Genomic DNA, 230,686 nt, shown 5'->3' on the forward strand with positions numbered 1-230,686 from the left:
CCTGATCGATGTAGACGATCATATTCCCCGACCGCGTGGCGATGACTTTGATGTCGTTATGATCGGAGGTGTAACTGATGTCTTCTTCCGGTTTGGGGTATAAACTGTTCATAACGAAAGGGTTTTCAGCCAGGTTGCCTTCATATCCCACCATCACCACCGCCCCGACTTCCGGCACGAAGTTGATGCCCCGGCCGGCGGAGCTATGTAGGGTCCCGACCCGCATCCAGATCGATTCCTGGTCCTGCTGGCGGCTTTGGCCCCAGAAGAATTTCACTCTTACCCGGCCCAGCTCCTCCTCGTCGTCGTTGGCGATCACCTCGGCCTGCTCGGTTTCGCCCAGCGGGTTGCGCACGTAAGGGTTATTCGGCGGGTGCTGTGCCGATTCGGGCACCGCATTAAAGGTATTCTGGTAGCTGCCGGCTGTATTCACCTCGTGGCGGATGTGTACGACGCGGTATTTGCCGAAATTCTCTTCATAAGCCTCGCCGCGCTCGTTCAGCCGCTGGCCTTTTACAGCGAGTACCGTCCCTACGCTCATTGTAGGCGTTTCGCCGGCGCCTTTAAAATCCACCATTGAGGTTACCCGGGCCGAGCGTTCCATTTTGGTGAGCTCGTCGAGCTCCCGCTGCGTTCCGATGATTTCCGGCGCGGGCAGCAGGGACGTTTGTGCAAACAGGGCATCCGACTGATCCAGCGCAAATTCGCTCAGCGTCGTGAGCCCGTCGACATGCTGGGAGGACGATTGGCCCGTAAATGCCTCGGGAATGGTGTAGTTATATCCTTCAAAACTAAATGCGGCCGGTTGAAGTCTGAGCGCCACGTCGAAATTCTGTAAGCCATCTACGAGAAAATCAACTTCCTGCGAGCCGTTGTTGCCCAGCACCAGCTCACGGCCATTATAATAAAACCATTCACAGCAGCGGTCGGCTACGCGGCAGAGGAATTTGTAATTACTTTCATTGTACTGGGTAAACGGAACCTGTCTACCGCCATTTTCGGGGCTTAGCTGCTTCCTCAACAGATTTTGCGGGTACGGCTGCAACACCGTATTGAACAGATCCTGCACCGAGCTGCGGAGGAACGACCGCCGCTGCACCGAATCTTCGAGCACAATGGTGGGGCTGTATCCTTTCAATACGAATGCGCTGCTCATGTCGCTCAGGCTGCGCAGCCGGATTTCGGTTACAATGCCTTGAAACACAAAGTCGAAAGAGTCGGAGCCGAGGCGGGGGCTGAACGAGAAGGTGATTTTCTTGCCCATCACCGCCCGGTGCGAGCGGTTGAAGAAATGCTCGCCCTCGTCTTCCAGCTGGTCGAAAGGTACCAGCAGCTCGAACCAGTGGTGGGCGAACAAATCCTGCTCGATCACCAGCCCGAGGTGCCGGGTGATTTGCGTACCGCCTTCGATTTCAATGCTCGTATTAACCTGTCGTGCCATTTAGCTGCTTATTTCAACCTGACCGATTTTGACTTTCTGGGGTAAAATCACCAGTTCATACACCAATGCGAGACTGCTGTCTCGCAGGAAATAATCCTTGCCGCGATGCTGGGGCAAATAGTTCTTCGTGTCCGGCACGTGCGCCTGCTTATGACCGCGGATGGTCGACTGCCTGGCGCGGAACGATTCGCGGAAACCCACGCAATAGGCATCTTCAAACTCCATTTTGCGGAGGAGCTGCGAGTCGTTGTCGTATTTGAATTCGACTTGCCCGCCGAGCTGCCGGTCGTTTTTGAATGCCCAATCGTAGAGTAATGCGAAATCGTCGTTCTGCGCCGGCGCGATCGTCATGCGGATAAGCCGCGCTTTGGGCGAATCCGTCGGGCTGCCGCGCTCGTCGGCATTGCGGTTGCAGCCGTACGACAGTTTTTTGACCTTAAACTCTTTTCCGTCCAGCGTAAGGTGTGCCTCCACGCCGATACTCGCATCCTGATCCGCCATCGATTAGAAGTTTTCCAGTTTCGCTTCGTTGATCTCCACATTCCCCGCCGTGACCGTAATGCAGGTGATAAAATTCTGTAAACGGCTCGTGAGCGCCTTGTCGAGGTCGTCGGTGCCGTCGTCGAACATCTCTACGAATTCAATGCAGACGGCATCTTTAAATGCCAGCGTTTTGAAAGAGCCGTTTTCGCCGAATTGCTCCACCGCGAGGTCGTATTTCTGCGAAGGCTTGTTGGCCCATTCAATCATAAAATCGTCGAGGACCATTTCGAGCTCCATGTACAAATGCGCCCATTGGATGGGCGAGGTGATCGACATGGCATCGTCCACCGTTTGGTGCAGCTCGAATTCCATGAACATCACGCTGTATTCGTGATCGCCGTCGATTTTTAGCGTGCTGCTGTAGGGCATCGTTCGGTGTTGAGTTTATGAGTTTATAAGCTTAGGGTCTGTGAGTAACAAGAGTATGAATGCTTGACTCATGGACTCACAATCACTGTTGCGCATATTCCGCCGCCCAGGCCGCCGCGTCCAGATCGTCGCCTTTCTGGCCGGTGAGGGCGATCATGAAGTTTTTGGCCGGGAAATAGGGTACCATATGGATGTCGAGGTAGACTTTGTCCTTCTGGTTTTTGTCCTGCTCGAATCGCATGACGCTGAACTTCTCGATGAGCTTGCCGGGGCCGGTGACGCTGTCGAGGAACTTGATGATCTGCTTTTTCAGGTCGTTTTTTGTGTTATAATCGAAGTTTTCGAATGCGCGGCGGTTCAGGAAGTCGATCAGCACTTTGGTGATGTAGTCGAATACCCGCACGACGGAGTAGGTTTGCAAACCCACATTATCGCCATTGAAAAGCGTTTTTGCGGAGAATGCCATTACCTTGCTGTACTCGTTCACCATCGGGATGAGCCCCATTTTTTCCAGGTCGGCGATCTCCGATTTTTTGAGCGGAAACCGTACGCCGTCCACTTCGCTGAGCGTTCCGTGCTTTTTACCGGCTGCTACCTGCGACATGAGCGTTTTGTACACATTACCGGCCAATGCGGTGGATGGCGGGATGAAAAGGTCGTCTTCCTCGCCCAGGTCGTCGTGTTTCGCGCGGCCTACCAGCCAGTTGCAGGTCATCATCACATTCGACAAATGCGCTGCGCCGCCCGTCAGGTTTGCAGATTCGAAAAGCTCCATTACGTCCTCGGGCGCGTCCAGGTGCATGAAGTCCGTGACGAGCATAACCTTGTTTTTATGCGCCATTTTCGCCCATTTATCCACTACTTTCCCCGAACCCAGGTAGCCCGGTACATTCAGGATCGAATAGTTTTCGCGCAGATCGAGGCGGTCGTATTTGGAGGCGAGCTCCTCGCCGACGGAATCGATGAATGTCGTCACGTCGAGGTCTTGCAGCTGGTCGGGAGCCGCATTCAGGAATGTGATGTTCTTGACCTTATCCTGTTCCGTGTTTTTGAAAAACATCGCTACCGAGCGGTAGGATTGTTCGAGCGGCCGGATTTGCTCCACCGCTTTTCCGAGGTTTTCTTTCAGTAATTCAAATGCCGAGTCGGCCTGCTTCTGACCTGCCTCGATCATTTCTGGTACCGATTCCGCGCTACTCAGCAGCTCCGACCACAGTTCAAGCCGTTTTTTGAGCTGCTGGCGTTCCTTCTTCTTGTCGGCTTCGGTGAGGAAGATTTTTTTCCGGGCCTTCTTTTCCGGGTTGATGTTTGCCGCGCCTTCGATGATCGTCTCAACAAGGTCGTAGCTGCCATATTTGGCCAGCTGCGGCAGGCCGGTTTCCAGCGGAACGGCAACGCGTTCGCGGAGGGGTGCGGCGGAATCTGGGGATGTTTTTGTATCGTTTGCCATGCTCATGACTGAATGATTGAATGAGTGAATGATTGAATATGCTAGCCGGCTTCTTCCAGCTCGTTGATCAGCGTCTGGAACACGCCCAGTAACGCGGCTTTGGCTTCGGGTTTTTCGAGGGCGGCTTTCAGGATTTTGTTCACTTTGAGATGCCTTACTACCTGCTGGTAGGCTTCGTTGCGTGCGTCGAGGTCTTGAAGGAATGCGCTTTGTGCGATGATCCCTTTTTTACCAAAATCGCCCAGGTTTTTGAACCGCAGGTTTTCATTGATAAAACTGCCGTCGGAAGTGATGAACTCCACCTCGGCCTCGGGCTGGTAATGCGCGAATACTTCCTCGGTCGTTTTCAGGTCGTACACCATCTCCGGGCGCGGGGCCGGGTCTCCGGTGAGCTGCGTGGCGAAAAGGGTCCGGTTTTGGGGAATATCCGCAATCCCTTCACTGGATTGGTCAATCTTGCGTTCGTTACCGCCTATTCCGTAGTTGAACATAGTTGTATGGGATTAGAGTAAATACTGTTGTTACTAGCCGATCAGTACCGTGGGGCAGCCGGCTACAATGCTGCCGCCATGCGCCGTGGTGTCGCCCATGCGTGCCGCCGGTTTTCCGCCGATGAGCACGGTGGCGGAGCCCATGACAATGCTGTCGGGAGGGCCCGTACACACGCACATATCACCGGTACAGGCGGCCGGCTGCCCGCCTATGAGCACAGTGGGGGTGCCTGGGGGCAGCACGGGCCCGCCCACATGAGGTACGGGAGGCGTGCCCGGGGTTACCATCGGGCAAACATGCATATCGCCTATTCTAGCAGCTGGTTGTGGCATAAGTTCAAGATTTATAGGTTTCGGCGGTCAGCAGTCAGCGCTCAGCGGTCGGCTGTCGGCTGTCAGCGGTCAACGGTCAATCTGCCGGATGTTGCCAATCTGTTGGACGCCCCTGCATTACTGCGACAGCTGCCTGGCCCGCTTGAAATCGAACAGCGATGTGAGCGAAACGCCCAGCCCTACCGCCGCTGCGCCTACCGAGACGTAGATGCCCGGTTTGGCGTAGCTCGTCAGTCCTTCGGGATTGTCGATCCGGTTTTTGTAATCCTTGTAATCCTTGTTGAGCATGCTGTACGTCACCGCGCCGAATGCGAGAGCGGCCACGCCTGCACCGAGCTTGATCGCGCCCCATTTGCGGGCATTGGCCGCCGCGGCGGCATTGGGTTTGTTGAGTTCCTTGAAAACCCTTTCGCCTTCTTTCGCATCGGCCGGTGTGGCAACCGGCTTGCGGTCGGAGGCCTGGCTTACGACGGGCTCTTTCTTGCGTTGCAGGGAGTCGTAGGTAGCCGATGGCCTGGGCGTAACCGGTACCGATTTGGCATTTTCTGTCGAATTGAATGCGACGCGGGTCAGGAATACGATCCAGTCGTTCCCGGATTTGTCGGCGCGGAGCTCAGCCACGCGGGCAATGGGCTGGTAGGGCGTGTTGTCCTTATTGCTTTTCCCTTTGAAATGCTGGGTATAGAAAACCTTTACAAAAGGATATTTATCCACTTTCACGTCCGACACCACGAGGCTGGTAAATTCGATGGTATTGGTTTCGGATTTGACGTAAAACAGGTCAAAGTTGCTCAGGTACTTTTCAATGGGCGTGTCGAGGCCTGGCGCGCTTGCCTTGTGTTTTGGGTCGATGTCGTCTTCTACGATCACACCGTCGTTGATAAAAATCTGGTCGTTACTGGGCATATAGCTGTTCATCATCAGGTATCGACGCTCGTAGTTGCTTAGGTCCTCATTGGTGATCGCATTGAGCAGATCGTTCAGGCCTTTCACTTTTTCCCGCGCCAGCACGCGTATCTCGTCGGCGTCCTTGCGCGAGAGCGCTTGTGCATTGGCCTGGAAAGTGGCACCCAGCATGCCCGCGAGCAGCAGGGCCGCACGCCATTTGAAACCGGTAAAATTTTTCATCCGCGTATTCATTTTTCAATTGCTTTTTGAGTCTAAATCAATGATCTGCACCTCCACGCGCCGGTTCAGGCGACGGTTTTCCTCGCTGTCGTTCGGGCGCACAGGGTACTTGCTCCCTACGCCCGCCGCCGCGATCACGCCCTCGGGCACGCCTCTGCCGATGAGGTACCGCGATATCACCCGCACCCGGTATTCCGACAGCGTCACATTGAGGCTCGGGTTGCCTACATTATCGGTATGGCCCGTGATGCGGAGGCCCTTGTCTTTGTTTTCGAGAATGTACGCGGCCACTGAGTCGAGGTAAGTCCTCGACTGCACAGGCAGCTTGTAATCGCTTCTCGGGAAATAGAGGGTTTTGCCGGAGGCCACGGCGCCTTTGAGCGCGTCCGCATTCCTGACGATCGCAACAGGCTGCGGGGCAATGGGTTGTCCTTTGATATTGATCGTTTGTTGCCGGCTAAGTTTGATGATGTAAGTCCGCGGCTCTTCGTCCGTCTTGTCCAGGATAAGATTGCCGTTGTAGGCCTGGTAACCGACGGACTTGACTTCAACTGCTACAATGTCTTTCTCCGTGAAAACGATTTCGGCACGGGGCCGGTCGGTCGTCAATGCAAAGCAGTCCTTTTTTTGTTTTTGGGTATAATAAAGGCAGATATCCGCTCCTAAACGCTGGTCGGACAATGCGTCGCGTACCTCGATGCGACGGACAATGGAGACTGCTTTCAGCGAATCTTTCAATTCAAAATGCTTTTGTTCCGACTGTGCATACGGTTCGTCGCTGGTTTGTTTGCCGAGGGGCATCATGGCTAATGAGATGGAAAACGTGCCTTCGGGCCTGCCGTTGATATTCACCGGGATATGCTGGGTCTGAAACTGCGGGCATTCGATGATGAGCTCGGTCAGCTGGCAGGGCATTTCCACTTTAAATACCCCGAGGCTGTCGGACTTGCCCAGGCGGAGCTTTCCCTGGTCGGTTTTGGCCGACAGGCTGGCCACCAGCGGATTGGCGCCCGAAAGATCGGTGACTTTGCCCGCCAGGTAGCCGCATTGTGCACATAGCCGCGGCGCGGCAGCCAGCAACAGAAACAGGAGAATGTATACCCTGGTTTTCATTGTCCCTCATTGGTTTCGACCCCTATATTTCCCAATAAAACCTCCCAGTTAACCGTATCCTTGCCTTCGATGGTTTTCTGATACGATTCCAGTTTCACGCGGATATTCTTGCGGGTAATATCCCCGTAGGCAACCTTTCCATTGGCCGAATAGCCTTCAAAAACCTGCTGACCGGCGATAATGCCATAATAGTTGCCGTCGGCCTCCTGTTTCAGTTCACTCACGTATTTCACCTCGTTCCAGGTGATGTTGATCTTCGCGTATGGCAGCAATTTGAGGCGGTTCAGGTATTCTTTTACCGGGTATTTCTTCACGCCTTTTCCCGAACTGACTGCCACCGTGGCCTGCGGCTCGAACAGGCTCAGCGCCTGCTGTACCGCCTTGTTTTTTTCTTCCGATTTCTGCGTTTTATCGCCGATAATGCGGAGGTAGGAGGTAAATTCATCCACGCGGCGAATGCCTTTCGCACTGTATTCCTTGTATTCGGCGTCGGTCAGCACGGGTTTGACGGGTTCTTTCGGCGGCGGCGGAACGTCCTTTTTCGCAACAGGCTGACTTTGCGGTTTTTCCTGTTCCTTCCGCACGATTTCCCGCTCTTTTTTTTCTATTTCCTTATGTGCCAGTGCCAGGAGCGGGGCCACATCCACTACGTCGCGGAGGATCTCGTGGCGGCCGTCGCGGTAAATGACCGTCGCTACTTCTTCTTTGTTGATCGACGCCGCGTTGCCTTCGCTGGTGAGGTAGTTGATCACGTCGTCGCTTTCGTAGGAAATGTTGCCGGCAATCACCGTCAGCGGGACGCTTTTGACGATAATGTCCTGGGTCACGTTCCGTGGCGGCGCTTTATAAAATGCCTCGATCTGCGATTGGGCCTTGTTCGGGCTTTCGTTCAGCTCGGAAATAACCATGAACTGTCCCGCCGACCCGAATACCACGAGGAAGCGTTTCCGGTGATAAACCCGCGCAATACCGTCGGACGCGATCCATTCGAGCTTGCTGTCCATGGCGCGGCTGAGTTTGGCCTGCACGGGATTGCCGTTATCGAGCCAGATCCGGTCCTGGGCGAGCGCCTGCACGGCGAGTAGCGTCATCCAAAATGTAAAGAGTCTTTTCATCACACATTAATTATCGTACGTGACCAGGCTGATCGTCAGCTCGTTTGCGGCGGCGGCTTCGATCCGCCATTTTCCAATTCGTCCTTCGCCCGTTTTAAATGCGATCACCGTATTCGCCGTCTGCGCATTGACGAGGTAGCCGATATTCGCCGTGCTCAGGTCGGTCATGAGCGCCAAATCGAGGTAGGCAAGTTTACCGTAGTCGATCACGCCGAGGTTTTTCATCTGCAGCTTACCCGTCGGCGCGATGCTGAGCGTGGTTCCCCGGCCGGTGATCGTAAACAAGTCCATCGTCACATCGGCCTTCGGGTCGCTGGCGGCTACCACATTACCGGCGTCCAGGTCGTAGCCCGAGCCGCCGCTACCCGTGATTTTCACGGAGGTACGCGTAACGGAAATGGCGGGCGAAACGGTCGTTTTTACTTCCACGGTTTCGCTGTAAGCCATTCCGCCGCCCTCGTTCCGGGCGTACAGGGCCACGAAATAGCGGGTATCGGCGGCCAGGCTGCCGATCTTTTGATTTTGAATGGAAATGGGCGTTTGCGCGGGAGTCTCGCCGAGCTTGATCACCTTGTCCTTCTGGACATCCAGCGCGGGCGCGGTGCCATATACCAGTCCGTACTCGCGGATGTTCCCGCTCTTCTTTTCCTGCCGGTCGTTTTTACTATCGGGGTTGCTGATCGTCCCGCTCACGGTGATCTCGTTTCGCTTGATATCGATCACTTCCAGCTTCGAAAATGCCGGGGGAAGCGGGTCCACGGCCGTGAACATTCCGCAACCCTGCACCAGCATTGCCGGAAGGATCAGTCCATATATGAACAACCGCTTTTTCATGTTTTCGATCAATTAAATAACTTACGGGTATCTATATACGATTACTGCTTGTCGTAGGTCAGAATGGTCACCTGCATATCGCCTCCATTGGCCGCCCCGGGCTTCCTGTCCTCGCCGTGCGCGTCGACAATCATCTTGCCATACCGGCCCTGGTTGGTAATGAATGCGACCACGGTGCCGTTTTCGAGCTGGTTGGCTTTGGTATCGGTGTAGCTGCCGTTGATGAAATTGGTGCTGAGGTTAGCACTCGTGAGATCGGCATATTTGACCTGATCGAAATTCACTTTGCCCAAAACCGCGAACCGGGCGCCGTTTTTGGGGTAAATGCCGGGCTTATCATTGTAAGGATACCACCACATATCGTCGGCGCCGTTTTGCGAAACCAGCTCGCCCGCATCGAGGTCGTAAGGATTGGAGTACGACATGGTAAATGATTTTTTCGGGGTAAACACGGCAGGCTCGCCGAGGGTGAATGCCGTGGTAGCGTCACTGTAAATGATCCCGCCCAAGGTGGTCGCGAATGCGCGTGCGAAATAGGTGATACCGGGCGCTAGTCCGCTTACATTCACTGTAAAGCTACCTTTTGCCGCTTTGCCGGTGGCCGTCGCCTTGCTGTCTTTGGTCGTCGGCTCCTTGTTGGTAGAAGAGTAGCAGACGCCGAATGACGAGATTTCCGCATTACCCAGCGAGAGAATATTCACCACCACATCCGCTGACGCCTTGGAAGTAGTCGTAACCTTGCCGACGGAGAGTTCCGCGAAAACGTAATCATCGGTTTTGAACGTCGCCACGGGCCCGTAACCTACGCCGCCGCCTTCGTTGCGGGCATATGTGCGGATGTAGTAAGTGGTAAGCACAGTCAGCGGGCTGATTTCCCTTTCAAATTCAAATGGGGTCGGCGGGTTGTCTTCACCCACTTTCAGCACTGTTCCGGCTTCCAGCGTCGGCTGGTTTTGGGTGGCCCAAACGAATCCATATTCGAGGATTTTACCGCTTTTTTTCTCCTGACGGTCGTTTTTGGGATCGAGGTTGTCGATTTTCCCCCGCACGACCGCACCGGACGTCCATACCTGCACGACACTCACTTCCGACACGGCGGGCGTCAGCGGATCCACCGCCGTGAACATGCCGCAGGAGGTCAGTAGCAAGCTTGTTGCTGCGATGAGCAGGAAAGTGATTGACTTTTGCATAGCTGTGGCGCATGGAAGCGCATTAGGTCTTTTCAAAATGTTCAGGAAGCCGGTGTCGTAGCCGGGCGCCAGTCGTTATCCCAATATTCGATCAACTGAGGGCTCGCCACCCTTGCGCGGAACGAGACGGTGGTGTCGTAATGCGTTTGCGGTACCAGGTGGTTACGCAGGCGCGTGATCCAGGGGCGTGCGTGACGCGGCGTCAGCAACCCGCCCATGCCCATCTGGTTTTCGCGTTCGGATAATGTCACACCGTAATGACTGTCGGAGTTTCCGGTACCGTTGACGTGTTCGAGCCCGAGCGTATGGCCGAATTCATGATTGACGGTCGTTTGCAGGAAGGAAACGCTGTGCGTTTCCGAGCCGATGCGGGTCTGCCGGTCGTTCCAATGCGATTCCAGGTCGAGGTGGGTGAATAAGCCGGTACGGCCCGGCTCATCTACGTAAGACCGGAAATTGGTTTCCTGCGGGTGAATAATCCGGAACGTCTGGTGGGCCTGCGCCGCACTATCGACGAGCTGGATCGATAATCCGCATTGAATGGTGGCGGCATTGCGCGCTTCATCACGGCGCGGCGGGTACCAGGGTTTGTTGGGATCGAGGATAAATTTGTCGCTCCAATGCCTTTGTACCACCGACACGAAATCGCGCTTGTAATCCTCCCATTCGGTGTTCGCCCAGCGATCGAGGTTGAACCGGCCGTAGGTATCGTGCAGAATGCCATTGCCTGTCGCATAGGTTTCCCCCATGAAGAACCTCGTATTCGGTTCCACACGCACGAGATGTACTTTGAATTGCAGGATCATGCCGAACGTCGTGTCGTCGATTGGAATCAGGCACGAATCCCAGCGCCGTGCATTACGGAATAGATGAATGTGCATCATGTTTCAAATTGTAGGCAATGGCCGGGACCGGTGCCTGGATGGATAACTGGGTTGCGGATATAGGTAAAATAGGTGCTATTCGAGTATTCCTTCCGCCTGGTGGACATGCCAGGCGATGTTGCCGTCGCCGTCTGTGCTGATGTCTATTACCGAGCCTTTCCCCGCTTCGCCCGAGATGATCATCCGGCTTACGGGCCGCCGCAGCAGATTGCGGATCACGCCTTTCAATGGCCGCACGCCGTATCTGGGCGTAAATCCCTGCATGGCAATGCTTTTGCGTGCTTCGGACGAGAGGTTTAAGGTAATGCCTTGTTTTTCAAGCAAATCGGTCAGGCTGCGCAAATGGATATTGAATATTTTGACGACATTTTCCTCGGAGATCGGCGCAAACGGGACGATTTCCGTCAGGCGCGCCAGAAACTCGGGCCGGAAATATTTGGCCATGATTTCCATCAGGTCCGCCGATTGCGGTATACCGCCTTTGTTAAATTCCTGTATAATGTGCTCCTGGCCAATGTTGGAGGTAAAAAGGATGACCGCGTTGGAGAAATCACCCTCCTTGCCGAGCCGGTCGTGGAGCTTGCCTTCGTCGAGGATTTGCAGGAAAAGGTCGAAAACCGAGGGATGCGCTTTTTCTATTTCATCAAAAAGAACGACGGAATACGGCTTCTGGCGGATTTTATTCACGAGCAACCCGCCTTCCTCATAGCCTACATATCCCGGAGGGGCGCCGTATAGCAATGCCGCCGAATGCTCTTCCTTGAACTCTGACATGTCGAAGCGGATCAGGAACGATTCGTCATTGAACAGAAAATCGGCCAATGCTTTCGCGATTTCGGTTTTACCCGTACCCGTCGGCCCGAGCAAAAAGAACGATCCGATGGGCTGCCCGGCTTTGATCAGCCCCGAGCGGGATTCGAGGATAGCTTCGCTCAATGCTTTCACCGCCTGGTCCTGGCCTACCACCCGTTTTTTCAATACCTCGTCGATGCCCAGCAGTTTGTCGCGCTCCGAACTTTGCAGCTTACCCAGCGGGATGCCGGTTTTATGGGAGATAATGGCGGCTATATCGTTTTTGCCGATACTATCCGAGCGGTGCGCGGCGAGTTCACGCAGCGAGGTTAGTTTGGTATTCAATTGATTGTGAATGCCTTCTGGTGTTTCAAAATCAACTTCCTCGCCTGCATCCAGCTGGCCGGTCAGCAATGGGCTGAGGCGGTTGGAGAGTTGGCGGGCAAACCATTTGAGTTCATGAAGCCGCTCGCCCTCGTCGATGGCCATTAATGCGTCCAGATCGTTTTGTAATGCAGCCAGCTCATTTTCGGAAACTTCGTCCATGAGTTTCATGGCGGCCATCGTTCTATCCAGTAAATCGAGCGCGACGTCGGGCAGGCGGCGGTCTTTGATGTACCGCTTGGCGAGCTTTACGGCTTCGCCGGTGGTTCCTTCGGATACCTTCATGCCGTGGTGCGCTTCGTAGACAGGCAGCATATGCTCGATCATGCGCGTGGCCGTGGCTTCGTCGGGCTCTTCCACGCGCAGCACTTCGAACCTGCGCGAAAATGCTTCGTCTTTTTCAATGTATTTGCGGTATTCTTCCGGCGTCGTCGCGCCGATCAATGTTAGTTCACCGCGCGCGAGTTCGGGTTTCAGCAATTGCGCCACGCCTGCGCCCACAGAACCTTTCGGGTCTAGCAGTACGTGGATCTCGTCGATGAACAGGATGGCCTTATCAAATGCTTTCAGCTCATTCAAAATCCCTTTGAGCCGTTCCTCGATCTCGCCTTTGTAGGAAGCCCCCGCTACCAATGCGCCGGTGTCGAGTTCCAATAAACGGGCATTTTGAAGGATTTGGGGCACTTTCTTCTCTGCAATCAGTTTGGAAAAACCTTCTACCAGTGCGGATTTTCCTACGCCTGGCTCGCCGGTCAGAATCACATTGGGTTTGCTTCTCCGGCCGAGTATTTCCGCCATTTGTCTCACCTCCCGGTCACGACCGATGATCGTGTCGGTTTTGCCTTCTTCGGCGCGACGGGTTTTGTCGGTCGTATATTTTTCTAAAAAGCCAGCGCCCTGGGCGGCCGGTTTCGCGGTTTTGGGCTGGGTATTCGTGGTTTCGGTGTCGTTGGGAGCAGGCTGCCCATGCATTGCAAGTACTTCTTTCTGATTAATGGGAAGGGATTTCAGCTGGTCGGCCGAAAATCCCACCCCCGGTTTGAGTAAAGCGGCTAATGCGCAAAGCGGGTCGGTGTCCGTATTAAGTTGTAATGCAATAAGGTCCGCGAGTTCCAGTACCGCCGAGGCTTCCCTATCGGCCTGGGGTGCTTCCGGTACCCGGACCGCCTTAGGGCATTCTTCGAGACGAACCTCGGACCAGTCGCGCAGGTAAGGCAGGTCTTTGCCGGCCATAACGAGCTCGGAGGCGAGTCCCACGTCGTTATGCAGCAAGCCCGTGAGCAGGTGGGCCGGGCCAAACCGCTCCTGCCGGTATTCGCGCGCAAGCGACTGTGCGACCGTGATCGCGTATCTGAGTGCTTCGGTTTGCATAGGAACAGGTTATTTGGGTTTTGGGAACGCTTCTCAGGGTTGATTTTTCTGCAATGCCAGCAATCGCTCGGTCGCTTTGGCCTTCATTTCCTTGCTGGCGGTCGACACTTGCAGGCCGTCGAAAATCTGCTTGGCCTGGTCGTAATATATCTTCCGATCATTTTTCCGAAGGTTGCCCTGGGTTAGCAGCTGGTAATAGCCTTCGGCTTCGGAGTAGCGCAGCCATTCACGGTAGGTAACAGCCGTCCCGTTTTTGGCGGAGAGGCATTCGTCGAGCTGCTTTTGAATGGCCGCAATGTCGCTACCACCCGATTTTGAGCTCCGGCAATTGTCAAGGTCGCGCTGCAAAGATGCCAGTTTGGCTTGCAACTCCTTGTCTGGCCCGCCGCCCGCGCCCCCGCCGCCGCCACCCCCGCCACCGGCGGCAGCGGTTAGTAACTGGCGTTCCATACCTTTGATTTCCAGGTCTTTCATATTGATCTGGTTCCGCAGGTCATTCACCATTTGCATATCAATGCCCTTGCTATCGAGCGTCCGGCGCAGCTCGCCGATCGTCTGGCGGTAGGTTACCAATGCCTCTGTCAGTTTGGCGATGCCGGTCGAGAGCCGTTTGTTCTGCTCGTGGGCCGCGGAGACTGCCAGGTTGTTGAAATGGCTCATAATACCGTTCACGCGGCTTTCGATATCGACCAGTTGCGTGCGTGCCGTGGCTTTGGCCATTTCGTCGGTGGCGCTGCTATACAGGCCGTCGAGCTGGATGAGGCGCCGGGAAATCTGGCTCAGCGTATCGGTATCGACCAGCATCGGGTCCTGTTCCTCCACAATCTGGCGGTAGCGTTTCGTTTCGGACGCTTCCACGGAACCGGGTACGCGCATGAGCAGGTACACGGCCGCTACCGGGAATGTAAGGGAGAGCATATACATACCCACAAACTTCCCGATCGCTGTCTTTCGCTGATTTTTGTTCTGTGGCTCCATAGGATATTAAAGAGGACTCCACCTCGATTTCGTTTTTTCAGGCTGCACGGGCGGCTCGTGGACGGGGCTTTCGATGATGAAAACCTGCTGGCCTTTTCGTTTGCCGATAAATTCAAGCTGGCTCAGTTTCAGGAACAGGGCCGTCCACATGCTGTAAAATCCGTCGATAATGCGCAGGCAGGGTAGTAGGTCGTTGTGGTTGTAAGGTGCCTGTATTACCGCAATAAGTTGTTTTTCAATGCTCCCGGGAGAGTCGTCGGCCCATTCGCCGAGGTATCCCAGCAATTCCTCCTTTTCCCGGTCGGTGAGGCATTCAAGCGATGTCCGGATCGCCTGGGCCGTCTGGATCATGGCGGTTACCATTTGAACGGGTGGTTCGAAAGGTATAATGCGCTGAAAGCTGATGCCGACCATCGTCATTGTGCCGACGAGCCGCTCCACCATGAGCTGAACGCTGTCCGAAAGCGTGCTTTTCTGGCTTTTTGTTTTGATTTTTTGCAAAATCCTGAACGAATACATTTCGATATCATTCAAATAGCCCATCCACCGGCTGTGCCATTCTCGCAGGTTTTTGTGGCTGCGCACCGCCCGGCTTGCGGGTATGAAATCGTGTATGACGCGTAATTCCGAATTATTGTAGGTTAATTTTCCAATGATCACGGCCGGTCCACCCCATTGCTCTACATTAATAATCTCCGCAGGCACCAGGCTCACGCGGTAAAGCGGTGCCGTGTAGGGATGCCTAAGCGGTATTTCCGACTCCGACGGTGTGCCGGCGGGCTGCCGTTCGAATAACCCGACGCTGACAACCATATAAATATCGATGCTTTGCGTCATTGGGAGTCGGTATTGTTCGAGAATGCCGGCGAGCGAAGTATCTAGTTTCAGGCCATCGGTTTCTTGCACATCCAGCAGGCTGCCGTCCGGGGCGATGGCCTGGCAACGGGCCACATTCACGCGGATCTGATGGCCGGCATCTCCCAAAACCTGCACATCCAATGCGTCTGCCCCGTCCTGGGGAAGCAGCAGGCCGTAGTTCAGCGAGGTAAGCGCGGCGGCCCCGGCTCGTCGGACCTGATCGGTGTGGTAATGATCGGTTTCGATGAAATGTTGCCGCGAGATTTTCATCCCGTCCACCCAGTTGACGGCCATGCGACGGATATCTGCCATACCAATTTGCAATTACAAGTGCTACATTTTCATGGCTGCCTTTACCAGCCCTATCACCGAGCGAACACCGAATTTTCGGAACAGACTTCTCCGGTAGCCTTCCACTGTGGAAATGCTGACTTCCAGCCTTTCGGCGATCTCCTTGGAGCTCATTTCGTCCATGATCAGGTCCAGGATTTCCTTTTCGCGCTTTGTCAGTTCCATAATTAAAATACTTAGACAAAGTTGTCGCGGCGCGGGCGCTATTTCAATCGGCGGATACCCTGAATTTTCCGGATTTTTACCCTGATTTTTCTAATGGTTTTGGAAGGTTTTCCTAAGGGTTTTCCACGACGAAAACCGGCAAAAAACTACACTACGCCCATACGGACGGCTATTTTGGTAAGACCCACCGAGTTTCGGACACCCAGTTTCTGAAAGAGGTTACGGCGATGTGTTTCGACCGTCTTATCACTAATGCAAAGCTCGCTGGCGATCTTGTTGGTAGAGTATTCGCTCGCCACGAGCCGGAGAACTTCCACTTCTCTTTTGCTCAGGAAATCGCGGGTCGAGGGAATGGGTTCCTGGATAAATTTATCCATGGACGACTCGGCGAGTTTGAGCATCACTTCCTGGCCGTAATAGACTTTTCCCTCCGAAACTGCCCGAATAGCACGTTCCCACTCGTCGAGTTCGGCTTCGAATACAATGTAGCCGCTCACGCCGGAGCGAACCACCTCACGGACCGAATCGGCCGAGGGGCTGGGGGCTAGCAGGAGAAATTTTAGTTTGGGGTAGAGTTTTCTGATCTTTAAAATCTGGTCCGCCGTCTTCTCGGCATGATGCGCGAATACTACTACAATATCGATGTCTTTCAGGTACGGTAACTGTGTAATCTGATCCAAATTGCTGCACTTACCGACCAGCTCAATGTAAGACCTCCTCCTCAGCCATTCCGCAACTGCTTCGCATTCCAGGGGGTGGGGATGGACGAGGCACGCGTGTGTAATAGAATGTTCCATACTTTTCGGGGTTGAGTACTAGAATTTACACGTCAAAATTAATCCTAACCGGCAGGTCCGGCAATACGGGAAAGTACAGGAAAAACCGGGTAAGATTACCCGGTTTCGTAAAGGGTTGAAAATTAGGCTTTTTTGACTAAATACCTAACTAATTGTTTGCATTAGCGTCATTATAAGGGATTCCCCTACGGGTATTCACTGACTGTTTGGTATATACGTTGAAGCATTTCTCAGGTTACTCCTTGATACGCCCGTACTTACGCATGATTTCAAGCACTTTGTCTTTGGGCAGCTCTTCTACGCGATGCCCCTGGGTGCCTTCCGATGTTTTGGCCATAAAAAGCGAGTTGATAATGGCCTCTTCCGTGGCTTCGATGGCGGCCATGAAGAGCGGAGAAACATAGTCATTGTGGAGAAATGCCGAGCTGAAAACGGCCTCCGATGTTTCGTGCAGTACCTTGTTGGCAGTAGAGAATGCGATTACGAAATCGCCGCTGCCATTGGAAGCGATACCGCCCGTTTGCGCCATGCCGAGCATGACACGTTTGGCCAACCGTTCCAGGTTGCGGGCGTCGAGCGGCGCGTCCGTGGCGATCACCATCATGCAGGAGCCGTCCGACGATTTGTCGAGCGCTTCCTTGAAGGCATATTTGCCCAGCTCCTGGCCCACAGGCACACCATTGACCTTTAATATGCCGCCGAAATTCGTTTGCACCAGCACACCCACCGTGAAGTTGCCGAGCTTTTCGGGCAGCTTCCGTGATGCCGTACCGATACCGCCTTTCCATCCGAAACAAACGGTGCCGGTTCCCGCACCCACGTTACCTTCGGCCACCGGCCCGTTTTCTGCCTGTGCCAATGCATTCAGTACGTGGTCTTTACGGACGTGGCGTCCGCGTATGTCGTTCAGCAAGCCGTCGTTAGTTTCGCCGATGACCGGGTTCACAGACCTTATATTCTCATTGCCTTTCATACTCAGCGTCCAGTCGATGACCGCTTCGGCTGCGGTGGGTACGCTCAATGTGTTGGTCAAAACAATGGGCGATTCGATAGTACCGAGCTCCTCTACTTGTGCATAGCCCGTCATTTTACCAAAACCATTACCGATGTACATCGCCGCCTGGACTTTCTGCTGGAAGATGTTGCCATCGTGCGGGAGAATGGCCGTCACGCCCGTGCGCACGTCGGCGCCTTCGCTGATCGTCACCTGGCCTACCTTGACGCCCGCCACATCGGTGATGGCATTCAATGCACCGGCAGGCATTACGCCGATTTTAATGCCGAGGTCTCGGGGACGTTTCTGGGCGGTGAGGGTGAGCGGCAACAGGAGCAGGAGTGTCAGGAGGTTCTTCATAGGTCGAGTGATTCAGGTTGAAATATAACAAAAAATCCACTGGGAACCGGGGTCCGCCAGTGGATACATTCGCTGTTGAAGTGTAATCTTAATCGTTGTCGGGACGGGCCTTTTCGGGGTCGATCACCGTTTCTTTGCGGCTTACGGCCGAGGTACTGAAAAATCCGAGGGCCTTCGGGCCGCCTGGATTACTGTTGACGACATTCGACCGCACATTGGCGATCGGCGTGGCAAATAAGCCGCCGTTGGCCGCCTGCTCGCTTACCTGTTTCAGGAATTCGAATGCTTCATAGGTAATGCTGTGCAATTCCACGCCTACTTCCGCCCCGGCCGAGTACAATGAATCGGTGGTGATGGATTCGCGCAATGGAAGGATGAATATCAGTCCGTCGGAAGGAGCTCCGGCACCGAATGCGGCGTCATAAGCAATGGAAATGTTTACGGCCTTGTCCACCACAGCCTTGCCGCGGATCACGGGTTTGATCCAGTACGTATCGCCGACGCCTTCGGGGTCGCGGGCGTAGAATGAGGCTACGAATCCTTCGCGAGGGCCCTTATCCGGCTCGAAAGGCCATTTTTCATGCCGGTATACCACCGAATCAACGGTCGGAACGCGTTTCAGTTCGGATTGGGCCGTGAATGTATCGGCACCGTTCACGACTTTGAGCGAATACGTGCGCCCTACATGCCCGAGCGTGTCGGCATTGGTTTTGCCCCAGGTGTATCTGCCGTCGCCATCGGCGTCCTCGAATTTGTACACTTTGCCCTTGTCGTCGGTCACGGTTACCGTCGCACCGGTTACCGGTTTGGGGGCGCTGTTATCGAAGTACGCTGCCGACCAGGTGAGTGTAATGGCCTGCTCGCCGGGTTGGTTGGTCAGCCAGCCGTCTACCACGAGTTGGGAAGGTGCATTGGCCGTATCGAGGTCGATCACATCCTCGCAGCTTGTAAGCGTAGCGAGCGCAAGGGCGAACAATGCGGGGTATTTGATATATTTTAATGTTTTCATCATTGCTGTTTTCAGGCGTGATTTCCGTTGGTTGACGTCAGAATTTGAAATTGTAGGTAATGGAAGGAATGAAATTCCCGATCACCGAATAGCGCACCGCTTCTGTTTTGAGCGGATTATCCTCATTCACCCGCGTGTACACCGAGAACGGGTTGCGGCGGTTATACACATTATATACCGAGAACACCCATTCGCCTTCGCCCACTTTGAACAGCTTCCGCTTCGATTTCAAAGTCGCGGCCAAATCCAGGCGGTGGTAAGCCGGAATGCGGCTGTTGTTGCGCAGGCCATTGTAATTATTGCCGATCACAAAGCCGCCGGAAGTGTAGCGGTTGGTCGGGAAAGTGGCCGGGGTGCCGCTCTGGATCGTGAAGTTCGACGACAGCGACAGGCGCTTTGTCAGCTCGTAAATCGCGACGGCCGTAATGTTATGCGGCTTGTCGAAGCGCGCCGGGAACCAGTCGTCATTGTTGATCGATTCTACCAGACGCTCCGTTCTGGACAATGTGTAGCTCAGCCAGCCGGTAAGCCTTCCTTTGTTTTTCTTCAGATAAAACTCCGCTCCATAAGCGCGGCCTTTGCCGAATAGCAGGTCGCCGACAAAGTACTCGTTCAGCAGCAGGTCGGAGGCCGGCACGTAGTCGATCTGGTTGTACATTTTTTTGTAATACAATTCCACCGAAGCCTCATAGGTATTGTCCTGGAAGTTCTGGAACCAGCCTAATGCCACCTGATCGGCTTTTTCGGGCTTGATATGGATGCCGCTCAATGTCCACACGTCGAGCGGGGAGCTGGCTGCCGTGTTGGAAAGCAAATGCAGGTATTGCGAGGTGCGGTTATAGCTGGCCTTGATGGACGCATTGCTCGTGATGCCGATATTCAATGCGGCGCGCGGTTCCAGGTTCCCGTAGCTCTTGATCACATCGCCGCGTTTGTACTCGGTCCCCGGAAAAACGGGGTCCTTACGCTTGCCCTTCTCGGTACCTGCGTATTCGTATTCGGTGGCCGGGCCGAGGCTGCGGAAATAAGAGTAACGTACGCCGTATTGCAGTGAAATGCGGTCGCCGAATTTCAGTTCGTTGCCTACATATAATGCGGATTCATCGGCATAACGCGGTTCGAGGCTGATATCCTGCATGTCGCCTTCCGAAACGAAGGTCGCTTTGCCGGGGCGTGTATCATAGTAAATGTACTGGCCGCCGAACGTCAGCTGGTTGTTAGGGGTGATGTAATAGGTAAAATCAGGTTTGATGCTCGTGCTGATGATCTTCGATTTCCAGTCGAACTTATCCTTGGCATCGGGCTTGTTCTGGTTCTGGCCGAGGTTATAGTCGTAATTGCTGTAATAGCCGGTCAGGTTCATGAACAGCTTGTTGGAAAAAATGTGGTTCCAGCGCGCTGTGGCCGTAGCATTACCCCAGCCGAAGCCGAAATCGCCGCCGCCGAACACATCTTTTCCGAAATAACCCGATGCGTAGAAGGTATCCTTGTTACCCAATTGATAATTCACCTTCGCCGTCAGATCATAGAAATAGAATTTCGAATCCTTCAAATCCGAGTTCAGGAAAGGTTTGGCCAGAATATCAATGTACGAACGACGTCCTGCCACGATGAACGACCCTTTTCCCTTAGCAAACGGCTGCTCATAGGTCAAACGGGAGAATATCGAACCGATACCGCCGTTGATCTCCCGTTTTTTGGCATTACCTTCTTTCATACGTACGTCGAGAATAGAAGAAATCCGACCGCCGTATTGTGAAGGAATACCGCCTTTGATCAGCTTCACATCTTTCACGGCATCCGGATTGAAGACCGAGAAGAAGCCGAACAGGTGGGACGAGTTGTAAACCGGCGCTTCATCGAGGAGTACCAGGTTTTGCGAAACATCGCCCCCGCGCACGTTGAAGCCCGACGCGCCCTCACCGACGGTCGTTACGCCGGGAAGCAGCTGAATGCTGCGGATCAGGTCCACCTCGCCGAGCAATGCGGGCATTTTGCGGATGGTTTTCATTTCCACCTTGTTCACCGACATTTCGATGCTGCGCACATTCTCGTCCTCTTTCTGCGTCGAAATCGTTACCTCGGAAAGTTGGTTGCTTTCGTCGGACATTTCAATGCTGACGGTCTTGTCGCCGTCGAGCACCACTTCGCGGGTCACTTTCTGGTAACCGATGTAGGTAAACACGAGCGTGTACTTGCCATCGGGAAGGGTGAGCGAGTAGAAACCGTAGGGGTTGGTCACGACGCCGGTTTCGGCTTCACGCACGTAGACCGACACGCCGATGAGGCCTTCCCCATTCGAGTTGTCTTTCACGTACCCGCTCACCGAATGCCGGTTTTGTGCAAGGGCCGGCAGGCTGATCAAGGCTAATAGAAGGCATTTGAGTATGCTGTTTTTCATGGACTGGATTGGTTACTTCAAATTGGTTTATGTTGGTGTGGACGAAAAGCCATGCAATGTATCAGACGTACAAATTGAATTTTTCCTTTTCTCCGAGACAACTTAGTGTGGATATACCCCCTGCACATTTGAAAAAAATATTTCAGCAATGGTTACAAAGGCGGACAAAGCACGTGTTAATCAGCCTAAAATGACAGCAAAAAATGATGAACTGGTAAAAAACCTGAATAAATGGCGGGAAGGGTCAAGTGAAACCGCAAATGGGGCAATAGTACTATTTTAGGATATTTTTGATACTTCGGAGGTGTCGGGGCATTGCTCCAGCAATTGGGCGGAGGTTTTCTGTAAAAGCGGGTGAATAAAATCCGGCGCGATTTCGGCGAGCGGCGCCAGTACGAAACGGCGGTCCTGGATGCGAGGGTGCGGTAATGTCAGTCGAGCGCTGTCCATGACGGTAGCACTGAAATAAAGGATGTCGATGTCGATCACCCGTGCGCCCCAGCGCTCGTAACGTACGCGCCCGAGGTCGTGCTCGATGTTGAGGATAATCCTGAGCAAATCCTCAGGCAGGAGGGAGGTAGCGATTTCGAGTACCTGGTTGAGGAATGCGGGCTGGTCGGTGATGCCCCACGGCTCGGTTTCGTAAATGGCCGATTGCGCGGTAATGCTGCCAGCCTGCTGTGCAATGGCCTCCCGCGCGGCCGCGAGTACCTGCGGGCGATCTCCGAGATTAGAGCCTAACAACAGAAAGACCTGGCCGGTTGCTGCCATCACGAAATAGGTTTGGAATACAATTCACGAAAAAAAGGACTTCCCGATGGAGGAAAGTCCTTTTCCAATAAATTCGTAAAATTCCTTTTAGAACGTAAGCGTTCCTTTGTCGTATGCTTTTTGTATAGTTGCTTCGATACCGTTCTTGTTGATGGTACGAAGAGCAGAAGCTGCTACTTTCAACGTAACCCACTCTCCTGATGAAGGAAGGAAGAAACGTTTCTTTTGCAAATTCGGATAGAATTTACGTTTTGTTTTATTGTTAGCGTGAGAAACGTTATTTCCGACGCGAGTTCTTTTACCTGTTATTTGACAAACCTTAGCCATGACTTACAATTTTTCCAAATGAGGGTGCAAAGATGCGTAATTAATTTTTTTTGAGCAAGTAACGACAAAATAAATTTTCAGAAAACTGCATTTTACCACCTCATTCTGAACCCGACACCGTGCACATTGTCGATGCGGATGTCGGGGTCGCCGGAGAGATATTTGCGTAGCCGCGAAATGAAAACATCGAGGCTTCGGCCCATAAAATAGTCGTCGTCGCCCCATATGGCCTTCAAAAGTTCGTCGCGGCGGATCACCTGTTCGGTGCGCTCGGCCATGAATTTGAGCACCTCGGCTTCGCGGAAAGTGAGGCTCTGCGATTTGCCGTCGAGGGTTAATGTCAGTTTTTGAAAATCGAATACATATTTTCCTATCTGCTTGCTGCCCGGTTTGACCACCAATATCGAATCAGCTTTGCTGCGGCGCAGAAACACGTCGATGCGCAGTTTGAGCTCTTCGATGCTGAATGGCTTGGTAATATAGTCGTCCGCGCCCAGTTTGAGGCCTTTGATCTTGTCTTCCTGCATCGAGCGCGCGGAAAGGAAGAGAATGGGCACCTGGCTGTCGGAAGCGCGGATTTTTTCGGCTAACGTGAAACCGTCCATTTTCGGCAGCATAATGTCGAGCACGCAGATGTCGAAGTGTTCCTTACCAAAGAAATCGAGCGCTTCGGCGCCGTCTGTGGCGTGCACTACTTCATAATCGTATTCTTCGAGATTGTCTTTGGTGGCAAATGCAAGATTGGGGTCGTCTTCGACGTACAGGATTCTCTTTTTCATCAAGCGTGTTTCTGCGGAATAGTGATTTTGAACGTACTGCCTTTGCCCAGGGCGCTTTCCAGGCCGAGGTGCCAGTGATGGGCACGCACGATCTGTTTGACATAACTCAGCCCGATCCCGAAGCCTTTCACATTGTGCACATCACCGTACGGAATGCGGAAAAACTGGTTGAAAACCTTCTTCTGGTACTCGGGCGCGATGCCGATGCCCTGGTCTCTGACTGCAATAACGAGGTTTTTGCCCTTATTGTATGTCTCCACGACCACATCCGGCACGTCGTCGGAGTATTTCAATGCATTATCGACGAGGTTGCTGATCAGGCAGCGCAAATGGAACGGGTCGGCGTCGATGAGGTGATCCGCCGCGTTGGCCTGAAACCTTACTTTACTTTCATAAGGTAATAGGATGCTTTCGATCATTTGCCGGGCGTCGAGCCTTTCTTTTTGCAGGGTCAATGCATTCCGTTCAGCCTTGGCCATCGAGAGCACCATTTCCACCTGGCCCTGCAAGCGAAGGATTTCGTCCTGTACAATCTGTACGTAGCGTTTATGGCGCGTGGGCTGCGTCACGATATTGTCGGAATTGAGCACATCGGCCGCAATGCGGATGGTAGAAATAGGCGTTTGCAGCTCGTGGGTCATGTTATTAACAAAATCGCGCTGCACCTCCGAAAGCTGTTTCTGCCTTAAAATCACAAACAATGCATAAGCGAAGAACGATACCGCCACGAGCACCAGCCCCGAAGACCAGATGGCCCCGCTGATGCTTCCGGCGAAATAGGTTTCCTGCTGTGGAAAGCGCACGCCGAAGTAGTAGGGGTATTTTTCGGTTTTAATCCAATTGGTGGTCTTGGTGGGCGCTTTGTCGTTGTTCTTCGTGCTCAGCGACATGCCGTACCGGATGCGGTTGGTGGTACAATCGTAAATACCTATCTCGAAATCCGCGATCAGGTTATGTTTCTGGAAACTGTCCTTGATGAAATGTTCCAGCACTTCGGGCTGGGTGGTGGCATTGGTGTTAACGAGGAAATACTCGGGCGAAAGCTGCTCCACGGGGTTCGTCGTCTGCATGACGCCGCAAACATGCGCCAGCTTTCCGGCTACGTCCTGCAAGGCCACATGTGCATTCTGATTAAACTGCCGGTGCCGAAGGTCCAGGGCCTGTTTTACCCAGTAAATCTGCGTGATAACGACGCCGATAATGAGCAGGGCCGAAAAAACCGTGAGGGATTGAATGGTACGTCTTGACATAACTTACTCGAAATGACCATTAAATATAAGGTCATTCATCCAATTAAACAGCCGTGCCAGCCGTAACATGACCGGCGGGGCGGTGTTTAACATTTCATTAACTTTTTATATCTCAATATCCGCCAGGTGGTAGCCGATCAGTCCTTCCAAGGGCGATTTTAAAATGCGGCCCGTGCGCAGGCCGTTGCTTTCTACCACTTCGCGGAGAATGTCCTGGTAATAATAGGCAATGGAGCCGGTGAAATGCACGGGATAGTCGGCCGCGTTCGCATGTTTCAGCACATATTTATTTACAAATGCCCCGAACGCATTTTTCAAAAGTACCTGCATGAATTCGTGCGCCCGGTGCGCTGCGATAAATTTGGAAAACGACGCGAAATACCGGTTAGGATAAGGCTTTTTATAGGCATGATCGAGCACCGTGAGGCGGTCCAGGCCGGGATAATCCTGGATAAAAAGCGCGTGCAGTTCCTGCGGCAGCTCGTTTTGCAGGTAATGTACGACCAATGTTTTGCCCAAATAAGACCCGCTCCCTTCGTCACCCAGCCAGAAACCCAGCGAACCGATGGAATGCGTCACGCGGCGACCGTCGAAGAACGCATTGTTCGCGCCCGTGCCTAATATGCACGCAAGCCCGGCCTCGTGCCCGCACAGCCCGCGCGCGGCCCCGAGCATGTCCGAAGCCACCTCCACGACCGACGCGGAAGGGAAGCAATGCTTCAATGCATTGGTAACCGGCATGCTGGATTTCTCGTCGGCACAGCCTGCGCCGTAGAAATGTATTTCCCGGATATCGGCTCCGATGTGGGGCAATACCTGGCTTTGCAGCACGGGGATGATCTCTTCGGTGGTCTGGTAGAATGGGTTAATGCCCGCCGACTGGACCGTTAAATAATTGCCGCTTTGCTGCGTGTCGATGCAGGCCCAGTCTGTTTTGGTGGAACCGCTGTCGGCGATGAGGATGTATCGGGAAGCCATGAAGGATGTTTCGGCGTAATGTGAAAGGGTTATTCGGGCAGTTGCAGCTTGCCGATGATATTGAAACGCTCGAAAACGCGTTCGGTATGGGGGGCGTCGCCGAGCTCTTTGGTGAGGTCCTGGCCCGCCCAGTGCTCATAATGATGGCCATTGCGCCAGAGCCGAGAAGCGCTCACGTCGTAAATCATTCCTTTATAGGCACACCAGATTTCCTCCCTGTCCTGTCCGTTCCGAAGCGCCAGTTGTGCCCTGGTATATACTTTCATTCGTTTGGTTTTAGCGCGCAATTTAGCGATAAGGGTATTCCGTTGGAAAATTAAGAAGCGATCTGCAATGATTATTTTGATTATAAGACTAAAAAGTAAGAACTTGGCGTTCTGAAAAGAGATTCACGAAAAATAAAATATGAGAAAAAGTTACGCTCTTCTTTGGTGCTCAATGATGATGCTGGGGCTGCTAGCCGCGGGCTGCAAAAAGAAAGTTGCACCGGTCTCCGAGAGAATCGCAAAGGCCTGGACGGCTGAATCTGTGAAGCATGGCGCTACGGTAGTTTATACCCGCGGAGGCTCCGGCAATATCGAAGCCGCCTATTCGGGTTTCCGTTTGACACTGACCAACAGCGGCGGTACCAAAACCGTGAGCCTGACCGATGTGGACGGTAAAACGTTTACCGGAAACTGGGACCTGGAAGGCGATACCAAGCTGGTATTGACCAACCTCACCCCGCCGCCGACCGGCACGGGAGGTAAAATCGAGTTCACGATCAGCGGTCTCGACGATGCCAAAGTGGTGCTCACCCGCCTCACGGCCAGCCCTAAAACTGGCGGCACGATTAATGAATACACATTGACCAACCCATAAGCGGAAGTCGATCATCAATATCAAAAGCGAAGCCATTTCCAATGCGGGAATGGCTTCGCTTTTTTTAGCTAATTTTGCAGCATGGAAACAAGAACTGAAATCAGCAGCCTGGGTGAATTCGGGCTGATTCAAAGAATAAATAAAAGCATTAAAACGACACTTCCCGATACCGTAAGAGGCATCGGCGACGACGCGGCGGTGATCGATATGGGCGAGGAGTTCGGGTTGCTGACCACCGACATGTTCCTCGAGGGCATCCATTTCGATTTGACTTTTTTCCCGCTCAAGCATTTGGGCTACAAGGTCATTTCCGCCGGTGTTTCCGACATCGCGGCGATGAACGGCATTCCCCGGCAGGTGACGGTGAGCATTGCATTGAGCAACCGGTTTTCCGTGGAAGCGGTGGAAGAACTTTACACCGGTATGCAACTGGCGTGCAAGGATTTCAATGTAGATCTCGTAGGCGGTGATACCACGTCTTCCCGTTCGGGCCTTATCATTTCGATCAGCGTTTTTGGAAAGGTAAAGAAGGACAAAATCGCCTATCGTAACACTGCGAAGCCCAACGACCTGCTGTGTATTACAGGCGATATCGGCGGCGCTTACCTGGGGTTGCAATTGCTCGAAAGGGAGAAACAGGTATTCCTGGCAAATCCGAATATGCAGCCAGAACTGGATGGCAAGGATTACGTGATCCAGCGCCAGCTGCGCCCGGAAGCGCGGATGGACGTCGTGTACGAACTCGATGAAGCCGGCGTGACCCCCACGGCGATGATCGACGTATCGGACGGCCTGGCTTCCGACCTCCTGCATATATGCGCGCAATCGGGTGTGGGTGCCGTGATTTTCGAAGAACGCCTGCCGATAGATGGGCAGACCATGCTGGCGGCATCGGAGCTTAATATCGGCCCGGCAACGGCGGCGTTGAACGGGGGTGAAGACTATGAACTGCTGTTTACCGTTTCACAGTCGGCCTACGAGCAGATCAAAGACAATCCCAAGATCACATTCATCGGCTACATCACCGACCAGCGCGGCGCGGTGGAGCTGCAAACCACAGGCGACAGCCGGGTGCCGCTCACGGCGCAGGGCTGGAATGCGTAGGTATTTTTAAGAATGCAATATCCGAAGCATAACCATCGCGGTTATGCTTTTTTTGTTTTGATCCATACACGCAACCATCGGAAAGATTTGGTCGTAATCGAGACGAATCCAATTCATCTCTAACAAATCATAATTAAATCCGATGAAAATCTTTTCAACTTCCAAAATGCTGGTTGCATTGGGATTGTTAATGGCCGTCAGCCTGTCCTGCTCGGACGATGACGACAGCGATCCTACGCCTACACCCGCCAACGATGTTCAATTGAAAGACAATGCGACACTGGGCAAGATCCTGACCGACAAAGACGGCAAAACGCTTTATTATTTTTCAAGAGATGCATCCGGCGCTTCCGCTTGCTCAGGAGGTTGCTTAACCACCTGGCCAATCTACTCGGCAGGTGATTTGTCGGCCATCAAGCTGGATGCCGGTCTTGACAAAGCCGATTTCGGTACGATTACCACAGACGGAAAGCCGCAAACCACCTACAAAGGCTGGCCTCTTTACTATTACAAAGACGATGCCGCTGCGGGAGATGTGAAAGGAGAGAATGTAGGTACCGTATGGTTTGTAGCGAAAACGGATTACACGATCATGATTGCCAGCGGGCAGCTGGTGGGTAACGACGGAAAATCCTACAAATCGGATTACACCGAGGGTACCGGCGCCACGCAGTTCTTCACGGATGGCAAAGGCCGCACTTTGTACGCATTCGCCAACGACAAAAACAACAAGAACAATTACACCAAGTCGGATTTCTCGAACGATGCTACCTGGCCCATTTACACCGCCGACCTGAAATCGTTGCCGTCGACGGTCGATAAGACGTTGTTCAGTACAATCGATGTTTTTGGTAAAAAACAGCTGACCTACAAAGGCTGGCCGCTCTACTACTTCGGCCCCGACGGCGCTGGGAGAGGTGCTACGAAAGGCGTGAGCGTGCCTAAACCGGGTGTCTGGCCGATCGTCAATATTCAATCACCGAATGCGCCTAACTAAATAAGTGCTTATTACCATAGTGTAGTTGAAAAGTGGCTTTCTTTAAAAGATCGCCACTTTTTTGTTTTATTTCCCCCAGCGCGCGACGAGCTCTTCGAACTGGTGTTGCAGCTGTAAAGTGCGCTTGCCGGCGGCACCATTACCCACAGGCTGCTCGCCGATCTGCACGACGGGCATTACCCATTTGGTAGTGCTGGTGGTGAACACCTCGTCGGCAGTGATGACTTCCTTATAAGTAATGGGCCTGATCTCCACGTCGAAATCCGCCTTCGCCAGCCCGATCACGACGCGGCGGGTAATGCCGTTGAGGATATTGCGGTCGGACGTGATGAGTTTATCACCATGAAATGCAAACAGGTTGCTGCGCGTAAGCTCGCTTACCTCGCCGTCTTTGTGAAAAAGCAGGTCGGCGGCATTCTGGCGTTTCAGTTCGTCGGCCATGAGTACCATATGTACATAATTGGTGGTCTTGATTTCAGGTAAATCACGGACATATTCGTACGGCAGCACTTTAATACCTTTTAATCGACCGGCCGGATTATCCTGCGGCAATGCTTCCGTGCGGATGAGCAGGTTGGGCTGCACCACATGCACGCTGTCGGGCGCATAACCGCCTGTGAGCACAAACCGGAATGCTACATCCGCCTCGCCGGACATAGCATGCAAATCGGCCAGGATTTTCTCCGCTTCCGCCTGATTCACCGGCAACGGCAGCTTCAATAGCCTGGCAGAATTCTCGAAACGCTGCCAGTAATCGTTCCAGCGAAAAGGAACGCCATTATAAGTCCTGAAATAATCGAACAGACCGTAGCCGCGCAGGATACCGAGGTCGTTGGTCTGGAAAACCGGCTGGTCGAGCGGGACGATTTCGCCGTTAAAAAACTGGTAAAAGGGCATGGAAAGCTGGATTTGTTGATTGGGGTAAAGTTATTGATAAAGGCGGGGCAAATACTCCTTTTGTAGATGTAAATGCCGATTTTTAGGTTTTATCTTTGCACCTCACATAACCCGTCAGGCCAGCCATGGGCCTGCAACATCCTGCTTCGCATGATTAACCCCACAACATTACTTGAAAAAATCCAGGCGGAATTTGACCGGCACTCTTACGGAGAAGCTCCTGCGGAGCTTTACGAACCGATTACCTACATTATGTCGCTGGGCGGGAAGCGCTTCCGGCCGCTGCTGACTTTGCTTGCCGCCTCTATTTTTGATACAGACCTCGAAAAAGCGATCAAACCGGCCATGGCGGTAGAGGTTTTCCACAATTTCACCCTCATGCACGACGACATCATGGACCGCGCACCCCTGCGCAGGGGCATGCCTACCGTGCACGAGAAATGGAATGCGAATACGGCTATCCTTTCCGGCGACGTGATGCTGATCCGTGCCTACGACCTGCTGCTGGATATTCAGAGAGAACAATTGCGTGCCGTTTTGAACCGTTTCAACCAGACAGCCGCGGAAGTGTGCGAAGGTCAGCAGCTGGATATGAACTTCGAAACGCGCTGGGACGTGACGGAGGAAGAATACATTGGTATGATCCGCCTGAAAACATCGGTACTGCTCGGTTTTGCATTGGAACTAGGCGGGATGATCGCCGGGGCGGACGATGAAACGGTGAAGCTGCTGTACGCCGCAGGTGAAAATATGGGCATCGGCTTCCAGCTCAAAGACGACCTGCTCGATGTGTTCGGAGATCCCGAGAAATTCGGCAAGCAGGTAGGAGGCGATATCATCGCTAATAAAAAGACATTCCTGCTCATCGAAGCATTATCGAAAGCAGAAGGCCAGTTAAAGACGGAGCTCGACCAATGGCTAAGTCTCGATACATTCGACAGCGCCGAAAAAGTGCGTGCAGTGACTGAAATCTACGATAAGCTGGAAATACGGGCATTTACCGAACATAAAATAAATGAATATTTCTCGCGCGGAATAGCTAGTTTACAGCAACTACGCACGGACAGTGTTCAGAAAGAAGTGCTTTTGCAGTTTGTAGAGCAGCTCGTAGCGCGGGAGAAGTAATTTTATCAACAAATAACCCATTATATGTCGATTACCCTCATTTTAGTGATCATCACCTCGGGGATCAGCTACTATGCCTTCAATAATTACAGTTTGATGGACAAGCTGATCCTGAACCCTTACCGGGTTACCAAGCGTAACGAATACTACCGGTTTATCACCTCGGGCTTTATTCACGCGGATTTCGGCCACCTTATCTTCAATATGCTGAGCTTATGGTTTGTGGGCGAGAGTATCGAGCGGCTATTTGCGATGCTGTTCGGGCCGAGCGGCACATTCTATTATTTGTTTTTGTACCTCGTGGGCATTATCGTTTCTGATATTCCCACTTTTTTGAAGCACCGCAACAACTCGAACTATAACTCGCTGGGCGCTTCGGGCGGGGTATCGGCCATTCTTTTTGCGGCGATATTGTACGCACCGCTGATGGAAGTCGCGCTATACTTCTTCATCCGGATGCCGGGTTTCATATTCGGTATCCTGTTTCTGGGCTACTCGTTCTATGAGGCACGCCGTGGGACCAGCTATGTGAACCACAGCGCGCATATGTACGGCGCCATTTTCGGAATGGTGTTTATGGCTGTCGTGTACCCGAGTTCGGTACCGGCGTTTTTCCAGCAGATAATGGGATGGTTATTTTAATTTAGCCAGAACAGTCACGCTGCCGACCGTCTTATCTTGCAGATTGACATTGACTTCGGCGTCCAGGGGAATGAAGATATCGACTCTGGACCCGAATTTGATAAAGCCCATTTCGGTGCTTTGCTCCACTTTATCGCCCTCCTTCACATACCAGCGTATACGACGCGCAGCTGCGCCCGCGATTTGGCGGAATAGCACATCCACACCCTGCGTATTACGGATAACCACCGTCGTACGCTCGTTTTCAGTACTCGATTTCGGGTGCCATGCCACGAGGTACAAGCCCGGATGATATTTGAAATACTGGATCACGCCGCTGATCGGGTTCCAGTTGACATGCACGTTCAATGGCGACATGAAAATGCTGATCTGACGGCGGGGTCCTTTGAAGTACTCCGTTTCCACCACTTCCTCGATCACGACTACCTTGCCATCGCAGGGCGCCACGATTTCGGTATCGCTTTTGCGGACAACGCGGCTGGGGACACGGAAAAACTGCACGACAAGGAAGAAAACGACAATGCTCGCGATCAGCGTCAGGCGCGGAATCCAGTAGCCGTCGGGAAGGAGATAGTTGATCCCTAAGTTGATAATGATCAGTATAATGGCCGTTATAGCCATGATAGTATATCCTTCTTTATGCAGTTTCATGCAGGTTTATTTTTGTTAATGATCGTCTCCGACTGCAAATATCGTATAAATCCTGATTTTTCCGGCAACGAAAAAGCCCCGGCGGCAGCGCTGGGGCTTTTCAGTGACGTTTCTAGGCAAGTATGGCCAGGTATTGTCAAGCGTGGTCGGGTATTGTCAGGAGTGGTCAGGTGTTGTTAGTGATGGTCATTACAGTTTGGAGAAAGATTCACTCTTTTCCTATCTTCTATAAATGACTGCTAATGACAATACCTGACTAAAAATGGCCGCACCTGACAGCCTTGCGGCTATTCTTCATGCACGTCAACCACGACGCAGTCGCCGTTCTTGACCTCGTGTTCCACTTTCTTGAATTTCACATCACGGACAATGCGGCCGTCGCGGTACTGAACCGAAACTTTCTGGTTACGGTCTGCGATCTTGATCGTCCGCACCGGCTGCGCTTTGGTAGCCGGCTCCTGTGAATGGAACGTGTCGGTATCGACGTCGTAATCTTCCTCGCGGTTGGTATGCAGCTCGGGCGCAGGCTCCGGGCGTCGCACCTGCTGTGGCACGGCGGTCGGCGGCGCAGCTTCTTCCTGCGGAATGTCGGCCTTCATGAGGAAGGAGATCATATCAAAATTCACTTTGCTCAGGAAGCGTTTGAACAGCTCCACCGATTCGAATTTGTAGATCAGCAACGGATCTTTCTGCTCGAATACCGCATTCTGAACGGATTGTTTCAGATCGTCCATTTCACGCAAATGCTCTTTCCATTCCTGGTCGATGAGCGAAAGTACGATCGCCTTCTCCATTTCGCGGGTAATGTCCTTGCCTTCGCTTTGAATGGCTTTTTCGAGGCCTACCACCACGCCAGCCTGACGGATACCGTCGGTGAACGGGATCATGATCTCGGAAATCATCGGGCCGCGGTCTGCGTGGATCGAGCGGAGTACCGGCAATGCTTTGCCGGAGATCGCGTCGTTTTTGTCCTGGTATTGTTTTTCGGCCGCGTCATACAGCTTCTGCGAGCGGTCGGATGGTTTCAATGCAATGTATTCGTTCTCGGTGAAAGGCACTTCCATTCCCAATGTGGTAATGGCTGCCAGTTCGAGCTCGGCGTAGCTTCCCGCGGTCGTCGCGATTTCGTCGCACACATCGAACAACGTGTTGGCAATATCCACCGCCAGACGATCCCCGAACAATGCATTGCGGCGGCGTGTGTAGATCGCGTCGCGCTGATAGTTCATTACGTCGTCGTATTCGAGCAGGCGTTTCCGCATACCGAAGTTGTTCTCTTCCACTTTCTTCTGCGCACGCTCGATCGATTTCGTAATCATGCTGCTCTGGATCACTTCGCCTTCTTCGAGGCCCATACGGTCCATTACCTTCGCCATCCGGTCGGAACCGAAGAGGCGCATAAGGTTATCTTCGAGGGAAACGAAGAATTGGGACGAACCCGGGTCACCCTGGCGTCCCGAACGACCACGCAGCTGGCGGTCGACGCGACGGCTTTCGTGGCGTTCCGTACCAATGATGGCCAGACCGCCCGACGCTTTCGCCTCAGGGGTTAGCTTAATGTCGGTACCACGACCGGCCATGTTGGTCGCGATCGTTACAGTGCCTGGTTTACCTGCTTCCGCAACCACTTCCGCTTCACGCTGGTGTTGCTTCGCGTTCAATACCTGGTGGGGGATCTTGCGGAGCGTGAGCATCCGGCTGATGATCTCGGAGTTTTCAACCGAAGTCGTACCCACGAGCACCGGGCGGCCTGCTTCCACGAGTTCCACGATTTCATCGGTTACCGCATTGTATTTCTCGCGAACCGAGCGGTATACTTTATCTTCCTGGTCTTTACGGACAATTCCGCGGTTGGTAGGGATCGTAACGACGTCGAGTTTGTAGATTTCCCAGAACTCGCCCGCTTCCGTTTCCGCGGTACCGGTCATACCGGCCAGCTTGTGGTACATACGGAAGTAGTTTTGCAGGGTAACGGTGGCGTAGGTCTGCGTTGCGTCTTCCACGCGCACGCTTTCTTTCGCTTCAATCGCCTGGTGCAAGCCGTCGGAATAACGGCGGCCTTCCATGATACGGCCGGTCTGCTCGTCGACAATCTTCACCTTTCCGTCCATGATCACGTATTCCACGTCTTTTTCAAACAATGTAAATGCTTTCAAAAGCTGGTTAACCGTGTGGATACGGGCTGTTTTCACGGAGTAATCGCGGATCAGTGCTTCTTTCGCGATCACGCGGTCGTGCTCGTTGAGCGACGGGTCTTTTTCGATCGCATCGAGGTCAACGGCAATATCCGGAAGGATGAAGAAGTTGGTTTCTTCCGATTCGCCGGTGAGGAAGTCGATCCCCTTTTCGGTGAGTTCGATGCTGTTATGGCGCTCGTCGATCGTGAAGTAAAGCGGAGCGTCGGCTTGCGGCATCAGTTTCTGGTTTTCAGCCAGGTAAATAGACTCCGATTCCTGCATAATGGCTTTCACGCCGCCCTCGCTGAGGTATTTGATCAATGGCTTGTATTTCGGCATACCGCGGTGAGCGCGGAACAATGCCAAACCGCCTTCTTTTTTGTCGCCGGCCTGGATTTTCTTTTTCGCGTCGTTCAGGAATTCCATGGCGAGGCGTTTTTGAGCTTCAACGATCCTCGAAACGCGCGGTTTCAGTTCCAAAAACTCCTGCTCGTCGCCGCGTGGTACCGGACCGCTGATGATCAATGGCGTACGCGCGTCGTCGATCAACACGGAGTCAACCTCATCGACCATCGCGAAATGGTGCTTGCGCTGCACAAGCTCTTCCGGCGTCCGTGACATATTGTCACGCAGGTAATCGAAACCGAATTCGTTGTTGGTACCGTAAGTAAGGTCTGCTTTGTAGGCATTGCGTCGTGCAATGGTATTCGGCTGGTGGCGGTCGATACAGTCGACGCTCAGTCCGTGGAATTCGAAAAGCGGTGCATTCCACTCGGCGTCACGTTTTGCGAGATAGTCGTTCACGGTCACGATGTGGACGCCTTGTCCGGCCAATGCATTCAGGAAGGAAGGCAGGGTAGCCACGAGGGTTTTACCTTCACCCGTTGCCATTTCGGAGATTTTACCCTGGTGCAACACCACACCACCGATCAGCTGCACGTCGTAATGGACCATGTTCCACTTGATAGGCTGGCCGATCACGTCCCAGGTCGTATTCCAAAACGCCTTATCTCCGCTAATGGTCACATTCGACTTTTTCGTAGAGATTTCACGGTCGAACGGATTTGCGGTTACTTCCAGTTTATCGTTTTCTGTAAAACGGCGCGCCGTATCCTTCACGATCGCGAATGCTTTCGGAAGAATGTCGAGCAACACCTTTTCCAGTTCTTTATTTCTTTCCAGTTCGAGCGCGTCGATTTTCTTGAAGATCGCTTCCTTGCTGTCCACATTCGGTTCATCGGCCGCCTGCTGCTTTAATGCACCGATCTGCTCGTCGACAGATTTGAGAGAATCGGCAATATGTTCTTTCAGGTTCGCGGATTGTGCGCGCAGCTCGTCATTCGAAAGGGAGGCCAGGAGTGCATATTCGGCATTGACTTTATCAACGTACGGGGTCAATTCTTTAAGGTCCCGCTCTGATTTCGTGCCAAACAGCTTGGAAAATATTTTAAACATGATGTGTTGTATGTTTTTTAACCGGTTTTATCCTTGAAAAATATTGAGCCTGCACAAAAACGCGTGTCACATTGTCAGCAAAACTCCTATTTCGCAGCCCAAAGGTAATTCATTGCCAATACTATTACGCAACAACTGGCATAATCCTAATGCATATCTAATGTTTTATTATCATTAAAAATCACCCGTGCTACCGGCTGGGCACCGTCCGTACAGAAATACAACCACTACTGGGTAATGCATAGTACCTTTGAATCATCCAAACGACATAAACAGATTTAGCCATGAACCACAATAGATTGTTCCGTAACACCAGCAACAAAATGATCGGCGGCGTTGCCTCAGGATTGGCCGACTATTTCGAAATCGACGTGACGATCGTCCGCGTATTGTTCGTACTCGCCGTATTCATCCCGGTTACTTTCCCGGTCATTTTGTTTTACATCATCCTCTGGATCGTCATGCCCGATAGCGCAAAACGACCCAAAGAGCTGGAACCTGGGCACATCCCTTCCTAGATTTTAAAAACTCCATCAGCAAAGACTTCGTAGTTGCAAACCGCCGGAAAACAAACTCCGGCGGTTTGTTGTTTTAGGATTAATACCTATTTTTACCAATGGTATGCAGGCATACTAAATGTGAAATGCCTGCTTAAATCGATCAAAACCACATTCAATATGAACGCATACATTGTTGCGGGTTATCGCACCGCGGTGGGTAAGGCGCCGAGAGGCGGGTTCCGGTTTACACGTCCCGACGATCTGGGCGCGACGGTGATCAAACATCTGCTGGAACAAACCCCGCAGCTCGACCCAACCCGTGTGGACGATGTGATCGTGGGCAATGCCGTGCCGGAAGCCGAGCAGGGAATGCAGATGGGCCGTTATGTGGCATTGCTTTCGTTGCCGAAAAACGTTTCTGGGATCACCATCAACCGCTATTGCGGATCCGGTGTGGAGGCGATCGCGATGGCTTCGGCTAAAATCCATGCCGGAATGGCCGAATGCATTATCGCCGGCGGCACCGAATCGATGTCGCTCGTGCCGACGATGGGCTGGAAAACCGCATTGAACTACGAAATAGCACATACCAATCCCGACTATTACCTGAGCATGGGCCTCACCGCGGAGCAGGTAGCGAAAGATTTTAGTATCAGTCGCGAGGCGCAGGATGAATTTTCATTCCAATCACATCAGAAAGCGTTGCGTGCGCAGAAAGAAGGCTGGTTCGCCGACGGCATTGTGCCGGTAACGGTGAAGGAAACCTATTTCGACCAGGTTTCGGGCAAGAAAAAAACGAAGGAAACGGTCATCAGCCAGGATGAAGGCCCCCGCGCCGACACGACGCTCGAAGCATTGAACAAACTGAAACCCGTTTTCGCGGCAGGCGGGTCGGTAACGGCCGGGAACTCTTCCCAAACTTCGGACGGTGCCGCTTTTGTGCTGGTGATGTCGGAAAAATTGGTGAACGAGCTGGGCCTGAAACCCATCGCGCGCATGCTCTCGTACGCGACGGCGGGTGTGGATCCGCGCATTATGGGCATCGGCCCGGTAGCCGCGGTGCCGCTCGCATTGAAGCAGGCCGGTTTGAAACTGAATGATATCCAGCAGGTGGAGCTCAATGAGGCATTTGCCGCACAGTCGCTGGCGGTGATCCAGGAGCTCGGTATCGATCCCGCCATCGTGAACCCGAACGGCGGCGCGATCGCTTTGGGACATGCATTAGGCTCCACGGGCGCGAGGCTTTCGGTGCAGCTTTTCAACGAAATGAAGCGCCGTGACCAGAAATACGGCATGGTAACTGCCTGTGTGGGCGGCGGCCAGGGCGTGGCGGGCATCTACGAGCGCCTCAATTAGGCCGCAGGCTAACATTCGAAGTGATTTTCAAGGTCTCCCCGGAAGTGTTACTCATCTTCCGGGGAGATTTTCTATTTTTGCCCTTTCAACATGCACGCCTTTTTTTCATGGATGTATCCATTGTTATCATCAATTACAGGACGCCTCAGCTCATTATCAATTGTTTAGATTCTATCAATCGGTTTACGTCCGGGGTAAGTTACGAGGTGATTGTTGTCGACAACGACCCTGAAAATGGCGGCGGCGCTTTGGTGAGGGCGGCCCATCCCGACGTGCGGTGGATCGATATGGAATACAATGCGGGTTTCGGCATTGCCAACAACCGTGGCATGGAAATCGCGACGGGCAAATATCTCCTGCTGCTCAATGCGGATACCCTGCTGACCGACAATGTGATCGGCCGCTGCTTCGGGCGGATGAACCAACGGACCGATGTGATAGCTTGCGGTGCATTACAATATTATCCGGACGGTTCGCCGATGCCGTTTTACCGCAGCTTCAACGAATTCCGCCGGACCTTCTTCATCCTCCCGCCGAGCGGCCTGGTAGATAAGATCGTCCACAAACTTTATCCCGAACCGGCCTACACCGATCCCGACCAGCACGACTGGCTCGTGGGCGCATTTATGTTTATCCGCAGGGAGGGTTTTGAAAAAACAGGCGGTTTCAGCAAGGACTTTTTCATGTACGGCGAAGACGTGGAATGGTCGGGCCGGTTGGGAAAGCTCGGCAAGCTGTGCTATTTTCAGGATTGCACTTTTATCCATTTGGAAAACAACAACCCGTTCCGACGGACGCATATTTCGTGGATCAACCGGTTCAGCACCCAGATGCAGGTTTCGAATTTTCTGTGGGTACGGAAGCAGTACGGCATTTTTCAATACATTTTGCTGATCCTGCATTACATTTTCATGGTACCGGTGGTGTATGGCTGGAAAATGCTTTTTAACCTGAGAAAAAACGGTAATCCGTTCTCGGAACTTCGCACACAACATATATATGTAAGGAAGACGCGCGTTCTGTTAAAATATTTCTGGAAAACGCTGTTCCTCCGCCAGGGGCTTTACAAAATCAAGCCTCAGGAGAACATCGACCTTTTAACTGCCTCTGCATGAATCAATCCAAAAAAAGAATCCTCTTTTTTACGCCCTATGCCACACGGACAGGATCTGAAATGATGCTGTTGTACATTTTGAAAAAAATAGACCGCTCCCGTTTTGACGTCGGTATCGTCAGTTTTGCGAACGGGGAGCTGCTGGCCGAGTTTCCCGCCGATATTCCCGTCCACATTGCCCCGCGTAAGTTCAATATCCTCGAAAAAGTTTCATTCCACCTGGGCATTAACCCCACGCTCCGCGCATTGCGCAAGCTCGCGAAAAGTTTCAATGCGGATTTCTGGTATGTGAATACGACGATGATCCCCGAGACGATCGTCGTGGCGAAGGAATTCGGTATTAAGGTCATCACCCATTTTCACGAGATGCCGCTCACGTACGCATACCTGAGCGCCCCGGATTTTCAAAGTATTGTGGATTATTCCGAGCTGCTGATCGGCTGCTCGCAAACTACCTGTGATGCGATCAAAGACGCCGGTGGAAAAAATGTGGGGCTGCTTTATTCATTTATAGACCCCTCATTGGTCAAAAAAGATGACGCACGGTCTGCCGAACTCCGGCAGAAACTAGGCATTCCGGCCGATGCATTCGTATGGATATTGTCGGGAATGACCTCCGAGCGCAAGGGGTTCGACATGCTGCCCGACATTGCCGACGAGCTCAATGACCCGCGGGCACATTTGGTGTGGGTCGGTGCAACGATCGACGATGGATTGGTGTATTATACCGAGCAACGATGCGCCAAAAACAGGTCGGCGACCAAAATTCACCTCGCAGGCAAGCAAAAAGAAGATTATTATAGTTACCTTAATATGGGAAACGGTTTTCTGCTCACATCCCGGCAGGACCCTTTTCCGCTGGTGATGATAGAAGCTGCGCTGCTGGGTAAACCCATCGTCGCTTTCCCCTCGGGAGGCGTTTCAGAATTTGTCAAAGATGGAATGGGCGTTGTTACCGACGATCTGAGCGTCAGGCAGCTGGTTTCTGCCATGCGGTCGGTGATGAGCGGCGAAACCAGCACGGACAGTGCCGTTAGTGTGCAGGTTGCCAGCCGGTTCAATGTCGAGAACGGATATAATGAATGGATTGAATTAATTGACAAAACACGCTAGTATGCTCAATTCTACGTACGTATTCAAGTTTTTGACCCGCATTGCGCTTGTATCCGCCGTTTTCTTCACGGCGGGGCGGGCAGTAGGGCAAAGCCCGCAAAGAACGACGGAAATTGATACGCAGCGCTACATGGCGCTGATGCTCTTGAACCTCACCGATCCCGACGATATCGGCCCGGAGCCGGACCTGATCCGCTCGGCCAGCCAGTTCGGGCTCAATGCAGTTTACATCACCATCCCCTGGGACAAGGTTTATTTCAGTTCGCCCACCGAAACCCCGCAGTGGGCCAAGTACGATCAGCAGATCAAGATCGCGACGGACCTGGGCATGAAAGTGGCGCTCCGCATTCACCTGGGCCGGCACAGCACGCGCATCAAGGGCTTCTGGGAGCCGTCCGACAGCCAGTTCAGCCATTCCAACAAACCCTTGCTGAGCGGTTACCAGGATACATTTTTCGGGTTTGATAATCAGCCTATTCTCGACAAAGGCGTTGCTTTTGTGAAGGAAGTAATGAACCGCTACAAATCTCTGCAAACGCAGAAAAAGCTCCTGTATGTGTCCGTTACCTGCACGGGGACGCAGGAAGGCGAGTACGCGGGAGGCCTGATTGAAAATGGCCGGGAAAATGCGGCGGTTTACGACTACTCGCCGTCGATGGTGAAGGGTTTTAAGGATTTTGTAAAAGAGAAATATAAAAAAATCGAGCGGATCAATTTCCTGTGGGGGATGACTTTCAAGTCGTTCGACGAGGCTAATCCGCCCGCTACCGCCTGGGAGCCCAATCTTTCCTTCCGCCAGCGTTATGGCAAGGACTGGTACATTTACCGGCATATGATGCTTAAAAGGTTTACCGAGCAAATGGTAACCGCCATCAAAGGCATCGATCCTACCATTAAATACGTATCCGACTACGGCTCGGTGTTCGACGGCCAGTCTGCCACACGGGGAACGCTGGGTTTTGTGAATCTGAATGAAAAAACCGACGGTATCAAGATCAACGACAATCCCGCCGTGCATGATCACCGGTGGTCGGTGGATATCCTGAAAAGTAACGCGCCTCCGGGTTTTATCACGGCTAATGAGCTGTTTGTGAGCTCATACCTGGACAATAATGCCCACATGAAGCAGATCAACGAAAACTTCGAACACGGCGCGAATGTGGTGGCCGTGGTGATCTCTCAAAAAGAACAGATGGCACGGGCGGAAGGATTTTTGCGGCAGGGTGTGGTGACGTGGCTGAACAGCCCGATGAAGCCGATCGTGTATGCCGATTCAGTTTCCTTCCGGCTGTCGGCGGCTACGGAAAAAGGTGGTGCACAAGGGGTTATCTACGACGAATGGGCTCGCCGCGCTTATGCCGATCCGGCCCACCCCAAACCGGTGCGCGTTCGCCTGATCGAAGATATTTTGTACCCGAGTTACTGGGAGGATGCTTCCAATTATCCGCCGTACGTGTTCCGGCCGGTGCCGATGCAGATTATTCCTGTGAACAAGGATTTCGAATACCGGCTGCCGATAGACACATTTTCGGATGTTGATGGCAGGATCGTGCGCGTGGAAGTGGGCGCATTACCCGCCTGGCTGCGTTATGAAAACGGCGTTTTGCGCGGCCGGCCTACCGCCCTGGGCGATTCCCGCATTTCGGTGAAGGGTATCGATGATGAAGGCGGCGTTGCGGAAGCGTTTTTCACGATCCGTGTCGATACGCGCGAAAATGCGAATAAGCCACCGACCGTGGACGCGAACTTCTCTAACCAGATGGTGGCCGTGGACAAGCCATTTACCATTACCATCCCGAAAACGGCATTTACCGACCCCGACGGGCAGATTACCAGGGTAGAGGCGTCCGAACTGCCCTCGTGGCTTACATTTTCAAACGGAGTGCTGAGCGGAACGCCTGCGAAACTCGGCGATTACCGCATTATCCTCAAAGCCTACGACGATCTGAATGCATTTGTGGAAACCTACTTCACGGTGAAAGTGGTAGAACCGCAGTTCCTCAATGCGCCGCCATTCGCGACGACGACGCTGCCGGTTAAATATGCGCAGATCAATATGCCGTTCAATTACATTCTGCCGGCAAACATTTTCGGCGATCCGGACGGCTACATTTCTTCGATTACCGTGCAAAACCGGCCTTCCTGGCTCAATTTTGCCTTGAATGTGTTTTCAGGAACACCTACCGAAGAAGGCGAATACCGACTGATCATCCGCGCGTACGACAACGCGGGAGCCTATGTGGAAATTCCGCTGGTATTGCTCGTGCAAATACCGGAAATCCGCTTCGAGCTCGTGCAGGCGGGCAGCAAGGTAGACCAGCGTGTGATCCGCAAGCTGTCGGGCGACGATGTGATCCCGTACGATTCACTGCCGCCATTGCTGAACATGTACGCCTACGGAAACTTCGAATACGACAAGGTGTCGTTCGATCTCAATGGCCCTTACCGCCGCAAAGCGACGACGGCCATTTTCCCATACGCGTTATATGAAAACGCCTCCGGTTTCGCGCCGTATGTGGGCCGGTACACGCTAACGGTGACGGCATTCAAGGAAGATTCGGCCGTTGTGACGAACTCGATTGAATTTGGTATTTCGGCGGGTGAAAATAAGGTGAATATCACGGAGGACATGGCCGAATGGGCGTTCTATCCGAATCCCGTGGAGAGCATTATCAATATCAAACTGCCAGAATACCAGCCCGGCGACAATTTGTCTTGGGAAATCATCAATGTGGCCGGCAAGCGCTACCCGATTCCGGGCGGCATGGTGAGCGTTTCCGACGAGCTCGCTAATCTGGACCTCGACGCGCTCGGGTTATCATCCGGTATTTACTTCATACGGGTCGAGAACAATGGTGAGCTTTTAAAGCAATTCAAAATTTTCAAGAAATAGTCCCGATTATAGCAATGCACCTCCTGAATCAGTAGCCGGTAAGCGCGACTTTTCAGGAGGTGCGTTTTATTTATTTTGACAATAGTATGCTTGCATAATAATCTTTATGATTTATATTTGCAATCACCAGAAATGGTATGCAAGCATACTCCACGTTCCTGACAAAACCCGCATTCAGCTATGTCCGTTGCCGCAGAAAACCAGACATCCATCAAAGGAGGTGAGTTCCTGATCAAGGAAACCTCTGCCAGCCAGATTTTTATTCCGGAAGAATTCAATGAAGAGCAGCGGATGATCGCCGACACCTGTCGCGATTTCCTGGCGAAGGAAGTATGGCCTCGGCTCGATGAGATCGACCAGGCGAAAAGTCCTGCACTGATTTCGGGGTTAATGGACAAAGCAGGTGAGCTCGGGCTGCTAGGCACGGCGGTACCGGAGGAATTCGGCGGTTTCGGCATGAATTTCAACACCTCCATGCTGGTAGCGGAGGCAACGGGTGCAGGCAACTCGTTCTCGGTGGCACTTTCCGCGCATACCGGCATTGGCACGTTACCCATTTTGTATTATGGGAATGAGGCGCAAAAAACTCAGTACCTGCCTAAACTGGCCTCTGGCGAGTGGAAAGCGGCGTACTGTCTGACGGAACCGGATTCCGGTTCGGACGCCAATTCCGGCAAAACGAAAGCGGTATTGAGTGCCGACGGAAAGCATTATGTGATCAACGGCCAGAAAATGTGGATCACAAACGGCGGTTTTGCCGATGTGTTCATTGTTTTTGCCAAAATCGAGGAGAATGGTCAGGTTGACAAGAACCTGACGGCATTTATCATCGAAAAGTCGTTTGGAGGCATTACCATGAACGAGCCCGAGCACAAAATGGGTATCAAAGGATCGGATACGCGGCAGCTGTTTTTCAACGATTGCCAGGTACCGGTCGAAAATATGCTTTCGGAGCGAGGCAACGGATTTAAAATCGCCGTGAATATCCTCAATATCGGTCGCATTAAGCTCGCTGCGGCTGCATTGGGCGGCGCGAAGCGGGTGGCTTCCCAGGCGATCCAATATGCGAACGAACGCAGGCAGTTCGGTACGGCGATCGCGAATTTCGGCGCTATCAAGCACAAACTGGCCGAAATGGCGGTGCAGATGTTTGCGACGGAATCGGCGGCGTACCGCGTGGGACAAAATATAGATGATTTAATCCAGGCCTTCAAGGAGAAGGGTATGAGCGACGCGGAAGCGAAATTGAAGGCGCTGGAGGAATTTGCGATTGAGTGCGCGATCATGAAAGTGCACGGCTCGGAAGTGCTGGATTTTGTGGTGGACGAAGGTGTGCAGGTGTATGGAGGGATGGGTTTCTCGGCCGATGCACCCATGGATCGCGCCTATCGCGATAGCCGGATTAACCGGATTTTTGAAGGGACCAATGAAATAAACCGCCTGCTGGTGGTGGATATGATCCTCAAACGCGCGCTGAAAGGCCAGCTGGATCTCATGGGCCCGGCAACGGCGGTAGGCAAGGAAATTCTGTCGATTCCCGATTTCAGTATGGAGGAGGACGAAATCCTTTTCGCCGCCGAGAAAAAGGTGATCAAAAACCTGAAAAAGGCTGCATTGATGATCGCCGGCGCAGCAGTGCAGAAGTTTATGATGAAATTGTCTGACGAACAGGAGATTATCATGAACCTGGCCGATATGGTGATTGAAATTTATGTGGCCGAATCGGTGTTATTGCGTGTAGAGAAGCGGATCGGGATACAGGGCGAAGGGGCCAATGCATGGCAGAAGGACATGGCGCTCATTTACCTGCACCGCGCCGTTGAAAAAGTGAACAATGCCGGAAGATCAGCCATAACCAGTTTTGCCGAGAGCGACGAGCTGCGTGTGATGCTGATGGGCCTGAAACGGTTTACCAAAATAGAGCCTGCGAACCTGAAAGACGCCCGCCGCCGCATCGCCGACGAGCTGATCGCGAAAAGCGACTACGTCTTTTAAGAAATTATAAATATCTCAGGTGAATAACCTGCTACAACTGAAAACCAAAATGTACGTTGAAAGCCGTATCCTGCCTCAGGTGCGGCTTTTTTGTTTCCTGGTAAAAGGTTTTCGATTATCGGCCAAATTGCGCAAATTTGGGAAACCAAAATCGGCGCCTTTCTCGTTAGGTAGTAGGTTTCTTTTTGATTCAAATAGCAAAAATAATACGTTGGATTCTCTACTAGTTACTGAAAAACCACCTTTCATGACCTTGCATTCCGTGGATCTGCGTACCACAGGCCAGTTTCCCGCATTACTGCTCGATTACCTGGATCAGAAACCGACGCTGGAAGACTTTTACAGCATCTTCCCCACGTTGGAGAATGCGGAGAAGGCTATTTTGAACAAAAAAGGATTCGACCCGGAAAAACGGAAAACGCTGGTAGATGTGCTCACAAAGCAATACCGCGGCCTTCCTTACCTCCCCGATTTTTCGGTTTTATTGCAGGAAAATACATTCACCGTCACAACGGGCCACCAGCTGAACATTTTCACAGGGCCGCTGTATATTATCTATAAGATCGTCACGATCATCAAGCTGTCCGAAGCATTGAAAGCGAAGTACCCCGAGTACGATTTCGTACCTGTGTACTGGATGGCGACCGAAGATCATGATTTTGAAGAAATCGCTACTTTTCACCTGTTCGGGCAGACGCACAAATGGACGGGCGAGCACAAAGGGGCCGTAGGAAAGCTGAACCCCAAGGAATTGGCGGGTATTTTGAAACAACTGCCCGATAAGCCGCTGCTTTTTGCCAAGGCTTACCTCGAAAACAACACGCTGGCCGACGCCGTGCGATGTTATATGCACGAACTTTTCGGGAAGTACGGGCTGGTTAGCCTCGACGCCGACAATGCCGACCTGAAACGTCATTTCCTACCCGTCATCCGGGAGGAACTCACCGACTCCATTTCGGAGAAAATCGTAACCGAAACCACCTCGCGTCTGAACGCGCTCGGTTACCATACCCCGCTCCATGCGCGGGAAATCAACTTCTTCTATCTCGACGACAACCTGCGCGAACGTATCGTGCGCGAGGGCGAGGTGTTCAAAGTGCTGAATACCGAACTGGAATTTACGACGGCAGAGCTGCTTGCATTGGCGGAAACCAATCCCGAACGGTTCAGTCCCAACGTGATCCTGCGGCCATTGTATGAAGAAGTGATTTTGCCAAACCTTGCGTATATTGGAGGACCGTCAGAGGTGCCTTACTGGATGCAGTTGAAAGGTGTTTTCGACCATTTCGGCGTGCCTTATCCAATGCTGATGCCGCGAAACTTCGCATTATATATGAATGCGCACCAGGGCAAAAAGGCGCAAAAGCTGAAAATCGATTACAAAGACCTGTTCCTGGACGAGGTTGCATTGCGCAAGACATTCATCGAGCGGAATACCGAGCACGAGCTCAACCTCAACGAGCAGAAAGAGGCATTCAATGCCATTTTTGACCAGATCCTCGCCAAAGCGACCGAAGTGGACCAAACGATGCACGGAGCCGTGAAAGCGGAGCAGACGCGCCTGCTGAATTCGTTAAAACACCTCGAAAAGCGCATTATCCGGGCCGAAGAGCGGAATCACGAATCGGAGATAGAGCAATTGCTCACCCTTAAAAACAAACTGTTCCCGAACGGAATCGCCCAGGAACGGTATGATAACTTGCTGAATTTCTACATCAACGATCCACAATTCATCCAGAAGCTTTACAATGCCTTTGATCCGCTGGATTTCAGGTATAATGTGCTGCTGGAAGAGTAGGGGAGGGATTATTCCTTCAATCGTACATCGCCAAATACCGACGTCACCGTGATCTTCGTGCCGCCGCCGGAGCCGATCTTGCCTTGATAATGCTTCATTTTGTCGGGCCGACCGTCCTTATCGGGCTGCATGGAGAAATTGACATTTTCTGTCGGGTAACTGAACTTGCCATACGTCACGCTGACATTGAACTGGTTGGCCTCGGCCGGCAGTACTACGGACGAATAGGAAGCCTGAATATCCACATTCTGCGCCGAATGCGTCAGTTCTTCGATTTTGAAATTACCTGAATAATTGAGCTTGATCTTACCCGTGCCGCTGATCTTCCCGATTTTCGCGCCTGAGTAGTCGATTGCGGCATCCAGGTTCACGACATCACCGATCATTAGTTCGCCGAATTTGTTGCTCAGCCACACTTTTTTAGCCTGGTCGAGTTTCACATTGGCATACTGGCAATCGAGCTTTCCGCCGTCCATTTTACCGATTCGGGCACTACCGAACTGCACGTCGATCACATTATCGGGGTTTTCTAGCAGGGTAGCCACGAAATTGCCGTGTTTGGAGTCGACGGTGAGCGGCGCATAGAAAGAAGGAATGTCGGTATTGCCGAATTTGTTGCGCACGGTCAGCGAGTTTTCTTTGGGCATATAGACCGTGTAATCGATCTGGATGAAGTTCTTGTCGCCCTTGCTTTTGTTCCAGCCATTGTTGCCAAACTGGTTGCGATCGATGCGTGTAGTAAGGCTGATGACGTTTTTAACGCGTTTTTCGTCGATATTCACCGAACTGAGGTATTCCGCGGCGCGGCTGTCGGACGGTGCATTGGCCGTCACCACGATTTCGATCTTGATCTCTTCCTTAGCCCAGAGATTCACTTTTACCAGGCCAAACTGGTTGTCTACTTCAAGCGCGTCGCTCTTTTTGACGTCAAATATCTTCACAATGTTCCTTCGCTTCTCTACCAGTCCGTTTTGTTCGGATTCGTCGGGATTGAGGGCTGCGCTGGCTACCTGGGGCAGTGCGATCACACTAAATAACAGGAGCGTCGCTATTTTCTTTATCGTTGTCATTTTTCACTTTGTTGATACGTTGCAAAATTTCCAGTTGTTGGTTCAGCAAATCCACCTGTAATTGCAGATTCTGAACCATTGCTTCAAGCAGTGCTTCCTGGTTAGGGGCGTTCGACAAGTTGGAGCGCAGGTTTTTATAGCTGCCTTCCAGACTTTCCAAATCAGCGGAGAAATCTTTGTAAAGCTCCGGGTTGTTCCGGGCCAGTTTGATGATCTCCTCCCTTTTTTGGTCTATTGCAACATTGTATTGATTGAATTCGCGGGCATATGCGGGTACCTTCAGGGCTACGCGCGGATCACGGGTGATGCCATATTCGTTATTGAGGTAAGCCAGAAACCCGATCCCGAGCGCCAGGAACACCCCCGCGGCGATACGCCAGTCGAAATAGGGGTTACTCAGACGCCTGATTTTTTTTTTCGAGCTCTCGGGTACTAACGGAATCTCGTTATGTAGTTGGCTCTCAATCTGGCTCCATAAAGAATCCTGCGGTAAGAAAGTATCAAATCCATCCCTGTTATCTCGCACAAACCGCTCCAATCGATCCTTTTTATCAGAAGAATTTTTCATAGATTAATTAACTTGTCAAGTGTAAATAATAGTCTCAAATCCGTAATAGTTTAAGGTCAATATCTTTTTACTCCTGGTGCTTACTTGTTGTTTTTTGTCATTTTTGTCAAGTATTGTCACTTGTAGTCATGTTTTGTTTTTTGTCAAGTATTGTCATTCGTTATCAGGAGTTGTCATTGTTGTTTTCTCCCATTTAACTACTTCCTGACCACACTTGACCATTTCTGACTACTCCTGACTACACATGACCATTTCCTGACTACACCTGACCATTTCCGACTGTTCCGCTACCGTACCAGCATTTCGGTCAATTTACGCTTCGCCCTCATATATTGCGTCCGGGAGGTCGTTTCGCTGATCCCCAGCACTTCGCCGATTTCCTCATGGTCGTAGCCTTCGAACAAATACAGGCTCAACACCACCCGGTAACCATCCGGCAATTTCTGTACCGCGTTGCGGACCCTTTCTATTTCGAGCGTCGTGTCGCTCTCATCCAGTCCGAAAGAATCGTCATTCCGGTCGCTCTGCTCTAATGTTTCGTGGAATTCTTCGATTTCCACCCATTTTACCTTCCTGCCCCGCATGTGGTTGATCGCCTTGTTGACCACGATTTGTTTCAACCACGCCCCGAACGTCGATTGCTGGCGGAACTGGTGCAGGTTCGTGAATGCATCCACGAAAGCCTCCTGCAAAGCATCCTCTGCCTCTCCCAAATGGTTCAGTATCCGCATGCAGATGTTGAACATGGCTTTTGAGTAATGCTTGTAAAGTTCGTACTGCGCTTTACGCTCTCCGAGTTTACAACGCTCTACCAGTTCGACGTGCGGGTCGGGGTAAATTTGTGTTTTCAAGCAGAAGGTTTATATTTTGAACGTTCTGGATCAAAGACAAGCGATTCTTCGGCATGTTGCATTCATTTTAAAAATTTTTTCAAAATGGCACATACCGAACAAAGGGGCATACCGTGTTGTTGTTAGGGAAGGCGGGGTTATCTTTGTACCGCCTGATGCAATCTACCGATTTTAGTAGTACATGAAAACTTTCAATATCCCTGATTTTTACCGGAGCCGCATTATCACGCCTATCAAGGAATTCCGCCGTAAAAACGACAAGCTGAAAAGGGATTATTCGCCCACTTTGCTCGATTTCGGGCCGGTGCAATTCCTCATTGCGCGGCATTTCGGATTCTGTTACGGGGTGGAGAATGCGATCGACATTGCCTACAAGGCCATTGCCGAAAATCCGGGTAAAAGGATCTTTTTACTCAGCGAAATGATCCATAATCCCGATGTGAACCGCGACCTCATGGAGCGGGGCGTTCAGTTTATCATGGATACCAAAGGCAGGCAGCTGATCGCCTGGGAGCAGATTTCGGCCCAGGATATCGTGATCGTCCCGGCATTCGGTACCACGGTGGAAAACCAGCAGCGAATCTCCGAACTCGGCGCGGGCGAATATATTTACGACACCACCTGCCCGTTCGTGGAAAAGGTATGGAACCGTGCGGCGCAGATCGGCGAGAAGGATTATACGATTGTCGTGCACGGCAAGCCCAATCATGAGGAAACGCGTGCTACCTTCTCGCACAGCAAGGAAAATGCACCGACCGTCGTGGTCGAAAATATGAAACAGGCGCAGGTCCTGGCCGAATATGTGACGGGTAGCCGGCCGGCAGCACAGTTTTTTGAGGATTTTAAAAATCAGTATTCCGAAGGCTTCGATCCTGAAAAGGACTTGCAGCGGATCGGTGTTGTGAACCAGACCACCATGCTGGCTTCCGACACGCAAGGCATTGCCGATTATCTCAAAAACGTGATGATACGCCATTACAGCCTTCGTCCGGAGCAGGTCGAGGACCGTTTTGCGAACACGCGCGACACGTTATGCTACGCCACGAACGACAACCAGGATGCCACCTACGCATTGCTCACGCACGACGCCGACCTGGTCGTGGTGGCGGGTGGTTATAACAGTTCCAATACTTCGCATTTGGTCGAATTATGCGAGCAGAAATTCCCGACTTTTTTCATCGAGTCGGTCAACAAGATCCTCGACAGGCAGCTGATCCGCCATTTTGATTTGCATAAAAAAGAAGAAATGGTGACGGAAAATTACCTGCCGGAGAAATCTCCCGTGCGCATTATGCTCACCTGCGGCGCGTCCTGCCCGGACGCGGTCGTGGAAGGGATTCTCGTGCGGTTGCTCTCGTTTTTTGAAGGCGCCAGGCCGATCGAGGAAGTGATGAAGGCATTCTGACCCGGCATCTACCGTTAAATCTCGCGGAAGTGCCGTTGAATCATTTGAAAGGGGTTATTTAAAGCGAATTAACTTTATATAGGCTAATTTAGGCGGATGGTTTTGTGCATAAAAATCATCCGTTTTTTATATCTTCTTTCCCATGAAAAAGACCGCCATCCTGAGTTCTTTTTACTTCCTTTTTTTTGTCTGGTTTTTTAGCAATTGTTCTTCCTTCAACGAAATCCGCATCGCCGGGACCAACTTCACGGAAGAAGTAGGGCAATCGCAAAACCTGGTATTCACCTTCAATAAAGACCTCGTTTCGAAGGCCGAGCTGAACAATTGGGACTCGACGCAGTATGTCACATTCGAACCGGCCGTGCGCGGCAAATTCAAATGGACCGCGCCGAACGAACTCGTTTTTTCGCCCGTCGCCGGGTTCGGAGCCGCTACGTCCTACAAGGCGCAGCTAACCGATTTGCTGACGGAGAAAACAGAAAAAGACGACAAATGCAAGGTATCGAAAGACCCGATCACCTTCCACACGCCATACCTGCAACTGATTGAGACGGAAAGCTGGTGGACATTATCGCCGGAATCGGGGCGCCAGGAAGCGCGGCTGCGGCTGAATTTCAACTACCCGGTGAATGGCCAGAACGTGGCTGAAAAATTGAAGCTAAAGTCCGGAAATCAGGCGTTGGAATACCGCATTTTGCCTTCGCAGAATGAATCGTCGGTGACGCTCGCACTGAGCAATACCGGGAAGGTGGATAACAATGAAATCCCCGTCAGCATCGCGATTGAAAAAGGCGTAAAAGTACAGAATACGACTTACAGCAGCCAGGAGGCGTTGGCGCGGACGGTGAGCATTCCATCGCCGTTGCATTTGGAAGTCGTGGATATCAAAACGGGTTTTGAAAATAATGAAGGCTACGCGCGGATCTTTACCACGCAGGAGCTGGACAAAGAAAGCATTGCAAAGAGTTTTACGGTCAACCCCGAAGCGGCGGTGCAGACCGAACCGACGGAAAACGGCTTCATCGTACGCGGTGCATTCAACGAAACGGATACCTACGTTTTACAGCTGAACCAGACCCTGAAAGGCATTCTTGGCCAGACGCTCGAAGAAGAAACCTCGCGTGACCTGTTTTTCGGCAAGATGCCTGCGGCGATCTCATTTGCAAATAAAAAGGGGCTTTACTTATCTACTAAAAGCTCCCGGAACATTGGCGTGAATATCGTGAATGTCCCGAAGGTACAGGTGCGTATCTCGAAATTGTATGCCAATAATATCCTGCATTATATTCATAACAACCGCTGGAACGACTACGCTTACGTAGGCGACGACTGGCAGCCGACCGGCAATTTCAATTACAGCGACGACCGCGAAAGCCAGTTGAGCGATGTGATTGTGGATAAGATTGTGGAAACACAAAACCTGTCAAAAAGCAAGGGCATTTCAGCATTGAATGTGGCGCTTCCGGATGATAACAAGCGGCAAGGCGTGTATTTGGTAGCGGTCAATTCAGAAGAGGAAGCCTACCTGGGTGCTACCAAGCTGGTTTCCATTTCCGATATCGGGCTGATTGCCAAGCAAGGCAAGGACGAGATCTGGATTTTTGCCAATTCCATTAAAACCAACGAGCCTGTCAAGGACCTCGAATTGACGCTGGTCAGCTCCAACAACCAGGCCGTCCATACATTCAAAACGGACGGCGACGGCATTGCGCATGTGGACCAGCTGGGCGAAAAAGCACCGGGTTTCAAAATCGCGATGGTGACGGCGGCTACCGATGACGATTTCAACTTTTTGCTGCTGGAAGATTCGCAGGTGCTGACATCCCGTTTCGATGTAGAAGGTGCCCGCGATAATGCGTCGGGTTACCAGGTATTTATTTACGGGCAACGCGACATTTATCGTCCGGGCGAAACAATGCATTTCAATACCGTACTCAGGACGCAAGACTGGAAAACAGCGGACAAAGTACCATTGAAACTGCGCCTGCTGACGCCCAATGGCCGGGAATTCAGGACCTGGCGGAAAACGACGAACGACCAGGGAGCTGTGGAATCTGAAATCCCCCTCGACGCCGGCGTGCTTACCGGTACCTATGTGCTCGAGGTGTATAATGCCAACGAGGTGCTGCTCGGTTCGCAAGCCGTGAGTGTGGAGGAGTTCATGCCCGACCGCATCAGGGTGGATTTGAGCGGCGCCGCGAAGGATTATGTTTCAGGACAAAAAGTTGCGCTTACCGCCACGGCCACAAACCTGTTCGGCCCGCCCGCCGGCAACCGCACCTACCAGATGGATTTCCAGTTGCAGCGAAAAGGCTTTTCGGCAAAGGCATTTCCTGAATATACCTTTGATATACCGGCCGAAACTACATTTGAACGCGACAGCCGCCAGGGCACGACCAATGAGCAGGGACAGGCTAACGAGCAATTTACGCTCGCTGCGGGCTTGCAGGATATCGGCGCGTTGGAAGGAAAGATCTACGTGACCGTATTTGATGAAAACGGTCGGCCGGTCAACAGGCTGCAACGCTTCGACGTGTATACCCAGCCGGTATTTTACGGCATCCGCCTGCCCGACTCCTACGTGGGCACCAATGCGCCTGTTCCGGTTGATATTGTGGGTGTTACAAAGGAAGGTGCATTGAAATCCGGGGCATTGGCCGGTATCGAAGTGGTACGCCTGGAATATCAGACGGTAGTTGAGAAAAAATATGACCGTTTGCAATACACGTCACGGAAAAGCGAGAAGCTGGTGTATTCCAATAAGCTGACGCTCGCCGGCGGGAAAGGCACATTCCGATACGTGCCGACGGTTTCGGGTGAGTATGAGGTACGCGTGCGGCGTCCGGGTGCGGCACATTATACGCTCGCACATTTCTACGCATATGGCTATGGTTATACCCAATACTCGTCCTTCGAGGTAAGTAACGAAGGCCGGGTGCTCATGGAAACCGATAAGGATAAATACCGGACCGGCGAATCGGCGAAGGTTTTGTTTAAAACACCTTTTGACGGAAGGTTATTGGTGACCGTCGAACGCAACCAGGTCGTAGAGCAGCACATTCTGACCACCGAGAAGAAGGCGGCCGAGCTGACGTTCAAAATCAAGGAGGAGCATTTGCCCAATGTATTCGTGACGGCGACGCTCATCCGTCCGCTCGACGCGTCGGATATGCCGCTCACGGTGGCACATGGTTTCCAGCCGATCGTCGTGGAAGATCCCGGCCGGCAATTGCCAGTCAGCATTGTGGCTGTGGAAAAGTCGCGGTCGAAGATGAAGCAGCGGATTAAAATCAAAACGGAGCCTAATGCGGAGGTAACCCTTGCGGTGGTCGACGAGGGGATTTTGCAGATCAAAAATTCCAAAACGCCCGACATTCATGGCCATTTTTACCAGAAAAGGGCATTGGAAGTAACCAGCTTCGATCTCTACTCGCAGCTTTTTCCCGAACTGACGATTTCGGGTACATCCAGCTCGGGTGGTGACGGTTATGACCTGGAAAGAAGGATTAACCCGCTCAGCAATGGCCGTACCGAGCTTGTGTCGTTTTGGAGCGGACAGCTCAAAGCGAATGGCAGCGGCGATGTGGCATTCGAGGTGAATATCCCGCAATTTAGCGGCGACTTGCGCATTATGGCTGTGGCCTATAAGGATAATGCATTCGGCTCGGCGACCAAAAATATGAAAGTGGCCGACCCGATCGTGATCAGCGCCGGTCTGCCGCGCTTCCTGAGCCCCGGCGACGAGCTGGTACTGCCCGTCAATATCAGTAACACCGAAGCCAAAGCGACTACCGCAACGGTTTCCGTGCAGCTGACCGGGCCCTTAGTGGCAGGCACGACGCCGCTTACCCAAAATGTGACGGTACCGGCCGGGAAAGAGAGCCGGGCGGTGTTTGCCCTGAAAGCGCAGACGGCGATCGGCGTCGGTAAGGTAGTCGTGAAAGTCAATGCATTTAAGGAGACATTCGTCAACCAGACGGAAATTTCAGTCCGGCCGGCGTCCCCGCTGTTGAAAACCAGCGCGTCAGGGCTGATAGCAAGCGATAAGCAGGGCGCGATCGACTTGAAATCATCATTTATCCCTGCTACGAGCAGTGCGCAGGTGGTATTCAGCCGTTCGCCGCTGGTGCAGGGCGGAGGCAAAGCGTTGAATGCATTGCTGGGCTATCCCTACGGTTGCCTGGAACAAACGGTTTCGAAGGCATTCCCGCAGATTTATTTCGCGGACCTTACCAAAGCGATGGCGGCGCCGGTATACACGGTACGCAGTGGAGAAAGCGATTTCAATCCGATGACTAATGTGCAGCAGGCGATCCGCAAAGTGGAATCGCAGCAGCTGTTCAACGGCGGAATGGGCATGTGGCCAGGCGCGCAGTTGGAAGACTGGTGGGCTACCGCCTACGCCGTCCATTTCCTGGAAGAAGCCCGTCGGGCAGGTTTTGAGGTTAATGCCAAAACGCTCAGCCGTGCCGTGGAATTTCTTACTGCGCAGAGCGGTACGACCGCGAACCGGGAGGTGATGATCGCAAGTACGAACAATGGCCTCGCATATGAAGGACAGCCTACCGGAAAGCAAACGAAAAAAACCGTTGCGCGCCGTGAAGCCATCTATTCATTGTATGTACTGGCATTGAACGGCCATCCCAACCGCGCTTCGATGAATTATTACAAACAAAACCCGCATTTGCTCACGCAGGACGCGCAATACCTGCTCGCAGGCGCATTCCAGCTCGCGGGCGACGCGCGAAGCTTCAATGCTTTGCTGCCGAAAAAATATGTGGCGGAGAATGCAGGGCATTATTATGATAACAGCTACGCCTCGCCGTTGCGGAACATGTCGCTGGTTTTGAATACATTGATTGAATCAGATCCTTCCAATGTGCAGATCCCAGTGCTCGGCCGCCAGCTGTCGCAGGCAATCCAATCGGCTTCGTACCTGAATACGCAGGAGGCTGCCTTTGCCGTGCTGGCATTGGGCAAACTGGCTAAAAAGACCGCCAATTCAACCGTAACAGCTTCGGTAACCGCCAACGGCAAGGCGCTGGGGCAGTTTACAGGGAAGGAATTGAAGATTTCAAAAGGCATTGTCAACCAGAAACTGCTCGTCAAAACACAAGGTAAGGGCGATTTGTACTGGTTTGCCCAAACAGACGGTATGTCGGCTACGGGCAATTACGTGGAGGAAGACCAGGGGATCAGTATCCGCCGCCAGTTCCTGACGCGGGATGGTGCGCCTGTGCAGACATTTCACCAAAACGACCTGATCGTCGTGAAACTGACCCTCGACAGTCAAAATGGCTTGCCGGTGGAAGATGTCGTGGTGACAGATCTGTTACCGGCGGGCTTCGAGATCGAAAACCCGCGCATTACCGAACCGCGCGATATGCCTTGGATTAAAAATGCCGCCATTCCTGAGTATTACGACATGCGCGACGACCGCATTCACTTTTTCACCAATGCCGACGGCCAGCCGAGGACATTCTACTACCAGGTGCGGATCGTTTCCAAAGGTACATTTACGGTAGGCCCGGCGGCGGCAGACGCCATGTACCGGGGTGAATACCGAAGCTATTCGGGCGGCGGCAAAATTACCGTCGAGTAAAAGACCGATTACATAGAGAAACCACGCAGAATCAACGCACCGATGATGGCTCCCGCAATGGGGGCCGCCACGGGTATCCAGCCATAGCCCCAGTCGGAGCTGCCTTTGTTGGGAATGGGCAGAATGGCGTGAGCAATGCGCGGCCCGAGGTCACGGACGGGGTTAATGGCGTAGCCGGTCGTGCCGCCAAGCGACAAGCCGATACTCCAAACCAACATGCCGACCAGGTAAGGCGTCACGCCGGACGGTATCCCGCCTTTTTCAGGGTCGGAAGTACCTGCGTAGCCAATGGCCACAATGCCGACGATCAGGATGATCGTCGAGATAAATTCACTTAAAAAATTAGCTCCTGTGCTTCGGATGGCAGGGTCCGTCGAAAAGCAGGCCAGTTTGGCGCCGCCGTCTTCGGTGGCTTTCCAGTGCGGAAGGTATTGCAGCCATACGAGCACCGCGCCGAGAAATGCGCCGATCAGCTGCGCCGGAAGGAACGTCGCCACGAGGCTGTAATCGTTTTGGAGCACCGCGAAACCGACCGTTACGGCCGGATTAAGGTGTGCCGCCGCGCTACCGAATGCGTTGGCCGTAAAAACCCCGAACATGACCGCAAATGCCCATCCCGCCGTGATCACGATCCAGCCGGCACTTTCGCCCTTCGTTTTTTTCAGTACGACATTGGCGACGACGCCATTGCCCAGTAATATCAGGACCATTGTTCCGACTAATTCTCCGATGAAAGGCGAAGGCTGCATGTGTTTGTTATAATCAAGGTTAGTGGGCGAATATGCGAATAGTTTTATAAAATCTATTTCCAATCCCAAAAAGAATTTTTCGTTCCTGTTTTACCATTTTAGGACGCTGAATTCTGCTAACTTTGCCTGATAATCAATTTTTGTATTGAAAATCATGTCATTAAATCAGCTTACGGCGATCTCTCCCGTGGATGGCCGTTATTACAAACAAGTATCTGAACTTTCGGCCTATTTTTCGGAGTATGCCCTGATTTACTACCGGGTGTATGTGGAAGTCGAATACTTCATTGCACTTTGCGAAATTCCCCTTCCACAGCTGTCAGAATTTGATAAGAAGAAATACGCGTCGCTGCGAAAGATCTATGAAGATTTCAGCGAAGCCGACGCGCTGCACATAAAGGACATCGAAAAGGTGACCAATCACGATGTAAAAGCGGTAGAATACTTCATTAAGGAGCAGTTCGAAAAGCTGGGCATCGAATCTTTCCAGGAATTTATCCATTTCGGCCTTACTTCGCAAGATATTAACAATACAGCCATTCCGCTTTCCCTGAAAGACGCGCTGGAACGTAATATCAAGCCATTGTTCCGCCAGGTGCTTTTTGTGCTGAAAAGAATGTCGATCGAATGGAAAAACGTGCCGATGCTCGCGCATACGCACGGGCAGCCCGCTTCACCTACGCGCGTGGGCAAAGAGTTCCTGGTGTTCGTAGAACGTCTGGAACGCCAGCTGGAAATGCTCGACAAGATCCCGCATTCCGCCAAGTTCGGCGGCGCGACCGGTAACTTCAATGCACACCACGTAGCCTATCCGAAACAGGACTGGATGGCTTTCGGTAACCATTTCGTAGAGGGGCTGGGGCTGAAAAGAAGCCGCCATACGACCCAGATCGAGCATTACGATAACCTTGCCGCCACTTTCGACTGCCTGAAACGCCTGAATACGATCCTTACCGATCTCAACCGCGATATGTGGACGTACATTTCAATGGGTTATTTCAAACAGAAGATCAAGGCAGGTGAAGTAGGCTCATCGGCGATGCCGCACAAGGTGAACCCGATCGATTTCGAAAACTCGGAAGGTAACCTTGGCCTGGCTTCGGCATTGTTTGAGCATTTCGCTGCGAAACTGCCTGTTTCGCGCCTGCAACGCGACCTTACCGACTCGACGGTGCTGCGTAACATCGGTGTGCCGATCGCACATTTGGCCATTGCGCTGAACTCGTTGCTCAAAGGACTTGGCAAAGTGGAACTGAACGGCGAAAGGCTGAAATCCGATCTGGAAGAGAACTGGGCTGTGGTTTCTGAGGCAATTCAGACGATCCTGCGCCGCGAGAGCTATCCGAAGCCTTACGAGGCGCTGAAAGAGCTCACGCGTACCAACGAAAAAATCACGCACGATTCGATCTCGCGATTCATCGAGACATTGGACGTGTCGGAAAAAATACGCGAAGAACTCCGCGCATTGACGCCCTACAACTACCTTGGCGTTGTAGAAGACACCTTCTAAAAAAGACGAAACGTTCCGGGTCGGAAGGCCCGGAACATTTTACACGCCCAGATCTTCCCTGATCTTCTCCTGCCACTCGCGGGGGAGCATATCCATCAAACTTACATCGCAGAGCGTCGCAATGCGGCAGTAATGTTCCATTTCGATGCCCATGGAGCCGGTTTCCCATTTGTGGTAGCCCGCCTGAGAAATGCCGAGCAATGCGGCCATTTGTTTCTGTGAAAGTGCATTTTGCATCCGGTACCGGAGCAAGATTTGTGAAATAAGCATAACGTCGGTCCAAAACAGGTTAGTTTTGATCCGAGGCCGGGAGGTAAGGGGAGAGTATGTCGAGTAGTATTAATTTTGAATGAATGACTGAATGAATAGTTTTTATTCGCTCAGTCATTCATTCACTCATTCAATCATTGCATCATCCGCATTTCGACGAGCCGCAATCCTTGCACGTCAGGCATCCTTCCTGGTATAGCAGATTCGTTGATCCGCAGTTCTGGCATTTTTGCTTCGCCGCTTCGGTGCCGTCGGGAATGTAGCGCTTTAATGCACGGGCCACACCGGCTTTCCAGGTGTTGATCGCCTCGTCGAGTTGCAGGCTGCTGATCAGGTCCACTACTTTTTCAATCGGCATTCCGTGGCGTAATGTGCTGGAAATCAGCTTGGCGTAATTCCAGTATTCAGGATTGAATTTGTGCGACAATCCTTCGATGGTCGTTTTATAGCCGCGCGTGTTTTTGTACTGAAAATCATAGCGCGAACTGCCGTCAGCTTCCCGGTTCTTGATAATAAACCCTTCATTGACCCATCTTGGCAGCAGAATACCGTCGTCGTCGTCCGCGAATCCCGTAAATATCTCGTAAGGACGGCCATCGATAAGCCCGATAAATGCGATCCATTTATCTTTTTTATTCTGAAAACGAACCACATCCGCTTCGAGCGTTTGCGGGCGCTCGGTCGGAAACGGGGTCGGGGCGCCTTCGACGGCCTCTTCTTTTTTCTCGGTATTGGCAATCAATACGCCCGAACGCGAGCCGTCGCGATACACGGTCACACCCTTACAACCCGCTTTCCAGGCCTCCATGTAGCATTCGCCCACGAGTTCTTCCGTCACGTCATTTGGCATGTTGATCGTCACGCTGATCGAATGGTCGACCCACTGCTGGATCGCGCCCTGCATTTTCACCTTTTTGAGATAATCCACATCGTTGGAAGTCGCTTTATAATAAGGCGATTTCTTCACGAGCTCGTCGAGGTCCTTTTGGGCGTAATTTTTATTTGTGTCAAATCCGTTGACCTCCATCCATTGTTTAAAGCGGTGGTGGAAAACGACATATTCTTCCCACGAATCGCCTACTTCGTCCACAAAATCTACGCGGACGTCCTTGTCGTTCGGGTTTACTTTCCGGCGTCTTTTATAAACGGGCAGGAACACCGGCTCGATGCCGGACGTCGTTTGCGACATCAGGCTGGTGGTACCAGTCGGCGCGATGGTCAGCAACGCAATATTACGGCGGCCGTATTCCAGCATTTCATAGTAAAGTTGGGCATCGGCCTCTTTCAGGCGCAGAATGAACGGGTTGTTAGCCTCTCTCTCAGAACTGAAAATCGCGAACGGGCCGCGTTCCTTCGCCGTGTGAACGGATGCCCGGTAAGCTTCCAGCGCCACCGTTTTGTGGATTTCGACGGCGAATGCATTGCCCTCGTCGCTTCCGTAGCGCAGGCCCAATGCAGCGAGCATGTCGCCTTCGGCGGTAATACCGATGCCCGTCCGGCGGCCTTCCTGGGCTTTGGTCTGGATATTGAGCCAGAGGTTGCGCTCCACGCGCTTCACTTCGGCATCTTCCGGGTCTTCATCGATTTTTTGCAGGATCGCATCGATCTTTTCCAGTTCCAGGTCGATAATGTCGTCCATCATACGCTGTGCCGCGGCAATATGCTTTTTGAACAGCTCCCAGTTGAACTTCGCTTTGCCGGTGAAGGCGTCTTCCACATAGGAAAACAGGTTAATGGCCAGCAAACGGCACGAGTCGTACGCGCAGAGCGGGATTTCGCCGCATGGATTGGTCGAGATAGTCTGATACCCGAGGTCGGCGTAGCAATCAGGCACCGACTCGCGGGTGATCGTATCCCAGAAGAGGATGCCCGGCTCCGCGGATTGCCATGCATTATGCACGATTTTTTTCCAAAGTGCCGTCGCGTCAATGTCCTTGATATGCGTCGGGGCGTCGCTTTTGATCGGGTACTGCTGGCGGTAACTCGTACCGGCACCCACCGCTTGCATAAACTCATCGTCGATCCGCACCGACACATTGGCGCCGGTCACCTTGCCCTGCTCCATTTTAGCGTCGATAAAGCTCTCTGAATCAGGGTGTTTGATAGACACAGAAAGCATTAATGCACCTCTGCGGCCATCCTGCGCCACTTCGCGGGTGGAGTTGGAGAAGCGCTCCATGAACGGCACAATGCCGGTCGACGTCAACGCCGAATTCTTCACCGGTGAGCCTTTCGGCCGGATGTGCGAGAGGTCGTGGCCCACGCCTCCGCGTCGTTTCATGAGCTGTACCTGCTCCTGGTCGATTTTCATAATGCCGCCATACGAGTCGGAAGCGCCATTGTTGCCGATCACGAAACAGTTCGAAAGCGAAGCGATCTGGTAAGGATTGCCAATGCCGGTCATCGGGCTTCCCTGAGGGATAATGTATTTAAAATCCCGGATCAGGTCGAAAATCTCCGTTTCGCTCAACGGGTTCGGATAACGTTGTTCGATGCGCGCGATCTCGGAAGCGATGCGGCGGTGCATGTCGTTCGGCGTCGCTTCGTAGATCGCCCCGAAAGAATCTTTCAGTGCATATTTATTCACCCACACGCGTGCCGCGAGGTCGTCGCCTTTAAAATATTCCAATGATGCCTGGTAGGCTTCGTCACTGGTATAGGTTCGTTCTGATTGTGAAGATTTTATGGTTTCCATTAGCTGGTATCAGAGTATTTTCGAAGAAATTGAGAATATCAAATATACAATTTAAAGAAGTTATATAAAAATGATTTTTATAAAAAGTTTACAAATTGATTTTTATAAAATGTTGTATTTCAATATGTTAAAATTTTAAACTGCTAAAAAAGTTTACAATTTTTGTTTGTTTGGGAAAACTATTTTTAGAATTGATTACAAAAAAAAACCGGCTCATGACGAGGCCGGCAATTTTTAATTACTATGGCGAAATTTAATTTTTATTGTGGCGCATTTGAAGCTGCGGAATCGCGCTCAGGGCCTTCACTTCTGAATACGAGACCTCCGAACAAAATACATCCTACAATTTGACCGAATGCTGCTCGATCAGCGCCGGCCATTCGGCCAATTCGGGAATGCCGGGTTTGCGTTTGCCGAAGAACTGGTTGAACATCACGCCGTCCTTATCAATGAGCTCGATGCCGGTCACAATGCCGTCTTCGGTAGGCTTCCGCACCACCCATGCCTCGTCGATGGCATCTTCCCGCAAATGCAGGTTGAATTCCGGGTCCATTACATTCAGCCATGGACCCATGACGAAGATCTTTTTGATCGGTCCGGTGTGGATTTGAATGCAGTTGGGATTGGATACAAAAACCATGACCGGCAATCCGGCGTCCGAAATCGCGTCGAAGAGTAGTTTCATACTTTCCGGTTTAATGCGGTGTGCATAGCCTTCGGGCGCATTGCGCAATGCCTGTTTGCGCGTGAGGTTATGCTTGCGGAGCAGGGTGAAAAAGTCGTGGGTATCTTTCAATGCGAGCCATTCCTGCTGGAATGCGGCCTTATCGAGGTCGGCAGCCTCTTCCGCTTCCGGTGCTTTCTCCTTTTTCTCACTCACAAACAAGTTCACCTCCTGATCGGCCGCCAGGTATTTGGCTACCAATGCGTCATAAGCTTCCTTATTGCTCTTTTCGGTCAGGTAAATCTTATGCGCGGCCTCGCCGAAGCTATTGAAAAATTGCAGACTGAAACGGTCGTTTTCCGATACGGCAAAGCCGAATTTCCAGTCGCCCAGAAACAGGCGGAGGTCAATATCCTCGCCGAGCACCAGACCGACGTGGTTGTTGAACGAAATTCGCTCATATATCCCCTTGCGCTCGTGCACGACGTGGTCGTTGCGCGTGAGGGCCATCACGTGCCCCAGCGCACCCATTTCCTTGATCAGCTCCCTGAAATCGCCGTCGAGCAGCTGCACGTTTTCTCCAATGCCGGTGGCCAGCAGTTCGGCCTCCGAGGTGCCGAGCGCCTTGGCGGCGTCGCGGATGCGGGTTTTCGGGTTGGCGAGCTTGTACTCCGCCCAGCGGTCTTTCAATTCAGTTCTGTCTGGTGATAGGGTCGATTTCATTTCTTCTATTTTTTGATATTGGTAAATTCAGGGTATGTTAAAAGAGGGGGCCACGTGGGGTACGATCACCGGGTAGGGCGTCAGGTCGTGCTGGATAATCTGTACCGGCAGCCCGAATGCTTCGTGAATGGATTGCTCCGTGAGGACATTTTCCGGTGTCCCGATGGCATGCGTGCGGCCGCTTTTCAGCATAAGCACATGGTCGGCGTACTGCAGCGCCTGGTTCAGGTCGTGGATGACGGCTATTACGGCGAAATTCTTGCGGGAAAGCTCTTTGGCCAGCCGGAAGGTCTCGTATTGGTGCAGAAGGTCCATTCCGGTAGTCGGCTCGTCAAGCAGCAGCAGGCCGTTTTCGATCTCCCACGCCTGCGCGAGCGCCCGTGCGAGCTGTACGCGCTGTTGCTCGCCGCCGGACAGGGTCGGGTACAAACGACTTTTTAAATGGCCGATACCGACTTTTTTAAGGCACAGATCAACAATCGCCAGGTCCCGTTGCGTAGGATCGGACTCGTAGAACGGGTAGCGGCCCATCAGCACGATTTCCTGCGAGGTAAATGATAGCGTGATATTGTTCTGCTGCGAGAGCACGGCCCGTTTTTTTGCCAGCTCCTTCAATTTATATTTCCGCAAATCGCGGCCGTGGAAATGCACCGAGCCGGAAGTAAGGGCCTGTTCGGCCGAAAGCAGCTTGATGAGTGTCGATTTGCCGGCCCCGTTCGCGCCTATGATCGCCCAGAACTCGCCCGGATGGACGGAAAAGCTGACATTATCGACCAGTTTCCGGCCACGTATCTCAAAACCTGCGTTCCTTACCTCGATCATAGCCGTTTCCTTTTTTGTTCCCACAAAATATAAATGAAGAACGGCGTGCCGAGCATGGCCGTGAGAATGCCGATCGGCAGTTCCGACGGCGCTACGATGGTGCGCGAAAGGGTATCGGCCAATGTGAGGACGATGGCACCTGAAAGTGCCGAGCCGATGATCAGCGTCCGGTGGTTGGGACCGAACAACGTGCGTACCATGTGCGGGACGACCAGCCCTACAAATCCGATGGTGCCCGCTACGGCCACGGAAGCGCCTACGCCCATGGTCGCGAGGATAATCACTTTTCGTTTCAGCGATTTCATATTCACACCCAAGCTGGCCGCCTGGCTTTCGCCGAGCACGAGCAGGTTCAATGCTTTGGAAAGATAGGGCATGAAGAGAATGGAAATCGCTACGAATGGCCCTACGGCCATGACGGACGTCCAGTTGGCACCGCCGAGGCTGCCGAGGTTCCAGAAGGTAATGTTGCGGAGCTGCGCATCGTCGGCCAGGTAAGTCATGAGCCCGGTCATCGCGCCTACGAATGCGTTGATCGCGATGCCGCAGAGTAGCAGCGTGGCAATGCCGCCTTCACCGGTAACCTTGGAAAGCTGGTACACGAGGAATGTCGTGCACGCAGCACCGAGGAAAGCGACAAACGAAATGCCGTAAGTGCCCGCGAGCTCGCTGAGCATTCCGAAATATTTAACGTTGAGCATAATGACGAATACGGCAAATAGCGACGCGCCGGAAGTGACGCCGATCAGCGTCGCGTCGGCGATCGGGTTGCGGAAAAGCCCTTGGAGCGATGCGCCGGCAATGCCCAGCGCAGCGCCGATCAGTACGGCCAGGCACACGCGCGGCAGCCGGATGATCCAGAACACGATGGATTTTTGCTCTTCGACGTGCGTTTCCGGGATCCAGCCCAGCTTGAACGCGATGATCTCCCAGAGCTCGCGCACGGAAATCGATAATGCGCCGGTACAGGCCGAGAAAACGATGCAAGCGAAGAGGACAGAGCCCAGTATCCAGGCCATTTTGCCCGTAGTGGAAGGCAAAAAGTGCCTCTGGAAGGTTTCCTTCGCCGTTGTTTCCCGCTCGTTTACCGTTTCTGTCAGCATCGCCTCTTATTTTACTTTTTGGGAAAGTTCAGTAGCCGCCTTGCCGAGCCGCGGTCCGAAGCCGGTCAGGAACTGGCCGTCCATCGTGATGACCTTCCGGTTTTTGCCCGCATTGGTATTGGCAATGCCGGGTATTTTGAGCAGTCCGTCGATGCCTTCGAGGCTTTCGAGCCCGCTGGAAAACAGTACGAGCACATCCGGGTTGGCCGTGATCAGCGACTCGGCCGTAAGCGGCTTGAAATCCGCGAAACCGGTGACCGCATTCCTGTGTCCGGCCAATGTAAACATCTTATCCAGTGAAGTGCCTGTACCGGAGACCATTAACGTGCCGGTGCCTCTCGCGTAGATGAACAGCAGCTTTTTGGGGTTAGCGGGTGCGGGGATTTTGGTAAGGTCGGCTTGCAGTACCCTGACCATCTTTTCCGCCTGTCCCTGGGCATTAAAGTAGGCGCCTACCTCGCGGATGAGCCTGATCGCCCCGTCTTTGGAATACTCATGCCTGAACAGGACGAGCTTTTTCCCGCTGCTGTTGAGCTGCTTCACGACGGCCGGCGGGATCATGCTCTGGTCGGTGTAAAGGATCACGTCCGGATTCAATGTGAGTATGCCCTCGGCCGCAATGGTGCGGTTATGGCCGATTTTCGTGATTTTTTCGAGGGAAGCAGGGTAGGTACTGGTGATGTCCACGCCCACAATCTGCTTTTCCAGCCCCAGTCCTACGAGTATTTCGCTCAATGTGCCATTGGTCGAAACGATCCGTTGCGCCGGCGCGCCATACGTGCCGATGGCCGTAAGGAGGGTTAGGAATAGCCAATAGATGGTTCTAGAAACTAGCTGCATTTCAGGGTTTTACTTTTTATAGGAAAATATTTTATCCACTTCCAAAACCAGCAGCGCTTCCTGGAACATCGTACGGATTTCCTCCAACTCGACGTCGTCGAAGGAGAGCATGAAGTTCGGGATGGGCGATGGCAGCAAATGCGTCTTGCCGTGCGGAAGCGGCTCGCCGATGCTCTGCAGGTGGCATTCATCGTACAATATCGACTGGAAACCCCTCAGGCCGTCCTCCGTGAAGACAAAGAGCACATTACCGTATGCAAAATTGAAATGCGTGCAGCAATGGCATTGCCCGATGTAGCCTTGGGCCGTTTGGCTCAAAATCCGTAATGAATTGTATGAATGCGAATCGTCTTGCATAGCCTGCTTATGATCATCGATTTGAATGCTTTCCTGAATTTCGCCATTTGTCTGGTGGCAAATATATGTTATTAATTTAGACCAAGTATAAATAGATGATAAAAATTTCGCCCGGCGTTCCCGGAATCGTCTGGCAGACTTCTTATTATTGTAAATTGATCAGTTGCCCGACTTTTTTCATTCCTATACCTTATCGCTGTTGAAAAAGCTAGTTACCAACCTGACCTTCTGGGTCCTGACCGCCATTACCTCCGGGGCATTGCTCGGCCATTACCTGCCCGACAAGGCGGTGGAAATGAAATTTCTCGGCGAAGGGTTCATTTCGGTGGTGAAGCTGTTCATCAACCCCATCATTTTCCTCACGATCACGCTGGGGATCGTCGGGATGGGCGATTTGAAAAAGGTGGGAAAGGTAGGCGCGAAGGCATTGCTCTATTTCGAAGTGGTGACGACGCTCGCGCTCGTGGTGGGCATTATCGTGGCCAACATCATCCGTCCCGGCGACGGCGTCGTGACTTCATCGCTGGAAAAGGGGGATATCTCCAAATATGCCGGCAAAGCGCACGATTTCAGCTGGCTGCAATTTTTTCTCGACAATGTGACCTTGCAGGTGCTGTTGTTCGCGCTCGTGTTCGGCTCGGTACTGAGCAGGATCGAGGCCAAGCAGCGCGTGATCGACGGGCTGAATTTTATCTCCAAATACGTTTTCAAGGCATTGCACCTCGTGATGATTTTCGCGCCGATCGGGGCATTCGGCGGGATGGCATTCACGATCGGTAAATATGGTATCGATACGCTGCTGCCGCTCGCGAAGCTCATGGGTACCGTGTATGCGACGATGGCGGTGTTCATTTTCGGGGTGCTGGGATTGATTTTAAGGACTTACAAAATAAGCCTCTGGCGTTTCCTGAAATACATTCGGGAAGAGCTGCTGATCGTGCTCGGTACGTCGTCGTCCGAAGCCGGTCTGCCATCCCTCATGGCTAAACTGGAACGGATGGGCTGTTCGAAACCGGTGGTCGGGCTGGTGGTGCCGGCGGGCTATTCGTTCAACCTCGATGGTACGACCATTTACCTTTCCATGGCGACGATCTTCCTGGCGCAGGTTTTCAATGTGCATTTGAATATCGGGCAGATACTCTCGCTGATCGGCATCCTGATGGTTACGTCCAAGGGCGCGGCGGGCGTTACCGGAAGCGGGTTCGTCGTATTAGCGTCTACATTGACGGCCATCAAAGTGATTCCCGTCGAAGGTCTGGCACTTCTCCTCGGCGTTGACCGTTTCATGTCAGAGGCCCGTGCGATCACGAACTTCATCGGCAACGGCGTGGCTACGATCTGGCTTGCCAACAACGAAAAGGAATTCGACCGCACCAAAATGGAATACGCGTTCAATAATATCCAGGAAACGGAAAATGTGGTTACGGATAATCTGAGCGACATGACCCAGCCGGAGGGGACGAAGTTGTAATAAAATTTGAATTTTTAAACAAAGTACCTTTTATATGTCCAATCAGGAAACACTTCATATACCAACCCGCGCGAAGCGGCCTTTTATTGGGGAAGAATTTGATTTGAAGAAATGGGACGACGTGCAGCCGTTCTTCGAAAATCTGAAAAACAGGGAGATTAATTCGCTGGAAGAATTGAAACAATGGTTCTCCGACCGCAGCGAAATCGAATCTTACCTTTCCGAGAACTTTGCATGGCGTTACATCCGTCAGACCTGCGATACGGCCAATACCGGCCTCATCAATGCATTGCAGTTTTTTATCACCGAAATCCAGCCGAAACTGGCCGAATACGGTAACGCGCTCGATAAGAAAGTGGTGGATAACCCATTCCTCGGCGAGCTCACGGAGCCCGGCTTCGCGATCACCTTGCGGGGCATGAAGAAGGCGATCGAGATTTTCCGCGACGAAAATATCCCGCTCATCACTGAAATGCAGACCGAAGAGCGGAAATACGGCGCCATCGCCGGTGCGATGACCGTGACGCTGGACGGCGAAGAAATGACGCTGCAACGCGCCGCCGACCGCCTGCAATCGACCGACCGGAATGTGCGGGAAGAGGCGTGGCGCGCCATCAGCGGACGCCGTTACGACGACCACGCGAAGCTGGACGAGCTGCTGAACAAACTGGTAAGCCTGCGCAACCAGGTGGGCGTGAATGCGGGTTTCAGCAATTACAGGGATTATATGTTCGCGGCAATGGGCCGTTTCGACTATACGCCGCAGGACTGTTTCAATTTCCATGCTTCCGTGAAAAAGGCGGTGGTGCCGATTTTGAACGAGATGGCCGCCGAGCGCAAGGCTGCATTGCAGGTAGAAGCGCTTCGCCCATGGGATACGAAAGTCGATCCGAAAGGTTTGCCGCCATTGAAGCCGTTTGAAACAGGCGAAGAGCTTTTGGACAAAACGATCCGGGCGTTCTCGCGCCTCGACCCGTTTCTCGGCGATTGCCTGCGCATCATGAAAACCATGAAGCACCTCGACCTCGAATCGCGGAAGGGCAAGGCGCCGGGCGGCTATAACTATCCGCTCGACGAGATCGGGGTGCCTTTCATTTTCATGAATGCGACCTCGAACCTGCGCGACATGGTCACGCTCCTGCACGAGGGCGGGCACGCGGTGCATTCGCTCGTGACGCGCGACCTGGCGCTGAATTCGTTCAAACACACGCCGTCGGAAGTGGCCGAGCTGGCATCGATGTCGATGGAGCTGATCACGATGGATTTCTGGGACGAGTTCTTTGAAAACGAGGAAGACCTCAAACGCGCGAAAATCACGCATCTCGAATCGATTATCGAGACATTGCCGTGGGTGGCGACGGTGGACAAGTTCCAGCACTGGATGTACGAGCACCCGCAGCACACGCCGGAGCAGCGTACCGACGCGTGGAAGGGCATTTACGAAGAGTTTACCGATTCGGTGATGGACTGGTCGGGATTGGAAAACTTCAAAAAGTATTTGTGGCAGCGCCAGCTGCACATTTACGAAGTGCCGTTCTATTACATCGAATACGGAATTGCGCAGCTGGGCGCGATCGGCGTTTGGAAAAACTACCGGGAGAACCGCGAGAAGGGCCTGAAAGGTTACCTGGACGCGTTGAAGCTCGGCTACACGGCCACGATCGGGGAAATTTACCAGGCAGCCAACATTCCGTTCGATTTCTCGGAGCGGCATATTGCCGAACTGATGCAGTTTGTACGCGACGAACTGGCCGTGTTAAAAAAATAATATTTCAGTAACCCGTAATTTGGTGGTTATGAAATTGGCGGTTATTTTTGCGCACAATACTATGAACGATCAAAGAAATGAAATTCAATAAAATAGTTGCTTTTGTTGCGTGTGTGGTGCTTCTCTCTTCCTGCGATTACCAAAAATATAACCGCAAGGAGCAGAAGGATGTAAATGCCGGTAATGAGTGGGTATACGGTGTAAGCCCCGATTCACTGCCACGTCAGATGTCATTCAAGTATGATGCGAAGCCTGAACTGGATGCACGCGTGAACGACATTCGTGCGAAGCTCTACGGTGGTAAAATTCCTAGCTCGCTGGTGAAAGAATAGCAGCCATTCATTGAGAAAATATAGGAGATATCCCCACCAAATGGGGATATCTTTTTTTTGGACCGATTTTCCGGGTATTGAACAATTTTAATATTGCATCCCGCGTATTATCCTTCTGGCATACGCCCATTGACTAAGTGAAGTTGTGACAATTGAACATTTTTAATTTACTTTACGTACTCGAGGCAGGGCGAAGCCGAAATTTTAGAAAGAAATAAGCGATTAAAAAGTATTCAAAACATGAACATAGCTTTGGTCACCGGCTCCGCCGGACTAATTGGAAGTGAATCGGTTGCTTTTTTGGCTGACAAGTTTGATCTGGTCATCGGAATCGATAATAACCTGCGTCAATACTTCTTCGGGGCGGATGGTAACACCGAGTGGAACCGGAACAGGATCGAGGAGGCATTCGGCAACTACAAGCATTATGCGGCCGATATCCGCGAGGTAAGCCAGCTCGAACCGATCTTCAAAGAGTACGGAACGGATATTAAAATGATCATCCACGCCGCAGCGCAGCCAAGCCACGACTGGGCAGCACGCGAGCCTTTCACCGATTTCGGTGTGAATGCCGTGGGTACGTTGAATATGCTGGAAATGACGCGTCTGCACGCGCCAGAGGCGGTATTTATCTTCACTTCTACCAACAAGGTGTACGGCGACAACCCGAACTACCTGCCATTGGTAGAGCTGGAAACCCGCTGGGAGATCGACGAAAACCACCCGTATTTCACGAACGGCATCGACGAAAACCATAGCATCGACCATACGAAACACTCGATCTTCGGCGCTTCCAAAGTGGCTGCGGACATTATGGTACAGGAATACGGCCGCTATTTCGGCATGAAAACCGGCGTTTTCCGCGGCGGATGCCTTACCGGCCCCAACCACTCCGGCGCGCAGCTGCACGGCTTCCTGGCTTACCTCATGAAATGTGCCATTACCGGAACGCATTACACGATTTTTGGTTACAAAGGCAAGCAGGTACGCGACAATATCCACAGCCACGACCTGGTGAATATGTTCTGGCATTTCTATCAGAACCCGCGTCCCGGCGAAGTGTATAACGCCGGCGGCGGCCGTTTTGCCAACTGCTCCATGCTCGAAGCGATCGCTTTGTGCGAGCAGATTACCGGAAACAAACTTTCCTATTCATACTCGGAAACGAACCGTATCGGCGACCATATCTGGTACGTGAGCGACCTTTCGAAGTTCAAATCGCATTACCCGGATTGGAACTGGGAGTACGGTCTGACGGAAACACTTACGCAGATCCATGACGGAATCGCTTCCCGACTGGGCGTAAAAACGGTTTAAATCACACTCAGAGCCTCCGGAATCCCTTTCCGGAGGCTTTCGTAACTCTCTCCCATGCCAGAAAATTACGTCATTATTATTCCCCAATTCAATGACTGGGAGGCGCTGAATCTGCTGATTCAAAAGATTAATGCGGATTTAAATACTCCAATCCTTCAAAATACGACGCTGCTTGTTGTCGACGATTGCTCTTCGCGCGGACGCACAGAGCCTTTTGCCGCATTCGGGGGAAAGGAAATAAAACTACTCCGCCTCTACCGTAACCTGGGCCATCAGAAGGCTATCGCCATCGGGCTTTCATGGGTAGCCGAGCATTTACCGGCCGATAAGGTGATCGTCATGGACGCCGATGGTGAAGACGCGCCCGGCGATATCAACAAGCTGGTAGCGAGATCGGTAGAAGTGCCCGAAAAAATCATTTTCGCCGAGCGCAACAAGCGCACGGAAGGGTTTCTTTTCCGGTTCTTTTATGTGATTTACAAATATGTGTTCAAACTGCTCACAGGCAAGGTGATCACCTTCGGAAATTTCAGTCTGGTACCGCAGGGGCGTTTGCAAAACCTCGTACGCGTTTCGGAAATCTGGAACAACTACCCCGGCGGCATCATCAAATCCCGCATTCCCTACGATTCGGTGCTCACCAACCGCGCCACACGGCTGGCAGGCGAAAGTAAAATGAACTTCGTATCCCTGGTACTGCACGGGTTGAGCGCCATTTCAGTGATGGTAGACACCACGGCGGTCCGCATACTGATCTTCTCGATCTTCATGTCGGGCATTGCCATTGCCTTTATTTTCTTTATTCTTTTCCTGAAACTGATCGGAAATGCCACGCCGGGATGGGCTTCCACACTGGGCAGCACGCTCATGATCCTCATGCTGCAATCATTCCTGATTTCTCTTTTCCTCGTGTTTATGGTGCTGCAATACCGTTCGCAGCAGCATTTCATTCCCGCTGTACACTACCGCGATTTCGTCGAAAAAGTAGAGTCATTCAGCTAGTCGTATGTTTAGTTTCGACAATTCCCCAACGGTTTACTGGTTCATCGGCTACCTGCTGGCGGGATTTGTCATTTTCGCTTCCCAATACGAGTCGGTTCCGAAGCGGGCATATCTGGCGGCAGGTATTATCCTGCTGATTTTCATGCGCATTCCGGTAGTTGTTTTCAACCGGGAGCTCAATGTTGACGAGAGCCAGATGCTCAGCCATGCGATTACGCTCTTTCAGGACCCGGTGTACTGGCGCTCGGTGGATGGCACGACAATCGGTCCGCTGGATAACTACCTGCTCGTCGTTCCAAAATTGCTGGGCTTCCGGATCGACTACACGTCCGGCCGTTTCATGGGCCTGCTGTGTGTCGCGGGCGCGTGGCTTTTGTTATGTGCTGCCCTAAAAAACTGGTTCGGAACCACCGCCGCGCGACGCATTTCCATCGTCCCGCTGCTTTTCCTCGCATTCACGCAGGAAGTCGATTTCATCCATTATTCGAGCGAGCAGCTGCCGGTTTTCCTGCTGGCATTTTGCGTTTTCCAGCTTTCACGCCTCGACCCTAAAACGGCTCCCACGGCATCCGGCCTGTACTGGCTCGGATTGGCGGCCGGTGCAGTACCGTTCGGCAAGTTGCAGGCGGCGCCATTGGCCATTGTGCTGGTGCTGGGCGCGTTTGCCGGGTTATTCCAGAGATTTAAAAGGTATGGTGAATTAAAATCGGTACTCGCGCTGGTTTTGGGCGGGTTGACCGTGCCGCTATTTTTTCTCGCATTCACCCTGTCTTTTGGTGTGTTCGACGACCTGATCGATTTCTACATCCTCGGCAACGCGATTTACGCCGGTGGGGCGACGTTCGCCGATATACCCGCGCAGTTTTACAAGATCGTAGCGCTTTCTACCGACTTCCAGCTATTTACACTCGCATTGATCATCCCGATGCTGATCGGACTCGTGCGCATTGTGCGCCTCAATCTGCCGGGGAAGATGAATTTCCACGTGCCGTTTACGATCCTTTTTCTGCTCCTGGCGAGCATTTACGCGGTAACCAAGTCGGGTAATGCATTTATCCATTATCTCAATTTCTGCATTATCCCGTGGACATTGCTGGCCGCTTACGGCCTTTCGGCAGTTGGGGGCTGGTCGCTGGTGTTCCCGGCGGTGATGGTGCTGTGGTTTGGCGGGAATGATGCACTGCATTTCATGAAGGAGCGCCGCCTGAATGCATTCGATTCGGTGGAGAAAACGGCATTGCGTGAAAGCCCCGTCGTGACCGAGATTTTGAAGCGGCGCGAAGAGGGCGATTATATGATCGTCTGGGGCTGGAACTGTTCCTATTATGTGGAAGCGCAACTGGCGGAAGGAACTGCGGAAAACCATTCGGAACGCTCGATTTTCGCACATCCAATGCGCGAAGTTTACCGGAAACGCTACATGTCGGACCTTGAACGGACAAAGCCGGCATTCGTCGCCGACGCGGTGGGCAGGAACAGCCTCTGGGTGCAGGACAAAAAAACTCAGGGCATCGAAAGCTACCCTGAGTTAAATCAATATATCCGTAATCACTACACTTTACTCGGCGAATATGACGATGTGCGGCTGTATGTCCGCAACGACCGCGTCGCCCGGCATTAGGACAGAATATCGGTCGCAGCCGTATTTTCCGCCTGCAACAGGTCGCTTAGCGTCGTCTTGTCCAATACCGCGAGGTTGGCGTCACGCCATCTTTCCAGTACCGTCCGCAGGCTGCATGTTTCCTCGTCTTTGCAGTCATCGCATTTCCCGTAAAAGAACATGGAAACGCACAATGCCGGCGCAATGGGGCCGTCGATGATCCGCAGTACCTTCGAGAAATTCACTTCGCCGGGCGGCACACGGAGCAGGTAGCCGCCGCCTTTGCCTTTCTGGCTTTGCAGCACGCCGTTGTTCCGAAGATCGAGCAGGATCGCTTCCAGGAATTTTTTCGGAATCTTCTCTTTTTCAGCAATATAAGAGATCAATACCGGTCCCTTTCCATATTGTTCTGCCAGAACTTTGAGGGCTTTCAGCGCGTATTTAGCTTTTTTCGAAATCATTGTTGATCAAATGTACTTTTGGGGTCAGCAAGCGTAAAGATGAAACATAAATTGGTTAAACAATAATTCCATTGTCAGTTTCTCGGTGGTTTTCCGCCATTCAGCAGCCCCTGCATGCGTTCCAGCGTTTTCTTCTCGCCGCAAAGCGACAGGAATGCCTCCCTTTCCAGGTCGATCAGGTATTGTTCCGAAACCAGCTGCGGGTAACTCAGGTCGCCGCCGTTGATCACGTAGGCCAGCTTACCGGCGATCTTGGCGTCGTGGTCGGAAATGTAGTTTGCGAGGCGCATTTGGCTGATACCCGCGAGGAACAATGCGATGCCGGTCTTGCCCTGCACTTTAATGTCGTTACGCGGCTTCGGCTGGGTGTAACCATTGTCGGCCAGGTCTATCGCCGCCTGTTTCGCTTCGGCGATCAGCCGCGAGCGGTTGAGCACGATCTGGTCTTTGTCCTGCAGGTAATTCATCGCCTTCGCCTCGTGTGCGGAGGTGGATACTTTCGCCTGGGCGATGTTCATGAATGCATTCTGAAGAATATTCAGCTCCGGGTCGCCGGCCTGGTACAGGTCCGAGCAGCGTAATGCCATTTCCTTGGTACCGCCGCCTGCCGGGATCAGCCCCACGCCGAATTCCACGAGTCCGATGTATGTTTCCGCATGTGCTACCACCTTGTCCGCGTGCAGCGTGAGCTCGCAGCCGCCGCCGAGCGCCAGCGTATGAGGCGCCACTACGACTGGGATCGAGGAATAGCGCGCCCGCATCATTGTTTGCTGGAACTGCGAGATCACCATATTGATCTCATCGAACTCCTGCTCGATCGCGAACATGAACAGCATGGCCAGGTTAGCCCCGGCCGAAAATGCCTCCACGGCCTCATTACCCACTACCAGCCCGCGGAAATCCTTTTCCGCAATGCTGATCCCTTTTTGAATGCCCTCGATCACCTCCGAACCCATTGTATTCATTTTGGATTTGAATTCGAGGTTCAGGATGCCGTCGCCGATATCGTACAGGTTCGCGCCCGCATTTTTCCACACGATATTGTCTGAAAGATTGCTGAGGTAAATGAAGCTTTCCTGGCCTGGGATCTTTTTGTAGGATTTGGAAGGAATATCGTAGTACAGCTTTTTGCCGTTTTCGACCTTGTAAAACGACTCGTTGCCGCCCGCCAGCATGTCGTACACCCATTCGGCCGGTTTCATGCCGAGCGATTCCATGATGCCGAGCATGTTTTTCACCCCGATGGCGTCCCAAGTCTCAAAAAGACCATATTGCCAGCCGAAACCGGTGGTAATGGCCTGGTCGATGCGGAATATTTCTTCCGAGATTTCAGGAATGCGGAATGTGGCGTATTTGAAAATGTCTGCGAAGGTCTTGCGGTAAAAGTCGCCTGCATTGTCTTTACCCGCTACCAATGCCGGAAACCGCTTGTACACATCGGTAATGGCCTTGGTGCCTTCCAGTGTATCGAATTTCACTTTGCCCGAAGGCACGTATTCCAAAGTCTTGAAATCGAGCGCGAGGATCACCGACTTGCCTTTGTCGTCTTTGATTTTCTTGTAAAAACCCTGGCCCGTCTTATCGCCCAGCCATTTGTTATCCGAAAGCTTCTGCATGATTTCGGGCAGGATAAATGCATCCCGCGACTCGTCCGTGCCTTCCCCGGAAGCATAAAGGTTGTTTGCGACATGTACCGTCGTGTCAAGGCCTACCACGTCCGAAAGACGATAAGTGCCGGACTTAGGCCGTCCGGCAACCGGGCCGGTGAGTTTGTCCACTTCATCCACGGTCAGGCCCATTTCTTCGGCCACTCGGATGGTTTGTATCAATGCATAAATACCCAGGCGGTTGGCGATGAAGCCGGGCGTGTCTTTACATAGCACCGTCGTTTTACCCAGGAAAAGATCGCCGTAATGCATCAGGAAGTCTATCACGGCCGGATCGGTGTCGGCGGTCGGGATGATTTCGAGCAGGCGGAGGTAGCGCGGCGGGTTAAAAAAGTGCGTCCCTGCGAAGTGCCTGCGGAAATCCTCGCTCCGGCCCTCGGCCATTAAATGGATCGGGATGCCCGAGGTATTTGAGGTCACGAGCGTGCCTGGCTTGCGGAGCGCGTCCACTTTTTCGTAAAGGCTTTTCTTGATATCCAGCCGCTCTACCACCACTTCAATCACCCAGTCGTAGTTTTTGATATCGCCCAGGTTGTCGTCGAAGTTACCGAGCTTGATCCGCGACGCGAATGCCGGGCTGTACAGCGAGGCCGGCGTGGCTTTCAATGTCGCCTGGAAAGAATCATTCACGATCCTGTTGCGGAATGCGGGGTGATCGGTGGTAATGCCTTTTGCCTTTTCGGCGTCGGTGAGGTCTTTCGGCACAATGTCGAGCAGGAGTACTTCCACACCTATATTGGCAAAATGGCACGCAATGCGCGAGCCCATAATGCCCGAACCAAGAACAGCTACTTTACGAATGGAACGATTCATTTTTACTAAGGTTGGTTTTCAGGATTGGATTGATGGCGGTCAGAAATCTTCCGTGATCTCGCCGGCTTTCAGTTTCTGGTTCTCTTCTTCCACCAATCGGTTAATATCTTTGATCACATCAAAAAAAACGACCAGCTTGTCGAGAGGAATCTTGTCGCGGATCATCGTATTGAACGAAATCACGCCCTCGCGCGCCAGTTCGCGCTTTTCCTTGCCGAGCTCGGTGAGTACGATGCGCACGAAGCGTTTGTCGTTTTTACTCACTTCGCGGCGGATAAGCCCCTTTTCTTCGAGGTTTTTGAGCATCCGAACGAGGCTCCGCGGCTCCATACCAAGCAATGGCGCGATCTTCGTGGCGGGCGTGCCGTGCTCGATGTCGATGTTCAGCAGGACATACCCGACAGCCATGGTGGTGTCAAAACGGGCGGCATAGGCATTGTACATCCGCGATATGGAATGCCAGGCCCATTTGATCTGGAAATCGATTGTTTTTTCCTTGCGCATCGTTTCAAAAAGCTATTGGTATCAGGTAATGCCCTTATCACAAATGTAAGCAATGTGCTTACTATTATGCAAGCATACTAATTTGTGCCCAATAAAAAACACACCGCCCCGAAAATAGGACGGTGTGCCGTTATTGCTCTCTCCCGACTACTTCTCGCTGATCAGCTTGTCCATCAGGGTATTGAAATCGGCCACGAACTCGTCGTAATACTGGCCGGTGCCCGGACCGTTAAATCCGGTGTGGATCTCGCGTACCTTGCCTTTTTTGTCGATAAAAATGGTGGTCGGGTACGACATCACCTTGTTCAGCATGGGCAATGCTTTCGCCGTCGAAGCGTCGGAGCTCGTTCCGGCGAGTACCACCGGGTAATCGATGCCGAAGCGGGTTACCATGCGGTCGATCTTCGGGTTGGCTACTTCCGGCTTGTCGGAGCGCTCGAACGAGAGGCCGATGATCTCCACGCCGCGCTTTTTGTTCTTTTTGTACCAGGGTGCGAGGTAATTGGTTTCATCCATACAGTTGGGGCACCACGAGCCCATGATCTGGATAATGACCGGTTTCCCTGCGAATCGCGGGTCTTTCAAGGTCCAGGTTTTGCCTTTGGTGTCGGCCAAAGAGAAGTCCACGCCTTCGAAACCCGGTTTCAGGAATGTCATTTTCGTCGCATCGGGCAGCTTGGCCTGCGGATCGGGCTTGGCGGTCCAGGTCTTGAATGCCTTCACGCCCGACCATTGGCTGCCTTTCAGCGAGCCGTCGGGCTGGAAGCCGGCTTTGAAAAGCATCGCAAACGAGCCGTCGAATGTGGATAGGTAAAGGCTGTCGCCGTTCACGCTGCCGGTCAGGTAGCGGTAGTCGCCCGTGGGCGTCAGGAAAGATCCCGCCACGTCGGTGCCTTGCTGCGTGAAGTTTCCTACGGCTACGGTTTCGTCGCCGGTAGTCGGGTTTTTCAGGATAGTAGCCCATTTGCCGCTCACATTTCGGGTGCTTTTGGCTTCGCCTTTCCTGAAAAACTTATAATTTTCGCCCTGCTCGGCATGGAATGGCAATGAACCGGCGATGGCGCCGTTGGCATAGCGGTAATAGGTGCCTTTGAGCTCGTCGCCCGTCGATTTGGCGATGATTTTCGCATCGAACATCATCATCGGGATCACAAGCGAATCGTTCTGGAAGTAGGCGCTATCCATTTTCAGCTTTTCGGTGCCGTTGAGGACGCTTACGGTGTAGGTTTTACCGTCGTTGTTTTTGGAAATATCGAGGATAACCGGCAGTTTCTGATCGTCGCGGCTCAATGTGGCGCGCCAGATGCCGGTTTGCGGCGGGATTACCGGCGAGGGCCGGAAAGCTGCGATTGCCGCGAAAAATGAAAGAATTCCAAACGATAACAGGAGTCTCATATTCAATTTACTGGTGTTGAAAGACATTAGTGGTGTCAAAATTAATTCCCAGGACCGGCGTGATTCCTACGCCTGAAAATTGCTAAGTTTGTAACTGCCGCTTTGCCGGAAATAGTTCCTTAGTACATTGCTTTTAACAAATGGATTCACCTAGTACCTACCACGTTCCCGTCATGTTGTCCGAGTGTCTGGAAGGCCTTCAAATACAGCCCGATGGCATTTATGTCGATGTTACTTTCGGCGGTGGCGGGCATTCCCGGGCCATTCTGGAAAAGCTCACGACGGGCCGGCTGCTGGTGTTCGATCAGGACCCCGACGCGGTTGCCAATGCATTGGAATTTAAAGACGATCCGCGGTTTACATTTATCCCGGCCAATTTCAGGCATCTCAAGCGCTATCTGAAACTGAACAAGGCGCCGCAGGTGAATGGTATCCTGGCCGATCTAGGCGTTTCGAGCCACCAGATCAATACGCCCGAACGGGGGTTTTCTACCCGTTTTGACGCCGACCTGGACATGCGGATGAACCCGAATGTCGAAAAAACAGCCCGCGAAGTGCTCAAAACACGCTCGGCAGGGGAATTGCAACGTATTCTGGGCATGTACGGAGAGGTTACCAATGCCCGCACGGCGGCGGAGGCCATTCTCGCCGCCCGTTACAATTCGCCGATCGAAACGGTGAACGACCTGAAAAGCATTCTCATGCGCTATGCGCCCAAGCACCGCGAAAACAAGTATTTCGCCCAGGTGTTCCAGGCGCTGCGGATCGAGGTGAACGACGAGCTGGCCGTGCTGGAAGAGTTCCTCACGCAGGTACCCGAAGCGCTGGCGCCCGACGGCGGCAGGCTGGTGGTGATGTCGTACCATTCGCTGGAAGACAGGCTGGTTAAAAATTACATTCAGAAAGGGAAGTTTTACGGAGAAGTCGAAAAGGACTTTTATGGGAACGAGATCAAGCCGCTCAAAGGCGTGACGCGCAAGCCCATCGAAGCGACTGCGGAAGAAGTAGCCGTGAACCCGCGCGCCCGGAGCGCCAAGTTGCGGATCGCGGAAAAGGCGTAATTTGAAACACCCCTAAAAATGGCTGAGAACAGAAAACGACCCAAAGTTACGCCACCAAAGCCGCCCAAGCGGAAGCGGGAATACTCCCTGTTCAACTGGCTGAACAAGTTTTTGCCGCTGGATAAGGTATTTGGCGAAAAGCTGCCGGGACAGGAAGAGCGTTTGCCGGTGAAGTACTTCTATTATTTCGGCTGGGTGATCGTGCTGCTCGTCGCTTACGAGCGCATCGGGTTTCAGTCAGAGGAATATGTGCGGAAGACCATCAAGCTCAAAAAGGAGGTCGACGACCTGAAAGCGGAGTATACCTCCATTCATGCGGAATACGAGCGCGCCGGCAAGCAGTCGGTGGTGGTGGAAAAAGTGCAGGCCGAAGGGTTAGTGGAAAATCTGACCCCGCCGAAAAAGATCATTTTGAAAGAAGAAGACCAAGAATAGCCGCGCCCTTATGAAAAACGAAGTCGAAAGCGGTCAGAACAATAAAAAAGCGCTGATCAACCGGGCCCGGCTGGTGGGCTGGATGCTGTTCGTGCTGGCGATCCTCGTGTTCGCCAAGCTCATCCGCGTGCAATATTACGATACCTTTAAAGGGAAAACCTGGGCCGAATATTCAGAAAAGAACGACCTGAAACTGGACACGATCCCGGCCATGCGCGGTAACATTTACGCGAGCGACAACAGCCTGCTCGCGACTTCGCTGCCGTATTATTATGTAGGTTTTGATACAAAAGTCGCCGACTCGGCCTATTTCTATAACCATATCGACGAACTGGCTTCGCTTTTGGCCAAAAACTTTAAAGAGAATACGGCGGAAGGCTACAAAAGCAAGATCATGCGCTACCGTGTGAGCAAAAGCAAACGGTACCTGCGCCTGAAAAGCAAGGAAATCACCCATTTGGAGCGCGAGCGGCTTAAAAAATGGCCGTTTTTTGCCAAAGACCGCAAAGGCGGCGGCGGGAAGTTCGAAACGATTTACAAGCGTTACAAACCATTCAGCCCGATGGCCGACCGCACCATCGGCGGCATCGATCCCAAGAGCGGGCGCGGCTACATTGGCCTGGAAGCGAGTTTTGACAAACAGCTGGAAGGCCGGCCGGGCATCGGCTGGGTAGAGAAGGTGGAAGGCGGGCTCAAAATACCGGTAGGCGACGCATTCAACGTACAGCCGGAGGCCGGCCGCGACATTTATACGACGCTCGACATGAATTACCAGGAGCGTACCGAGATCGCCTTGCGCCGGAAACTGCTCGAAATGGATGCCGATTTCGGTTCGGTGATCATTATGGAAGTGGCCACGGGGGAAATCAAAGCGATGGCGAACCTGACCAAGCGCGGGCCGGGTAAATATGAAGAGGTATTCAACTACGCATTGGCGGGCAGCAACGACCCGGGCTCGACGTTCAAGCTCGCGACGATGATGGCGCTTTTGGAAGAAACGCATATGGACCCCGACCAGGTGACCGTCAACACGGGCGACGGGGCCATGAGATTCCGTAACCACATTATCCGCGATGCGCACCGCGGCGGATTCGGTACCATTACCGCTTCGCAGGTTTTGGAAAAATCGTCGAACATCGGCATTGTGCAGCTGATGCAGCGCTATTTTGCCAACAAGCCGGATAAATATTTGGGTTACCTTAAACAATTCCACCTGAATCAGCCGACCGGTATTCATATGAAGGGTGAAAAGCCGCCATTGGTACGCGACCGCAAGTCGAAGCAGTGGAGCAGCTATTCGATGTACTTCATGGCGCATGGCTATGAAATGCAGATGACACCTTTGCAGACGCTGGCATTCTATAATGCGGTGGCGAATAATGGTTACTGGGTGCGTCCGATGATCGTCCGGGAGATCCGCAATGCGGAAGAAATCGAGGACAAAATTCCGCCGTACGTCGAAGAAAAGCCGATAGCCTCGCCGGAAACCATCCGGAAAGTGAAGAAAATGCTCGAAGGCGTCGTGAATGCCGGCTTGGCCAAACACATTAAAAGCGATTTGTACCAGATCGCCGGGAAAACCGGGACCGCCCGCAAGCTCATCAACGGCGTGTATACCGAAGGCAAGAACTACACGTCTTTCGCGGGTTACTTCCCGGCCGATAAACCGAAATACAGCTGCATTGTCATCATCGATAACCCGAAAAGTACCGGCGCCGACTACACCCGGTATGCGGGCAGCGTGGCCGCGCCGGTGTTCAAGGAAGTGGCCGACCGCATTTACGCCTACGACGTCGCCATTCAGAAGCCGGTGAAGGATTCGATCCCCGAAACATCGCAGGATGTGAAATGGACGGGCATTACCAACGACCTGAATGTGATCAGCAAGTCGCTGAACATGACGCCGGTGGCCGAGGAGAGCGAATATGCAGCGGCGTCTCTTTTCAAGAAAGGCAAAACCAAATGGAGCCCGCGCGATGTGGAATCGCGCGATGTGCCCAACCTGCAAGGGATGTCGATGCGCGACGCGCTGTACGTGATGGAGAACAAGGGTTTCAGGGTAACATTCAAGGGTTCCGGGAAGGTAATCGAACAATCACTGCCTCCGGGCACCAATAAAACAGGCAGCAAGACCATCCTGCTTACATTACAATAATCCTTCATGGAAAACGATCCGATTTTGAGCAGCCTGCTCGGCGAAGTAAAAGGGGCCATTATTCATGGCTACGCCGATGTCAAGGTCAAGAATATTATCCTGGATTCCAGAAAAGTGCTGCCGGGAAGCCTGTTCGTCGCATTGCGCGGCACGCAGGTAGACGGCCATCAGTTTATCAACACCGCCACCGAGCTCGGCGCGACCGCCATTTTGTGCGAAGAACTGCCCGAAAGCGTGCGGGAAGACATTACTTACATTCAGGTGGACGGCTCCGCGGCGGCAATGGGCCTTGTTGCGGCCGCATTTTACGGGCATCCTTCCAAAAAAGTGAAACTGGTGGGTGTAACAGGCACCAATGGTAAAACGTCTGTGGCGACGTTCCTTTTCCAGCTTTTCCGGGCATTGGGCTACCGCTCGGGCCTGCTATCGACGGTGCAAAACCAGATCGAAGACGAGGTAATCCCGTCGACGCACACCACGCCCGACGCCGTGGCCCTGAATGCATTGCTCGCCCAAATGGCGGCCAGCAATTGCAGTCACGTGTTTATGGAGGTAAGCTCGCATTCCGTGACCCAGCACCGCATTACCGGCCTGCATTTCGCAGGAGGCATTTTTACCAATATCACCCACGACCACCTCGATTTCCACAAGACATTCGATAACTATATCAAGGCCAAAAAAGGGTTTTTCGATGCATTACCGAAGAGCGCATTCGCCTTGGTGAATATCGACGACCGCCGCGGTACCGTGATGGTGCAGAACACGAAGGCGCGCATCGAAACCTATTCATTGCAAACGCTGGCGAGTTTCAAGGGGAAGATCATTTCGGACACGCTCGCGGGGATGCATATGGACATAAACAACCAGGAAGTGTGGTTCCGTGTGATCGGCCGGTTCAATGCCTATAACCTGCTTGCGGTATATGGTGCAGCGGTGCTTCTGGGTGAAAAGGAAGAGGCTGTTTTGACTGAACTTTCCAATCTGAAAAGCCCTCCGGGACGCTTCGAACAATTCCATTCCGCGGACCATATCGTGGGCATTGTGGACTACGCGCACACGCCCGATGCGCTCGAAAACGTGCTCGAAACGATCACGCATTTGCGGCAGGGCAATGAGCAGGTAGTCACGGTAGTAGGCTGCGGAGGCAACCGCGATGCCGAAAAACGGCCGAAAATGGCAGAAATAGCCTGCCGGTACAGCAACCGCGTGATCCTGACATCGGATAACCCGCGTTTTGAGGACCCGATGGACATTCTCGATCAGATGCGGAAGGGCGTGCCGCCATTGGATTACAAAAAAACAACGGTGATCGAAGACCGCCACGAGGCGATTCTCAAAGCGGGCATCGAAGCGGAACCGGGCGATATTATCCTGATCGCCGGCAAAGGACACGAGAACTACCAGGATGTGAAAGGCGTCAAACACCATTTTGACGACAAGGAAGTGCTGATGGAAGTATTCGCAAAGCGGGCAGGGAATTAAAATCCAGCATGCTTTTGGCGTAGTCTATTAAAAAAACCAATTTTGCAGCCGTCATCCCAATAAGCTTCTTCATGCTCTATTATCTCTTCGATTATTTAGACAAACATTTCAACATTCCCGGGGCCGGGGTATTCCAATATATCTCGTTCAGGGCGCTCGGCGCGACGGTATTGTCGCTTTTCATCGCCGCCACCTGGGGAAAGTCTATCATTAATCTGCTGCGGAGAAAGCAAATGGGCGAGTCGATCCGCGACCTTGGGTTGGCGGGGCAGCTGGAAAAAGCCGGGACGCCTACGATGGGCGGTTTCATCATCCTGGCGTCGCTGCTGATCCCGGTGCTGCTGTTTGCGAAACTGAGCAATGTCTACATCGTTTTGCTGATCATCACGGCCATCTGGACGGGCGGGATCGGCTTTCTCGATGACTATCTCAAGAAATTCAAGAACAACAAGGACGGGTTGGCCGGACGCTTCAAGATCGTAGGCCAGGTGGGTTTGGGCCTCATTGTGGGGATTACGCTTTCCTTTAATGATAATGTCAAAATCCGCGTGTACGACCAGCCGCTCCTGAGCTCGAACCTGGGCGAAGTGCAGCGTTACCACGATATTATCCACCCGACGATCACGACCATTCCCTTCATCAAAAACAATGAATTCGACTACAAAACATTGCTTTTCGGATGGCTGCCCGAGGAATATACCTGGGTGATCTACACCATTATCGCGATTTTTATCATCACCGCCATTTCCAACGGCGCTAATATTACCGACGGGATCGACGGCCTTGCGGCGGGTGTATCGGGCATTATCGCGCTCACGCTCGGCGTGCTGGCGTATCTGTCGGGTAACACCAAATTTTCGCAATACCTGAACATCATGTATATCCCCAACTCAGGCGAGCTCGTGATATTCTGTGCGGCGTTCATAGGGGCCTGTGTCGGGTTTTTATGGTATAATGCATATCCTGCCCAGGTTTTCATGGGCGATACGGGCAGCCTGATGCTCGGTGGGGTGATTGCCGTGGTAGCACTGGCGATCCGGAAAGAATGGCTTATCCCCGTGATGTGCGGGATATTCATTGTCGAGAATGCGTCGGTGATATTACAAGTCAGCTATTTTAAATACACCAAAAGGAAATACGGCGAAGGGCGAAGGATATTCCTGATGTCGCCGCTGCACCACCATTACCAGAAAAAAGGCATTCACGAAGCCAAAATCGTAACGCGCTTCTGGATCGTCGGAATTATCCTCGCGATTTTGACGCTGGCGACATTGAAACTACGGTAGAGATATCCAAATGTCAGTCTCACATTCTTCAAGCCAAAAAGCCCCGGTTCATAATGAATCGGGGCTTTTTGGTGGTTTTTAGTCTGATGATATCGGGGTAATTTATTCTCTTAGTTCCATGAGCATTTCATCGGTGATTTTGTTTTTGTCTTTGAAATCGGCGACGGTTTCCGTGAACGTATTTTGCAGATTCTCCACATTCTGAAGGTTCTTATAAACACCGTCGTAGATCTCGTTCAATGACTTGTCGAGGTTCTGGACGTTGACATTCATGTTCTCAGTTTCAATCTGACCAATCTTCTTGATCACGGCAGTTTCACTGTTTTTCAAATCCTCGATTTCGCGCAGGATCTTCTCCATGGTCTTAAACTTTTCGATCTTATCCATAAGTCTTTTTCAAGATTGTTTTCGAGGGTGATGTTTAAAATATCATACCAAAGCGGATGTGCCTGCCGGTAAAACCACTGTGAAAGCTGCTTTTACATGCTATGAAAACGACAAGATTCGCATTGCTCCTGCTGGCGGTATTTGCATGGCCGGCGACCCATATTTCAGCCCAGATCACCGAAAAAACGACTTCCTGGAAAGGTTTTGAAAAAGTAGAATTTACGTTTCAGGACCGCAATGCGTGGTTTGTAAAACCGCCAAAAGCGATACCAGGAAACCCCTGGGTGTGGCGGGCACATTTCCCCACCTGGCATACCGATATGGACAGCATTTTGCTCACACGGGGTTTCCACGTGGCGTATGTGAACACCAACGACATGTTTGCGCACCCGAAAGCCATGCAGGTTTGGGATGATTTTTACGATTACCTCGTGAAGGAAAGGCATTTTGCCCCGAAAGTAGCGCTCGAAGGCGTGAGTCGCGGCGGCCTGTACGTGTACGGCTGGGCGAAGCGCAACCCCGACAAGGTAAGCTGCATTTACGCCGAAGCACCCGTGGCCGACCCGAAAAGCTGGCCCGGCGGCAAGGGCAAGGGCAAAGGCTCGCCCAAGGACTGGGAAGCGTGGAAGAAGCTATTTAACCTGACGGAAGAGCAGGCGGTGAATTTTACGGATATTCCATTAAACGACCTGGCCGGGCTGGCGGCATTTAAAGTACCCATTGTCCACATTGTAGGTTTGAAGGACGAGCACGCGCCCGTCGCGGAAAACACCGATCTGCTGGTGAAAAACTACCTCGCATTGGGCGGGCCCGTGAGTGTATACCCGATGACGCGGGGTGAGCAGACGCTCGAAGGGCACCATTTCCCGATCGAGCACCCCGAATTTTTTGCCAATTTTATCGAACAGAACAGCGTACCGGTGCAGAAGCCGCTGCCGCATACGCCCTACATTACATGGAACAAGGGCCTCGGCAATGCGTTCGATCAATTCCGCACGGCCAAGAAGGGTACCGTCGCATTTCTGGGCGGCTCCATTACCCACAATCCCGGCTGGCGTGACAAAACCGCGCGGTACTTGCAGGAGCATTTCCCCGACACCGAATTTACCTTTATCGCTGCCGGCATCCCGTCCCTAGGCAGCACGCCGCATTCGATGCGTTTCGGGCGCGACGTACTCGCGAAAGGCATGCCAGACCTGCTTTTTGTGGAAGCGGCTGTGAATGATAGGGGTAACGGATTTAGTGAAAAGGCGCAAATCAGGGCGTTGGATGGTATTTTAAGACAAATGTATACGGCTAATCCCAAAGCGGGCGTGGTCATGATGGCGTTCGCGGAGCCTAAGAAGAACGATGATTACGAAGCCGGCAAGGAGCCTGTCGAAGTGGGTGTGCACGAGCGTGTGGCGAAGCATTACGGCGCAGTTTACATCAACCTCGCCAAAGAAGTGTACGACCGCATCAAAGCCGGGGAATTCTCCTGGAAATACGATTTTAAAGACCTGCACCCGTCGCCATATGGCCAGGAGGTGTACGCGCAAACGATCAAGGAAATGCTGAAAACGGAATCCGCGGCCACGGGAGCAATCAAACTTCCGGCCCCGATGGACCGTTTTACCTACGACAAAGGCAGCTATCACCAACTGGAAGAAGCCAAAAACCTGAAAGGCTTCACGCTCGACCCCGACTGGAAGCCGAAAGTGAAATTTTCCACCCGCGAAGGCTTCGTAAATGTGCCCATGCTCGTGAGTGAAGCAGCAGGCTCGTCACTGGATTTCGAATTCAAAGGCCGTGGCGTCGGTATCGCGATCATTTCAGGCCCCGACGCCGGAAAAATCACCTACACGATCGATGGCAAGAATCCCAAAACACTCGACACTTACACGCCGTGGAGTAATCAGCTGCATTTGCCCTGGTACCTGATGCTGGCCGATGAGCTGCCGGCCGGGAAGCACAAGCTGCATTTGACCGTTTCAGTCGAAAAGAATGAAAAGAGTGAAGGGAATGCGCTGCGGGTTGTGCATTTGCTTGTGAATGAGTAGCACGCCTAGCGCCCCGTCTGCGTCGTATAGGTACTCTCAAAAATCTTATCCGCATTACCTGCTTCGAAACCGTCCCGGCGGTGCCTCCGTTTGACTTCGGCTGCCGGTACATTCGTAAACCATGGCAAGACCTTCCGCTCGGCAAATTCCACATATGAACCGGAAATACGCAGCTTTTCGCCGTTGGCAAATTCTGCATCCAGCATTTCGGCCACGGTAGCGCTTTGTAACAAGCCGCCGTCGGGGCTGATTTTGATTTTTCCGCCGGAGGTGTTCAGCTTAATGCCGTGTTTTTCGAGGAATTCGTTGAATGTGGCGACGGTATTGTAGCCGTCGGGCAGGTTGTGGACGCTGATCGTGAAATGGTTGAGGTAATAGCGGTTGTAGATCACCCAGGCTGCATATTCGCTTTCTTTAAGCAGCGACTGGTAGTCGGCCACGGTGGGCGTGCGCCATAATGGCTGGTGCAGGAATGCATCCACGGCTTCGCCATTGTCCAGGTCGAGGGAATCAGCGGGGTCGGTAAGGACTTCGTCGGTGTAACTGCGGATGATACGCTGGCTTTCTTCCGAAAGGTCGCCTACGCGGAGCTCGCTTACGAATATGCGGGGGTCGGTTTCGCGGGGAGGGGCGTACCACCACGCGTCGAGCTTTTTGCTTTCGAAAAAGTAATGGTCACGCTTTTCGTAGCCGTAATGCAGGAATATCTTCTCAAACGACTGCACGCCGAGCTGCGGCACGCCCATCGTACGGAATGCGATGTGGTCGTTTTCGATGTGGTCGGCGCTGGGCACAATGCCGTCGCTTACCATCGCACCGAGGATAATGCCCACGTCGGGCACGCGCTCCTTGTAGCGGCGCATTAGTCCGTTCAATACAATATCCAGGGTGGCGAGTTTGCCGGCTGACGTTCCCATACTTTTTCGAAGTTTGATGATTATCCTTTCGACAATTCCGCCGACCGCACTTGCGCGGCGAAAATGCCCTTTTCAAGCGTCTTGTCCAGTTCTCCGGCTTCAAACTGCCGCAATGCCGCCTCGGTAGTGCCGCCTTTGGACGCTACGGCTTTGATGAGGTCGTCGAGCGACTTATCGGCTGTATTAATGAGGTGATAGGAGCCCAGCATCGTTTGCTTTACGAGCAATGCGGCCACATTTTCTTCGAAACCCATTTGCTTGCCCGCCTCGATCATCGCCTTCACCACGTAAAAGAAATAAGCCGGTCCGCTGCCGCTCAGCGCAGTTACCGCATTCAGCTGCGCCTCGTCTTCGAGGAACACCGAGCGGCCGGTAGCATTAATCAGGTTCTCTATTTTCCGTAATTGATTGATATCCACCTCGGGAGACGCCGAATAAGCCGTAATGCCCATGCCGAGCATCGCCGGCGTGTTAGGCATCGCGCGGATCACCGGTTTATGCGCCAATGCATGCTGAATGCCTTCGATCGTCACGCCGGCCATGATCGACAGTACCACCTGGCTGGGCTTGATAACTTCTTTAAGCGCACCGGCTACCGAAAGAAAGTCCTGCGGCTTCACCGAAAGGATGATCAGGTCGTACTCGCCGATTTGCGGGCCGATCACACCCGTGATCACACCCGGCTGGAAACTGGTGAGGCTTTCCAGGCGGTCGGTACTTTTTTCAACCAGTAAAAAGTCCTGGTTTTTGACGAGGTCAAATTTCAGGAAGGCGCGGGCGAAGGCCATACCCATGTTGCCGCAGCCGATAATAGCGATTTTCATTTTAAACTAAACTAATGGTCAGGATTTTGGCGAATTACGTAACTTTTAAGGAATAATCAGTCCTGGCGCACGGGCAGAATAATTCCCGGCAATTGAATCGGCGGGCTGGCATGTTCTTTCAATAGGTTGGTTAGCTTCGTGGCGGATTAGTACCGCAGGATAACCGCTGCCGGAAATGTGTTAGAATAAAATTTTGCTTTCCTGTTTTGAAATGATTATATATTTTGAAAAACAACCATAAAGCGTTTGTTTAGATTCTGATATTCTCCTGTTTGCCAAATTATTGAATTTTATTGTAATACTCCTATTATGGCTATAAAAGTTGCTATTTCGCACAAGACAAGATATAAGTTCGATCGGAGTGTTTCACTTTCTCCGCATATTTTCAGGTTACGCCCCGCCCCGCATTCGCGTACGCCCATTGAAGGCTATTCCCTGAAAATTACCCCGGAGAACCATTTTATCAACTGGCAACAGGACCCGTTCGGCAACTATCAGGCCAGGGTCGTTTTTCCGGAAAAAACCACGGAGCTGAGCATCGACGTGGAAGTAATCGCCAAAATGCAGGTGATCAACCCTTTCGATTTTTTTGTGGAGGATTATGCGGATAAATATCCTTTCAAATATGAACCGACACTTGAAAAGGAGCTGGGACCTTACCTCGAACCGCGCGAGGCCGGCCCGCTGCTGACGGATTTTATTCAAAACCTGCAAATCCAGCCGGGTATCAAGATTGTCGATTTCCTCGTATACCTCAATCAGGAGCTTTACAAGGCTATTCATTACAACATCCGCATGGAAGCGGGCGTGCAGACCTGCGAGCAGACGCTGACGATACGCAGCGGCTCATGCCGTGATTCGGCCTGGCTGCTCGTACAGATTTTGCGGCATCTGGGCATTGCGGCACGGTTCGTGTCGGGCTACCTGGTGCAGCTTACTTCCGATATCAAGTCGCTCGACGGGCCTTCCGGGCCGGAAGAGGATTTCACGGACCTGCACGCATGGACGGAGGCATACGTGCCCGGCGCGGGCTGGATCGGCCTGGACCCGACCTCGGGGCTTTTTGCGAGCGAGGGGCATATTCCGCTCTGCTGCACACCCGATTATGCCAGCGCGGCACCGGTGACGGGCGCTACCGACATTGCAGAAGTGACTTTTGAGTTCGATAACAAGGTTTTCCGCATTCACGAGGACCCGCGCGTGACCAAGCCTTACTCCGAAGAGCAATGGGCGCAGGTAATGCAGGTGGGTTATGATGTGGAAAGGGATTTGCAGGAAAACGACGTCCGCCTCACGATGGGCGGCGAGCCTACATTCATCTCCATCGACGATTACGAATCGCCCGAATGGAACACGGCGGCTGACGGGCCGTTGAAGCGGCAGCTGGCTTATGACCTTTCGTTGCGGCTTAAAAACCGCTTTGCATACGGCGGGCTGCTGCATTTCGGCCAGGGTAAATGGTATCCCGGCGAATTGTTTCCGCGCTGGCAATATGCATTGTACTGGCGCACCGACGGTGTTCCGATGTGGAAAAACGACGAGTTGATCACGAAGGAAGGCCAGACGAAATACACGTTCCGCGACGCGGAGCTTTTTACCGGTGAACTGACCAAATACCTCGGGATCGATACCAATAACATCACTCCCGCTTACGAGGACCCGATTTACTGGGCGATGGAAGAGGGTAAGCTGCCGGTGAATGTCGATCCGCTGAAAGTGAACCTCAAAGATTCGGTAGAACGGCGGACGCTTGCGAAGTTGTTGGAAAAAGGCCTGAACAACCCCGCCGGTTTTGTGTTGCCGGTGAAATGGGAGGAAGGAAAAAAGCATTGGACGAGCAGCGCCTGGCAGTTCCGCAGGGGCAATTGCTTCCTCATTCCGGGAAACTCGGCGATGGGTTACCGGTTACCATTGACCTCGCTGCCTGAAATCGCGAAAGAACACCGCGAGCAGCCCGTCGAGCGCAGCCCGTTCGAGGATTTACCCGCATTGGCTGACTATCAGCCCATTGTGCAGGCGCGTTACGGCTCCGTGGCGCCCCCGTACGAGCTGCCGCTGAATGTGGAGCCGGTGGATGACGAAGAGGATTTAAAGAAAAAGAAGGAAGAAGCGCCCCAGAATAACCTGCTGTTTGATATACCTGTTATAAAAACGGCCATTTGCGTGGAGGAGCGCGACGGCATTATTTACATTTTCCTGCCGCCGACCGATTACCTCGAACATTACCTCGACCTGATGGCGTCCATCGAAGCCACAGCCGAAAAGCTGCAAATGCCGGTACGCATCGAAGGATATCCGGCGCCTTCGGATTATCGGGTGCAAAAACTGATCGTGACGCCCGATCCGGGGGTGATCGAGGTGAATATCCATCCGGCCAAAAACTGGACGGAGCTGGTGGACAACATCAGCGCATTGTACGAGGAAGCATTCTTCTCACGGCTCGGGACGGACAAATTTATGGTCGATGGCCGCCATACCGGCACCGGCGGCGGCAACCACGTCACCATCGGCGGCGCCAAACCGGCCGATAGCCCGATACTGCGCCGCCCCGACCTGCTGCGAAGCCTTTTGACCTACTGGCAGCACCACCCGGCATTGAGTTACCTCTTTGCCGGGCCGTTTATCGGCCCTACGAGCCAGGCACCGCGCATCGACGAGGGCCGCGACGAGCGATTGTACGAAGTAGAAATTGCATTTGAACAAATTCCGGAAGACGGCGAAGTGCCGTTCTGGATGGTGGACCGCATTTTCAGGAACCTGCTTGTGGACATTACCGGGAATACGCACCGTTCGGAATTTTGTATGGATAAGCTGTATTCGCCCGATTCGTCGAGCGGACGGCTCGGTATCCTCGAATTCCGCGCGTTCGATATGCCGCCGCACAAGCATATGAACCTCGTGCAGACGCTGCTCATCCGCGCGCTCATCGCGAAGTTCTGGAAAGAACCTTACAAGCATAAACTGATCCGCTGGGGTACCGAACTGCACGATCGCTTCCTGCTGCCGCATTTCGCTTACCTGGATATGGTGGACGTCGTGAACGACCTGAAAGCGGCGGGCTACCACTTCGATATTTCGTGGTTTGACCCATTCTTTGAATTCCGCTTCCCGCATTATGGCGGTATTACGGTGGATAATATTCAGTTGGAACTTCGCCTGGGTATCGAGCCGTGGCATGTTTTGGGGGAAGAATTGTCGAATGCGGGCACGGCCCGGTTTGTGGATTCTTCACTGGAAAGGTTGCAGGTAAAAGTGAGCGGATTCGTGGAAGGCAGGCATATTCTTGTCTGCAATGGCTGCCGCGTGCCGCTTCGGAGCGCTGGTATCAAAGGGGATTACGTGGCAGGTATCCGGTACAAAGCCTGGAACCCGCCGTCGGCATTACACCCGACCATCGGGGCCGACGCGCCGCTGACGTTCGATATTGTCGATACCTGGAATAACCGTATATTGGGCGGTTGTACCTATTTCGTTTCGCATCCCGGCGGGCGTAGTTTCGATACTTATCCCGTGAATGCATTCGAGGCCGAATCGCGCAAGATCAGCCTTTTCCAGGGCTTCGGGCATACGCCATCGGCCACGCGCGAGGTGCCGGTGATCGAGAAAACCGAATCTGGCGTGTCGCGGTTTGTGGCGGAAACAAAGAAGGAAATGAAGGGCGACACACCCATTGAACTGATTAATCCCGAGTATCCCAATACTTTGGATTTACGCAAATTCTGGAAATCGCGGTAGATTTACAGGAATAACCCTACTTGTTGAATATGCTTACCGAGGCTTCCGTGAACCTGCTACAATCTTACCAAAGCGGCCTGACGTCCTACGACGAGGTACTGGATACAAACGGAAAATTGAAGCCGCACTGGCAGGCGCTTTTCGGTACCCTGGAAAAACTGGGTATTGGAGAACTGAAAGCACGTAACCAGGAAATTATCAGTAAGTTGCGTGAAAATGGGGTGACTTACAACGTCTACGGCAGCCCCGACGGCATGAACCGTCCCTGGCAGCTCGACCCTATTCCCTTTCTGATCGAACAAAAGGAGTGGAACGGGATTTCGAAGGGTTTGCAGCAGCGCGCAATGCTGCTGGACCTCATCCTGAAAGATTTGTACGGTCCGCGCCACCTCGTGAGGGACGCCATAATCCCCGCCGAGCTGGTTTTTGAAAATTCCGGGTTCTTTCGCCCGTGTATCGATATCAAAGTCCCGGGACCGAGGCAGCTTACTCTGCTTGCCGCCGACATGGCCCGCGGGCCCGACGGGCAAATGTGGATCGTCGACCACCGCACCCAGGCGCCGTCCGGCTCCGGATATACGCTCGAAAACCGCATTGTCATGAGCAAGCTCCTGCCCGAGCTGGCCGACGGCATGTATGTGAGCAAGCTCTCGCCGTTTTTCAATAGTATTCAAAATACCGTTCTGCGGCTGTCCGACAAGCGCCGCGATGCCCCGAACATCGTATATCTCACACCCGGACCGGGCAACGAGGCCTATTTCGAGCACGCTTACCTCGCTTCGTACCTGGGCTACACGCTTGCGCAGGGCGATGACCTGCTCGTGCGCAACGGCAGCGTCTGGCTGAAATCCATCGACGGCTTGCAAAAAGTGGACGTGATCGTCCGCCGTGTGGACGACGAATGGTGCGATCCCCTCGAAATGCGGGAGGACTCGCGCCTGGGCGTGCCGGGATTATTGCAGGCGATCCGGCTCGGTCATGTGCAGGTCATGAACCCGCCGGGATCAAGTGTGCTGGAAAATCACGCATTCCTGGCGTTTATGGAGAATATCTGCCAGTATTTTTTAGGAGAAAAGCTCGTTATGCCCAACGTCGCTACCTGGTGGTGCGGGCATCAGAAAGAACTCAATTACGTGCTCGACAATATCGATGAGCTCATTATCAAGAAAGCCAACCGGAAGTCGAAATTCAGCTCTATTTACGGGCGGACATTGAGTGCGGCGGAAAAGGTTAACCTGAAAGCGATGATCGCCCAGCGGCCGCACGATTTCATCGCGCAGCAGGAAGTGAGCCTTTCCACGACGCCTTCCCTGATCGACGGGGTGATCGAGCCGCGGTATGCGGCGTTGCGGGCATTCATGGTGGCCGACGAACACGGTTACCACGTAATGCAGGGCGGCCTTACCCGCAGCTCTGCGGTGAAAGACCGCTTTGTGATCTCCAACCAGCAGGGCGGGTTTTCGAAAGACACCTGGATCGTTTCGGACAAATCCGACGAGCCGCAGGAACGCATTGTGCTGAACACGCCGGTAGCGGTGAACAAGCACATTTCGCTGCCGAGCCGGAGTGCCGAGAACCTGTTTTGGGTGGGGCGCTACTGCGAGCGGACGATGGCCGTCATCAAGTTCATGAATATCACGATCAACGTGCTTAACCTCGACCGCAATTTCGGCGGATCGGCCAAGCAGGAGCATATAAAAGTACTTTTACAGTCGCTGACGCACGTTTCTTCAACCTATCCCGGCTTTTTGGAAGGGGATGAAAAGCTGAATGATCCTTATAAAGAGATCATTGCATTGATTTCCGATCACTACCGCGCAGGTAGCGTCGCGTCCAATATCGGGGCATTTCTGAATGCCGTGGGTGCGGTGCGTAACCAATGGGAGCTGGAAATCTGGCGGATCGTGGATCTGATCGACAATGGCTACCACGAGATCAGGAATGCATCGCATATGAACAGCACGAATATTCAGCGGACGCTGGATGGGTTGTTCAACAATATGTTCACATTCCTGGGCGTGATCGCCGAAAGTATGCCGCGGGACAACAGCTATCTGCTCCTGGAAACGGGCAAGCTGATCGAACGGATATTGTCACGGATCAGCGTGATCCAATCGAATTTCGGGGTAGGCAGGCCGGGAACGGTGGAAAACGAGCTGATCGAAGCGACGCTGATCAACCACCATATGCTGGTGAACTACCGGCAGATCTACAAGTCGCACCTGAGTGTGGAGGCGATGCTGGATATGATTTTGCTGGAAACACGCCTGCCGTATTCGCTGGCTTACATGCTCGATGAATTGGGTAAAAACCTGGCGGAACTGCCTGCTACAACCCGGGGCGAGCGATTGAACGAGGCCGAAAAGCTCGCATTACGCGCTTCGACGCTCATTAAGCTTTCGAATATTCCGGACCTGGCCAAATGCAATGCGCACGATGAGCGGGAGGAGCTTTTCAATTTGCTTGCGGAAGTGGCGCGGCTGGCAAGTTCGGTATCGACGTACCTGACCAACCAATATTTCAGTCACACATTGATACACCACTCTTTCGAACCGATGGACTACGATACGGATGAAGTATAAGCTGATCCATAAAACGGAATACAAATACGCCGAGGCCGTGAACAATTATCACAGCCTGCTGTGCCTCACGCCGCGTACATTACCCGACCAGCTTTGCCAGGATTTTAGTATTAAAATTACCCCGGAACCCGCACAGGTGAGCGAACGGGTTGATTTTTACGGCAACACAACGCACTATTTTTCCCTGCACTCCCCTCATAAAACGCTGACGGTGCTGACGACCGCCATTGTGGAAAGGTTGATGGAGCGTACGGGCTCGCTGTTCATTCCGTCGTCGGTAACGAGCGGGGAGGCGCGTGAGCGGCTTACGAACGACCGTGCGACGAAGATTTCCGTTTTGGAATACACATTACCGAGCCCGCTCGTGAAGTGGGATGCCGAGGTAAGGGCATTTGCAAGCGACTGTTTCGACGACAACGCGCCTTTATATGAATGCGTTGCGAAGCTTTGCCGGAAGATCTTTACCGAATTTCAGTTTGTACCTGACTTCACAACGGTGAACACACCCATTAAAGAGGTATTGGCTGCTAAAAAGGGCGTTTGTCAGGATTTTTCGCACCTGGCCATTGCCTGTATCCGCAGTTTCGGGTTTGCGGCACGCTACGTAAGCGGGTATCTGGAAACATTGCCGCCGCCGGGAAAACCGAAGTTGCAGGGTTCCGACGCATCGCATGCCTGGATCTCGGTTTTTATTCCAGACTACGGCTGGTGCGATTTCGACCCGACGAACAATATTGTGCCCGGAGAGCGGCACATCGTGACGGCCTGGGGCCGTGATTACAGCGATGTACCGCCACTGAAAGGCATTATTTTCAGTTACGGAAAACACACGCTTTCAGTAGAAGTAGATGTGATCCCGGTGTAATAGCAGATTGAAGCGCATTTAAGGTGCTTTTTAACAGAATGGTTCCGGGAAAGAATTTGAGAATTGGCCGGTGTTGCCTAATTTTACCAGACCATTTTGAAATAAGTATACAGAACCTCTTTTAATGTAACCGCGCGAGTCGGTCTGTTTAAGATGAAATGATTATGCGGTGGTTTCTTCTAAGAATTAATAATTATCAGAATTACGAATGAAAGAAATAGCATTTAGAGATGCCATTCGCGACGCTATGTCGGAAGAGATGCGCCTTGACAAGAGTATTTTTTTGATGGGTGAGGAGGTTGCGGAATACAACGGTGCTTATAAGGCGAGTCAGGGAATGCTCGATGAGTTCGGTCCCGACCGCGTGATCGATACGCCTATCGCGGAGCTCGGCTTTGCGGGGATCGCGGTGGGTGCTGCCGGAAACGGCCTGCGTCCGATCGTCGAGTTCATGACATTCAACTTCTCGCTCGTGGCGATCGACCAGATCATCAACAGTGCGGCGAAAATTCTTTCGATGTCAGGCGGCCAGTACGGCTGTCCGATCGTGTTCCGCGGACCGACCGGTAATGCAGGTCAGCTGGGGGCGCAGCACTCGCAGAACTTCGAAAACTGGTTTGCGAATACGCCGGGCCTCAAAGTGGTCGTTCCTTCGAACCCTTACGACGCGAAAGGCTTGCTGAAATCGTCTATCCGTGACAACAACCCCGTGATCTTCATGGAATCGGAGCTGATGTACGGGGATAAAATGGCTGTTCCCGAGGAAGAATACCTCATCCCGCTGGGCAAAGCCGATATCAAACGCCAGGGCAAAGACGTAACGATCGTTTCTTTCGGTAAAATGATCCCCCGCGTGGTGATGCCGGCGGTGCTTCAACTGGAAAAAGAGGGCATCGACGTAGAAGTAATCGATTTGCGCACCGTTCGCCCGATCGACTATCCTGCTGTGATTGAATCAGTTAAGAAAACCAACCGCTGTGTGGTGGTAGAAGAAGCCTGGCCTCTGGCTTCTATTTCTTCGGAAATCGCTTACCACATTCAGCGCCACGCATTTGATTATATGGACGCACCGGTGATCCGCGTGACGAGCCGCGATGTACCTCTTCCATACGCGCCGACGCTGATCGAGGAGATCCTGCCGAACGTGAAGCGGACGGTGGACGCCGTGAAATCGGTCCTTTACAAGTAATCCTCAGAGATTCATAGCAAAGCCATTACCGAACCAGGTTTTGGCTTTGTTGGTTATATTCCCTGATGTCAGTGTTAGTAAGTTTCTCATTTGAAAGTGGTTATTAATTAAATACTATTCCGAAATAGGCAGAATACTAGTACTTTTGTGCTTTGAACGCTCCTTGATGTAGACTAACAAATCAATTCAGATTATGCAAGAAGAACGAACAAGATACTCAGAGGAAGAATTAAAGGAGTTTGAAGAGCTGATCCGTGGGAAGCTGGAAGCGACAAGAAGTGAGCTCGAATACATTAAAACAGGACTTAGCAAGAAAAACGATAGCGGCACGGACGTAACTGCGGGCGCTGCCAAATTAGTGGAAGACGGTGCTGACGCCAGTGAGCGCGAAAATTTGAGCCAGTTGGCCGCACGCCTTCAGAAATATTCGGTACAGCTCGAAAACGCGCTGATCCGCATTAAAAACGGTACCTATGGCGTCTGCATCGATACGGGGAAACTGATCCCGAAAGAGCGTCTGCGCATCGTACCGCATACACAGCAAACCATTGAGGCAAAGCTTAGAAGAGCTAGCTGATTTCATCAAAACCAAATAGGACGGAGAGCGGGTTATTCCAAAAGGGGTAGCCCGCTTTTTTATGTTTTGAGAGTTGATACAAAATGAGCGAGTGCGAGGCCACGGAGTGGCCTACTGGTTATAGCGAAAGGCAGAACGTCACGCGATGTGCGGCCACAGAGTGGCCCCTGTTTGTAGCAAAGGTGCGTTACGGGATAATGTGGTCTCCGCTAGGAGACTCCTAACGTCTATAAACAGGTTGCTCCTCCGGAGCTTTTATTCCGCTTCGCTGCCGAGCACTTCCCGAAAGACCTCCATTAAGCCTTCTGACGGCTCCTGGCCTTTGTTTTTAGATTTGAAATACTCCTGAAACAGCTTCTCCATACTCAGCGACAAATCCACTTCCGACGAAGTATCCGCCACTTCGCTTCGCTTGATCTGCGGAATAATCTGCACAATGCCCGAATGCGCTTCCATGACCCGCTTTTTGTCTGAGGCTTCAAGATAATTGTCCGAAATGATAGTAAGCTCGATCAGATCCTCCGGGTGCTCGCCGAGCCATTCAATGGCCTCGTCGATGCTGTGAAAACTCTTGCGGCGGAGCTTCTTGCCTTTTAACAATTCAATGGGCGTATAACCGACGAGCTTGCCGGCTTCCGCTTCGATCAGGATCACGTATTTCGTTTGATTGGACTCCGAAAAGCTGTACGCCAGCGGGCTGCTGGAATATACGGCGGGTGCGGGTACCTTATCTACCTGGTGAAAGCGGTGCAAATGGCCCAATGCGATATAATGGACCTGCTTGGGGAAGTTTTCCGTGTAAATGGCCTGCGCGCCGCCGATATGCAGGATCGGGCGCTCGTCGTCGGGTTCCTCGGGCATCGGGCCGCCTTTCTGCATGACGAACAAATGCGTTGCTAAAAGGTTGAAGCCGTTGTTGTCCAGGTATTCGTCGGCAAGTTGCTGCCAATGCTCCTGCAAGTGCACGCGTAATGCTTCTTCCGATTCCTCGACCCCGAGGAATGTCTTCAAACGTTGCTCGTTCGCGTAGGGCGTGTGCAGTATGCGCAAGGGGAACGGAGCATTGGGCAACTTGATTTCTATAAACCCGGGTGCGGTTTTGATAATTTCCACTTTTCCCTGCGTACAAAATGGCTTGATTTCCGTGTTGGGGAAGCCCACAAACAGAATGCCGCAAACCTTGGCGAGGGCGTCGGGTACCTGTATGCGCTCGGGGGAATCGTGGTTGCCCGCAATGGCGATGACTGCGCGGGTGCCGTTGGCGGACAGGCGGTATAATGTGCTGTACAAAAGCTCGGTTGCTTCCGACGATGGGTTGAAGTTATCGAACAAATCGCCGGCGATGACGACCGCGTCTACGGCTTCGCGCTCGGCGATCTCGCAGATTTCTTCCAGTACGAGGCGTTGCTCTTCGAGGCGGGAAAAGTTATCGAGCTTTTTGCCGATATGCCAGTCGGCGGTGTGCAGTATTTTCATCCGTGTCATTAATTTAGCGAAAATAACAGATCATTTCCGAAGTTTTGAAATACATTAAAATCGCTTCCAATGCATTGAACGGATTGCGCGGGCTGCTGCTAGTAGCAATAACCGGGGCGTTCTTTGGCTGTGGAAGCCCATCCGGACAGTCCGGCGCGGGCGGCATCGCCATTTCATTTGACGATCATTTTATCAAGGAGTGGTACGAGCTCAGGCCGTTATTCCAGAAATATAATGCCAAAGCGACATTCTTCATCACCTGTCCCGACAGCCTGAATGCCGAAGAGGTGGCCATGCTGAAACAGCTTGAAAAAGAAGGCCACGAAATCGGGTTCCACGGCACCGTCCACGCGAAATCCACGGAGCTCATGGATGCAGGCGGTCCGAAGGGGTACATTGAGACAGAAATAGAACCCGGTTTGCGGCATATGCACGCGGCCGGTTTCAAACCGACTTCCTACGCGCATCCGGGTGGGAACCACAACGATCGCGTCGATTCGGTACTTTTGGCCCAAGGCTTTACGACGTTGCGGGATGTGGCCATTTCAAGAAGGAAATTCAAAGGATTCCAGCTCTACGCATGGCCGCCCCGCTGGATGAGTGCGGTTTATTACACATTCAATGGAGAGCAAAAAGTGGATGCCTTGATGATCGATTACGACGAGGTTACCGAAGAGGAAATCGCCGAGGCTATCCTGGAAGCGAAAGAAAATGGCACTGCGTTGATGGTTTTCGGGCATGAACCGTTGTACAGCGCTCCTCAGAATGGCAGATATGGTTTTAATGTAAGCTTTCTGGCTGCGGTTTTACGTGAAGCCGATAAGCAGCGATTGAAATTCTACACGATGTCGGAGCTCCCGGAAGTGAAATAACTAGCGACCGAACTTGCGGTCCTTGTATGCGAGGAGCGGTTTTTCAATATAATTAAAAGAAAAAGTAGCCACCGCGACCGAACCGACGAAGCTTAACACGTATAGAATAGCCTGATAGCTCATATCACGCCAGCCCGGCGCGTATGTTTCGAAGAGATTGATAATTACCACAATCACAGCTACGTGGTAAATGTACAAGCCATATGAAATCTTCCCTAAATGATCCATCACCGGGTGTCCTAAATGCACGATTGTGTTCGGATTGCAGGACACATTGAGCACGAAAAATGCGAAGAAGAGCGCGTACACTTCCAGGAACCCAAAGAAATGCACGCCGGAGAAGAACAATGCGAGCAGCATCACGTAGGCGACAATCTGCACGTCCTTTCTAAATATAAAGTTCAGAAACTTCGCTTTGCCATGGTAAACCAGCCACGCGCACAAGCCGCCCAGCGCCATCGTCTGGATACGGAACTGGCCAAGGAACGTCGTGATCATCGACTTGCGGGTTTCTTCCGAAGGATCAACCATTTCAAGCCCCAGGTAGAGCAGGCCTGCTGTTAGCAAAAGGAAGAAGAGGAAAATCGGCACCCGTTTTTTGGGATATTTGATCAGCCACGGCCACAGGTAATAAAATTGCTCCTCCACGCCGATAGACCACGTCTGCGCGCACCAGTAGGGCAGATCGTAGAGGACAAATGCGAAGTTTGGCAGAACCAGTAACAACAATGTCAGCCGCTCGGGCAGGTTTACCGTTAGTTTTTCTTCCACGCCGGGGTAGTCGAAAATAGGGATATGCGGAAAAACGAAGAAGGATAACCCGATGATGATGAAGTAAACCGGCCAGATCCTGAATACGCGGCGCAGGTAGAATTTTTTTGTGTCGACATCGCCAAAGCGACCCCGTTCTTCCAGGAGCAAATAGGTGATCAGAAAACCGCTCAATACAAAGAATAGTCCCACGCCAAGCCTTCCGGCGTGCTGGATAATGGGCACATCATATATATTGGCGATACCCAGCGCATGCTTGGCTTGTTCGAGGTGGTGAAATACCACCAGTGTCGCCGCAATGGCACGGATACCGTTCAGGTTCGGGAAATAGCGCTTTTTGTTGTCCACCACCAAGCTTTTTATTCAAACCAGGCCATCCATTTCCCTTGCACTTTCAAGACCTGCTCGATCAGGTCGCGGACGGCGCCGCGGCCGCCGTTCTTTGGGGAAATATAATCGGCAATGGCGAGGATCTCGTCGGCGGAGTCGGCCGGGCAGGCGCCCATGACGCTCGTGCGCATGACCTCGTAATCGGGCAGGTCATCGCCCATGAACACGATCTCGTCTTCGGTAAGGCCGGTTTCCGCGAGGTATTTTTTGAAAACGGGGAGCTTCCCGTCGGGCGAGGTACCGATGAAAATGTCCGTTACGCCCAGGTATTCGAGCCGTTTGCGGACGCCTACCTGGCTTTGCGCAGAGATGATCGCCACGCGGTAGCCCATTTTGATCGCCCGGTTTATACCATAGCCGTCGCGAACATTGAAAATGCGGGGCTGCTCGCCGGTTTCGAGGGCGATGACACTGCCGTCGGTCATGACGCCGTCGATATCAAAAATAAAGGTGGTAATGCGCTTGAAACGTTCCGTTAGAGTCGAATTCATGAATAGCCGAATTGTGAATCCCGCAAATATAGCCGAACTTTTTTCGTGACGGTGCGGCTACTTATTATTTTGAAATGTAGAGGTTGCGGATTTTGTCGGTCAGCAGGCGATAGATTTCTGTGTAGTCCTCATTCGTTTCCTGTAAATATTCGAGATGGCGGGCGGTCGTTTTCCAGTCGCCGCGCCGTGCGGGCCCGGTTTGGCCGATAGCGGGGTCGTCGGATAACATGGCTTTGTAAATCGTCGTCTGAATGAGCGGTTTCAAGAGATCGAAGCTAAGCTGCTCGCGTTCGAGGAGGTCATGCGAGATCGTGAGCATGTAATTGGTGAAATTGCTCGCGAAAACAGCGGCCACATGCAAAATAAAGCGCTCGTCGGAATCCATACGCGTCACATTGTCGCTCACGCTCGAAGCGAGCTGCATGAGCTTACCTTCGATCAGCTCGTTCCGTGACTCGATGCAGAACGGGAGTTCGCTGTAATCCATCTCGATGCCTTTTGTAAACGTCTGCAAAGGATAGAACACGCCCGTGTGGACATATACGTCGCTATAAATTTCCACAAGTTTCTGAAATTCAGCCAGCGAGCGCGTGCCCGATGTATGGACGAGGATCACGCCTTCGGGCAGGACAATGCGCTGGATAACGCTCTCGATGGCATCGTCCGTCACGGCGATCACGATTATTTCGGCTTCGCTTTCCGAGAAATTGAGGTCGGGCTGGATGTTGGTATCATACAAGGAAGAGGCCAGCTGACGCGCTTTTTGCGTGTCGCGGCTATACACCTCGCAAATCCAGTGCCCGGCGTCCTCGAACGCCTGCGCCAGATGCCAGGCCACATTCCCGGCACCGATGAAGGAGATTTTCAATTATCTATCCAGTTTTCCAGCCGAATACCAGCCAGGTGTATAAAATCTTTTGTGTTTCGGGTTACGAGAGTAAGGTTGTAGCGTAGTGAGGTAGCGCCAATTAATAAGTCAAAGTCACCGACATTCCGACCGCTTTTTCTCAATCTCGCTTTTTCTCTGGCATAAAGTGAAAAGCCTGTAATAGTGGGCAAGGTTTGGGAGGAAAAGGCCAATTCAAACCCGCGTACTCTTTTTAGGTTCTCCTCATACCTGGCGGGTGAGCTATTTTCAACACCATATAATAGTTCTGCAATGGTGATCTCGGAGATGTAGCAATTAATGCGACCAATTTGATGGACTTTCTTTTTCAAGTCAAAGTGTCCTTTCAGATAGTGTATGCAAATATTGGTGTCTAGTAGATATTGATTCATAGTTCAACGTCCCGTGGTGAATCATTACGACTTGAATAAATCATCTTTACAAGTTCTTCCGCACTTTCCTCACCTTCCCAACTGCCAAATAAGCTGTCTAGAAGAGCATCTTTATACTCATTGCTCTCCGCAATATCTTCCACCACGATCTTCAATTTTCTGTTGCCAAAAATATCCTGAACCGACTTTATAAAACGGTTATCAAGGTCGGATGCGTTTACCTGAAATGTTTGCTGCATGACGTTTTCAGTTGGTAATTCATGCTAATATAATATTTTTCCTCAATCCACCACCGGCGCCACCTGCTCCGGCGTGGTAATGCCGCCCGGCAGCTCCATGATCCGCATATTCCGGAAATGGATCTCGGCGCCTTCGGCTTCGAGGCAGATGTAGCCTTTCTTGCGTTCGGAGGCGCGGAGGCCGTTCACGAATTTGCCGTTGACGGATAGCTTCACCGTACCGTCCACGGCCACGACCACATATTTGTTCCATTCGCCTTTGCCTTTGCAGCGCTTTTCGAGGGATTTGCTGCGGATGCCGCGCGGGTTGTCGGGAATGGCCGTCATGCCCATGGTCGGGAAGAGCTCGCCGTGGACGTAATCTTCCGTCGCGTTGTGCTGGGGAGCATATTCGAGTTCCAACATTTGTACTTCGATCGCCTTCGTGAGCGGATCGTGTTCCTGGGGAGTGCCTTCGCTCCATATGAATACCCCCGAATTGCCGCCGGCTTCCATATGCTTCCATTCCACTTCGAGGATGAAGTTTTCGTATTGCTTATCGGAACGCATCACGCCGATCGGCTTGCCGGAGCAGATGAGGGTGCCGTCTTTGACTTTCCAGGTTTCCTTGGAGGTATTCACATCCACCCAGCCTTTCAGGTCCTTACCGTTAAAGAGCGGGACAAATTTCAGGTGATCGCTGAGCTGGGCATACAAATGGGTGTTCGGCAGCGCCAAAAACAGCAATATGACCGCTTGCGAACGGTTATCGCGCAATTTCTTGGCGGCAACAGCTATTATTGTAAAAAAGATGGCATTCATTCTTTGATCGATTAACATACATTTTTTCAAACCACGGGTTCGCACTATGAAAATTTTAAAAGTACTGGTCGTCATTTTAATACTGAAATCTACCGTCACACACGCACAGTACGCTTCCGCGATTTCGGGCGGGGTCGATGTAGGCGCGGCATTCGGGAGCAACACGCTGGCGCCTTCGATCATGTACCACGAGGAAATCGGCCCGAACAGGCTGCCATGGCTGCGGCTGGGGCTGGGCTTCCGGACATGGGGATATTATGGCGGCAGGGCGAACCTTTACACCAAAAGCGTCGCCGGTACGCAGGATTTCCTGGAATACCGCAACACGTCCTTGAACGGCCTGAGCGTTCTGGCCGGCATTACCCTCGTATTCGGCAAGTTCGATATCGGTGTGGATACCGACCTGGCGGCCATTACCTACGGCGGCAAACGACGCGGCTTCTACGAAAAGACTTCTGCAAACCCCGGTACCGGCGGGGCACATTACGAAACCTGGCTGGCTACACGGCCCACGATTGCCAATGCATTGCCGCTGCTGCTGCGCCGTAACAGCGGACAGTCGGAAGCATTCGTGCGGTTCCGTGCCTGGCGGACGGTCGGGGTGAAGGTCGGGTACACCTATGGAAGGGTTGCTTACCGGACCACCCGGGCGGACGGTTTCCATGTTTACCTCGATAACAACCAGCGACATGTGTCCGACGTTTACGGTCTTCCCTACGTGGCATTGGCCTTTGCAATAGGGAATTGACAAATGAATTTCTCAAACATACTTGTAATTCAATTTGTTAAACTCTATATTTGCACTCCCATTTTGCGATGGACTGTCTTGTTACAGTGTAAATAATTGAAAATCAATTTAATTTTTTTGTTAATCGTGGATACGTTAAGCTACAAAACCATCTCGGCGAACAAAAACACAGTAAACAAGGAGTGGATTGTTGTGGATGCTGAGAATGCAGTTCTAGGTCGTTTGGCCAGTGAAGTTGCGAAAATTATCAGAGGCAAACACAAAGCAAGCTACACTCCTCATGTGGATTGTGGAGATAACGTAATTGTTATCAACGCCGACAAAATCAAGTTGACAGGTAAGAAAATGACGGACAAAGTTTATGTTCGCCACACAGGTTACCCAGGAGGTCAACGCTTCCAGACTCCCCGTGAGTTGCTCGAAAAACACCCTGAGCGTGTGATCGAGAAAGCCGTAAAAGGTATGCTTCCAAAGAACCGTTTGGGACGTCGTTTATTTACAAACCTGTTTGTTTACGCTGCCGCAGAACACCCGCACAGCGCACAGCAACCAAAGCAAATCCAATTGTAATTCATGGAAGTGATCAACACAATAGGTAGAAGAAAAACAGCTGTGGCACGTATTTACATGGTGCCAGGCAAAGGAGATATCAAAGTAAACGGCCGCGATTACAAAGAATATTTTCCATTTGAAGTACACCAGATCGTTCTGCAACAGCCTTTCGCTACGATCTCAGGTGGAAATGGTTATGACATCAAAGTAAACGTAAGAGGCGGTGGAATTTCAGGCCAGGCGGAAGCAATCCGTATGGCGGTTTCACGCGCACTGGTTGAATACAATGCTGAGAACCGCGGACCATTGAAGAAAGAAGGATTCCTTACCCGCGACCCACGTATGGTTGAGCGTAAGAAATACGGACGCCGGAAAGCTCGCAGAAGATTCCAGTTCTCGAAACGTTAATAAATGGTCATGTGTGGTCAGAAATGGTCACGCAGTGGTCAGAAGAGTCAAGTGTAGTCAGGAGTGGTCATGAAGAGTCATTTATGTTTTTCTCAATTAAAACAACACATGACTATCAATGACAATACCTGACAACAAATGACAAAAAATTGTCCAGACGTCGCTTATCGTGCCCGATGCTTCGTGCTGCGTAACAAGTCTAAAAATATTTTTAATCAAATTTGGCAATGGCACAAATAGAATATAAAGAACTATTGGATGCAGGTGTCCACTTTGGTCACCTTACCCGCAAGTGGGATCCCCGGATGGCTCCATATATCTTCATGGAGAAGAACGGTATCCACATCATTGACCTGAACAAAACTTTGAGCTGCATCAATGAGGCTGAGGCTGCATTGAAACAGATCGTTCGTTCAGGACGTAAGATCATGTTTGTTGCTACTAAAAAACAAGCGCAGGAAATCGTAACGGAAGAGGCAAAACGCCTTAAAATGCCTTACGTGACCGATCGCTGGTTGGGTGGTATGCTTACAAACTTCGGCACGATTCGCAAGTCTTTGAAAAAAATGCAGACTCTTGAGAAGATGCTCAAAGACGAATCCACGGTTAGCAATATTGCGAAAAGAGAACGCCTGATGCTTACACGTGAAAAGGAGAAACTGGAAAGAGTATTGGGTGGTGTAGCAGACCTTACTCGCCTTCCGGCAGCACTTTTCATCGTTGATGTAAAACGCGAGCACATTGCGGTAGCAGAAGCGAAAAGATTGAACATCCCTATTTTTGCGATCTGCGATACCAACTCAAACCCTGAATTGGTTGACTTCCCGATCCCTTCAAACGATGACGCTTACAAAGCGATCTCTTTGATTACCCTCGCGATCGGTAAGGCTATCGAAGAAGGTTTGATGGAACGCAAACAAGATAAGGACGATCAGCGCCTGGTAGAGGAAGAAGAAGCAAAACGCGCAGCTGACAAAGGCGAAGAGGCAGCCCCTCGCGCCGAAGTAGCCGCAGAAGCTGAGGTTGCTGAATCCGACGAAGAGTAAAAAGGGCAATATGGTGTAGTTTTCAAATGCCGCACCATACTTGACATATACCGTAGCCCATGGCCTCTTGCTATGGGCTACATTTTTTTAAAGTTCACGAGTCGGGATTCCTTAACCATTTCATAATCGGCGGTTAACGGGTCCCGCGCCACAAAACATTAATACATAATATTTATCACGATCATGGCAATTACCGCACAAGATGTAAACAAACTCCGCCAGATGACCGGCGCAGGCATGATGGATTGTAAAAAAGCCCTGCAGGAAGCAGATGGCGATTTCGACAAAGCCGTTGATATTCTCCGTAAACAAGGACAAAAAGTAGCCGCAAAACGTGCCGACAACGCTGTATCGGAAGGAACTGTACTGATCAACATCAGCGCTGACGGTTCTAACGGTAAACTCGTTGCCCTCGCTTGCGAAACTGAGCCCGTATCGAACGTAGAAGATTTCAAAAACCTTGCGCAGTCTATCCTTGACAAAGCAGTAGCGGATAACATCGCCGACAAAGATGCCCTTTTGGCAGCAACTTTGGCTGATGGCCGTCCGGTAAGCGAGCATATGGTGGAGCTGACAGGTAAACTGGGCGAGAAACTGGAAATCAGCGCTTACGAAAACGTATCGGCTGAGCAGGTTGTCCCTTACATCCACTCAAACGGTAAGTTGGGCGTGTTGGTAGCATTCACCGGTGTGAACGGTGCGGACGTGGCTGATCTGGGCAAAGATGTGGCGATGCAGATCGCTGCAATGAAGCCGGTTGCCCTCGACAAAGACGGCATCGACGCTGCTACCATCGAGCGCGAAATCGAAGTAGGTAAAGAGCAGGCTCGCGCGGAAGGCAAGCCTGAGGCAATGCTTGAGAAAATCGCTCAGGGTAAATTGCAGAAGTTCTACAAAGACAGCACCCTGCTGAACCAGGAGTTCGTAAAAGATTCGTCATTGACGATCCGTCAGCTGCTGGAAAAAACTGCCAAAGGTTTGACAGTTTCTACATTCAAACGTGTATCGATCGGCGGCTAAGCCAGTTTCATACATAAAATATATTGACAACGCCTGGTATCTAATTTGTATACCAGGCGTTTTTTTTCATATTTACAAAAAGATAAATGCAATTTAGTTTACAGCACACGCTATCCGCGGCTTTTCATCAGTCAAAATGGTTGAAATTTGGAAGAATTTCTGTCCGGAGTATCGGTCTACGGACGAAGAACTAGTTAGACTTTTCCTCGAATCAAGGGATAACCGTTATTTCAGAGAGCTATACGAACGGTATGCCCTCAAAGTTTACCAGAAATGTTTCTCGCTCACCCGCAACGAAGAACGCGCCGAAGACATTATGCAGGACGTGTTTGTCAAGCTCGTCAACAAAATGGGCACCTTCAAAACCGGTGCCAAATTCTCCACCTGGCTTTTTACTATTACCCATAACCATTGCCTCGACGTCGCTCGCATAAGCGGGCGCAAGGGAATCATCGTCACCGGCGAAGTGCCCGCCATTGAGCAGGGCGAAAGTCCGGTGCTGTCCGCACTGGGCGACGACGAGTTCGACCTGCCGGCACTAAAGGCAGCCCTGAACCGGCTCCGCGTCGAAGACAAGGCTGTGATCTACCTCCGGTACCTCGACGACCGGAGTATCCGCGACATCGCACGGTTTTGCGAAGCGACAGAAAGTGCGACCAAAATGCGGCTTTTACGGTCGCGCAGGAAGCTCCGTAAGTGGTATCAGAAACTTTCAGGAGGCATGGATTTCTTTTGAATGCTTCGAAAATTACTTTACTTTGAGCGCTGCCTCCTCATTTACTAGTCTGAAAAACGATGAAAAATCAATGAGTATGGTCCACTAAACACATTAACAATGAACGAAAAACATCAACGCACATCCTTTATTGCTCTAACTTTACTCGCATTCCTCAGCATTCCGGCTTTCGCTCAAAATAAAGTCGATCTCAGTAATTCCATCAACTCGGGCAAGCTGAAAACCGCCAACGACACGGCCTGGCATAAAATCGAATTCGGTGCCAATCTCAACCAGGGATCATTCAGCTCCAACTGGACGGGCGGGGGCGTGAACTCGATCGCATTAGGCCTTTTCCTGAATGCATTGAACGAGCAAAAAAAAGGTAAAAACTCGTGGCGGAACGACTTCCAGGGCCAGTATGGTATCGTCCGCAACAAAGGCCAGCAAAGCCGCAAGAATGTCGACAGGCTGTTTTTTGACACGAAATATAACCGCGAGCTGACCGCCAAATGGAGCCTTTTCGCGAATGTCAACTTCCTCTCGCAGTTCGGCAACGGTTATGAATATTCCTCCAATCCCGATTCGATCAATGTCAAGAAAAAGGTGTCCGGCATTCTGGCGCCTGCTTACCTCACCGAGGCGATCGGTATCGAATACCGGCCGGTTCCCTACTTCTTCATCGATCTCGCGCCGGGTGCATTGCGCCAGACGATCGTGATCGACGAGGATTTGTATGTGAACACGCCCGATCAGAAGAACTATGGCGTACCTATCGGGAAAAGGGTCCGTAACGAAGCGGCATTGATCCAGCTGGTAGCCAACTTCGACAAAGACATCGCCAAAGATGTGAACCTGAAATTCCGTTATCTGCTGTTTTCCAGCTTCAAGCATCCATTGAATATCGATAACCGCCTCGACGCTCAGCTGACGGCCAAAATCAATAAATATGTCAATGTGAACCTGGGTGCCATTATGGTGTACGACGAAGATCAGAGCAATAAGATCCAATTTGCTCAGGCCCTCAGCATAGGCTTTTTGTTTGCCTTTTAATTCAATCAACTAACCTCAACTTGTTATGCTTCAGGAATTCAAAACGTTTATCGCAAAGGGCAATGTGCTCGACCTCGCTGTCGGTGTGGTAATTGGTGCCGCATTCGGAAAAATCACTACCTCATTGGTGGAAGACATTATCAACCCGATCCTTGGCCTGGTCATCGGCGGCGTTGACTTTACGCAGCTCAAAATCGTATTGAAGGAAGCTGTGGGCGAAACGCCTGAGGTGGCGATCAAGTACGGTAACTTCATCCAGACATTGATCCAGTTCCTGATCATCGCGTGGGTGATATTCCTGATCGTGAAACTGGCCAACCGCCTGCGTTTGTCGGAATCATTGAAAAAGGAAGAGTAGAACTAGTTAAATGTTCATAATTGACGAAAAAGAGGCATATTTCCTGTGCCTCTTTTTTTATCCGAGTTATTGGTAAGGCATTAAAAGAAGTTTTCGCCAAAAGATTTACCTTCGTGGTTAAGGCAGTTTGTTCAACGTTCTTAAATCAATTCTTGTGCAAAAAAAGGTGACTATTCTGGGTGGCGGAGAAAGCGGCGCAGGTGCCGCGATTCTTGCGAAATCCAAAGGGTTTGAAGTTTTTTTATCGGATAAGGGCCAGTTGCATCAGAAGTACGCGGACATTCTGAACAGTGAAAATATTCCATTCGAACAAGGGCAGCATTCGGAAGAACGCATTCTCGGAAGCGACCTCGTGATCAAAAGTCCGGGTATCCCCGACAAGGTGCCGCTGATTGTCGCATTGAAGGAAAAAGGTATTCCGGTGATTTCGGAAATCGAATTCGCCTCGCGCTATACCGATGCCAAACTGATCGCCATTACGGGCAGTAACGGCAAGACAACCACCACATTACTGACTTATCATTTACTCAAAACCGCCGGCCTGAACGTGGGCCTGGCCGGTAATATCGGCGACAGCTTCGCATGGGCGGTCGCGGAAAAGCAGTTTGATTATTATGTATTGGAAATCAGCAGTTTTCAGCTGGATAACATTGTGGATTTCCACCCCTATATTTCCGTTCTGCTGAATATCACTCCCGATCACCTCGATCGTTATGGGTATGATTTCCAGAATTATGTCGATTCCAAATTCAACATTATCCGTAACCAGACCGCCGCGGATTATTTCATTTATTACAAAGAAAGCGAGGTAATCCAAAATGAGCTTGGAAAACGGAAACCTGCCGTCGGAAAAGTAGAGGTTTCACTGGATAATGCATTGGCATCGGGCTCGTACCTCGAAAACGGGGAATTGATTTCGAATATCAACGGCCATGCGTTCGCACAGGCATTGGGTGAACTGCCGATCAAAGGGCCGCATAATGCGATCAATGCATTGTCGGCGATCTCGGTGGCGCAACTGCTGGGGATCGATGCGGGCAAAATCAGCGATGGGTTGAAATCATTTACCAACGCGCCGCACCGGTTGGAGCAGGTAGAAGTGATCGGCGGTGTGACTTACATTAATGATTCGAAAGCGACCAATGTGGATTCCGTTTTCTACGCGTTGGGCAGTTTCGAGCAGCCGGTTATCCTCATTGCCGGTGGCGTGGATAAAGGAAACGACTATTCGCAGATTGAGGAACTGGTTAGGAATAAAGTGAAAGGACTTATCGTGCTGGGCAAAGACCCGGCCAAGCTGGAAAATTACTTTTCAGGCAAAGTCCCGCAAATATATGCCACCGAGGATGTCCAGGACGCCGTTAACAAAGGACGGGAATGGGGCGTGCCGGGGGATATCGTTCTGCTTTCACCCGCCTGCGCGAGTTTTGATTTGTTCAAAAACTACGAGGACCGGGGGGATCAATTCAAAGCGGCTGTCAGAACTCTCATCCAGTAAGCATCCCTGACAACACCTGACTATACCCGACAATACCTGACAACAAATTCTTAGCCGCCAGACAATATGGATTTCCTGAACAAAACAAGGGAGGATACCCAGGCATGGTTTAGCAAAAACCTCAAAGGCGACCCCTGGATTTGGGGAATATGCATTATCATGCTCATGTGGAGCATCGTGGTCGTGTACAGCGCGTCCGTCAAGGATGCATACAGCCAGATGGACGGTAATACCGAATATTACCTTTACAAGCATGCATTACTGTGCGTGCTTTCGCTGGGCGTGATGTATTTCGTACACCGGGTGCCATACATCAAGTTCGTGTACGTCACGCGGCTCGCGGTGTGGAGTTCCATTCTCCTGCTGATCTTCACGATGTTCTTCGGCCGGTCGGTGAACGACGCGGCGCGGTGGATCGAAATTCCCGTGATCGGGCAGCGCTTTCAACCGTCCGAATGGGCCAAGGTGGCATTGGTGGCACATTTGTCGCTGATCCTGGCGAGGCATATCAAAGGGGGCTGGAATACCCGGGAACTGTTTATGGAGCCGCTCGCGCTCGTGGGCGTCGTGTGCGGGCTGATTTTCGTGAGTAATGTGTCCACGGCGGTAATGCTGGCGGGCATTTGCTTTTTGCTGATGTTCGTAGGAAAGGTGCCACTGCATTACCTGGCTTTCACGGCGCTGGGACTGGTATTCTTCGCGACAATCGCCATTTTGCTCAATTCCACCCAGCGATCCGGGACGGCGCAGAGCCGGATTTCCACTTTCTTCGATAAAGACGTGGTCGTGTACCAATCTCAGCAATCCTATATGGCCATGGCCCGCGGTGGGCTGTATGGCGAGGGTGTTGCCAAAAGCCGGCAGCGCCGCTTTTTGCCCGAGCCGCAGAAGGACTTCATTTTCGCCGTAGCCGTGGAGGAATACGGCACATTGGGCGGTACCGCATTGATTATCCTGTATTTGATTTTACTATACCGCGGCCTCAAAGCGATCGAAGCCACGAAGCGGCCGTTCGGCGGGCTGCTGTCGGCCGGGCTTACATTCATTGTCGTGAGCCAGGCGTTCTCGGCGATGGCCGTGACGGTCGGGCTGGTGCCGGTGACGGGGCAGACGCTGCCTTTTTTCAGTCAGGGCGGAACGTCGCTGCTGTTTACGGGCATCGCCATGGGCATGATCCTGAGCGTAAGCCGGGGCGAGATCGTCGAGGAAAAGCGTATTTGATATGGCTAGAAGAATTATCATCAGCGGAGGAGGGACCGGCGGGCATATTTACCCGGCGATTGCCATTGCCAATGCATTGCAGCACCGTGAGCCGGATACCGAAATCCTGTTCGTAGGAGCTTTGGGCAAAATGGAAATGGAGAAGGTACCCCGCGCAGGTTACCAGATCGTAGGGCTGCCAATTGCGGGCATCAAGAGAAGCCTGTCGATCGAAAACCTTACGCTGCCTTTTAAAATGCTCCGAAGCCTGCGGAAAGCCAGGGAGGTGATCAGGGATTTCAGGCCCGACGTGGCCGTGGGCGTAGGCGGTTTCGCCAGCGGGCCATTGCTGATGATGGCCTCCATGGCAGGTATCCCGACATTGATCCAGGAACAAAACTCTTACGCGGGCATTACCAATAAACTGCTCGCCAAAAGGGCTCAGAAGATATGCGTGGCCTACCCCGGTATGGAGGCATTTTTCCCGAAAGAGAAAATTACGATGCTCGGCAACCCGGTGCGAAGCGATATTACTTACGTGCATTTGAAAAGGGCGGCAGCTTTGGAGCATTTCGGGCTGGACGAGCGCCTGAAAACATTGTTCGTAATGGGCGGCAGCCTGGGTGCGCGCTCGATCAACGAAAGTATTACCGCCGGTCTCGACCAGCTCGTGGAGGGAGGTTACCAGGTATTGTGGCAGACGGGCAAAAACGATATCGATAAAGCCAAAGCGGCCATTGACAAGCTGGGAACAGACCGGGTGAAGGCATTTGACTTCATCTACACGATGGACCTGGCCTATGCCGTGGCCGATGTGGTGGTTTCGCGCGCGGGGGCATTGTCGGTGTCGGAGCTGTGCCTTGCAGCGAAACCGTCCATTCTTGTGCCATTTCCGTATGCGTCGGAAGATCACCAGACGAAGAATGCGATGAACCTCGTGGATAGCAATGCGGCTATTCTCGTGAAGGACTCGGATGCGCGTGAAAAGCTGGTGGACCAGGCCCTGGCGTTGCTCGACGACGTGACCCGCCAGCGCGAGTTACAGACGAATATCAACAAGCTGGCCCGCCCGAGCGCGGCCGACGATATTGCCGCGGAAGTATTAAAATTGATTCAGTAACCCAAGATTTGAATATGATGTCATCCTCTGTGACAAACTGGAAATACATCTTTTTTGTAGGAATAGGCGGGATCGGAATGAGCGCGCTCGCCCGGTGGTTCAAGGCCAATGGTTTTGAAGTGGCGGGCTATGATAAGACCATGACGCCGCTGGTGGCTAAGCTCATAGAGGAAGGCATTCCGGTGACCCTGGAAGATGAAATATCCACGATCCCGGTGGAATTTAAAGCGGATTCACAGCAGACGCTCGTCGTTTACACCCCCGCCGTGCCCGTGCAGCACAAGCAAATGCATTATTTCCGGGATGAAAATTTCATGATCCTGAAACGCTCCCAGGTACTGGGGATACTGACCCAAAACCTGCGGACGATCGGCGTTGCGGGTACACACGGGAAAACCACCACGTCGTCGCTCGTCGCGCACATCCTGCGGCACGCGCATGTGAACAGCACGGCGTTTCTGGGCGGTATTACGCAGAACTACGGCACCAACCTGCTCCTGAACGAACCTACCGACAAGCTGGAAGAGGTATTCTGCGTGGTGGAAGCCGACGAGTTCGACCGCTCGTTCCTGACATTATTCCCTGAGATTGCTATTGTAACATCTACGGACGCCGATCACCTCGACATTTACGGCAAACACGAGGCCGTGCTCGAATCTTTCCGCGATTACGTGAGTCAGATCGATGAAAATGGCGCATTGTTTATGCGCGAGGGGCTGGAAATAGCGGATAGCAGCAAAGCGAAGGTATTTACCTACTCGCTGAACAGTGGGCCTTACCATTCGGAAAACATACATATTGAAAATGCCCGCTTCGTTTTCGACCTGGTATATCCCGGTGGCGTAATCGAGCGGATTGCAATGAAAATTCCGGGCTACCACAATATCGAAAATTCCGTTGCGGCGAGCGCGGTGGCACTGTATATCGGCGTGGAGCCGGCGAAGATCAAGGACGCGCTGGAAAGCTACGGAGGCGTAAAACGCCGCTTCGAATACCAGGTGGAAGAGGAAGGAAATGTGTACATAGACGATTATGCGCACCATCCTACGGAAATCGAGGCGTTCCTGACGTCGGTGAAGGGTTTGTACCCCGGCCGCCATGTGACGGCGATCTTTCAGCCGCACCTCTTTACGCGTACCCGCGATTTTGCGGATGGTTTTGCAGAAAGTTTGTCATTGGCCGACCGCCTGTTGCTGCTCGACATTTACCCTGCACGCGAGCTGCCGATCGAGGGTGTGGATTCGAAAATGATCCTGGACAAAGTGACCACCGCCGACAAACAACTGGTTGCAAAAGAAGAAGTTTTACAACTTTTAAAAGAATTAAATACGGATATTGTGGTTACAATCGGCGCCGGCGACATCGATACTTTGGTAGGCCCGATCCGCGAAATGCTGCAAAATCCAGTTGCGAATAATTAGTCAAAGCATTTTTAATATTACTAAGATGTTACGTAAATTTGACTATTCATGGCTTTTGTTGAAACGTAGTTTGTGGCTTATTTTGCCAATCGCCGGCATCGGTATGGCAGAAAGCAAGCTTGGTCAGCAGCGTTGTACAAATCTCGTAATATCAATCCAGGGCGATTCGGGTACACGATTCCTGAACCAAATGGATGTACGAATGCTGCTGACGGAGAACGGCGGCGATCCGTTGATCGGGGCCAGGCTCAGCGATGTAGCCCTGCACGATCTCGAAAACCGTGTCAGACGTAACAAACTGATCAAGAAATGTCAGGTTTTTCGTGACCTCAAGGGCAACATAGTAGTCGAAGTAGAGCAGGAGAAACCGCTCGCGCGCTGGATCAACACGTCGGAAAATGGGGAAATGCGGAACACATCGGGATACTATATCAACCACGAGGGCGTTTTTTTTCCTCTATCAGAAAGTTATTCAGCAAGAACGTTACTGGTTTCAGGGGCGTATTTCTACAACCCTCAAAAGCTGAGGTCCGAAAAGGGCGCTCAGGTTTTGGAGTTATTGCGTTTTCTGAACACCGACCCGTTCTGGAAAGCGCAGGTGACGCAGCTGAATGTAGATAAGGACGGTGAGATTGACCTGACGACATTGCTCGGCGATCAGCGGATCGAGCTGGGTATGGCGGAAGGTTTCGAATCCAAGTTCAAAAAGCTCCGCATCTTTTATGATAAGGTGCTCAGCAAGGATTGGAGCCGGTATAAAAGGGTAAGTGTAAAGTTTCAAGATCAAATAGTTTGTGAATAATAATTCACCATCAGCATGGCACACGATAAGATTGTAGTTGGGGTAGATATTGGAAGTACTAAAATAACGGTGGTCGCTGCACAGGGATCGGCGAACCGTCGGAACAATATCGAAATTCTGGGCTTCAGCGAAGTCCCGGTGCCGGCGGGAGCGGTAGTGAATGGCTCTGTTGAGAACATCAAGCAGGTCGGCAGCGCCATTAAGGAAGCATTGGCAGAAGCCGGTTCAAGGTCCGATCTCGATATCGGGATCGTGAACGTGAGTTTCAGCGGCACGCATGTAAAGGTAAGCTCGCAAAGCGACGGTGTGATCCGTCCTTCCGCATCGTCGGGTGAGGAGGTAACGCAGCGCGACGTGGATCAGCTGGTCGACGACATGTACCGCGCGAAAATCGAGCCGAATTTCGACGTGCTGCATGTGTTGCCGATGGATTTCATCGTCGACAATTCCATAGGCGTACGAGAGCCGGTAGGCCGGACGGGTATCAAGCTCGGGGGGAATTTCCTCGTGGTTTCCGCGAACAGCCAGTCCATTTTGCGTACTAAAAAGAGCCTTGCAGACGCTGACCAGGCATTGAGATGCGATAAACTCGTACTGGCGCCCCTGGCGACGAGCCTTGCGGTATTGACGGACAATGAAATAAAGGCGGGCATTGCGATGGTCGATATCGGCGATCACACTACCGATGTGATCATTTATCACGACCGCATTGTGCGCCATATTGCTTCGTTCCCGATCGGTGGCCGCCACATTACCGCCGACCTGGAAGTAGGCTGCGGTATCCAGTTCGAGAATGCGGAACAATTGAAGAAAGAATACGGCGTGGCGGTTTCGGCCGACGTGCCTTTGAATATCGAAATCCTGATCAATTACCTCGCAGGCCGCCAGCCGAAGCAGGTGTTGAAAAAGAATGTAGCGCTGATCATCGAAGAGCGTTTGAAGGAAATCGCGGCGATGGTATATGCGGAGATCATCAAGTCGGGCTTTGCCGACCGGCTGATCGGCGGGCTGGTGCTGACAGGCGGCTCGGCCAACATTCCGGAAATCGAAGTTTTGTTCGAAAAAATCACCGATATGTCGGTGCGGGTAGGCTATCCCGAAAATCTGGAACGCACGGCCAAGGCCGACGCGGTGAGTAACTCGTCGTTCAGCACGGCCATCGGTCTTGCATGGGCGGGACTGAAATCGGTTGACCCGCGCGTGAAATCGGTATGCAAGCCGGCGAGTGCATTCAATACGGGTAATGTGGTGCAGAAGGAGCCTGTGAAGGAAGTAAAAGAGCAGCCGAAACGGAACGGTACGTTTTGGGACAATATTACAGGCATTATCGGAAAGAAAGACGATAGTCTGGGAGACTATTAAGCAATATCACGCATACTCAACCCCGGAAAGAATATGAACAAAAGCTTATTGCACGCATTAGATCAGGACTATATCGTGAACGAAATCATCAAAGACCAGCCAAACGGAGAGGGCAGCGGCGACCCGGCTATCATCAAGGTGATTGGTGTCGGCGGGGGCGGTAGCAATGCGGTAAACTACATGTTTAAGAAAAAAATTAAAGATGTAGAATTCGCGGTTTGTAATACGGACAGGCAGGCTTTGGCCAACAGCCCGGTTCCGGCGAAAATCCAGCTGGGTGCAACGCTTACGCAGGGGCTGGGGGCCGGTACCGATGCGACGAAAGGAAAGGAAGCGGCGCTGGAAACCATTGAAGAGATCAAGGGCCTGCTCGGCGGATCTACGCAGATGGTGTTCATTACCGCCGGTATGGGTGGCGGGACCGGTACGGGCGCTGCACCGGTGATCGCACAGCTGGCCAAGGAAATGGGCAAGCTGACCGTCGCAGTCGTAACTGCACCTTACACCTGGGAAGGACTTGACAAGAAAGAACAGGCGCTCGAAGGGATCGAGCAGCTGAAAGAATACAGCGACACCGTACTGGTGGTGTTGAACGACAAGCTGGAAGAGCTTTACGAGGATATGACATTGACCCAGGCATTTGCCGAGGCCGACGATATCCTTTTGAATGCAGTAAAGAGTATTTCCGAAATCATTACCACAAACGGAAATATCAACACCGACTTCAAGGATGTGGAGAAAGTGTTGAAAAGTGCCGGCCAGTCGGTAATGGGAACTTCCGAGTCGACCGGGCCGGAACGTGCCCAGCGGGCTATCAAGGAAGCGCTGGATTCACCATTGCTCAACGACCGCGATATCCGTGGTGCAAAACGCATTCTCGTAACCCTGGCGACCAGCAAGAAGAAGGAAGCTACCATGAAGGAGCAGCGGGAGATCTGGCAATATGTGCTCTCGCAGGTGGGCGGCGAAGCCCGGATGTTCAAGCTGGGTACGATCACCGACGATTCGCTGGACGACAAGCTCCGCGTAACGATCGTAGCGGCAGGTTTCGACAGTATCGAATCGCCGATTCCCGGCATTCAGCTCAAAGGAATTAAAAACAAGCCGGACGAGAAGCCGGTAGTAGTGGAAGAGCCGAAGGAGGAACTTCCCGAGCCGGAACCCGTATTGGTCGAGGAAGGATTAATATTGACAGGTGAGGTGGCAGAAAACACGCCGACAGGGTCTATCGACCTCGTATTGGAAGATGAAACCGTCACGCATGGTTTCGAGCCGATCAATATTTCACTCACCGAAATCGAGCCGCAGGACGATTGGACCGATGAGGATGCATTGAAAATGGAAATGATGGTGAAATCTTTCAAAGACGGGCTCGTGAAATATTCCGATCTCGAAGGGCCTGCATTCAGAAGAAGCAGGGTGGAGCTTTGGAAACGGCCTGCCATTCCCGCACACGAAATGGAGCAGCATTGGCTGAAATAGGATTGAAAAGGGAGCTTCGGGCTCCCTTTTTCATGTTTCAGAAATGGATGATCTGCCCTGCCTGTATTTCCAGCAGTTCCTTATACAATGCGTTGGAAATCACATTGTCGGCATAATGCGAGCGTATCTGCGCCAGCTTCACGCGTAATGCGAGGGTGTTCATGCCCAGGTAGCTGAATACGTCGTTCAGATGGCTCAATGCAATGGCGGCGCCCTGCATATTGGACGACAGCCCTACCAATGCGGCCTTTTTATTGGAAAAACTGTTCGGGTAAGGCAGGCCGTCGATGAATGCCTTCAATACGCCGGGATAGGAGCCATTGTACTCGGGCACGATGAACACGAATTTGTCGGTCTGTTCGAGCAGCGATTTGAGGTTGTTGAATGCTTCATTCTTGCCGGTATTCGCATATAATGCCGATACGGTGAAATCGTCCGGCAGGTTTACGAGGTCGAGGATAATGCTTGTAGCGCCGAGCTGTTGAAGAATGCCCTGATAGTAATCTGCAATTTTCCGGGACATCGAGTTAGGCCGGTTGGTGCCGACTATTATGACGATGGGCGATGTGGATGAACTCATTGGAAAACCCTGAATGAATGGCTCATTGCGCTGGGCCGGTTAATGTTAGTTGTCCTAAGTAACAAATTATGGTCAAAATTGTTCGGAACGGACCGTTATCGCCGGCAAAACTAACCGCCAAACCGACACGTTACCAGGGCAGTTTTCACGATGCATGACATTTATTGTTATATTTGAGCCCATTATTCAGTATGAAACTTCAATAATTGTCTGATTTTCAGATTATTATATATAAATCAACCCACATAAAAATATGTCCTGGTTTATTCGGAAAGAAAAAGGTATCAATACACCGACGGAAATGAAGCGCGAAGCGCCGGACGGTTTGTGGTATCAATGTCCTAATTGCAAAAAAATTACACCTACCAGGGAACATAAGCAGAACGCTTTCACCTGCCCGCATTGCAACTACCACGAGAAAGTCGGGTCGGATGTTTATTTCAACCTGCTTTTCGACGACAATGAATTCATCGAGCTCGACGCCAACCTCATTTCCGGCGATCCGCTGGGATTCGTGGATACAAAGGCTTATCCCGATCGCATTAAGTCGACGATGAAGAAAACCGGGCTGAAAGATGCCGTCCGCACCGGCCACGGTAAAATGAACGGACTGGACCTCGTGATCGCCTGTATGGATTTCAGCTTCATCGGCGGATCGATGGGCTCGGTGGTAGGAGAGAAAATCGCCCGCGCGATTTCTTACTCGCTCGAAAAGAAGATCCCGTTCCTGATGATTTCAAAATCGGGAGGTGCACGGATGATGGAGGCAGGATTTTCGCTGATGCAGATGGCTAAGACCTCGGCGCGCCTCGCGCAATTGTCAGAGGCCAAAGTGCCTTATATTTCGCTATTAACCGACCCTACGACGGGCGGTGTAACAGCATCTTATGCCATGCTTGGCGACTTTAATATTTCAGAGCCCGAAGCTTTGATCGGGTTTGCCGGTCCGCGGGTAATTCGTGAGACGATCGGGAAAGATCTGCCGAAGGGATTCCAGAGCGCGGAATTCGTGTTGGAACACGGCTTCCTCGACTTCATCGTCGACCGCAAGGATTTGAAAGATAAATTGACAAGCTTGCTGAGTATGCTCAAATAGGCGATACTATTTAGGAAAGCGGCCCGTCAGGTTATCTGGCGGGCCGCTTTGCATTTATAATATCAAATGCATTCGGGATGCTGAGCGATTGGTCAAGGGCAGGCATCTTTGCGACGGGTATCGGTAATATCGTTGATCTTCCAGCCGGTGCTTGTTTTGATCAGGTTAAATACATTCACGCCGCAGTGCGAGAAGGTGTCGCCGAGGTGGAACTTGTAAGGAGCCCATACGACGGCCACCGGCCCGTCGATCCAGACTTTGACGTCGTAAATGCGTTCGTCCCATTTGTCCTTATGCGGCGTACCTACCGCTTTAACGAAGCCATCTACGCTGCCTTTATGCGTAACCGTGGAATCGGATGCGTTTTTGGAGATGGAGGTTAATGCGGCGGTTTTGGTAAATACGCTTCTCACTGCGGTGGAATCGCCGTTACGCATGCCGTCGAAGAGCTTATCTACCGTCGCGCGGGCGGCCGCGGCGTCGGCCTGTGCGAGCGCGCGATTGGCGGCTGATGTGGTAATCGTAGCGAGCAATGCAAGTGTCAGGAAATGGCTAATACGTTTCATTGGTATAGTTTTAACAAAAACTTAATTTTGAGCCCCTTTGTAAAATTTTGGGAATCGATATGTCGGAAAAAATAGTTAAAAAAGTAGATATAAAGAATAAGCGGGCTTCATTCGAATACTTCTTCCTCGAAGAGTTCACAACCGGTATGGTGCTCACAGGCACCGAGATCAAGTCGATCAGACAGGGAAAGGTCAATTTTCAGGACGCTTACTGCCTGTTTATGGATGGAGAGCTGTTTATACGCAGCCTGCACATTTCGCCTTATACCGAAGGCACGCATTATAACCACGAGCCGATGCGCGACCGCAAGTTGCTCATTACCAAACGCGAGCGGAGGAAGTTGATCGAAGGATTGAAGGATGTCGGCCTGACCATTATACCTGTCCGGTTGTTTACCAGCGACCGTGGGTTAGCCAAGCTGCACATTGCGTTGGCAAAGGGGAAGAAGCTATACGACAAACGGGAGACGATTAAGGAGCGCGACGTGAAGCGCGAGAACGACCGGGCGGGTTACTGAGCCATCGGCGGGTTTGGCATTCAAAATGTGCTAATCCGGTGATCCTCGGGACTTTCTGTGAGATTCTTTCAACAATATTTGAAAAAGCCGGAGCGTTTTTTCTGGTGAAATATTCTTATATTGTGGGAATTAACTACCACAGGGCTCATGGGTAAAGTACTGGTTCTGAATCAAGATTATAGCGCACTAAGTGTTTGCACAGTTCCGAAAGCGTTTCTGCTGGTTTACATGAAAAAAGCGGAGATGCTGGCGGAGTCTCAGCTGGAACATCTGCGGACCGTGAACGACAGGTACCCCATGCCGGTCGTGATACGTCTCCATCGCTACATACACATACCATACAGAGGCGTAGTCATGACCAGGCAAAACCTCTTCAAGCGGGACGGCAACAGGTGCCAGTATTGCGGAACCCACGATAATCTGACCCTGGACCATGTAATGCCGAAAAGCAGGGGAGGGAAAACCACCTGGGACAATTTGGCCACCGCATGTAAAAGATGCAACTCCCGCAAAGGAGACCATACGCCGGAAGAGGTTGACATGCCGTTGAAGCAGCGACCGTTCCGGCCTTCTTTTTTAATGTTCATCCGGGATTTTTCCGGTATGGCCGATGATGAGTGGCTGCCTTACCTCGGATCAAAGGAACGATCGTGCTGATCGCATCTTCTTCGCATATTGTCATGCATTGTCAGGAGAGGTCATTTGTTGTTTTAGTCAATTATACCTACTGAAAACCTGACCATTTCCTGACCACTTCCTGACTATTTCCTGACTTTTTCGCCCCCCAACGGCGCCTATCTCCCTCATTGCCAAATTAAATTCGCCAACCCTTCGGATTTTCGCAGGGATTGCGTAATTTTGCGTCCTAATTTTCCAAAAATACTTGTTGAACTAATTTTCAGCCGTTTAGCCCGGCGGCTGATGTATCGAAGGGCCATAATTCCTATTTATGTCTAAGGAAAAACAAAATCAACCGCTTCCCGAATTCGATTGGGATAAAGCATCAGACAAAGGTTTCGGAACTGCTTATTCATCTGCCGACCGTGCCCGTCTGGAAGAAATGTATGAAACTACCCTTTCTCCTGTATCGGAAAAAGAAGTAGTTAAAGGTATTGTAGTAGGTATTACAGACCGCGAGGTGATCCTGAACATCGGTTTCAAATCTGATGGTATCGTTTCATCCAATGAATTCCGCGACCTGCCAGGTTTGAAAATCGGCGACGAAGTGGAAGTTTACGTAGAGAACCAGGAAGACGCACAAGGTCAGCTGGTGCTTTCACGCAAAAAAGCGAAAGTTATCACTGCATGGGATAACATCCAGAAATCATTCGACGAGGATGTGGTGATCGATGCAAATGTGAAGAGAAGAACCAAAGGTGGTTTGATCGTTGATATTTTCGGTATTGAGGCATTCTTGCCAGGTTCACAAATCGATGTGAAGCCAATCCGCGACTTCGACGTTTTCGTTGGAAAGCGTATGGAAGTAAAAGTTGTGAAAATCAACTACGCGAACGACAACGTAGTAGTATCTCACAAAATCCTGATTGAAAAAGATCTCGAAGCACAACGTCAGCAAATCCTGAACAACCTTGAAAAAGGTCAGGTACTGGAAGGCGTGATCAAAAACATGACCAACTTCGGTGTGTTCATCGATTTGGGTGGTGTGGACGGCCTGTTGCACATTACTGATATCTCATGGGGCCGTATCAACCACCCGTCTGACCTCCTTTCACTGGATCAGAAACTGAACGTGGTTGTTCTCGACTTCGACGAAGAGAAAAAGCGTATTTCTCTGGGTCTGAAACAACTTCAGTCACACCCTTGGGATTCGCTGGACGAGTCAATCCAGGTTGGATCGAAAGTTACCGGCCGCATTGTTAATGTTGCTGATTACGGTGCTTTCCTTGAAATCAAACCAGGCGTTGAAGGTTTGATCCACGTTTCTGAAATGTCATGGTCTCAGCACCTGCGCAATCCACAGGAGTTCATGAACGTGAACGACGAGATCAGCGCGGTTGTATTGACCCTCGACCGTCAGGAGCGCAAAATGTCTCTCGGTATCAAACAATTGACCGAAGATCCTTGGACTCAAGGCTCATTGAAAGAGAAATATGCGATCGGTACCCGTCATAAAGGTGTTGTTCGTAACCTGACCAACTTCGGTCTCTTCATCGAACTCGAAGAAGGTATCGACGGTCTGGTACACGTTTCTGACCTTTCATGGACTAAGAAAATCAAGCATCCTTCCGACTTCGTAAAAGTAAACGACGAGCTGGAAGTAGTTGTGTTGGAACTCGACGCAGACAACCGTCGTCTTGCTCTGGGCCACAAGCAGCTTGAAGAGAACCCATGGGATACTTTCGAGAGCATTTTCGAAGTAGGTTCAGTACACAAATCTACGATCGTTGCGAAAGGTGATAAATTCGCTACACTCGAACTTCCTTACGGAATCGAAGGTGTTGCTTCTATCAAAAACCTGGCGAAAGAAGACGGAACATTTGCAGAAGTAGGTGAGAGCCTCGACTTCACTGTTCTTGAATTCCTGAAAGACGATAAGAAAATCGTTCTGACCCACTCTAAAGTGAAAGGCGTTCCTGCCGAAGAGAAGAAAGAAGCTAAGGCAGCGAAAGCTCCTGCGGCTGAATCAGTGAACAAAGAGGTTGAGAAATCAACTTTCGGCGACCTGAGCGTTCTGTCGGCATTGAAAGAGCAGCTTGAAGAGAGCGAGAAGAAAGGAAAAAAGTAAAATAAAATGTGGTGCGGAAGAATTTTTTAATACTTTTGCACCCGGATTAGCTGCCAGCCCTGTGCGGGCAGCTAATCTTTTCAAAACGGTTCCGTGGCCGAGTGGCTAGGCAGAGGTCTGCAAAACCTCGTACAGCGGTTCGAATCCGCTCGGAACCTCCCCTTAAATTGTGGCCTTTTTCCCCGGATTTGGGGCACAATAAAATGCCTGAAAAATACCATTTGGACACCGCTTTTTTCACGAGCTCCAAATGGTATTTTTTTTGGTATTTTGCTGAAAATCAGCTCCTAAAAATTTTGTAACCTTCGTTAAATTAACTCGATAAATTAGACAAATTATAAATAAGATGGTGGGGTAAAATATCCCTTAAATACTTTTGTGGATAAAAAATCGTGAGCTAGTTTTGTCTGTTGAAGAATAATGAATAGTTGATTATGAATATACCATTCCGAATGGACGCTAAGTTTTGTTCCTTCTTTAATTACTCAAAAACCTTTGTAGCTATCCTCTTAGCTATCTTATTAAGCGTACCTGCATTAGTATCTGCGCAGGATAGCACTGCTGCAGCCGGAGCTGCTGCTGCACCTGCCGGCGGAGGCGACGCTGCCAAAGGTGAGTCGATCTTCAAAAACAATTGCGCCCAGTGTCACGCACCCACCGAGGAGCGAGTAGTTGGCCCTGGTTTGAAAGGTGCAAGCTCCCGTCACGATTTTGCCTGGCTTACCAAATGGGTACGTAACTCTTCGGCAATGATTGCTTCCGGAGATCCTTACGCGGTAAAAATTTACAACGAATATTCGAAAGCTCAGATGACGAGCTTCCCGAACCTTTCGGACGACGATATCAAAGCGATTTTCGCTTATGTGGACCAGGCTTCTGCTGCTCCTGCCGCTGCTGCGGGTGGTGCCGCTCCTGCCGGAGGTGCTGCTGCGGGTGACGCGAAAGGCGGTGCTCCTTCCGACCTGTTCGTGATCGTTCTCGTTGCGCTGGTGGTTGTAATGGTGCTGGTACTTGGCGTTCTGCTCGTAATCGTATCGCTGCTTTCGAAAGCGGTGAAAGGCGGAGGCGCTGAAACTGAGGCTCCTGGGGGGGAAGGTTTCGGTGGGCTTCTGAAAAGAATCGCAGTAGACCCGGCTATCCGTTCCGCAACGCTCTGGATCTTCGTATTGCTCGTTTTGAAATCTACTTTGGACGGAGCGTTTAGTGTAGGCGTTCAGCAGGGATATGCTCCCAAGCAGCCTATTTCATTCTCTCACAAACTGCACGCAGGCGAATATAAAATCGACTGTAACTACTGCCACACCGGCGTTAACCGCGGTAAGTCGGCGCACATCCCTTCTGCGAACATCTGTATGAACTGCCACGGTGTGATCAAGAAGGAATCTCCTGAAATTCAAAAGATTTATACTTCCATCGAGAACAACCAGCCTATCGAATGGGTGCGCGTTCACAACCTGCCTGACCTGGCCTACTTCAACCACGCACAGCACGTAAACGTGGGTGGTCTGGAATGCCAGAACTGCCACGGCGAGGTGGAAAAAATGGAAGTAATACAGCAACGTTCGTCACTGACGATGGGATGGTGTATTGATTGTCACCGTAAAACGGAGGTAAATACCAAAGACAATCAGTACTACGACAAGCTGGTACAGTTGCACGCTTCCGAAAGCAAAGAGGCTTTGAAAGTAGCGGATATTGGTGGTCTGGAATGTTCTAAGTGCCACTACTAATCAAGAAAATAATACCGGATACAACTCATTGTATTGAATAGTTTTATGGAAAATTCTAATAAAAGATACTGGCGGGGACTTGAAGAGCTGAGGAATGACGAGAAGTTTGTTAAAGATGCGAGTTCAGAGTTCCCAAGTGCACCGACCGAAAGTCAGTATGAAAGTCTGGTAGATGGCGTAGGAACCCATCGTCGCGATTTCCTTAAAGTATTAGGCTTTGGAATGGCGGCGGTATCATTGGCTGCCTGCGAAACACCGGTCAAAAAGGCCATCCCGTACGTTAACAAGCCGGAAGGCGAATTCCCGACTATATCTAACTGGTATGCATCCACTTACGCAGAAGGTGGTGACTACGCAAGTATCCTGGTCAAAACCCGCGAGGGCCGGCCAATCAAAATAGAAAGCAACTCCCTTTCAAAAGTTTCTTACGGCGTAAGCTCACGGGCACACGCTTCGCTGCTCGGCCTGTACGACAACGAGAAATTGAAAGGTCCTAAAAAAGGAGAAGATACCAAAGTAAGCTGGGAAGCGGTTGATAAGGAAATCGCGGACCAACTCGGACAAATCGCTGCGAAAGGCGGCGCGATCCGGATCCTTACTTCCACTGTAATGAGCCCGTCCACCAAGGCGGTAATCGCAGACTTCACTGCAAAGTATCCAACCACTACCCACGTGGTTTACGATGCCAACTCTTCTTACGCAATTGTGAAAGGTAATGAGTTGTCATTCGGCAAGGCCGTTATCCCTTCTTACGATTTCAGCAAAGCGAAAGTAATCGTAGGCATTGACGGCGACTTCCTCGGAACATGGCTTGCACCTGACACATTCTCGAAGCAATTCGCCGACACACGTCGCGTAAGCAGCGGGCATGATGGCAACAAGCAAATGTCCCGTTTATACCAATTCGAATCGACGCTATCACTGACCGGCGCCAATGCGGATTACCGCACGGCTGTAAAACCTTCACAGGTTGGTCTTGTGGCAGCTGCCCTATATAATAAGGTAGCTGCGAAACTGGGCGGTGCTCCCGCTGCAACAGCTGCATTGAATGTAGATCACCTGGACAAAGCGGCGGCGGATCTCGTTGCGGCCAAAGGACAGGCATTGGTTGTTTCAGGCGTCAACGATCCTTCGGTACAAGTAGTAGTAAATGCGCTGAACAGCCTGCTGGGCAGCTACGGTTCTACTATCAATTTGGACAAACCTGCAAACTACCGCCAGGGTAACGACATCGCTACCAACCAATTGATCGACGAGATCAAAGGAGGCAAAGTTTCTGCGTTGATTTTGTGGGGGGCTAACCCGGTTTATGATCACCCACGTGGTGCTGAACTGGCATCTGCATTGCCACAGGTTTCATTGAGCGTGTCCTTCAACGACCGCGCTGATGAAACGTCTTCACTTTTGAAATACATCCTTCCTGCACCGCACTACCTCGAATCATGGGGTGATGCAGAGCCTATTGCAGGATCATACAGCCTTGTTCAGCCGGCGATCAGCTTGATTTTCAGTACGCGCCAGGCACAATCTACGCTTTTGAAATGGGCAGGAGCTTCGGCTGACTACCATGAATATGTAAAAGCATACTGGAGAAAGAACATTTATCCGCAAGCGGGTGGTGGCGACTTCGAGAAATTCTGGATTAAGTCCCTGCACGACGGTGTGTTCGACGTAGCGTCAGCTGCGACGGGTGCCGGTGCAACATTCTCCGGAAACCTCGCTGCGGCGGCTGCCGGTATTGCAAAAAGATACAAAGCGTCGTCATCAGGCCTGGAACTGGCGATTTTCGAAAACGTAGGTATGGGCACCGGTTTCGCTGCAAACAACCCATGGTTGCAGGAAAATCCAGATCCTATTACCAAAGCTACCTGGGATAACCACGCAAATCTTTCACAAAAGACAGCCACCGAGCTTGGCGTAGCGCAAGGTGACGTGGTAAAACTGGATATCAAAGGCAAATCGGTAGAATTGCCGGTGATCATTCAGCCAGGTCTGGCGCAAGGCACTGTTGCGGTGGCGGTAGGTTACGGCCGTGAGAAGGCTGGTAAATCGGCCAATGGCGTAGGTAAAAACGTATTCCCGTTTGCTACTTTCACCGAAGGCTTCCTGAACTTCACACCAGGAGAAGTAACCCTGTCGAAAACAGGTGATACCCGTGAAATCGCTCAGACCCAGACGCACAATACAGTAATGAACCGTAAGTCGGTTCTTCAGGAAACTGTACTTTCTCACTTCCAGAAGGATCCGATGGCCGGACGTTTCGTTCCGAAAATCCAGACTTCCGAAGGCGAGGTGGATGCAACAGACCTGTCGCTCTGGAACGGCCATAAATATAAGAACCACTCATGGGGTATGGTGATCGACCTGAACACCTGCTTCGGTTGCGGATCTTGCGTGATCAGCTGCCAGAACGAGAACAACATCCCGGTGGTAGGTCGTCAGGAAATCATCAATGCACGTGAAATGCACTGGCTGCGTATCGACCGCTATTACAGCAGCGACGCGGAGGTAGAAGATCTTCGCGGATTGGAAATCGCTTCCGAAAATCCGGAAGTTACCTTCCAGCCAATGCTTTGCCAGCATTGTAACAATGCTCCTTGCGAAACGGTATGTCCGGTATTGGCGACTACCCACAGCTCCGAGGGCTTGAACCAAATGGCATATAACCGTTGCGTGGGTACGAGATATTGTGCAAACAACTGCCCTTATAAAGTACGTCGCTTCAACTGGTTCAAATATTTTGATAACGACAACTTCGATTATAACTTCAATAATGACCTCGGTAAAATGGTCATTAACCCTGACGTAACCGTACGTTCAAGAGGGGTAATCGAGAAGTGCTCGATGTGTGTTCACAGAATCCAGGAAGCGAAGCTGACTGCGAAGAAAGAAAGAAGACGCATTGTTGACGGTGAAGTAAATGTGGCCTGTGCCTCTTCATGCCCAACCGACGCGATTACTTTCGGTGACATGAACGATCCGGAAAGTCGCATTTCGAAATTGCTTGAAGTGGAAAGAGAAGGACGCGCATTCCATATGCTGGAAGAAATCAACGTTCGTCCGCAAATTTCTTACCTCACAAAGGTCCGTAACAAGGATGCTGCTGCAAAAGCGGAAAAAGCTGAGAAAGAGCACGCTTAATTTTTGAAAGTTTAGAATAACAGACGATCCAATCATTATAAATAAATAGTAGTATGCATGTTACTTCACCTGTAAGAGAACCGCTGATTCAAGGTGGGAAAACGTACGCGGACGTAACGGAAGACATATGCCGCCACGTGGAGGCGACTCCAACGAAAGAATGGAAGATTGCTTTCGGACTTTCGCTGATCGTTCTGGCATATGGATCTGTGTGTCTCGCATGGACCTGGTGGGAAGGCCTCGGAGTTTGGGGTTTGAATAAAACAGTAGGTTGGGCCTGGGACATCACCAACTTCGTATGGTGGGTGGGTATCGGTCACGCGGGAACGCTGATCTCCGCGATCCTCTTGCTCTTCCGCCAGAAATGGAGAACTTCCATCAACCGCGCAGCGGAAGCGATGACGATCTTCGCCGTTATTTGTGCTGCTTCGTTTATTTTGATGCACATGGGTCGTCCGTGGATGGCTTACTGGGCGCTTCCATTACCCAATGCATTCGGTTCATTGTGGGTTAACTTTAACTCGCCACTCGTTTGGGACGTATTCGCGATCAGTACTTACTTCTCCGTATCATTGGTTTTCTGGTACATCGGTCTGATCCCTGACCTTGCTACCATCCGCGACCGCGCTACAAGCAAAGTTTCGAAATTCATGTACGGAACATTTGCAATGGGCTGGGACGGTTCGGCTAAAACCTGGGCACGTTACGAATACATTTCATTGATCCTCGCAGGTCTGTCTACGCCACTTGTACTTTCGGTACACACCATTGTAAGTATGGACTTTGCTACCTCGGTAATCCCGGGATGGCACACGACGATCTTCCCTCCGTACTTCGTTGCGGGTGCGATCTTCTCGGGCTTCGCGATGGTGCAAAACCTGATGCTGATCACACGTGTAGTTTACAAACTGGAAGACTACATTACATTGGAACACATCGAGACGATGAACAAGGTAATCACACTGACCGGTTCGGTTGTAGGTGTGGCTTACATTACCGAGTTCTTTATCGCATGGTACGGTGGTGTCGAATATGAATACTACGCATTCTTCAACCGTATGACCGGTCCTTACTGGTGGGCATACTGGGCGATGATGACCTGTAACGTAATCTCTCCACAGCTTTTCTGGTCAAGAAAACTGCGTCGTAGCATCTCGTTTACATTCTTCATCTCAGTGATTGTAAACATCGGTATGTGGTTCGAGCGTTTCGTAATTATCGTGACCTCCCTGCACCGTGACTACGTACCTTCAAGCTGGACGATGTTCTCGCCAACACGGTACGATATCGGGGATTACATTTTCTCCTTCGGTTTGTTCTTCACATTGTTCCTCCTGTTCTCGAAATACCTGCCGGTAGTAAACATGGCGGAAGTAAAAGCGGTACTGCGTTCAACTTCTGCGCAGCTGCCTGCCAAGATCGCCGGCGTGGCGAAAGTAAGACAGCGCGGGGCTGCTGAACCCGCTTACAATAAGGATCAGGAATAAAAGCATTGCGTAAAAGCGAATTGTAGAGATTATAATTAAGTAATAGTATGGCAGAATTATCTGGTAAATATTTGGTCGGAGTTTACGACGATGACGATACTGTTCTTCACGCGGTTCCCAAGCTGAGAAAAGCCGGTGTGAAAATTAAAGAAGTATATTCTCCTTTCCCTATCCACGGGCTGGACGAAGCATTGGGACACCCAAGAACCCGCATCGGTATCGCTGCCTTTATGTTTGGTGTGACAGGGTGCTGCTGCGTGCTGACGCTCATGATCTGGACAATGGGCTATGACTGGCCGATGATCATTGGTGGTAAGGACCCGCTCTCGATTCCTAACTATATCCCCATTACATTCGAAGGAACAGTACTTTTTACTGCGTTCGGTATGGTGATCACCTTTTTGATTTCAAATGGACTCGGACCCGGTACCCATTTCCACCCACGGTTTGATGTTCGTGCGACAGACAACAAGTTTATAATGGCTATCGAGATGAGCAGAAATTCAATGACCGAAGAAGAAATATCGAGAGCATTGAAAGACAGCGGCGCGGAAGAAGTCAACATTAAGCAATTCTAATGGAGTTTAAAGCAATGAAATTGAAAAGTTTATATAGAAACCTATTGGTTGTTGCCGTATTGCTTACTGCTGCTGCTGGTTGTAAGAAGGACCCTAACAACCCCGGAAAGGAATATGCTCCAAACATGTACCTGCCAGTAGGTTACGAGCCATACAAACAGGAGAAAGCGAACCCTATCAACCCGCAAGGCCTTACCATGCGCCTGCCGGTAGCCGGTACGGTGGCACGTCGTAACTACCATACCAGCTTCGGATCTTCGGATTCAGCGGTAGTGGACCTGATGGTGTACAACATTCCTGCCGACAGCATCGAGATCGCTGAGAAAGTATTGAAGAACCCGGTTCCTTTGAACGAGAAGACACTTGCGGAAGGAAAGGTATTGTACGACAGATATTGCCAGCACTGCCACGGCGCAACCGGAGCAGGAGACGGAAAAGTGGGAGCGATGTACAAAGGTGTTCCCAACTATGCGAGCGACGCTTACAAAAACCTGAACGAAGGACATATTTTCCACGTGATCACGCACGGTAAGGCGCGCATGTGGCCTCACGGCTCCCAGATCAACCCGGAGGAACGCTGGAAGATCGTACACTACGTACAGAAATTGCAGAAAGGGGCCTAAGTACAATTTTGAAAACAGAGAAATAATTTAAATAATGGCATCAGCACATTCGATTCCTTCTATTGAAGAACGGTTTGAATTTACATCAGGAGCTAAGAAAAGTTTGCTCATTGGTGGCGGTGTAGGACTGGCTCTTGTACTATTAGGAGCATACCTCGCAGCCAATGGCGGTGGTGGTCACGAAGTGGCTGCGCATGGGGCAGAGCACGCTGCGGCGGCTGGCCACGCGGCTGCTGAGCACGGAGCGGCTGCGGCTGCCGGACATGGTGCAGACGCACACGGCGCTGCTGCCGAGGGTCACCATGCAAAAAGCTGGGTTGCGCGCATTTGGGCGAACCTCTGGGTAAACGGTGTATATTTTACCGGAATGTCCGTTGTGGGGATGTTCTTCCTTTCTTATAACTACCTGGCACAGGCTGGCTGGTCGGCGGTATTCAAAAGAGTTCCTGAGGCACTGCCTGCATTCCTGCCTGTAACAGGTGCAGTATTGATCATTACCTTCCTTCTGGGCGGTCACGATCTTTTCCACTGGACGCATGAAGGTTTGTACGAAGTAGGCGGTCCTGAATATGACAAGATCATCGCTGGCAAGCACGGATATCTGAATACGCCTTTCTTCCTGGGACGCCTCGTTATTTACTTCGTGGTTTGGTACCTGATGTGGAAAAAGCTGCGCAGCCTTTCATTGCAGGAAGATGAAATCGGCGGAACTGAATTTTACGAGAAGTCGATCCGTCTGGGAACTGCATTCCTCGTGGTGTTCGGTGTAACATCATCTACTTCCGCATGGGATTTCGTAATGTCGATCGATACTCACTGGTTCAGCACCATGTTCGGCTGGTATACATTGGCTAGCTGGCACGTGGCCGGTCTGGCTGTTATTACCCTCACGATCGTGACATTGCGTGAAAAGGGTTACCTGAGAGCGGTAAATTCAAGCCACCTGCGCGACCTTGGTAAGTTTGTATTCGCATTCAGCATTTTCTGGACTTACGTGTGGTTCGCGCAATTCCTTTTGATCTACTATGCTAACCTTCCGGAAGAAACGATCTATTTCATCGAGCGTTTCCGCGGACACGGTGGATTTTTCAAGGCGCCATTCTTTATTACTTTGTTCTTGAACTTCTTCTTCCCATTCCTGGTATTGATGACCCGCGATGCGAAGTTTACACATTCGATCCTGAAAGTGGCGTGCTGGAGTGTGATCGTCGGACACTGGTTCGATTTCTACACGAACATTATGCCGGGAACGGTTGGTGCAAGTGCTGAACTTGGTCCGTTGGAGTGGGGCTTTTTCCTGATCTTCCTTAGCGCATTTGCATATTCGATCGCAAATCAATTGACGAAGGCAAATCTGATCCCGAGAAATCACCCGATGTTGGAGGAATCACTGCATCACGATATCGCCTAATTGCAAAACCAGTAAATCATCATGTATATTATTATCGCATTAGTTGCTCTTGTATTCATTGTCCTCACCGGGGTGGTTATATCCAGGCTGCAGGGTGTTTTGAAGAGTATCAACAAGACTGATTCAGACGAGATTGAAACATCTGGTAATAAATTCAACGGTGCCATGTTTATCGTGACATTGTTGCTGGGTGCCGTGACAATTACCTGGTCATATCTGCATGCACGCGAATTCTTCCTTCCCGAGGCATCGTCTGTTCACGGTAGAAGAACCGACGACCTGTTCTGGTTCTCGATGGGGATTCTGACCATTCCGTTCATTCTCGTTAACTTCCTCGTGTTCTTCTTTGCCTGGAAATACCAGCACAAGAAAAACCACCGCGCGACATTCTATCCTGAAAACCATAAGCTCGAATTGATCTGGACGATCATCCCGGCTATCGTAATGGCATTGCTCGTATTCACCGGCTGGAAAGCATGGTCGGATATCACGGCAGAAGCACCACGCGATGCGGAGGTAATCGAGATCACCGGTAAGCAGTTCAACTGGATCGCCCGTTACGGCGGTGTCGATAACAACAAGCTGGGTGATTACAACTATAAATTGATTGATGCGCAAAACGAAGTGGGTATCGACTTGTCCGACGAAAATTCATTCGACGACTTTACCAACCCTTCTGAAATGCACATTCCGGTGGGCCGTCCGGTATTGCTGAAAATCCGCGCCCGCGACGTATTGCACAGCGTATTCATTCCGCACATGCGGGTGAAAATGGATGCGGTGCCAGGTATGCCGACCAAATTCTGGTTCGTACCGGACAAGACAACTGCGGATATGCGCGCCGAAACCGGTAACCCGAAATTTGACTACGAGATTGCTTGTACGGAGGTATGTGGACAAGGTCACTTTTCAATGAAAATGAGATTGATCGTAGACGACGAGGCTACATACAAGAAATGGGTTTCAGAACAGGCAACATTCCTGTCGACTTACCCAGAGTATCTTGCGAAAGTTCCTGAGAACCTGAAAGCGAAGGCCATGAAATATGTGCCAGCCGAAGCAGCAGCACCTAAGGCCGACAGCTCAGCAACAGCTGCTGGCGGTGCCGGAGCAAGTTCTAGTCTACGATAATTCTATTAATTAAAATACAATAAAAGTATATGTCAGCTATTGAAGGATTGGAAACAGCTCACCACCACGCAGACGAGCATGACCACCACCATGAAGCACAAAGCTTTTGGCAGAAATATGTATTTTGTGAAGACCACAAAGTAATTGCCAAGCAGTATCTGATCACAGGTATTTTGTGGGCTGTTATCGGTATTACCATGTCGGTGATCTTCCGTATCCAGCTCGGTTTGCCCGATTCTAACCTTTCCTGGTTGAAGCCTGTGCTGGGTGGATGGATCAGCGACGCGGGTAAGCTCGACCCTAACTTTTACCTCGCTTTGGTTACAATGCACGGTACCATCATGGTATTCTTTGTATTGACAGCAGGTTTGAGCGGCACTTTCAGTAACTTCCTGATCCCGCTTCAAGTGGGAGCGCGCGATATGGCGTCGGGTTTCATGAACATGCTTTCTTACTGGTTCTTCTTCCTGGCCAGCGTGATCATGTTCGCTTCTTTGTTCCTGCAACAAGGACCTGCTGCCGGTGGCTGGGTAATTTACCCTCCATTGAGCGCATTGCCGCAGGCACACCCCGGCTCAGGCATGGGTATGACTTTGTGGTTGGCTAGTATGGCATTCTTCATCGTTTCGCAGCTGTTGGGTGGTATCAACTACATTACTACCGTTATCAACCTGCGTACAAGAGGTATGTCTTTCGACCGTCTGCCTCTGACGATCTGGTCATTCCTGATCACGGCGGTACTGGGTCTGATCTCTTTCCCTGTATTGCTTTCGTCTGTATTGCTGCTGATCTTCGACCGTCACTTCGGTACCAGCTTCTATCTTTCCGACATTTACATCAATGGTGAAGCGCTGCCAAACGTGGGTGGTAGCCCGATCCTGTTCCAGCACTTGTTCTGGTTCCTCGGCCACCCTGAGGTATACATCGTACTCCTGCCGGCTTTGGGTATTACATCCGAAGTAATCGCGACGAACTCACGCAAACCGATCTTCGGTTACCGCGCGATGATCGCATCCATGCTCGGTATCGCATTCCTTGCATTTATCGTATGGGCGCACCACATGTTTGTAACAGGTATGAACCCATTCCTCGGATCGGTCTTCATGTTCCTGACGCTGATTATCGCGGTACCTTCTGCGGTGAAAGGTTTTAACTACATTACAACACTCTGGAAAGGTAACATCGTGTTCACCCCAGGTATGTTGTTCTCGATCGGTCTGGTATCCCTGTTCGTATCGGGTGGTTTGACCGGTATCATCCTTGGTAACAGTGCATTGGATATTCAATTGCACGATACTTACTTCGTAGTAGCCCACTTCCACCTGGTAATGGGTGCTGCATCGGCCTTCGGTCTGTTTGCAGGGGTATACCACTGGTTCCCTAAGATGTTCGGCCGCATGATGAACACGTCACTGGGCCAGGCGCACTTCTGGATGACGTTCCTTGGAATTTACATGGTATTCATCCCAATGCACTATGTAGGTATCGCGGGCTTCCCTCGCCGTTACTACCAGTTCACCAGCTACGACTTTACGCATAAGTTTATGGACATGAACATGTTTATCTCTATTGCAGCGATATTCACGTTCCTGGCACAGTTCATCTTCCTCTGGAACTTCTTTTACAGCATTTTCAAAGGTAGAAAGGCACCACAAAATCCATGGCGTTCCAACACGCTCGAATGGACAGCCCCTATTGTTCCGGGTCACGGAAACTGGGAAGGCGAGATTCCTGCGGTGTATCGTTGGTCATATGATTACAGCAAACCGGGTGCCAAAGAGGATTTCATCCCTCAGAACATCCCGTATTCTCAAACACCGGAATCCAACTTCCCTCATGAAAATGAGCTGATCGCGACGGAGAAGGTGATTGAGTCCCAAAACTTTAATGACCAGTTCAAAACACATCATTGATCTTAAAGCGAATCGCCGGTTCCGGCGATTCGCTTTAAATACGCTCATTTCGCTCTACCTGGTAGTGATAGCAGGGGGCATCGTGAGAAGCACAGGCTCAGGAATGGGCTGTCCCGACTGGCCTAAATGCTTCGGCAGATGGGTCCCTCCTACCGAAGCATCACAACTTCCTGCCAATTACAAGGAGATTTACGGTGCGAAGCTGAAAGGAGAAGTCGAGTTTAATGCGACGAAAACCTGGACTGAGTACGTAAACAGGCTTGTAGGAGCGCTTACAGGCATCATCATTTTTCTGATGCTGCTCGCCTCCATTCCTTTTCTTAAATCCGGAAACAAGCAAGTATTCTTTTGGAGCCTCGGGGCATTTCTGCTGACGGGTTTCCAGGGTTGGCTCGGTGCGAAAGTGGTTTCTTTCGAATTGCACCCGCTGATTGTCACAGTGCACATGCTGCTCGCCATAGTGATTATTTTCATCGTGCTTTACGTGTTTACGTGGGCCGGCTATGTCGAAAAGGTGCTCACATTACGAGAAGGCAGTGAGAAGCTGCTGAGCGGAATAGGGATCGCGGTAATGGCGTTGTCGCTATTCCAGATCCTGCTCGGAACGCAGGTGCGCGAGGCGATGGACGTGGTGATAGCAAGGCTCGGTTACGGGGCGCGGTCGGAATGGATCGATGAGCTCGGGGCCAACTTTTACATACACCGCTCGTTTTCGATACTGGTCTTTGTTGTGAATGCAATCTGGATCAATAAGGTATTGAAATCGGGAAACCGGGGAACGGTAGCAGGCAAAATTGCCATCGCCTGCCTCTTGATCCTCATCGCGGAGATCGCAACGGGTGTGATTATGGCGTATCTGGGGGTTCCCGCATTTGCGCAGCCGATACACCTCACATTCGCGGTACTGCTGATCGGTCTGCAATTCATTGTCTGGCTGGTCGTCAACGGCAAGAAATATTTGAAGTATCAAGGCGTGGCCGCGACGGCTGGTAGCCAGTCATAATTTTCAATTTCTGTAAAAATGATTTCAGTAGAGGAAAGCGTAAGTGGGGTTGGGAAGATCAGAGAGAGATTAGGAGTTCTGTTTGAATTATTGAAGTTCCGGTTGGCGTCGTTGATTGCCTTCTCCGGTGCGATGGGGTATTGCCTCGGTGCGAAAGAAGTGAAAACGTCCGATATGGTACTTTTCATCCTCGCATCGATCGGTATCACCGGCGCAGCGAACATTATCAACCAGATCCTCGAAAAGGACCTGGATAAAATGATGAAAAGAACGGCTTCACGGCCGTTACCAAGCGGAAGAATTACCGTAGAACAAGCGGCTGTCTGGGCAGTGATCCTAGGGGTAGCATCGCTGGCAATATTTGTAACGGTTTTCAACCTGACGACAGGCCTCATTTCATTGCTGTCGCTGGTATTGTACGGGTTCGTTTACACGCCATTGAAGCGCGTCGGCCCGATTGCCGTGTTCGTAGGCGCATTCCCCGGCGCATTTCCTCCGATGATCGGATGGGTGGCCGCGACGAACCATTTCGGTCTGGAACCCGGCATTCTGTTTGCGATCCAGTTCTTCTGGCAATTCCCGCATTTCTGGGCCATTGCTTGGGTACTGGATGAAGATTACAAAAGAGCAGGTTTCAAATTGCTTCCCGCCAACGGTTTGAAAGACGCTGATACGACTTTGCAGATCATGATCTATACGTTGTTCCTGCTTCCGATCGGCTGGCTGCCGTACGAACTGGGAATGACAGGCATCAACTCCGCGTTCATCGCGACGATTTTCGGGGTGTTGTTCCTCGCGCAGACGTTCCATCTCATGCGCACCTGCACGGACAAGACCGCGAAGCAGCTGATGTTCGGATCGTTCATTTACCTGCCTATCGTTCAGATTGCTTTTTTGTTGGATAAATTGTGATATAGCATCGAGAGAAAATGGAAAACGTTCAGCAAATTAAATTGGAAAGAGAGCCGCAGGAGACGCTCTCGATGGACCCGAAGAAGTTCATTCTTTGGTTGTTCCTCGTGACGATCATCATGCTTTTTGCCTCGCAAAGCAGCGCTTACCTCGTGCGCCGTGCAGAAGGCAACTGGCTGGAATTTGAAATGCCGCAGATATTCTGGTACAGCACGGTGGTGCTGATAATGAGCAGTGTGGCGATGCAATGGGCCTATTTTTCGGCAAAAAAAGATCAGTTCCAACAATTGAAAATAGCAATTTCTATTACTTTTGTACTCGGCCTGATCTTCCTTTATATGCAGTTTCAAGGCTGGAAAGAGCTGGTGGCGATGAATGTCTATTTTGTTGGAAACCCGTCCGGTTCGTTCTTTTACGTGTTCACAGGGCTTCATGGTTTCCACATCATTACCGGCCTGATTGTTTTGGTATTCGCATTGACTTCGGCATTTAAGCTGAACGTGCATTCCAAAAATCTGAGAAGAATTCAGATCAGCGCCACTTACTGGCACTTTTTGGATATACTCTGGTTATACCTTTTTGTTTTTTTATTGACCTTTAATTAATAATTTCTTTTATCAATGGCGGCACATGTAACAACACCCGGCGCGGTAGAACCCAAAATGTGGTTGGGGGGTATTGAGCCTATGAAAGCAAGTTACGGTAAACTGATGATGTGGTTCTTCCTCATCTCGGATACCTTTACTTTCTCTGCCTTGCTGGTGGCATATGGTACAGCCCGGTTTAGTTTCCCCGCTTTCTCCGGAAAACACGAAGATTTTACATTCTCCAACATGTACTGGCCCGTACCTGAGAGGGTATACGAAGCCGTACCGTTCCTGCACGGCGTATCATTGCCGCTGGTATTTGTTGGTATCATGACATTCATCCTTATCGCTAGCTCCGTTACAATGGTACTTGCAGTGGAGGCCGGTCACCGCATGGACCGCGCGAATGTGGAAAAATATATGCTTTGGACTATCCTGGGTGGTTTTACCTTCCTTGGTTGCCAGGCTTGGGAATGGACCCACTTTATCCACGGAACCGACGCTGGTACCGTGATGAAAGTGATCGAAAACGGAACCTGGATTGAGAAGACCATCCACGGCGCTAACCTGACCGAAAACCAATACGGTCCTCCTGCGTTTGCGGATTTCTTCTTCTTCATCACCGGTTTCCATGGAACACACGTATTCTCGGGTGTGATCCTGAACATCCTCATCTTCTTCCGCGCGGCCACCGGCTTGTACGACAGGAGAGGCAGCTACGAAATGGTGGAGAAAGTAGGTCTCTACTGGCACTTTGTGGATCTGGTTTGGGTGTTTGTATTTACATTCTTCTACCTGGTTTAAATTATAGGACAATATTAAAATTGAAGTAAAATGGCGGAAGTACATCATCACCACGTACACAACCAGGATCCCGAAGCGGGAGCCGAGCAGCGTAAAGCGATCTGGAAGACCTTTTGGATTCTTCTGTTCATTACCGCCGGCGAATTTGCGATCGCATTTACAATTCCTCACGGAGTTTTTAAAATATCGATCTTCATCGTTCTCACCATCGTGAAGGCATTCTATATCGTGGGGGAATTCATGCACTTGAAACATGAAACAAAGACGCTGATCTGGTCGATACTCGTTCCGGTGATATTCGTAGCCTGGTTGATCCTGGCGCTCCTGCTGGAAGGCGATGCAATTTTCCAGGCGATCTTTAAGTAATATATAAATGAAGAAATTTCCCAAAGCCGGGTTACTGATTATCACATTAGTAATTCCGGCTTTGATTTTTGCATTACTGAAACTGTTCGGAACGAACCATTACGACCTGCCTTATTTCGTGGCGGAGAAGGACGGCAGCGGATCGGCGGTGGTTCAAAACGGTGATACGCTGTTTCACCAGGTTTCAAATGATTGTGGCTTGTTTGCAGCTGTAAAACTGGACGGGCATTTGACAGTGGTAAGCCGGATACCGGCAAACTGCGGCGAACCCTGCGAACGGGGGGCGGACGAACTGGAAAGGCTGGCTGCCTTGAAAGCCTCGATACCCGAATTGCAAATAGTCGCTGTATCGACAGGTTCCGTCAGAAACGGCAGTTGGCAATCGGTGAAGGCCGATAGCATAGCGATAGCAAGCTGTTTTGAAAAGGAATTGACGGACAATGAGAAAGGCAGTGAAGCATTGAATGGACCGGCCGGACAAATCGTGCTGATCGACCGGGAAAGACATGTGAGGGGCTTTTACAAGGCCGGAGACGCGGAGGAAACCGACCGGCTGATGGCCGAGATCAAGATCCTCGATTATGAAAAGAAGAATGAGCAATAAGTGAGTATGGCAACATTAGTAATTGAAAAAAAACCAAAATACGAACGTATTATCAATGTTTTGGCCATTGCCATTCCGGTAGTGGTGGCATTGCTGCTGGGAATCCGGCAGAAAATCGATCTGGGCGAGTGGACGAAAGTATTGCCGCATGTGATCGGGGTGATCAATACCCTCACATCCATGCTACTGATCATGGGTTTCTATTTTATCAAGCAGAAGAACATTGCGGCTCACCGCCAGATTATGACCGGGGCATTCTTGCTCGGCGCGGTGTTTCTCGTTTGTTATGTGCTTTACCACATTTCCAACGAAGCCACACCATTCGGCGGAACGGGTTTCATCCGGCCGGTTTACTACTTTTTGCTCATCTCGCATATCGTGTTATCGATCGGGGTCGTTTGGTTTGTATTGCGTGCGGTGTATTTCGGTTATACCAACCAGATTGCGCAGCATCGGAAGGCAGTTAAATGGGCTATGCCGATCTGGCTGTATGTAAGTGTTACCGGTGTAATCGTATATTTGATGATTAGTCCTTATTACGTATGAAAAAATTCTTAGTGATATCCGGCCTGGTGATCCTGTTCCTGATGAACAGCGCGGGGGCATTTGCGCAATGCGCGATGTGCCGCGGATCGGTAGAAAGTTCAATGGGCAATGGCCGTAACAATGTAGGTGTAGGTTTAAACACCGGCATTATGTTCCTGTTTGTAATGCCCTATCTGCTCGTGGCGGCGATCGGGTACTTCTGGTACCGCAATTCCAAGAGAGCACAGGCGGAGCGGCAATTCGTGGCAGCGCGGGTGCGGTCGGCCTACGAGAATTGATCCGAAATACAAGATATTAGAGGGCGGAGCCAATGCGGTTCCGCCTTTTTGTTTTAATAAAATAGTCCTCCGTAATGGCGTAGATAATGCGTTGCGCGTCTTTAAAACAAAAACACATTCCCCGCCATGCGTCGTCTTAATCTCTGCTTTGCATTCCTGTTATTCCAATTTGTCAGTGCCCATGCGCAAAGCATTTCCACGGCCAAACCCTGGACTTACTGGTGGTGGATGGGCAGCGCCGTGAACAAGGCCGACATCACGGCCCAGCTGGAATATTTCAGCAAATCGGGCGTCGGCGGCGTGCATATCATTCCGATTTACGGCGTAAAGGGTTACGAGAAGCAAAACATTTCGTTTCTGAGCCCGCAATGGCTGGAAGTAATGCAGCATACCATTCGCGAGGGTAAGCGGCTGGGATTGGGCGTGGATATGACGACAGGTACCGGCTGGCCTTTCGGCGGCCCGAATGTAAGCCCCGCGATGGCGGCGCAAAGCATGACGGTTACGGACGGGAAGCCGGTTGTGAAGCCGACCGGACAGAAAGTGAAGCGCCCGGCACCCGGCGGGGACGGGTTTGTCCTCGACCCGTTCAATGCGACGGGGATGCAGCAATACCTCGTACGCTTCGATTCCGCATTTGCCCGATCCCCGGAAAAGCCGCGATCGATGTACAACGACTCCTATGAAGCATATGGCGCTAACTGGACGGCGGATTTCGCAGAGCAATTCCAGTCGAGGCGAAAATATGATCTGTTGGAAAAGTTGCATTTGCTGAACGACTCGACGGGCAACCCGGAGGCGACATTGGTCAAAATCGATTATCACCAGACGCTCGCGGAGCTGCTTTTGGAAAGGTATGCGAAACCCTGGACCGATTGGAGCCGTCAGCACGGCTTTCTGACGCGCTACCAGGCGCACGGCTCGCCCGGTAACCTGCTCGATTTGTACGAGGCGGCGGACATTCCGGAGACGGAGTCATTCGGCACGAGCCGTTTCAGCATGCCCGGTCTGCGCATCGACCCCGATTATTCGATCGATCAGTTCGGAACTCCGAACCCGCTGGCGATGAAATTCGCGTCGTCGGCAGCAAATTTGTCCGGCAAAAAACTGGTCAGTTCTGAAACCGGTACCTGGCTCGCGAACCACTTCAAGGTGTCGCTTTCGCAGGTAAAACCGCAGATCGACGAGCTCTTCACGGCCGGTATCAACCATATTTTCTACCACGGCTCTACCTATTCTCCCGAAAAGGAAGGCTTCCCCGGCTGGCTCTTTTATGCATCGACGAATTTTGGCAAAACAGCCCATTTCTCGGAGCATTTTCCGTTGCTGAACCAATATGTGGAGTGGTGCCAGAAATTGTTGCAGGATAGTAAGCCTGACAACGACGTGCTTGTCTATTTCCCGATCCACGATCTGTGGGCCACCAGGGCGAAGTCGGGCGGTGGCGTACATTTGCTGGAAGTACATCATGTAGACCGCTGGTTGTTGGATTTGCCTTTTGGAAAGTTGTCGGAAAGGCTGTGGCGGGAAGGTTATGCATTCGATTTTGTGTCGGATTTGCAGTTGAAAAAGTTTACCGTCGGTTCTAATGGCGTTTTGAATTCGGGTAATGCAACTTACAAGACTTTGGTAATCCCGTCGGCGACTTATCTACCGGAGGAAACATTGAAGGAGCTGCAACGGCTGGCTAATGCGGGCGCGAAAATTGTTTTTGATCAAAAATTGCCTTCCAAGGTTACCGGAAATGCCGGGCATGAAGAGCGGCAACAAGCATTTGATGAAGCAGTCAAAAAGGTATCAAGTCTCCAAAATGTGAAGGTTTCGATGAACCTGAATGCAGACCTGGCAGGTAATGGGGTGGTTAGGGAACAATTGGCGGAAAAGGGGCTGACATTTATCCGTAAGAAATCATCGGGCGGGATGTCCTTGTATTTTGTGGCTAACCTTGGTAACACATTTCAAGGCGGATGGGTACGCATCGGAAATGGGAAGACAATGTCGCGAAATACGCCGATGCGCGGAGAATCGCTTTTGCATACTCGGACGGTTGCCGGGCATGAAGAAATATTCCTGGATCTGTCGCCCGGGGAATCGTGTTTTCTGGAAAGCGCCGCAGATGGTTCCGATATCCCGTTTGTAAGCGGTGTATCAAAAGAATGGGAGATAAAAGGTGAATGGGAAGTGTCATTTCTCAATGGGAAGCCTTCACTGCCAGCTCCCGCGAAACTTACCACATTGAAATCCTGGACAACGCTGCCGGATTCTGTTGAATATTTTTCAGGAAAGGCACGCTACCGAATTACTTTCGATCTGAAAGGGCCACTGAAGCAATATGAGGACGCAGGTATTAGCCTGGGCGATGTACGCGAAGTGGCCAGCGTTAAATTGAATGGCAAAGACCTGGGTACCGCCTGGCATATTCCGTTTCAGGTTTATGCCGGTCATGCCTTGAAACAAAAAGGCAATGTCCTCGAAATAGAGGTAACAAACCTTTCGGCCAACTACATGCGCCTGCGCGACCAGCAGCAGCCCGACTGGAAGAAATTTTACGACATCAATATCGTGGATATCACTTATAAAAAGTTCGATGCGACGCGCTGGCAGCCAATGCCGTCGGGATTACTCGGTCCCGTGAAACTGATTTACTAATGCGGGTTGCGGCCATGCATTATTCCCAAAGTGGGTAATGTTCCAGCTGAATTTGCCGGCCGAAGAATATATTCGTCGACTGTTCGAATGATAACGTGTAATCTGAAACATAGAACTGCCGCCTGCCTTCGCCTTTTTCGTTGATCAGGTAATGCTGTTCGAGCCAGGCCTTCAACGAGCGCGCCACGATTTCGGACGTATCGAGCGTCTCGATCGCTTCGCCGTAGAATTTGCGGATCTGCGTTTTGATCAGCGGGTAATGCGTGCAGCCCAATATCAATGCTTCGATGCCATTTAGTGACGAGTCCGACAGGTAATTGGCGATTACGCTCTCGCTGATATTGTTGTCGAAAAAGCCTTCTTCGATCATTGGCGCCAGCAACGGCGTGGCCAGTGATTTCAAATGGATGTTACGGTCCAGCGCATCGACTTTCTTTTTATACACATTCGAAAGGACCGTCTGCTTGGTACCAATGAGGCCGATCGTTTTGCCCTCATAATGCTCCTTCACATAGTCCACGACCGGATCGATCACATTCAACACCTTCGCCTTGCTTCCCACGTACTCGCGCACGAGCTCGTATGCGGCCGCGGATGCGGAGTTGCAGGCGATGAGGATCAGCTTGCAGTTTTGCTGCAACAGCATATTGCAAATCTTGATCGAATAGGCCTGAATGGCTGCTGTGGATTTGTCGCCATAAGGTAAATGCGCCGTGTCGCCGAAATAAATGGTGTTTTCCTGGGGAAGCAATTTGGTAACGGCGCTGGCGACGGTCATACCGCCGATTCCGCTGTCGAAAATACCGATGGGCGCAGAGGAGTCGAGCATTAGGGAAGTCCTTTTGATGGTCAATGAATGATATTCGCATCAAAGCTAAAAAAATATCAAAAAACTTTTCCGGCACATGCAACCTGACGCAGCGGAATGCGCATCTTGCTGTCGAAACCACCAATTAGAATGGGTCGAATTTTAGCATTATTTAGCCAGGAAGCACAGCTCGTCAAAGCCCTCAGGAAGGAAGATCCGAAAGCGCAGCGGCAGCTCTACGACAAATACAGCCATCGAATGCTGGCTTTGTGCTTTCGCTATGTATGCGACGAAATGGCGGCCGAGGATGTGATGGTGGAAGGGTTTCTAAGGGTTTTTGAAAAAATAAGCCAGTTCAACAGCGAAGGGAGCTTCGAAGGGTGGATCAGGAGGATTATGGTGAACGAGTCGCTGGGCTATTTGCGGAAGAAAAAGCGGATTTTGGAAGACAACATTTCGGACGAAGCCAACAATATTCCAGACTATACCCACGCCGACCAGAACCTGGAAACGGAGGAGTTAATGGCGCTGATCGAATCTTTGCCGGTCGGTTACCGGACAGTTTTTAACCTGTACGCTATCGAAGGCTACGCACATATTGAAATTGCCCAAATGCTGGGCATTACTGAAAGTACATCGAAATCACAATTGCATCGCGCCCGGGCATTGTTGCAGAAAATGGTCGTGGAATGGCAGCATGATTATAAAAAAAAAGTAGACTATGAAAAAGCATCCTGTTGATGATCTTTTCAAACGCAGGCTCGAAGGATTGGAAAGAACGCCTTCGGAAAATGCGTGGCTGAAAATTCAGGAAAAGCAACCTGTACGGCATCGTAAGGTTGTGTGGGGTTGGTATGCGGCGGCCGGAGTGGCTGCGGCGGTGATGGGCGGATACCTGGTTTGGCAAAATCAGCAGGGCGTTTCGCCGCATAGCATTCAATCGGAGCGGACCATCGCGGCAGCCAGGCCGATGCGGAATGACTCGGCGGTTTCTCCGGTAAACAATGCAAAGCAGCCGGTTGAGCAAATAGTTTCTGTTGAGAAAACAGGTAACGGGCCGTCGGACAATGCATTGGCAGGTTCGGGCAAAAATGACAACCGAGAGAAATTGCCTGCGGCACAAATAGCGAAAGCGCCGGTTAAAACACAGGATATGAAAACTCCGGCCACAGCGCCTGCACCTGTTCAAGGAGTTCAGGAATTTGCGATCAATGAAAAACCATCGGTTTCGGTGAATGCAATTCAGCCGGAGCCTTTAAATATGCCTGTTGCGCAGGATATCAAGACTTTACCCGATGAGCCAGCTGTTAGTCGGGTGAACAAGCCGGAGGCGGAACCGACAAGAACAATTGTCGTGGCCGTGGAGACCGGTACGAATGAAGTGGAAGAAAAACCACGTAACACCCGGTTTGCAAGGGTTTTCCGTCAGCTCAAAAATGCAAGGGCGGGCGAGAAGGTCGACTGGGACGAAGTGGGTTTTAATCCGAAAAACCTTGTGGCACGTGTGGACGATCGCCTGCGTAGCAAGGATGACAAAAAAGATCACCCTAAAGAGAAGACAAAACTGTAATCTATTGTGCCATGAAAAGTAAAATATATGCAATGGTAGTGCTGTTCGTATTGGCAGCCATTGGCACGCGTGCCGGTTCATTGAGATTAGCCGATGAGAAACGCTGGCGCCCCTCAGCGCAGGATAAGGACTCGATCATCGTAACATTCGGGGATAAAACGAGGCTGATCATTTACGGCGAAAACCGGCAGGAGCTCGAAAAGATCATGAGGTATGACTTGAACGCGCTTTTGAAAGATCTGAAAATACGCCTGGACAGTACCGCTGGGGACACGACATTGTTGCGGGAGGAATTCAACGGGAACAAATACCTGAAAAACCCCGGTGACCAGGAGGAAAAGGATTACGTCAGGATCGGTCTGCGGGGTATTCACATCAAGGACGGCGATACGCGGGTGTCGATCGACAACAGCGGGGTGAAAGTGAAGGACGGTGACGAGGTAGTGGCTTCGGATTCCACGTACCGGCGGGTAGGCAAGCATTTCCGCAGGACTTCGTGGGGCGGATCGAGCCCGCGGAAGGGATTCAATATCGCATTGGGCCTCAATACCTACGGTACCAACGAGGCGACGGCCGGTTTCAATAAAGACGACTACGATTTAAAACCATTCGGGTCGCGGTATGTGAGCCTGGGGTACGTGGCAAGCGCGAATGTCGTTCGCGGCAAAAACGCCCGCCTGCACCTGGACTTCGGGGTCGATTTCTCCTGGTACAATATGATGTATGATGGAAACAATACTATTGCCAAAACGGATGACGGTGTGGAGTTCAGGGAAGTGGTCAATGATCAGGGGCAACCCGTAGAGGTGCGGAAGTCGAAGCTCGTGGTACCGTATGTAAATTTGGCGATCATGCCTACGCTCAGTTTCTCGCGGTCGTTCATATCGTACATCAGCGCCGGAGTTTATGGCGGTTACCGTATCGGCAGCTACACGAAGGTGCGGAAGGTAGGGACGAAGGACGTAGACCACGACAGACGTAATTTTTATATCGAAGATTTGCGCTACGGCCTGGCGGCCGAGATAGGTATCCGTAACTTTCCTGACTTCTTTGTGAACTATGATTTGAACAATCTTTACGAAGCCAACCGCGGTCCGTCGGTACGGATGCTCAGTTTCGGGGTTCGGTTGTTCTAAGTCAAAAAGTGCCCATATGGCCTGGAATCGGCGTTTTCGCTTCCGGGCCATATTTTTTTTGAAAAATTTTTCAAAAGAATTTGAGAATCTAAAAAATGGATATAATTTTGCGACTCCAAAATGTGAAACAAACGGTTTTCACGCTTGTGTTGAAATGTTGTTCGGGGGTGTACCAGAGTGGCCAAATGGGGCAGACTGTAAATCTGCTGACTTATGTCTTCGGTGGTTCGAATCCATCCGCCCCCACAGTTTGAGTCTGAAAAAGTGCTTCAAATAATACCAGTTTTTGAAGCGGAGACGATGACAAATGCGGAAGTAGCTCAGCTGGTAGAGCGATAGCCTTCCAAGCTATAGGTCGCGAGTTCGAACCTCGTCTTCCGCTCCAAGAAGCACCATCGAAGCGATTAGCGAAAACTTTCAATAGATACTTTTTCGCTAATCGCTTTTTGGGTTCTAAACAACGATTAGTAAGTACAATTGCTTTTGTAGCTCAGGGCGGTCCGCCGATGCGGTAGAGCACTTCCTTGGGAAGAAAAGAAAAGAAGTAACAACGCTTTTGTAGCTCAGGGGTAGAGCACTTCCTTGGTAAGGAAGAGGTCAGGGGTTCAAATCCCCTCAAAAGCTCGGAAAGTTCTGAATACGTATGATTCAGAAAAGGCAGGTTCGCCTGCGATGGCTTGATCCTGGTTTGGTTAACGATTGCGGTGTTTGATTGCAGTAAAGCCAGCAGGATCAATTAGTAGTGTATAATAAATTCGTAATAACTTTTAATTTTAAGCGTACTTAAGTCATGGCAAAAGAGACGTTTGACCGCTCGAAACCCCACGTAAATATTGGTACTATCGGGCACGTTGACCACGGTAAAACTACCCTTACAGCGGCGATTACAACTGTGTTGGCTGATAAAGGTTTTGCACAGAAACGCGACTTCTCATCAATCGACAATGCTCCTGAAGAGAAAGAGCGCGGTATCACAATCAACACTTCTCACGTAGAATACCAGACAGCCAACCGTCACTATGCGCACGTTGACTGCCCAGGTCACGCTGACTACGTGAAGAACATGGTAACTGGTGCTGCTCAGATGGACGGCGCAATCATCGTGGTTGCTGCTACTGACGGTCCAATGCCACAAACTCGTGAGCACATCCTTCTCGCTCGTCAGGTAGGTGTTCCTCAGCTTGTTGTGTTCATGAACAAAGTGGACATGGTTGATGATCCGGAACTTCTTGAACTCGTTGAGATGGAAATCCGTGAGCTTCTTAGCTTCTACGAATTCGATGGTGACAACATTCCAGTTGTACAAGGCTCTGCTTTGGGTGGTCTTAACGGCGATCCGAAATGGGTTAAAACTATCGAAGATCTGATGGAGGCTGTTGATACCTGGATTCCAATTCCTCCACGTATGACAGATCTTCCATTCTTGATGCCTGTTGAAGACGTATTCTCGATCACTGGTCGTGGTACTGTTGCAACTGGTCGTATCGAGCGTGGTGTGATCAACTCTGGTGATCCTGTTGATATCCTCGGTATGGGTGCAGAAGGTCTTAAATCTACCGTAACTGGTGTTGAGATGTTCCGTAAGATCCTTGACCGCGGTGAAGCTGGTGACAACGTAGGTTTGTTGCTTCGCGGTATCGACAAAGAAGATATCCGTCGTGGTATGGTAATCTGTAAGCCAGGTTCAGTTAAACCTCACCTGCACTTCAAAGGTGAAGTTTACGTACTGTCGAAAGAAGAAGGTGGACGTCACACTCCATTCTTCAACAAATACCGTCCTCAGTTCTACTTCCGTACCACTGACGTGACAGGTGAAATCTCACTTCCAGCAGGTGTTGAAATGGTTATGCCAGGTGACAACATCACGATCGAAGTGAAACTGATCAACAAAATCGCTATGGAAAAAGGTCTTCGTTTCGCGATCCGTGAAGGTGGACGTACCGTAGGTGCTGGTCAGGTAACTGAAATTCTTGACTAATCAAGATAGCAATATTAAAACAAGTGCATTTCTTTTGGAATGCACTTGTTTTTTGTAAAGAATATCGTATCTTTGCAGCCCCAATGAGTGAGTTGCGCGATAAACGGGTGTAGTTCAAGGGTAGAATAGCGGTCTCCAAAACCGTTGATGGGAGTTCGAATCTCTCCACCCGTGCATAAATCGAAAAGGTGAAATGGAAAAATTTACTTCTTTTTTGAAAGCGTCCTGGGAAGAAATGACCCAGCATGTAACATGGCCGCCTTTCAACGAGCTGCAAGCCAATACCACTCTGGTGCTTGTAGGTTCCCTCATTTTTGCCTTTGTGGTCGGTGTGATGGATTTAGTTTTTGAAAACGCACTGAGATTATTTTATCAGTCTTTCTAAGGCTATTTTTTTGAAGAGATAACCCCTGAAAGGTATGAGTAGTCTAAATTGGTTTGTATTACGGGCAGTGTCGGGACAAGAGAAAAAAATCAAGTCTTACATTGAAAATGAAATCACACGCCAGAAACTGAATGAATTCGTTCCGCAAATCCTGATCCCTTCCGAGAAGATCTATGAAATGCGTAACGGTAAAAAGCGTGTTCGGGAAAAGAACTTCTTCCCGGGTTACATTATCATTTCAGCCGATCTGTCCAAAGGGGAGGTACTCCACATCATTACAAGCATTCCCGGCGTAATCGGTTTCCTCGGCAATGCCGAAGGAAATTCCAAAGTGCCCATTCCGCTCCGCCAGTCGGAGATCAACCGTATCCTCGGTAAGGTCGACGAAGCAGAGCAGCACGAAGAAGCGCCAAGCATGTCTTTCATCAAAGGCGAGACTGTGAAAGTCGTAGATGGTCCGTTCAGCGGATTTATCGGTTTGGTGGAAGAAGTATTCGACGAGAAGAAAAAACTCAATGTAGTTGTAAAAATATTCGGGCGTAATACACCCGTGGAACTCAGTTACGCACAAGTAGAAAAGGATAGTTGAGCGAATAGCGGGCAGGTAGGCTTCCAACTGCATGTGAGCCGCTAGTCAATCGATGAACCGACAAATTCCAAAACAATGGCAAAAGAAATAGGTGGATACGTCAAACTGCAGGTGAAAGGTGGCCAAGCCAACCCATCACCTCCGATTGGTCCTGCATTAGGATCGAAGGGTTTGAATATCATGGAGTTTTGCAAGCAATTCAATGGCCGTACCCAGGATAAAATGGGTGTGGTATTGCCGGTAGTTATTACATACTACAAAGACAAGTCTTTCGACTTCGTCATCAAAACCCCCCCGGCCGCTATTCTTCTTCTGGAAGCCTCAAAAGTGAAAACAGGTTCGGCACAACCGAACCGTATTAAGGTAGGATCAGTTTCATGGGATCAGGTTAAAACGATCGCTGAAACTAAAATGCCCGACCTGAACTGCTTCACCGTAGAGTCTGCTATGAAAATGATCGCGGGAACGGCTCGTAGTATGGGTATCACCGTGGCTGGCAAGGCCCCATGGGAAGAAAACAACTGAGCGTAGATTTATAGATACGCCAAAGAAACAAAGAACATGGGAAAATTGACCAAAAAGCAAAAAGAAGCTCTTTCAAAATACGACGCAACCCAGGCTTATACCCTGGAAGCAGCTGCGGATGTTCTGAAAACGATTTCCTATACCAAATTTGATGCTTCCGTAGATATCGACGTTCGTTTGGGCGTAGATCCTCGTAAAGCTGACCAGATGGTACGTGGCGTGGTAACATTGCCACACGGAACCGGAAAAGAAGTTCGTGTATTGGTGCTGTGTACTCCCGACAAGGAGGCAGAAGCGAAAGAGGCAGGAGCGGATTATGTTGGTCTTGACGAATACATTACGAAAATCGAGCAAGGCTGGACAGACATCGACGTGATTATTACAATGCCGAGTGTAATGGCAAAAGTAGGTAGACTTGGTAAAGTGTTGGGTCCTCGCGGTCTGATGCCAAACCCTAAGTCGGGAACTGTAACTCCGGACGTAGCAAAAGCTGTTAAGGAAGTGAAGGCTGGTAAAATCGACTTCAAAGTTGACAAAACCGGTATCATCCACACCAGCATCGGAAAGGTATCTTTCGGAACTGACCAGCTTGCACAAAACGCAACTGAAGTTATCAATACCTTGGTTCGCCTTAAGCCTTCATCGGCAAAAGGTACTTACGTAAAGAGCATTCACTTGTCTAGTACGATGAGCCCGGGTGTTATTATTGACAAAAACACGATTCCAGGATTGTAATATGACACGGGAAGAAAAAGCAGTAATTATTGACGAGTTAAGTCAGAAATTCGCTAGCACGCCATATTTCTACATCACCAACGCAACCGGCATGACCGTGAGCGAGGTGAACCAACTGAGAAGCCTTTGCTTCGAACGCGGTGTGGAATATCGTGTTGTGAAGAATACATTGATTAAAAAAGCGCTCGAAACATTAGATACGGACTATACTTCTTTCGACGAAGTGTTGAAAGGATTTTCCGGAGTAATGTTTCACCCGGAGTCAGGTAAAGTTCCTGCACAACTGATCAAGGATTTCAAAAAGAAATCAGGCAGCGACAAATTGAAGTTCAAAGGAGCTTCTGTTGATACTGCCCTTTTCGTTGGAGAAAGCCAGCTGGACGTTCTGATTTCACTGAAATCGAAACAAGAACTGATCGGCGAAGTGATCGGATTGTTGCAATCGCCTGCCAAAAATGTTATCGGCGCTCTTACAAGCGGCGGACAGAACCTGGCTGGTATCTTGAAAACTTTGTCTGAAAAAGAGGACTAATTTGAATAACCAGGTTTAGCTCTCCGGGTTAAAATAAAATAGAGCTTTTTTAAATCATCTTATTGTATAATCAAAAAAATCAAAATAGAAATGGCAGATTTGAAAGCATTCGCAGAACAGCTTGTTAACCTTACGGTTAAAGAAGTGAACGAATTGGCTACAATTCTTAAAGACGAGTACGGCATTGAGCCAGCAGCTGCTGGTGCAGTAGTGGTAGCAGGTCCTGCTGGTGGTGGCAGCGATGCTCCCGCAGTTGAAGAGAAAACATCTTTCGATGTGATCTTGAAATCAGCTGGTGCTGGTAAATTGGCTGTTGTGAAATTGGTTAAAGACCTGACTGGTCTTGGCCTGAAAGAAGCGAAAGAACTCGTTGACGGCGCTCCAAAACCTGTAAAAGAAGGTGTTGCTAAAGACGAAGCTGACGCGCTGAAAAAGCAACTTGAAGAAGCTGGTGCAGAAGTTGAAGTGAAGTAATTTGCTCCACAGCATTAGAAAATAAATTCTTAGGAATAGGCCTGACAGTCGTCAGGTCTTTTCCTGTTTTTTATAAAGACCAAACGAAAATTACTTTTTTATCGTTCTGGTTAGAGGCGGTGACGAGATCGCTGCCCAAAATCTCCTTCCGGCTAACTTTGTCCGAAACACTTCCCTACTCGTAGAAGGGAAGAACAGGGACGGTTAACCTTTCTCTACGAGGCAATAGATTAGGTTAAAACTAATTAGTTTTTCTGCTAACCCAAATCACACATAGCCTTGGCTACTATTAATCCAAAAACACCAAGAAAGAACTTCTCAAGGATCAATCAGATTATCGATTATCCGGATCTTCTGGGAATCCAGGTACAATCGTTCCGAGATTTCTTTAGTCTGGATACATCGGTTGAAGACCGTTCCGGAGAAGGATTGTACAAAGTTTTCGCTGAGAACTTCCCCATCGCCGACTCTCGTGAGAATTTCGTTCTCGAGTTCATCGATTACCTCCTTGAACCACCGAAATATTCTGTCGACGAATCCATCGATCGCGGTCTGACTTACGCAGTACCTTTGAAGGCGAAACTGCGGCTGATCTGTAACGACGCCGATCATGAAGAATTTGAAACCATTGAGCAGGAAGTGTTCCTCGGAAACATTCCTTACATGACCGAGCGCGGTTCGTTCGTGATCAATGGTGCTGAGCGCGTAATCGTGTCTCAGCTTCACCGTTCACCGGGCGTGTTCTTCTCGATGAGCAAGCACACCAACGGTTCCAAACTATATTCTGCGCGGATTATTCCATTCAAAGGTTCCTGGATCGAATTCTCTACGGACGTGAACAATGTGATGTACGCGTACATCGACCGTAAGAAGAAGTTCCCTGTAACTACCCTTTTGAGAGCGATCGGTTTCGGATCTGATAAAGATATCCTCGACCTGTTCGGCCTTTCGGAGGAAATCAGCGCAACACCTGCTAACCTGAAAAAGGCGGTAGGTCGCCGGTTGGCGGCAAGGGTTCTCCGTACATGGACTGAGGACTTTGTGGATGAGGATACCGGCGAGGTAGTTTCAATCCAGCGTAACGAAGTGTTGCTGGAACGTGACTCTACTATTTCAGCAGATGATATCGATGTAATCCTGGAATCAGGTCAGAAATCGATCATCATGCATAAAGAGGATATGAACGTAGCGGATTATAACATCATTTATAACACGCTTCAAAAAGATAGCTCAAACTCCGATAAGGAGGCTGTTGAGCAGATTTACCGCCAGTTGCGTAATGCAGAAGCTCCTGATGAGCAAACTGCGCGTGACGTGATCCAGAGCTTGTTCTTCTCGGACAAGCGTTACGACCTGGGTGATGTAGGCCGTTACCGTATCAACAAAAAATTGGGATCGGATACCAGCCTCGACGTTCGCGTGTTGACTACCGGCGATATCGTTTCCATCGTGAAATACCTGATCGGTCTGATCAATGCGAAAGCGGTAGTCGATGATATCGACCACTTGTCGAACCGTCGTGTACGTACCGTGGGCGAGCAGCTTTACGCGCAGTTCGGCGTAGGTTTGGCACGTATGGCTCGTACCATCAAGGAGCGTATGAATGTACGTGATAACGAAGATTTCAAACCGGTTGACCTGATCAATGCGAGAACATTGTCATCGGTAATCAACTCGTTCTTCGGTACCAACCAGCTTTCTCAGTTCATGGACCAAACAAACCCACTGGCTGAGATTACGCACAAGCGTCGTATGTCGGCACTGGGACCTGGCGGTCTTTCCCGTGAAAGAGCAGGTTTCGAGGTTCGTGACGTTCACTACACCCACTACGGGCGTCTGTGTACGATCGAAACGCCGGAAGGCCCGAACATCGGTCTGATCTCGTCACTTTGCGTATTCGCGAAAGTGAACGGCATGGGCTTTATCGAAACGCCTTACCGCGTGATCGATAGCGCCGGTAAGCTGACCGACGAGCTGATCTACATGACAGCGGAAGAAGAAGATTCCAAATATATCGCACAGGCTAATGCCTCTGTGGACAAAGAAGGAAACTTCACCGTTGAGAAAATCAAAACACGTTTCGAAGGTGACTTCCCGATGGTAGATCCTTCGCAGGCATCCTATATGGACGTTGCTGCCAACCAGATCGTATCTGTTGCGGCTTCGCTGATTCCGTTCCTTGAGCACGATGATGCGAACCGTGCTTTGATGGGATCGAACATGCAGCGCCAGGGTGTGCCTTTGTTGCGCCCTCAGGCTCCGATCGTAGGAACTGGTCTGGAACGCCGCGTGGCAATGGACTCACGTGCATTGGTAGTAGCGGAAGGCGACGGTGAAATCGAATTCGTTGATTCGAAGAAAATCGTTGTGAAATACGACCGTACCGACGAAGATCGCCTCGTGAGCTTCATCGACGATAGCGTATCTTACGACCTCGTGAAATTCCGTCGTACCAACCAGGACACTTGCTTGAACCTGCAACCAATGGTGTTGAAAGGTCAGAAAGTGAAAAAAGGCGAACCGCTTTGCCAGGGTTATGGTACCGAAGGTGGTGAACTCGCATTGGGCCGTAACCTTTTGGTTGCATTCATGCCTTGGCAGGGATACAACTTCGAGGATGCGATCGTAATCTCCGAAAAAGTAGTACGCGACGATATCTTTACTTCGATCCACATCGAAGAATTCGAACTCGAAGTGCGTGATACGAAACGCGGAGAAGAAGAATTGACCGCTGAGATCCCGAACGTAAGCGAGGAAACAGTTAAAAACCTCGACGAAAATGGTATCGTACAAGTAGGTACAGAAGTAAAAGAAGGCGATATTCTGATCGGTAAGATCACTCCAAAAGGAGAATCTGATCCTACTCCGGAAGAAAAACTTCTTCGTGCGATCTTCGGCGATAAGGCTGGTGATGTGAAGGATGCTTCGAAAAAAGCGCCACCATCGATGAAAGGTGTGGTAATCGATACCAAGCTGTTCTCCCGCCCAACCAAAGAAGAGCGTGCAAAACATAAAGACGAGCTTCGTCTGTTAATGAAAAAATACAGCCGTGACCTGACTGCATTGCGTGGTCGCGTGATCGACAAGCTGGTAACATTGACAGATGGAAAAACCAGCTCAGGTGTGAAGCACAAATTCGGTGACGAGCTGATCAGCAAAGGAATGAAGTTCAACGTGAGAAATATCTCCGAGAACCTGTTCCCTGCCAACAACCCGTATCGCGACGAAAGCCAATACGCAGTTCCGGAAGAGGTTAACCTCATCGGAGACGTATTGACCGATTCATGGACAGAAGATGCTGACACCAACCGTCAGATCTCACTGGTTTTGAAAAACTACCTCAATGCCCGCAGCGAAGTAATGGGCCGCTTCAAACGTGATCGTTTCGCATTGGAAGTAGGTGATGAATTGCCTGCTGGTATCGTGAAACTGGCGAAAGTATATATCGCCAAGAAACGTAAACTGAAAGTAGGGGATAAAATGGCGGGTCGCCACGGTAACAAAGGGGTTGTTGCCCGTATCGTTCGTGACGAAGATATGCCATTCCTCGAAGACGGAACGCCGGTTAACATCGTGTTGAACCCACTCGGGGTACCTTCACGTATGAACATCGGTCAGATTTACGAAACCATCCTCGCATGGGCTGGTCTGAAACTCGGCCGCCGCTACGCCACACCGATCTTTGACGGTGCTACCGAAGCGGAAGTTGCTGCCGAGCTGAAAGAAGCAGGTTTGCCGGATTGGGGACGTACCTATCTGTACAATGGTTTGACTGGCGAGCAGTTCGACCAGCCGGTAACTGTCGGTTTGATGTACATGATGAAACTGGGCCACTTGGTTGACGATAAAATGCACGCGCGTTCTATCGGACCCTACTCGCTCATTACCCAGCAACCATTGGGTGGTAAAGCGCAGTTCGGTGGACAGCGTTTCGGTGAAATGGAAGTGTGGGCGCTTGAAGCGTTCGGTGCATCGCACATTCTTCAGGAGATCCTTACGGTGAAATCTGATGATGTGGTAGGCCGTGCCAAAGCGTACGAAGCGATCGTGAAAGGTGAAAACCTTCCGAAACCAAATATCCCAGAGTCATTCAACGTACTTGTTCACGAGCTTCGCGGACTAGCATTGGAGATTACACTGGACTAATTTTTAGTCGTAAGCGGCGCATTGCAAAATGCGCTGCTTAACAAAGCAATCATTTAGTTTCGACTAACAGACAAACGACTCTTTATTATGTCTTTCAAAAAGAATAAAAAATTAAACAGCGACTTTTCCAGAATGACGATCAGTCTGGCGTCACCGGAGTCTATCCTAGAAAGCTCCTTCGGTGAAGTAACCCAGCCTGAAACCATCAACTACCGGACCTACAAGCCGGAGATGGGCGGTTTGTTCTGCGAGCGCATTTTCGGTCCTGTAAAAGACTGGGAATGTCACTGCGGTAAATACAAGCGCATTCGCTATAAAGGAATCATCTGCGACCGTTGTGGTGTAGAGGTAACCGAGAAAAAGGTTCGCCGCGAGCGCATGGGTCACATTGAACTCGTGGTTCCTGTTGCACATATCTGGTACTTCCGCAGCTTGCCGAACAAAATCGGTTACCTGTTGGGTCTTTCTACCAAGAAACTCGACCAGATCATTTATTACGAACGGTACGCGGTTGTTCAGCCAGGTATCAAAGAAGAGGACGGCGTTGGCTACCTCGACTTCCTGACTGAAGACGAATACCTCGATATCATCGACAAGCTGCCACGCGAGAACCAGTTGCTTCCTGACACGGATCCCAACAAATTCATCGCGAAAATGGGTGCCGATGCATTGGAAATGCTGTTGAGCCGCATTAAGCTCGACGAACTTTCTTACGAGCTCCGTCACCAGGCTGCTACCGACACTTCTCAGCAACGTAAAGCGGAAGCTTTGAAACGTCTGAAAGTGGTTGAAGCATTCCGTGATGCGAATACCCGTATCGAAAACCGCCCTGAATGGATGGTGATCAAAATGGTACCGGTTATTCCACCAGAATTGCGTCCGCTTGTACCTCTGGATGGTGGTCGCTTCGCGACTTCGGATTTGAACGACCTTTACCGTCGTGTGATCATCCGTAACAACCGTCTGAAACGCCTCATCGAAATCAAGGCGCCTGAGGTGATCTTGCGTAACGAAAAACGGATGTTGCAGGAAGCGGTTGACTCCCTTTTCGATAACAGCCGTAAAGTGAATGCGGTACGTTCGGAAGGTAACCGTGCCTTGAAATCACTTTCAGATATGCTGAAAGGAAAGCAAGGCCGTTTCCGTCAAAACTTGCTCGGTAAGCGTGTCGACTATTCTGGTCGTTCGGTTATCGTGGTAGGTCCTGAGCTGAAACTGCACGAGTGCGGTTTGCCGAAAGATATGGCGGCTGAGCTTTTCAAGCCGTTCATTATCCGTAAGCTCATCGAGCGTGGTATTGTTAAAACTGTAAAATCAGCTAAGAAGATCGTAGACCGCAAGGATCCTGTGATCTGGGATATTCTTGAAAACGTACTGAAAGGTCACCCGGTATTGCTTAACCGTGCTCCGACACTTCACCGTTTGGGTATCCAGGCATTCCAGCCTAAACTGATCGAAGGTAAGGCGATCCAGCTTCACCCATTGGTTTGTACGGCATTCAACGCCGACTTTGATGGTGACCAGATGGCGGTACACGTACCACTGGGTCAGGAAGCCGTTTTGGAAGCTTCCATGCTGATGCTTTCTTCGCATAACATCCTGAACCCTGCCAACGGTGCGCCGATCACGGTACCATCTCAGGACATGGTTTTGGGTCTGTATTATGTGACCAAAGGTCGCGTGAGCACCGAACAATATCCGATCATCGGTGAAGGCAAAATCTTCTACGGTCCTGATGAAGTTATCATCGCGATCAACGAAGGCAAGCTTTCAAAACATGCAAATATCAAATGCCGCGTCCGCGTACGTAACGAGGACGGAACATTCGAGATCAAACTGATCGACACCGTTGCAGGTCGTCTCCTGTTCAACCAGGCTGTTCCTGAGGAAGTGGGTTATATCAACGAATTGTTGACTAAAAAGAAACTTCAGCAGATCATCGGTTTGGTATTCAAACAGGCTGGTGTGGCCCGTACGGCACAATTCCTTGACGAAATCAAAGAATTGGGTTTCCAGATGGCCTTCAAAGGCGGTTTGTCGATGGGATTGGACGATGTAATGGTTCCAAGTGAAAAAGAAAAACTCATTGAGCAGGCGAAGGGCGATGTAGAAAACGTCTGGAACAACTACCTGATGGGTCTGATCACGGAGAACGAACGTTACAACCAGGTAATCGATATCTGGACGCGCGTTAACTCACGCATTACAGAAACGTTGATGAAGCAGCTGGAAACAGACAAAGGCGGATTCAACTCCATCTATATGATGATGCACTCCGGAGCCCGCGGTTCACGCGAGCAGATCCGTCAGCTGGGTGGTATGAGGGGTTTGATGGCCAAACCTCAGAAAAACATCGCTGGTGGTGCGGGTGAAATTATCGAAAACCCGATTCTTTCTAACTTTAAGGAAGGTCTCGACGTTTTGGAATACTTTATTTCTACCCACGGTGCGCGTAAAGGTTTGGCCGATACGGCATTGAAAACTGCGGATGCGGGTTACCTGACCCGTCGTTTGCACGACGTTGCACAAGACGTGGTAGTAGTGGAAGAAGACTGCGGTTCACTCCGTGGTATCGCGATCTCGGCGTTGAAAGACAACGAGGATATCGTAGAGCCATTGTCAGAGCGTATCCTCGGTCGTGTAAGCGTACATGATGTATTCGATCCGTTGACCAACGAATTGATCCTTACATCAGGCCAGGAAATCACAGAGGAAATTGCGTCTTACATTGATGAGACAGCGATCGAAACTGTTGAAATCCGTTCGGTACTGACTTGCGAAACCCGTGACGGTGTTTGTGCGAAGTGCTACGGACGCAGCCTGGCATCTGCTCAGATGGTGAACATCGGTGAGGCGGTTGGTGTAATCGCTTCCCAGTCAATCGGTGAGCCGGGTACACAGCTGACACTCCGTACATTCCACGTGGGTGGTACGGCTTCCAACATCTCTGTTGAAGCCAATATCAAAGCGAAATTCGACGGTTTGATCCAATTCGAAGATCTTCGTCTGGTACAATCTGTTAACTCAGAGGGCGACGAAGTAACAGTAGTAATGGGCCGTTCAGGTGAGGTGAAAATCGTTCACCCTGAAACGAAACAATTGCTGATCTCGAACAACGTGCCTTACGGTGCGCATTTGCAGGTGAAAGAAGGCGACAGCGTATTCAAAGGACAGGAACTTTGTACCTGGGACCCTTACCACGCAGTAATCCTTTCGGAATTCACAGGAACGGTATCTTTCGACGCGATCGAAGAAGGTATTACATTCCGTGAAGAGTTTGACGAACAAACAGGCTTCCAGGAGTCGGTAATCATTGAGACACGTGATAAAACCAAAAACCCGGCAATCGTGGTGAAAGGTAAGTCTACGTTGTTGAAAGAGCAGACTGAAAAAGGCTATAACCTTCCTGTTGGGGCACGTCTGGTTGTGAAGGCAGGTGCAGCGATCAAAGCTGGTCAGCCGCTGGCGAAAATCCCACGTGTCGTTGGTAAAACACGCGATATCACGGGAGGTCTGCCACGTGTGACCGAATTGTTCGAAGCGCGTAACCCGTCTAACCCGGCAACGGTTTCAGAAATCGACGGTGTGGTATCTTACGGCGGCGTGAAACGCGGTAACCGTGAAATCCATATCGAATCGAAAGACGGAACACAGCGTCGTTACATGGTGCCATTGTCGAAACACATCCTCGTTCAGGACGGTGACTTCGTACGTGCCGGCGACCCGCTTTCCGATGGTGCCATTACTCCTGCGGACATCCTTTCTATCAAAGGACCAACCGCGGTTCAGGAGTACCTAGTGAACGAGATTCAGGAAGTATACCGTCTGCAGGGTGTTAAGATCAACGATAAGCATATCGAATGTATCGTACGCCAGATGATGCAGAAAGTAGAGATCCTGGATGCCGGTGATACCAACTTCCTTGAAATGCAGGCTGTCGACCGCGTGGTATTCCGCGAGGAGAATGACAAGATCCTGGATATGAAAGTGGTGGAAGATGCAGGCAGCTCCGAAACATTGAAGCCGGGTATGATCGTATCGGTACGTCGTTTGCGCGATGAAAATTCGAGCCTGAAACGCCGTGACCTGAAACTGGTTACTGCCCGTGATGCACAGCCGGCGGTTGCGAAACCGACCCTGATGGGTATCACACAAGCTTCTTTGGGTACTGAAAGCTTCGTTTCCGCGGCGTCGTTCCAGGAAACAACCAAAGTACTGAGCGAAGCGGCGGTTCGTGGTAAACGCGACGAGCTGAAAGGCTTGAAGGAGAACGTGATCGTTGGTCACCTGATCCCTGCCGGAACAGGTATGCGTACTTACGAAAACCTGATCGTTGGATCGAAAGAAGAATTCGATGCGCTGACAGATTCTCGCGAGAGACAATCCCGCAAGAAAAAAGAGTTGGCGTAATCCAGCTGAATATGAGTAAACAAAGGGCCGGCCTGCATTAGCGGGACCGGCCCTTTGCTTTTTCCAACCCGGTATTTTTAGTAATTTCCCCAATAGAAATTAATTTCCGATCCAATAGCGTAGCTATTTAAGAACCAGCAATGAAAGAAGACAAGGAAAACGAACAACAGATCAATGTAGAACTGTCGGAGGAAATGGCAGAGGGTGTTTATTCCAACCTGGCCATGATCGCCCATTCCAACAGCGAATTTATTCTTGACTTTATCCGCCTCATGCCCGGTGTCCCGCGCGCAAAGGTGAAAGCACGCATTATCGTTACGCCCGAGCACGCCAAGCGCCTCGTGGCTGCATTGCGCGACAATATCCAGAAGTACGAAGACCAGTACGGGCCTATTCAAAGCTCGCAGGATAGCGAGCCTACATTCAACTTCCCGATCAGCTTCGGAGGGCCGGGGGGCGAAGCGTAAGAGCGGCTATATCGCTCTCAATCAGGTACTTCGAGAATAAGTAGTTTTGCCCGTTGGATGATTTTTTAGTAACTTGGTTTACTAGACTCTTATTCACCATGGCATTATTCAAACTCACCATCAATAACCGCGCGTACAGCGCTGACGTAGAGGGGGATACTCCCCTCCTCTGGGTTCTTCGGGATAACCTGGGCCTGGTAGGCACCAAATATGGCTGCGGGATCGCGCAATGCGGCGCCTGCACGGTCCACCTCGACGGTAAGGCCACGCGCTCCTGCGTACTTCCCGTATCGGCGGTTGGCAAAGCGAAAGTGACCACCATCGAAGGATTGTCCGAAAAGGGCGATCACCCCGTGCAGAAAGCATGGGACGAGGTGGATGTAGCACAATGCGGCTATTGCCAGGCGGGCCAGATCATGACGGCCGCTGCATTCCTCAAAGAAAAACCCAAGCCTACCGACGAAGAAATCGTAGGTGCTATGAGCGGCAACCTCTGCCGTTGCGGAACCTACCACCGCATTCGCGAAGCAGTGAAAGTTGCAGCCTCTAAAACCAACTGACCATGAACACAATCAATCAGACATCGCGTCGCGACTTCATGAAGATCGCGGCTGCGGCCGGAGGCGGTTTGTTCCTGGGGTTCAACTGGTCGGACTCGACGGCGGCACCGGTGGTCGTGGACGCAAAGCATATTGCGGCCGGATCGGTCAAATTTAATAGCTACCTGTCGATCGGCGCCGATAACAGCATTACCATTGTTTCGCCCAACCCGGAAATCGGGCAAGGTATTAAAACGGCATTCCCGATGGTTGTGGCCGAAGAGCTCGACGCGGACTGGAAAGCGGTCAAGACGGTGCAAGGCAACCTGGATAATACGCAATTCGAGCGCCAGGTAACGGGCGGCAGTGGCGCCGTTCCGCATTCGTGGGAACGCCTGCGCAAGGCCGGCGCCACGGCCAGGCATTTGCTCATCCAGGCTGCCGCATCGAAATGGGGTGTCCCTGCTTCCGAAATCACGACCGCGGACAGCAAATTGTTTCATAAAGCGTCGGGTAAATCGGCGAGTTACGGCGAATTTGCAGAGGCCGCCGGTAAACTGACCGCCCCGGCGGATATTAAGCTGAAAGATGAGAAAGCATTCAAACTGATCGGACAGTCGGTCAGGAATGTGGATAACAAAAATATTGCTACCGGAAAGCCGCTTTTCGGCCTGGACTTTTACCGGGAAGGAATGCTTTTCGCGATCATCCAGCGGCCCAAGGCATTTGGTTTTAAACTCAAATCCATAGACGCCGCAGCCGCCAAAGCGATGCCCGGCATTGTGGACGTAGTCACATTTGAAAACAGCGTGGCCGTGGTCGGTAAATCTACCTGGCAATGCAAAAAGGCACGCGAAGTACTCAAAATAGAATACGAGAAAGCGGCCGATCTCGAAAGTTCCGAAGACCACAACCGCATTTTCTCCAACCTCATGGACAATGGAGAAGCCACCGTGCGCCGGAAAAACGGCGATGTGGAAGCCGCATTCAAAAGTGCCGCGAAGGTTATCAAAGCAGAATACCAATGCCCGTTCCTGCCGCACAGCCCATTGGAACCGATGAACTTCTTCGCGCACGTACGCGAGGACGGCGTAGAACTGGTAGGCCCGACGCAGACACCGGACCGTGCGCGCGGCGAAGCAGCGAAAATCACCGGCTTGCCGCCAGAGAAAATTACGGTCGAGATCACCCGCCAGGGCGGTGGCTTCGGGCGCCGGCTTTCGGCAGATTTTGCCATCGAGGCGGTGCATGTTTCCAAACTGGTGAAAGCGCCCGTGAAAGTGATCTGGACACGCGAAGATGATATGACCGGCGGTACTTACCGCCCGGCCGTACGCTACCGTTTCGAGGCTGCATTGGATAAAAACGGGGAAATGATCGGCTATAAGCTGCGCGGCGTGGGTATCAACTCCGGTAATCCGACCCGCGAAGACAACTTCCCATCCGGATCGGTGGCTAATCTGCTGATCGACTCCGTGGAACACAAATCGGCCATTACGACCGGTCCGTGGCGTGCACCGATTACCAACTTCCTGGCCTATGCCGAGCAATCGTTTATCGACGAGGTAGCTGAGGCGGCGGGCAAAGATCCGGTAGAATTCCGGCTTGCATTATTGGAAAAAGCCAAAAAATCACCGGCCGGTGAAGTGAAATATGACGTCGACCGGATGATCGCCGTGATCAAGCTGGCGGCGGAGAAGAGCAACTGGGGCAAGAAAAAGGGTGTTTACCAGGGCTTTTCGGTTTATTTCTCGCACCGCTCGTACGTAGCGCAGGTAGGAGAAGTAGTAGTGGAAAAAGGCAAGCCTGCATTGAAAAACATCATCGCGGCAGTGGATTGCGGCATTGTGATCAATAAAAGCGGCTCGTTGCAGCAAGTTCGCGGCGGTGTTGTGGACGGTATCGGTCATGCCATGTTCGGTAATATGACTTTCAAAGCGGGCGCGCCCGATCAGAGCAACTTCAACGGCTTCCGGCTGATACGGATGAACGAAATTCCGGAAGTGGATGTGCATTTCGTGGACAACGGCATTTCGCCGACCGGGTTGGGAGAACCCGCGTTGCCCCCTGCCGGCGGTGCCGTGGCGAATGCATTCTATAAGGCGACGAAGCAACGTCTTAGAAATCAGCCATTTATTAATGAAGATGCATTCAAAGGCATTTCGTAAGTATTAAATCGATACAAATAGTAGAACAGTAAGGTGAAAATGTGATACCGCATTTTTATCTTACTGTTTTTATTTTCTATTCTTCCTAAACCATTGAAAAACATCATGAAAAAGGTCGTCACACTCTTTGCCGCATTGCTATGCCTGGCTATCGCCGCATTTACGCTGGCCGAATTCCCAGGCACCGAGATTTCCAATGGCATGATCAAAGCCAAATTGTACCTGCCCGATGCCAATGAGGGCTATTACCGCGGCGTGCGGTTCGACTGGGCCGGGGTGATTCCCAGCCTGGAATACAAGGGCCACACCTATTTCGGCGCGTGGAACCAGGCACCGTACGATCCCAAACTGCACGACGCCATCATGGGCCCCGTTGAGGAATTTACGCCATTGAATTTCGATGAAGCCAAGCCCGGCGAACAGTTTGTGAAGATCGGCGTGGGCGTGCTCACGAAGCCGGACGACAAAAAGTATTCGTTCGCGACGAATTATGCGGTGAAAAATCCCGGAAAATGGTCGGTAACGAAAGGGAAGGACCAGGTAGCATTCGCGCATGAGCTGAAAGACGAAACGGGGTATGGCTACGATTACCACAAGACATTGAAACTCGTAAAAGGCAAGCCGCAGCTCGTTTTGGAACACACATTGAAAAACACAGGCTCCAAACCGATCATGGCAAGCACTTATAATCATAATTTTTTCATGATCGACAATGAGCCGTCGAATGAAAATATCCGCATTGTCTTTCCTTTCGAAGTGAAAGGAGAGGGCAGGGGCTTCGGGTCGATTATCAATGCGAACGGCAAAATGTTGAATTATTCCCGCGAGGTGGTGAAGGGCGACCAGGTTTTCAGCGCTGGTTTGCAGGGCTTCGGACCCACCGCGAAAGATTATGATATTCGCATTGAAAACACCAAAACCAAGGCCGGCGTAAGGATTACCTGTGATCAGCCGCTGGAAAAGCTGGTATACTGGGCTTGCCCGACCACGTCTTGCCCGGAGCCTTACATTAAAATAGCTGCTCAGCCGGGACAGGAAATCAAATGGAAGGTCACGTACGAGTTTTACACCTTTTAGCATTCTGACGGCGGATTTTGATAAATTCGCACCGCATTTTCAACAAACTAGTCAATGGGTTCGCACAAACACCTGGACAAAGCTTCGGCTGCCGGACTTTTGGTCGCATTAGGTATCATTTACGGGGATATCGGGACATCGCCCCTGTACGTAATGCAGGCCATTATAGGAACAAATAAAATTACAGACGATGTCGTCTACGGCGCGGTTTCCTGCATTTTCTGGACACTTACCCTGCAAACGACGATCAAATACGTGATCCTGATCCTCCGGGCGGATAACAAGGGTGAAGGCGGTATTCTCGCGCTGTTCGCATTGGTACGCAGGCGTGCGGCGTGGCTCACGGTACCGGCGATCATCGGGGCGAGTACGCTGCTGGCAGATGGCATTATCACACCGCCGATCTCCGTTTCGTCGGCCGTGGAAGGCTTGCGTATTCTCTACCCCGACATCCAGACGATCCCGATCGTGATCGGCATCCTGACGCTCCTGTTCATCATCCAGGTTTTCGGTACCACCATCGTTGGCCGGGCATTCGGGCCGGTGATGATGATCTGGTTCCTCATGCTGGCCGTACTCGGCGTTGCGCAGGTGGTGGATCATCCCGAAATCATGAAATCGCTTAGCCCGTATTATGCTTATCAGCTGCTGACCAACCATCCCGGCGGCTTCTGGCTGCTGGGCGCGGTGTTCCTTTGTACGACGGGCGCCGAGGCATTATACAGCGATCTCGGGCATTGCGGGCGGGGCAACATCCGCATTAGCTGGGTTTTTGTCAAAACTTGCCTGATCCTCAATTATTTCGGGCAGGGTGCCTGGCTGATCGTGCATTCGGGCGATCTGCTCAATGGCAGAAAGCCGTTCTACGAAATCATGCCCGACTGGTGGCTGCTGCCGGGGATCGGGATTGCCACCATGGCCGCGATCATTGCCAGCCAGGCATTGATAACGGGTTCATTTACATTGATTTCCGAAGCGATCCGCCTCAATTTCTGGCCCAAAGTACGCCTTGTATACCCCAGCGACCAGAAAGGTCAGCTTTATGTACCGAGCGTGAACTGGCTGCTATGGGCGGGATGTATCGGCATTGTGCTGTATTTCAAGGAGTCGTCGCATATGGAAGCCGCGTACGGGCTCGCGATCACGCTCACGATGATCATGACGACGATCCTGATGTCGGTTTACTTATATGTAAAAAGGGTCAGCAAATCGATTATCGCCGTATTTCTCATCGTTTACCTGGCTATCGAAGGCTCGTTCCTGGCTGCTAACCTGCTGAAATTTACCCACGGCGGCTGGGTTTCGCTCGTGCTGGCGACTGTAATCGGGCTGGTGATCACGGTTTGGCTGAAAGCTTACTATATCAAGCTCCGTCTGACGGAATTCGAAAGTCTCGAAAAGTACATCGGCCCGCTTAAAGAGCTCAGTAACGACATTAGTATTCCCAAATATTCCACGCATTTGATCTTCATGTCCAATGCGTCGCGGGAGAGCGAGATCGAGAACAAAATTATCTACTCGATCTTCTACAAACGCCCGAAACGTGCCGATATCTACTGGTTTGTGCACGTGGAAACGACCGACGAGCCGTATACCATGGATTACCACGTGAATATCCTGGCCGAGGATGATGTGATCAAGGTAACGTTCCGCCTGGGTTTCCGGATCGAGCAACGCATTAACCTCTTCTTCCGGAAGGTGGTGGAAGATATGGTACTCAACAAGGAAGTGGATATTACAAGCCGTTACGAATCGCTGAACCGCCAGAACATCACGGGCGACTTCCGTTTCATCGTGCTTGAACGCTATTTGTCCATCGAAAACAACCTGCCTTTTATGGAAGAAATGATCATGAAGATCTACTTCGCAATTAAAAGCATTACTACATCGGAAGACAAGTGGTTTGGCTTGGACAGCAGTTCGGTGAAGGTGGAGAAAGTACCTTTGGTGCTGACACCGAGCGAGAAAATCCGCATGAAAAGGGTTTATAGCTGACCAAAATGGCTGCGAATTATTTCGTAATATTATGTAAGGATAATTAAAGTTACATAGCGTTCGGCTTATCGGCATTTTGGGTATATCGCTACGCATTTTGTGGATAGTTGGTTTGGCAAATCAAGGCACCGGCCTGGCTGCCTCTGGAACGGTTTTAGTGCGAAGGGCGCCATAGTACGGTCACTTTTTTTCACATAATCAGCATGGACCATGAAATACGTTGCATGCATATTCACAATGCTCCTTGGAATAGCGGGAGCATTCGCACAGAACCCGGTAACGCCGGAACAGTCTGTGCCACAGCCAGTACCGCAAACCAGTCCCGTGCCTGCCACGGGACCTGAAACGAAGCCCGAATTCAACGCGCCCCAGTCGCCCGCGCGACCAGCCCAGATACCTTCGGAAGATACGCTTATCAAAGGACAGAAGAGCTCGGGTGCCGTGATCCACGATACCCTTATGCCGACCGACGATAAACGGAAAGAGCGTGCAGAACGCCGTAAAAGTCGTAAAGGAACAGCGGAAATGGATGATACCACCTCGGTGAAGCCGCAATCGGACCCTGCAAGAAAGCCTTGACGGCACGGAAAACCTGATAAAACGAAAAGCCCGGAATTAACTCCGGGCTTTTCGTTTTTAGTGCGGTGAAAGAAAACAGGCGCTAATGAATTTGCTGGATTAAAGGCTAATGTGTGTGATTGACAGATGCGTAAGTAGCGTAGTTGTTCTGCTGATAGGTGGCGGGTTCCAGGTCTTCTTCCCAAAACGGCTGTGTGATAACCGCCTTGTTTCCGTTGACCCAGGTACACCAAACCTTCCCGCTGAACGCGCGCCTCGTAATGGGTCCCGACGTGGTACCGTTTCGGTGAACCACGACGTCGACGATCTGGTATTCGTCGACCTGCATAAGCTGATCGCCGCCTTTCTCCTTCACCCAATCGTCCTTCATAAACTTAAAAGTATCCATTGGTCTTGTGTTGTTTTTGATGCCGACAGGTGGAACTCAAATCCTATGCCACTAATTATACATTTTCAAGAATGCAACCAGTTGAACGCCGACTAACAAAATAAATAGTAGAAATATTTCAACAAAACTGTTACAACATAGAAACGCCGTTTTCTACCGGTAAGTAATGCATACTGTTCGCCTGGTAGAAGGAAAGCGTCCGAACCGTCCCGGGATGCTTTATTGAGATTTAAAAACATCATCGGATTTATGAAGCACTTCCTGACGGCAGCGGCATTTGTGATTTTTTTGTTGACCGGTATCACCTCGCAGGCACAATGGGGCGCGCCATATGCGAACAGCTGGATCGACTACGGGAAACCTTATGTGAAAATCGGCATCACAAAAAAGGGTTTGCACAAAATCGCATTTTCGTCATTACCTGAAAATTTCCCTACCGGCGATCCGGCCCGGTTCCAGCTATGGCGGCGCGGCAAAAAGGTGTCGATCATCAGTACCGCCAACGAAGAAATCCTGTTTTACGCATTACCGAACGACGGCGCGAGTGATTCGCTGCTGTACCGCCCGATGAGCGCCCGCATGAACCCCTATTTCAGCATGTATTCCGACGAAGGCGCTTACTTCCTGACAATCGCCGATGGCCAGGGAACCAGGGCAAAGGTTCTCGAACAGCCCGCCGATGCAAATGTGCCTCTGTTGGCACACCACCGCGAGCTCGCCACGACGGTTTTCAGGAAGGACTATTCACTGGGTACCAAATACTCCGTGAAGCCGGAGCTGCTGAACAGTTACTTTGAAATAGGCGCCAGCTGGACGGGCGATACCTGCAAGGAAGGGAGCCAGCTGTTGTTCAATTTGAAGCTGGATAACTTTATCAACACCCCTGAAAAGCCGACGATAAAGCTGATGGTGCACGGCCGAAGCAATAATGCACGGAAAATCGAGATTTATATTGGTAAAAATAAGAATACAATGCGGCTTGTGAAGTCGCTCGATAACGCAGGTTTCGCGGGTACCGAATATAGTTTTCCAATCGGTGCCGATGACCTGGACGCGACGCAAAATGGCTTTTTGAAGCTCCGGTCCGTCAGCGGAGAGCGATTAGAGCGGTTTTCCATTGCCTATTATTGCATCGATTACCCGCAGTCCATTCAAATAGATGCCCAGGCATCGAAAGAACTTCGCCTTGTGTCGACGAACGACAAATGGAGCAGGATTTCCTTAAAAGGCGTATCGTCCCAACTCAATTTCGTGGACATTTCGGACGCGCATAACCCGGTGGTGTTAAAACCTGCCGGGGAGAACCTGATGGTGCCGCGGCAGTCGGGTATAAGGCAAGTGCTGCTGGCAACGAGCGAAATTACCGCCGTCGCGCCGGCGAAAGTGAAGGAAGCGCCCTTCACGGCATTTGACCCGAAAGCGGCGAACTACATCATTATTACCACCGAAGAGCTCCGGCCGGGTGCGGCCTTGTACGCCGGATACCGCTCATCGGCGGCCGGCGGCGGCTACAAACCGGTGATAGCGGGCATTCAGGACATTTATAACCAGTTCAATTACGGCGAGCCGAGCCCGGTGGCGATCCGGAAATTCATGTGCTACATGCTGTCAGACGGCAATCGGGAGAAATACCTTTTGCTCATTGGAAAGTCTATCACGCAAAACGAGAAAATGGTGCGGGAGCTGCCGGGTGAGGTGCCCACGGTCGGTTTCCCCGGCTCGGACCTAATGCTCGTCGAAGGCATAGCAGGTGCCGCAGTGAACCATCCGGCCATTCCCGTCGGCCGCATTTCCGCGGTGACCAACCAGAACATGACCGATTACCTGCAAAAGGTGAAAGCATACGAAGCGAATCGATCGGGCGACTATGGCTGGCGCAAGCGGGTGCTGCATCTGAGCGGTGGTAAAACGACCAGTGAAATTGTACAGCTGCGCGATTACCTGCGCGGTGTGGAAAACAAGGTGCTGAAAACCAGTTTCGGCGGCACGTTGAAGCATTATGTCAAGCGGCAGGCAATGCAGGAGGTAGAGCCGGTGAACATTACCGAAGAAGTGAATGAGGGGTTGGGCATGATCACCTTTCTGGGCCACGGGAATACGATCCATTCCGACCCGGACATCGGTCACGCACGCGACGCCTCGCGCGGCTATGCGAACCTGAACAAGTATCCGGTCATGTATTTTACCGGCTGCGGCGTGGGCAACGTGTTCAGTAACCGCTTCAACCCCAATCCTAAAAACCCGGACGCCAACGACCGCATTACTCTTTCCCTGGATTGGCTCGTTGCGCCCGACCGCGGCGCGATCGCCGTCATTGCGAGTACGTACGAGAGCTACGTGAGCCCAGGCGTGACGTACCTGGAATCGCTCTACCACCATATGTTCGAAAACGAGGCTACCGGCCGCCTGCCGATCGGGAAGATCCAGCTCGCCGTGGCCGCTGATATTCTTGCAAAGTACAGCGACAGGTTCAACGTTGCCTACGTGCACCAGTCGCTGTTGCAGGGAGACCCCGCGCTGAGGCTGGTGACCGTCGATAAGCCCGATTACGCGATCGCGCAGGAGGAAGGCATCAAGCTGCTGGCCGAGGCGGGAAAGAGCACCATCGGGGCGTCGGATTCGGTGCGCGTGCGCCTGAATGTGGCTAACTTCGGTAAGTTTGTGAGCGACCAAACGGTTCCGGTGAAAGTGAGTCTGGTCGGAAAGAATGGGGAAGTGAACAGGGTGACCCATTTGAAAGCGTTCCCTTCCTTGCAGGAAACGGACATGAAGTTCAGGAATGAAACAGGTTTGAAATCCATCCGCGTGGAAATCGATCCGGACCGCACATTGTCTGAACTTGACCGGAAGAACAATGTTTCAGAATTGTATATCGATTGGGACATTGTAAAAGACGAGCCCGTGTTCACGGACAAAAGCTTGAAAGACATCGTCCCGCCGGTCCTAACCCTGAAAATCGACGACCGTCTGCCCAGACAGGGCGAGCTCTTGCGTCCCGAGCCGCGCATGCAAATCACGTTGACCGACGACCGCCCACTTGCGGCCGACACTTCGCTCATCGATCTTTTCATCAAACCCTGCGTGAATGACGATTGCGATTTTAAAAAGATCAGCTACGCAAAAAGTAGAATCCACGTAAATGCCTCAGCCCGCGAGCTCCTGCTCGACTACCCGACCAGCCTCCCGCCGGGCCAGTATGAATTACTGATCAATGCCAAAGACCAGGCCGGCAATGCACTTTCCCAATCCTACCGCATGATTTTTGAAATAGCCAAACCGGAGGAAATGCGGCACGAACTCATCGTGAGCCCCAACCCTGCCACGTCCTATCTGCGTTTCGAACTGAAAGCCGCCAGCTCACTCCCGCTGAAATCGATCCGTTACCTGATCCACGACCAGCGCGGCATTTTGATGGAAGACAAGACGATCGCGGTTATAGGCCTGTCGTCTGTGCTTGAATGGTATTGGTTACGGCCGGATATAGGTGCCGGGGTGTACAATTACAAGGTGATCATGTCCGGCGAAAACGACGACGTATTGGACACACGTTCTGGCAAAGTGGTGCTTGTGAGATAAATGTTCATTCAAATATTCTGAAAAAGATATATTTGCGAATATTTGATTGCGAAACAGACAATCCTCTATGTTTTTGAAATGGGTAAAAATAGCGCTTGTCATTTTGATGGCGGCGGGAACGACGGGACTTATGATCCGCTATCTGGACATGACTTCGGGCGTATTCAGTTTTGGGATCAACTTTTTGCTCATGTTCTGGTTTACCGTATTTGAATCCCAGCTCAAACCGCCCCTCGATTCGGAGTATTTCAATGCGCAGCCTTTTGAAAGAAATGGGAAGCTGTACCAGCTGTTCGGCGTAGAATGGTACAGGGCCATTCTGGTTAAAAGCGGCTGGGAGAAAATGCGGCAGCAACAAACGCCTATTCGGAAAAGCCTGGCCGATTTTCGTGCGTACGAGCGCGCATCCCGCGTTGCCGAAGCGGGCCATATCGTGATCGGACTCGTCGTTTTGCTTATTACCGGTTACGTTATATTCGCTTACTCTTTCTTCGCCGCCCGGTGGCTGATTATTACGAACATTTTCCTGAATGTTTATCCGGTTCTGTTACAGCGCTACACACGCCCAAGGCTGCAAAGGGTGATTGACAAAATGGGGTAGTACGTTTTTGTTTTAAAAATTAAACCCAAAATGCAACCCCGGCTGCCCGTAGAAAAATCTTGACCATCTATCATCGACCTGTTTAAACGAATCGGGCATTTCTGATTGGTAGGGACGATGGGTTATTGCGATGGAAGGTTGTATAAAAAACCTGTCTTTGAAAAGCTTGATGTGATAACCAATGGAATAAGTGTTAAAGATTTGAAAGCCTTTGTCATTCCTGTTGCCTTCATCATTTACAAAAGTTTGCCAGGCAGGCATTACGTCAATCTGCGTAAAAAGACCTTTCCATAAATACCTGTAATAAGAAACTGAAAACCCATATTCACGAATATATCCCGGAAAACCTTCTCCTTCTGCTTCAAATGATTTTCCATAGGGAATGCCAATTGGCCAGCCGTATTTCCAGGTTTTTAATTCAAGTGAAATTGCATCCTTTCCCGTAATGCGGTAACCTAAGTTCACATAAACCATCTTAGGCGGATTATTATCAGGAATAAGATTAGCCAGCATAAACAAGGTGCTGCCTACAAAAAACTTTTTATAAGTAGTGTCTTGTTTGGCATATTGCGCTTCCACTTGCAGCGTTCCAGCCGCCATTAAAATAAAGCTAAACCATAGAATTTTCTTTTGCATATCTTTTCTTATTAAATGATACTGCAAAAGTAGGCTGGCAGGTAGCCTGAATACGTTCACTTAAGTTAAGAAATGCTCCTTAACCTTTGTCTTTTTCCAAAATCCGTCCTCTTAATCTGCTTAGCGATTGCGGCTTGATACCCAGGTAGCTAGCCAGCTGGTGCTGCGGGACACGTTGTACCAGGTCAGGTCTCTTTTGCAGCAGGTTCAGATACCGTTGCTCGGGGGAAGAAGTCTTGAACTCATCGAAATTAATTTGTTGTTTAGCCAGAATTTCTTCTGCCAATATTCTGCAAAGGGTTTCAAACTTTGGAAACTTGTTAAACATTTCAGCTTCCATATCGGGGTTTGAGAGAATGAGAATGGTATCCTCAACGCAAGATATATAGTAGTCGGAAGGTGCTTTATTGATGACGCAATGCGGTGTCACGGCTTCCATTTCGGTGTAGAAGGCGGTTGTTTTTTCATCTCCGCCTATCACGTAATATACCCGGATGCAACCCTTGAGAACAAAATAGCCGTCATTGGATTTTTGCCCTTCTTTAAGTAAAGTGGTTCCTTTCTTGAAAGAACGAAACACATCGAAGGAGACGATGGCATTCTTTTCATCATCTGTAAGGGAAACGTATTTCGATATAAAATCGAATAGTAAGTCTTGCATTGTTTCGTGTTAGTTGCCGTCGTTTGTTGGACTCGTCTGCAGCGTTTTCTGGTCACCAGAACTTGAATTTCAGGTGCCTGCGAAATTGTTGGCTATTTGACAATCAGTAAGTTACAATATTTTCTGATGAAAATGTACTGAAATGAAAAGCCGCTCACGACACGATGTTGTAAGTGGCTGATTGTCAATGTCGGGATGATAAGATTCGAACGGCGCGGCCGCCGCTTGCGAGCTGAAACTGACACCATTATAAACGCTGCAAGGGGTATGAAAAGGAGACAATTTATTGGGTCGGCGGAAATACGTACATCAGGAATGGACAGCAATTTACAGGGTAGAAAGGCGATTGATGCTCAACGATAAGACCCAAAGTTTTGCCTATTCAACCGCAGAGGATAAAAGAAAAACCAGAAAACGCCCGTTCCGTTCGGATAAGAGTGGATTTATGTTAAATGAAGACACATAGTACAAGGGGAATATATAAATTGCGGTGGATTCTTTGAGAAATACAAGACTGAACCTATATGATCCGTTCGGGAGGTGCCCAGGCCGGCGACGAATCAGCTGCTAGCCGGCGCGTTGGCTCTTGTGGGCGCATTACTTTGGAGTTGGCAGTATTTTAGACATTAAGTAGGCTATGGAGCAAGCTAAGAAAGAAGAGCTGCAACAGGACTTGTGGCGTTTTATCATTATCGGAAGTTTCTTGTATTCGATGTTTTATACTACGTTGGAAAACATTGTTGCATCTGACAGGCTACCATTCCGATATTTCGTTATAGCGGGCGTAGCAGCTTTCGTGGTCGAAGCCGTGCTTTATTTTTGGATCCGGAGCTGGCCAGGACGCTGGAAGACTGCGATGGTCTGGCTGACCGGAGTTCTATGGGTAGGGGTTTGTTTATTTGTTGGCCGATAAATTACATATGAACTGGATATTAGCATCGGTAGGCATTTTATTGGTTCTGCTGGGTATGGCTATCTGGCATTTCAAACTGGTTGGTTGGCTGAGCAATGTTCCTGAAAGAGGTGAAATAAAAGCGGCCGAAAGCATTAACATCCGGAGATGAGATTTCATTTTTGGAATATCGTTTACAGTAATCGTTATGATCGGGACCGTGGTAACGCTTTCCGGAATGTCCAGATATTATAGATTTTAGAGTGCTGCAAAAAAGCCCGGTTAATGCGACTTAAGACCAATAAACTATAATGCACTTATTCATTTTCGGATTTAAACACAATATTTCCACCCTTCAACACGAGCCGAACTTGAAATAGGGATTTTGCGAAACCTTGCTCCAAATTTCCGTCAAATACACAGATATCCGCTTGTGCCCCCTTTTTTAGAGTGCCTATCACACCTTGCCTATTCAGAATTTGAGAGGAATTGTAAGTTGCAAACCGAAGGACATCTGCCACACTTGCCCCTGCTTCTCTAAGAGCGACCAAAACATCTTTTGCCTGATCTCCGATAGGTTGACCAGTATCATTATAACTATCAGAACCGACTACAATTTTGACACCCTTTTTCATGGCTGACTGAATTGCAGCCTTGTTCGGTTGTACAAATTCGTTAACGATCGCTTCTGCATCCTTGCCGGTTAATCCACTTTGCCGCTTTACGCGCATCATTCCCTCCTGAAATGAAACGGGTGTCGGCACCCAGTAAACGTTTCTTTGCGCCATTAGGGTTAGTGAAGAATCTGAAATTCCATAACCATGCTCGATCCCATCAACGCCAGCCAAAATCGCGTTTTGAATAGATTTATCAAATGTGGCATGTGCCGTTACCTTTTTACCATATTGGTGCGCAGTTTCAGTAATTGCCTTTATTTCTTCAATGGTCAATAAAAAAATATTAGGAGAATTGTCTGAACAGATTTTGATGACATCTGCACCCGAATTAAGATGTTCCATCACCGCCTGCCTGGCATCATCTACCCCTTTGATGATCCTGTACTCCTTGCCTGGCAGGTGGCTTAAATGATGCGACAGTTTTTCAAATTGCCCACCCACGGCACTCAGTATTGGCCCGGATACAAACATCCTTGGTCCTTCAATATAACCTTTTTCAATGGCGTTCTTCAAAGTTACATCCAGGAACATTCCTGAGTTGCCTAAATCGCGCACGGTTGTAAAACCAGCATTCAGGTAAGTTTTTGCAATAGCTGCTCCTCGAAGGACGCGCTCAGTTCCGGAGTGAACCAGCGGATCCACCACCATCGGATCTGGGCCTGCGTTGTAAGGTAATGATAGCAACAAATGCGTATGGGCATCTACCAGTCCGGGAGTGACTGTATTCTTGCTCATGTCGATGATCTTCGTACCAGCGGTGGTAGAAACTTTCGATCCAATGTCCGCAATTTTTCCATCGACTATTAATATTTCCTGGTTTTTTTCAAAGGAGTTCTTTTCACTGTTGTAAACGAATCCCGCTCGAATCAACACTGCTTTTTTCGGCGGATCTTGCGCATTTACGTAACCTAAAATCAAAAAAACAAGGAAAATGGAAGACCACTTAGTCATTATACAAGGATGGAATGAATGAATAGACTACCCGTAAAGCGTACATGGGTTACATATCTACTAAATATCTGCGATAGCAAATAACGTCGGTTTTACGACACAGTGATTTCCAGTTACGCTGGATTAAATTTGATACGTCTCCTACTAAGAGAATAGCTCAACTGATTTCCCATATCTAAAAAATATTAAGATCGTATAAAAACGCTACTAAGTTGTCGTTTTTTGAAAAGGTAAATTTGAAGTATTTATTGAGGAGCGTTTCCTAAAAATTGCAAGACCATTCACGAAGTACTAAGAAAAAGTCAATGAATGTATTGAAAATGTTCGACCTAACAAAAAAGCCACTCACAACATGAAGCTGTAAGTGGCTGGTAATCAATGTCGGGATGACAAGATTCGAACTTGCGACCCCTAGCACCCCATGCTAGTGCGCTACCGGGCTGCGCTACATCCCGAACTTTTGCAGGTGGTTAGTCTGCCATATTTGAACGAAACAGATTGCTCTCGCTCCGTTCTTTGGGGTTGCAAATCTAAGAATGTTTTGGATTATTGTCCATTTCGGGCCGAAAAAAAATGTTTTTACCCGAAATGGACAATGAATGTGCTGTTTATCAGATCGTTTCGTTCTGCCAGTTGGGGTTCACTACCTCAGGCTGGCCCTTGCGGAACCATTTGTCGCGTACGCGCTCGTTCACGTAATACATACACGGCACCATCACGAGCGTGAGTATCGTCGAGAACGTCAAACCGAAAATGATCGTCCAGGCGAGGATGTTCCAGAACACCGAGCTTGGACCACCCACGATCAGGTGCGGTTGCAAGTCGCGGAAAAGTCCCACGAAGTCGACCGTGATACCTAATGCGAGGGGTACCAGACCGAGTACGGCCGCGGAGGCAGTGAGCAATACGGGTGTCAGACGAATCGCGCCGCCTTCGATAATGGCTTCGCGCATGGGGTACCCGCGCCCGCGGAGCTCTTCGATAAACTCGATGAGCAGGATGCCGTTTTTCACCACAATACCGGCCAATGCAATGATACCTACGCCGGACATGATGATCGAGAAGTCCTTGTTGAAGATCACGAAACCGAGCAATACGCCGATCAGCGAGAGTACGATGGTGAAGAAGATAATGAATGGCTTGATCACCGAGTTGAACTGCGTCGCGAGGATCAGGTAAATGAGCATGATCGCCGCTCCGAATGCGGTCCCGAGGAACGACATCGATTCGGCCTGCTCTTCCTGCTCACCGCCCATTTTAATGATATAGCCGTTCGGTACTTCCATTTCCTGGATCACATTCTGGATCTGCGCCACGATTTCGTTCGCGTTGTAGCCCGGCAATACATCGGAGCCCAGCGTAACGATCCGGCGCTGGTCCTGGCGGTTGATCTGGCTGAATGTGGTTGAATAATGGATATTCGCTACCGAGGTGATCGGCACCTGGCGCAATGCACCGCCCATATTCATGTCGCGGTACACGACATTGAGGCTCAATAGCTTCTCGATCTGCTCGCGGTCGTCTTTTTCGAGGCGTACCATAATCGGGTATTCGTCCTTGTCGTCGCGGAATTTGGACACTTCCAAACCGAACAATGCGGTACGAACGGCCAATGCGATCTGCTGGGAACTGATACCTTCGCGTTGTGCCTTCTCGCGGTCGATGTCGATCACGATTTCGGGCTTGTTCGTCACGAGGTCGGAACGGAGCTGGTCGATGCCTTCGATACCCGAATCCTGTACTTTTTTGAGCACATCTTTTTCCAGTTTTTGCAGTACTTCAAACTCGTCACCGGAAATTTCGATCGAAATAGGCTTACCGGTAGGAGGCCCTACGGCTTCGCGTTCTACGGAAATTTCAGCACCCGGAATACCTGCAACCGCCTCGCGGATCTTGCGCAGAATAGCCTCCGACGACCTTCCGCCACGCTCCGTACCATACACGAATGCCACCGTTACTTTCGACTTGTGCGGCGTGGCCGAGCGGTCGGGGTTGTACGGGTCGCCGGCGTTTTTACCTACGTTGGCGATCACGGAGTTGACCATATCCATCGCTTTTTCCTTTTCCAGCACATCAAAAACACGTTTTTCGATGATCTTGGTCACGGAGTCGGTCACTCGGGCATCGGTACCGATCGGGAGTTTGTTATACACATACACATAATCCGGGTCACCGCTTGGGAAGAACAGTACTTTGGGCTGTGCAATGCCGGTGATGACGAATGTCGCGATCAAAAGCAGGAACACGGCGACGATTGCAAATACCGGTCTCCAACCTCTCAGTAGCCAGTCGATCAGCTTGCGATAGCCATTTTTCAATGCGGGAAGCAGGTTGTCCTGGAAAGGGACAAGGATTCTCGGTGTAAGGATATAGTGGTTGAAAATCCAGAGTATCAATATGAATACAAAGAAATTACCCACACCGCGGTCGATCAGGTAGCCTATTGCCGCTGCCACCACGAGGATGATCACCGGTCGGCGGATCGCCTTAAAGCTCGTGTCGTGCGCTTCTTTCTCGTCGTCATGACGGCCCATGAACGACACCGCGAACACGGGGTTCATTACATAAGCCACAAACAATGACGCGCCCAGCGTGATAATGAGCGTCAGCGGCATGAACTTCATGAATTCCCCGACTATACCCGACCAGAACAACAGCGGGAAGAACGGCGCGATGGTCGTTAATGTACCGGAAAGTACCGGAATGAATACCTCGCCTGCCGCCGCTTTTACCGCCTGCTGGATCGTCCAGTCCTTATGCTGGTTGAAAAGCCGGTGCGTGTTCTCAATTACCACAATGGCATCATCCACCACGAGACCGATCCCGAGCAGGAATGCGAAGAGTACGATGGTGTTCAGGGTAAATTCCGTCCCGACCATCGGACCGATGATCGGCATCATCACAAATGCTACCAAGGCGGACAATGGCACCGAGAGCCCTACGAAAATCGCGTCGCGCACGCCCATGAAGAACATCAGTACCATTACCACGAAAATAAAGCCGAGTACAACGGTGTTGATCAGATCGTGCAGGTCGGCGCGGGTCTGGATGGACGAGTCGGCCGTGATATTGATGTCCAGTCCGGATGGAAAACGGTTTTCGCGGTAATCGGCGATCACGTCCTCGATCTTGTCGGCGGCATCCACGAGGTTTTCGCCGGAACGTTTGATGACGTTCAACGTAATGACCGTTTTACCGGCCAAACGTGCGAAATCCTGCTGTTCTTCGAAGCTGTCGGCTACTTCGGCAATGTCGCCAAGGCGGATGGTAGCGCCCGTGGCCGTGCGGATGCGGATATTCGCCATGTCGCGCACATCGGTATACTCGCCTTTCACGCGCAATGTCCGGCGCACGCCTTCGACATTCAGCTCGCCGCCTGAGACGTTGATGTTTTCGCTCTGGATCGCCGTTTGTACATCATAGAATGTCAAACCGGTCGACTTCATGCGGTCGAGGTTTACGTTAATCTGGATCTCGCGGTTCAATGCGCCGAGAATATCCACGCGGGTGATTTCCGGCAATGCTTCGATCCCGTCCTGCAAATCTTCCGCATATTGTTTCAGTTGTTTCAAAGAATAGTTACCGGCGATGTTAACGTTCATGATCGGGAACTCCGAGAAGTTCACGTCCTGCGCCGTCGGACCCGAATCGAGGTTTTGGGGTAAATCGGTTTTGGCCTTATCCACCGCATCCCTGACTCTTTGCAGTGCAACTTCCACGGCCACGTCGGGCGTAAACTCGACCAGGATTACCGAAACGTCCTGCAATGCATTGGATTTGATCTTTTTAACACCGTTGAGCGATTTCAGCTGCTTTTCGATCGGTTTGTTGATCGTGTTCTCGATATCGGCCGGCGCCGTTCCGAAATACACCGTGTTGATGTAAATCTGCGGGATCTTGATGTCGGGAAACTGCTCTTTCGGCAGGTTATTGTACACCATGAACCCCGCCAGCGTAATGATGAACGTAAAGATGTAGATCGTCGTCCTGTTCTCTACGCACCAGTTGGTGAAGCTTAGGGTTTTGTATTCGCTAAATTTCATAATGTTGAATGAATGAATGACTGAATAGGGGATTGTGCATTCTTGACAATCCCTGACAACTCCTGACTACAACTGACCTATGACGGTCGTCATTCTTCTCGTTAGTAGCTGATCGGCTGACCGTCGGACACTTCCTGGTAGCCCAGTGTGATCAGCTGGTCGCCGGCCGTCAGGCCCGACAGGATTTCCACCTTGCCATTGTAGCTCAGCCCCGTCTTCACTTCTTTCGCCTTGGCTACTTTCTTATTGCCCTCGGTGACGGCTACGTAAACCACATTGCCTTTTTCGGTACTCTGCACGTAGTTCTGGTCGATCGCCAGTGCATTTTTGCTGGTAGCGTCGTTGATCTGCACCTGCGCCATCATATTAGGTTTAATATCGCGGTCGGAAGGGAGGTTAGCCTCGATCGTGAATGTTCTTGACAAAGGATCTACCGCCGTGCTCACAAATGTTACGCGGGCTTTGTATTCCTTTTTCAGGTCAGGGAATTTGACAATCACCTCGTCGCCCTTTTTCACGCTGGCCGCATACACGTCCGATACTTTCGCCGAAACTTTCAGGTTGCTCAAATTCACTACCCGCACGACGCCTACGCCCGGGGAAGCGGTTTCGCCTACTTTAATGTTTACCTGGTCGACAACACCGGACATGGGCGACACGATATTCGTCTGCGCGATCTGCGTATTCAAAGTAGCCAGCTTTCTTTCCAGTGACTCTTTGTTGTTTTTCGCTTGCAGGTATTGCAGCTCAGTGCCGATTTTCTGGTCCCAAAGGTTTTTCTGCTTTTCGTAAAGGGTATTAGCCAGGCTCAGTGAAGTTTTCAGCTCTTCAATGGATTCGGTGAGGATGCTGTTGTCGATCTTGCCGATCACGCTGCCCGCTTTCACCGCGTCGCCTTCCTTCACGTACATGGCCACAATGGCACCGCCGGTTTTAGGGGTCACGAGGACATTGTTTTTTGCGTCAACCGTGCCTTGGAGTTCCACATAATGCTTGAAAGTCTCCGAATTCAAGGTAGCGATCGATACCGGTTTCACTTTGGCTTCCGTCGTTTTCTTCGGGTCCAGTTTACCGATCTCGATTTCCAATGCCTTTATTTTCTTATCATTTTCAGCCTGCTGGGCTTTCAGCTGAGCAAGCTCTTCTTTTTTGCCTTCGAGCCCTTCTTTTTTGGCAGAGCAGGCAGCCAGCAACGTGGCAAAGGCGGTTATGATGAGAATATTCCTTTTCATGATATAAGTAAGTAGCTGTTTCAAATTTTGTTAAGTGTTAATGCGTCATTCGGAATAAAGCTCGCCCTTGGCCTTGCTCAGATCCACTTTGGCGATCATCAGGTCGTACAATGCGGTGAAGTAGTTGGTCTGCGCCTCTTTCAAGGACGATTCGGCATTGATTACTTCGATATTCGAGCCTACCCCTTCCTTGTATTTGATTTTTGAAACGCGCACGATCTCTTCGGCGAGTGTGAGGTTGCGTTTCTGGGTTTCCAGCGTGGCGAATGCATTTTTGATATTAATGGCGGCCTGGTTGTTTTCCAGATCGATCGATTGTTTGAGCAGGTTCTGGTTGTTCTTCACCTTGTCGATCGCGATCTTTTTCTGATTGATCTGGTATTTTTTCTGGAATCCGTCGAAAATCGGGATGTTCAGGTTTACGGACAATACCATGTTGTTGAACCATTGCTGGGTAAAAAGCTGTGAGAACTTGTCCATACCCGCATTATACCCGTATCCCAGCGATGCCGAAACACTCGGCAGGTAGCCCGCCCGCACATTGCGCAGGTCGAGGAAGGCGAGTTTTTCCTGCGTGTTGAGCAACGAATACTCGATCCGTTTTTCATAGCTCACATCCAGGTTCCCCGATTCCGACCGCAGCTCTTCCACATTCACTGCATTGATATCGTCCGTCAGTTTAACGGGCTCATTGGCCGGCATACCCATCTGGAACCGCAGCAATGCATAGCTCAGCTCGATCAGGTTTTGCACTTTCTGGCGCTCGGTTTGCAGGTTGTTGATCTGCACTTCCAGCCGGTTTACATCCAGCAGCTCCACGAAACCGCTTGCGTTCATCGCTTTCGTCTCGCGCATGGACGAGTCTACGCGGGCGATGTTCAGGTCGAGCAGCTTGGCGCGCTCTTCCGCGACCTGCGCCGAGTAGTAAGCTTTCGTCACCGCTTCCGCTACCGACACTTTGGATGAAGTGGTGGTTTTCTGCGCCAGCTCCCGGTAAGTCGCCGCAGCTTTCAGGCCAATGAAATACGATCCATTGAAAATCAGCTGGTTCAAGGTCGCCGAAGCGGAGCCCTGCCACGGGATACCGAATTCCACGGCGGTGGGCGGCGCATCCGCGGGTGCCGTAGGATCGAAGGTACTGGCCGGCAGGAAGAACCTGGGTATAATAATGTTGTTGGTCAGCGACACGGCGCCCGTCACCTGGGGCAAGCCTGTGGCGCGGATTTCACCAATGCGGGCCTCCGCGGAAACGGCATCGAGCTGTGCATTTTTGACGTTGAGATTGTGCTTGATCGCGTAATCGACGGCCTCTTTGAGTGAATAACCGGTTTGTGCATGTAATGGTACAAAAGTGATCAGTGCCGCGAGCAGCATCAAAGTGCTACGTATTGTTTTGGCATTTTTCATGGATATTGAGTTCAGTTGCTGGTTTATCTTTTATGGTGTTGTAGTATTCAAATCCTTTTTCCGAAAGTATCCCCCTCAAAAAATGTCCGAGAAACTGGGTTTGGACATGCATCATGCTGAACTTCTTGGCAGGATATACCGTCGGGTCGAAAGCGAGCACGATCTGTTCCACGCGCAGGAGGGAGAGCACATCCACGTCGATATCCGGGCGGTAGACGCCTGCTTGAATGCCTTTCAGCAGGTTGTCGCGGATGTTTCGGATAATGTACTCGTGCTTGTAGTTCTGGAAAAGCTCCCAGGCGTTGGGATAGTATTTTTTCAGATCGTACAAAAGCGTCGGGTTCATGGTGGCGAGCGTCTCCTGCATTTGCACCGTGGCGTACATCACTTCCTCGATCGGGTTTTCGGCGAGTTCTTCCAGCTTCTTCATTTCACATTTCTGCGTCCGGATCTCCTCCTGGATCACGAGGGCGAGAATGGCCTCCTTATCGGAGTAATGCTGGTAAATGGTACGCTTCGAAATTCCCAGGTCGCGGGCAATGTCGTCCATCGTGACGCTGCGGATGCCGTAGCGCCAAAACAGGTTCAATGCCGATTTGATAATTCGCTCTTTCACAGCGACAAATTTGAAATTTTCGAATGACAAAAACCAAGAAAACTTTGAGAATGTTTAAAGTTTTCTGTGCTTTAGTAATCGGTTATCGGCAAAGAAGGCACATAGCCAGCGTACAAATGCGGTTAAATGCTGTGGATTAGTGGGATTGGCGACTTTTTGGCCTCTTTTCGGGCGTCGCCGTTTTGAGCAGGATCATAGGGAAATGGTTTTTAGTTGTTGAGAAATGTATAAATCTTGAATAGGACTATATTTAGAATAAATAGGCTGCAAAAAGAGTGGTCGTGCTGACGTTTGGATGCTTTCGTGTGAGGCCGCATTCAAATTTCCGGCCTGAAAATAGGCAGCGGTGAACCGGTTGGTCAATTAAAAAATTATTAAGCGGGTATTTTCGGGTATGAACTTGGCAAATAGCGAGATAAATTGCTTTCGAATGGGAATGATTTGACAACGATCCGTGTTTGGAAATGACACATATTCTGACCAATTTTCGGGTCATTTTCGTTCCTATTTTTTAACACCCAATTCACTAATTGCCATCGCGACAAACAAATCAATGAAAAGCTACATTGACCTGATTCAGCAAACGTTCGAGTTTCCGACCATGGAGTTCAACGTTGATAATAATGAGTTGCTGTTCAACAATGTACCTCTGATGGATATCATCAAGGAACATGGTACGCCGTTAAAAATCAATTATCTGCCCAAGATCGGAGAGCATATCGAGAATGCGAATATGTTTTTCCGCAATGCCTTCAAAAGACATAATTACAAAGGCACCTATACCTATTGCTATTGCACGAAATCGTCGCATTTCAGCTTTGTGCTCGAAGAGGCGTTGAAGCATAATATCCATATCGAAACGTCTTCGGCCTTCGATATTCCCATTATCCGGGAGCTTTACCGCCGCGGAAAGGTCAACAAAAGCACTTACATTCTCGCGAACGGCTACAAGCTGCCGCGCTATACGCAATACCTGAGCGAGCTGATCAACGAGGGTTTCAACGTGGTGCCCATTCTCGATAATCTCAAAGAAATTGAGTCGTACGAGCAGCAGGTAACGGCGGATTCCGTGCATTTCGGAATGCGCATCGCGACGGACGAGGAGCCGAATTTTGCATTCTATACCTCGCGTTTGGGTATCCGTTATAATGATGTTCAGCAGTTATACAAAGAGAAGATCGAGCCGAATCCTCGTTTCAAGCTCAAAATGCTGCACTTTTTCATCAATACCGGTATCAAGGACAGCGCCTATTATTGGAGTGAACTGACCCGCTTTATGTTCAAGTATTGCGAGATGAAGAAACTTTGCCCGGATCTCGATTCGATCGATATCGGCGGCGGGCTTCCGATCCAGACTTCGCTGCAATCGGGCTACGACTACCAGCAGATGATCGACGAGATCATTGAAAATATCCAGTGGATCTGCAATAAGAACAACGTGCCCGTTCCGCATATCTTCACGGAATTCGGAAGCTATACCGTTGGCGAAAGCGGCGCGGTGATCTATGAAATTATCGACAAGAAGCTGCAAAATGACAAGGAGCTTTGGTACATGATCAACGGCTCGTTCATTACCCAGCTGCCCGATTCGTGGGGGATGAACCAGAAGTACATCATGCTGCCGATCAATAACTGGGATAATCCTTATCAGAAGGTGAACCTTGGCGGACTGACTTGCGATTCGCAGGATTTCTATAACAGCGAAATGCACAGCGCCGACCTGTACATGCCGATTTTCGAAGATAACGAGCCGCAATACATCGGTTTCTTCCACACCGGCGCCTACCAGGAGTCGCTCGGAGGTTACGGCGGCATTCAGCATTGCCTAATCCCGGCACCGAAGCACGTGCTCGTTGACCGCGACGAAGAAGGCCGCATTACCACACGCGTATTCGCCGACGAGCAAAACAGCGACTCGATGCTGCGCATTCTGGGTTTCAAGGAAGAGCCTTATGGTGCTCAGGATGGAAAACCGGCCGTTGAAAAGAAGCGTGAGAAGCCGGTACAGGAATTGGAAGAAACAAAAATCTGATCGCCGTATATAAAGTTCTTTGAATGAGTTCGTTATTAGTCAGGCTAAAACGCTCGTTCAAAGAACTTAATTTTATATTTTTGTAGTGACAAAATCTTATACGAACTGGAAAATGAAAAAGATCTTACTTCTCGTAGCTGTTTGCGGAACATTGGCGGTGGCATCATCCTGCACCAAACACGCCTGCCCTGCTTACGGTTCTGTGCAGAAAACACAGCCTGCACCAGCGGTAAAAGCTTAATATTTACCGCTCCAAAATAATTTTAGCGGCTTCCAGCAAATTTACAGCGGTATAATCTCCCGTCGATTCTTCTGCATTCGGGATAATATGCACCGTTTTTAATCCTACATTTTTACCCGCATCCATATCCCGGTCACGATCACCGACCATCCATGACTGGTCAGGATCGATATCGTATTTGGCCATTGCCTTTTCAATCAGCAACGAGCCCGGTTTCCGCGACAACGAGTTGCCCGAATAAGCCGGGTGATAAGGCGAGAAATACAGATCGTCCAACGCATTGTCCGAGACCTTTTGCATGGCCTCATGGATCGCGTACACATGATCAGCCGTGTAAAGTCCTTTCGCGATACCCGCCTGGTTGGTAATGACAATCAGCAGATAACCAGCCTGTTTTAGCATTTGCAATGCCTCGGTAACTCCTTCGGGAATCTCCAGTTCTTCCAGCTTGTATAAATAATCCGGGCAATCCTCGTTCAGTACTCCGTCGCGGTCGAGGAATACGCATTTGTTCTGACCAGCCATATTTACAGGGAAGAATATTCTTTAACGGCCTCGATGAAGCACCGCACCTTGTCGGGATCGGTGTCGGGATAGACGCCGTGGCCGAGGTTGGCAATGTACCGCTGCGTGCCGAACTGGCCGACCATTTTCTTCACTTCCGCGCGGATCTGGTCGTATGACGAATAGAGCACGCAAGGGTCGAGGTTGCCCTGCAAGGTCTTATCCGGGATCAGTGCGCGCGATTCGGCGATGTCCATATTCCAGTCGAGTCCCACTACCGAGCAGCTCAGCTCACCAATTTCCTTCCGCGCGAAGAATGCGCCTTTGGCAAAGACAGTGACCGGTACTTCGGTAATGGCATCGCAAATCTGTTTGATATAAGGCAAAGAGAAAATGCGGTACTGTTCCGGCGAGAGAATGCCCGCCCAGGAGTCGAAAAGTTGTACTATGTCGGCACCTGCGGCGATCTGCGCTTTGAGGTAGGCGATCGTGCTGTCGGTGATTTGCTGTAATAATGTATGCGAAAACCCGGGATCGGCGTACAGGTGTTTTTTGGCGACCGAGAACGTTTTGGAGCCTTTGCCTTCCGTCATGTAACAAAAGATGGTGAACGGTGCGCCCGCGAAACCGATCAGCGGCACGCGGCCAGCGAGGCCTTCTTTCGTGATTTTAATGGCGTCCAATACATATTTCAGGTCTGTTTCCGGCTCCGCGATATGCAGTTTTTGAAGATCTTCCAACGTGTGCACCGTGCTTGGGAAAACGGGTCCGCGCTGCTCGACCATCTCGTAAGGCAGCCCCATTGCTTCGGGGATCACCAGGATGTCGGAAAATATAATGGCAGCATCCACGCCCAGCAAGTCAACGGGTTGCAGGGTCACTTCTGCTGCCATTTCAGGTGTAGTAGCAAGTTTGATAAAGCTTCCGGCTTTCTCGCGAACGGCGCGGTATTCTGCAAGTATGCGCCCTGCCTGGCGCATCATCCAAACAGGCGTGCGTTCGGTTTTCTCCCCCCGCGCCGCCCGAAGCAAAAGGTCATTTTTCAGATTCATGCGGCAAAGGTAGGGAGAAAGTGGTTATCAAAACCTGAAATTAACCCCGATCAAAAAATTCCTTCCTGCTTGTGGAAAGTAGAAATTCTCCTGCGTGAGCGCGCCGCCGGCGATGTATCCGTACGTGTAGCCGTTCGATTCGTACTTTTCGTCGAGGACGTTGTTCACGAGCAGGTTGAATGCAATTTCTTTCGTCCAGGACGGTTTGATGGTCCATGACAAGCGGATATCGTTCGTCAGATAGGCGTCGAGCTTGCGGGCTTCGGTCGAGGTGTTGTCCAGGTATTGTTTGCCCACATATTTGGTCAGCAAGGCCAGTTCGAGGTTTTTGCGCAATGAATACGTGAACTGGCTCCCGGCGATGACGTTTGGCGAAAAGGAAATGTCCGATTTGCCGTGATCAACCGTTTGATAACCGCCGTTATCATAGTCGACGATGTATTCGGTAAAGTTTTTGATTTTGTTCTGGCTGAAAGTAGCATTTGCATTCCATTTGAGGTGGCTGTTGAACACCACGGCGCCTTCCAGTTCGATACCCGTGCGGTAACTCTCAGGCACATTCACGCGCACCGAGCCGCCTACGTCGTTGATCTGGCCGGTGAGGACCAGCTGGTTTTTATAGCTCATCAGGTAATAATTCGCAGCGAACGCCCATTTGCCTTGCTGCGTGCGGAAGCCTGCTTCCACATTTTGCAGACGTTCGCTTTTTGGGAAAAGATTGGCGGTAGAGGACGTGAAATCATCCCGGTTTGGCTCACGGTTGCCAATGCTGTAAGAGGCGTAAACGGAACTTTGTTCGGCCAATTGATAAGTCAAGCCAGCCTTTGGATTAAAAAATGAATACGACTGATCGAATGCCAGGTTCACGAGGTCATTGTCCGTCCCGTGGATAGCGTGGCTCACACGACGGTATTGCAGGTCGGCAAATGCGGTAAGCTGATCCGTGAATGCATAATACAGTTTTCCATACAGGTTGAAATCCTTCTTTTTACCCGTACTGAAATAGTATTGGTGCTCATTCTCGATGTTTCCTGCATTACGTGCCCAGATAATCTGCCCGTAATGGTCGCCGTCGTACTGGTTCCAGCCGCCGCCGAAGCTGGCGGTCAGCTTTTTGAAATTGTTGTAATCGAATGAGAATGTGGTTCCGTAAAAATAATTGTCGAGCCAGCGGCGGCGGATCAGGTCTGTGCCCGTGAGCGTGTCGGTGCCCGCAACGACGTTGGGCAAATTGTAGTTGCTATAACTGTCATCCGCCCGGTATTGCTCGTAATAACCCAGTCCGCGTACAAGAAATGCATTTAAATTGAACGTCAGTTTATTACTCAGGTTATGAGAAGAAACAATCTGGTAATGGTCCTGACGGTAGTTATCAACTTCGTTTTTGTAGGTATAGGAATTATAAGTACGGTTATCGGAATTGAGCAGGTTTTGCGCGTCTTGTTCTCCTAAGTAATTTCTATCGATGTAAGCCAGAATGCCCTCGCGATCACCGCGGAGCTTAGCCTCCGGCACACCGTTCCACGACTGGTAGGTGCGCTCTTTTCCCGAAAATACATTTACCCGTACGAAACTCTTCTTGCCAAAATACCCTCCCGACAAATAATAGGAATGCAGTTCCGAAGAAGCGCGGTCCACAAAGCCATCCGAAGACACCCGCGACAGCCGCGCATCGAAAGTGAACTTATCCTTGATGAGCCCCGAACCTACTTTGAGCGTGTTTTTGAAGGTATTGAAAGAGCCGTAAGAATTGTTCAGTTCTGCGTATGCCTCTTCTCGGAATGCATTGGTATTGATATTCACCGACGCGCCGAACGCCCCCGCACCGTTGGTGGAAGTTCCCACCCCGCGCTGGATCTGGATGCTGCTCACAGAAGATGCAAAATCAGGCATATTGACCCAGAAAACGCCCTGGCTTTCCGCGTCGTTGTAAGGAATGCCGTTCACAGTGACGTTAATGCGCGTGGCGTCGGAGCCCCGGATGCGGATGCCCGTGTAGCCCACGCCTCCGCCCGCGTCGCTCGTGCTCACGAGGGAGGGCGAGAAATTGAGGAGCACAGGCAGGTCCTGGCCGAGATTCTGCTTCTCGATCTGCGCGGCTGTGACATTGGTGTAGGCCATACCCGTTTTGTCGTTCACGCGGGTGGCGTTGATAATGACCTCATCGGCCTGGTAAGTGCTTTTATTGAGCTTAATTTCGACATTTTCCGTACTGCCGAGCGCTATTTTCGCCGTTTGGTAGCCGATATAGGACACGTCCAGTGCTTCGATGTTCCCGGAGATATTTTTCAATACAAAATGGCCGTCCTTATCGGTGCTGGCACCGCGGATTTCGCCCGCTTTGACGGTTGCGCCGGGAAGCGGTTTGCCGTCTTCGGCGTCGGTCACACGGCCTGAAATGGTCAGTTGCGCTTTTTGGGCGTGAGAGAGGAGTGAGGCAGCGCTGAGCGCCAGCACGAGCAGATAGGTAGTAATTTTTCGCATTGCGATATATCATTACAACAGGCAGGGGCCACCTATCAGAAAGTTCGATAAAATGTAAATCAGAAAACAGCCGGTTCCGGCTTTCTCTCCCTACGCCGGCATTACCCGGATCAGGTTAAATGGGTATGATCTCAGCCCGTTCGGTAGGGCACCCCTTGAGATTATGGTGCAAAATTAATACGCTTTTCCGTACTTTTACATATTTCAATGCGAACTTATTAACTGCCTGACTAACAATGCCAAACTATACAGACACGACCGATATAAGCGCTTCCCGGCATGCGATGGAGCTGGAATACCGGTATGGAGCGCATAACTATAAACCGATGCCGGTAGTGATCGAGCGGGGCGAGGGAATTTTTTTGTGGGATGTGGAAGGGAAGCGGTATTTTGATTTCCTTTCGGCGTATAGTGCCGTGAGCCAGGGACATTGCCATCCGAAAATCGTGCAGGCGATGGTAGACCAGGCGCAGAAGCTCACGCTTACGTCCCGGGCATTTTACAATAACCGCCTCGGTGAATGCGAACGTTTCCTCTGTAATTATTTCGGTTACGACAAGGTACTCATGATGAATTCCGGTGTCGAAGGCGGCGAAACGGCTTTGAAACTCACCCGTAAATGGGCCTATAAGGTGAAAGGTATCGAGCCCGGAAAGGCCAAGACGGTTTACGCAGACGGCAACTTCTGGGGACGCACGCTGGCTGCCATTTCGTCTTCCACCGATCCGTCTTCGACCAATGACTACGGCCCGTTCCTGCCTGGCTACGAGATCATTCCTTATAATGACCTCGCCGCACTTGAAAATCTCCTGAAAAATGACCCCCATATCGCAGGTTTCATGGTAGAACCCATCCAGGGCGAGGCGGGGGTAGTGGTGCCGCACGAAGGTTATCTGAAAGGCGTGCGTGATTTGTGTACGCATTACAATGTCCTGTTTATCGCCGACGAGGTGCAAACCGGCATCGGTCGCACGGGCAAGCGGCTGGCGTGTGACTGGGAAGGTGTAAAACCAGACATTCTCGTGCTTGGAAAAGCATTATCGGGCGGTACCATGCCCGTTTCGGCCGCTTTTGCCGACGACGAGGTCATGCTCACGATCGCACCCGGCGAGCACGGCTCTACGTATGGCGGTAACCCGCTGGCCTGTGCGGTGACGATTGCCGCATTACAGGTGGTGGAGGAAGAAAACCTCGCAGGAAATGCCCGGGAAATGGGTGAAATGTTCCGCAGTAGAATGCAGGAACTGCAACAACAATGTTCTCTGATCGAAAGCGTTAGAGGGAAGGGGCTGCTCAATGCGATCGTGATCAACGACTCCGAGGACAGCAGCACGGCAATGGACCTTTGCTACAAAATGATGGAAAAAGGGCTTCTGTGCAAACCTACCCACGGCAACAAAATCCGTTTCGCGCCGCCGCTCGTCATCAGCGGGGAACAAATGGACGAAGCCTGCCGCATAATCGAAGAGGTATTTTTAGAAATGAACGGAAATCTATGAAACTGAGACTTTTCCTGCCTATCGCATTCCTGGCCGCATTCGTTTTTTCGTGTAAGGAAAAAAACGCCGACCCGAAAAATGACACCGAAACCAACCAGTGGATCTATTCCAATATGAAATACTGGTATTACTGGACAGATCACATCACAGCCTCGCCCGATTACAACAAAACACCCAGTGACTTCTTCAATTCCCTGTTATACAAGTACGACGCGACCGCACGGCCCGACGGCGACCGGTTTTCATGGATGCAGGAAAGCGCCAAAGAACTCGAAGCGTCATTGGGCGGCGAATCCAAGACGACGGGAATGGAGTACAAGCTCGTGTATTTCCCGGCCAACACCAGCAACGTCGTGGGCATTGTGCTGTACGTGATCCCCGGCTCGCCGGCTGCCCAGGCGGGTTTCATGCGCGGCGATATGTTCAGCAGCGTGAATGGCCAGAAAATGACGGATTCCAATTACGCCAAACTGCTCAATACACAGGAAAAGGCAACCTACACATTGGCGGACATTAAGGATGGCACCCTGAAAGAGACCACCACGACGCGCGACGTGACGCCCATCGTTTTGCAGGAAGACCCCGTCTTTTTCGATACGACTTACACGATCGGCGCGAGCAAAATCGGTTATGTCGTTTATCACCAGTTCATTCCCGAGCCCTTTCAGGGAAATAACGGTGCGTACGACAAAAAGCTGGATGCAATTTTTGCCAGGTTCAAAAGCAGCAATGTGAATGCATTGGTACTTGACTTACGGTATAATCCGGGCGGGTATGTAAGCTCGGCGACTAACCTGTCAAGCCTCATCGGCAAGGTTACGGCCAATGATATTTTTTATTACAAAGAATACAACAAGCAGGTGACGGAAACGAGCCTGAAAAAATACGGAGAATCCTATTTCTACGACAAGTTCAAGGCCAAGAGCGAGAATATCGGGGCCAACCTGAAAAACCTCGTGGTACTGGTGTCGTCGCGCACGGCGTCGGCGAGCGAGTTGCTCATTAATGGTTTGAAGCCTTTCATGACTGTGACGCTGGTCGGCGGTAAGACGGTGGGCAAGAATGTAGGCTCGGTGACGTTGAGCGACGAGAAGAACGGTATCGAAGTGGGATTGCAGCCCATTGTTTCCAAATCTTTGAATAAGGATAAAAAATCAGACTACCATGTTGGTTTCGAGCCGGATGTGAAAGTGAGCGAGGGAAATATCCTGTACCCGTACGGCGATCCGCGCGATCCGTTGCTGGGCGAGGCGCTGTTTCAGATCACGGGCACGCACGTGACACGCCAGGGCCGCAGTGCGCGTGTGTTGCAGGAAGAAGAGCGCGCGGAACTGTCGTCGACGGTGAGCCACAAGGCCGGGGGCAGCAATATGTTTTTCGACAGATAGCGACCGGATAATAAGTTTCGGGGAATGGTGAGAGAACGGTGTTGAACTGTTCTCTCACCATTTTTTATTGCTATTTTTACAAACTTGCATTTGCGTATTTCTAACTAATTGACCTTCTATGAAGCTGGTAAATGATATGACTGTCTGGTTTTTGAAGCGGCGCTTCGAACGGATCGAACAGTTTATGAAGTACCCCATCGAGACCCAGCAGCGCATATTTTCGGAACTGATCGAAACCGCCCGTTACACCGAGTGGGGCAGCCGCTATAATTACGGGCAGATCAGGACTGTGAAGGATTTTCAGGAACAGGTGCCCATTTCGGCGTACGAGCAGCTTTATCCCTACATCGAGCGGGTCTTGAAAGGCGAGCCGAATGTGCTCTGGCCTTCGCCGATCGAATGGTTTTCCAAATCGTCGGGTACCACCAATGCAAGGAGCAAGTACCTGCCCGTATCGCCCGAAGCGCTCGAAGAATGCCATTATGAAGGCGGTAAGGACATGATGACCCTGCTGATCAATAACCGGCCCGACACGCGGGTTTTTGACGGAAAAGGACTGTCGATCGGCGGGACATTACACGCCAATCCATTTGACGACTACACGCAAATCGGCGACGTGTCGGCGGTGATTATGCAGAATTTGCCCTCCTGGGCCGAATTTATGCGCACGCCGCCGCTGGATGTAGCCCTGATGGACCATTGGGAAAGCAAGCTGGACAAAATGGCGTCCATATGCTCGCAGGAGAACGTCACGAGCATTCTCGGCGTACCTACCTGGACGATCGTGCTGCTCGACCAGATCCTCGAACGCACGGGCAAAAAAAATATGCTCGAAGTGTGGCCTGACTTTGAGGTGTTTGTGCACGGCGCGGTTTCTTTTGAGCCGTACCGCGATTTGTTCATGAACAAATATTTCCCGTCGGACCAGGTGCTGTACCTCGAAACGTACAGTGCTTCCGAAGGTTTTTTCGCGATTCAGGACGACATCAGCCGGGTGGGCGAAATGCTGCTCATGCTCGATTACGGGATATTTTATGAATTTATACCCATCGAAGAGCTCGGTAACGACCATCCCAGGGCATTACTGCTGAACGAAGTGGAGGTAGGGAGAAACTACGCAATGGTGATTTCAACCAACGCAGGCCTGTGGCGTTATCTCATCGGCGATACCGTGAAATTTACTTCCACGTACCCGTTCCGCATGAAAGTGAGCGGACGCACGAAGCATTTCATCAATGCTTTCGGCGAGGAAGTGATTGTCGAGAATGCGGACCATGCCGTTAAAGTGGCCTCGCACCAGACGGGTGCATCGGTAGCGAACTATACGGCCGGTCCCGTGTACATGGGCGACGGCTCGCGTGGCTGCCACGAGTGGGTGATCGAATTCACGACGGAGCCGGACGACCGCGAGGCGTTCATTCTGGCGTTGGATAATGCGTTACGCGAAGTGAATTCCGACTATGACGCCAAACGTTACAAGGACATGGCGCTTACCCGCCCGATCGTCCATTTCGCCCCGGCGGGCACATTCTACGCCTGGCTCGGCAAGCAGCACAAGCTCGGCGGCCAGAACAAGGTGCCGCGGCTCAGCAATTCACGGGAATACCTGGATGATTTGCTGGCTGCGTTATAGGTTTCGTTTGGATGTTTGACGGCCGATGTTGACCGCTGACCGCCGACCGCCGATTCTTAATTGCGACAGCGCTTCTATTAAATGAATTAAAATTAAGTAAACATAAAAATAATCAGCGGTCGGTGGTCGAACATCGGTGGTCGGTGGTCGGCCGTCGGTGGTCATGATTCCCCGCCATCATATACCGCAAGCCGTACCAATGATCCCCAAGCGATTAAAAATCAAAGGATTATATTCTTACCAGACTGAACAGGAAATCGACTTCGACCCGTTGACGGACGCTTCGCTGTTCGGGATTTTCGGAGCGGTGGGCAGCGGGAAATCGTCCATTCTCGAAGCGATCACATTTGCATTGTACGGCGATACCGAACGGCTGAACAAGTCGGGCGACGACCGTACCTACAATATGATGAACCTGCGGTCGGATGACCTGCTCATTGATTTTGAATGCATTGCAGGCAGAAACGGCGATCGCTACCGGTTTACGGTACGCGGGCGGCGGAACAGCAAGAATTTTAAGGACGTCAAAACATTCGACCGGAAAGGTTACGTCTGGCAGAACAACGACTGGGTTCCTCTCGCCGAAAATGAATCGACTGAAAGCATTATCGGGCTTAGTTATGATAATTTTCGCCGGACGATCATCATTCCGCAAGGCCGTTTTCAGGAGTTTATCGAACTGAAAGATGCCGAGCGCACGCGGATGATGAAAGAGCTTTTTCAGCTCGAAAAATACGATTTAAGCCGCAATGTAGGCGCACTCAGCAACCGCAATAACCTCACATTGTCCAATCTGGAAGGTCAGTTGCTGGGATTGGGCGAAGTAACGCAGGAAATGCTGACGGAAGGTGAGCAACTGCTGGAAGCGTTGCGGCAGCAGATTGTGCAGACTACCACCGAGCTGGCCGTTCAAACGGAAGCGGACAATGCATTTCAGAAACTCAAACTGGCGGCCGAAAAGCTACAAGCCCTGCAGGCGAAGCTCCAAAGCCTGGAAGCGCAGCGTGGGGCCATGCAGGAACGCGAAAATGCATTAAAGACATTTGAAACCTGCTCCCTGCATTTCAAATCCATTTTTGACCAAAAAAACAACTTGCTGACGGCCATCAACCGCGATCAGCGCATTGCAGCGGGCAATCAGGAAAGGCTTACAACGCTGGCAGGTTTACTCGAAAAACAGCAGGAAACTTTACTGTTATTAAAGCCGCGCTACGACCAGCGCGAGGAGCTGCTCGCCACCGCCGAGGAACTGGAAAAGGTAATGACGATTATCGAGCATTCACAGTCGGTTATCAAACGGAAGGAAGCGTTGGTAAGGGGCGAGGAGCAGTTAGTGGCGAAGGAAAAAGCCATTGAAGTTTTAAAACAACAAAAACAGGAGCTGGAAACGGAGAACGAGCAGCGTAAGGCCAACCTCGGAGATGTGTTGGAAATGGGTTTGGTAAAATCCTGGTTCACCACCGCTGATGCATTGACCGAGAACCGTCAGGCCGTGAAAGCGGAGGCGGAAGCGCTCGCGTTGGAAATCAAGACATTAACCGACGGTCTGGAACTGCGTTTGCAGGAAATTACGGCCGATTTTACCATCGCATTTGGTGAAGAAAAGTCAGTAGAGGCGTTTCAAAGAGGCATTGCTGCTTACCTGGAAGCGGGCGAAGCCGGGCGGAAGGAACTGAACAGGCAGTTGCTGCACAGTAACACGCGGGTAGCGCTGCACCAGTTTGCAGGCAACCTTGAAGACGGCGCGCCCTGCCCGTTATGCGGCTCGGTACACCACCCGGAAGTACTCACGGCCGACAGTGCGCTTTCCGGCGAAATAACTGCCATCGAAAAGCAGCTGGCGGCGTTGGAGGAAAAGGAAAGGGTGCTAAGAAAACTGCAATCGCCCGTTGAGCGCATTTTTAACCAGATCGAAAACCTGGAAAAGCAGAAAACTTCGATCAAGCAGCGTTTCGCGGAGGCTAAATCGAAGCTGGAATCGCATGACGAAGCATTTAAATGGACGACATTCAGTAAGGCGGATCGGGAAGGTTTTGAAATACGGTTTGTCGAAAGCAGTCGCGTGCAGGCGGAAATCAGGGCCGCGGAGGTTTCGCTGAAAGCTTTGACGGAACAGATCGATTTAGCAGGAAAGGAAAAGACCGAAAAGATCGAAAAGCCGCTGCAAGCATTGCGGGACGAGATTTTGCGGCTGGATAATACGGCCCAGACATTGGCCGGCCAGCTGTCGAGGGTGACGCTGGCGGATTTTGAAACAGCAGAAAAAAGCACTGTTCTGGAAAAAATAAAGGCGCTGAAAACCGATTATCAGCAACTGACGGCGGCATTTACGGAAGCGGAAAAGCAAATCGATATGCTTGAAAAAGAGCGGAATACATTGCTGGGCAGCCAGGCCGCATTGCACGCTTCGCTGGAAAGCAACCAGCGCGACCTGGCAGGCGTGCAGGAGCAAATCGCGGGGCAGCTGGCGGCATATGCATTCGAATCAGAAGCGCAGGTGGCTGAAATTTTGGAAAAGCCCATTCATATTGAAAACGAACGTCAGGCGATCGGTGCGTATAAAATGGCGCTCGAAACGACGGGAGTAGAGCTGAAAAACGTCCTCGAAGACCATGCCGGGGAGCAATACGACGCAGCGAAGCATGAGGTGGTTACCTCATTGAAAAACACATTGACCGAAACGCTGAATGCGCAGCGCAAAGAGGAAGGGAACATTGGCGGCCGTCTCAAACAAATGGCCGACGACCTCGCGAGAAAAGCGTCACTACTGAAAGAGAAGAGCCGGCTTGTGCTTCGGAAAGAGCATCTGGACGATCTGGCGAAGCTCTTCCGGTCGAGCGGTTTTGTGGATTATGCGTCGAGTATCTATCTCCAGAACCTCATTCACGCAGCCAATCATCGTTTTCACCAGATGACCCACCAGCAGCTGCACCTCGAACTGGGCGAAGGCAACAGTTTCTGGGTGCGCGATTTGCTCAACGGCGGGCATATGCGGCTGTTGAAAACCCTTTCGGGCGGGCAGAAATTTCAGGCGGCATTGTCGCTGGCACTAGCCCTTGCAGACCATATTCACGTAAGAAATGAGTCAAAACACAACTTTTTCTTCCTCGACGAAGGCTTCGGCTCGCTGGATAAAAATGCCTTGCAAACCGTTTTTGAAACGCTGAAATCGCTGCGGAAAGAGAACCGGATCGTGGGCATTATCAGTCACGTCGAGGAATTGCAGCAGGAGATCCAAACCTATCTGCGCATTACCGAAAGTGAAGAAGGCAGCCGGATCGTACCGAGCTGGAAATGAGTATCACACATTAAAATGTATATTTGGGCCTATTTGCCCATGCCACCCTATGCTTTTGGAAAACTTTTACGGGTCGTCGATACTTTGGATTGAAACACACTTGTCGGGAAAAAACTGGATGTGGAAGCTCACCCTGTTTGCCGTTGCGCTCTCGCTTTTTCTCGCATTTCCTCCCTATGCGCTGCTTTTTAACCACCTGACAGGCAATGGGGTAAGTCTCGACGCATGGGTTTTTATCCAGAACCAGGCCCAGGACATTCTCCACCCGCAAGACATGGATTACGACATCCGTCGCGAGAACATGATTTTCCGCTGGACATTGCCGTTGCTATCTTTCCTGACGGGCCATAATGTGCTGCTGATCCTCATTATCCAGGCGGTTTTGGGCGTGCTTTTTCTGTACAAAGTAGCGGGCTATATCTATTCTATTTCGGGCGACAAGGTCATTACGGCCCTTTTCGTGACGGCGCTGGCCAACATTTTCGTAAGCGTGTGGGCATTCGCGGACGTGCACGGGTATGGAGATGAATATGCGTTTTTTTTCATGCTGCTCGCATTGCTAAGCAGAAATCCGCTGGTGATATTCCTCTCGCTGCAAGTGGCATTTTTCACCGACGAGCGGGCGGTCATCGCGGGAGGTTATCTGCTGTTGTGGTGGATGGGGACCAAAGCTTACAAAAACAACGATTTCAGCTTGCTGTCGTTGCTGCGCTGGGCATTTACAGGCGAAAGTCTGGTGGTATGGGTGGCATGGGCCATTTACTTTACGATCCGGGAATATGTGCAAATGACGTATTTCCCGCATCACAGCTATTCCACTATCGGCACGCCGGTGTTGCTGGCCAATGCGCATCGCAATGGCCTCGGAAGCAGCATTTGGGGCGCATTTGAAGGGACGTGGCTGATTTTGGCCGCCGCGTTTGTCGTGCTGTGCCTTACCAAACGTTACTGGCTGCTGCTGGCGTTGCTGGCGGGTTTCGCGGTGCTGCTGGCGACGGGCATTTATGTGCACGATATCGACAGGGCGCTGTCATACGGCTTCCCGTTCATCCTGCTGGCCATTTTTATTCTCATTAACACGGCCTCTACGACTTCCGTACGGCTGATCCTCTTCTTCACGGCGATCATCTGCGTCACCCATCCGCAAGTCTTCTACATGGGTTACAACAAAATCCTCTGGCTGGAACCGCTCCCGATCAAACTATTCATGCTGATAGATCACCGGCTGCACTGGGGACTATTTAGCTAGGCCCGCCCGGTAGGGGTGTTGTCGAATATTTTCGTCATTTCCCAACCAAAGCCGGAATAGAAGGGTCAATGTCTCGCAGGTAATGTGCGTTAAAAGATTATTAAGCTCTGCCTCTGAGTAATCGATTTTTTTATCTGGGCGGTATTTTTGTATTTTGAACAAAAAATGTCTGACATTTACTATACGGTTACTTTCGAAGAGATAGCCGCATAGCTGAAAGCGATCGGGCACACCCTAACAACTAAGATTTCCTTATGCCGCTATTAGTAGAGCTGGATACATTTAACACCGGATCGGGTAACCTCACAGTATTTGAAAAAATAATGCCCGGAACGATCAAGCGCGTTTTTTACATTTACGGCGCAGGAGAAACGCAGAGAGGCGGCCACAGGCATCACAAAACCTGGAATGCGCTCATTTGCATTCACGGCAGCTGCCGAATCTACTCCAACGACGGTGAAAAGGAGGAAATCTTCACCCTGAACAGCCCCGTTTCCTGCCTGGTCCTCGAACCGAAGGACTGGCATATCATGGACACTTTCTCGGAAGATGCAATCCTGCTGGTGCTGTCGAATGAATATTACGACAAGGCCGACTACATCGATGAGCCTTATCCGTTGAATCAGCTGAATCAGACTGTATCTCAATGATCCCATTTCTGGATTTGAACCAGGTAAATGCCCCTTACCTGCAAGCCATCGAGGATGCCGCCGTCCGCGTGGTGCGCTCGGGCTGGTACATCCTGGGCAATGAGTTGAAAACCTTCGAAAAATCATTCGCGGAATATTGCGACGCGGCGCATTGCATCGGCGTGGCCAACGGCCTGGATGCCATTACGCTCATTTTGCTCGCGCTCGACCTGCCGAAGGACAGCGAAATCATCGTTCCAGCCAATACTTACATTGCTTCGGTACTGCCGGTTAGCTACCTGCACCTCACACCCGTATTCGTGGAGCCCGATCCGCGCACGATGCTCATCGATCCCGCGCGCATTGAGCAGGCGATCACGCCGCGCACCAAGGCCATCGTAACGGTGGATTTGTACGGAAGAAGCTGCGAAATAGCGCCCATTATCGACCTGGCGCGCATGCACGGCCTGAAAGTAATTACCGACGCCGCACAGGCGCATGGCGCTACCTATGAAGGTGAAAAGGTGGGCACCTGGGCGGATGCGACGGCTTTCAGTTTTTATCCTACCAAAAACCTGGGTGCATTGGGCGACGCCGGGGCCATTACGACCAACGACGCCGCATTGGCCGAAAAGATCCGCTATTTGCGCAATTACGGTTCCGTAATCCGCTACCAGAACGAGTACCAGGGCGTAAACAGCCGCCTGGACGAAATGCAGGCCGCGGTCCTGAGCGTGAAGCTGCCGTACCTGGACGGTGAAAACGTCCGCCGCCGTGAAATCGCGGGCCGGTACCTGCGCGAACTGCAATGCAGGGAACTTACATTGCCCCCCGCCGACCGGATAAACGAAGACGCCTGGCACCTTTTTGTGGTCCGGCACCCGCGCCGTGCCGAGCTCGTTGCTTACCTGGAAAAGCACGGCGTGCAAACGAACGTTCATTATCCGCAGCCTATTCATAAACAATTGGCTTACAAAGAATATAAAGATTTACATTTGCCTTTGACAGAGCAAATACACGAGCAGGTGATCAGTTTGCCCCTTAACCCCGTCCTGACCGACGATCAGGTGGCATACATCATCCAAACCCTCAATCAATTCGATCATCAATGAAGTTATCGGTCATCATCCCGGTTTACAACAGCGAAAAAACTATCCGGCCGCTCATCGAAAAGCTGCAAGCGACATTGTCGCAGATATCGTTTGAAATCGTGATGGTGAATGACGGCAGCCGCGACCGCTCGGAAGCCGTTTGCAGGGAGTTGTCTGATATTTATTCCAATGTGCGCTTCATTTCGCTCCGGCGCAATTACGGAGAGTTCAATGCCGTCATGTGCGGCCTCAACTGGGCTTACGGCACCTACTGCGTCATGATCGACGACGATTTTCAAAACCCGCCCGAAGAAATTCTGAAACTCGTCGACGCCGCCGAAGCGGGCGATTACGACGTCGTTTACACCTATTATGCCAAAAAACAGCATTCGGTAGGCAGAAACCTGGGCAGCCGGTTTGTGAACTGGATGACGAGCTATCTTTTGAACAAACCAAAAGACCTGTACCTTTCGAGCTTTAAGCTCATCCGCCAGGAAGTTGTGCAGGAAATCATCAAATACCACGGGCCTTACCCGTACATCGATGGACTCATTTTCCGTATCACGCGCAACATAGGCACCGTGCAGGTAGCGCACCAGAAGCGGGAAGAAGGCGCTTCGAATTACACATTGCACAAGCTCGTCTCGCTTTTTTTGAATATCCTGTTCTGCTATTCCTCGCTGCCGATCCGGTTTTTTGTACCGATCGGCGTCGGGTTGTTCAGCCTCGGGTTCTGCCTTTTGCTATTTCTTACGGTCCAATGGATAATCGGTCCTGACCCCAAGGGGTGGCAGGTAGTGACGGCCACGCTGATCTTCATCGGGGGCATTCAATGCATGCTGCTGAGTGTTTTGGGGGAATATATCGGCAAAAGTTTCATGGCACAAAGCGGCCAGCCGCAATACGTGATCAAATACAATAGCTCCGAAACCGTATGATCGAAAACCGGCTCGAATACCAGCGCATGTACGAAACCGAGCGGAAGCTCTGGTGGTACCAGGTGCTCCACGGCAAGGTTTTGAGCCAGATCCGCAAGCATTTCAAGGCATTGGACCCCGATCTGAAAATCCTCGACGCAGCGTGCGGCACGGGCGGCCTGTTGTCTTTCCTGAAGGAAAAGGGATATTCCAACCTCCGCGGCTTCGATTATTCACAACATGCCATCGATTTCTCGAAAGAGCGCGGACTGAATGTCGTCTTCGGCGACCTCCGCAAAGTGGACGCCTTCGAACCGGGCGAAACCTTCGACATCATTACCTGTAACGATGCGCTTTACTTTTTGACAGACGAGGAAATCGTCCGTGCATTGAATGCATTCAAAACGCGCCTTAACCGAAATGGGTTGATTATCATCAATATACATGCATTCGAAGCATTCTCCGGCACGCACGACCTCGCGGTAGGAAGTTCGCGGCGATTCAAACTGGACCAGTTTCAGGCATTTGCAAAGGCGGCCGGCCTCCGGATCAACCACAATACTTACTGGCCGTTCGCGCTGTCGTTGCCGATCCTGGCCGTGCGCCAATGGCAGAATTACCGCATCCGAAACAAAAAAGTGAATGTGGAAGCGCTGGATTCGGACGTTGAATATCCCGGTGACGCGGTTAATGCAGTTCTCAAAGCCATTACTAACACCGAATCCGCGATCCTCGGTAATGCACCGTTCGGCAGCTCGCTGTTTATGACCATGCAGCCAGCCTGACGGCCACCTATTTGCTTTTGGAATAGCCCGATGCACTCACGGCATCGAACAATGCCTTCGTTTTAGCCACACCGCTTTCGCCATTTACCGCGAAATACCAGAATGCTTCCAGGTCGCCGCGATGCATGGCCGAGTTCATATCGCCGCTCTGCGATTTGTGGGCCGCCTTCACCCAGTCGGCCACGATCATGTAGCTGTGTTTTTGATCTTCCCCAAAACTATACGACCGGTCGAACTCGAATACCGGGGCACTTTTCAGGATATTGGTTTCGGGATAGCCGTTCAGTCCGGCAAACTGGAAGGTATATCCCTTGTTCTGCGATTGCCCGCCGAGTACCACCGGTTTTTTAGCGCCTTTGAAACGCTGCGCCGCGCGGATCGCACTGATGGACGCCGTTTTGTGGTGCGCGTGCTGGCCCTCGTGCGGAAGAAGGCAGAAAATGAAGTCGTACCGGCCGCTGGCGAGAATGGCGTCGAGTTTCCGCTCTACATAAGCAATATCCCAGTTTTTACCTTGTAAATAGGGCTTTTCGTCGCGGTTGTAGTAATCGTCGAGCTGGTCGAGGAAGAAGAAATTACCGATGCCCAGGACCTCGCCGGAAGCCATGAGTTCCTTCTTACGGATCAGCGGCAAATGCTTCCTGCCGGTAGCCGAGTCGACAAGGTTCAATCCATAATAGCTCGAAGCGACTAATCCGTTGTAGCCACCGGACGCGTCGGTGATGAGCGCCAGGTCGGCGGAGCCTTTCAGTTCATGGGTAATCTTGAAAACCGTGACCGGGAACATCGTTTCGTCGTCGGGGTGGGCGGTAACGATCAGTACACGTGGGCCTTGGGCGCGGGCGCTCAGTGCAAGGAGAATTAGTAACAAAAGATAAATGTGTCTCATGCGATGATTTTGTGTAGTCGGTTGTTATAAAATTATGGAATCCCGGGAGCATTCCAAGAGCGCCGGGACCTGCCTGTTCCAAATTTCATTACACTCTTATTCTCAAACTTTTATGGATTTACAACTCCACGGAAAAACCGCGTTTGTCAGCGGTTCCACGCAGGGTATCGGCTTTGCCATCGCGCAAAGTCTCTTAAAAGAAGGCGCCAATGTCATTATCAATGGCCGTTCGGAAAGCAAACTGGCCGAAGCCGTTCAAAGATTGCAGGAATCGGCAGCGTCAGGCGCATCGGTAAGTGGTGTAGCCGCCGATTTTTCCAAAGCCGATGAAGTGAATGCGCTGCTGGCCAAGCTGCCGGACATCGACATTCTTGTAAACAATGCGGGTATTTTCGAACCCAAAGCATTTACCGACATTTCCGACGAGGAATGGTTCCGCTTTTTCGAAGTGAATGTGCTGAGCGGCGTACGGCTCGCAAGGCATTTCTTCCCGAAAATGATCGCGAAAGACTGGGGTCGCATTATCTTCATTTCCAGCGAATCGGGCGTGAATATCCCCGAAGAAATGATCCATTACGGCACCACCAAAACCGCCCAGCTGGCCGTGAGCCGCGGATTGGCTGAGCTTACCAAAGGCACCAATGTAACGGTCAATACGGTTATGCCGGGCCCTACCAAATCGGAAGGCGTTGCGGATTTTGTGAAACAGCTCGGTGAGGCCAACAACATGTCGGCCGAACAGGCGGAGAAAGATTTCTTCAAAAACGCACGGCCAACGTCGCTCTTGCAGCGTTTCGCCTCGGTGGAGGAAATCGCTAACCTGGTCACGTATGTGGCTAGTCCATTGTCTTCCGGTACCAATGGTTCCGCCTTGAAAGTGGACGGCGGTGTAGCGAAGTTTATCATCTGATCGCTTCGTAAATGCCCCCGCGGAAACGGCGTTTGCAAATATTACTTCATTTTGGAACGTTCGTTCTGAAATAATTGTCTGATAGCCATGGCACGTAACAAAGCATTCGAACCGGAAGAGAAACTGGAAATGGCAAAATGCCTTTTCTGGGAGAAAGGCTATAACGCCACTTCCATTCAGGACCTCGTGGAAACGATGGGCCTGAACCGCGGCAGCATTTACGACACTTACGGCGATAAGCACAGCTTGTTCCTGCAATGCCTCCGGAGCTATTCCGAAAGCACTTTTGAAGAATATAAAAAGTTGGCCGAGGAATCGAAATCGCCCATTAAGGCGGTGGAAAAGATCATCAGGAAATCGGCGCAGCGGACGGTAGCAGAGGGGAGGACATGCCTTGGCGTGAAATCGACGTTCGAGCTGGCTTCGGTGGATGAAGAGGTGCATGCCATTTTAAAGGAAAATACGACGAAGCTGGTGGCGGTGCTGAAAGAACTGCTCAAAAAGGCGCAGAAGGCCGAAGAAATCGGCAGCAAGCGCGATCCGGCCATGCTGGCGAATTTCATCGTAGCGAATTTTACCGGCTTCTGGCAGTTCTACCTCGTTTACGGCGATGCGGAACTGGTGGACCAGCAAGCTGAATTTTTAATCAAGTCTATCAAAAAATAATGCGGCGCCGGGAGGGCGCGGGCATTTTACGGTCATGTCAGGTTTAATCACAGAAATAGATAAAAAATCAGGTATAGTAAAACTCTACAAGCAAGGAGCGCCCTCGGTACTGGGGTTTGAAAGAGAAACCACGCAGGAACCGGGCGCGGGACAAGTGCGCGTGAAGCAGGAGGCGATCGGGCTCAATTTTGTAGATACCTATTACCGCGACGGCAAGTTTCCCGTCAGGTCATTCCCCTATACCCCGGGCGTCGAGGCGGCCGGGATCATTGAGGCGGTGGGTCCGTGGGTGACCGAATTCAAGGTCGGCGACCGTGTAGGTTACCATTTCATCCCCGGCGCTTACGCCGAAAATCGCGTTGTATCAACCCAGCAGCTGGTTCACATTCCGGACGGCATTACGTCGGAAGAAGCGGCGGCGGTGATGGTCAAAGGCTTCACGGCGCGCATGCTGCTGAAAGTGATACACCCGATCAAACCTGGTGAAGTGGTGCTCGTGCATGCAGCTGCGGGCGGCGTAGGTACGCTCGTGACCAAATGGGCCAAAGCATTGGGTGCGACGGTGATCGGTACGACCGGCTCCGAGGAGAAAAAGGAGATCATATTGGCCAATGGCGCCGACTACGCCTTTCTGGCCGAATGCAGCGATTTCTTCCATTCAGTGCTGGACATTACGGGTGGAAAAGGCGTGGATGTGGTATTCGATGGCGTGGGCCGGGATACATTCTCTCATTCACTGGACCTGATCCGCAAAGGCGGTGAAATCGTCCTGTACGGTTCGTCGTCCGGCCAGCCGGAGCATATCGATCATGCATTGCTCCGTGAGAAGGAGATCGTGATGGCCACGCCGACATTGAGCGCCTACATTCCTGATCGCGACGCGCTGGAAGCTTATGCGGCGGATACTTTCGAGGCATTACTGGCAGGTACATTCGGACAAATGGCCATTACCCGTTACCCATTGTCGCAGGCAGGCCAGGCGCAGGCTGATCTTGAAGCGAGAAAAACGATCGGTTCCGTGATCCTGGTTCCGTAAATTTTTGCTCTCATCTTAACGAACTTTTCCAACTAATTGCCTTCCGGCTATGCAACAGACATTCTTTTTCCAGGCGATGATTTACCTGGCGGCGGCCGTCGTGATGGTGCCCATTGCGAAGCGGCTTGGGCTGGGGTCGGTTTTGGGTTACCTCGTGGCGGGGGTGGCGATCGGTCCGGCGGGGCTGAAATTCATCGGTATGGAAGGGCAGGACATTATGCATTTCGCTGAGTTCGGGGTGGTGATGATGCTCTTCGTGATCGGCCTTGAACTCGAACCGTCGCGATTGTGGCGTATGCGGAAAAGCATTGCCGGGCTCGGCGGCCTGCAGGTAGCGGTGACGACGCTGATCGTAGCGGGCATCGCGATGCTGTTCGGCGTGAGCTGGCGGGAGGCGTTGGCATTGGGAATGATCGCAGCCATGTCATCGACGGCGATCGTCATGCAGACACTGAATGAAAAAGGGTGGCTCAAAACGGTGGCCGGGCAGAGCTCCTTTGCCGTGCTGCTTTTCCAGGACCTGGCCATTATCCCCATGCTGGCGATTTTTCCATTGCTGGCCGAACACGCGGGTACCGCAGATGTGCACGGGGCCGGGAGCGCGTCGCTCGTGAGCGCATTGCCCGCCTGGCAGCAGGCGCTGGTGGTACTGGCATCGGTAACCGCGATTGTATTGACCGGCAAATACCTGTTGAGGCCCGTTTTCAGGATGATGGCGCGCACGGCACTGCGCGAAATGTTTACCGCCACGGCATTACTGCTCGTGGTGGGGATTGCCGTGCTGATGACGTCCGTGGGCCTGAGCCCCGCGTTGGGCGCATTCGTGGCAGGCGTGGTGCTGGCCAACAGCGAATACCGCCACGAACTGGAAAGCTCTATCGACCCGTTCAAGGGGTTGCTGCTCGGGCTGTTCTTCATTTCCGTGGGTTCTTCCATCGATTTTTCGCTGGTGGTTTCCAAACCGTGGGCCATTGCGGGCCTGGTAGCAGGATTGATGCTCCTCAAAATGGCCATTCTGTTTGTGTTAGGTAAAATATTCGAAGTGCGGACTGCGCAGAACTTCATTTTCAGCATCGGGCTGAGCCAGATTGGCGAGTTCGCTTTTGTGCTGCTGAGTTTCTCGACGCAGGAGGGTGTTCTGGGTAAAGAGCTTACCGACACGATGATGGCCGTTGTCGCGATCAGTATGGCGGTGACGCCGCTTGCCATGGTGGTGAACGATAAATGGATACTGACGCGCTTTTGCCTTGTGAGCGCAGGGTTACAGGTCGCCAGGCCGAGCGATATCGAAGAGCAGGATAATCCCGTGATCATAGCCGGCTACGGGCATTTCGGCAATACAATCGGCCGGTTCCTGAAAGCGAACGGCGTGGAAGCTACCGTGCTCGATAATGACAGCGATAATGTCGATTTTCTGCGAAGGATAGGACATAAGGTATATTTCGGCGATGCGACGCGCTATGAGCTGCTCGACATCGCCGGGGCCGGCAAAGCGCAGATGATCATCATCGCGATCAGCGACGAAGAGAAGCGGCTCGAAATGATCGAAACCGTGAAAAAACATTTTCCCAACCTGCATATGCTCGTCCGCTCGACTAACCGGAACGACGCATACGACCTCATGAATGCGGGTATGATGCATATTTACCGGGAAACCTTCGATACAAGCCTGCGGCTGGGCGTAGATGCACTGAAACTGCTCGGGCACCGTGCGCACGAGGCTACGCGCATGGCGAAGACATTCTTTATGCACGACGAGCGTACATTGAAACATTTATCGAGCATCCGGAACGACGAAGAATATATCCACGCCGCAAGGCAGCATATGGAAGAACTCGAAATAATAATGCAGGCCGACCGGAATGCGATCCAGCTGAGCGCACCGGCCAACTGGGGCAGAAAGGCGGAAGCTGAAACGGCCTGATTGTCAGGGAGCTAGCCGCGGGCCAGTTGCTTTCTCCCAAACCAGCCCGGCTGCCATGCCCAGAAAGCTCGCTAGCAGGCCGTATACCAGCGCGGGATATTCCGTTTCTATGTATACGCAGAGAAGCCACACCGCCAGTCCGACGACCATCGACAGGATGCAGCCGAGCGCATTGCTCGCTTTCCAGTAAAGTCCCGCCGCGAGCGGCACAAACAACGATACCAGGCTGAATGCGGAAGATTCCGCGACGAGGTCGAAAATGCTCTCGCGCGTAGCGGCCATGAAAATGCAGACAGCCGTAATGACGACAATCCCGATACGGATGATCCGCAGCAGCTGCGCATCGGCGAGGCCGGGTTTGAAGAATTTAAAAATATTCTCCCCTAAAACTACCGCTGGGGCCATAATGGCGCTGCTCGTGGTGCTAAGAATGGCCGATACCAATGCGCCGAAGAACAGAATTTGAAGCGGCAGGCTCATATGTTTCAGCACCATATTCGGAATGATCATTTGCCCGTCCTTTTCCTCGCCGGGGTACAAATGATGCCCGCAAAGCCCGATAAACAGCGGCAGCAATGCGATGGTCAGGTACATGAGCGAAGAAAGTAAAGTAGACTGAACCGAGACCCGCGCCGATTTGGCCGACATAACCCTTTGAAATACATCTTGCTGCGGGATGGAACCGAGCCCGATGGTAATCCAGGCGGCGAAATATTCCAGATGTCCTTTCAGGGTATTTTCGGGAAAAAAACGAAAGAAACCTTTCGGCGCGGCGTCGATCAGCGGCTGGAAACCGCCTACCTCGTCGTACAGGACGGCGGCGACGATGAACAGGCCGGCGATGATCATCAATGTCTGCACGAAATCCGTGATCGAGATCGACCACATGCCGCCCCATATCGTGTACAATATCACGACGAACGAGCTCACGAGGATGCATACCAGCAGCGACCAGCCTAGTACCACTTGCAAAACGATGCCCATCGCAAGTAGCTGGGCGGCTATCCAGCTGAAATAGGAAGGGATGATCAGGATCGCCGACAGCAGCTCAGCATTACGGCCGTAACGGAGCCTGAAAAAGTCACAAAATGTAATAATATTCATTTTGTAAAACCTCCTGGCGAAGAAGAGGCCGACCAGGAAAAGGCATAAAGATGCCCCGAAAGGGTCCTCGATGATCCCCAGCACGCCGTGCTCGATAAATTCCTTGGGAGCGCCCATGACCGTCTCCGATCCGAACCACGTGGCAAAGGTGGCGGAAGCGGCCAGCATAAGGGGCAACTGGCGACCGGCTAATACGAAATCCTGCGTGGAGGCTATTCTTTTGGAAGCCCAAAGGCCTATTCCCAGGTTTGCGAGCAGATAGGCCAGGATCGAAAACGCCAGCATGGCCTTACACTTCCTGGTTTTCTACGATCCATTGCGTTGTGGCATTGATAGTACCCATTTCCCAGAAAATGGATGGGCTTAGCTCTACGCCGAGCCATTCCTGCAACTCGGTGGTAATGTCGACCATGAGGAGGGAATCCAGACGGTAATCGATGATTTCGGCGTCGAGATCTACTTCGGAAGGGGCGATTTCCGCGTGGTGAGCAATGCGCTCAACGATCCATTCGGAAATTTCGGTAGATGTTCTATTCATTTAGTTGATGTTTGTGGCGAGCACTGAATGCTACGGTGAAAATAGTACTTTTACAGGTTTTTTAAAAGTAAATGTCCTATTAAGTAACCGCCATTAGTCTTCGACGGTCTTTTTGGCAAAAATCTCCCGTGCTTTCAGTCGCTGGATTTTGCCGCTCGACGTTTTGGGCAACTTTCCCGGCGCGATCAGTACGATGTCGTGCGGAATAAGCCCGAAAGCCAGGCCCACGCTCTGTGCCATTTTCGTTTTGATCACCTTTTCATCGTCCGGCGTTTCCGAAACGCGTTTCACTTCGCTCACGATCATCAGCGCCTCGCCCTGCTCCGTCTCGACTGAGAATGCGGCCGCAGCATTGGGCTGAATATCGGGATGGCTCCCGCTCACCACTTCTTCAATATCCTGCGGGTAATAGTTGACGCCCCTGATGATGATCAGCTCCTTGGTGCGCCCGGTAATAAAAAGCAAGCCATTTTGCATAAACCCGAGGTCGCCCGTGCGCAGGTAAGGGCCTTTGCCGTCGCTGGTATACGCCTGGAATGTCGCTTTGGATACTTCGGGTTTTTCCCAATAGCCGGCGGCGATTCCCTTGTTTTTAACCCAAATTTCACCCTCCTCGCCATCCGCTAAACATGCGCCGTTCGCCGGATTCACGATTGATACTTCCGTAAATTCTACCGGCGGCCCGCATGCGACCGTTTCTTTGCCCGTACTCAGCTTTTGGTAAGTCAGATCATCGCCATTCAGATGCAGGCTTACGGCGAGCGTGGCTTCGGCAAGGCCGTAGGCCGGTACCAGGCTGTTTTTCCTGAAACCACTTGCCTGTGTGGCAGCGGCAAACCTTTCGAGTGTGGCGATGCGGATTGGCTCGGCGCCAACATATAGTACCCGCAACGAGCTGAGATCGAGTTCCCGGATTTGCTCCTCGGGAATGCGGGCAAGGCAATGGTCGAGGCCGAAGCCCGGGCCGCCGCATACGGCCGCCTGGTACGTACTGATCGTTTGCAGCAGCAATGCCGGCTTGGTAATGAAAAGTAAAGGTGAGATGACAAACCCGGTGCCGCCGGTAAACAGGGGCGATAAAAGCCCGTCCACCAGCCCCATATCGTGGTAATGCGGCAGCCAGGTTACCGAGGTATCGTCCGCCGTTCGGCCGAAACAGTTGTTGATCGCGCGGAGGTTGGCGGTCAGGTTTACATGACTGATCATCACGCCCTTGGGTTGGCTCGTGGAGCCGGAAGTATATTGCAGATAGGCCGTCTCGACCGACTCTTTATGCCTTTTTATGGCTCCCGGAGCGGCGGGTGCATTGTTAAGCTCATCGGTGAAGAACCATTCGATATCATATTCCTGTAATGCCGAGGAAGCATCGTTCTTCCTCTGAAACAGCATCTTATAGGTTTTCTGATTGGTAATGATCCCCGCCGCGTTGCAATCGCGCATAATACTCAGAATGCGATTGATGCCCGGCTCCGAATAGCTGATGGGCGTCGGCACGGCGATCAGGCCCGCGTGGAGCGAGCCGAGGAAAGAACAAATGAACGCGGCCTCCGCCGGCAGCAGTAGGATGACCCTTGCATTAACGGGAAATTTGGCGCTTAGCAACTGCGATACCGCCAGTACATGCTGATGAAGTTCATTGTAACGTAGTTGCTCGGTGAGCTCCCCCTCCTTGCCGACGTACCCGTAAGCAAGTTTCTCTGGATGAAGACCGGCATTGGTTTTCAGTACATCGAGTATATCCATAAACTGCAAAATAAAAAGAAAAGGCCAGATAAAAGTGGCTTTGTGCACAGTATCCGGCCTTTTTATCCAAAGGTGTACTAATTATCGTCTGTGTCCGCGGTGACGGCCGTTGTTTCCGTAGTGGTCGTTACGGCGATATTGCTTGCGGTATACGCGGTCGTCATGCCGGCGGTAATGGTGACGGTCGGCATATATGACCCGCCCTGGGACTGGTTTTACCACCACAACGCGCGGTGGAGGCGGGGGGGCGTGGTAGTGCCGGTATCCATGCCGGTAGCCGTAGTCATAGCCCGGATCGTAGGAGCGGTAGGTGCAGGAAGTTATGGTTAACGCTGAGATCATCACCATGATGAACGACAGCAGGATTCTGTTTCTGTTCACGGTTTCTAATTCGTTTTGTACTAATATAAAAACGAACTGAATGCCGGAATAGTGCCGCCGACGGACGGGATTTGCCCTCGCCGATCAAGTTATCCACACTGTGGATTAACGAAAAATAAGCCTTAACTGGCTGAAAATGTATGTTTTTTCAAGTTGTTAACAAGTTATGCACATTTGAGGTGTGGATAACTTGTTAACAAATATTAGGCTTTACGCTTCCACGTCGTAGATCACCACGCGCTCCCAGAGATGTGCGCATTCTTCCACGAATTTTTTGTGCAGCGGGTGTACCTGGTATACGTCATGCGCGGCCTCGTCCTTGAATACGAGAATTTCGGCGTAGTCGTACGTCGCGTCGATTACCGGGCGGCGGGTAGCTGCCGGCGGACCGATGTAGGCCGATTCGATCGATTCGATCGCTTCCAATGATTTGATTCCTGCGAGAAGAGCCTGTTTTGCTTCTTCGTTGTCCTTCTCTTTAAGCCAGAAGAATACGTTGTGGATAAACATGAATGATGGTTTATGGTGTTAGAAATTGATTTTAGGGATTCGAGTGAACTTCCTCTGCCTTGGCTTCCTGCACGGGGTGCGGATACGCCTTTTCGAGCTTGAAAGAAAACGTGGTACCCTTGTCCGGCTTGGACATCACGGCAATTTTGGTGTCGTGGGCGTTCAATATATGTTTTACAATGGCAAGTCCCAAACCCGTACCACCGATTTCTTTGCTGCGGCTCTTGTCGATCCGGTAAAAGCGCTCGAAAATGCGGTTCAAATGCTCATGCGGAATGCCAGGGCCATTGTCGCGGACTTCCACTTCGATGTATTTTTTGCCCTCGCTGAAATGCACGACGACCTTCCCACCCTCATTGCCGTACTTGATGGCATTCTCGATGAGGTTCAGCATGACTTGTTCAATCCGGTCGGAATCGGCTTTGATCCACACTTCCGGCATGTCGTCCGGCTTGACTTTCAATGTCACATTCCGATTTTTGGCGATGTGTTCGAGGCGGCTGAAAATACTGATGGTCAGCTGGCGGATGTCCATCGGCAGGATATTCATTTTGATATCGCCGGTTTCCATTTGTGAAAGCACGAGCAGGTCTTTCACGAGCACGTCCAGGCTGTCGAGGTTGTTGGCGGCTTTGCGTAAAAAGCGTTCGCGGACGTTTTCATCCTCCATCGCGCCGTCGAGCAAGGTGTGGATAAATCCCTGCGCGGCAAAAATGGGCGTCTTGAACTCGTGCGACACGTCGGCCAGGAATTCGCGACGGAAGAGTTCGAGCTTTTTCAGCTCGTCGATCTCCTTTTGCTTCTTGGTTACGTATACGAAGATCTCGTCGTTGATGGTCTTCAACGGATTCGACTCCCGGATGAGCCTTTTCCGCGGAGCCATATTGAAGTCCTTCATTTTCAGCTTGTGGATGGTCCGGTACATCTTGTTCACCTCGCGGAAAACGAGAATATCGACGGCATACAGCACGAGGAAAAACGAGGAAATAAAGGAAGAAATGGCCGAGACAAAGAGCATCCCTTTTGAAACCCCATCCACGAACGCCAGAAAAGTGGTGGTAATAAGGGAAATGAGGAATGCGAGAATAACGGCAATAAAACGGGGACTGAGCGACATGTTACTTTAAAGCTTGCTGCACGCCGGCTATCTGATGCCGGCGTGCAGCGAATCTGTGAAAATTTAGCCTTAAAGTTAACACTTTGAAACCGGTTTAGATTCGGTTTCGCCTCCGAAGTGACTTGTTAAGAAATTGTTAAGCTTAAAATCCGCCACGATACTTATAGGTACTTGCCACCTTGTCGATCGCGACAATGTACGCCGCGATGCGCAGTGATACCCGGTATTTCAGCGAGGTTTCATACACTTTATCAAAAGCGTCCTTCATAATGCGGTCGGTGCGGCGGTTAATGCGTTCGAGCGTCCATTTGTAGCCGATGCGGTTTTGCACCCATTCGAAATAGGACACCGTTACGCCGCCGGCGTTCGCGAGGATGTCGGGTACGACCATGATGCCCTTGTCATTGATAATGTCGTCGGCTTTGGCGGAAGTGGGGCCATTGGCACCCTCTACGATCATCCGTGCCTGGATACTGGCTACATTCTTGCGGGTAATCACATCTTCCTTTGCGGCGGGTACCAGTACGTCCACGGGTAATGTAAACAGGTCGTCGCCGGAAATCAACTCCGCTTTGGCATAACCTTCCAGCGAACCCTTATTGGAATCGCGGTAGGCAACGGCGTCGGCTACGTCGATTCCCTTATCGTTGTAATAGGCCCCTGAAATGTCGCTGATCGCGTGGATGGACACGCCGCGCTCGCGCAGAAGCATAGCCGCGTGAGAGCCTACATTTCCAAAGCCCTGCACGACCGCCGTCGCACGATAAGGATTAATGCGAAGCTTCTCCATACCGGCCAATGCCGATACCATTACACCACGGCCCGTCGCTTCGGTACGCCCAAGCGAGCCGCCGAGTACGAGCGGTTTGCCGGTGACTACGGCGGGGACCGTCATACCTTTGGATTTGGAGTATTCGTCCATCAGCCACGCCATTTCGCGCGGGCCGGTACCCATGTCAGGCGCGGGAATATCCTGGTCGGGGCCGAACACGTCGAGTAATGCTGTCGTGTACGCCCGCATGAGGCGCTCGATCTCGCCCGGTGACATTTCGCGCGGGTTGCATGCTACGCCGCCTTTGGCGCCGCCGTAGGGAATGTCCACGACGGCACATTTCCACGTCATCCATGCGGCGAGCGCGCGTACCTCGTCGAGGTTCACGTCGGGGTCGAAGCGGATGCCGCCTTTGCTGGGGCCGAGAATAGTGGAGTGGATCACGCGGTAGCCTTCGAAGGTCCGGATTTCGCCGGAATCCATGGTGACGGGCAGTCCGACGGTTACCTGTTTACGGGGCACTTTGAGGATATAATACATTTCTTCGGAAATCCCGAGGAGGTCTACGGCCTTATCGAATCGCTGCATCATTGACTCCAACGGATTGTCTTTATCCTTGATCGGAGCCGGTTCTATGTAAGACATTATTTGATTTATAAAATGTTGATAATAAATAGATTAGCTCAGCGTCTCCGAGCCTCTGATACAAACTACGCTATTTGTTATTATAAAAACAAAAAACTAGTTTTTCTTGAAATAGTAATAAAAACTGTTCGAAGTAGAATGTTTCAGGTGAGTGGCAAACACTAAAATTATACCAACGATTTTGGTGATTCTTCCAAATTTTCTGGCAGGATCGGGGCGAATTTTGAAATGCGTAAAAAATAAAAAAAGGAGGCAAATTTTTTGCCTCCTTTCGGGTTTGGAATGTCGGGCTTGGATTAAGCCATTTCCATTTTGGATGCGTAGCGCTTGCGCTCGTTCTCATCCAGGTATATTTTCCGCATACGCATGTTTTGCGGGGTAACTTCGAGGTATTCGTCTTTCTGGATGTATTCCATCGATTCTTCCAGCGAGAAGTTGATTTTCGGAGCGATACGCAGGCCGTCATCCGAGCCGGAAGCGCGCATGTTGGTCAGTTTTTTCGCTTCTTGCAGGTTTACCACAATGTCGTTTGGACGATTGTGCTCGCCTACTACTTGTCCGCCGTAGATTTCATCGCCCGGATCAACGAAGAAACGTCCGCGATCTTGCAATTTGTCAAGCGTATAACCCGTGGCAGGGCCAGTGTTTTTCGAAATGATCGATCCGTTCTGACGGCCGGGGATCGGGCCACGGAATGGCTCGAAGCTTTTGAAACGGTGGGTCATAACGGCCTCGCCCTGTGTTGCGGTGAGTACGTTCGAACGCAGACCAATCAAGCCACGTGAAGGGATTTCAAATTCAAGGTGCTGCAGATCGCCTTTCGGTTCCATGATCAGCAGCTCGCCTTTGCGCTGCGTTGCCAATTCGATCACTTTTCCGGCAGTTTCTTCCGGTACGTCCACTACCAATGTCTCGATCGGTTCGAGGCGCTGGCCGTTTTCGTCTTCTTTATAGAGTACCTGCGGCTGACCTACCTGTAATTCGTAACCTTCGCGACGCATCGTTTCGATCAATACCGACAAGTGGAGGATACCGCGGCCATACACGAGGAATTTGTCCTCCGTATCTGTGTTTTCCACGCGCAATGCGAGGTTTTTCTCAGTTTCTTTCAACAACCTGTCGCGGATGTGGCGGGAGGTAACGAATTTACCTTCCTTACCGAAGAACGGCGAGTTATTGATGGTGAAGAGCATATTCATGGTAGGCTCATCCACAGCGATACGCGGCAATGCTTCCGGGTTTTCGGCATCAGCGATCGTGTCGCCGATTTCGAAATCTTCGATACCCGTTACTGCGCAAATATCACCTGCACCTACTTCGGTCACTTTGGTCTTACCCAAACCTTCGAATACCTGCACTTCTTTGATTTTCACTTTCTTATTCACACCGCCGGCTTTGCAAAGCGTCACGGTAGATCCTTCCTTGATGGTACCGCGCTTCACGCGACCGATTGCGATACGGCCAACGAATGCGTTGTAGTCAAGTGAGGTGATCTGCATTTGCAGGTTACCTTCCGGGATAACCGGCGCAGGGATCTGCTCGATGATCGTGTCGAGAAGGAACGTAATATCTTCGGTTGGTTTCTGCCAGTCCGGGCCCATCCAGCCTTGTTTCGACGAACCGTAAACGGTCACGAAGTCGAGCTGGTCTTCGGTTGCGCCGAGGTTGAACATCAGGTCAAACACGTTTTCCTGAACCTCTTCGGGGCGGCAGTTTTCCTTATCTACTTTATTGACAACGACGATTGGTTTCAAACCCAGACCGATGGCTTTGCCCAATACAAAGCGGGTTTGCGGCATCGGGCCTTCAAATGCATCGACCAGCAACAATACGCCATCCGCCATTTTGAGTACGCGTTCCACCTCACCACCGAAGTCTGCGTGACCTGGTGTGTCAATTACATTGATTTTAACGTCTTTGTAACGCACCGATACGTTTTTGGAAACAATTGTAATCCCACGCTCACGTTCCAGATCGTTGTTGTCGAGGATCAGGTCGTCGAACTCCTGATTGTCGCGAAACAGCTTTGACGCGTGGATGATTTTGTCAACCAAAGTGGTTTTACCGTGGTCAACGTGCGCAATAATTGCGATGTTACGAATGGCTTGCATTGTTTTATGGATCAGTTGTTTACGGTGCTGTAACGAAACGGACGATTTACGTGCAGCAGCCGATTTGGCTTTTGTCTGGATGGAATTTCGCCAAACAGGGTGCAAATGTACGCACTTTTTACCTGAATAACAGTATTTTACAATTAATTTATTGTTATCCCGTGAAAAACAGCCTTTAAACTAAAAGAAGTGCAAAAAGTACACGAAAATGTCAGAAGGTTACAATTTCGGTTTCTGACATTCGGTAGAGATTGTCAGGATCGAAATCAACGCCATTATCCCAGGTCAGCGTTCCGTAGGAGTTGAGAGCGAAGTGCCCCGTTTTGCATTCGCCCCTGCGTTTCGTTAATTTGTAAGTATTGAATGACCATTAAACCTCATGATGAACAAACACATTCTGGCTGGATTATTCCTGTCTATCAACACATTGGCATTAGCTCAGGATCCCCCGCCGCAGGACGATGCAGCCAAGTACGCGGCGAGCATTACACCTTCCGATCTCAAAAAGCACCTGGTCATTATTGCTTCCGACAGTCTTGAAGGCCGCGATACCGGCTCGCCGGGGCAGAAAAAGGCGGCCGAATATGTCTCCAGATATTATAAACAATATGGTTACCAGCCCATTGCGGCCGACGCCGACGGTTCAAAGAGCTATTTACAGAAATACAAGCTCTACAAGCGCAGCTGGGGTGAAGTGTATGTCAAAGCCGGGGATAAGACGTATGAATTCAATAAGGATTTCTATCTCAATGGCCTGCTCGACATTCCCGAGGAAGTTAGTACGAGCCTCGTTACAGCCGGGTACGGCATCGAGGAAGGCAGTTACAGTGACTACGCCGATCTCGACGTAAAAGGAAAGTCGGTAGTAATTTTCGACGGCGAACCGAAATCGTCAGGAGGCAAATATCTGCTGACCGGAACGACAGAAAAAGGCAAATGGAGCGGCCCGGCGGCCTGGCAGTTGAAAGCCAAGCTGGCACAGGAAAAAGGTGCGAAATATGTGTTCATTATTACGGACAAAACCGGCGAAGACCTTGATAAGGAGATTCGTCAGCGTGCGGTAATGGCCCGGCGTTTCAGTGCACCGACGTTGAAACCGGTTCAGGAAAATCCGGCGGGAACGGCGGCATTCGTGATGGCGGCAAGCACTGCCGCGGAAATGCTGGGGACATCAGCGTCGAAACTGGCGAAATTGAAGTCGGAGATCGATAAGTCTGGTAAACCGGCAGCGCGTGACTTTACGGGTAAGGTTGCATTGAAAGCCACGCGCGTGAGTGAGACGATCGATACCGAAAATGTGGCGGCATTCATGGAGGGTACCGATAAGAAAGACGAAGTGCTCGTTATCAGCGCGCATTTGGACCACATCGGCATCTCGCCCAACGGGGAAATTAACAACGGTGCCGACGACGACGGCTCGGGAACGGTATCATTGCTCGAACTGGCCGAGGCATTCAGCAAAGCCAAGGCGGACGGTAAGGGACCGCGCCGCAGCATCCTGTTTTTAAATGTGACGGGCGAAGAGAAGGGCCTGTTTGGCTCGGAATATTACTCGGAGCATCCGCTGCTGCCCTTGAAAAACACGATCGCTGATTTGAATATCGACATGATCGGCCGGGTGGACGAGGCGCACAAGAATGACCACAAATACGTGTACCTGATCGGCTCCGACAAGCTTTCTTCCAAGCTGCACGAGATCAGCGAGGAGGCGAACAAGAAGTATGTCAATTTCAAACTCGATTACACTTTCAACGATCCCAAAGATCCCAACCGGTTCTACTACCGCTCGGACCACTATAATTTTGCCAAAATGGGCGTTCCGGTGATCTTTTACTTCACCGGCGTGCACGAGGATTACCACCGCCCCGGCGACGATGTTGAAAAAATCCTGTTCGACAAGCAATCGGAGATCGTGAAACTGGTGTTTTACACCGCTTGGGAGCTCGTGAACCGCGAAGAGCGCATTGTTGTGGATAGTCATAAGGAGTGATTTTGGAGGAGGAAAGGGAAGAGGGAGGAATGGGAGGACGAAAGAAATTCGTAGATGAGTGATTCTGGTTTAAATATTTGAATATGAGGAAGATATTTTTGGTGATAATGTTGTGTTTATTCTGTGCGATTGCCCGGGCGCAGGTGCCGACGGAAAATTCATTGCTTTGGGAGATTACCGGGCCGGGGCTTTCGAAGCCTTCCTACCTGTTCGGCACTATTCACCTCATTTGCCCGACCGACTTTTCCCTGAGCGATTCCCTCAAAAGCACGCTCTCCCGCACGCAGCAGGTGGCATTGGAAATGGATATGGACGATCCGGGCATGATGGCCGGGATGATGAAAACGATGAATATGGCGGCCGGTAACGAGTTGAAAAAGCTCGTTACCGAGCAGGAATATCAGCGCCTCGACCGGTTTTTCAAAGATTCGGTGCATGTAGGACTGGCAATGTTCGAACGGGCCAAGCCATTTGTATTGATGGGGCCGCTGTTTAGTTCCGTACTTGACTGCCAGCCGGAGTCCTACGAAATGAGGCTCGTCGAAATGGCGGGCAAGCAAAAATCCGAGGTGATCGGCATCGAAACATTGGAAGAACAAATGGCCATCTTCGACACGATCCCTTATAAAGACCAGGCGAAAATGCTGCTCACCCTCATCGACTCGCTGCCTTCCGCACGGAAGGAGTTCAAGACGTTGGTCGCGCTATACAAAGCCCAGAATATCAATGAACTCTATCGTATGACGCTGAAAAGCGAGTTCGGAATGGAAGGCAACGAAGAAGTAATGCTCTTCGCGCGAAACCGCAAATGGGTACCGCGCATCGGCAGGATCGCCACGGAAAAACCCACATTTTTCGCAGTAGGTGCGGCCCATTTAGGCGGAGAAAAGGGCGTTATCGCTTTGTTGAGGAAGGAAGGGTATCGCGTGCGGGCGATGAAGTGACCAAAACTTGTCAACAGCACCCGTCTGATCGAACAGCTCCGTAACCAAGCTTCACGGGACTAATCCCTCAAAACGCCGAAATCCATCGCGTCAGCCATTCCGGGCTGAAAAATAGCATGAGTAATGCCACCAGAAACATGCCGGCGACCAGCTTGCCGGAAGCGCTGTTGTTGGTGCTTACTGCCTCCGCTCTCACGGTTTTGAAAAACAATAAATAGGGCAGCCGCATGTAGTAGGCCAGCGAAATGGCGGCGTTCAGGATGCCGCCGATGAGCAGCCAGAGCATCCAGGTGAGCTCCTGGTCGTGGTAGCTTTCCCAGAGGGCGGAGAAGACGAGAAATTTGGAAGTAAAACCTCCCGTTGGCGGTAGTCCGGCCAGCGCGACCATCACGACCGTGAGAATACCGGAAATCCAGATGTAGTTGCGGCCAAGGCCCTCGTAATCTTTGAGTTGTGTTTCCTGGCGCGGTTGCAACAGGTCTACGAGGAAGAATGCGGCCAGGTTGATGACCAGGTACGCGGCGGTGTAAAATACCGCGGCTTCGAAACCGAAGCGGCTGTATGCTGCAATGCCCACCAACAGATAACCTGCCTGTGCAATAGACGAATAGGCCAGCAGGCGGCGCGCATTGCTTTGCCAAAGCGCTGCCACATTGCCGATCGTCATGCTGATGAGCGCTATTCCTCCCAGAACCGGGAAATATTGGGCTGGTAATATGCCCGCAAGGCGCATCAGGACGAGTATCACGGCTGCTTTCGGTGCTACGGAAAGAAACGATACCAACGGCGTGGGCGCGGCTTCGTACACGTCGGGCGTCCAGATGTGGAAAGGCACCAGCGAGAGTTTGAAAAGCAGTCCGGCGAGGGTCAGTACAATGGTGACCGTTACCACAAGGTCTGAATTGCTGCTGAGCGCGACCGTCATGGCGTCGCTGGTGATGTCGAGCGTGCCGCTGAGGCCGTAAATAAGCGAAATGCCATACAGCATTACGGCTGAACTGGCCGTTCCGAAAAGCAGGTATTTAATGCCGCCCTCGGCTGCCTTCCGGTAGGGCGACAGTGCCACAAGCAGGTAGGAGCTGATCGAAATGAGTTCAAGCGATAGGTATATCGACAGCAGATGTGTGGACATTGTCAGCAAATGCATGCCCGCAACGGCGGCGATCAGCAACGCGTGGTATTCGGCGGGGAAATCGTATTTTAGAATGCGTACATGCAGCAGCGTGAAAATCCAGGCAAGCGTGATCAGGATTTTGAAAAAAACAGCCTGCCTGTCGAGGAACAGCAGGGGCTGGAACCGGAACGACGGCTCGGTATTCCATTGACCTGCAATCAATAACATGGTGATCAGGCTACCGGCGAGCGCCAGGGTCAGCAAATAGGAATGGGCTTTTTCCTTGCCGAAGCGTTTTACGAAAATCAGTTCGGCGAGCAGGAACAGGCAGAAGAACACGGCCAGAAATATTTCCGGGATAATGCCGCCCAGGCTCTGGCGTATATGGATGAGCTGATCGTTAATGTCCAAAACAGCAGGTACAATTTTTTATGCAAAAGTAGGGAAACAATCCACCTTTCGGCTTCCAAACCTCGAACTTATCAAATTAACCAACTTGAATTATGAAATATCTGCTAAGAATTTTTACGCTGACTTGCTGTTTTGCAGGCGTGCAGGCATACGGCCAGGACTCGACCGGCCTGGCGGGAACGCCGTACCAGGAAACGCAACCGGCAGCGGGCGAAAAATCACCCTACTTATTGAAAGAATGGTATTCGGGCGCGGTCCGTACGAGCGACGATCGCGTTCATGACGGCATTCCGCTTCGCTACGATTTTGTAAAAGACGAAGTGGAATACAAGGCCGGTTCAGGCCTTTACCGCGTTTCCTCCGGCGTTTCCGAGTTTTCCATTCCGAGCGGTGTGGAGCTGTACACATTCAGGAGCGGTTATCCTGCGGTAGGTGAGTTGACCGAAAAGAGCTTCTACCGCGTGCTTTACGACGGGAATACCAAGCTTTTGAAAAAATACACCAGCCCCATTAAAGTAGAAAAAGCCAGCGCCACACGTGAAATGGACGCCGGCGCGAAGCTTTTCCTGTTGAAAGACGATAAAATGAATCCTGTGCAGCTCGGTAACCGGAACAGTTTTATGAAACTGCTGACCGACGAGCGAAACAAGCTGAACTACGTGATCAAAGAGCAGCAGCTGGATTTTGCCGGCGAGGACGACCTCATTCGCTTGCTTGAAGAATACGATTCCTACAAGGCCGGACGAGGCGGGAACTAGCCTACTTTTCCACAATCCAGCGATTTGCGCTGTTGTATTTGCCTTCCAGAACAATCTTGAAAAAGCCGGACGGGTATTTCGAAATATCCAGTTCGGCTTTTTCATTGGCTACGTCCACCTCGTCCATGAGGTAGTACAAATCGCGGCCGCCTGTTTCGAAATGGTTGGTGGTCGTGAGCCAGATTTTTACCTTTCCTTCTTTTTCTGCGGCTTTCCAGGAGACATTAACCTTGCCCGCCGATTTCTGCACCACCGGAGAAAGGACCGACAATTTGCCTGTAAATGCCACGCCATCCACTTCAAATGCCTGTTCTTTCGGAATGTGAATGTCCATATGCCGCGTTACAGTCGGGAAAATGTCGACAATGCCGGGTGTGGATTTGAAATTCGCATTCAGATCTTTTGCATTGGTCACGATCCACGTGCTGCGCTCGCGGTCGCTCTGGCCGCCGTGGCCGTGGCCGGTTTTGGCGTCGCGGCCGTGGTCGGTGGTGACTACCATCAGCCAGTCTTCATTGTAAGTTTTCTCGCGGTAGGTTACGGCTTTCCAAATGCGGCCCATCTGGTCGTCCATCATCTGGATCGCTTTGGTAAATTGCTCGCTGTCACCGTATTTGTGGCCCATATCGTCGGTATATTCGAGGTATACCCATGACATATCCGGCGCATTGTCGTGAATATAGGCGGCGGCTTCATCCACTACCTTTTCATCGATCCGGTGAATGTATTCGCTCTGCTTGTCGTGCCTGAAATGCACGGTATCCAGCTCGAAGCCGTCGAAAGAATAGTCGATCTGCAGCTTATCGGTCTGCGGCAGGTTGGTACCTACGAGTTTGGTGCGGTTGTCGAGCCAGGTCGAGAAAACAGCCGTCTTTTTCTGGGGATATTGTTCTTCCATAAAGCGGAAAAGCGTCCAGTAGTGGTAGTTCGGGTCTTTAATATCGTTATCCCAAACATTATGCTTGTTCACCCACGTGCCGGTGAGCAGGCTATTGTAACCTACGGCCGAGATCGTGGGGGTCTGCGAATAGGTGCCCTTGCCACCTCCTACGTGTGCGCGGGTGTAGCCACCCGCTTTCGCGATCGCGTCCAGGTGCGGGGTCGCGATTTTCTCCTTGCTGTCGCTGGAAATACCGTCCACGATCACGAAGACGACCTTTTTGGTTTTGACGTTCTGAGCGAGTACATGGCAACCGGTAAAAACGGCCAGCACGACGCCCGCCAGCAGGTAAAATCGCTTTTTCATAAATTGAATGACTGTTTAATAAAAAATCCCTCAAATAAACGGCTAATTCGCCGAATTTGAGGGATTTTAAAGCTAAGAAATTATTACTATCTTAAAATTTTCAAGTCATTTTTTATGGATTGACCGGTTGTTCCGGCGCAGCGTCCGTTTTTTTCTTTTTGCCGAATGCATATACAATGCCGAAATGGCTTTTGAGCACCCCGCTGTCGAATTTGTCCTTCACATACGGGTTCAGTTCCAAAGCGAGCATAATGCGGCGGTTCATCGGGAGCGGCGCTACGCGTACGCCGAAGTTGACCGAGTAGCCATCTACCGTAATCAGGTCGGCATCGGGGTCGGCGATGCGGTAGAGCGGGTTGAGCCGGAGCCCGCCGCCGAGGTACCATTGCGCCACTTCGCCCCGTTTGAGGTTGATCATCGGCAAGATGTCGATGCTCAGGCTGCTGAACAGCGAGTTGGTCTGCATGCGGGTATCGAGCCAGATCACTTTTTTTGCATTCGTGCTGACGGTCAGCAGGCTGCTCCAGGGATAGTATCCGACCGACGCCTGCGCGCGCAGTTTTTCCTGGCCCAGCAGGAGCATTAGCGTCAGAACCAAAAGAACTCGTTTCATCAAGGAGTGATTATTAGCGGCGCATGGCTTTGCCCAGCTTGCCTGCCGCCTGCATAGTGTTCATTTTCTTCATCATTTTCCGCATTTCGTCAAACTGTTTGATCAGGTTGTTGACTTGCAGAAGGGTGGTGCCGCTACCCGCCGCAATGCGTTTTTTCCGGCTGCCGTCGATGATATCAGGATTTTCGCGCTCCTTTTTGGTCATCGACTGGATGATCGCCTCGATAGGCTTGAACGATTCGTTGTCGATGTCGAGGTTTTTGATGGCGCTGCCCATTCCTGGGATCATGCCGATGAGGTCTTTGACATTACCCATCTTCTTGATCTGCTGTAACTGGCCGAGGAAGTCGTCGAAATCGAATTTGTTCTGACGCATTTTGGCATTAATGCGCTTCGCTTCGTCTTCGTCGAATGCCTGCTGGGCGCGCTCCACGAGGGAGATCACATCACCCATGCCAAGGATACGGCTCGCCATACGATCGGGGTAGAAGGAGTCGAGCGCCTCCATTTTTTCCCCGGTACTGATGTATTTGATCGGTTTTTCAACGACCTGGCGGATCGAAAGCGCCGCTCCACCGCGGGCATCACCGTCGAGTTTCGTCAAAACGACCCCGTCGAAATCGAGTCTTTCGTTAAATGTTTTGGCCGTATTCACCGCGTCCTGGCCGGTCATCGAGTCGACCACGAAGAGGATTTCGGAAGGTTTTACGGAAGATTTAATGTCTTCCACCTCTTTCATCATCACTTCGTCCACCGCTAGACGGCCTGCCGTATCGACGATCACGATTTTCTTGCCGGATTTCTTCGCGTGTGCGACCGCATTGGTTGCGATGCTCACCGCATTTTTGTTCTCGGGCTCCGAATACACTTCCACGCCGATCTGCTCGCCGAGCACTTTCAGCTGGTCGATCGCCGCGGGACGGTACACGTCGCAGGCGGTGAGCAACACCTGGCGGCCTTGTTTTTTGAGCAACGAGGCCAGTTTACCGGAAAATGTGGTTTTACCGGAACCCTGCAGACCGGCGATGAGGATTACCGCGGGGTCGCCTTTGATATTAATCCCCTCGGCCTGACCGCCCATGAGTTCGGTCAGCTCTTCCTGCACGATTTTGACGAACATCTGGCCCGGCTCGACAGAGATAAGGATTTTCCTGTCGATGGCTTTTTCGCGGATGCGGTCGGTAATTTCTTTGGCTACCTTAAAGTTAACATCGGCGTCGACCAATGCTTTACGGACTTCCTTGGTAGTGGCGGCAACATTTATATCGGATATGCGGTCCTTTCCTTTTAGTGTGCGAAAGGCGTTATTAAGCTTGTCCTGTAAGTTTTCAAACATGGAATAATATCTATGAATCTGAACCTGAATTTGAAATAATTCACAAAGGTATAAATAAAATGAGGAGTACAGGAGAGTTACCCCCTGTACTCCTCAATATTCGCTGGTTCGAAGCTCCGCTTCGGTGCTGTCACTGTTTCAATGCAACGCTCACTTCGGCCGGTTTCGGTGCCTGAATGCCATCCAGCGCAAACTGCCGGCTGATGCCTTCGTGGACATTGTAATAGGTATCCCAAAACGTAGCGCTGGGCGTCCACACGCGCACATCGAAAAAGATTGCGTTCTCCGTGAGCTTCGTCACCAGGATGTCGTGCGGAACGTCTTTCAATGCGGTCGGACAGGCGTCGACCACCTTTTGCACCGATTGGCGGATCTTATCCACGCCGTTCTGGCTCCCGGCCGCAAATACCATATCGACGCGGATCTTGCCTTTGCCGGAAATGTTGGTAATGGGCGAGGTTGATAATGAGCCGTTTGGAAGGATAATCGTCTTGTTGTCGGGTGTGACGAGAATGGTGTTGAAAATCTGCACGCCCTCGACCGTTCCCGTGAACCCCTGTGCGCTGATAAGGTCGCCCACGCGGTAGGGTTTGAAAATAAGGATCAGCACGCCGCCCGCGAAGTTGGCCAGGCTGCCCTGTAACGCCAGGCCGACGGCCAGACCCGCCGCGCCGAGCACGGCAACAAACGAGGAAGTTTCAATGCCGATAATGCCTGCGATACTAAGCAGCAGCATCACGTTGAGCAAAACTACAATCAGCGAACTGAGGAAAGGCTGCACGTCGCGGTCGACCTTGCGCTTTTCCATGACGTTACTCAGCATCGAGCTGATTTTACCTACAATAAACCGGCCGATGATAAAGGCGAGGATTGCGAGCAGGACTTTGCCGCCGTAGAGCGTGGCCAATGTCCAGATCTGTGCTTTGATAATGTCAAAGTTCATCTGTGGTAGAGATTTTGTTGATCTGATGGAGTTATGTGAAACTGGTGCACGTATATAGTGTATCCGGCTGCAAAGTCACTCATTCCCTTGACATTAACAAAATAGGTGAAGGAATTTTTAAGTAGAAATTATTCTATCTCTAATAGTCCAATTACGAAAAAAGGGTGGCAAATGGCTGTCTGCCAGTTGCGCACCCTTTCGGATATACTCTAATGCTTCGCTTATTTTTTGAACTTGGCGGCTATCCAGCGGAACATTTTCTTTTCCTTTTCCCAAAAGAAAGAAAACTGTCCCAGCAAAAACCCGTAAAGCAGCAGCAGGCTCTGGTAAGTCGGGAAAATAAAGAGGATGTAGGTGATCGTTTTCAACCACATCGGCGTGGTATCGTCGTAGCCGAGCAGGTAAAACAGCCCTTTACGGAGCCACACCACCGACGAGCCCGACAAGCTGAATACTGCGAGTACCAACAAAACCTGCCTGGTTGTTTCCAATCCCCATTTTTCCTGCATTTTGCCCAACCAGGGCTGCGCATTCTTCTCTCCGCTTTGCATATATGTGCTATTGATTGCTTCTGAAATCCGGTGCAAAGTAACAACGCGAATCGCAAAAATCCTTGGTTTTAATAAAGGTTTAATGGCTGAGTTCGTGAAAGGACGACCCGTCATTTGATCTTCAAAAACACGAGCAACCCCAGCACGCTCACGATTAGCACACTCGCCGCAGCGGCCGTCATGACGCCGTCGCGGGCGTTTTTGCCGAGAAAATCCAGGCCGCTGTATTTGTGCAGGAACGCGAAGCTGAAACCCTCGCGCCGGTTGCGGTCCTCGACTTTAGTGGACAGCCGGCTCGTGGTGGTTTCGATGTAATACGTCGTGTGGTCCGGCGTGTCGTAGGCCAGTTTGACTACGGGCAGACGCTTGTTCACGAAGCCATATTCTCCGGCGAAACTGGTTACGAGCGACGCTTTTTCCACTTCCGCATCGGAGATAGGCGAGGAAATCTGCGCTTCCATGAGGTCGCAGCAGCTTTCCGCATTGCGCTCTTCCTGCGCGGCAAACTTGCGTGCAAGGTACTTGGCGAAACGGATATTGCCGTCTTCCAGCTTTTTGCCGTCGCGGATGTTGGTGTAGTCGATCACGGTTTTGTCGGTTTCCCAATCCTTGCGCACCGTTTGCCAGAAGATGTTCTCGCCCCATTTGATCAAACCGATGTTGGAAACGCCTTTCAGGTCGACGATCGATGCCTGGGCGAGTTCCTCGGTTTTGATCACCGGGTCGTACACATATTTCTGCCGCTGGTCGGGATCGAGCTTCTGCAATGCATGGTAAGCGCCCGAAAATGCGAATGTAAACGTGAAAATGCTGCACCAGATCCCGATCGAACGGTGGTATTTCCGGAGAATGCCCCGCTGATTGCCCGATCGCCCGGTTTTGAATTTCTTCCACATTAACCCATACACCAGCACGCCGGCCACCGCCGAGAGGATAATGAGGCTTAGGAACGTGACCATTACCGCAATGCGAATGGTATTATTCGTGATCAGATCCATAAATCCCCAGTTATGGAACATGCTGAACACCCAGATAAACGCTTTACGGCCCTTGTCGTTAAATGTAGCGAAGCGGCTCTGTCCGGTTTCCACGTAAATGTCCATCGCGCGGTCGTCGGCGAAACTGATTTTCCAGACGGGCAAAAAGCGGTTCACATATTTATACTGATCCGTGAATTCGGTCAGTAATGTGCTGGAAGCGATTTTCGATTGCTGGTCGCCCAGCATGTAGCGGGCCATGTGTTCGGCATACCGGCGGTCGCCGTCGGGCAGTTCGGCGCCGCCCGCCGCATTGAAATACCGCAGCTTGTCGTCGATGCCCTTGATCTGGTACCAGGTATTGCCATTAAACTTTACCAGCCGGAAATTCTTGAATTCCGCGACTTTGTTTTGGGCCAAAACCTGTCCGGGCTGCAATCTGACATCGGAAGGTGCTACTGGCTCAGCCTGGTAAAATTCATGCGCGATGGTTGTTTTGAACCAGTGCGACATGAACGGGTGCATCACGCCTGAGGCGGTCCAGAAAATAGTAGGAATCAGCGCCAGCAAGCCCAGCATGCGGTGCCAGCGGTAAATGTTCCTGCGGACGAGTTTTTCGGTCTTTGCTTTAAAAGACTCCCTGGATTGAATGGCAATTTCTTCGATCATAATCTCTTATTTTTTGCCGGTGAATGTGTACTGGATGCCAAAAACGAATGTTCTCGGAGCGGCCGCATTGTAAGTCGTGCGATCGGTGGCGTTGTTGCCGCGCGTCGCGTTGGTAGCGTAGAGCACGTCGGTGAGGTTGAGCACGTTCGTAAACAGCTCGATACCTTTCCAGTTGTAGCCCAGCCGCAGGTTAAGTATGTCGTAACCTTCATATTTGACGGTATTGACCTGATTTTGATAATAGGAAGCGACGTGCTGCCATTCCACGGCCGACCGGAAATTCGGGAACCATTTGGGGTAATAGCTGACCTCGGTATTCCACAACCAGCGCGGTGACGACGGCATATCCTTTCCATTCACATTCCTGATCGCGTCGGATTCGCGGTTGCTCAGCGTAAATTCCTCGTAGCGGTGAATTGCCGTGGTGCCGCCGAAACGGAAGAAAAGCTCCTTCGAGGGTTTGTAAGTGACCCCGAATTCCGCACCGCGGTGCAGTGTTTTTCCAGCCGATTGATAATCGTAGGAGTTATCCGGCAGCCGGACGTTGAGAAGCTCGTTGCGGCCGTTCATTTGGTAGAACGCCAGGTCGATATACACCTTATTGTTCAGCACGGAAGCCCATCCACCGATTTCGGCATTGTTGAATTCCGCAGGTTTGAGGTTATAATAAAAAAGGTCGCCATTATCCAGCGGCACGGTGCGCTTCCGGAACACCGATGTCAGGCCCGGCGGTGAAAATCCTCTCGAATAGTTGGCATAAATCCCTTTTCCTTTGCCCAGGTCATAGGTAGCGCCGATTTTCGGGGTAACCTTGCTGTACGACTTGCTGCCGGTGGTATTGTCGAGGAAATTGGTGTAGGAAAACGACATCCGGTCGTAGCGAAGCCCGGCCGATACGCGTAGTTTGGGCAACAGCTCGAAATCGTATTGCGTGTAGGCAGCCGTGTTTTTGATATCGGCGTCATAATCCGCATTACGAACGTCGGGGCGCTCCTGCACGATCGTGTATTTTTCAACAGATTTGCCATCCGCACGCAGCTGGGCCGCCAGGTCGATTTGGTACGACCAGTAATTGGAAGGTGAAAAATCAAAAACCGCTCCGGTGATCAGTTTGGAATTCAGGAAGTTGAAGCGCTGGCTGTGCTGGGCAAGAATGCCGAGACTTTTGAAGTCGCTTGAATTGATCTCGCCCCTGGCGGTCGTCTGGCCCGTCGTCCAGCGAATGCCGTAGTTCGGGTTTTGCCCGTGCTCATTCTTGCGTGCAAATGCCGTTAAGAATGTCTGCGAACCGTTTTTCCAGTCTTTTTCAAGCGTCAGCCTGCTTCGGAGCGAGCTCACTTTGCGGTAGGTGAAATCCGTGGTGCTCACATATTGGCGCGAGTAAAAAGCTACGCTATCCACGCTGCCGCTTGTCTGCGAATCGTATTTGCTGTAAGCTAATGTGTAAATGAGCCGGGTAGAAGGCGTGAAATGGTATTCCAGTCGTGCATTTACTGCGTTTTTATCGTAATCGGAGCTTTTCATCCAACTGTCGCGCTGGTTGGCCACGAAGCCGCCCACGTACACGCCGAACTTCCCGATCATTCCGCCGGCGCCGTATTGAATGCGCTTGTAGCCCCATTGGTCGGCTTGTACGCCGATTTTCGCGGTAGGCAGGATCGTGGGCCGCTGGGTGATGAAGTTGATCGCACCACCCACTGCTTCCGGGCCGTAAATGGACGACACGGGTCCTTTTACCACTTCCACCGAGCTGATTGCGAACTGGTTGAATTCCAGGATCGAGTTGTGGTTGAACACGCCCATCGGACGGATCGGTACGCCGTCTTCCATGTAGAGGAAGTACGCATTGGTCGTAAACGGCTGCCGGATGGCCATCGAATGCTGCTCGTTGCCGAGGTTCACCATCATCACACCCGGCACCTTGTTCACGATCTCGTACATGGCCGTAGGTTTGGCCTCGTCGATCATTCGCGGGGTGAGTTTGGAAATGGCGATGGGGCTTTCCGTGCGCAATGTGGCTTCCCGGTTCCCGGTGACAACGACCGATTGCAGGTTTTCGGCCGCTGCGTCGAGCCCGATTTTAATGCGCTTGCCGTCGATCAGTACCTCCCGTGCGGCAAACCCGACGCTGGAAATGCGTAATGTCGCATTGGAAACACCGTCTGCAAACGCGAAATGGCCGTTATTGTCGGTGATAGTGCCGAGGTTGGCGGACACGATCTGTACGGTTGCGCCGGGGATAGGTTCTTTGGTTTGGGAATCGAAAACGTCGCCTTCGATGCCCTGCGCGACGGCCGCGTGCGCGCATACATACAGGAATAGTGCCTGTAAAAATATTTTCAGGTTCATTATGAGGATATAAGAGATTAAAATTCAGTTAGTTAAAGCGAATTTTATCTCTTGGGCGGCCGCAGCAATTTGCCCACCGGGGCGGAATAGAAAAGCAATTGGTGGAAAAAACGAACCGGCTCGCGGAACACGACGGCTTCCGGTTCAAAGCGGTAAGTGTAGGATTGAGGTGTAAATAGTTGGATAACAGGTGTATTTTGTACTTTTTGAGAAGTCTCCTTATCCTGCTTTTCCTGTTGTTGTTT

General features: G+C 51.2%; 194 protein-coding genes, 6 tRNA genes, 1 pseudogene and 1 riboswitch (2 of these 202 running past the window's edge). Of the genes and pseudogenes, 113 read left to right on the plus strand and 88 right to left on the minus strand.

Features of this window, described 5'->3' with window-relative positions; genetic code table 11:
- The 26 genes from H144_RS0124610 to H144_RS0124745 all read right to left on the minus strand — a co-directional run.
- On the minus strand, positions 1–1,441 hold the 5' portion of the coding sequence (locus H144_RS0124610; RefSeq protein ID WP_019944773.1) for a type VI secretion system Vgr family protein. Its footprint begins 398 nt before the window's first position; 1,441 of the gene's 1,839 nt are visible here — the first part of the coding sequence; it begins with the start codon at positions 1,439–1,441; the stop codon falls past the left edge of the window.
- On the minus strand, positions 1,442–1,942 hold the full coding sequence (gene tssD, locus H144_RS0124615; protein WP_019944774.1) for a type VI secretion system tube protein TssD: 501 nt from the start codon (positions 1,940–1,942) through the stop codon (positions 1,442–1,444).
- A gap of 3 nt (positions 1,943–1,945) precedes the next feature.
- A complete protein-coding gene (gene tssD / locus H144_RS0124620; protein WP_019944775.1) occupies positions 1,946–2,353 on the minus strand; it encodes a type VI secretion system tube protein TssD in 408 nt (135 codons plus the stop codon).
- Positions 2,354–2,435: 82 nt separating this feature from the next.
- Positions 2,436–3,803, minus strand: coding sequence for a DUF5458 family protein (locus H144_RS0124625; RefSeq protein ID WP_026350970.1), 1,368 nt, complete (start codon positions 3,801–3,803; stop codon positions 2,436–2,438).
- A 41-nt stretch (positions 3,804–3,844) separates the two neighbouring features.
- The gene (locus tag H144_RS0124630; protein WP_019944777.1) at positions 3,845–4,294 is read right to left on the minus strand and encodes a hypothetical protein; all 450 of its coding nucleotides are present in this window, start codon (positions 4,292–4,294) and stop codon (positions 3,845–3,847) included.
- A 33-nt stretch (positions 4,295–4,327) separates the two neighbouring features.
- Complete coding sequence (locus H144_RS0124635; protein WP_026350971.1) at positions 4,328–4,627, minus strand: PAAR domain-containing contractile injection system baseplate protein; 300 nt, start codon at positions 4,625–4,627, stop codon at positions 4,328–4,330.
- 117 nt (positions 4,628–4,744) lie between these two features.
- The gene (locus tag H144_RS0124640) at positions 4,745–5,755 is read right to left on the minus strand and encodes a hypothetical protein (protein WP_229207985.1); all 1,011 of its coding nucleotides are present in this window, start codon (positions 5,753–5,755) and stop codon (positions 4,745–4,747) included.
- A gap of 15 nt (positions 5,756–5,770) precedes the next feature.
- Positions 5,771–6,868 carry an OmpA family protein gene (locus tag H144_RS0124645; RefSeq protein WP_019944780.1) on the minus strand — a complete coding sequence of 366 codons (1,098 nt, stop codon included), beginning with the start codon at positions 6,866–6,868 and terminating at the stop codon, positions 5,771–5,773.
- Positions 6,865–7,983: a hypothetical protein gene (locus tag H144_RS0124650; RefSeq protein WP_229207986.1), complete on the minus strand. Its 1,119-nt coding sequence runs from the start codon at positions 7,981–7,983 to the stop codon at positions 6,865–6,867. The genes H144_RS0124645 and H144_RS0124650 overlap by 4 nt, the downstream gene beginning before the upstream one ends.
- Positions 7,984–7,989: 6 nt before the next feature.
- Entirely contained in the window at positions 7,990–8,817 is an 828-nt protein-coding gene (locus H144_RS0124655; protein ID WP_033403273.1) for a fibronectin type III domain-containing protein, read from the minus strand.
- 41 nt (positions 8,818–8,858) lie between these two features.
- Positions 8,859–10,007 (minus strand): hypothetical protein, encoded by a 1,149-nt coding sequence (locus tag H144_RS0124660; RefSeq protein WP_019944783.1) that lies wholly within the window; start codon positions 10,005–10,007, stop codon positions 8,859–8,861.
- Between the two features lie 41 nt (positions 10,008–10,048).
- Positions 10,049–10,891, minus strand: coding sequence for a zinc metalloprotease (locus H144_RS0124665; RefSeq protein WP_019944784.1), 843 nt, complete (start codon positions 10,889–10,891; stop codon positions 10,049–10,051).
- 75 nt (positions 10,892–10,966) lie between these two features.
- Positions 10,967–13,438 carry an ATP-dependent Clp protease ATP-binding subunit gene (locus H144_RS0124670; protein ID WP_019944785.1) on the minus strand — a complete coding sequence of 824 codons (2,472 nt, stop codon included), beginning with the start codon at positions 13,436–13,438 and terminating at the stop codon, positions 10,967–10,969.
- Positions 13,439–13,471: 33 nt separating this feature from the next.
- Positions 13,472–14,416, minus strand: a complete 945-nt coding sequence (locus H144_RS0124675) for a hypothetical protein (protein WP_019944786.1) — start codon at positions 14,414–14,416, stop codon at positions 13,472–13,474.
- A 6-nt stretch (positions 14,417–14,422) separates the two neighbouring features.
- Positions 14,423–15,586, minus strand: coding sequence for a hypothetical protein (locus H144_RS0124680; RefSeq protein ID WP_157505123.1), 1,164 nt, complete (start codon positions 15,584–15,586; stop codon positions 14,423–14,425).
- 21 nt (positions 15,587–15,607) lie between these two features.
- Complete coding sequence (locus H144_RS0124685) at positions 15,608–15,790, minus strand: response regulator transcription factor (protein ID WP_019944788.1); 183 nt, start codon at positions 15,788–15,790, stop codon at positions 15,608–15,610.
- Between the two features lie 146 nt (positions 15,791–15,936).
- Entirely contained in the window at positions 15,937–16,587 is a 651-nt protein-coding gene (locus tag H144_RS0124690; protein WP_063826420.1) for a response regulator transcription factor, read from the minus strand.
- Positions 16,588–16,822: 235 nt separating this feature from the next.
- A complete protein-coding gene (locus tag H144_RS0124695) occupies positions 16,823–17,941 on the minus strand; it encodes a DmpA family aminopeptidase (RefSeq protein ID WP_019944790.1) in 1,119 nt (372 codons plus the stop codon).
- A gap of 88 nt (positions 17,942–18,029) precedes the next feature.
- On the minus strand, positions 18,030–18,953 hold the full coding sequence (locus H144_RS0124700) for a DUF4249 domain-containing protein (protein ID WP_019944791.1): 924 nt from the start codon (positions 18,951–18,953) through the stop codon (positions 18,030–18,032).
- A 34-nt stretch (positions 18,954–18,987) separates the two neighbouring features.
- Entirely contained in the window at positions 18,988–21,351 is a 2,364-nt protein-coding gene (locus H144_RS0124705; RefSeq protein WP_019944792.1) for a TonB-dependent receptor, read from the minus strand.
- A gap of 279 nt (positions 21,352–21,630) precedes the next feature.
- Entirely contained in the window at positions 21,631–22,122 is a 492-nt protein-coding gene (folK, locus tag H144_RS0124720) for a 2-amino-4-hydroxy-6-hydroxymethyldihydropteridine diphosphokinase (protein ID WP_019944795.1), read from the minus strand.
- A gap of 87 nt (positions 22,123–22,209) precedes the next feature.
- Positions 22,210–22,449: a 50S ribosomal protein L28 gene (gene rpmB, locus H144_RS0124725; protein ID WP_019944796.1), complete on the minus strand. Its 240-nt coding sequence runs from the start codon at positions 22,447–22,449 to the stop codon at positions 22,210–22,212.
- A 92-nt stretch (positions 22,450–22,541) separates the two neighbouring features.
- Positions 22,542–23,228 carry a response regulator transcription factor gene (locus H144_RS0124730; RefSeq protein WP_019944797.1) on the minus strand — a complete coding sequence of 229 codons (687 nt, stop codon included), beginning with the start codon at positions 23,226–23,228 and terminating at the stop codon, positions 22,542–22,544.
- Positions 23,228–24,478: a sensor histidine kinase gene (locus H144_RS0124735; RefSeq protein WP_019944798.1), complete on the minus strand. Its 1,251-nt coding sequence runs from the start codon at positions 24,476–24,478 to the stop codon at positions 23,228–23,230. Before H144_RS0124735 ends, H144_RS0124730 begins: the two co-directional genes overlap by 1 nt.
- 105 nt (positions 24,479–24,583) lie before the next feature.
- Positions 24,584–25,456 (minus strand): N-acetylglucosamine kinase-like protein, encoded by an 873-nt coding sequence (locus tag H144_RS0124740; protein WP_019944799.1) that lies wholly within the window; start codon positions 25,454–25,456, stop codon positions 24,584–24,586.
- 29 nt (positions 25,457–25,485) lie between these two features.
- Positions 25,486–25,722 (minus strand): cytochrome b5 domain-containing protein, encoded by a 237-nt coding sequence (locus H144_RS0124745; protein WP_015813015.1) that lies wholly within the window; start codon positions 25,720–25,722, stop codon positions 25,486–25,488.
- Between the two features lie 139 nt (positions 25,723–25,861).
- Between H144_RS0124745 and H144_RS0124750 the strand changes: the two genes are divergently transcribed.
- The 3 genes from H144_RS0124750 to H144_RS0124760 all read left to right on the plus strand — a co-directional run bounded on the left by H144_RS0124750 (position 25,862) and on the right by H144_RS0124760 (position 28,418).
- Positions 25,862–26,317 carry a hypothetical protein gene (locus H144_RS0124750; protein WP_026350972.1) on the plus strand — a complete coding sequence of 152 codons (456 nt, stop codon included), beginning with the start codon at positions 25,862–25,864 and terminating at the stop codon, positions 26,315–26,317.
- An 81-nt stretch (positions 26,318–26,398) separates the two neighbouring features.
- Positions 26,399–27,421, plus strand: a complete 1,023-nt coding sequence (gene thiL / locus H144_RS0124755) for a thiamine-phosphate kinase (protein ID WP_019944801.1) — start codon at positions 26,399–26,401, stop codon at positions 27,419–27,421.
- 142 nt (positions 27,422–27,563) lie between these two features.
- Positions 27,564–28,418 carry a hypothetical protein gene (locus H144_RS0124760; RefSeq protein ID WP_026350973.1) on the plus strand — a complete coding sequence of 285 codons (855 nt, stop codon included), beginning with the start codon at positions 27,564–27,566 and terminating at the stop codon, positions 28,416–28,418.
- Between the two features lie 66 nt (positions 28,419–28,484).
- Here the strand turns inward: H144_RS0124760 and H144_RS0124765 are convergent, their stop codons facing one another.
- A complete protein-coding gene (locus H144_RS0124765; protein ID WP_019944804.1) occupies positions 28,485–29,315 on the minus strand; it encodes an aminotransferase class IV in 831 nt (276 codons plus the stop codon).
- A gap of 153 nt (positions 29,316–29,468) precedes the next feature.
- Here H144_RS0124765 and H144_RS0124770 point away from each other — a divergent pair, with 153 nt between their 5' ends.
- The gene (locus tag H144_RS0124770) at positions 29,469–30,440 is read left to right on the plus strand and encodes a polyprenyl synthetase family protein (RefSeq protein ID WP_026350974.1); all 972 of its coding nucleotides are present in this window, start codon (positions 29,469–29,471) and stop codon (positions 30,438–30,440) included.
- Between the two features lie 24 nt (positions 30,441–30,464).
- Positions 30,465–31,082, plus strand: coding sequence for a rhomboid family intramembrane serine protease (locus H144_RS0124775; protein WP_019944806.1), 618 nt, complete (start codon positions 30,465–30,467; stop codon positions 31,080–31,082).
- Here the strand turns inward: H144_RS0124775 and H144_RS0124780 are convergent.
- Positions 31,074–31,733 (minus strand): phosphatidylserine decarboxylase family protein, encoded by a 660-nt coding sequence (locus tag H144_RS0124780; protein WP_019944807.1) that lies wholly within the window; start codon positions 31,731–31,733, stop codon positions 31,074–31,076. The two genes, H144_RS0124775 and H144_RS0124780, sit on opposite strands and share 9 nt — an antisense overlap.
- 287 nt (positions 31,734–32,020) lie before the next feature.
- Positions 32,021–35,365 carry a preprotein translocase subunit SecA gene (gene secA, locus H144_RS0124785; protein ID WP_019944808.1) on the minus strand — a complete coding sequence of 1,115 codons (3,345 nt, stop codon included), beginning with the start codon at positions 35,363–35,365 and terminating at the stop codon, positions 32,021–32,023.
- Between the two features lie 284 nt (positions 35,366–35,649).
- Between secA and H144_RS0124790 the strand changes: the two genes are divergently transcribed.
- From H144_RS0124790 to bshC, 7 genes are all read left to right on the plus strand, one after another.
- Positions 35,650–35,883, plus strand: coding sequence for a PspC domain-containing protein (locus tag H144_RS0124790; protein ID WP_019944809.1), 234 nt, complete (start codon positions 35,650–35,652; stop codon positions 35,881–35,883).
- Positions 35,884–36,042: 159 nt separating this feature from the next.
- The gene (locus tag H144_RS0124795) at positions 36,043–37,221 is read left to right on the plus strand and encodes an acetyl-CoA C-acyltransferase (RefSeq protein WP_026350975.1); all 1,179 of its coding nucleotides are present in this window, start codon (positions 36,043–36,045) and stop codon (positions 37,219–37,221) included.
- Positions 37,222–37,328: 107 nt separating this feature from the next.
- A complete protein-coding gene (locus H144_RS0124800; RefSeq protein ID WP_019944811.1) occupies positions 37,329–38,336 on the plus strand; it encodes a glycosyltransferase family 2 protein in 1,008 nt (335 codons plus the stop codon).
- On the plus strand, positions 38,333–39,448 hold the full coding sequence (locus H144_RS0124805) for a glycosyltransferase (protein ID WP_019944812.1): 1,116 nt from the start codon (positions 38,333–38,335) through the stop codon (positions 39,446–39,448). The genes H144_RS0124800 and H144_RS0124805 overlap by 4 nt, the downstream gene beginning before the upstream one ends.
- A gap of 1 nt (position 39,449) precedes the next feature.
- A complete protein-coding gene (locus H144_RS0124810) occupies positions 39,450–42,341 on the plus strand; it encodes a putative Ig domain-containing protein (RefSeq protein ID WP_019944813.1) in 2,892 nt (963 codons plus the stop codon).
- A gap of 180 nt (positions 42,342–42,521) precedes the next feature.
- Complete coding sequence (locus H144_RS0124815) at positions 42,522–44,336, plus strand: acyl-CoA dehydrogenase FadE (protein WP_019944814.1); 1,815 nt, start codon at positions 42,522–42,524, stop codon at positions 44,334–44,336.
- 247 nt (positions 44,337–44,583) lie between these two features.
- Entirely contained in the window at positions 44,584–46,134 is a 1,551-nt protein-coding gene (gene bshC, locus H144_RS0124820; protein WP_019944815.1) for a bacillithiol biosynthesis cysteine-adding enzyme BshC, read from the plus strand.
- Between the two features lie 8 nt (positions 46,135–46,142).
- Here the strand turns inward: bshC and H144_RS0124825 are convergent, their stop codons facing one another.
- From H144_RS0124825 to H144_RS0124835, 3 genes are all read right to left on the minus strand, one after another.
- Positions 46,143–47,204, minus strand: coding sequence for a hypothetical protein (locus tag H144_RS0124825; protein ID WP_063826421.1), 1,062 nt, complete (start codon positions 47,202–47,204; stop codon positions 46,143–46,145).
- Positions 47,164–47,772 (minus strand): restriction endonuclease subunit S domain-containing protein, encoded by a 609-nt coding sequence (locus H144_RS0124830; protein ID WP_019944817.1) that lies wholly within the window; start codon positions 47,770–47,772, stop codon positions 47,164–47,166. The genes H144_RS0124825 and H144_RS0124830 overlap by 41 nt, the downstream gene beginning before the upstream one ends.
- 287 nt (positions 47,773–48,059) lie before the next feature.
- Positions 48,060–48,623, minus strand: coding sequence for an RNA polymerase sigma factor (locus H144_RS0124835; RefSeq protein ID WP_019944818.1), 564 nt, complete (start codon positions 48,621–48,623; stop codon positions 48,060–48,062).
- 181 nt (positions 48,624–48,804) lie between these two features.
- Here H144_RS0124835 and H144_RS0124840 point away from each other — a divergent pair, with 181 nt between their 5' ends.
- Together H144_RS0124840 and H144_RS0124845 are read left to right on the plus strand one after the other, a co-directional pair.
- A complete protein-coding gene (locus H144_RS0124840) occupies positions 48,805–50,028 on the plus strand; it encodes a 4-hydroxy-3-methylbut-2-enyl diphosphate reductase (protein ID WP_019944819.1) in 1,224 nt (407 codons plus the stop codon).
- Between the two features lie 142 nt (positions 50,029–50,170).
- Complete coding sequence (locus tag H144_RS0124845) at positions 50,171–55,630, plus strand: alpha-2-macroglobulin family protein (RefSeq protein WP_019944820.1); 5,460 nt, start codon at positions 50,171–50,173, stop codon at positions 55,628–55,630.
- A gap of 8 nt (positions 55,631–55,638) precedes the next feature.
- Here the strand turns inward: H144_RS0124845 and H144_RS0124850 are convergent, their stop codons facing one another.
- A complete protein-coding gene (locus H144_RS0124850; RefSeq protein ID WP_026350976.1) occupies positions 55,639–56,379 on the minus strand; it encodes an MIP/aquaporin family protein in 741 nt (246 codons plus the stop codon).
- Between the two features lie 154 nt (positions 56,380–56,533).
- Here H144_RS0124850 and purB point away from each other — a divergent pair, with 154 nt between their 5' ends.
- The gene (gene purB / locus H144_RS0124855) at positions 56,534–57,889 is read left to right on the plus strand and encodes an adenylosuccinate lyase (RefSeq protein ID WP_019944822.1); all 1,356 of its coding nucleotides are present in this window, start codon (positions 56,534–56,536) and stop codon (positions 57,887–57,889) included.
- Positions 57,890–57,928: 39 nt separating this feature from the next.
- Here purB and H144_RS0124860 read toward each other — a convergent pair whose 3' ends face one another.
- From H144_RS0124860 to H144_RS0124895, 7 genes are all read right to left on the minus strand, one after another.
- Positions 57,929–58,159, minus strand: a complete 231-nt coding sequence (locus H144_RS0124860; RefSeq protein WP_019944823.1) for a helix-turn-helix transcriptional regulator — start codon at positions 58,157–58,159, stop codon at positions 57,929–57,931.
- 142 nt (positions 58,160–58,301) lie between these two features.
- Complete coding sequence (locus H144_RS0124865) at positions 58,302–60,854, minus strand: adenosylcobalamin-dependent ribonucleoside-diphosphate reductase (protein WP_019944824.1); 2,553 nt, start codon at positions 60,852–60,854, stop codon at positions 58,302–58,304.
- 340 nt (positions 60,855–61,194) lie between these two features.
- Entirely contained in the window at positions 61,195–62,241 is a 1,047-nt protein-coding gene (locus H144_RS0124875) for a hemin-degrading factor (protein WP_019944825.1), read from the minus strand.
- A 27-nt stretch (positions 62,242–62,268) separates the two neighbouring features.
- Positions 62,269–63,063 carry a heme ABC transporter ATP-binding protein gene (locus H144_RS0124880; RefSeq protein WP_019944826.1) on the minus strand — a complete coding sequence of 265 codons (795 nt, stop codon included), beginning with the start codon at positions 63,061–63,063 and terminating at the stop codon, positions 62,269–62,271.
- Positions 63,060–64,166 carry a FecCD family ABC transporter permease gene (locus H144_RS0124885; protein ID WP_019944827.1) on the minus strand — a complete coding sequence of 369 codons (1,107 nt, stop codon included), beginning with the start codon at positions 64,164–64,166 and terminating at the stop codon, positions 63,060–63,062. Before H144_RS0124885 ends, H144_RS0124880 begins: the two co-directional genes overlap by 4 nt.
- 6 nt (positions 64,167–64,172) lie before the next feature.
- Positions 64,173–65,006: a heme/hemin ABC transporter substrate-binding protein gene (locus H144_RS0124890; RefSeq protein WP_019944828.1), complete on the minus strand. Its 834-nt coding sequence runs from the start codon at positions 65,004–65,006 to the stop codon at positions 64,173–64,175.
- Between the two features lie 9 nt (positions 65,007–65,015).
- Positions 65,016–65,324, minus strand: a complete 309-nt coding sequence (locus H144_RS0124895; protein WP_229207987.1) for a DUF6686 family protein — start codon at positions 65,322–65,324, stop codon at positions 65,016–65,018.
- A gap of 238 nt (positions 65,325–65,562) precedes the next feature.
- On the opposite strand from H144_RS0124895, the gene dctA reads away from it, so the two are divergent.
- From dctA to H144_RS0124925, 6 genes are all read left to right on the plus strand, one after another.
- The gene (dctA, locus tag H144_RS32460) at positions 65,563–66,834 is read left to right on the plus strand and encodes a C4-dicarboxylate transporter DctA (RefSeq protein ID WP_019944830.1); all 1,272 of its coding nucleotides are present in this window, start codon (positions 65,563–65,565) and stop codon (positions 66,832–66,834) included.
- A gap of 34 nt (positions 66,835–66,868) precedes the next feature.
- Positions 66,869–68,602, plus strand: a complete 1,734-nt coding sequence (locus H144_RS0124905; protein WP_019944831.1) for a M3 family oligoendopeptidase — start codon at positions 66,869–66,871, stop codon at positions 68,600–68,602.
- A gap of 77 nt (positions 68,603–68,679) precedes the next feature.
- Complete coding sequence (locus H144_RS0124910) at positions 68,680–68,934, plus strand: hypothetical protein (RefSeq protein ID WP_019944832.1); 255 nt, start codon at positions 68,680–68,682, stop codon at positions 68,932–68,934.
- Positions 68,935–69,174: 240 nt separating this feature from the next.
- Positions 69,175–70,251, plus strand: coding sequence for an NAD-dependent epimerase/dehydratase family protein (locus H144_RS0124915; protein ID WP_019944833.1), 1,077 nt, complete (start codon positions 69,175–69,177; stop codon positions 70,249–70,251).
- Between the two features lie 54 nt (positions 70,252–70,305).
- Positions 70,306–71,253 (plus strand): glycosyltransferase, encoded by a 948-nt coding sequence (locus H144_RS0124920; protein WP_019944834.1) that lies wholly within the window; start codon positions 70,306–70,308, stop codon positions 71,251–71,253.
- Between the two features lie 4 nt (positions 71,254–71,257).
- The gene (locus H144_RS0124925) at positions 71,258–72,874 is read left to right on the plus strand and encodes a hypothetical protein (RefSeq protein WP_019944835.1); all 1,617 of its coding nucleotides are present in this window, start codon (positions 71,258–71,260) and stop codon (positions 72,872–72,874) included.
- On the opposite strand, the gene H144_RS0124930 is transcribed toward H144_RS0124925, so the two are convergent.
- The 4 genes from H144_RS0124930 to H144_RS0124945 all read right to left on the minus strand — a co-directional run bounded on the left by H144_RS0124930 (position 72,871) and on the right by H144_RS0124945 (position 77,693).
- Complete coding sequence (locus H144_RS0124930) at positions 72,871–73,314, minus strand: RrF2 family transcriptional regulator (protein WP_019944836.1); 444 nt, start codon at positions 73,312–73,314, stop codon at positions 72,871–72,873. The genes H144_RS0124925 and H144_RS0124930 overlap by 4 nt on opposite strands.
- Positions 73,315–73,388: 74 nt before the next feature.
- Positions 73,389–75,794, minus strand: coding sequence for a 3-hydroxyacyl-CoA dehydrogenase/enoyl-CoA hydratase family protein (locus H144_RS0124935; protein ID WP_026350978.1), 2,406 nt, complete (start codon positions 75,792–75,794; stop codon positions 73,389–73,391).
- 39 nt (positions 75,795–75,833) lie between these two features.
- Positions 75,834–76,298, minus strand: coding sequence for a MarR family winged helix-turn-helix transcriptional regulator (locus H144_RS0124940; RefSeq protein WP_019944838.1), 465 nt, complete (start codon positions 76,296–76,298; stop codon positions 75,834–75,836).
- Between the two features lie 147 nt (positions 76,299–76,445).
- Entirely contained in the window at positions 76,446–77,693 is a 1,248-nt protein-coding gene (locus H144_RS0124945) for a TlpA disulfide reductase family protein (RefSeq protein WP_033403274.1), read from the minus strand.
- A 140-nt stretch (positions 77,694–77,833) separates the two neighbouring features.
- Here H144_RS0124945 and rsmH point away from each other — a divergent pair, with 140 nt between their 5' ends.
- The 5 genes from rsmH (at position 77,834) to mraY (ending at position 84,112) form a co-directional block, all read left to right on the plus strand.
- Positions 77,834–78,754 (plus strand): 16S rRNA (cytosine(1402)-N(4))-methyltransferase RsmH, encoded by a 921-nt coding sequence (gene rsmH, locus H144_RS0124950; RefSeq protein ID WP_026350979.1) that lies wholly within the window; start codon positions 77,834–77,836, stop codon positions 78,752–78,754.
- 18 nt (positions 78,755–78,772) lie between these two features.
- Positions 78,773–79,189, plus strand: coding sequence for an FtsL-like putative cell division protein (locus tag H144_RS0124955; RefSeq protein WP_019944841.1), 417 nt, complete (start codon positions 78,773–78,775; stop codon positions 79,187–79,189).
- 10 nt (positions 79,190–79,199) lie between these two features.
- Positions 79,200–81,344: a PASTA domain-containing penicillin-binding protein gene (locus H144_RS0124960; protein WP_019944842.1), complete on the plus strand. Its 2,145-nt coding sequence runs from the start codon at positions 79,200–79,202 to the stop codon at positions 81,342–81,344.
- 6 nt (positions 81,345–81,350) lie between these two features.
- Positions 81,351–82,826: a UDP-N-acetylmuramoyl-L-alanyl-D-glutamate--2,6-diaminopimelate ligase gene (locus tag H144_RS0124965; protein ID WP_019944843.1), complete on the plus strand. Its 1,476-nt coding sequence runs from the start codon at positions 81,351–81,353 to the stop codon at positions 82,824–82,826.
- 71 nt (positions 82,827–82,897) lie between these two features.
- Positions 82,898–84,112: a phospho-N-acetylmuramoyl-pentapeptide-transferase gene (mraY, locus tag H144_RS0124970; protein WP_019944844.1), complete on the plus strand. Its 1,215-nt coding sequence runs from the start codon at positions 82,898–82,900 to the stop codon at positions 84,110–84,112.
- Positions 84,113–84,214: 102 nt separating this feature from the next.
- Here mraY and H144_RS0124975 read toward each other — a convergent pair whose 3' ends face one another.
- Positions 84,215–84,499, minus strand: coding sequence for a hypothetical protein (locus H144_RS0124975; protein WP_019944845.1), 285 nt, complete (start codon positions 84,497–84,499; stop codon positions 84,215–84,217).
- A gap of 101 nt (positions 84,500–84,600) precedes the next feature.
- On the opposite strand from H144_RS0124975, the gene H144_RS0124980 reads away from it, so the two are divergent.
- Entirely contained in the window at positions 84,601–86,538 is a 1,938-nt protein-coding gene (locus H144_RS0124980) for an SGNH/GDSL hydrolase family protein (RefSeq protein WP_019944846.1), read from the plus strand.
- A gap of 5 nt (positions 86,539–86,543) precedes the next feature.
- Here H144_RS0124980 and H144_RS0124985 read toward each other — a convergent pair whose 3' ends face one another.
- On the minus strand, positions 86,544–87,455 hold the full coding sequence (locus H144_RS0124985) for a DUF1338 domain-containing protein (protein ID WP_019944847.1): 912 nt from the start codon (positions 87,453–87,455) through the stop codon (positions 86,544–86,546).
- 20 nt (positions 87,456–87,475) lie between these two features.
- Positions 87,476–88,279 (minus strand): pyrroline-5-carboxylate reductase, encoded by an 804-nt coding sequence (gene proC / locus H144_RS0124990; protein ID WP_019944848.1) that lies wholly within the window; start codon positions 88,277–88,279, stop codon positions 87,476–87,478.
- A 309-nt stretch (positions 88,280–88,588) separates the two neighbouring features.
- Here proC and H144_RS0124995 point away from each other — a divergent pair, with 309 nt between their 5' ends.
- From H144_RS0124995 to H144_RS0125015, 5 genes are all read left to right on the plus strand, one after another.
- A complete protein-coding gene (locus H144_RS0124995; RefSeq protein WP_019944849.1) occupies positions 88,589–92,014 on the plus strand; it encodes a transglutaminase family protein in 3,426 nt (1,141 codons plus the stop codon).
- A gap of 29 nt (positions 92,015–92,043) precedes the next feature.
- Positions 92,044–94,596, plus strand: a complete 2,553-nt coding sequence (locus H144_RS0125000; protein ID WP_019944850.1) for a circularly permuted type 2 ATP-grasp protein — start codon at positions 92,044–92,046, stop codon at positions 94,594–94,596.
- Positions 94,586–95,461 carry a transglutaminase family protein gene (locus tag H144_RS0125005; RefSeq protein ID WP_019944851.1) on the plus strand — a complete coding sequence of 292 codons (876 nt, stop codon included), beginning with the start codon at positions 94,586–94,588 and terminating at the stop codon, positions 95,459–95,461. The genes H144_RS0125000 and H144_RS0125005 overlap by 11 nt, the downstream gene beginning before the upstream one ends.
- A gap of 208 nt (positions 95,462–95,669) precedes the next feature.
- Positions 95,670–96,650, plus strand: a complete 981-nt coding sequence (locus H144_RS0125010) for a pyruvate dehydrogenase complex E1 component subunit beta (protein ID WP_026350980.1) — start codon at positions 95,670–95,672, stop codon at positions 96,648–96,650.
- Positions 96,651–96,840: 190 nt separating this feature from the next.
- Entirely contained in the window at positions 96,841–97,227 is a 387-nt protein-coding gene (locus H144_RS0125015) for a TraR/DksA family transcriptional regulator (protein ID WP_026350981.1), read from the plus strand.
- A 255-nt stretch (positions 97,228–97,482) separates the two neighbouring features.
- Here H144_RS0125015 and H144_RS0125020 read toward each other — a convergent pair whose 3' ends face one another.
- Positions 97,483–98,703: a metallophosphoesterase family protein gene (locus H144_RS0125020; protein ID WP_019944854.1), complete on the minus strand. Its 1,221-nt coding sequence runs from the start codon at positions 98,701–98,703 to the stop codon at positions 97,483–97,485.
- A gap of 44 nt (positions 98,704–98,747) precedes the next feature.
- On the opposite strand from H144_RS0125020, the gene H144_RS0125025 reads away from it, so the two are divergent.
- Entirely contained in the window at positions 98,748–99,575 is an 828-nt protein-coding gene (locus H144_RS0125025) for a polysaccharide deacetylase family protein (RefSeq protein WP_019944855.1), read from the plus strand.
- Here the strand turns inward: H144_RS0125025 and H144_RS0125030 are convergent, their stop codons facing one another.
- From H144_RS0125030 to H144_RS0125055, 6 genes are all read right to left on the minus strand, one after another.
- The gene (locus H144_RS0125030) at positions 99,576–100,694 is read right to left on the minus strand and encodes an acyltransferase family protein (protein ID WP_229207988.1); all 1,119 of its coding nucleotides are present in this window, start codon (positions 100,692–100,694) and stop codon (positions 99,576–99,578) included.
- A gap of 11 nt (positions 100,695–100,705) precedes the next feature.
- Positions 100,706–101,227 carry a KdsC family phosphatase gene (locus tag H144_RS0125035; protein ID WP_019944857.1) on the minus strand — a complete coding sequence of 174 codons (522 nt, stop codon included), beginning with the start codon at positions 101,225–101,227 and terminating at the stop codon, positions 100,706–100,708.
- Positions 101,228–101,291: 64 nt separating this feature from the next.
- Entirely contained in the window at positions 101,292–102,095 is an 804-nt protein-coding gene (locus H144_RS0125040) for a Rossmann-like and DUF2520 domain-containing protein (protein ID WP_019944858.1), read from the minus strand.
- Complete coding sequence (locus H144_RS0125045) at positions 102,092–102,505, minus strand: PIN domain-containing protein (protein WP_019944859.1); 414 nt, start codon at positions 102,503–102,505, stop codon at positions 102,092–102,094. The genes H144_RS0125040 and H144_RS0125045 overlap by 4 nt, the downstream gene beginning before the upstream one ends.
- Positions 102,502–102,744 (minus strand): hypothetical protein, encoded by a 243-nt coding sequence (locus H144_RS0125050; protein ID WP_019944860.1) that lies wholly within the window; start codon positions 102,742–102,744, stop codon positions 102,502–102,504. The genes H144_RS0125045 and H144_RS0125050 overlap by 4 nt, the downstream gene beginning before the upstream one ends.
- A gap of 42 nt (positions 102,745–102,786) precedes the next feature.
- Entirely contained in the window at positions 102,787–103,545 is a 759-nt protein-coding gene (locus H144_RS0125055; protein WP_229207989.1) for a 3-keto-disaccharide hydrolase, read from the minus strand.
- A 46-nt stretch (positions 103,546–103,591) separates the two neighbouring features.
- On the opposite strand from H144_RS0125055, the gene H144_RS0125060 reads away from it, so the two are divergent.
- From H144_RS0125060 to ftsZ, 15 genes are all read left to right on the plus strand, one after another.
- On the plus strand, positions 103,592–104,293 hold the full coding sequence (locus H144_RS0125060) for a hypothetical protein (RefSeq protein ID WP_019944862.1): 702 nt from the start codon (positions 103,592–103,594) through the stop codon (positions 104,291–104,293).
- Positions 104,294–104,419: 126 nt separating this feature from the next.
- A complete protein-coding gene (rplM, locus tag H144_RS0125065) occupies positions 104,420–104,863 on the plus strand; it encodes a 50S ribosomal protein L13 (protein ID WP_026350982.1) in 444 nt (147 codons plus the stop codon).
- Positions 104,864–104,866: 3 nt separating this feature from the next.
- Positions 104,867–105,253 (plus strand): 30S ribosomal protein S9, encoded by a 387-nt coding sequence (rpsI, locus tag H144_RS0125070; protein ID WP_026350983.1) that lies wholly within the window; start codon positions 104,867–104,869, stop codon positions 105,251–105,253.
- Between the two features lie 227 nt (positions 105,254–105,480).
- Entirely contained in the window at positions 105,481–106,299 is an 819-nt protein-coding gene (gene rpsB / locus H144_RS0125075; RefSeq protein ID WP_019944865.1) for a 30S ribosomal protein S2, read from the plus strand.
- A 183-nt stretch (positions 106,300–106,482) separates the two neighbouring features.
- Complete coding sequence (gene tsf / locus H144_RS0125080) at positions 106,483–107,319, plus strand: translation elongation factor Ts (protein ID WP_019944866.1); 837 nt, start codon at positions 106,483–106,485, stop codon at positions 107,317–107,319.
- A gap of 136 nt (positions 107,320–107,455) precedes the next feature.
- On the plus strand, positions 107,456–108,055 hold the full coding sequence (locus tag H144_RS0125085; protein WP_019944867.1) for an RNA polymerase sigma factor: 600 nt from the start codon (positions 107,456–107,458) through the stop codon (positions 108,053–108,055).
- Positions 108,056–108,154: 99 nt separating this feature from the next.
- Positions 108,155–109,087 (plus strand): DUF3078 domain-containing protein, encoded by a 933-nt coding sequence (locus tag H144_RS0125090; protein ID WP_019944868.1) that lies wholly within the window; start codon positions 108,155–108,157, stop codon positions 109,085–109,087.
- Positions 109,088–109,112: 25 nt separating this feature from the next.
- Entirely contained in the window at positions 109,113–109,445 is a 333-nt protein-coding gene (mscL, locus tag H144_RS0125095; protein ID WP_019944869.1) for a large-conductance mechanosensitive channel protein MscL, read from the plus strand.
- Between the two features lie 127 nt (positions 109,446–109,572).
- Positions 109,573–110,943: a UDP-N-acetylmuramoyl-L-alanine--D-glutamate ligase gene (murD, locus tag H144_RS0125100; RefSeq protein WP_019944870.1), complete on the plus strand. Its 1,371-nt coding sequence runs from the start codon at positions 109,573–109,575 to the stop codon at positions 110,941–110,943.
- A gap of 66 nt (positions 110,944–111,009) precedes the next feature.
- Positions 111,010–112,164 carry an FtsW/RodA/SpoVE family cell cycle protein gene (locus H144_RS0125105; RefSeq protein WP_019944871.1) on the plus strand — a complete coding sequence of 385 codons (1,155 nt, stop codon included), beginning with the start codon at positions 111,010–111,012 and terminating at the stop codon, positions 112,162–112,164.
- Position 112,165: 1 nt separating this feature from the next.
- Entirely contained in the window at positions 112,166–113,263 is a 1,098-nt protein-coding gene (murG, locus tag H144_RS0125110) for an undecaprenyldiphospho-muramoylpentapeptide beta-N-acetylglucosaminyltransferase (RefSeq protein ID WP_019944872.1), read from the plus strand.
- A 14-nt stretch (positions 113,264–113,277) separates the two neighbouring features.
- The gene (gene murC / locus H144_RS0125115; RefSeq protein WP_033403251.1) at positions 113,278–114,684 is read left to right on the plus strand and encodes a UDP-N-acetylmuramate--L-alanine ligase; all 1,407 of its coding nucleotides are present in this window, start codon (positions 113,278–113,280) and stop codon (positions 114,682–114,684) included.
- A 103-nt stretch (positions 114,685–114,787) separates the two neighbouring features.
- Positions 114,788–115,486: a cell division protein FtsQ/DivIB gene (locus tag H144_RS0125120; protein ID WP_229207991.1), complete on the plus strand. Its 699-nt coding sequence runs from the start codon at positions 114,788–114,790 to the stop codon at positions 115,484–115,486.
- A 15-nt stretch (positions 115,487–115,501) separates the two neighbouring features.
- On the plus strand, positions 115,502–116,848 hold the full coding sequence (gene ftsA, locus H144_RS0125125) for a cell division protein FtsA (RefSeq protein ID WP_019944875.1): 1,347 nt from the start codon (positions 115,502–115,504) through the stop codon (positions 116,846–116,848).
- A 33-nt stretch (positions 116,849–116,881) separates the two neighbouring features.
- Positions 116,882–118,330, plus strand: coding sequence for a cell division protein FtsZ (gene ftsZ / locus H144_RS0125130; protein WP_019944876.1), 1,449 nt, complete (start codon positions 116,882–116,884; stop codon positions 118,328–118,330).
- Positions 118,331–118,367: 37 nt separating this feature from the next.
- Here ftsZ and H144_RS0125135 read toward each other — a convergent pair whose 3' ends face one another.
- Complete coding sequence (locus tag H144_RS0125135) at positions 118,368–118,910, minus strand: NADPH-dependent FMN reductase (RefSeq protein ID WP_084600014.1); 543 nt, start codon at positions 118,908–118,910, stop codon at positions 118,368–118,370.
- Between the two features lie 253 nt (positions 118,911–119,163).
- Here H144_RS0125135 and accD point away from each other — a divergent pair, with 253 nt between their 5' ends.
- Positions 119,164–120,006: an acetyl-CoA carboxylase, carboxyltransferase subunit beta gene (accD, locus tag H144_RS0125140; RefSeq protein WP_019944878.1), complete on the plus strand. Its 843-nt coding sequence runs from the start codon at positions 119,164–119,166 to the stop codon at positions 120,004–120,006.
- 92 nt (positions 120,007–120,098) lie between these two features.
- On the opposite strand, the gene H144_RS0125145 is transcribed toward accD, so the two are convergent.
- Entirely contained in the window at positions 120,099–120,572 is a 474-nt protein-coding gene (locus H144_RS0125145) for a nuclear transport factor 2 family protein (RefSeq protein ID WP_019944879.1), read from the minus strand.
- Between the two features lie 59 nt (positions 120,573–120,631).
- Here H144_RS0125145 and smpB point away from each other — a divergent pair, with 59 nt between their 5' ends.
- From smpB to H144_RS0125255, 21 genes are all read left to right on the plus strand, one after another.
- Complete coding sequence (smpB, locus tag H144_RS0125150) at positions 120,632–121,090, plus strand: SsrA-binding protein SmpB (protein WP_019944880.1); 459 nt, start codon at positions 120,632–120,634, stop codon at positions 121,088–121,090.
- Positions 121,091–121,237: 147 nt separating this feature from the next.
- Positions 121,238–121,747, plus strand: coding sequence for an HNH endonuclease (locus H144_RS0125155; protein WP_019944881.1), 510 nt, complete (start codon positions 121,238–121,240; stop codon positions 121,745–121,747).
- Between the two features lie 292 nt (positions 121,748–122,039).
- Positions 122,040–123,836 carry a 30S ribosomal protein S1 gene (rpsA, locus tag H144_RS0125160; protein WP_019944882.1) on the plus strand — a complete coding sequence of 599 codons (1,797 nt, stop codon included), beginning with the start codon at positions 122,040–122,042 and terminating at the stop codon, positions 123,834–123,836.
- Between the two features lie 87 nt (positions 123,837–123,923).
- Positions 123,924–123,994: transfer RNA gene (locus H144_RS0125165), tRNA-Cys, on the plus strand.
- Positions 123,995–124,288: 294 nt separating this feature from the next.
- Complete coding sequence (locus H144_RS0125175; RefSeq protein ID WP_026350986.1) at positions 124,289–125,566, plus strand: c-type cytochrome; 1,278 nt, start codon at positions 124,289–124,291, stop codon at positions 125,564–125,566.
- Positions 125,567–125,611: 45 nt separating this feature from the next.
- Positions 125,612–128,707: a TAT-variant-translocated molybdopterin oxidoreductase gene (locus H144_RS0125180; RefSeq protein ID WP_026350987.1), complete on the plus strand. Its 3,096-nt coding sequence runs from the start codon at positions 125,612–125,614 to the stop codon at positions 128,705–128,707.
- A gap of 53 nt (positions 128,708–128,760) precedes the next feature.
- Positions 128,761–130,194 carry an NrfD/PsrC family molybdoenzyme membrane anchor subunit gene (nrfD, locus tag H144_RS0125185; RefSeq protein WP_019944886.1) on the plus strand — a complete coding sequence of 478 codons (1,434 nt, stop codon included), beginning with the start codon at positions 128,761–128,763 and terminating at the stop codon, positions 130,192–130,194.
- A 47-nt stretch (positions 130,195–130,241) separates the two neighbouring features.
- A complete protein-coding gene (locus H144_RS0125190) occupies positions 130,242–130,772 on the plus strand; it encodes a DUF3341 domain-containing protein (protein ID WP_019944887.1) in 531 nt (176 codons plus the stop codon).
- Positions 130,772–131,395: a c-type cytochrome gene (locus H144_RS0125195; RefSeq protein ID WP_019944888.1), complete on the plus strand. Its 624-nt coding sequence runs from the start codon at positions 130,772–130,774 to the stop codon at positions 131,393–131,395. The genes H144_RS0125190 and H144_RS0125195 overlap by 1 nt, the downstream gene beginning before the upstream one ends.
- A 34-nt stretch (positions 131,396–131,429) precedes the next feature.
- A complete protein-coding gene (locus tag H144_RS0125200) occupies positions 131,430–132,806 on the plus strand; it encodes a hypothetical protein (protein ID WP_026350988.1) in 1,377 nt (458 codons plus the stop codon).
- Positions 132,807–132,827: 21 nt separating this feature from the next.
- The gene (locus H144_RS0125205) at positions 132,828–133,937 is read left to right on the plus strand and encodes a cytochrome c oxidase subunit II (protein ID WP_019944891.1); all 1,110 of its coding nucleotides are present in this window, start codon (positions 132,828–132,830) and stop codon (positions 133,935–133,937) included.
- Positions 133,938–133,966: 29 nt separating this feature from the next.
- A complete protein-coding gene (locus H144_RS0125210) occupies positions 133,967–135,850 on the plus strand; it encodes a cytochrome c oxidase subunit I (protein WP_019944892.1) in 1,884 nt (627 codons plus the stop codon).
- Positions 135,825–136,853 (plus strand): COX15/CtaA family protein, encoded by a 1,029-nt coding sequence (locus H144_RS0125215; RefSeq protein ID WP_019944893.1) that lies wholly within the window; start codon positions 135,825–135,827, stop codon positions 136,851–136,853. The genes H144_RS0125210 and H144_RS0125215 overlap by 26 nt, the downstream gene beginning before the upstream one ends.
- An 18-nt stretch (positions 136,854–136,871) precedes the next feature.
- Complete coding sequence (gene cyoE / locus H144_RS0125220; protein WP_051100173.1) at positions 136,872–137,765, plus strand: heme o synthase; 894 nt, start codon at positions 136,872–136,874, stop codon at positions 137,763–137,765.
- A 17-nt stretch (positions 137,766–137,782) separates the two neighbouring features.
- Positions 137,783–138,370, plus strand: a complete 588-nt coding sequence (locus tag H144_RS0125225; protein ID WP_019944895.1) for a cytochrome c oxidase subunit 3 — start codon at positions 137,783–137,785, stop codon at positions 138,368–138,370.
- Between the two features lie 15 nt (positions 138,371–138,385).
- Positions 138,386–139,156, plus strand: a complete 771-nt coding sequence (locus H144_RS0125230; RefSeq protein WP_019944896.1) for a cytochrome c oxidase subunit 3 — start codon at positions 138,386–138,388, stop codon at positions 139,154–139,156.
- 30 nt (positions 139,157–139,186) lie between these two features.
- A complete protein-coding gene (locus tag H144_RS0125235) occupies positions 139,187–139,522 on the plus strand; it encodes a cytochrome C oxidase subunit IV family protein (protein ID WP_019944897.1) in 336 nt (111 codons plus the stop codon).
- Between the two features lie 7 nt (positions 139,523–139,529).
- The gene (locus tag H144_RS0125240; protein ID WP_019944898.1) at positions 139,530–140,126 is read left to right on the plus strand and encodes a hypothetical protein; all 597 of its coding nucleotides are present in this window, start codon (positions 139,530–139,532) and stop codon (positions 140,124–140,126) included.
- Between the two features lie 6 nt (positions 140,127–140,132).
- A complete protein-coding gene (locus tag H144_RS0125245; RefSeq protein WP_019944899.1) occupies positions 140,133–140,672 on the plus strand; it encodes a DUF420 domain-containing protein in 540 nt (179 codons plus the stop codon).
- Entirely contained in the window at positions 140,669–140,950 is a 282-nt protein-coding gene (locus H144_RS0125250; RefSeq protein ID WP_019944900.1) for a CAMCR motif-containing small membrane protein, read from the plus strand. The genes H144_RS0125245 and H144_RS0125250 overlap by 4 nt, the downstream gene beginning before the upstream one ends.
- A gap of 126 nt (positions 140,951–141,076) precedes the next feature.
- The gene (locus tag H144_RS0125255; RefSeq protein WP_026350991.1) at positions 141,077–143,599 is read left to right on the plus strand and encodes a glycosyl hydrolase; all 2,523 of its coding nucleotides are present in this window, start codon (positions 141,077–141,079) and stop codon (positions 143,597–143,599) included.
- A gap of 19 nt (positions 143,600–143,618) precedes the next feature.
- On the opposite strand, the gene murI is transcribed toward H144_RS0125255, so the two are convergent.
- Positions 143,619–144,428 (minus strand): glutamate racemase, encoded by an 810-nt coding sequence (gene murI, locus H144_RS0125260; protein WP_019944902.1) that lies wholly within the window; start codon positions 144,426–144,428, stop codon positions 143,619–143,621.
- 129 nt (positions 144,429–144,557) lie between these two features.
- Between murI and H144_RS0125270 the strand changes: the two genes are divergently transcribed.
- The 22 genes from H144_RS0125270 (at position 144,558) to H144_RS0125375 (ending at position 167,712) form a co-directional block, all read left to right on the plus strand.
- A complete protein-coding gene (locus H144_RS0125270) occupies positions 144,558–145,148 on the plus strand; it encodes an RNA polymerase sigma factor (RefSeq protein ID WP_019944904.1) in 591 nt (196 codons plus the stop codon).
- A complete protein-coding gene (locus H144_RS0125275) occupies positions 145,129–145,977 on the plus strand; it encodes a hypothetical protein (RefSeq protein ID WP_019944905.1) in 849 nt (282 codons plus the stop codon). The genes H144_RS0125270 and H144_RS0125275 overlap by 20 nt, the downstream gene beginning before the upstream one ends.
- 11 nt (positions 145,978–145,988) lie before the next feature.
- Positions 145,989–147,113, plus strand: a complete 1,125-nt coding sequence (locus H144_RS0125280; protein ID WP_019944906.1) for a porin family protein — start codon at positions 145,989–145,991, stop codon at positions 147,111–147,113.
- A 163-nt stretch (positions 147,114–147,276) separates the two neighbouring features.
- Positions 147,277–147,359, plus strand: a tRNA-Tyr gene (locus H144_RS0125285).
- Positions 147,360–147,422: 63 nt separating this feature from the next.
- Positions 147,423–147,498, plus strand: a tRNA-Gly gene (locus H144_RS0125290).
- Between the two features lie 167 nt (positions 147,499–147,665).
- Positions 147,666–147,737, plus strand: a tRNA-Thr gene (locus H144_RS0125295).
- Positions 147,738–147,903: 166 nt separating this feature from the next.
- Complete coding sequence (gene tuf / locus H144_RS0125300) at positions 147,904–149,091, plus strand: elongation factor Tu (RefSeq protein WP_019944907.1); 1,188 nt, start codon at positions 147,904–147,906, stop codon at positions 149,089–149,091.
- 103 nt (positions 149,092–149,194) lie between these two features.
- A tRNA-Trp gene (locus tag H144_RS0125305) sits at positions 149,195–149,265 on the plus strand.
- A gap of 19 nt (positions 149,266–149,284) precedes the next feature.
- Entirely contained in the window at positions 149,285–149,476 is a 192-nt protein-coding gene (gene secE, locus H144_RS0125310; RefSeq protein WP_019944908.1) for a preprotein translocase subunit SecE, read from the plus strand.
- Between the two features lie 34 nt (positions 149,477–149,510).
- Complete coding sequence (nusG, locus tag H144_RS0125315) at positions 149,511–150,065, plus strand: transcription termination/antitermination protein NusG (protein ID WP_026350992.1); 555 nt, start codon at positions 149,511–149,513, stop codon at positions 150,063–150,065.
- Positions 150,066–150,140: 75 nt separating this feature from the next.
- On the plus strand, positions 150,141–150,590 hold the full coding sequence (rplK, locus tag H144_RS0125320; RefSeq protein WP_019944910.1) for a 50S ribosomal protein L11: 450 nt from the start codon (positions 150,141–150,143) through the stop codon (positions 150,588–150,590).
- 36 nt (positions 150,591–150,626) lie between these two features.
- Positions 150,627–151,325, plus strand: coding sequence for a 50S ribosomal protein L1 (gene rplA / locus H144_RS0125325; RefSeq protein ID WP_015812906.1), 699 nt, complete (start codon positions 150,627–150,629; stop codon positions 151,323–151,325).
- A gap of 1 nt (position 151,326) precedes the next feature.
- Positions 151,327–151,857 (plus strand): 50S ribosomal protein L10, encoded by a 531-nt coding sequence (rplJ, locus tag H144_RS0125330; protein WP_019944911.1) that lies wholly within the window; start codon positions 151,327–151,329, stop codon positions 151,855–151,857.
- 90 nt (positions 151,858–151,947) lie between these two features.
- Complete coding sequence (rplL, locus tag H144_RS0125335; protein ID WP_019944912.1) at positions 151,948–152,331, plus strand: 50S ribosomal protein L7/L12; 384 nt, start codon at positions 151,948–151,950, stop codon at positions 152,329–152,331.
- A gap of 279 nt (positions 152,332–152,610) precedes the next feature.
- Positions 152,611–156,477 (plus strand): DNA-directed RNA polymerase subunit beta, encoded by a 3,867-nt coding sequence (gene rpoB, locus H144_RS0125340; RefSeq protein WP_026350993.1) that lies wholly within the window; start codon positions 152,611–152,613, stop codon positions 156,475–156,477.
- Between the two features lie 87 nt (positions 156,478–156,564).
- Complete coding sequence (rpoC, locus tag H144_RS0125345; RefSeq protein WP_019944915.1) at positions 156,565–160,887, plus strand: DNA-directed RNA polymerase subunit beta'; 4,323 nt, start codon at positions 156,565–156,567, stop codon at positions 160,885–160,887.
- 140 nt (positions 160,888–161,027) lie between these two features.
- Positions 161,028–161,354 carry a DUF3467 domain-containing protein gene (locus H144_RS0125350; protein WP_019944916.1) on the plus strand — a complete coding sequence of 109 codons (327 nt, stop codon included), beginning with the start codon at positions 161,028–161,030 and terminating at the stop codon, positions 161,352–161,354.
- 98 nt (positions 161,355–161,452) lie between these two features.
- Positions 161,453–161,914: a (2Fe-2S)-binding protein gene (locus H144_RS0125355; protein WP_019944917.1), complete on the plus strand. Its 462-nt coding sequence runs from the start codon at positions 161,453–161,455 to the stop codon at positions 161,912–161,914.
- A 2-nt stretch (positions 161,915–161,916) separates the two neighbouring features.
- Complete coding sequence (locus H144_RS0125360; RefSeq protein ID WP_019944918.1) at positions 161,917–164,061, plus strand: xanthine dehydrogenase family protein molybdopterin-binding subunit; 2,145 nt, start codon at positions 161,917–161,919, stop codon at positions 164,059–164,061.
- A gap of 105 nt (positions 164,062–164,166) precedes the next feature.
- Entirely contained in the window at positions 164,167–165,138 is a 972-nt protein-coding gene (locus H144_RS0125365) for a hypothetical protein (protein WP_033403278.1), read from the plus strand.
- A gap of 54 nt (positions 165,139–165,192) precedes the next feature.
- The gene (locus H144_RS0125370) at positions 165,193–167,133 is read left to right on the plus strand and encodes a KUP/HAK/KT family potassium transporter (protein ID WP_019944920.1); all 1,941 of its coding nucleotides are present in this window, start codon (positions 165,193–165,195) and stop codon (positions 167,131–167,133) included.
- A gap of 210 nt (positions 167,134–167,343) precedes the next feature.
- Positions 167,344–167,712: a hypothetical protein gene (locus tag H144_RS0125375; protein ID WP_019944921.1), complete on the plus strand. Its 369-nt coding sequence runs from the start codon at positions 167,344–167,346 to the stop codon at positions 167,710–167,712.
- A gap of 106 nt (positions 167,713–167,818) precedes the next feature.
- On the opposite strand, the gene H144_RS0125380 is transcribed toward H144_RS0125375, so the two are convergent.
- Positions 167,819–168,100, minus strand: a complete 282-nt coding sequence (locus tag H144_RS0125380; RefSeq protein ID WP_157505129.1) for a hypothetical protein — start codon at positions 168,098–168,100, stop codon at positions 167,819–167,821.
- 249 nt (positions 168,101–168,349) lie between these two features.
- On the opposite strand from H144_RS0125380, the gene porU2 reads away from it, so the two are divergent.
- Both porU2 and H144_RS0125390 read left to right on the plus strand, forming a co-directional pair.
- Positions 168,350–171,676 (plus strand): putative type IX secretion system sortase PorU2, encoded by a 3,327-nt coding sequence (gene porU2, locus H144_RS0125385; protein ID WP_019944923.1) that lies wholly within the window; start codon positions 168,350–168,352, stop codon positions 171,674–171,676.
- A 67-nt stretch (positions 171,677–171,743) separates the two neighbouring features.
- Positions 171,744–172,277: a glycosyl-4,4'-diaponeurosporenoate acyltransferase CrtO family protein gene (locus H144_RS0125390; protein ID WP_019944924.1), complete on the plus strand. Its 534-nt coding sequence runs from the start codon at positions 171,744–171,746 to the stop codon at positions 172,275–172,277.
- 12 nt (positions 172,278–172,289) lie between these two features.
- On the opposite strand, the gene H144_RS0125395 is transcribed toward H144_RS0125390, so the two are convergent.
- Both H144_RS0125395 and H144_RS0125400 read right to left on the minus strand, forming a co-directional pair.
- A complete protein-coding gene (locus H144_RS0125395) occupies positions 172,290–172,913 on the minus strand; it encodes a hypothetical protein (protein ID WP_019944925.1) in 624 nt (207 codons plus the stop codon).
- Positions 172,914–172,992: 79 nt separating this feature from the next.
- A complete protein-coding gene (locus tag H144_RS0125400) occupies positions 172,993–173,574 on the minus strand; it encodes a Crp/Fnr family transcriptional regulator (RefSeq protein ID WP_019944926.1) in 582 nt (193 codons plus the stop codon).
- 637 nt (positions 173,575–174,211) lie between these two features.
- Here H144_RS0125400 and H144_RS0125405 point away from each other — a divergent pair.
- Positions 174,212–174,487, plus strand: coding sequence for a hypothetical protein (locus H144_RS0125405; RefSeq protein WP_019944927.1), 276 nt, complete (start codon positions 174,212–174,214; stop codon positions 174,485–174,487).
- A 7-nt stretch (positions 174,488–174,494) separates the two neighbouring features.
- Positions 174,495–174,638 (plus strand): hypothetical protein, encoded by a 144-nt coding sequence (locus H144_RS34430; protein ID WP_019944928.1) that lies wholly within the window; start codon positions 174,495–174,497, stop codon positions 174,636–174,638.
- A 145-nt stretch (positions 174,639–174,783) separates the two neighbouring features.
- Here the strand turns inward: H144_RS34430 and H144_RS0125415 are convergent, their stop codons facing one another.
- From H144_RS0125415 to H144_RS0125440, 6 genes are all read right to left on the minus strand, one after another.
- Positions 174,784–176,094, minus strand: coding sequence for a metal-dependent hydrolase family protein (locus H144_RS0125415; RefSeq protein WP_019944929.1), 1,311 nt, complete (start codon positions 176,092–176,094; stop codon positions 174,784–174,786).
- Between the two features lie 381 nt (positions 176,095–176,475).
- Positions 176,476–176,549 (minus strand) — tRNA-Pro (locus tag H144_RS0125420).
- Positions 176,550–176,705: 156 nt separating this feature from the next.
- Complete coding sequence (locus H144_RS0125425; RefSeq protein ID WP_019944930.1) at positions 176,706–180,137, minus strand: efflux RND transporter permease subunit; 3,432 nt, start codon at positions 180,135–180,137, stop codon at positions 176,706–176,708.
- Between the two features lie 101 nt (positions 180,138–180,238).
- Positions 180,239–181,369, minus strand: coding sequence for an efflux RND transporter periplasmic adaptor subunit (locus H144_RS0125430; protein WP_019944931.1), 1,131 nt, complete (start codon positions 181,367–181,369; stop codon positions 180,239–180,241).
- A 45-nt stretch (positions 181,370–181,414) separates the two neighbouring features.
- Positions 181,415–182,776, minus strand: a complete 1,362-nt coding sequence (locus H144_RS0125435) for a TolC family protein (RefSeq protein ID WP_229207992.1) — start codon at positions 182,774–182,776, stop codon at positions 181,415–181,417.
- Positions 182,751–183,392: a TetR/AcrR family transcriptional regulator gene (locus H144_RS0125440; protein WP_229207993.1), complete on the minus strand. Its 642-nt coding sequence runs from the start codon at positions 183,390–183,392 to the stop codon at positions 182,751–182,753. Before H144_RS0125440 ends, H144_RS0125435 begins: the two co-directional genes overlap by 26 nt.
- A gap of 553 nt (positions 183,393–183,945) precedes the next feature.
- Between H144_RS0125440 and H144_RS0125445 the strand changes: the two genes are divergently transcribed.
- Complete coding sequence (locus H144_RS0125445) at positions 183,946–185,424, plus strand: type III PLP-dependent enzyme domain-containing protein (RefSeq protein WP_019944934.1); 1,479 nt, start codon at positions 183,946–183,948, stop codon at positions 185,422–185,424.
- Positions 185,425–185,668: 244 nt separating this feature from the next.
- Here the strand turns inward: H144_RS0125445 and H144_RS0125450 are convergent, their stop codons facing one another.
- The 3 genes from H144_RS0125450 to H144_RS0125460 are packed head-to-tail and all read right to left on the minus strand — an operon-like array spanning position 185,669 to position 189,705.
- Entirely contained in the window at positions 185,669–186,190 is a 522-nt protein-coding gene (locus tag H144_RS0125450) for a D-glycero-alpha-D-manno-heptose-1,7-bisphosphate 7-phosphatase (protein WP_019944935.1), read from the minus strand.
- Between the two features lie 2 nt (positions 186,191–186,192).
- Entirely contained in the window at positions 186,193–187,221 is a 1,029-nt protein-coding gene (gene hemE, locus H144_RS0125455; protein WP_019944936.1) for a uroporphyrinogen decarboxylase, read from the minus strand.
- A 27-nt stretch (positions 187,222–187,248) separates the two neighbouring features.
- On the minus strand, positions 187,249–189,705 hold the full coding sequence (locus H144_RS0125460; protein ID WP_019944937.1) for a TonB-dependent receptor: 2,457 nt from the start codon (positions 189,703–189,705) through the stop codon (positions 187,249–187,251).
- Positions 189,706–189,776: 71 nt separating this feature from the next.
- Positions 189,777–189,871: riboswitch (TPP riboswitch) on the minus strand.
- A 70-nt stretch (positions 189,872–189,941) separates the two neighbouring features.
- On the opposite strand from H144_RS0125460, the gene rocD reads away from it, so the two are divergent.
- From rocD to H144_RS0125505, 9 genes are all read left to right on the plus strand, one after another.
- Positions 189,942–191,204 (plus strand): ornithine--oxo-acid transaminase, encoded by a 1,263-nt coding sequence (gene rocD, locus H144_RS0125465; protein ID WP_019944938.1) that lies wholly within the window; start codon positions 189,942–189,944, stop codon positions 191,202–191,204.
- Positions 191,201–192,592: a S41 family peptidase gene (locus H144_RS0125470; protein WP_019944939.1), complete on the plus strand. Its 1,392-nt coding sequence runs from the start codon at positions 191,201–191,203 to the stop codon at positions 192,590–192,592. Before rocD ends, H144_RS0125470 begins: the two co-directional genes overlap by 4 nt.
- A 118-nt stretch (positions 192,593–192,710) precedes the next feature.
- The gene (locus H144_RS0125475; protein ID WP_019944940.1) at positions 192,711–194,225 is read left to right on the plus strand and encodes a GH3 auxin-responsive promoter family protein; all 1,515 of its coding nucleotides are present in this window, start codon (positions 192,711–192,713) and stop codon (positions 194,223–194,225) included.
- Between the two features lie 199 nt (positions 194,226–194,424).
- A complete protein-coding gene (locus tag H144_RS0125480; RefSeq protein ID WP_019944941.1) occupies positions 194,425–197,523 on the plus strand; it encodes an AAA family ATPase in 3,099 nt (1,032 codons plus the stop codon).
- 49 nt (positions 197,524–197,572) lie between these two features.
- A complete protein-coding gene (locus H144_RS0125485) occupies positions 197,573–198,772 on the plus strand; it encodes a hypothetical protein (RefSeq protein WP_019944942.1) in 1,200 nt (399 codons plus the stop codon).
- A 254-nt stretch (positions 198,773–199,026) separates the two neighbouring features.
- Positions 199,027–199,422, plus strand: coding sequence for a sugar 3,4-ketoisomerase (locus tag H144_RS0125490; RefSeq protein ID WP_019944943.1), 396 nt, complete (start codon positions 199,027–199,029; stop codon positions 199,420–199,422).
- Positions 199,419–200,513, plus strand: coding sequence for a DegT/DnrJ/EryC1/StrS family aminotransferase (locus H144_RS0125495; protein WP_019944944.1), 1,095 nt, complete (start codon positions 199,419–199,421; stop codon positions 200,511–200,513). The genes H144_RS0125490 and H144_RS0125495 overlap by 4 nt, the downstream gene beginning before the upstream one ends.
- The gene (locus H144_RS0125500) at positions 200,510–201,430 is read left to right on the plus strand and encodes a glycosyltransferase family 2 protein (RefSeq protein WP_019944945.1); all 921 of its coding nucleotides are present in this window, start codon (positions 200,510–200,512) and stop codon (positions 201,428–201,430) included. Before H144_RS0125495 ends, H144_RS0125500 begins: the two co-directional genes overlap by 4 nt.
- Positions 201,427–202,194 carry a class I SAM-dependent methyltransferase gene (locus tag H144_RS0125505; protein WP_019944946.1) on the plus strand — a complete coding sequence of 256 codons (768 nt, stop codon included), beginning with the start codon at positions 201,427–201,429 and terminating at the stop codon, positions 202,192–202,194. The genes H144_RS0125500 and H144_RS0125505 overlap by 4 nt, the downstream gene beginning before the upstream one ends.
- A 7-nt stretch (positions 202,195–202,201) precedes the next feature.
- Here H144_RS0125505 and H144_RS0125510 read toward each other — a convergent pair whose 3' ends face one another.
- Positions 202,202–203,083, minus strand: coding sequence for a PIG-L family deacetylase (locus H144_RS0125510; protein WP_019944947.1), 882 nt, complete (start codon positions 203,081–203,083; stop codon positions 202,202–202,204).
- A 112-nt stretch (positions 203,084–203,195) separates the two neighbouring features.
- On the opposite strand from H144_RS0125510, the gene H144_RS0125515 reads away from it, so the two are divergent.
- The 4 genes from H144_RS0125515 to H144_RS0125530 all read left to right on the plus strand — a co-directional run bounded on the left by H144_RS0125515 (position 203,196) and on the right by H144_RS0125530 (position 207,619).
- Positions 203,196–203,993 (plus strand): SDR family NAD(P)-dependent oxidoreductase, encoded by a 798-nt coding sequence (locus tag H144_RS0125515; protein WP_019944948.1) that lies wholly within the window; start codon positions 203,196–203,198, stop codon positions 203,991–203,993.
- Positions 203,994–204,080: 87 nt separating this feature from the next.
- Positions 204,081–204,659 (plus strand): TetR/AcrR family transcriptional regulator, encoded by a 579-nt coding sequence (locus H144_RS0125520; protein WP_019944949.1) that lies wholly within the window; start codon positions 204,081–204,083, stop codon positions 204,657–204,659.
- 34 nt (positions 204,660–204,693) lie between these two features.
- The gene (locus H144_RS0125525) at positions 204,694–205,695 is read left to right on the plus strand and encodes a quinone oxidoreductase family protein (RefSeq protein ID WP_019944950.1); all 1,002 of its coding nucleotides are present in this window, start codon (positions 204,694–204,696) and stop codon (positions 205,693–205,695) included.
- Between the two features lie 49 nt (positions 205,696–205,744).
- The gene (locus H144_RS0125530; protein WP_019944951.1) at positions 205,745–207,619 is read left to right on the plus strand and encodes a monovalent cation:proton antiporter-2 (CPA2) family protein; all 1,875 of its coding nucleotides are present in this window, start codon (positions 205,745–205,747) and stop codon (positions 207,617–207,619) included.
- Positions 207,620–207,622: 3 nt separating this feature from the next.
- Here H144_RS0125530 and H144_RS0125535 read toward each other — a convergent pair whose 3' ends face one another.
- The 9 genes and pseudogenes from H144_RS0125535 to H144_RS35160 form a co-directional block, all read right to left on the minus strand.
- Positions 207,623–209,008, minus strand: coding sequence for a high affinity choline transporter 1 (locus H144_RS0125535; RefSeq protein WP_019944952.1), 1,386 nt, complete (start codon positions 209,006–209,008; stop codon positions 207,623–207,625).
- Between the two features lie 4 nt (positions 209,009–209,012).
- Positions 209,013–209,261 carry an acyl carrier protein gene (locus tag H144_RS0125540; RefSeq protein WP_019944953.1) on the minus strand — a complete coding sequence of 83 codons (249 nt, stop codon included), beginning with the start codon at positions 209,259–209,261 and terminating at the stop codon, positions 209,013–209,015.
- A gap of 93 nt (positions 209,262–209,354) precedes the next feature.
- Positions 209,355–211,004 (minus strand): fatty acyl-AMP ligase, encoded by a 1,650-nt coding sequence (locus tag H144_RS0125545; protein ID WP_019944954.1) that lies wholly within the window; start codon positions 211,002–211,004, stop codon positions 209,355–209,357.
- Positions 211,005–211,085: 81 nt separating this feature from the next.
- The gene (locus H144_RS34435) at positions 211,086–211,385 is read right to left on the minus strand and encodes a hypothetical protein (RefSeq protein WP_157505131.1); all 300 of its coding nucleotides are present in this window, start codon (positions 211,383–211,385) and stop codon (positions 211,086–211,088) included.
- Between the two features lie 210 nt (positions 211,386–211,595).
- A complete protein-coding gene (locus H144_RS0125555; RefSeq protein WP_019944956.1) occupies positions 211,596–211,895 on the minus strand; it encodes a Dabb family protein in 300 nt (99 codons plus the stop codon).
- A gap of 31 nt (positions 211,896–211,926) precedes the next feature.
- Positions 211,927–213,012 carry a sensor histidine kinase gene (locus H144_RS0125560; protein ID WP_019944957.1) on the minus strand — a complete coding sequence of 362 codons (1,086 nt, stop codon included), beginning with the start codon at positions 213,010–213,012 and terminating at the stop codon, positions 211,927–211,929.
- 142 nt (positions 213,013–213,154) lie between these two features.
- Positions 213,155–214,429, minus strand: coding sequence for a Glu/Leu/Phe/Val family dehydrogenase (locus H144_RS0125565; protein ID WP_019944958.1), 1,275 nt, complete (start codon positions 214,427–214,429; stop codon positions 213,155–213,157).
- A gap of 296 nt (positions 214,430–214,725) precedes the next feature.
- The gene (gene typA / locus H144_RS0125570) at positions 214,726–216,540 is read right to left on the minus strand and encodes a translational GTPase TypA (protein WP_019944959.1); all 1,815 of its coding nucleotides are present in this window, start codon (positions 216,538–216,540) and stop codon (positions 214,726–214,728) included.
- Between the two features lie 211 nt (positions 216,541–216,751).
- A pseudogene (locus H144_RS35160) lies at positions 216,752–216,847 on the minus strand (hypothetical protein); the annotation flags it as partial.
- Between the two features lie 72 nt (positions 216,848–216,919).
- On the opposite strand from H144_RS35160, the gene H144_RS0125580 reads away from it, so the two are divergent.
- Complete coding sequence (locus H144_RS0125580) at positions 216,920–218,530, plus strand: M28 family peptidase (protein WP_019944961.1); 1,611 nt, start codon at positions 216,920–216,922, stop codon at positions 218,528–218,530.
- An 83-nt stretch (positions 218,531–218,613) separates the two neighbouring features.
- Positions 218,614–219,474, plus strand: coding sequence for a TraB/GumN family protein (locus H144_RS0125585; RefSeq protein ID WP_026350995.1), 861 nt, complete (start codon positions 218,614–218,616; stop codon positions 219,472–219,474).
- 67 nt (positions 219,475–219,541) lie between these two features.
- Here H144_RS0125585 and H144_RS0125590 read toward each other — a convergent pair whose 3' ends face one another.
- Positions 219,542–220,999 carry an NADH-quinone oxidoreductase subunit N gene (locus H144_RS0125590; RefSeq protein ID WP_019944963.1) on the minus strand — a complete coding sequence of 486 codons (1,458 nt, stop codon included), beginning with the start codon at positions 220,997–220,999 and terminating at the stop codon, positions 219,542–219,544.
- A 92-nt stretch (positions 221,000–221,091) separates the two neighbouring features.
- Here H144_RS0125590 and H144_RS0125595 point away from each other — a divergent pair, with 92 nt between their 5' ends.
- Positions 221,092–221,757 carry a hypothetical protein gene (locus H144_RS0125595; RefSeq protein ID WP_019944964.1) on the plus strand — a complete coding sequence of 222 codons (666 nt, stop codon included), beginning with the start codon at positions 221,092–221,094 and terminating at the stop codon, positions 221,755–221,757.
- Position 221,758: 1 nt separating this feature from the next.
- Here the strand turns inward: H144_RS0125595 and H144_RS0125600 are convergent, their stop codons facing one another.
- The 8 genes from H144_RS0125600 to H144_RS0125635 all read right to left on the minus strand — a co-directional run.
- Positions 221,759–223,003, minus strand: a complete 1,245-nt coding sequence (locus tag H144_RS0125600) for an alkaline phosphatase family protein (RefSeq protein ID WP_019944965.1) — start codon at positions 223,001–223,003, stop codon at positions 221,759–221,761.
- Between the two features lie 112 nt (positions 223,004–223,115).
- Positions 223,116–223,616: a hypothetical protein gene (locus H144_RS0125605; RefSeq protein WP_157505133.1), complete on the minus strand. Its 501-nt coding sequence runs from the start codon at positions 223,614–223,616 to the stop codon at positions 223,116–223,118.
- A gap of 13 nt (positions 223,617–223,629) precedes the next feature.
- Positions 223,630–224,952 carry a signal recognition particle protein gene (gene ffh / locus H144_RS0125610; protein WP_019944967.1) on the minus strand — a complete coding sequence of 441 codons (1,323 nt, stop codon included), beginning with the start codon at positions 224,950–224,952 and terminating at the stop codon, positions 223,630–223,632.
- 130 nt (positions 224,953–225,082) lie between these two features.
- Positions 225,083–225,895 carry a mechanosensitive ion channel family protein gene (locus tag H144_RS0125615; RefSeq protein WP_019944968.1) on the minus strand — a complete coding sequence of 271 codons (813 nt, stop codon included), beginning with the start codon at positions 225,893–225,895 and terminating at the stop codon, positions 225,083–225,085.
- 221 nt (positions 225,896–226,116) lie between these two features.
- On the minus strand, positions 226,117–226,446 hold the full coding sequence (locus H144_RS0125620) for a DUF6787 family protein (protein WP_019944969.1): 330 nt from the start codon (positions 226,444–226,446) through the stop codon (positions 226,117–226,119).
- A 110-nt stretch (positions 226,447–226,556) separates the two neighbouring features.
- Positions 226,557–228,092, minus strand: a complete 1,536-nt coding sequence (locus tag H144_RS0125625) for a PepSY-associated TM helix domain-containing protein (protein ID WP_019944970.1) — start codon at positions 228,090–228,092, stop codon at positions 226,557–226,559.
- A gap of 6 nt (positions 228,093–228,098) precedes the next feature.
- A complete protein-coding gene (locus H144_RS0125630; RefSeq protein WP_019944971.1) occupies positions 228,099–230,441 on the minus strand; it encodes a TonB-dependent receptor in 2,343 nt (780 codons plus the stop codon).
- Positions 230,442–230,485: 44 nt separating this feature from the next.
- Positions 230,486–230,686: the 3' portion of a hypothetical protein gene (locus tag H144_RS0125635; protein ID WP_019944972.1), read on the minus strand. Its footprint extends 177 nt past the window's final position; only the last 201 of its 378 coding nucleotides appear in the window; the start codon falls outside the window, past its right edge — the gene reads right to left on this strand; the stop codon is at positions 230,486–230,488.

The sequence above is a fragment of the Dyadobacter beijingensis DSM 21582 genome (assembly GCF_000382205.1).
Classification (GTDB): Bacteria; Bacteroidota; Bacteroidia; order Cytophagales; family Spirosomataceae; genus Dyadobacter; species Dyadobacter beijingensis.

Coding starts and splice junctions, on each gene's coding strand:
- H144_RS0124775 (WP_019944806.1), top strand. CDS start 30,465: ATGTCGATTACCCTCATTTTAGTGATCATCACCTCGGGGATCAGCTAC.
- H144_RS0124905 (WP_019944831.1), top strand. CDS start 66,869: ATGTCCAATCAGGAAACACTTCATATACCAACCCGCGCGAAGCGGCCT.
- H144_RS0125630 (WP_019944971.1), bottom strand. CDS start 230,441: ATGAACCTGAAAATATTTTTACAGGCACTATTCCTGTATGTATGCGCG.
- H144_RS0125020 (WP_019944854.1), bottom strand. CDS start 98,703: ATGAAAATACTGCACACCGCCGACTGGCATATCGGCAAAAAGCTCGAT.
- H144_RS0124640 (WP_229207985.1), bottom strand. CDS start 5,755: ATGAAAAATTTTACCGGTTTCAAATGGCGTGCGGCCCTGCTGCTCGCG.
- ffh (WP_019944967.1), bottom strand. CDS start 224,952: ATGTTTGAAAACTTACAGGACAAGCTTAATAACGCCTTTCGCACACTA.
- H144_RS0125535 (WP_019944952.1), bottom strand. CDS start 209,008: ATGCTGGCGTTTTCGATCCTGGCCTATCTGCTCGCAAACCTGGGAATA.
- H144_RS0125475 (WP_019944940.1), top strand. CDS start 192,711: ATGAAGCTGGTAAATGATATGACTGTCTGGTTTTTGAAGCGGCGCTTC.
- H144_RS0125055 (WP_229207989.1), bottom strand. CDS start 103,545: ATGAATGCCATCTTTTTTACAATAATAGCTGTTGCCGCCAAGAAATTG.
- H144_RS0124655 (WP_033403273.1), bottom strand. CDS start 8,817: ATGAAAAAGCGGTTGTTCATATATGGACTGATCCTTCCGGCAATGCTG.
- tuf (WP_019944907.1), top strand. CDS start 147,904: ATGGCAAAAGAGACGTTTGACCGCTCGAAACCCCACGTAAATATTGGT.
- H144_RS0125195 (WP_019944888.1), top strand. CDS start 130,772: ATGGAGTTTAAAGCAATGAAATTGAAAAGTTTATATAGAAACCTATTG.
- H144_RS0125470 (WP_019944939.1), top strand. CDS start 191,201: ATGAAACTGAGACTTTTCCTGCCTATCGCATTCCTGGCCGCATTCGTT.
- H144_RS0125230 (WP_019944896.1), top strand. CDS start 138,386: ATGGCGGCACATGTAACAACACCCGGCGCGGTAGAACCCAAAATGTGG.
- hemE (WP_019944936.1), bottom strand. CDS start 187,221: ATGAATCTGAAAAATGACCTTTTGCTTCGGGCGGCGCGGGGGGAGAAA.
- rplK (WP_019944910.1), top strand. CDS start 150,141: ATGGCAAAAGAAATAGGTGGATACGTCAAACTGCAGGTGAAAGGTGGC.
- H144_RS0125135 (WP_084600014.1), bottom strand. CDS start 118,910: ATGAGTTCATCCACATCGCCCATCGTCATAATAGTCGGCACCAACCGG.
- H144_RS0125540 (WP_019944953.1), bottom strand. CDS start 209,261: ATGAATAGAACATCTACCGAAATTTCCGAATGGATCGTTGAGCGCATT.
- H144_RS0125240 (WP_019944898.1), top strand. CDS start 139,530: ATGAAGAAATTTCCCAAAGCCGGGTTACTGATTATCACATTAGTAATT.
- H144_RS0125045 (WP_019944859.1), bottom strand. CDS start 102,505: ATGAATCAATATCTACTAGACACCAATATTTGCATACACTATCTGAAA.
- tssD (WP_019944775.1), bottom strand. CDS start 2,353: ATGCCCTACAGCAGCACGCTAAAAATCGACGGCGATCACGAATACAGC.
- H144_RS0124985 (WP_019944847.1), bottom strand. CDS start 87,455: ATGGGAACGTCAGCCGGCAAACTCGCCACCCTGGATATTGTATTGAAC.
- H144_RS0125210 (WP_019944892.1), top strand. CDS start 133,967: ATGTCAGCTATTGAAGGATTGGAAACAGCTCACCACCACGCAGACGAG.
- H144_RS34430 (WP_019944928.1), top strand. CDS start 174,495: ATGAACTGGATATTAGCATCGGTAGGCATTTTATTGGTTCTGCTGGGT.
- H144_RS0124680 (WP_157505123.1), bottom strand. CDS start 15,586: ATGGCAGATATCCGTCGCATGGCCGTCAACTGGGTGGACGGGATGAAA.
- H144_RS0124810 (WP_019944813.1), top strand. CDS start 39,450: ATGCTCAATTCTACGTACGTATTCAAGTTTTTGACCCGCATTGCGCTT.
- H144_RS0125615 (WP_019944968.1), bottom strand. CDS start 225,895: ATGAACTTTGACATTATCAAAGCACAGATCTGGACATTGGCCACGCTC.
- H144_RS0124730 (WP_019944797.1), bottom strand. CDS start 23,228: ATGAAAAAGAGAATCCTGTACGTCGAAGACGACCCCAATCTTGCATTT.
- H144_RS0125520 (WP_019944949.1), top strand. CDS start 204,081: ATGGCACGTAACAAAGCATTCGAACCGGAAGAGAAACTGGAAATGGCA.
- H144_RS0124790 (WP_019944809.1), top strand. CDS start 35,650: ATGAACCACAATAGATTGTTCCGTAACACCAGCAACAAAATGATCGGC.
- H144_RS0124675 (WP_019944786.1), bottom strand. CDS start 14,416: ATGGAGCCACAGAACAAAAATCAGCGAAAGACAGCGATCGGGAAGTTT.
- cyoE (WP_051100173.1), top strand. CDS start 136,872: ATGATTTCAGTAGAGGAAAGCGTAAGTGGGGTTGGGAAGATCAGAGAG.
- H144_RS0125525 (WP_019944950.1), top strand. CDS start 204,694: ATGTCAGGTTTAATCACAGAAATAGATAAAAAATCAGGTATAGTAAAA.
- H144_RS0125460 (WP_019944937.1), bottom strand. CDS start 189,705: ATGCGAAAAATTACTACCTATCTGCTCGTGCTGGCGCTCAGCGCTGCC.
- H144_RS0124745 (WP_015813015.1), bottom strand. CDS start 25,722: ATGAAAGTATATACCAGGGCACAACTGGCGCTTCGGAACGGACAGGAC.
- H144_RS0124910 (WP_019944832.1), top strand. CDS start 68,680: ATGAAATTCAATAAAATAGTTGCTTTTGTTGCGTGTGTGGTGCTTCTC.
- H144_RS0124995 (WP_019944849.1), top strand. CDS start 88,589: ATGGCTATAAAAGTTGCTATTTCGCACAAGACAAGATATAAGTTCGAT.
- H144_RS0125545 (WP_019944954.1), bottom strand. CDS start 211,004: ATGGATATACTCGATGTACTGAAAACCAATGCCGGTCTTCATCCAGAG.
- secA (WP_019944808.1), bottom strand. CDS start 35,365: ATGTTTAAAATATTTTCCAAGCTGTTTGGCACGAAATCAGAGCGGGAC.
- H144_RS0125005 (WP_019944851.1), top strand. CDS start 94,586: ATGAAGTATAAGCTGATCCATAAAACGGAATACAAATACGCCGAGGCC.
- rocD (WP_019944938.1), top strand. CDS start 189,942: ATGCCAAACTATACAGACACGACCGATATAAGCGCTTCCCGGCATGCG.
- H144_RS0124880 (WP_019944826.1), bottom strand. CDS start 63,063: ATGATCGAGGTAAGGAACGCAGGTTTTGAGATACGTGGCCGGAAACTG.
- H144_RS0124840 (WP_019944819.1), top strand. CDS start 48,805: ATGAAAACTTTCAATATCCCTGATTTTTACCGGAGCCGCATTATCACG.
- H144_RS0124965 (WP_019944843.1), top strand. CDS start 81,351: ATGGAAAACGATCCGATTTTGAGCAGCCTGCTCGGCGAAGTAAAAGGG.
- H144_RS0124845 (WP_019944820.1), top strand. CDS start 50,171: ATGAAAAAGACCGCCATCCTGAGTTCTTTTTACTTCCTTTTTTTTGTC.
- H144_RS0124960 (WP_019944842.1), top strand. CDS start 79,200: ATGAAAAACGAAGTCGAAAGCGGTCAGAACAATAAAAAAGCGCTGATC.
- rpoC (WP_019944915.1), top strand. CDS start 156,565: ATGTCTTTCAAAAAGAATAAAAAATTAAACAGCGACTTTTCCAGAATG.
- H144_RS0125625 (WP_019944970.1), bottom strand. CDS start 228,092: ATGATCGAAGAAATTGCCATTCAATCCAGGGAGTCTTTTAAAGCAAAG.
- H144_RS0124975 (WP_019944845.1), bottom strand. CDS start 84,499: ATGGATAAGATCGAAAAGTTTAAGACCATGGAGAAGATCCTGCGCGAA.
- H144_RS0125620 (WP_019944969.1), bottom strand. CDS start 226,446: ATGCAAAGCGGAGAGAAGAATGCGCAGCCCTGGTTGGGCAAAATGCAG.
- H144_RS0125225 (WP_019944895.1), top strand. CDS start 137,783: ATGGAAAACGTTCAGCAAATTAAATTGGAAAGAGAGCCGCAGGAGACG.
- H144_RS0125355 (WP_019944917.1), top strand. CDS start 161,453: ATGGCATTATTCAAACTCACCATCAATAACCGCGCGTACAGCGCTGAC.
- H144_RS0124920 (WP_019944834.1), top strand. CDS start 70,306: ATGCCAGAAAATTACGTCATTATTATTCCCCAATTCAATGACTGGGAG.
- H144_RS0124915 (WP_019944833.1), top strand. CDS start 69,175: ATGAACATAGCTTTGGTCACCGGCTCCGCCGGACTAATTGGAAGTGAA.
- accD (WP_019944878.1), top strand. CDS start 119,164: ATGTCCTGGTTTATTCGGAAAGAAAAAGGTATCAATACACCGACGGAA.
- mraY (WP_019944844.1), top strand. CDS start 82,898: ATGCTCTATTATCTCTTCGATTATTTAGACAAACATTTCAACATTCCC.
- H144_RS0124865 (WP_019944824.1), bottom strand. CDS start 60,854: ATGGAAACCATAAAATCTTCACAATCAGAACGAACCTATACCAGTGAC.
- H144_RS0125235 (WP_019944897.1), top strand. CDS start 139,187: ATGGCGGAAGTACATCATCACCACGTACACAACCAGGATCCCGAAGCG.
- H144_RS0125510 (WP_019944947.1), bottom strand. CDS start 203,083: ATGAGACACATTTATCTTTTGTTACTAATTCTCCTTGCACTGAGCGCC.
- H144_RS0125280 (WP_019944906.1), top strand. CDS start 145,989: ATGAAAAGTAAAATATATGCAATGGTAGTGCTGTTCGTATTGGCAGCC.
- H144_RS0125490 (WP_019944943.1), top strand. CDS start 199,027: ATGCCGCTATTAGTAGAGCTGGATACATTTAACACCGGATCGGGTAAC.
- H144_RS0125495 (WP_019944944.1), top strand. CDS start 199,419: ATGATCCCATTTCTGGATTTGAACCAGGTAAATGCCCCTTACCTGCAA.
- H144_RS0124695 (WP_019944790.1), bottom strand. CDS start 17,941: ATGAAGAACCTCCTGACACTCCTGCTCCTGTTGCCGCTCACCCTCACC.
- H144_RS0125480 (WP_019944941.1), top strand. CDS start 194,425: ATGATCCCCAAGCGATTAAAAATCAAAGGATTATATTCTTACCAGACT.
- H144_RS0125500 (WP_019944945.1), top strand. CDS start 200,510: ATGAAGTTATCGGTCATCATCCCGGTTTACAACAGCGAAAAAACTATC.
- H144_RS0124645 (WP_019944780.1), bottom strand. CDS start 6,868: ATGAAAACCAGGGTATACATTCTCCTGTTTCTGTTGCTGGCTGCCGCG.
- H144_RS0124955 (WP_019944841.1), top strand. CDS start 78,773: ATGGCTGAGAACAGAAAACGACCCAAAGTTACGCCACCAAAGCCGCCC.
- H144_RS0124760 (WP_026350973.1), top strand. CDS start 27,564: ATGAAAATCTTTTCAACTTCCAAAATGCTGGTTGCATTGGGATTGTTA.
- H144_RS0125175 (WP_026350986.1), top strand. CDS start 124,289: ATGGACGCTAAGTTTTGTTCCTTCTTTAATTACTCAAAAACCTTTGTA.
- rsmH (WP_026350979.1), top strand. CDS start 77,834: ATGGATTCACCTAGTACCTACCACGTTCCCGTCATGTTGTCCGAGTGT.
- murI (WP_019944902.1), bottom strand. CDS start 144,428: ATGCTCGACTCCTCTGCGCCCATCGGTATTTTCGACAGCGGAATCGGC.
- H144_RS0125380 (WP_157505129.1), bottom strand. CDS start 168,100: ATGGATACTTTTAAGTTTATGAAGGACGATTGGGTGAAGGAGAAAGGC.
- H144_RS0125450 (WP_019944935.1), bottom strand. CDS start 186,190: ATGGCTGGTCAGAACAAATGCGTATTCCTCGACCGCGACGGAGTACTG.
- H144_RS0125000 (WP_019944850.1), top strand. CDS start 92,044: ATGCTTACCGAGGCTTCCGTGAACCTGCTACAATCTTACCAAAGCGGC.
- H144_RS0125505 (WP_019944946.1), top strand. CDS start 201,427: ATGATCGAAAACCGGCTCGAATACCAGCGCATGTACGAAACCGAGCGG.
- H144_RS0125205 (WP_019944891.1), top strand. CDS start 132,828: ATGTATATTATTATCGCATTAGTTGCTCTTGTATTCATTGTCCTCACC.
- H144_RS0124980 (WP_019944846.1), top strand. CDS start 84,601: ATGAAAACGACAAGATTCGCATTGCTCCTGCTGGCGGTATTTGCATGG.
- H144_RS0125190 (WP_019944887.1), top strand. CDS start 130,242: ATGGCAGAATTATCTGGTAAATATTTGGTCGGAGTTTACGACGATGAC.
- H144_RS0125430 (WP_019944931.1), bottom strand. CDS start 181,369: ATGAAAAGGAATATTCTCATCATAACCGCCTTTGCCACGTTGCTGGCT.
- H144_RS0124735 (WP_019944798.1), bottom strand. CDS start 24,478: ATGTCAAGACGTACCATTCAATCCCTCACGGTTTTTTCGGCCCTGCTC.
- H144_RS0125270 (WP_019944904.1), top strand. CDS start 144,558: ATGGGTCGAATTTTAGCATTATTTAGCCAGGAAGCACAGCTCGTCAAA.
- H144_RS0125565 (WP_019944958.1), bottom strand. CDS start 214,429: ATGTCTTACATAGAACCGGCTCCGATCAAGGATAAAGACAATCCGTTG.
- H144_RS0125360 (WP_019944918.1), top strand. CDS start 161,917: ATGAACACAATCAATCAGACATCGCGTCGCGACTTCATGAAGATCGCG.
- H144_RS0125090 (WP_019944868.1), top strand. CDS start 108,155: ATGAACGAAAAACATCAACGCACATCCTTTATTGCTCTAACTTTACTC.
- H144_RS0124625 (WP_026350970.1), bottom strand. CDS start 3,803: ATGGCAAACGATACAAAAACATCCCCAGATTCCGCCGCACCCCTCCGC.
- H144_RS0125370 (WP_019944920.1), top strand. CDS start 165,193: ATGGGTTCGCACAAACACCTGGACAAAGCTTCGGCTGCCGGACTTTTG.
- H144_RS0124825 (WP_063826421.1), bottom strand. CDS start 47,204: ATGACAACGATAAAGAAAATAGCGACGCTCCTGTTATTTAGTGTGATC.
- H144_RS0124705 (WP_019944792.1), bottom strand. CDS start 21,351: ATGAAAAACAGCATACTCAAATGCCTTCTATTAGCCTTGATCAGCCTG.
- H144_RS0124795 (WP_026350975.1), top strand. CDS start 36,043: ATGAACGCATACATTGTTGCGGGTTATCGCACCGCGGTGGGTAAGGCG.
- H144_RS0125395 (WP_019944925.1), bottom strand. CDS start 172,913: ATGCAAAAGAAAATTCTATGGTTTAGCTTTATTTTAATGGCGGCTGGA.
- H144_RS0125145 (WP_019944879.1), bottom strand. CDS start 120,572: ATGAAACGTATTAGCCATTTCCTGACACTTGCATTGCTCGCTACGATT.
- H144_RS0124765 (WP_019944804.1), bottom strand. CDS start 29,315: ATGCCCTTTTACCAGTTTTTTAACGGCGAAATCGTCCCGCTCGACCAG.
- H144_RS0124630 (WP_019944777.1), bottom strand. CDS start 4,294: ATGTTCAACTACGGAATAGGCGGTAACGAACGCAAGATTGACCAATCC.
- H144_RS0125405 (WP_019944927.1), top strand. CDS start 174,212: ATGGAGCAAGCTAAGAAAGAAGAGCTGCAACAGGACTTGTGGCGTTTT.
- H144_RS0124685 (WP_019944788.1), bottom strand. CDS start 15,790: ATGGAACTGACAAAGCGCGAAAAGGAAATCCTGGACCTGATCATGGAC.
- H144_RS0125215 (WP_019944893.1), top strand. CDS start 135,825: ATGACCAGTTCAAAACACATCATTGATCTTAAAGCGAATCGCCGGTTC.
- H144_RS0125375 (WP_019944921.1), top strand. CDS start 167,344: ATGAAATACGTTGCATGCATATTCACAATGCTCCTTGGAATAGCGGGA.
- smpB (WP_019944880.1), top strand. CDS start 120,632: ATGTCGGAAAAAATAGTTAAAAAAGTAGATATAAAGAATAAGCGGGCT.
- H144_RS0124860 (WP_019944823.1), bottom strand. CDS start 58,159: ATGCTTATTTCACAAATCTTGCTCCGGTACCGGATGCAAAATGCACTT.
- H144_RS0125050 (WP_019944860.1), bottom strand. CDS start 102,744: ATGCAGCAAACATTTCAGGTAAACGCATCCGACCTTGATAACCGTTTT.
- H144_RS0124665 (WP_019944784.1), bottom strand. CDS start 10,891: ATGATGCACATTCATCTATTCCGTAATGCACGGCGCTGGGATTCGTGC.
- H144_RS0124830 (WP_019944817.1), bottom strand. CDS start 47,772: ATGAAAAATTCTTCTGATAAAAAGGATCGATTGGAGCGGTTTGTGCGA.
- H144_RS0125555 (WP_019944956.1), bottom strand. CDS start 211,895: ATGTTTATCCACAACGTATTCTTCTGGCTTAAAGAGAAGGACAACGAA.
- H144_RS0125390 (WP_019944924.1), top strand. CDS start 171,744: ATGTTTTTGAAATGGGTAAAAATAGCGCTTGTCATTTTGATGGCGGCG.
- H144_RS0125400 (WP_019944926.1), bottom strand. CDS start 173,574: ATGCAAGACTTACTATTCGATTTTATATCGAAATACGTTTCCCTTACA.
- thiL (WP_019944801.1), top strand. CDS start 26,399: ATGGAAACAAGAACTGAAATCAGCAGCCTGGGTGAATTCGGGCTGATT.
- H144_RS0125365 (WP_033403278.1), top strand. CDS start 164,167: ATGAAAAAGGTCGTCACACTCTTTGCCGCATTGCTATGCCTGGCTATC.
- rpsA (WP_019944882.1), top strand. CDS start 122,040: ATGTCTAAGGAAAAACAAAATCAACCGCTTCCCGAATTCGATTGGGAT.
- H144_RS0124805 (WP_019944812.1), top strand. CDS start 38,333: ATGAATCAATCCAAAAAAAGAATCCTCTTTTTTACGCCCTATGCCACA.
- rplL (WP_019944912.1), top strand. CDS start 151,948: ATGGCAGATTTGAAAGCATTCGCAGAACAGCTTGTTAACCTTACGGTT.
- H144_RS0124740 (WP_019944799.1), bottom strand. CDS start 25,456: ATGGCTTCCCGATACATCCTCATCGCCGACAGCGGTTCCACCAAAACA.
- H144_RS0125605 (WP_157505133.1), bottom strand. CDS start 223,616: ATGAAACGAGTTCTTTTGGTTCTGACGCTAATGCTCCTGCTGGGCCAG.
- murC (WP_033403251.1), top strand. CDS start 113,278: ATGATGTCATCCTCTGTGACAAACTGGAAATACATCTTTTTTGTAGGA.
- H144_RS0125425 (WP_019944930.1), bottom strand. CDS start 180,137: ATGAAATTTAGCGAATACAAAACCCTAAGCTTCACCAACTGGTGCGTA.
- H144_RS0124635 (WP_026350971.1), bottom strand. CDS start 4,627: ATGCCACAACCAGCTGCTAGAATAGGCGATATGCATGTTTGCCCGATG.
- proC (WP_019944848.1), bottom strand. CDS start 88,279: ATGAAAATCGCTATTATCGGCTGCGGCAACATGGGTATGGCCTTCGCC.
- H144_RS0124930 (WP_019944836.1), bottom strand. CDS start 73,314: ATGATTTCGAAAAAAGCTAAATACGCGCTGAAAGCCCTCAAAGTTCTG.
- secE (WP_019944908.1), top strand. CDS start 149,285: ATGGAAAAATTTACTTCTTTTTTGAAAGCGTCCTGGGAAGAAATGACC.
- H144_RS0125580 (WP_019944961.1), top strand. CDS start 216,920: ATGATGAACAAACACATTCTGGCTGGATTATTCCTGTCTATCAACACA.
- H144_RS0125245 (WP_019944899.1), top strand. CDS start 140,133: ATGGCAACATTAGTAATTGAAAAAAAACCAAAATACGAACGTATTATC.
- H144_RS0125415 (WP_019944929.1), bottom strand. CDS start 176,094: ATGACTAAGTGGTCTTCCATTTTCCTTGTTTTTTTGATTTTAGGTTAC.
- H144_RS0124750 (WP_026350972.1), top strand. CDS start 25,862: ATGAGAAAAAGTTACGCTCTTCTTTGGTGCTCAATGATGATGCTGGGG.
- H144_RS0124670 (WP_019944785.1), bottom strand. CDS start 13,438: ATGCAAACCGAAGCACTCAGATACGCGATCACGGTCGCACAGTCGCTT.
- H144_RS0125155 (WP_019944881.1), top strand. CDS start 121,238: ATGGGTAAAGTACTGGTTCTGAATCAAGATTATAGCGCACTAAGTGTT.
- H144_RS0124925 (WP_019944835.1), top strand. CDS start 71,258: ATGTTTAGTTTCGACAATTCCCCAACGGTTTACTGGTTCATCGGCTAC.
- H144_RS0125060 (WP_019944862.1), top strand. CDS start 103,592: ATGAAAATTTTAAAAGTACTGGTCGTCATTTTAATACTGAAATCTACC.
- rpsI (WP_026350983.1), top strand. CDS start 104,867: ATGGAAGTGATCAACACAATAGGTAGAAGAAAAACAGCTGTGGCACGT.
- H144_RS0125595 (WP_019944964.1), top strand. CDS start 221,092: ATGAAATATCTGCTAAGAATTTTTACGCTGACTTGCTGTTTTGCAGGC.
- ftsZ (WP_019944876.1), top strand. CDS start 116,882: ATGAACAAAAGCTTATTGCACGCATTAGATCAGGACTATATCGTGAAC.
- H144_RS0125560 (WP_019944957.1), bottom strand. CDS start 213,012: ATGTCGCTCAGTCCCCGTTTTATTGCCGTTATTCTCGCATTCCTCATT.
- rpsB (WP_019944865.1), top strand. CDS start 105,481: ATGGCACAAATAGAATATAAAGAACTATTGGATGCAGGTGTCCACTTT.
- H144_RS0125085 (WP_019944867.1), top strand. CDS start 107,456: ATGGTTGAAATTTGGAAGAATTTCTGTCCGGAGTATCGGTCTACGGAC.
- folK (WP_019944795.1), bottom strand. CDS start 22,122: ATGGCAGCAACCGGCCAGGTCTTTCTGTTGTTAGGCTCTAATCTCGGA.
- mscL (WP_019944869.1), top strand. CDS start 109,113: ATGCTTCAGGAATTCAAAACGTTTATCGCAAAGGGCAATGTGCTCGAC.
- H144_RS0125600 (WP_019944965.1), bottom strand. CDS start 223,003: ATGAAAAAGCGATTTTACCTGCTGGCGGGCGTCGTGCTGGCCGTTTTT.
- H144_RS0124815 (WP_019944814.1), top strand. CDS start 42,522: ATGTCCGTTGCCGCAGAAAACCAGACATCCATCAAAGGAGGTGAGTTC.
- tssD (WP_019944774.1), bottom strand. CDS start 1,942: ATGGCGGATCAGGATGCGAGTATCGGCGTGGAGGCACACCTTACGCTG.
- H144_RS0124700 (WP_019944791.1), bottom strand. CDS start 18,953: ATGATGAAAACATTAAAATATATCAAATACCCCGCATTGTTCGCCCTT.
- H144_RS0124890 (WP_019944828.1), bottom strand. CDS start 65,006: ATGCAGCTAGTTTCTAGAACCATCTATTGGCTATTCCTAACCCTCCTT.
- H144_RS0125180 (WP_026350987.1), top strand. CDS start 125,612: ATGGAAAATTCTAATAAAAGATACTGGCGGGGACTTGAAGAGCTGAGG.
- H144_RS0125275 (WP_019944905.1), top strand. CDS start 145,129: ATGAAAAAGCATCCTGTTGATGATCTTTTCAAACGCAGGCTCGAAGGA.
- H144_RS0124780 (WP_019944807.1), bottom strand. CDS start 31,733: ATGAAACTGCATAAAGAAGGATATACTATCATGGCTATAACGGCCATT.
- H144_RS0124875 (WP_019944825.1), bottom strand. CDS start 62,241: ATGAAATCGACCCTATCACCAGACAGAACTGAATTGAAAGACCGCTGG.
- H144_RS0125485 (WP_019944942.1), top strand. CDS start 197,573: ATGCTTTTGGAAAACTTTTACGGGTCGTCGATACTTTGGATTGAAACA.
- H144_RS0124850 (WP_026350976.1), bottom strand. CDS start 56,379: ATGCAGCCTTCGCCTTTCATCGGAGAATTAGTCGGAACAATGGTCCTG.
- purB (WP_019944822.1), top strand. CDS start 56,534: ATGTCATTAAATCAGCTTACGGCGATCTCTCCCGTGGATGGCCGTTAT.
- H144_RS0125200 (WP_026350988.1), top strand. CDS start 131,430: ATGGCATCAGCACATTCGATTCCTTCTATTGAAGAACGGTTTGAATTT.
- tsf (WP_019944866.1), top strand. CDS start 106,483: ATGGCAATTACCGCACAAGATGTAAACAAACTCCGCCAGATGACCGGC.
- H144_RS0125250 (WP_019944900.1), top strand. CDS start 140,669: ATGAAAAAATTCTTAGTGATATCCGGCCTGGTGATCCTGTTCCTGATG.
- H144_RS0125010 (WP_026350980.1), top strand. CDS start 95,670: ATGAAAGAAATAGCATTTAGAGATGCCATTCGCGACGCTATGTCGGAA.
- nusG (WP_026350992.1), top strand. CDS start 149,511: ATGAGTAGTCTAAATTGGTTTGTATTACGGGCAGTGTCGGGACAAGAG.
- H144_RS0124935 (WP_026350978.1), bottom strand. CDS start 75,794: ATGAATCGTTCCATTCGTAAAGTAGCTGTTCTTGGTTCGGGCATTATG.
- H144_RS0124660 (WP_019944783.1), bottom strand. CDS start 10,007: ATGCAAAAGTCAATCACTTTCCTGCTCATCGCAGCAACAAGCTTGCTA.
- H144_RS0125120 (WP_229207991.1), top strand. CDS start 114,788: ATGGCAGAAAGCAAGCTTGGTCAGCAGCGTTGTACAAATCTCGTAATA.
- H144_RS0125035 (WP_019944857.1), bottom strand. CDS start 101,227: ATGAATTCGACTCTAACGGAACGTTTCAAGCGCATTACCACCTTTATT.
- rplA (WP_015812906.1), top strand. CDS start 150,627: ATGGGAAAATTGACCAAAAAGCAAAAAGAAGCTCTTTCAAAATACGAC.
- H144_RS0124940 (WP_019944838.1), bottom strand. CDS start 76,298: ATGCGCAAGGAAAAAACAATCGATTTCCAGATCAAATGGGCCTGGCAT.
- H144_RS0124650 (WP_229207986.1), bottom strand. CDS start 7,983: ATGAAAAGACTCTTTACATTTTGGATGACGCTACTCGCCGTGCAGGCG.
- H144_RS0124690 (WP_063826420.1), bottom strand. CDS start 16,587: ATGGAACATTCTATTACACACGCGTGCCTCGTCCATCCCCACCCCCTG.
- porU2 (WP_019944923.1), top strand. CDS start 168,350: ATGAAGCACTTCCTGACGGCAGCGGCATTTGTGATTTTTTTGTTGACC.
- H144_RS0125435 (WP_229207992.1), bottom strand. CDS start 182,776: ATGAAAAATGCCAAAACAATACGTAGCACTTTGATGCTGCTCGCGGCA.
- H144_RS0125515 (WP_019944948.1), top strand. CDS start 203,196: ATGGATTTACAACTCCACGGAAAAACCGCGTTTGTCAGCGGTTCCACG.
- H144_RS0124885 (WP_019944827.1), bottom strand. CDS start 64,166: ATGCTGACAGAAACGGTAAACGAGCGGGAAACAACGGCGAAGGAAACC.
- H144_RS0125445 (WP_019944934.1), top strand. CDS start 183,946: ATGAAAAGCTACATTGACCTGATTCAGCAAACGTTCGAGTTTCCGACC.
- bshC (WP_019944815.1), top strand. CDS start 44,584: ATGACCTTGCATTCCGTGGATCTGCGTACCACAGGCCAGTTTCCCGCA.
- H144_RS0124945 (WP_033403274.1), bottom strand. CDS start 77,693: ATGAGACTCCTGTTATCGTTTGGAATTCTTTCATTTTTCGCGGCAATC.
- H144_RS0125350 (WP_019944916.1), top strand. CDS start 161,028: ATGAAAGAAGACAAGGAAAACGAACAACAGATCAATGTAGAACTGTCG.
- ftsA (WP_019944875.1), top strand. CDS start 115,502: ATGGCACACGATAAGATTGTAGTTGGGGTAGATATTGGAAGTACTAAA.
- rplJ (WP_019944911.1), top strand. CDS start 151,327: ATGACACGGGAAGAAAAAGCAGTAATTATTGACGAGTTAAGTCAGAAA.
- H144_RS0125530 (WP_019944951.1), top strand. CDS start 205,745: ATGCAACAGACATTCTTTTTCCAGGCGATGATTTACCTGGCGGCGGCC.
- murG (WP_019944872.1), top strand. CDS start 112,166: ATGGCTAGAAGAATTATCATCAGCGGAGGAGGGACCGGCGGGCATATT.
- H144_RS0125105 (WP_019944871.1), top strand. CDS start 111,010: ATGGATTTCCTGAACAAAACAAGGGAGGATACCCAGGCATGGTTTAGC.
- H144_RS0125255 (WP_026350991.1), top strand. CDS start 141,077: ATGCGTCGTCTTAATCTCTGCTTTGCATTCCTGTTATTCCAATTTGTC.
- H144_RS0125585 (WP_026350995.1), top strand. CDS start 218,614: ATGAGGAAGATATTTTTGGTGATAATGTTGTGTTTATTCTGTGCGATT.
- H144_RS0124800 (WP_019944811.1), top strand. CDS start 37,329: ATGGATGTATCCATTGTTATCATCAATTACAGGACGCCTCAGCTCATT.
- rpmB (WP_019944796.1), bottom strand. CDS start 22,449: ATGGCTAAGGTTTGTCAAATAACAGGTAAAAGAACTCGCGTCGGAAAT.
- nrfD (WP_019944886.1), top strand. CDS start 128,761: ATGCATGTTACTTCACCTGTAAGAGAACCGCTGATTCAAGGTGGGAAA.
- typA (WP_019944959.1), bottom strand. CDS start 216,540: ATGCAAGCCATTCGTAACATCGCAATTATTGCGCACGTTGACCACGGT.